Origin of the sequence: Prevotella veroralis, from assembly GCF_018127765.1 — a bacterium.
In the GTDB taxonomy this organism is placed as follows: Bacteria; Bacteroidota; Bacteroidia; order Bacteroidales; family Bacteroidaceae; genus Prevotella; species Prevotella veroralis.
Genome location: NZ_CP072330.1, coordinates 1,153,430 through 1,384,115, shown reverse-complemented (window position 1 = coordinate 1,384,115; position 230,686 = coordinate 1,153,430). Strand labels below are relative to the sequence as shown.

General features: G+C 41.2%; 177 protein-coding genes and 7 pseudogenes (1 of these 184 only partly in view). 88 read left to right on the top strand and 96 right to left on the bottom strand.

Going from position 1 to position 230,686, the window contains the following annotated elements; translation table 11 throughout:
- From J5A55_RS05780 to J5A55_RS05765, 4 genes are all read left to right on the top strand, one after another.
- Positions 1-352, top strand: the end of a protein-coding gene (locus J5A55_RS05780) for an aldo/keto reductase (protein WP_004384334.1). Its footprint begins 494 nt before the window's first position; the window shows 352 of its 846 coding nt (coding positions 495-846); the start codon falls outside the window, past its left edge; it ends in the stop codon at positions 350-352.
- 221 nt (positions 353-573) lie between these two features.
- Positions 574-1,557 carry a hypothetical protein gene (locus J5A55_RS05775; protein WP_039851539.1) on the top strand — a complete coding sequence of 328 codons (984 nt, stop codon included), beginning with the start codon at positions 574-576 and terminating at the stop codon, positions 1,555-1,557.
- Positions 1,558-1,797: 240 nt separating this feature from the next.
- Positions 1,798-2,385, top strand: coding sequence for an SMI1/KNR4 family protein (locus J5A55_RS05770; RefSeq protein ID WP_004384336.1), 588 nt, complete (start codon positions 1,798-1,800; stop codon positions 2,383-2,385).
- A gap of 206 nt (positions 2,386-2,591) precedes the next feature.
- Complete coding sequence (locus tag J5A55_RS05765; RefSeq protein ID WP_004384337.1) at positions 2,592-3,380, top strand: carboxymuconolactone decarboxylase family protein; 789 nt, start codon at positions 2,592-2,594, stop codon at positions 3,378-3,380.
- 210 nt (positions 3,381-3,590) lie between these two features.
- Here the strand turns inward: J5A55_RS05765 and J5A55_RS05760 are convergent, their stop codons facing one another.
- The 3 genes from J5A55_RS05760 to J5A55_RS05750 are packed head-to-tail and all read right to left on the bottom strand — an operon-like array spanning position 3,591 to position 6,581.
- On the bottom strand, positions 3,591-3,995 hold the full coding sequence (locus J5A55_RS05760; protein WP_004384338.1) for a hypothetical protein: 405 nt from the start codon (positions 3,993-3,995) through the stop codon (positions 3,591-3,593).
- Positions 3,992-5,299, bottom strand: coding sequence for a site-specific integrase (locus J5A55_RS05755; RefSeq protein WP_004384339.1), 1,308 nt, complete (start codon positions 5,297-5,299; stop codon positions 3,992-3,994). The genes J5A55_RS05760 and J5A55_RS05755 overlap by 4 nt, the downstream gene beginning before the upstream one ends.
- A 52-nt stretch (positions 5,300-5,351) precedes the next feature.
- Complete coding sequence (locus J5A55_RS05750; RefSeq protein ID WP_004384340.1) at positions 5,352-6,581, bottom strand: site-specific integrase; 1,230 nt, start codon at positions 6,579-6,581, stop codon at positions 5,352-5,354.
- Positions 6,582-7,252: 671 nt separating this feature from the next.
- Here J5A55_RS05750 and J5A55_RS05745 point away from each other — a divergent pair.
- The 3 genes from J5A55_RS05745 (at position 7,253) to J5A55_RS05735 (ending at position 10,736) form a co-directional block, all read left to right on the top strand.
- Positions 7,253-8,665 carry a P-loop NTPase fold protein gene (locus J5A55_RS05745; RefSeq protein WP_004384342.1) on the top strand — a complete coding sequence of 471 codons (1,413 nt, stop codon included), beginning with the start codon at positions 7,253-7,255 and terminating at the stop codon, positions 8,663-8,665.
- A gap of 188 nt (positions 8,666-8,853) precedes the next feature.
- Positions 8,854-9,807 (top strand): PDDEXK-like family protein, encoded by a 954-nt coding sequence (locus tag J5A55_RS05740; protein ID WP_234396094.1) that lies wholly within the window; start codon positions 8,854-8,856, stop codon positions 9,805-9,807.
- A gap of 191 nt (positions 9,808-9,998) precedes the next feature.
- Entirely contained in the window at positions 9,999-10,736 is a 738-nt protein-coding gene (locus tag J5A55_RS05735; RefSeq protein ID WP_004384346.1) for a hypothetical protein, read from the top strand.
- A 221-nt stretch (positions 10,737-10,957) separates the two neighbouring features.
- Here J5A55_RS05735 and J5A55_RS05730 read toward each other — a convergent pair whose 3' ends face one another.
- Positions 10,958-12,514 carry an IS1182 family transposase gene (locus J5A55_RS05730; RefSeq protein WP_211802923.1) on the bottom strand — a complete coding sequence of 519 codons (1,557 nt, stop codon included), beginning with the start codon at positions 12,512-12,514 and terminating at the stop codon, positions 10,958-10,960.
- Positions 12,515-13,093: 579 nt separating this feature from the next.
- On the opposite strand from J5A55_RS05730, the gene J5A55_RS05725 reads away from it, so the two are divergent.
- From J5A55_RS05725 to J5A55_RS05695, 7 genes are all read left to right on the top strand, one after another.
- Positions 13,094-13,339, top strand: a complete 246-nt coding sequence (locus J5A55_RS05725; protein ID WP_004384351.1) for a hypothetical protein — start codon at positions 13,094-13,096, stop codon at positions 13,337-13,339.
- 316 nt (positions 13,340-13,655) lie between these two features.
- Positions 13,656-14,630 carry a glycoside hydrolase family 130 protein gene (locus J5A55_RS05720; protein WP_004384352.1) on the top strand — a complete coding sequence of 325 codons (975 nt, stop codon included), beginning with the start codon at positions 13,656-13,658 and terminating at the stop codon, positions 14,628-14,630.
- Positions 14,631-14,781: 151 nt separating this feature from the next.
- Positions 14,782-17,040, top strand: a complete 2,259-nt coding sequence (locus J5A55_RS05715; RefSeq protein ID WP_039851563.1) for a GH92 family glycosyl hydrolase — start codon at positions 14,782-14,784, stop codon at positions 17,038-17,040.
- Between the two features lie 57 nt (positions 17,041-17,097).
- Positions 17,098-19,194 carry a glycoside hydrolase family 20 protein gene (locus tag J5A55_RS05710; protein WP_004384354.1) on the top strand — a complete coding sequence of 699 codons (2,097 nt, stop codon included), beginning with the start codon at positions 17,098-17,100 and terminating at the stop codon, positions 19,192-19,194.
- A 720-nt stretch (positions 19,195-19,914) separates the two neighbouring features.
- On the top strand, positions 19,915-22,065 hold the full coding sequence (locus J5A55_RS05705) for a GH92 family glycosyl hydrolase (RefSeq protein ID WP_004384356.1): 2,151 nt from the start codon (positions 19,915-19,917) through the stop codon (positions 22,063-22,065).
- 107 nt (positions 22,066-22,172) lie between these two features.
- A complete protein-coding gene (locus J5A55_RS05700) occupies positions 22,173-23,264 on the top strand; it encodes a phosphotransferase enzyme family protein (RefSeq protein WP_004384357.1) in 1,092 nt (363 codons plus the stop codon).
- Complete coding sequence (locus J5A55_RS05695; protein ID WP_004384358.1) at positions 23,261-23,914, top strand: carbohydrate-binding family 9-like protein; 654 nt, start codon at positions 23,261-23,263, stop codon at positions 23,912-23,914. The genes J5A55_RS05700 and J5A55_RS05695 overlap by 4 nt, the downstream gene beginning before the upstream one ends.
- Positions 23,915-24,013: 99 nt before the next feature.
- On the opposite strand, the gene J5A55_RS05690 is transcribed toward J5A55_RS05695, so the two are convergent.
- On the bottom strand, positions 24,014-24,679 hold the full coding sequence (locus J5A55_RS05690; RefSeq protein WP_004384359.1) for a DUF308 domain-containing protein: 666 nt from the start codon (positions 24,677-24,679) through the stop codon (positions 24,014-24,016).
- Positions 24,680-24,763: 84 nt separating this feature from the next.
- Between J5A55_RS05690 and J5A55_RS05685 the strand changes: the two genes are divergently transcribed.
- Positions 24,764-25,282: a histidine phosphatase family protein gene (locus J5A55_RS05685; protein WP_004384360.1), complete on the top strand. Its 519-nt coding sequence runs from the start codon at positions 24,764-24,766 to the stop codon at positions 25,280-25,282.
- A gap of 620 nt (positions 25,283-25,902) precedes the next feature.
- On the opposite strand, the gene J5A55_RS05680 is transcribed toward J5A55_RS05685, so the two are convergent.
- Positions 25,903-26,814 (bottom strand): hypothetical protein, encoded by a 912-nt coding sequence (locus J5A55_RS05680; protein ID WP_004384361.1) that lies wholly within the window; start codon positions 26,812-26,814, stop codon positions 25,903-25,905.
- 341 nt (positions 26,815-27,155) lie between these two features.
- On the opposite strand from J5A55_RS05680, the gene J5A55_RS05675 reads away from it, so the two are divergent.
- Together J5A55_RS05675 and J5A55_RS05670 are read left to right on the top strand one after the other, a co-directional pair.
- Positions 27,156-28,748 (top strand): capsule assembly Wzi family protein, encoded by a 1,593-nt coding sequence (locus J5A55_RS05675; RefSeq protein WP_004384363.1) that lies wholly within the window; start codon positions 27,156-27,158, stop codon positions 28,746-28,748.
- 37 nt (positions 28,749-28,785) lie between these two features.
- The gene (locus J5A55_RS05670) at positions 28,786-29,235 is read left to right on the top strand and encodes a lipocalin-like domain-containing protein (RefSeq protein WP_039851564.1); all 450 of its coding nucleotides are present in this window, start codon (positions 28,786-28,788) and stop codon (positions 29,233-29,235) included.
- A 3-nt stretch (positions 29,236-29,238) separates the two neighbouring features.
- Here the strand turns inward: J5A55_RS05670 and J5A55_RS05665 are convergent, their stop codons facing one another.
- Entirely contained in the window at positions 29,239-30,348 is a 1,110-nt protein-coding gene (locus tag J5A55_RS05665) for an MraY family glycosyltransferase (protein ID WP_004384365.1), read from the bottom strand.
- Positions 30,349-30,516: 168 nt separating this feature from the next.
- Here J5A55_RS05665 and J5A55_RS05660 point away from each other — a divergent pair, with 168 nt between their 5' ends.
- Genes J5A55_RS05660 through J5A55_RS05650 form a run of 3 tightly spaced genes read left to right on the top strand, consistent with a single transcriptional unit; the run spans position 30,517 to position 32,232 of the window.
- Positions 30,517-30,972 (top strand): DUF3990 domain-containing protein, encoded by a 456-nt coding sequence (locus J5A55_RS05660; protein ID WP_004384366.1) that lies wholly within the window; start codon positions 30,517-30,519, stop codon positions 30,970-30,972.
- Complete coding sequence (locus tag J5A55_RS05655) at positions 30,969-31,442, top strand: hypothetical protein (protein ID WP_004384367.1); 474 nt, start codon at positions 30,969-30,971, stop codon at positions 31,440-31,442. Before J5A55_RS05660 ends, J5A55_RS05655 begins: the two co-directional genes overlap by 4 nt.
- 31 nt (positions 31,443-31,473) lie before the next feature.
- Positions 31,474-32,232 carry a glycosyltransferase family 2 protein gene (locus tag J5A55_RS05650; protein ID WP_004384368.1) on the top strand — a complete coding sequence of 253 codons (759 nt, stop codon included), beginning with the start codon at positions 31,474-31,476 and terminating at the stop codon, positions 32,230-32,232.
- A 644-nt stretch (positions 32,233-32,876) separates the two neighbouring features.
- Here J5A55_RS05650 and J5A55_RS05645 read toward each other — a convergent pair.
- The 13 genes and pseudogenes from J5A55_RS05645 to J5A55_RS05585 form a co-directional block, all read right to left on the bottom strand.
- Positions 32,877-34,688, bottom strand: a complete 1,812-nt coding sequence (locus J5A55_RS05645) for an aminotransferase class I/II-fold pyridoxal phosphate-dependent enzyme (protein WP_004384370.1) — start codon at positions 34,686-34,688, stop codon at positions 32,877-32,879.
- A gap of 12 nt (positions 34,689-34,700) precedes the next feature.
- The gene (locus J5A55_RS05640) at positions 34,701-35,402 is read right to left on the bottom strand and encodes a LicD family protein (RefSeq protein ID WP_004384371.1); all 702 of its coding nucleotides are present in this window, start codon (positions 35,400-35,402) and stop codon (positions 34,701-34,703) included.
- 23 nt (positions 35,403-35,425) lie between these two features.
- Positions 35,426-36,352 (bottom strand): hypothetical protein, encoded by a 927-nt coding sequence (locus J5A55_RS05635; RefSeq protein ID WP_004384372.1) that lies wholly within the window; start codon positions 36,350-36,352, stop codon positions 35,426-35,428.
- Positions 36,353-36,371: 19 nt separating this feature from the next.
- Positions 36,372-37,517 carry a glycosyltransferase WbsX family protein gene (locus J5A55_RS05630; protein ID WP_004384373.1) on the bottom strand — a complete coding sequence of 382 codons (1,146 nt, stop codon included), beginning with the start codon at positions 37,515-37,517 and terminating at the stop codon, positions 36,372-36,374.
- 28 nt (positions 37,518-37,545) lie between these two features.
- On the bottom strand, positions 37,546-38,859 hold the full coding sequence (locus tag J5A55_RS05625) for an O-antigen polymerase (RefSeq protein ID WP_004384374.1): 1,314 nt from the start codon (positions 38,857-38,859) through the stop codon (positions 37,546-37,548).
- Positions 38,840-40,399, bottom strand: a complete 1,560-nt coding sequence (locus tag J5A55_RS05620; RefSeq protein ID WP_211802922.1) for a lipopolysaccharide biosynthesis protein — start codon at positions 40,397-40,399, stop codon at positions 38,840-38,842. The genes J5A55_RS05625 and J5A55_RS05620 overlap by 20 nt, the downstream gene beginning before the upstream one ends.
- 14 nt (positions 40,400-40,413) lie before the next feature.
- Positions 40,414-41,481: a Wzz/FepE/Etk N-terminal domain-containing protein gene (locus tag J5A55_RS05615; RefSeq protein ID WP_004384377.1), complete on the bottom strand. Its 1,068-nt coding sequence runs from the start codon at positions 41,479-41,481 to the stop codon at positions 40,414-40,416.
- 95 nt (positions 41,482-41,576) lie between these two features.
- Positions 41,577-41,813 (bottom strand): hypothetical protein, encoded by a 237-nt coding sequence (locus J5A55_RS05610; protein WP_004384378.1) that lies wholly within the window; start codon positions 41,811-41,813, stop codon positions 41,577-41,579.
- Positions 41,814-41,854: 41 nt separating this feature from the next.
- Positions 41,855-41,956: pseudogene (locus J5A55_RS05605) on the bottom strand (DUF3990 domain-containing protein); the annotation flags it as partial.
- Positions 41,953-42,165, bottom strand: coding sequence for a DUF3791 domain-containing protein (locus J5A55_RS05600; protein ID WP_004384380.1), 213 nt, complete (start codon positions 42,163-42,165; stop codon positions 41,953-41,955). The pseudogene J5A55_RS05605 and the gene J5A55_RS05600, both read right to left, overlap by 4 nt.
- Positions 42,166-42,219: 54 nt before the next feature.
- Positions 42,220-42,431 (bottom strand): annotated as a pseudogene (locus J5A55_RS05595) (AAA family ATPase); the annotation flags it as partial.
- An 18-nt stretch (positions 42,432-42,449) separates the two neighbouring features.
- Positions 42,450-45,071: an SLBB domain-containing protein gene (locus J5A55_RS05590; protein ID WP_039851540.1), complete on the bottom strand. Its 2,622-nt coding sequence runs from the start codon at positions 45,069-45,071 to the stop codon at positions 42,450-42,452.
- A gap of 9 nt (positions 45,072-45,080) precedes the next feature.
- Complete coding sequence (locus tag J5A55_RS05585) at positions 45,081-45,701, bottom strand: sugar transferase (protein ID WP_004384383.1); 621 nt, start codon at positions 45,699-45,701, stop codon at positions 45,081-45,083.
- A 170-nt stretch (positions 45,702-45,871) separates the two neighbouring features.
- On the opposite strand from J5A55_RS05585, the gene dinB reads away from it, so the two are divergent.
- The 4 genes from dinB (at position 45,872) to pyk (ending at position 50,020) form a co-directional block, all read left to right on the top strand.
- Positions 45,872-46,960 carry a DNA polymerase IV gene (gene dinB / locus J5A55_RS05580; protein WP_004384384.1) on the top strand — a complete coding sequence of 363 codons (1,089 nt, stop codon included), beginning with the start codon at positions 45,872-45,874 and terminating at the stop codon, positions 46,958-46,960.
- A 467-nt stretch (positions 46,961-47,427) separates the two neighbouring features.
- A complete protein-coding gene (locus tag J5A55_RS05575) occupies positions 47,428-48,165 on the top strand; it encodes an FmdB family zinc ribbon protein (protein WP_039851541.1) in 738 nt (245 codons plus the stop codon).
- Between the two features lie 26 nt (positions 48,166-48,191).
- Entirely contained in the window at positions 48,192-48,536 is a 345-nt protein-coding gene (locus tag J5A55_RS05570; protein ID WP_234396095.1) for a large-conductance mechanosensitive channel, read from the top strand.
- Between the two features lie 17 nt (positions 48,537-48,553).
- A complete protein-coding gene (gene pyk, locus J5A55_RS05565; protein ID WP_004384389.1) occupies positions 48,554-50,020 on the top strand; it encodes a pyruvate kinase in 1,467 nt (488 codons plus the stop codon).
- A 189-nt stretch (positions 50,021-50,209) separates the two neighbouring features.
- On the opposite strand, the gene J5A55_RS05560 is transcribed toward pyk, so the two are convergent.
- The 15 genes from J5A55_RS05560 to J5A55_RS05490 all read right to left on the bottom strand — a co-directional run bounded on the left by J5A55_RS05560 (position 50,210) and on the right by J5A55_RS05490 (position 66,837).
- A complete protein-coding gene (locus J5A55_RS05560) occupies positions 50,210-50,656 on the bottom strand; it encodes an RpiB/LacA/LacB family sugar-phosphate isomerase (RefSeq protein WP_004384390.1) in 447 nt (148 codons plus the stop codon).
- 56 nt (positions 50,657-50,712) lie between these two features.
- Positions 50,713-52,731, bottom strand: coding sequence for a transketolase family protein (locus tag J5A55_RS05555; protein WP_004384391.1), 2,019 nt, complete (start codon positions 52,729-52,731; stop codon positions 50,713-50,715).
- A gap of 145 nt (positions 52,732-52,876) precedes the next feature.
- Positions 52,877-53,554: an NUDIX hydrolase gene (locus J5A55_RS05550; RefSeq protein ID WP_004384392.1), complete on the bottom strand. Its 678-nt coding sequence runs from the start codon at positions 53,552-53,554 to the stop codon at positions 52,877-52,879.
- 149 nt (positions 53,555-53,703) lie between these two features.
- Positions 53,704-54,864: a galactokinase gene (gene galK / locus J5A55_RS05545; protein WP_004384393.1), complete on the bottom strand. Its 1,161-nt coding sequence runs from the start codon at positions 54,862-54,864 to the stop codon at positions 53,704-53,706.
- Between the two features lie 107 nt (positions 54,865-54,971).
- On the bottom strand, positions 54,972-56,255 hold the full coding sequence (locus J5A55_RS05540) for an MFS transporter (protein ID WP_004384394.1): 1,284 nt from the start codon (positions 56,253-56,255) through the stop codon (positions 54,972-54,974).
- A 41-nt stretch (positions 56,256-56,296) separates the two neighbouring features.
- On the bottom strand, positions 56,297-57,388 hold the full coding sequence (locus J5A55_RS05535; RefSeq protein ID WP_004384395.1) for an aldose epimerase family protein: 1,092 nt from the start codon (positions 57,386-57,388) through the stop codon (positions 56,297-56,299).
- 315 nt (positions 57,389-57,703) lie between these two features.
- Positions 57,704-58,189, bottom strand: coding sequence for an HU family DNA-binding protein (locus tag J5A55_RS05530; RefSeq protein ID WP_004384396.1), 486 nt, complete (start codon positions 58,187-58,189; stop codon positions 57,704-57,706).
- 342 nt (positions 58,190-58,531) lie between these two features.
- A complete protein-coding gene (locus J5A55_RS05525; protein WP_004384397.1) occupies positions 58,532-58,678 on the bottom strand; it encodes a hypothetical protein in 147 nt (48 codons plus the stop codon).
- A 232-nt stretch (positions 58,679-58,910) separates the two neighbouring features.
- Positions 58,911-60,677 (bottom strand): leucine-rich repeat domain-containing protein, encoded by a 1,767-nt coding sequence (locus tag J5A55_RS05520; protein WP_004384399.1) that lies wholly within the window; start codon positions 60,675-60,677, stop codon positions 58,911-58,913.
- Between the two features lie 7 nt (positions 60,678-60,684).
- Entirely contained in the window at positions 60,685-61,056 is a 372-nt protein-coding gene (locus J5A55_RS05515) for a hypothetical protein (RefSeq protein WP_004384400.1), read from the bottom strand.
- Positions 61,053-61,361, bottom strand: coding sequence for a hypothetical protein (locus J5A55_RS05510; protein WP_004384401.1), 309 nt, complete (start codon positions 61,359-61,361; stop codon positions 61,053-61,055). The genes J5A55_RS05515 and J5A55_RS05510 overlap by 4 nt, the downstream gene beginning before the upstream one ends.
- Before the next feature lie 609 nt (positions 61,362-61,970).
- The gene (locus J5A55_RS05505; protein ID WP_004384402.1) at positions 61,971-63,263 is read right to left on the bottom strand and encodes a bifunctional folylpolyglutamate synthase/dihydrofolate synthase; all 1,293 of its coding nucleotides are present in this window, start codon (positions 63,261-63,263) and stop codon (positions 61,971-61,973) included.
- Positions 63,264-63,402: 139 nt separating this feature from the next.
- The gene (gene dnaJ / locus J5A55_RS05500; RefSeq protein WP_004384403.1) at positions 63,403-64,566 is read right to left on the bottom strand and encodes a molecular chaperone DnaJ; all 1,164 of its coding nucleotides are present in this window, start codon (positions 64,564-64,566) and stop codon (positions 63,403-63,405) included.
- A 5-nt stretch (positions 64,567-64,571) separates the two neighbouring features.
- Positions 64,572-65,162 (bottom strand): nucleotide exchange factor GrpE, encoded by a 591-nt coding sequence (locus tag J5A55_RS05495; protein ID WP_004384404.1) that lies wholly within the window; start codon positions 65,160-65,162, stop codon positions 64,572-64,574.
- Positions 65,163-65,220: 58 nt separating this feature from the next.
- Positions 65,221-66,837 (bottom strand): ABC-F family ATP-binding cassette domain-containing protein, encoded by a 1,617-nt coding sequence (locus J5A55_RS05490; RefSeq protein ID WP_004384405.1) that lies wholly within the window; start codon positions 66,835-66,837, stop codon positions 65,221-65,223.
- Between the two features lie 209 nt (positions 66,838-67,046).
- Between J5A55_RS05490 and J5A55_RS05485 the strand changes: the two genes are divergently transcribed.
- The 4 genes from J5A55_RS05485 (at position 67,047) to J5A55_RS05470 (ending at position 71,640) form a co-directional block, all read left to right on the top strand.
- On the top strand, positions 67,047-67,937 hold the full coding sequence (locus J5A55_RS05485) for an RluA family pseudouridine synthase (protein ID WP_004384406.1): 891 nt from the start codon (positions 67,047-67,049) through the stop codon (positions 67,935-67,937).
- An 815-nt stretch (positions 67,938-68,752) separates the two neighbouring features.
- Positions 68,753-69,982, top strand: a complete 1,230-nt coding sequence (locus J5A55_RS05480) for a site-specific integrase (RefSeq protein WP_004384409.1) — start codon at positions 68,753-68,755, stop codon at positions 69,980-69,982.
- Positions 69,983-69,994: 12 nt separating this feature from the next.
- Positions 69,995-71,239 carry a site-specific integrase gene (locus J5A55_RS05475; RefSeq protein ID WP_004384410.1) on the top strand — a complete coding sequence of 415 codons (1,245 nt, stop codon included), beginning with the start codon at positions 69,995-69,997 and terminating at the stop codon, positions 71,237-71,239.
- Complete coding sequence (locus tag J5A55_RS05470) at positions 71,236-71,640, top strand: hypothetical protein (protein WP_004384411.1); 405 nt, start codon at positions 71,236-71,238, stop codon at positions 71,638-71,640. The genes J5A55_RS05475 and J5A55_RS05470 overlap by 4 nt, the downstream gene beginning before the upstream one ends.
- 220 nt (positions 71,641-71,860) lie before the next feature.
- Here the strand turns inward: J5A55_RS05470 and J5A55_RS05465 are convergent, their stop codons facing one another.
- The 3 genes from J5A55_RS05465 to J5A55_RS05455 are packed head-to-tail and all read right to left on the bottom strand — an operon-like array spanning position 71,861 to position 74,010.
- Positions 71,861-72,763: a radical SAM mobile pair protein B gene (locus J5A55_RS05465; protein ID WP_004384412.1), complete on the bottom strand. Its 903-nt coding sequence runs from the start codon at positions 72,761-72,763 to the stop codon at positions 71,861-71,863.
- Positions 72,764-72,780: 17 nt separating this feature from the next.
- Positions 72,781-73,545: an MBL fold metallo-hydrolase gene (locus tag J5A55_RS05460; RefSeq protein ID WP_004384415.1), complete on the bottom strand. Its 765-nt coding sequence runs from the start codon at positions 73,543-73,545 to the stop codon at positions 72,781-72,783.
- Positions 73,546-73,557: 12 nt separating this feature from the next.
- Positions 73,558-74,010, bottom strand: a complete 453-nt coding sequence (locus tag J5A55_RS05455) for a cupin domain-containing protein (RefSeq protein WP_004384417.1) — start codon at positions 74,008-74,010, stop codon at positions 73,558-73,560.
- Between the two features lie 318 nt (positions 74,011-74,328).
- Between J5A55_RS05455 and J5A55_RS05450 the strand changes: the two genes are divergently transcribed.
- The 10 genes from J5A55_RS05450 (at position 74,329) to J5A55_RS05405 (ending at position 84,665) form a co-directional block, all read left to right on the top strand.
- Positions 74,329-75,558, top strand: a complete 1,230-nt coding sequence (locus J5A55_RS05450) for a site-specific integrase (RefSeq protein WP_004384420.1) — start codon at positions 74,329-74,331, stop codon at positions 75,556-75,558.
- Between the two features lie 28 nt (positions 75,559-75,586).
- A complete protein-coding gene (locus J5A55_RS05445; RefSeq protein ID WP_004384421.1) occupies positions 75,587-76,882 on the top strand; it encodes a site-specific integrase in 1,296 nt (431 codons plus the stop codon).
- A complete protein-coding gene (locus J5A55_RS05440) occupies positions 76,879-77,295 on the top strand; it encodes a hypothetical protein (RefSeq protein WP_004384422.1) in 417 nt (138 codons plus the stop codon). Before J5A55_RS05445 ends, J5A55_RS05440 begins: the two co-directional genes overlap by 4 nt.
- Before the next feature lie 310 nt (positions 77,296-77,605).
- Positions 77,606-78,247 carry a DUF6088 family protein gene (locus J5A55_RS05435; protein WP_004348713.1) on the top strand — a complete coding sequence of 214 codons (642 nt, stop codon included), beginning with the start codon at positions 77,606-77,608 and terminating at the stop codon, positions 78,245-78,247.
- Positions 78,225-79,262, top strand: a complete 1,038-nt coding sequence (locus J5A55_RS05430; protein ID WP_004384423.1) for a nucleotidyl transferase AbiEii/AbiGii toxin family protein — start codon at positions 78,225-78,227, stop codon at positions 79,260-79,262. Before J5A55_RS05435 ends, J5A55_RS05430 begins: the two co-directional genes overlap by 23 nt.
- A gap of 234 nt (positions 79,263-79,496) precedes the next feature.
- Positions 79,497-81,209 (top strand): sigma-70 family RNA polymerase sigma factor, encoded by a 1,713-nt coding sequence (locus J5A55_RS05425; RefSeq protein ID WP_004384424.1) that lies wholly within the window; start codon positions 79,497-79,499, stop codon positions 81,207-81,209.
- Between the two features lie 179 nt (positions 81,210-81,388).
- The gene (locus tag J5A55_RS05420; protein WP_234396098.1) at positions 81,389-82,369 is read left to right on the top strand and encodes a radical SAM/SPASM domain-containing protein; all 981 of its coding nucleotides are present in this window, start codon (positions 81,389-81,391) and stop codon (positions 82,367-82,369) included.
- 5 nt (positions 82,370-82,374) lie between these two features.
- The gene (locus J5A55_RS05415) at positions 82,375-83,454 is read left to right on the top strand and encodes a Gfo/Idh/MocA family protein (RefSeq protein ID WP_039851548.1); all 1,080 of its coding nucleotides are present in this window, start codon (positions 82,375-82,377) and stop codon (positions 83,452-83,454) included.
- Positions 83,455-83,477: 23 nt separating this feature from the next.
- Positions 83,478-84,005 carry a hypothetical protein gene (locus J5A55_RS05410; RefSeq protein ID WP_004384427.1) on the top strand — a complete coding sequence of 176 codons (528 nt, stop codon included), beginning with the start codon at positions 83,478-83,480 and terminating at the stop codon, positions 84,003-84,005.
- A 129-nt stretch (positions 84,006-84,134) separates the two neighbouring features.
- Positions 84,135-84,665 (top strand): hypothetical protein, encoded by a 531-nt coding sequence (locus J5A55_RS05405; protein ID WP_004384428.1) that lies wholly within the window; start codon positions 84,135-84,137, stop codon positions 84,663-84,665.
- A 518-nt stretch (positions 84,666-85,183) separates the two neighbouring features.
- Here the strand turns inward: J5A55_RS05405 and J5A55_RS05400 are convergent.
- Together J5A55_RS05400 and J5A55_RS05395 are read right to left on the bottom strand one after the other, a co-directional pair.
- Positions 85,184-89,962, bottom strand: a complete 4,779-nt coding sequence (locus tag J5A55_RS05400; protein WP_234396099.1) for an NACHT domain-containing protein — start codon at positions 89,960-89,962, stop codon at positions 85,184-85,186.
- A gap of 88 nt (positions 89,963-90,050) precedes the next feature.
- A complete protein-coding gene (locus J5A55_RS05395; protein WP_004384430.1) occupies positions 90,051-91,016 on the bottom strand; it encodes a ComEC/Rec2 family competence protein in 966 nt (321 codons plus the stop codon).
- Positions 91,017-91,121: 105 nt separating this feature from the next.
- Here J5A55_RS05395 and J5A55_RS05390 point away from each other — a divergent pair.
- Positions 91,122-92,023: pseudogene (locus J5A55_RS05390) on the top strand (IS982 family transposase).
- Positions 92,024-92,097: 74 nt separating this feature from the next.
- Here J5A55_RS05390 and J5A55_RS05385 read toward each other — a convergent pair.
- The 3 genes from J5A55_RS05385 to J5A55_RS05375 all read right to left on the bottom strand — a co-directional run bounded on the left by J5A55_RS05385 (position 92,098) and on the right by J5A55_RS05375 (position 93,022).
- Positions 92,098-92,388 (bottom strand): helix-turn-helix domain-containing protein, encoded by a 291-nt coding sequence (locus J5A55_RS05385; RefSeq protein ID WP_004384432.1) that lies wholly within the window; start codon positions 92,386-92,388, stop codon positions 92,098-92,100.
- Positions 92,389-92,399: 11 nt separating this feature from the next.
- Positions 92,400-92,702 (bottom strand): helix-turn-helix domain-containing protein, encoded by a 303-nt coding sequence (locus tag J5A55_RS05380; protein WP_004384433.1) that lies wholly within the window; start codon positions 92,700-92,702, stop codon positions 92,400-92,402.
- A gap of 164 nt (positions 92,703-92,866) precedes the next feature.
- The gene (locus J5A55_RS05375) at positions 92,867-93,022 is read right to left on the bottom strand and encodes a hypothetical protein (protein WP_199879838.1); all 156 of its coding nucleotides are present in this window, start codon (positions 93,020-93,022) and stop codon (positions 92,867-92,869) included.
- A 193-nt stretch (positions 93,023-93,215) separates the two neighbouring features.
- Here J5A55_RS05375 and J5A55_RS05370 point away from each other — a divergent pair, with 193 nt between their 5' ends.
- The 6 genes from J5A55_RS05370 (at position 93,216) to J5A55_RS05345 (ending at position 99,755) form a co-directional block, all read left to right on the top strand.
- The gene (locus tag J5A55_RS05370) at positions 93,216-94,559 is read left to right on the top strand and encodes a virulence-associated E family protein (RefSeq protein WP_004384434.1); all 1,344 of its coding nucleotides are present in this window, start codon (positions 93,216-93,218) and stop codon (positions 94,557-94,559) included.
- A gap of 182 nt (positions 94,560-94,741) precedes the next feature.
- The gene (locus tag J5A55_RS05365; protein WP_004384435.1) at positions 94,742-95,722 is read left to right on the top strand and encodes a toprim domain-containing protein; all 981 of its coding nucleotides are present in this window, start codon (positions 94,742-94,744) and stop codon (positions 95,720-95,722) included.
- A gap of 2 nt (positions 95,723-95,724) precedes the next feature.
- Positions 95,725-96,159 (top strand): DUF3408 domain-containing protein, encoded by a 435-nt coding sequence (locus tag J5A55_RS05360; RefSeq protein WP_004384436.1) that lies wholly within the window; start codon positions 95,725-95,727, stop codon positions 96,157-96,159.
- Between the two features lie 359 nt (positions 96,160-96,518).
- Complete coding sequence (locus J5A55_RS05355) at positions 96,519-96,950, top strand: plasmid mobilization protein (protein ID WP_004384438.1); 432 nt, start codon at positions 96,519-96,521, stop codon at positions 96,948-96,950.
- Positions 96,934-98,016: a relaxase/mobilization nuclease domain-containing protein gene (locus J5A55_RS05350; RefSeq protein WP_004384439.1), complete on the top strand. Its 1,083-nt coding sequence runs from the start codon at positions 96,934-96,936 to the stop codon at positions 98,014-98,016. Before J5A55_RS05355 ends, J5A55_RS05350 begins: the two co-directional genes overlap by 17 nt.
- Positions 98,017-98,333: 317 nt before the next feature.
- Positions 98,334-99,755: an AAA family ATPase gene (locus J5A55_RS05345; protein WP_004384440.1), complete on the top strand. Its 1,422-nt coding sequence runs from the start codon at positions 98,334-98,336 to the stop codon at positions 99,753-99,755.
- Between the two features lie 547 nt (positions 99,756-100,302).
- On the opposite strand, the gene J5A55_RS05340 is transcribed toward J5A55_RS05345, so the two are convergent.
- The 5 genes from J5A55_RS05340 to J5A55_RS05320 form a co-directional block, all read right to left on the bottom strand.
- Positions 100,303-103,362 (bottom strand): glycoside hydrolase family 2 TIM barrel-domain containing protein, encoded by a 3,060-nt coding sequence (locus J5A55_RS05340; RefSeq protein WP_004384442.1) that lies wholly within the window; start codon positions 103,360-103,362, stop codon positions 100,303-100,305.
- Positions 103,363-103,404: 42 nt separating this feature from the next.
- Positions 103,405-104,784: a sialidase family protein gene (locus J5A55_RS05335; protein WP_039851550.1), complete on the bottom strand. Its 1,380-nt coding sequence runs from the start codon at positions 104,782-104,784 to the stop codon at positions 103,405-103,407.
- Between the two features lie 182 nt (positions 104,785-104,966).
- Positions 104,967-106,955, bottom strand: a complete 1,989-nt coding sequence (locus tag J5A55_RS05330; protein ID WP_004384444.1) for a glucosamine-6-phosphate deaminase — start codon at positions 106,953-106,955, stop codon at positions 104,967-104,969.
- The gene (gene nagB / locus J5A55_RS05325; RefSeq protein WP_004384445.1) at positions 106,955-107,743 is read right to left on the bottom strand and encodes a glucosamine-6-phosphate deaminase; all 789 of its coding nucleotides are present in this window, start codon (positions 107,741-107,743) and stop codon (positions 106,955-106,957) included. The genes J5A55_RS05330 and nagB overlap by 1 nt, the downstream gene beginning before the upstream one ends.
- Positions 107,744-107,798: 55 nt before the next feature.
- Positions 107,799-109,118, bottom strand: coding sequence for an MFS transporter (locus tag J5A55_RS05320; RefSeq protein WP_004384446.1), 1,320 nt, complete (start codon positions 109,116-109,118; stop codon positions 107,799-107,801).
- Between the two features lie 249 nt (positions 109,119-109,367).
- On the opposite strand from J5A55_RS05320, the gene J5A55_RS05315 reads away from it, so the two are divergent.
- Positions 109,368-110,912, top strand: coding sequence for an alpha-L-fucosidase (locus J5A55_RS05315; RefSeq protein WP_039851552.1), 1,545 nt, complete (start codon positions 109,368-109,370; stop codon positions 110,910-110,912).
- A gap of 621 nt (positions 110,913-111,533) precedes the next feature.
- On the opposite strand, the gene J5A55_RS05310 is transcribed toward J5A55_RS05315, so the two are convergent.
- From J5A55_RS05310 to J5A55_RS05230, 17 genes are all read right to left on the bottom strand, one after another.
- The gene (locus tag J5A55_RS05310; RefSeq protein ID WP_004384448.1) at positions 111,534-112,889 is read right to left on the bottom strand and encodes a discoidin domain-containing protein; all 1,356 of its coding nucleotides are present in this window, start codon (positions 112,887-112,889) and stop codon (positions 111,534-111,536) included.
- 23 nt (positions 112,890-112,912) lie between these two features.
- The gene (locus tag J5A55_RS05305) at positions 112,913-114,037 is read right to left on the bottom strand and encodes a DUF1735 and LamG domain-containing protein (RefSeq protein WP_211802921.1); all 1,125 of its coding nucleotides are present in this window, start codon (positions 114,035-114,037) and stop codon (positions 112,913-112,915) included.
- A gap of 20 nt (positions 114,038-114,057) precedes the next feature.
- Complete coding sequence (locus J5A55_RS05300) at positions 114,058-115,161, bottom strand: glycoside hydrolase family 18 (protein ID WP_004384452.1); 1,104 nt, start codon at positions 115,159-115,161, stop codon at positions 114,058-114,060.
- A gap of 20 nt (positions 115,162-115,181) precedes the next feature.
- Entirely contained in the window at positions 115,182-116,777 is a 1,596-nt protein-coding gene (locus J5A55_RS05295) for a RagB/SusD family nutrient uptake outer membrane protein (protein ID WP_004384453.1), read from the bottom strand.
- A gap of 12 nt (positions 116,778-116,789) precedes the next feature.
- Positions 116,790-119,924 (bottom strand): SusC/RagA family TonB-linked outer membrane protein, encoded by a 3,135-nt coding sequence (locus tag J5A55_RS05290; RefSeq protein ID WP_039851553.1) that lies wholly within the window; start codon positions 119,922-119,924, stop codon positions 116,790-116,792.
- Between the two features lie 511 nt (positions 119,925-120,435).
- Positions 120,436-120,900: an HU family DNA-binding protein gene (locus J5A55_RS05285; protein WP_211802920.1), complete on the bottom strand. Its 465-nt coding sequence runs from the start codon at positions 120,898-120,900 to the stop codon at positions 120,436-120,438.
- A 269-nt stretch (positions 120,901-121,169) separates the two neighbouring features.
- Positions 121,170-122,945 carry a hypothetical protein gene (locus J5A55_RS05280; RefSeq protein ID WP_211802919.1) on the bottom strand — a complete coding sequence of 592 codons (1,776 nt, stop codon included), beginning with the start codon at positions 122,943-122,945 and terminating at the stop codon, positions 121,170-121,172.
- Between the two features lie 45 nt (positions 122,946-122,990).
- Entirely contained in the window at positions 122,991-123,167 is a 177-nt protein-coding gene (locus J5A55_RS05275; RefSeq protein WP_004384459.1) for a hypothetical protein, read from the bottom strand.
- 634 nt (positions 123,168-123,801) lie between these two features.
- Positions 123,802-125,448 (bottom strand): fumarate hydratase, encoded by a 1,647-nt coding sequence (locus J5A55_RS05270; RefSeq protein WP_004384462.1) that lies wholly within the window; start codon positions 125,446-125,448, stop codon positions 123,802-123,804.
- Between the two features lie 109 nt (positions 125,449-125,557).
- Positions 125,558-128,488: a M16 family metallopeptidase gene (locus J5A55_RS05265; RefSeq protein WP_004384463.1), complete on the bottom strand. Its 2,931-nt coding sequence runs from the start codon at positions 128,486-128,488 to the stop codon at positions 125,558-125,560.
- 37 nt (positions 128,489-128,525) lie between these two features.
- Positions 128,526-130,379, bottom strand: a complete 1,854-nt coding sequence (locus tag J5A55_RS05260; protein ID WP_004384464.1) for a DUF4954 family protein — start codon at positions 130,377-130,379, stop codon at positions 128,526-128,528.
- Positions 130,380-130,454: 75 nt separating this feature from the next.
- Positions 130,455-131,705, bottom strand: a complete 1,251-nt coding sequence (hflX, locus tag J5A55_RS05255) for a GTPase HflX (RefSeq protein WP_004384465.1) — start codon at positions 131,703-131,705, stop codon at positions 130,455-130,457.
- A gap of 597 nt (positions 131,706-132,302) precedes the next feature.
- Positions 132,303-133,232 (bottom strand): DNA/RNA non-specific endonuclease, encoded by a 930-nt coding sequence (locus tag J5A55_RS05250; protein WP_004384467.1) that lies wholly within the window; start codon positions 133,230-133,232, stop codon positions 132,303-132,305.
- A gap of 129 nt (positions 133,233-133,361) precedes the next feature.
- Positions 133,362-133,613, bottom strand: a complete 252-nt coding sequence (locus J5A55_RS05245) for a type B 50S ribosomal protein L31 (RefSeq protein WP_004384468.1) — start codon at positions 133,611-133,613, stop codon at positions 133,362-133,364.
- Positions 133,614-133,743: 130 nt separating this feature from the next.
- Positions 133,744-134,712 carry a choice-of-anchor J domain-containing protein gene (locus J5A55_RS05240; protein WP_004384469.1) on the bottom strand — a complete coding sequence of 323 codons (969 nt, stop codon included), beginning with the start codon at positions 134,710-134,712 and terminating at the stop codon, positions 133,744-133,746.
- Positions 134,713-134,736: 24 nt separating this feature from the next.
- Positions 134,737-135,975, bottom strand: coding sequence for a DUF5689 domain-containing protein (locus J5A55_RS05235; RefSeq protein WP_004384470.1), 1,239 nt, complete (start codon positions 135,973-135,975; stop codon positions 134,737-134,739).
- 21 nt (positions 135,976-135,996) lie between these two features.
- Positions 135,997-138,576: a TonB-dependent receptor gene (locus tag J5A55_RS05230; protein ID WP_004384471.1), complete on the bottom strand. Its 2,580-nt coding sequence runs from the start codon at positions 138,574-138,576 to the stop codon at positions 135,997-135,999.
- Between the two features lie 210 nt (positions 138,577-138,786).
- On the opposite strand from J5A55_RS05230, the gene J5A55_RS05225 reads away from it, so the two are divergent.
- The 3 genes from J5A55_RS05225 (at position 138,787) to udk (ending at position 141,158) form a co-directional block, all read left to right on the top strand.
- Complete coding sequence (locus J5A55_RS05225; RefSeq protein WP_039851554.1) at positions 138,787-139,830, top strand: endonuclease/exonuclease/phosphatase family protein; 1,044 nt, start codon at positions 138,787-138,789, stop codon at positions 139,828-139,830.
- A 76-nt stretch (positions 139,831-139,906) separates the two neighbouring features.
- Positions 139,907-140,494: a uracil-DNA glycosylase family protein gene (locus J5A55_RS05220; RefSeq protein WP_004384473.1), complete on the top strand. Its 588-nt coding sequence runs from the start codon at positions 139,907-139,909 to the stop codon at positions 140,492-140,494.
- A 37-nt stretch (positions 140,495-140,531) separates the two neighbouring features.
- Positions 140,532-141,158: a uridine kinase gene (udk, locus tag J5A55_RS05215; RefSeq protein ID WP_039851573.1), complete on the top strand. Its 627-nt coding sequence runs from the start codon at positions 140,532-140,534 to the stop codon at positions 141,156-141,158.
- A gap of 686 nt (positions 141,159-141,844) precedes the next feature.
- On the opposite strand, the gene J5A55_RS05210 is transcribed toward udk, so the two are convergent.
- From J5A55_RS05210 to J5A55_RS05185, 6 genes are all read right to left on the bottom strand, one after another.
- Entirely contained in the window at positions 141,845-142,312 is a 468-nt protein-coding gene (locus tag J5A55_RS05210; RefSeq protein WP_004384476.1) for a nucleoside deaminase, read from the bottom strand.
- A gap of 23 nt (positions 142,313-142,335) precedes the next feature.
- Positions 142,336-142,971 (bottom strand): HD domain-containing protein, encoded by a 636-nt coding sequence (locus J5A55_RS05205; RefSeq protein ID WP_004384477.1) that lies wholly within the window; start codon positions 142,969-142,971, stop codon positions 142,336-142,338.
- 75 nt (positions 142,972-143,046) lie between these two features.
- Positions 143,047-143,988, bottom strand: a complete 942-nt coding sequence (gene menA / locus J5A55_RS05200; RefSeq protein ID WP_004384478.1) for a 1,4-dihydroxy-2-naphthoate octaprenyltransferase — start codon at positions 143,986-143,988, stop codon at positions 143,047-143,049.
- A 36-nt stretch (positions 143,989-144,024) separates the two neighbouring features.
- The gene (locus J5A55_RS05195) at positions 144,025-146,421 is read right to left on the bottom strand and encodes a putative porin (protein WP_004384479.1); all 2,397 of its coding nucleotides are present in this window, start codon (positions 146,419-146,421) and stop codon (positions 144,025-144,027) included.
- Positions 146,421-146,651, bottom strand: a complete 231-nt coding sequence (locus J5A55_RS05190) for a hypothetical protein (RefSeq protein ID WP_004384480.1) — start codon at positions 146,649-146,651, stop codon at positions 146,421-146,423. Before J5A55_RS05190 ends, J5A55_RS05195 begins: the two co-directional genes overlap by 1 nt.
- A gap of 56 nt (positions 146,652-146,707) precedes the next feature.
- Positions 146,708-147,631 carry a DUF4468 domain-containing protein gene (locus J5A55_RS05185; protein ID WP_004384481.1) on the bottom strand — a complete coding sequence of 308 codons (924 nt, stop codon included), beginning with the start codon at positions 147,629-147,631 and terminating at the stop codon, positions 146,708-146,710.
- 614 nt (positions 147,632-148,245) lie between these two features.
- Between J5A55_RS05185 and J5A55_RS05180 the strand changes: the two genes are divergently transcribed.
- The 14 genes and pseudogenes from J5A55_RS05180 (at position 148,246) to J5A55_RS05115 (ending at position 172,950) form a co-directional block, all read left to right on the top strand.
- On the top strand, positions 148,246-148,452 hold the full coding sequence (locus tag J5A55_RS05180; RefSeq protein WP_039851575.1) for a hypothetical protein: 207 nt from the start codon (positions 148,246-148,248) through the stop codon (positions 148,450-148,452).
- Positions 148,453-148,485: 33 nt separating this feature from the next.
- Positions 148,486-149,385, top strand: a pseudogene (locus J5A55_RS05175) (hypothetical protein); the annotation flags it as partial.
- Positions 149,386-149,668: 283 nt separating this feature from the next.
- Positions 149,669-150,391 carry an outer membrane beta-barrel protein gene (locus J5A55_RS05170; protein WP_082239084.1) on the top strand — a complete coding sequence of 241 codons (723 nt, stop codon included), beginning with the start codon at positions 149,669-149,671 and terminating at the stop codon, positions 150,389-150,391.
- 17 nt (positions 150,392-150,408) lie between these two features.
- Positions 150,409-151,611: a porin family protein gene (locus J5A55_RS05165; protein WP_004381950.1), complete on the top strand. Its 1,203-nt coding sequence runs from the start codon at positions 150,409-150,411 to the stop codon at positions 151,609-151,611.
- A gap of 35 nt (positions 151,612-151,646) precedes the next feature.
- Positions 151,647-153,206, top strand: a complete 1,560-nt coding sequence (locus tag J5A55_RS05160; RefSeq protein WP_004381949.1) for a T9SS type A sorting domain-containing protein — start codon at positions 151,647-151,649, stop codon at positions 153,204-153,206.
- Positions 153,207-153,292: 86 nt separating this feature from the next.
- The gene (locus J5A55_RS05155; RefSeq protein ID WP_249118597.1) at positions 153,293-162,547 is read left to right on the top strand and encodes a Tle-like phospholipase domain-containing protein; all 9,255 of its coding nucleotides are present in this window, start codon (positions 153,293-153,295) and stop codon (positions 162,545-162,547) included.
- Between the two features lie 10 nt (positions 162,548-162,557).
- On the top strand, positions 162,558-163,115 hold the full coding sequence (locus J5A55_RS05150; RefSeq protein WP_249118596.1) for a hypothetical protein: 558 nt from the start codon (positions 162,558-162,560) through the stop codon (positions 163,113-163,115).
- 490 nt (positions 163,116-163,605) lie between these two features.
- Positions 163,606-166,455, top strand: coding sequence for an RHS repeat-associated core domain-containing protein (locus tag J5A55_RS05145; protein ID WP_155813814.1), 2,850 nt, complete (start codon positions 163,606-163,608; stop codon positions 166,453-166,455).
- A complete protein-coding gene (locus J5A55_RS05140; protein WP_155813809.1) occupies positions 166,452-167,015 on the top strand; it encodes a hypothetical protein in 564 nt (187 codons plus the stop codon). The genes J5A55_RS05145 and J5A55_RS05140 overlap by 4 nt, the downstream gene beginning before the upstream one ends.
- A gap of 164 nt (positions 167,016-167,179) precedes the next feature.
- A complete protein-coding gene (locus J5A55_RS05135; RefSeq protein ID WP_004384657.1) occupies positions 167,180-168,691 on the top strand; it encodes an RHS repeat-associated core domain-containing protein in 1,512 nt (503 codons plus the stop codon).
- Complete coding sequence (locus J5A55_RS05130; protein WP_004384658.1) at positions 168,688-168,993, top strand: hypothetical protein; 306 nt, start codon at positions 168,688-168,690, stop codon at positions 168,991-168,993. Before J5A55_RS05135 ends, J5A55_RS05130 begins: the two co-directional genes overlap by 4 nt.
- A gap of 88 nt (positions 168,994-169,081) precedes the next feature.
- The gene (locus J5A55_RS05125) at positions 169,082-171,859 is read left to right on the top strand and encodes an RHS repeat-associated core domain-containing protein (protein WP_004384659.1); all 2,778 of its coding nucleotides are present in this window, start codon (positions 169,082-169,084) and stop codon (positions 171,857-171,859) included.
- Positions 171,859-172,284 (top strand): hypothetical protein, encoded by a 426-nt coding sequence (locus J5A55_RS05120; protein ID WP_004384660.1) that lies wholly within the window; start codon positions 171,859-171,861, stop codon positions 172,282-172,284. The genes J5A55_RS05125 and J5A55_RS05120 overlap by 1 nt, the downstream gene beginning before the upstream one ends.
- 243 nt (positions 172,285-172,527) lie before the next feature.
- Positions 172,528-172,950: a hypothetical protein gene (locus J5A55_RS05115; RefSeq protein WP_155813811.1), complete on the top strand. Its 423-nt coding sequence runs from the start codon at positions 172,528-172,530 to the stop codon at positions 172,948-172,950.
- 63 nt (positions 172,951-173,013) lie between these two features.
- Here the strand turns inward: J5A55_RS05115 and J5A55_RS05110 are convergent, their stop codons facing one another.
- Complete coding sequence (locus J5A55_RS05110; RefSeq protein ID WP_155813812.1) at positions 173,014-173,226, bottom strand: hypothetical protein; 213 nt, start codon at positions 173,224-173,226, stop codon at positions 173,014-173,016.
- Positions 173,227-174,307: 1,081 nt separating this feature from the next.
- Here J5A55_RS05110 and J5A55_RS05105 point away from each other — a divergent pair.
- From J5A55_RS05105 to J5A55_RS05050, 12 genes and pseudogenes are all read left to right on the top strand, one after another.
- A complete protein-coding gene (locus tag J5A55_RS05105; RefSeq protein WP_249118604.1) occupies positions 174,308-177,565 on the top strand; it encodes an RHS repeat-associated core domain-containing protein in 3,258 nt (1,085 codons plus the stop codon).
- Complete coding sequence (locus J5A55_RS05100) at positions 177,552-178,037, top strand: hypothetical protein (RefSeq protein WP_234396044.1); 486 nt, start codon at positions 177,552-177,554, stop codon at positions 178,035-178,037. Before J5A55_RS05105 ends, J5A55_RS05100 begins: the two co-directional genes overlap by 14 nt.
- 14 nt (positions 178,038-178,051) lie before the next feature.
- Positions 178,052-178,609, top strand: a complete 558-nt coding sequence (locus J5A55_RS05095) for a hypothetical protein (protein WP_155813759.1) — start codon at positions 178,052-178,054, stop codon at positions 178,607-178,609.
- A gap of 258 nt (positions 178,610-178,867) precedes the next feature.
- Positions 178,868-179,332: pseudogene (locus tag J5A55_RS05090) on the top strand (RHS repeat domain-containing protein); the annotation flags it as partial.
- Between the two features lie 124 nt (positions 179,333-179,456).
- Entirely contained in the window at positions 179,457-179,960 is a 504-nt protein-coding gene (locus J5A55_RS05085; RefSeq protein ID WP_004381935.1) for a hypothetical protein, read from the top strand.
- Positions 179,920-180,513 (top strand): hypothetical protein, encoded by a 594-nt coding sequence (locus tag J5A55_RS05080; RefSeq protein WP_039850869.1) that lies wholly within the window; start codon positions 179,920-179,922, stop codon positions 180,511-180,513. The genes J5A55_RS05085 and J5A55_RS05080 overlap by 41 nt, the downstream gene beginning before the upstream one ends.
- Before the next feature lie 202 nt (positions 180,514-180,715).
- Positions 180,716-181,174, top strand: coding sequence for a hypothetical protein (locus J5A55_RS05075; protein ID WP_004381932.1), 459 nt, complete (start codon positions 180,716-180,718; stop codon positions 181,172-181,174).
- Positions 181,171-181,587 carry a hypothetical protein gene (locus tag J5A55_RS05070; protein WP_004381931.1) on the top strand — a complete coding sequence of 139 codons (417 nt, stop codon included), beginning with the start codon at positions 181,171-181,173 and terminating at the stop codon, positions 181,585-181,587. Before J5A55_RS05075 ends, J5A55_RS05070 begins: the two co-directional genes overlap by 4 nt.
- A gap of 242 nt (positions 181,588-181,829) precedes the next feature.
- Positions 181,830-183,707, top strand: a complete 1,878-nt coding sequence (locus tag J5A55_RS12315) for an RHS repeat domain-containing protein (RefSeq protein ID WP_234396062.1) — start codon at positions 181,830-181,832, stop codon at positions 183,705-183,707.
- 532 nt (positions 183,708-184,239) lie between these two features.
- Positions 184,240-186,270 (top strand): RHS repeat domain-containing protein, encoded by a 2,031-nt coding sequence (locus J5A55_RS12310; protein WP_004381928.1) that lies wholly within the window; start codon positions 184,240-184,242, stop codon positions 186,268-186,270.
- Positions 186,251-186,670 (top strand): hypothetical protein, encoded by a 420-nt coding sequence (locus J5A55_RS05055; RefSeq protein ID WP_004381927.1) that lies wholly within the window; start codon positions 186,251-186,253, stop codon positions 186,668-186,670. The genes J5A55_RS12310 and J5A55_RS05055 overlap by 20 nt, the downstream gene beginning before the upstream one ends.
- A 304-nt stretch (positions 186,671-186,974) precedes the next feature.
- Positions 186,975-187,988 (top strand): annotated as a pseudogene (locus tag J5A55_RS05050) (sugar-binding protein); the annotation flags it as partial.
- A 56-nt stretch (positions 187,989-188,044) separates the two neighbouring features.
- Here J5A55_RS05050 and J5A55_RS05045 read toward each other — a convergent pair.
- From J5A55_RS05045 to J5A55_RS05030, 4 genes are all read right to left on the bottom strand, one after another.
- Positions 188,045-188,461 (bottom strand): plasmid mobilization protein, encoded by a 417-nt coding sequence (locus tag J5A55_RS05045; protein WP_004381925.1) that lies wholly within the window; start codon positions 188,459-188,461, stop codon positions 188,045-188,047.
- A 192-nt stretch (positions 188,462-188,653) separates the two neighbouring features.
- Positions 188,654-189,160 carry a DUF3408 domain-containing protein gene (locus J5A55_RS05040; protein ID WP_004381924.1) on the bottom strand — a complete coding sequence of 169 codons (507 nt, stop codon included), beginning with the start codon at positions 189,158-189,160 and terminating at the stop codon, positions 188,654-188,656.
- Positions 189,157-189,462: a helix-turn-helix domain-containing protein gene (locus tag J5A55_RS05035; RefSeq protein WP_004381923.1), complete on the bottom strand. Its 306-nt coding sequence runs from the start codon at positions 189,460-189,462 to the stop codon at positions 189,157-189,159. Before J5A55_RS05035 ends, J5A55_RS05040 begins: the two co-directional genes overlap by 4 nt.
- Positions 189,463-189,465: 3 nt before the next feature.
- Positions 189,466-189,735: a helix-turn-helix domain-containing protein gene (locus J5A55_RS05030; protein ID WP_004384013.1), complete on the bottom strand. Its 270-nt coding sequence runs from the start codon at positions 189,733-189,735 to the stop codon at positions 189,466-189,468.
- Positions 189,736-190,249: 514 nt separating this feature from the next.
- Between J5A55_RS05030 and J5A55_RS05025 the strand changes: the two genes are divergently transcribed.
- Positions 190,250-190,543, top strand: a complete 294-nt coding sequence (locus J5A55_RS05025) for a hypothetical protein (protein WP_211802916.1) — start codon at positions 190,250-190,252, stop codon at positions 190,541-190,543.
- 34 nt (positions 190,544-190,577) lie between these two features.
- Here J5A55_RS05025 and J5A55_RS05020 read toward each other — a convergent pair whose 3' ends face one another.
- The 3 genes from J5A55_RS05020 to J5A55_RS05010 form a co-directional block, all read right to left on the bottom strand.
- Positions 190,578-191,063, bottom strand: a complete 486-nt coding sequence (locus J5A55_RS05020) for a DUF1896 domain-containing protein (protein ID WP_004381919.1) — start codon at positions 191,061-191,063, stop codon at positions 190,578-190,580.
- A 61-nt stretch (positions 191,064-191,124) separates the two neighbouring features.
- Positions 191,125-192,384, bottom strand: a complete 1,260-nt coding sequence (locus J5A55_RS05015) for a site-specific integrase (protein WP_211802915.1) — start codon at positions 192,382-192,384, stop codon at positions 191,125-191,127.
- Between the two features lie 4 nt (positions 192,385-192,388).
- Positions 192,389-193,609 (bottom strand): site-specific integrase, encoded by a 1,221-nt coding sequence (locus J5A55_RS05010; RefSeq protein ID WP_004384050.1) that lies wholly within the window; start codon positions 193,607-193,609, stop codon positions 192,389-192,391.
- A gap of 323 nt (positions 193,610-193,932) precedes the next feature.
- Between J5A55_RS05010 and J5A55_RS05005 the strand changes: the two genes are divergently transcribed.
- On the top strand, positions 193,933-194,598 hold the full coding sequence (locus J5A55_RS05005) for a hypothetical protein (RefSeq protein ID WP_004383437.1): 666 nt from the start codon (positions 193,933-193,935) through the stop codon (positions 194,596-194,598).
- A gap of 260 nt (positions 194,599-194,858) precedes the next feature.
- Positions 194,859-195,312: pseudogene (locus J5A55_RS05000) on the top strand (HU family DNA-binding protein).
- A gap of 635 nt (positions 195,313-195,947) precedes the next feature.
- Here J5A55_RS05000 and uvrB read toward each other — a convergent pair.
- The gene (uvrB, locus tag J5A55_RS04995) at positions 195,948-197,990 is read right to left on the bottom strand and encodes an excinuclease ABC subunit UvrB (RefSeq protein WP_004383434.1); all 2,043 of its coding nucleotides are present in this window, start codon (positions 197,988-197,990) and stop codon (positions 195,948-195,950) included.
- A 150-nt stretch (positions 197,991-198,140) separates the two neighbouring features.
- Between uvrB and J5A55_RS04990 the strand changes: the two genes are divergently transcribed.
- From J5A55_RS04990 to J5A55_RS04975, 4 genes are all read left to right on the top strand, one after another.
- Entirely contained in the window at positions 198,141-198,965 is an 825-nt protein-coding gene (locus J5A55_RS04990) for an outer membrane protein assembly factor BamD (RefSeq protein WP_004383433.1), read from the top strand.
- Between the two features lie 30 nt (positions 198,966-198,995).
- On the top strand, positions 198,996-199,337 hold the full coding sequence (locus tag J5A55_RS04985) for a DNA-directed RNA polymerase subunit omega (RefSeq protein WP_004383432.1): 342 nt from the start codon (positions 198,996-198,998) through the stop codon (positions 199,335-199,337).
- A gap of 2 nt (positions 199,338-199,339) precedes the next feature.
- A complete protein-coding gene (locus J5A55_RS04980) occupies positions 199,340-199,792 on the top strand; it encodes a DUF4293 domain-containing protein (protein WP_004383431.1) in 453 nt (150 codons plus the stop codon).
- A gap of 243 nt (positions 199,793-200,035) precedes the next feature.
- On the top strand, positions 200,036-200,494 hold the full coding sequence (locus J5A55_RS04975) for a GNAT family N-acetyltransferase (protein ID WP_039851352.1): 459 nt from the start codon (positions 200,036-200,038) through the stop codon (positions 200,492-200,494).
- 81 nt (positions 200,495-200,575) lie between these two features.
- Here the strand turns inward: J5A55_RS04975 and J5A55_RS12550 are convergent, their stop codons facing one another.
- From J5A55_RS12550 to J5A55_RS04950, 5 genes are all read right to left on the bottom strand, one after another.
- Complete coding sequence (locus tag J5A55_RS12550) at positions 200,576-200,974, bottom strand: restriction endonuclease (RefSeq protein WP_394357751.1); 399 nt, start codon at positions 200,972-200,974, stop codon at positions 200,576-200,578.
- A gap of 24 nt (positions 200,975-200,998) precedes the next feature.
- Entirely contained in the window at positions 200,999-202,537 is a 1,539-nt protein-coding gene (locus J5A55_RS04965; protein ID WP_004383428.1) for an agmatine deiminase family protein, read from the bottom strand.
- Between the two features lie 52 nt (positions 202,538-202,589).
- Entirely contained in the window at positions 202,590-203,753 is a 1,164-nt protein-coding gene (locus tag J5A55_RS04960) for an IS4 family transposase (RefSeq protein ID WP_004383427.1), read from the bottom strand.
- Between the two features lie 981 nt (positions 203,754-204,734).
- On the bottom strand, positions 204,735-208,310 hold the full coding sequence (gene nifJ, locus J5A55_RS04955; RefSeq protein WP_004383425.1) for a pyruvate:ferredoxin (flavodoxin) oxidoreductase: 3,576 nt from the start codon (positions 208,308-208,310) through the stop codon (positions 204,735-204,737).
- Positions 208,311-208,359: 49 nt separating this feature from the next.
- Positions 208,360-209,544 carry an ATP-binding protein gene (locus tag J5A55_RS04950; RefSeq protein ID WP_039851351.1) on the bottom strand — a complete coding sequence of 395 codons (1,185 nt, stop codon included), beginning with the start codon at positions 209,542-209,544 and terminating at the stop codon, positions 208,360-208,362.
- A 156-nt stretch (positions 209,545-209,700) separates the two neighbouring features.
- Between J5A55_RS04950 and J5A55_RS04945 the strand changes: the two genes are divergently transcribed.
- Positions 209,701-210,777 (top strand): ATP-grasp domain-containing protein, encoded by a 1,077-nt coding sequence (locus J5A55_RS04945; RefSeq protein ID WP_004383423.1) that lies wholly within the window; start codon positions 209,701-209,703, stop codon positions 210,775-210,777.
- Positions 210,778-210,792: 15 nt separating this feature from the next.
- Here J5A55_RS04945 and J5A55_RS04940 read toward each other — a convergent pair whose 3' ends face one another.
- Positions 210,793-210,963, bottom strand: coding sequence for a hypothetical protein (locus tag J5A55_RS04940; RefSeq protein WP_155813789.1), 171 nt, complete (start codon positions 210,961-210,963; stop codon positions 210,793-210,795).
- 120 nt (positions 210,964-211,083) lie between these two features.
- Positions 211,084-212,220 carry a porin gene (locus tag J5A55_RS04935; protein ID WP_004383422.1) on the bottom strand — a complete coding sequence of 379 codons (1,137 nt, stop codon included), beginning with the start codon at positions 212,218-212,220 and terminating at the stop codon, positions 211,084-211,086.
- Between the two features lie 390 nt (positions 212,221-212,610).
- Here J5A55_RS04935 and J5A55_RS12465 point away from each other — a divergent pair, with 390 nt between their 5' ends.
- Entirely contained in the window at positions 212,611-212,745 is a 135-nt protein-coding gene (locus J5A55_RS12465; RefSeq protein ID WP_262502362.1) for a hypothetical protein, read from the top strand.
- 191 nt (positions 212,746-212,936) lie between these two features.
- Here J5A55_RS12465 and J5A55_RS04930 read toward each other — a convergent pair whose 3' ends face one another.
- Together J5A55_RS04930 and rlmD are read right to left on the bottom strand one after the other, a co-directional pair.
- Positions 212,937-213,443, bottom strand: a complete 507-nt coding sequence (locus J5A55_RS04930; protein WP_004383417.1) for a hypothetical protein — start codon at positions 213,441-213,443, stop codon at positions 212,937-212,939.
- A gap of 168 nt (positions 213,444-213,611) precedes the next feature.
- Positions 213,612-215,036 (bottom strand): 23S rRNA (uracil(1939)-C(5))-methyltransferase RlmD, encoded by a 1,425-nt coding sequence (gene rlmD / locus J5A55_RS04925; RefSeq protein ID WP_004383416.1) that lies wholly within the window; start codon positions 215,034-215,036, stop codon positions 213,612-213,614.
- Between the two features lie 207 nt (positions 215,037-215,243).
- On the opposite strand from rlmD, the gene ppdK reads away from it, so the two are divergent.
- The 4 genes from ppdK (at position 215,244) to J5A55_RS04905 (ending at position 221,355) form a co-directional block, all read left to right on the top strand.
- Positions 215,244-217,967 carry a pyruvate, phosphate dikinase gene (ppdK, locus tag J5A55_RS04920; protein WP_004383414.1) on the top strand — a complete coding sequence of 908 codons (2,724 nt, stop codon included), beginning with the start codon at positions 215,244-215,246 and terminating at the stop codon, positions 217,965-217,967.
- Positions 217,968-218,537: 570 nt separating this feature from the next.
- Positions 218,538-218,732: a hypothetical protein gene (locus J5A55_RS04915; protein WP_004383413.1), complete on the top strand. Its 195-nt coding sequence runs from the start codon at positions 218,538-218,540 to the stop codon at positions 218,730-218,732.
- A 44-nt stretch (positions 218,733-218,776) separates the two neighbouring features.
- Positions 218,777-220,486 (top strand): hypothetical protein, encoded by a 1,710-nt coding sequence (locus tag J5A55_RS04910; RefSeq protein ID WP_004383412.1) that lies wholly within the window; start codon positions 218,777-218,779, stop codon positions 220,484-220,486.
- 428 nt (positions 220,487-220,914) lie between these two features.
- Positions 220,915-221,355: an HU family DNA-binding protein gene (locus tag J5A55_RS04905; RefSeq protein ID WP_004383410.1), complete on the top strand. Its 441-nt coding sequence runs from the start codon at positions 220,915-220,917 to the stop codon at positions 221,353-221,355.
- A 232-nt stretch (positions 221,356-221,587) separates the two neighbouring features.
- On the opposite strand, the gene clpB is transcribed toward J5A55_RS04905, so the two are convergent.
- The 7 genes from clpB to J5A55_RS04870 all read right to left on the bottom strand — a co-directional run bounded on the left by clpB (position 221,588) and on the right by J5A55_RS04870 (position 230,430).
- Positions 221,588-224,176, bottom strand: a complete 2,589-nt coding sequence (gene clpB / locus J5A55_RS04900) for an ATP-dependent chaperone ClpB (protein WP_004383409.1) — start codon at positions 224,174-224,176, stop codon at positions 221,588-221,590.
- A 262-nt stretch (positions 224,177-224,438) separates the two neighbouring features.
- A complete protein-coding gene (locus J5A55_RS04895) occupies positions 224,439-224,903 on the bottom strand; it encodes a DUF5675 family protein (protein WP_004383408.1) in 465 nt (154 codons plus the stop codon).
- A gap of 60 nt (positions 224,904-224,963) precedes the next feature.
- Positions 224,964-227,321 carry a DUF3987 domain-containing protein gene (locus tag J5A55_RS04890; RefSeq protein WP_004383407.1) on the bottom strand — a complete coding sequence of 786 codons (2,358 nt, stop codon included), beginning with the start codon at positions 227,319-227,321 and terminating at the stop codon, positions 224,964-224,966.
- A 219-nt stretch (positions 227,322-227,540) separates the two neighbouring features.
- On the bottom strand, positions 227,541-227,942 hold the full coding sequence (locus J5A55_RS04885) for a hypothetical protein (RefSeq protein ID WP_039851348.1): 402 nt from the start codon (positions 227,940-227,942) through the stop codon (positions 227,541-227,543).
- Positions 227,943-228,061: 119 nt separating this feature from the next.
- A complete protein-coding gene (locus J5A55_RS04880) occupies positions 228,062-228,319 on the bottom strand; it encodes a DUF3127 domain-containing protein (protein ID WP_249118595.1) in 258 nt (85 codons plus the stop codon).
- A 185-nt stretch (positions 228,320-228,504) separates the two neighbouring features.
- Positions 228,505-229,023 carry a hypothetical protein gene (locus tag J5A55_RS04875; protein ID WP_004383404.1) on the bottom strand — a complete coding sequence of 173 codons (519 nt, stop codon included), beginning with the start codon at positions 229,021-229,023 and terminating at the stop codon, positions 228,505-228,507.
- Between the two features lie 3 nt (positions 229,024-229,026).
- The gene (locus J5A55_RS04870; protein ID WP_155813788.1) at positions 229,027-230,430 is read right to left on the bottom strand and encodes a coiled-coil domain-containing protein; all 1,404 of its coding nucleotides are present in this window, start codon (positions 230,428-230,430) and stop codon (positions 229,027-229,029) included.
- Positions 230,431-230,686: the final 256 nt, after the last annotated feature.

The window sequence follows — 230,686 nt, the reverse complement described above, 5'->3', positions numbered from 1 at the left end:
AATCAGGAGTAAGGAGTACATGGATGAGTTCGGCACGCATACAATGTCGTGGGGACCGCTTGCCGAAGGTCGCAACGGACTCTTCGTGAATCCTGTGTTAAAGGAAATCGGCAAGGTGCATGGCAAGAGCGTGGCACAGGTTGCCCTCCGCTACCTCACCCAACGCGATGTCATCATCATTCCGAAGTCCGTCCACCGCAACCGTATGGAAGAGAACTTCAACATCTACGATTTCGAGCTTACACCCGACGAAATGGAGCGTATCAAATCCCTTGACCTCGCCAAAAGCGCGTTTTTCGACCATAACGATCCGGAGACCATGAAGATGTTTATGGGATGGAGAGCACTCTGATGTGATTTTGTCATGTCAGATTTTTGCTTACTTGTTATGTTTGCAGCACCAAGATAGGTGAAATTTCTGACATATCCAAGTGTTTTGAGAACTTTGTTTCTCAGGTACTTGGAGTTCTCACAAGAATTTATGCTGCGGAATTAAGGTATACAAGAAAAAGAGAGGAAAACTAAGAGGATCTCTGGGCATAATAATCATATTCATATTGCAACTCAAAAGCGATGAAAAAATATAGGGCATGTTTTTTAAGCATAATTATATTGTATTGCTATATAGGATTACCTATTTATTCACAGAATAAGGATACTTTGTGCATTCACGGAGATTTTGTTTGTACAATAGGTAAATATTTGGTTTATTGTCAAAATAGCTATGATACGGAAGCGATTGAAAGGAAACTGCAAAGACTGGATATAAGGAATTACCGCAGCCACAGTTATTGTATCGATTCAACCATGACCTCGAATTGCTTAAAGATCTCGGACTCTGCACTGATATATGCAAAAGGTAGGAATATTATACTTTGGCATGTTCCTCAAAATGCAAAATATATTTATTGGCATTCAAAGCAGAATTTACCCATTGTGAACTTAGCTCAAAGTCGGAATAGGGATTATTTAATGGTGAGTCGAATAGATTACGAAGCAGAAGAGATGCTATTAACAATTATGGGAAAGAAAATGAATATTCTTTTTGAAAAGAAAATTAAGCTAAATGGTATGGAGATAGAGGGGGCGATTCCTATATCGTATGCCATTGAATCTTGTTTCGTTATTCTTGTCCAGGACAAATTATATCTCATCGACTGTGAAAGATTAAAGATTAACTTAATCACGAATCATTGTGATGTTTTTACCACCAGTACTAACTCAATTATCTATTACAAATTTATTTCAGATGATAAAACTAGAGGATATGAGTTGATACCATCCCGAAACGAAACACAAGAAATAGACAGGAGTATTGAACAATCCTTATATGATTGTCCTCTGACTTGGTTGTTTACTTCAAGAGTTAACGACGAAAATATTCCCATATATTACGTATGCGGAAAAGCGTATCGATTAGAAAAACATAATTGGCAAGAAATTCCTAAAATAATTATCTATCAAGATAAAGCAATTAGTATTACCGTCCCAATTATTAATGGTACTTTTCAATATAACTGGTTCAGTTTTTCTTTTCTTAATGATAGTGATTGGTAATGCTCCAGATTGGGAGTTGTGAAAATAGGATCTTGATTATCAGGACTATCTGATAAGTTAAAAATGCGAAGGCAGGAATTAGCGCTTTGCCTTCGCATTATTTTCGCAATTATAGCATAAGCAAATGAAGCAACAAGATAGTTTTGGAACTTTATGCTCTAAATCAACTATTGTCAAATTCTTCATTTTTAATGATGAGCCTTTACCATAAATAGTATAGCGTATATAGAAAAATAGAATATGAATAAAACATATAGGGATTTAATTTATAGATTTCAGAACCAGGGTATTGAAGAATCCCAATCCACCGGTGCAATCCTTATAGGAAAAGCGCCCCATATAGCCCCCGAGGCTTGGCTAAACACCCTGTATCCTCCGCTAAGTAAGAACGATGTCCAAGCATTGGAGAAAGAATTGGGCATGGAAATTCCCATCGATTATAAAAAATTCTTGTTAGATGTAAGCAATGGGTTAGACATATTGGTTGGAACCTTTTGTTTAGACGGGTTAAGAAGAAACTATAAAAGAAGCACTGATGAAAGCCGCCAACCGTTTTCGATTATTACGGCAAACATTCGGGAAAGACCTCGAAATGCCGCAGACTACCATTTCTTTATAGGCGGTTATGACTGGGACGGTTCTTATCTTTATATAGATAAAAGAACAAGCACCGTGCACTATTGTGATAGAGACGATGCAACCTCCCTATTCCAATGGGAAACGTTCGAACAAATGCTTATATCAGAGTTAAAGAGGATATACTCACTGTTTGATGAGAGGGGAAGAAAAATAGATGAAGACCTTTATACCACTCCAATTAAAAGGTAATATAAAGCCTCGTGATATTAGTCATATAAGGGTATCAGTGAACACCCATATAAGGGTATTGACGAACACTCTTATAAGGGTATTAACAACGGGTATACAATAAATCCGAATCGGAAACGTTATTAGAGTATATAACACCTTAATTCCGCAGCATTTTTTCTCACAAGAATTTATGCTGCGGAATTAAGGGAATAATTTGGGCTCTCATGGCAACTGCTGTGATGGGCATTCAAGCACAAAAGAATATGGAAAGGAAAGAAATCAAACAGACTGCAGGACGTACCGCCCTCGGAGAGTTCGCACCGGAATTTGCTCATCTCAACGATGACATTCTTTTCGGTGAAGTATGGAACCGTCAGGAAGAGATGAGCCTGCATGACCGCTCGCTTACCACAATTCTCTCACTCGTGGCGCAAGGCATCACCGACTCATCACTCAAATATCACCTGAATACGGCCAAAGCCAATGGCGTGACCCGACAGGAATTTTCGGAGATGATTACTCACGCCGCTTTCTATGTAGGCTGGCCTAAGGCATGGGCGGTGTTCAACATGGCCAAGGAGGTGTGGACTTCAGACATACAGACCAAAGAAGAATTTCAGGCAAGCACACCATATCCCATTGGCGAGCCTAACACGGGCTATGCTAAATACTTCATAGGGCTGAGTTATCTCGCTCCGATGGAAGCTGACAAGGGGGGCGTGGTAAATGTAACGTTTGAACCCCGTTGCCGCAACAACTGGCACATTCATCACAAAGCCGTTCAGGTGCTCATCTGCGTTGCCGGCCGTGGCTGGTACCAAGAGTGGGGCAAGACACCTATAGAGCTTTGCCCCGGTGTTGTCATTGCCATCCCTGCCGAAGTCAAGCACTGGCACGGAGCCGCCAGAGATAGTTGGATGCAGCACCTGTCATACAATACTCACGTTGAGGATGGCTCATCGAACGAATGGCTGGAGCCTGTGTCTGATGACATCTACGACAAATTCAAATAAGGCATTGCTTTCCCTATAGAAAGTTCATTGCGTGAGTTATTAGCCTACAATCATGCATTTTGAACTGACTAATGTAGAATGTAGTCAGAAAGTAGTAATCTCTATCAACTAACTCTGACTACATCCTAATCCTTTTTCTTTCACCGCTTTACCCCTTGTTGTAGTAATGTAGTAGGATAATATCGGTGAAAGAAAAAGGATAGAGATAATTTAATGGTGTGTATCTCCAAAAAGGAATATCGGTGTTATGGAGGTTTTCGGTTGCTGTACCTTATGGCAGACGTACCTTCTGAACAAGTGAGCTTCCATGCTATCCAATAGGAAAGATAGGGCAATAATTGTTGAGAGCGGATAAAGTGGCGCATAACCTGTCAATTCATTATCTCTGACCATTGCCTTCTCACCTGCACACATTTCATCAGGGTGTAGGTTGGAAGATTTCTGTATCACTTGTAGCTTGCCGTTGATTTTCTTCCACGTTACGTCGAAGAACATCGCCAGCTCTCCCTCTGTCATGGCAATTTCTCCGCCTCCCTTGCGGATTACCTGCATATTGCCGCTCCAATCAAGGCGACTACGCTCCATGTCAGTCTTTGGTCTGTTTGTTGTATTCATGCCGTTTCCTCCTTCTTATATGCTAATATGTTCAAGGATTCATTTCCCACCAGCTCTTTGTTTTTCTTTTCCTTTGAGAAAAGTTTGGCGATGAGCCTGTCCATGTCTTCCGAAATCTTGCAGTCCGTCACCTGTGCATAAATCTGCGTGCTTGATATGGAAGCATGCCCCATCATCTTGGCTATGCTTTCGATGGGTATTCCTGCACTAAGGCTCATCGTGCCGAAGGTGTGTCGTGCCATGTGGAAGGAAAGCCTTTGGCTGATACCGCAAGCCTTGCCCACAATGTACAATTTGCTATTCATCACGCTACGGCTGCTATCAGGATGAAAGACAAAGCCGTCGCCTTTTTCTTTCATCGTCTGCTCGTCCTGTCCTGTTGTTAAGTCGTTGTGATTTGCTTTCCTGCAATGGCTGATGATAGTTTCCGCTATTGGGTGCAGCGGTACGACAAACTCCACCTTGGTCTTCTGTCGCTCCTTGCGGATATATTTCTGTCCGTCCGCTGCGGTTTGGATATGCTTGTATTGCAGGGTTTCCATATCCGCAATAGCCAGTCCCGTGAAACAGGAGAAAATGAACATCAGCCTTGCCTGTTCCGCCTCGCTGTCATTCATCCTCATAGTCATGAGCCTTGCCACGTCGTATTTTTGTAAGTATCGTATATTCTTATCCTCTTTCTCATACTTGGCATTCTCAAAGGGATTACAGCGTATGATGTTCTGACTGACCGCACGGTACATCAGCCGACTCAGCCAGCAGAGATAGTTGTTGATGGTCGTTCCTTTCAGTCCACGCTTTTTGAGGTAGAAACGGTATTCCTCAAACAAGTCCTTCGTGATTGCCCCAATAAGGATGTCCTGCACTCCTTTGTCTTTGACAAACTCATGGAGATTTCTGTCTGCATGAGATAGGTTCAGGTACGTTCCCTCTGTCCTTAACTTGCCTACGCTCTCCCTGACCATTTGCAGTTCCGCCCTGCTCATGGCAAGGAGGGTTGTCGGATGGGTGGCTATGCCCTGTAAATAGTTCTTGATGAGTTCCACGCTTACCACTCCGTCCCTTACGAGAATATCCCGATAGGTCTTTTCCACAAGTTCCCTGAACTCATGGAGCCTTTGGCTGGTCTTCCTGTCGGTTGTCAAGCCCTGCTTAGAGTTCCACTCGGAGGGATTGCATTCCTCGCCTGTGGTAATGGCGGTACTCTTTCCGTCTATGGTGATACGGCAGAGGATGACTGTCCGCCCGTCTGCCTTTGTCTTCTGTCTGTTGATATAGAACAGTATCTTGAATGTACTTCTCATTGTCTTGATGTTTTGAAAGAAAGGATAATAAATAAAATAATTGTGATAAGGATTAGATAGCCAGCTGCATGTCTTCGGTGAAAGAAAGGAAACGTTCAAATTCCTCAAAGAGTTTCTGGGGTGTTACCTTTGCGTAGCGTTCCGTCATGCTTATGTTGGAATGTCCCAGCATCTTGCTCACCGTCTCTATGGGTACTCCCTGTTCAAGCGTGATGAGCGTGGCAAAGGTGTGTCTTGCGGTATGCGTGGTAAAGGGAAAGGATATGCCTGCACGCAGCCTGAGGGCTTTCAGGCAACTCTGATAGTTCTTGTACTTGATGAAGGGAAGCAGCGTTTCCCTTTCATCGCTGTGAAACCTTTCTATCAGCCGTATGGCTTCGGGCAGTAGCTTGACGCGACAGAGAACTCCTGTCTTCTGACGGTTGAACTTCAGCCAGAGGCTGCCCTCGTCATCACGGACAAGATGGGACTTGCTCAGTTCCATCAGGTCGCAATAGGCTGCACCGACATAACAGGCAAAAAGGAAAATGTCCCTTGCCGTTTCCATTTCCTCCTCCAAGTCCTCGAAGCGGAGGACCTTCAACTTGTCCAATGCTTCCCTGTCAAGAGCCTTTGGCAGTTTGTTGTCTCCCTTTGATATTTTCGCCTTGTCAAAAAGGAGCGTGTCTGCCAACCCCTCACGGTATGCCAGCCTGCATACCATTTTCAAGAAGGTGGCGGCATTATAGAACGTACTTTCCTGAAACCCACAAGTACCCATAAAGTATTGTTGGAAGTCGTAGATAAATTGTTCGGTAAGCTGTGAGAAAGCTAAATCAGCAACCTTATACTTCCTTTGTATAAAGTTCTGCAAATGGGTACGAGTGGAATAGTAGCCAAATATACTTCCCTCCTTGATGTCAATGCCGATATGGTTTTCTTTCTCTTTGATGAGCCTATCCATTCTTTCAATAAGCATACATTTAGATTGAACGCTTCCTTGAAATTCCTCTTTTATATCAGTTGCATCAAATGGGCAACCTTTGGATAGCAGAGACTGATAGGCTGTTTGGACGGATAGCAGCAGACTTTCCAATCTGGCATTCACTTCCACTGCCTCACGGCTCTTTCCGTCCATTCTACTTTCACGGGGATTCCACAAATCAGGGTTACAGGATAGTTTGCAGCTGAACTGCGCAATACTCCTTCCAAGCGTGATACGTCCCATGATGGGAGCCTTACCCGACTTGTCCATACTGCTCTTTTTGAGGTAGAGCAACACCTTCATCTTTACTGTTTTCATACGCTTTAATTTTTATGGGCAAAGTTACCCGAATTAAAGCGTTCTTCACTTATGCAGAAAACTGCCGACCAAAGCAACAAACACACGAACCAAATAATTTCAGTTACCTATATCTGCATTTAGTTACCTACTTCAAATCTTGGTAATGATTTAGTAACTGAACTTCTGCTTAAATCCGCACTTTCCTGCCTTTTACGAACAAAGCAGTTTTATGTAAATCATTTCATTTCCTACTCATTATCAGTTAGTTTGCACAAACTTCTATTTTTCTTCATTTTCATTGATTAGTTGCAAGCCAAAAGATGCCCTTTAAGCCCCTTACTAACGCCCTTTTGGAGTCCAATTAAGCACCTTTTCTGTGTCGTCTTTGTAACTAACTGATTCCCTGTTTGTTGCAAGCTTGCTTTTTATTCGTGTTTTTCGCCTTTGTTTTAAGTGCTTTTCTTGAATTTATGTAAAGACTTTTCAATCCGGTTTTAGTAGAGAGAATGTGGGATTGAAAAGAGAGTAGACTGATGTAAGAATGGGATATAGAAAGTAATGTGTACTTCCTCTCGCTGGAAAAAAAAGTGTATTCTTTTGGGTATTTATTATAATTTTTGTAACTTTGTTCAGTATAATTTAAACTTAAATCATTTCTAAACATTATTAATCTATAAAAACAAAGATCTATGAAAATAACATTAGATAAAATTGATATCTCTGGTAATTTAAATAATTTTGCTCAGTACCTTGAAAAGACGGATAGAATTATTTTGTCTGCTAAGTTTGGCGATGGAAAAACCTATTTGCTGAATGAGTTGCGAAAGGATGAAGCAATGCAAGATAAATATGAGTTCTTTACTATTTATCCAGTAAACTATTCTGTTGCAAAGAACGAGGATGTTTTTGAATATATTAAAAGAGATATTATTGTACAATTGCATAAAAAAAAGTTGTTTGAGAATATTGATTTAAATACTTTATTTGGTTCTGTATTTACCCTTGATGACTTGACATCTGTTGTGCCTTTCTTGCTTTCTTTGGTACCGCTGGGAGAGTTGTGCAATGAAGGCTATAGTAAGTTCCTTGAGATAAAGAAAAAATATGATGAGAAGAAGCACATTGTAGATAAGTATTTATCGCAGTTTGCCAATACAGCTGGCTGTATTCATGAAGAAGATGGATATACAAAACTGATAAAAAAGGCTATTAAATGGATTAGTCAAGACCATTCCTTAAATGGGAAAGTGAAGAAAGCAAAGAAGCCAGTATTGATAATAGAAGACTTAGATCGTTTAGACCCCAAGCACCTTTTTAGAATTCTTAATGTTGTAAGTGCGCACATAGACGATAGCAAGCAACCTGATATTGTCGGTAATAAATTTGGGTTTAATAACATTGTCTTGGTAATGGACTATGATGTGACTAAGCATATATTTCATCATTTCTATGGCGCGCAAGCTTGTTATGAAGGTTATATGAGTAAATTCTTGTCTCGTGAGCCATTCAGATATAGTATAAAATATATTATGATTCGAGCTTTTGAGGCACAGTTAGGAGAAAAACTTGGTATTCATGAATTACTGCCACATCTTCAACATTTTAGGGAAAAACTTGCTGGGAGTTCATTGCGTGATTTATATAAACTCACACAAATTGATACTGATAGCTATTTTAAAGTCCCTGAGTACTGTTATAGTGGGAGGAGTATGCCAACATCTTTACCTTTATTTCATCTGATTATTTATATGATGGAAAGTGGTATGCCTGTTGAAAAGATAGAGGAGGATTTGCGATCACTCAACAACATTATATTCCAGATTTCTAATGGTTATTCAATTCAATATGAGATAATAAAACTTTTATACCCAGTCTATATTACGAACTCCCCTAATATAGAATATATAAAAGCTTATAATGCTACATATAATTTCTGGTTAGAGAGAACGGAAAATTGTTGTAAGGTTGTTGTAGAGAATGTAGTCGGATATAATGGTGATGCTATTTTATCTATTAGGCAAGAGGATATAGGAGAAACAATTATACCATTTCTAAAATATCTTTCTATTTCTGCGAACTTATCAGCCTTGCGATTAGATTAGGCTGATGTTCTTAGACCTAAGTAGTGTTTTTGCATATATTATTTTTATCTTTGCGCTGTTGAATATTTCAAATGAGAATAGTTTGTTACAAACCATAATGATAGGTGGGGCATTTAACAGATATGGGTACGGAGGAGGAAGAGTTGAATAAGATGATGGAGGGAAAATCTAACTAAAATATGTTTATTATGAGTAATAGTATCAAAGAGCTACTGTCTAAATTGTCAGACATGCATAATGCAGAGCAAGATAGACTTCAAAAAGAAGAAAAAGAAGGAGAAAACTTTAATGTGTTTTCGGCATTGAATATATGCTCTGACGAAATGCGCTTGCATTCACGTTTGCTTGCAACATTATTCAATCCCAAAGCAAGCCATGGCTTGGGAAATGAATTCCTTAGGCAATTTCTTGTTACAGCTATAAAGGTAGATGATAATTATATTACACACTGTAATGAGAGTATTGCCGAACGATATGTAGGTGAAGTAACAGAAACTACTGGAGGTCGCATAGATATTATTCTTGAAGATGGTAAGCATGGCATTATCATAGAAAATAAAATCTACGCATGTGACCAACCTAATCAATTACTTCGATACCATAACTATGGAGTGAAACAGTTTAGAGAAAATAATTTCAAATTAGTTTATCTTACTTTATATGGTAGTGAACCGTCTTCAGATTCATTGGGAGGGGGACATTTTGAATTTATCAAACTTTCCTATGCACAGGATATATTAGGAATGTTAGATAGGTTAATGACTACTTATCCACAAAAGCCTATTCACCGCACCATTAAAGACTATATCACAATTATTAAACAACTTACTTATCAAGATATGGATACAGAATATCAAAAAAGTATTATTGAAGAAGCCATTAAGTCTGACAATATTGATGTTACTTCCGAATTGCTACTGTTACAGGAACAAATTGGAGATAAATTAAGAAGAGACTATATAATTAAGCCCCTAAAAGACCTTGGATTTAACGAATGTCAAGATAACAATGGAGCTTTATGGAAAAGTTTGAATAGCAAAAAAATCATTTTATTGTTATTAAAACAGACAAAGCCTATTGGAAAGAAGTGTGGATTGCGGTTGCTTCGGAGGACAAGACTATTCCGCTGCAACCTAAATTAGATTGCTTTACAGATGAACCTACCTCAGAATACCCTTACGGTTGGAGTTGGATTTCTGATAACGCAGCTAATAACTGGCATAATCCTGCTCAATATCTAGCAATTGGAAAAGAAGAAGTGTTAAAGTGGATAAAGAATAAGATTAGAGAAATAGAAGATTGTTTCAAAGATTAAGATTTAGAAAAGAAATAAATGGAAGAATTGAATCAACTTCTGGATTTTGGGGAATCATATCCACAATTTGTTGCTTATCATTGTTTTGGTGATAAAGCTACAGAGTTTTTGAGCAGTCTACAGCAGCCTTATAAGGATATAGTTACTTATAATATAGATGACTTACGCCCTTTAGAATGCCTTGCTGTTTTTGTCTTTACTGACAATGCAGAAGTATATATGTCTGAAATAGACGCCTTTATTAAACAGTATAATAGTTTAGTTGGTAGTATTTTTGTTTTAGACCTACACCCTACTTCGCAGTATAAAGTTTTCAAGGACAGGTGGAAATTCTACAATATTTTTACCTCACACTATTATACTTTGCAAGATAATATTTTTCACTTTTTGATGTTTTTCCATAATTTCATGGAAACGAAAGGAATCATAAGTATGGACTTTAATGATTTTAGGACGTGTGCTCGTTTGGCAACTTATATTACTTCTGGAACAGCTCCGTCGTTAGATCAGGCTATTTACCCAATATCCCCCATATCACATAGTGATAATATTAGAACTATAATGCTTGGGTTAGAATTGCAAAGCTTAGAAGAAAATATGCTAAGGGAGGATATGAAGGTGTTGGCTTCTTTCTTTGAACAACTTCCAGAGAATGTAGAAGTCAAATGGCAAATTACTCCTAAATGTGGTCAGCATCATACAGAGTATATTGTAGGTTTTGATGAGGACCCTATGCGGGATAATGGTAATTCATAGTTCTCTGATATGAAAATCCTTCAATTCTCTGATATACAGAGGGTGTGTCAAAATGGACACATCCTCTTTTCTACTCCTCTTTACTTCATCTACCGCATAATTCGTTATTTACTGCAGCTATGCCGCTAATTTCATATAAAATGATTTGTTGGGCTTCCAATAGCTTATATAAACTTCTATAGAGCATCTGAAGGTGACTAAAAGTACCTCCATAATAGCTTTTAGCTCCTTGAGATTATTTTTTTGCACATTTTTCCTATGTTAAAGGCAATAGCAAAGAAGGCAAAGTCCATATTGACCTTGTCTTTTCCCAAATGCCTAAATCTCTTGTAGACTTTATTATATTTTGTTTGTCCAAAAACAGCTTCAGGTTCTATGCACCTTCGTCCTCGATGCTTGATGCCTTCTTCCGAGGTCAGTAGTTCCCGTGCCTTTTGTTTATAGTGCTGTAGTTGATGGTTTACTTCTATAATTCTGTTCCCTCTTGCCTTAAAACATGAGCCTCTCAACGGACAACCATCACAGCGTTCTGCCTGATAACGTACACTGTAAGTAACGAATCCATTAGAGGTTAGGGAACGCTTCATGCCTATACGCTTCATATGCTGTCCCATAGGGCAGACGTAGAAATCCTGTTCCTTATTATAATAAAGGCTTGCAGGACAGAATGGGTTAGGTGTATAGCGTGGATGCTGCTCTTTATGGAAGTAGTTATACTTCACATAGGCTTCCATATTATGTACGTCCATGAACAGATAGTTCTCCTCGGAGCCATACCCTGAATCGGCTACGACTGTCTTGGCATAACGATGGTAACGTGAGTTGAAGGACTCCAAGAAAGAAGGAAGTGCGAGCGTGTCTGTACGGTTAGCATAGAGTGCAAAGTTGGTGATAAACTGGTTCTCAGTTGCTATCTGCAGATTATATCCAGGCTTAGTCTGTCCGTTCTGCATAGCATCCTCCTTCATGTGCATAAACGTGGCATCAGGGTCGGTCTTGCTGTAGGAGTTTCTCTCTCCCATAATCTCAAGGTGTTGGTCATACTCCTGGAGTTTATTACGTTTCTTCTCAAGCTCTTTAAGCTGTTTTTTCTTGGTTCTAACAGCCTGCTTCTCTTCTTTTGTCTTAGGCTCAGGGGCTGATTCCAAAGACTTGTTCAATTCCTCGGATATCTCATCGAGCAGAGCTGCAGTAAACTCGACACCTTCTGTTTTAGCAGCATTGTCCTGCGCTATGACATCATCAATCTGGAGCAAGAGTGTGCGTATTTGTTCCTGCAACTTGGCGCGGTTCTTTTCCACGGTTCTCTTCCAAACGAAGGTATACTTGTTGGCTTTCGATTCTATTTTTGTGCCGTCAATATATTCAACGTCAAGACTTATCAAACCTTTGGCTGCAAGTACTAATACCACTTGTGTGAAGATATTGTTGATTTCCTTTTTCACACGATTACGAAAACGATTGATGGTAATAAAATCAGGCTGCTCATATCCTGCCAGATAGATGAAATGAATGTCACGCTTGAGAAGCGACTCTATACGACGGCAGGAATAGATATTATTCATATAGGCGTAAAGAATCACCTTGAGCATCATTTGTGGATGATAAGGCTTGCGACCACTGGGCTTATAAAGCTTGTAGACATTATCCAATATAAGATTATCCACCAAGGCGTCTAAAAGACGAACAGGGTTATCTTCTGCGATATCCTTATCGATTCTTTGAGGAAAAAGAATCATTTTCTTGTGTATGTAAGAACGAAAGTGTACCTTTGTCATAATGAGATTTTTTGTATGCCTAAAGGTACAAAAACTTTAGGAAATAGCAAAGCCCTGGCTTGAGAAAGTCGGGGCTTTGTACATAAAAAAGAGTGTGTGGCTATTTTGACACACCCTCTCGGATATGCCTGCAGCCGATGCTATTGTCCATTGCGGTGACTTTATCGATATGGCTATGGAAGAGAAAGTGCTCGACTTTTTGAGTTGGTCTATCTCTTTGCCTTATCCGCACAATAAAACTCAGTACAGATTATATTTAGAGAGAAATATCCGTCCCCTTAAACTTGTCAAAGGCGGAATATGATTCTAATAATAAATTTCCTGTCACTTCTGTTACTCTGGATAAAGATGTAATAGATTAGTTTACAGGTGTTTCTGCCTAAATGTTAAAATGACAGCAAACTGAAATAAAAGTATTGTTGGTTTTTGGTTCGTTATTCTCTTATCTTGTAAGCGTAATAGTGTAATGCTCCTTCCGCCTATCAGTTGTAATAAGAATGTGAAAACCAAGATGTAGATTTGGAGTTGTCATAGGAAAACGTTTTTTTTTGCAGAAAAATATAAACAGGAGGTATAATTATGGCAGGCACAATGACAAACATCGAGAACAATACGATACGCATGTATTGGAACGCATTGCGTTCGATGAGTAAGAGTATTCGGTTGGGCTTAGCTGTGAAACTTACTAACTCTGTACTCGAGGAAGAACGCAAAGAAATGTCCGACGAAGCCTATACAGAAGAAATGCTTAATAAGTTTTTGGGGAAGTGGGAAGGAAACGAAACTGCTGAAGAACTGATGGGTATCATCAAGCGGAGCTCCTAAAGTCAACAGAGAATGTAAAACACTTTGCACGTATAGAATGATTAGAAATGCAGAATAGGGTTAGAGTTTAATCGGTCATTAGACTAAAATATGCGTAGGCTCTAATGAGCGATTTGGGCAAACGGTAATTACGACTATTATTTTCTTAGTAAGTTTGTTTGATTAAATAATATATTCTTAACGCTACTTGTTAAGAAGTGTTTTTCCTATTTAATGAATGATAAAAACTTAGCTTTTGTTGAAGTAAAAAGCTAACTTTGCTTGTACTTATAATGTATAGACATTTATAAAAACTAAAAACATAAAACTATTTATAATGAAAAGTATTAAGGATATATTACCTTGGGAGGAGCGTCCTGTTGGATGCAAGGATGTGATGTGGCGTTATTCAAAGAATCCAATCATTGACCGCTATCATATTCCAATATCAAACAGTATCTTCAATAGTGCTGTCGTACCATTTGAGGATGGCTTCGCTGGAGTGTTCCGTTGCGATAACAAGGCGGTGCAGATGAACATCTTCGCTGGCTTCAGTAAGGATGGTATCAACTGGGAAATCAATCACGAGCCTATTACGTTTGAGGCTGGTAACACGGAGATGATAGACTCGGAATATAAGTACGATCCGCGTGTTACATGGATTGAGGATCGTTACTGGATTACTTGGTGTAACGGTTATCATGGACCAACGATCGGAATTGCTTACACCTTCGACTTTAAGAAGTTCTATCAGTGTGAGAATGCTTTCTTGCCATTCAATCGTAATGGCGTACTCTTCCCAGAGAAGATTAACGGGAAGTATGCGATGTTGAGCCGTCCAAGCGATAATGGTCATACTCCTTTCGGGGATATCTATATCAGCTTCAGCCCTGACATGAAGTATTGGGGCGAACATCGTTGCGTGATGAAGGTTACTCCTTTCCCAGAGAGTGCATGGCAGTGTACGAAGATTGGTGCTGGTTCTGTTCCTTTCTTGACCGATGAGGGCTGGCTTTTGTTCTATCACGGCGTAATCAACACTTGTAATGGTTTCCGCTATTCAATGGGTGCAGCTATCCTTGATAAGGATAATCCAGAGAAGGTGCTCTATCGCACTCGTCCTTACCTATTGGCTCCAGCAGCTACGTATGAGTTACAAGGCGACGTGCCAAATGTAGTATTCCCATGTGCTGCTTTGCAGGATGGCGAGCGTGTCGCTGTATATTATGGTGCAGCTGATACCGTCGTTGGTATGGCGTTCGGCTATATCAAAGAGATTGTTGAATTTACAAAGAACAATAGCATCTTATAAGTATCAACCTACTTGTAAGACAGAGCTACGCACATCTTCGGTGTATTATCATATAATGTCAGAGATGTGCGTAGTCATTTTCATATAGGCTCGCCATAGTCCTTTTCATTCATGTGCCATGGCAGCAATAACTATTAACTGCATGTTTTTTATGAGACCTAAACTCCTATTGGGAATCCTTATTTCCTTATCTTTTCTATCCTTGAGAGCGGCAGATAAGACAGGCGAGGAACCCGTTGATCTTGTTAATCCTTTTATTGGAACATCCAACTTCGGAACAACCAACCCCGGTGCTGTGTGCCCGAATGGTTTGATGTCAGTCGTTCCCTTCAATGTGATGGGTTCCGACTTGAATAAGTATGATAAGGATGCAAGATGGTGGTCAACACCTTATGAATATCATAATGTCTATTTCACAGGCTTCTCTCATGTGAACCTTAGTGGCGTAGGTTGCCCAGAAGTGGGCTCGTTGTTGCTTATGCCAACGACGGGGAAGTTAGATGTAGACTATAAGAACTATGGTAGCACTTACGATAAGGAAGTAGCCCATCCTGGTTATTACTCGAACCATCTTACCAAATACGACATCAAGACCGAAGTAACCGCAACACCGCGCACCTCAATAGCTCGCTTTACGTTCCCCAAAGGCGAGAGCCACGTTTTGTTGAACTTAGGCGAAGGGCTCACGAATGAGACAGGAGCCATGGTGCGGAAGGTAAGCGATACCGAGTTTGAGGGCATGAAGTTACAAGGAACCTTCTGTTATAACCCACAGGCAGTGTTCCCAATCTACTTCGTTATGCGCATAAGCAAAAAGCCTTTAGAGTCGGGTTATTGGAAGAAACAACGTGCTATGACAGGCGTTGAGGCGGAATGGGATGCAGACAATGGCAAGTATAAGCTCTATAAGAAGTATCAGAAAGAGTTATCGGGCGATGATATAGGAGTATGGATGAACTTCGATACGGAAGCCAACGAGCAAGTAGAAGTACAGATGGGCGTGTCATTTGTCAGTATTGCAAATGCACGAGAGAATCTCAATGCCGAACAGCATGGAAAGAACTTTGACGACATCTACAATGTCGCTCGCAAGCAGTGGAATGATGACCTTTCTCGTATCCTCGTTGAAGGAGGCACGAAGACGGAACGCACCATCTTCTATACCGCCTTGTACCATACCCTCATCCATCCTAACATCCTACAAGACGTCAATGGGCAATATCCAGCAATGGAGAGCAACGATATTCGCACCATAAAAGAGGGCAACCGCTATACCGTCTTCTCACTTTGGGACACTTACCGCAACGTGCATCAGTTGCTTACGTTGGTTTACCCAGAACGTCAGCATGATATGATTCGTACAATGATTGATATGTATGACGAACATGGATGGATGCCGAAGTGGGAACTCTTTGGTCGCGAGACTTATACCATGGAAGGCGACCCAGCGATTCCCGTCATCACCGATTCGTGGCTCAAGGGCTTGCGTGGTTACGACATCAATAAGGCATACGAGGCTTTCCGTAAGTCTGCGCTAACGAAAGGCAGTGATAATCCGTTGCGCCCAGATAATGATGAGTACATGCAGAAAGGCTATGTTGCCCTGCACGAACAATATGATAATTCGGTCTCTCACGCACTGGAATATTACATTGCAGATAATGCGCTTTCACGTTTAGCAGCTGCCTTAGGCAAGAAAGCTGACGCCAAACTCTTCTATGATCGCTCGTTAGGTTATCGCCATTATTACAGCAAGGAGTATGGCGTATTCCGCCCCATCATGCCCGATGGTAGCTTCTATAAGCCCTTTGACCCTAAGCAGGGCGAGAACTTCGAGCCGTCACCTGGCTTCCACGAGGGCAACTCTTGGAACTATTCGTTCTATGTGCCACATGATGTGAAAGGCTTAGCAAAGCTGATGGGAGGTCAGAAGTCATTCGTCGATAAGTTACAGAGCGTCTTTGATAAGGGATATTACGACCCTGCCAATGAACCCGATATTGCTTATCCTTACCTCTTCTCATATTTCAAGGGTGACGAATGGCGTACACAGGTACAGACACGCAGACTCTTGAAGGAATATTTCAAGAATGCGCCAGAAGGCATTCCTGGTAATGACGATACGGGAACCATGTCAGCTTGGGCAGTCTTCAATATGATAGGATTCTATCCAGATTGCCCTGGTGAACCCTATTACACCCTCACATCCCCCGTCTTTGATAAGGTAACCATCCGTCTGGATAAGGTGCAGTGGGGTAGGGACAAGCTCGTCATTGAGGCAGTGCGCCCTAATCCCGATGACGTTATCATCAGTAAGATGGAATTAGGTGGTAAGCCGTGGAACCAATATCGCATTAGTAATGAAGAGCTCTTGAAGGGCGGAGTATTAAAGTTTTATTTAAAGAAATAAGGTGGGTCATTCGAGGCTAATTCCTATCGTATATCCCACCACAACGATACTATATTCATGATTAAAAAAGTATTTATAGGCGCAGCATTCTTGCTGTTATCAGCGTCAATCACACAACCTGTCAGTGCGCAGAGCATTATCCCTCAACCCGAGAGTATCACTCGTCAGCAAGGCACTTTCACATTGGCTAAGGGGCTACAAGGCGTGACCAATCTTAAAGGAGAGGACTTCAAGATATTGAATCAGTACACCTCAGATGTAATGAATATCCCGTTCTCATCCGTAAAGAACCCTGCTGCTGATGTACCTTTGTGCCTCATCTGTACTGGTACGGAACAGGAGGCGGCGATGGCGGCAGATAGCGTAAGCCTACAAGGGTATGAGTTAAATGTTACCCCAACAGCAGTGACCATACAGGCGAGAACTCCTATGGGACTTTTCTATGGTTTGCAAACACTGCGACAGCTGGAGAAGGACCGCCAGATTCCTTGTGTAAAGATAACAGATACACCCCGTTTCGCTTATCGTGGTCTGATGATAGACTGCTCAAGACACTTCTGGTGGAGTGATGAAATCAAGAAGCAACTGGACGCTATGGCGTACTTCAAGCTCGACAGATTCCACTGGCACCTCACTGACGGCGGCGGATGGCGCATGGAAGTGAAGCAATATCCACGCTTAACAGAGGAGACTGCCTATAGAACAGAATCTGACTGGACGAAGTGGTGGAACGGGAAGAACCGCCATTATACGCCTGATCCTAGCCGCCTTGTATGTTGGAAGGGAATGAATATACATGGTGGCTATTACACGCAGGACGACATTAAAGAGATTGTCGATTATGCCGCTGCACGCCATATCACCATCATACCAGAGATTGAAATGCCTGGGCATAGTGATGAGGTTGTCTATGCTTACCCTGAGTTGTCATGTACGGGTAAGCCCTATACTCAATCAGATTTATGCGTAGGGAAAGAACAGACATATACCTTCATGGAGAATGTATTGAAAGAGGTAATGCAACTCTTCCCTTCAAAGTACATTCACATAGGAGGCGATGAGGCTGAACGTCGCACATGGAAGACCTGTCCCGATTGTCAGCGGGTGATGAAGGACTATCATCTAAAGGACGTAGCCGAGTTACAGAGTCATTTCACTCACCGCATAGAACGCTTCCTTAACGATAATGGCAGAAAGCTCCTCGGATGGGATGAAATCATGGAAGGCACCTTAGCCCCCAATGCCGCTGTCATGTCATGGCGTGGCACTGAAGCAGGATTGACTGCCGCTAAGAGTGGACATCACGTAGTCATGGCACCGCAAGAGTTCTGCTATTTGAATATGTATCAGGACGACCCAATGACGGAACCAAAGGCGCAAGGAGGATATACGAGATTGGAGAAGACTTACAACTATGACCCTATCCCAGCGGCTTATAAGGGTACGTCTTTGGAGAAATATATCGATGGTGTACAGGGTTGTGTATGGACGGAATTCATAGAGAAACCTGACCATTTAGAGTATATGATATACCCCCGATTGCTTGCATTAGCCGAGACGGGATGGACGAAGCAGCGTACAGGCTATGCCGACTTCCGTCAACGAGTAATTACGGCAACTGATGCGCTCAAACGTGCTGGCTATAATGCTTTCGACATTCGAAAAGAGAAAGGCGCACGCCCTGAAAGCCGTTCCATCGTGCAGCATGAAGGTTTGGGTAAACCCGTAACCTATCTCGGTCGATACGCTGAGAAATATCGTGCAGAAGGCGATAGTACGCTGACCAATGGATTGTGTGGCGACTGGGGCTACCTTGAGGGAAGATGGCAGGGCTTCATAGATAGCACAGGCGTTGACGTGATTGTTGACATGGGGAAGGTAACTGATATCAAGGATGTGGAAGCCAACTTCATGCACCAGCTGGAGGCTGTCATCTATGTTCCTAACACCATAACCCTACTTGTTTCAAAGGATGGAAAGAATTTTACCACAATAGATAAGACGCTCCCTGGTATCAAGACAAACAGCGACTACCTTGTTTATCCCTATCGCTGGAAGGGTTCGGTACAGGCGCGTTATGTGCGTTTGAAAGCCACCTCGCGTGAAAAGGACGCATGGCTGTTCACGGATGAAATCATCATTAATAGGAAGTAAAGGTAGTATTTCATACTATTAAATCGACGATCCTATCTAAAGGAAATGAGGGCTTGGCATGAAGAGTGCCAAGCCTTCATGCGTTATAAGCCTTTCGCAATCGCATGATATGCAAACTTGACACATACGTGTTACTGCAGTATCATCCTAATGATATTCCAGTATCATCCTAATGATACTCCAGTATCACCCTGATGATATTCCAGTATCATCCTGATGATACTCCAGTATCACCCTGATGATATTCCAGTATCACCCTGATGATACTCCAGTATCACCCTGATGATATTCCAGTATCACCCTGATGATACTCCAGTATCACCCTGATGATACTCAATGATACTATAGGAGTCGGCGGAGCTATATCCCCTCTATGGCATCTCCTTTTCGTATCGTTTGCTCTCCCATTTTTATACTATGCAATGACATTTGTTATTGAAATGTTTTGATATGTCATTAATAGTTGCTAAATTTGTCTCATCAATATAACTTAAAACAGTGGTACTAGCCAGCCTAATTAGTCCAACGGGATTATAACTTAAACTTTATCAGTAAGTTAGTGAGCAGAAATATTACCTCTCTTTTATTCGTAAAGGATATTCCGTTATGGCTCTCTCTATGTACCCGTTCAGTAAGTGAATATTCTTTTCAATCATAGACAGTAGAACTCCCAATGCGGAGTAGAGTCATTCTGTCATCATAAACAGTATTTATAACTTTATGAAGAAAATCTTTTTGACTGCTGCTGTAGCACTGGCAACGATCTTCTCTGTTAGTGCGCAAGACTACACGCAGTATGTGAATCCTTTCATTGGTACAGGTGGTCATGGTCATGTCTTCCTGGGTGCTAATGTTCCATTTGGTAACATTCAAGCAGGTCCAACGCAAAAGAAACAAGGTTGGGATTGGTGTTCAGGCTATCATTATAGCGATTCTACGGTGATTGGCTTCGGTCAGATGCACCTTAGTGGTACGGGTATTGGCGACTTGGGTGATGTCTCTCTATTACCTATGACCAACCCTTCACAGCGTGAAGTGAAGTTCTCGCATAAAGCAGAGTATGTCCGCCCTGGTTATTATTCGGTGATGTTAGCTTCAGGAATTAGGGTAGAGTTGACCGCAACCCAACGTGTAGCCTTTCATCGTTACTCATTCCCCGCAGATGCTACGAAAGGTTATATAGCCTTGAATCTTGCACAAGGGATTGGATGGGATAAGATGACTTCTTGCAAGTTCAAACAGGAGTCAGATAAGACCATTACAGGATTCCGAATGTCTGAGGGATGGGCTAAAGACCAGCGAGTTTACTTCATTGCGGAGTTTTCTGAGCCTGTTAAACTTGAAGAGAATGAGTGTGATACCATAGGAATATTCTCTGTTGTCTCAACCAATCAGCCGCTTTTAGTGAAGGTGGGTATATCTGCTGTTAGCGTAGAGAATGCTCGAAAGAATCTGCAACAGGAGCTTCCTGGTTGGAACTTTGCAAGTGTTGTGGCTAAAGCGAATGCCGATTGGAATCGTGAGCTAAGTAAGATTGCAATTAAGACACAGGACGAGCGTGCGAAACGTATATTCTATACGGCACTTTATCATACGATGATAGCCCCTTCAGTGTTTAGTGATGTGAATGGAGAGTATCGTGGGGCAGATGGTAAGACGCATAAGGGTGATTTTACTGATTACACCACCTTCTCTTTGTGGGACACTTATCGTGCAGCCTTCCCCTTGATGACGCTTATTCAACCAGAGATGCAACGTGATCTTGCGGAGACAATGCTACATATTTTCAAGCAGCAAGGTAAACTCCCTGTTTGGCACTTGATGGGTAATGAAACAGACTGTATGGTGGGTAATCCTGGTGTTCCTGTACTTGTTGACATTGCTCTGAAGGGATTTAATGTGAATAAGAAGGCTGTCTTCGAAGCGGTTAAAGCCTCTGCAATGAGAGATGAACGAGGTATGGGACTATTGAAGAAGTACGGCTATATTCCTTGTGATCTCGACCCAGAGAAGGAGACGGTTGCTAAGGGATTAGAGTATGCGCTCGCTGATGCTTGTATAGCCAAACTTGCCAAGCAGTTGGGTAAGACAGAGGATTACAAGTACTTCTACAAGCGTAGCCAGTCCTATCGTGACTTCTATTTCGATAAGCAAACAAAGTTCATGAGAGGCGTTACTTCCGACCATAAGTTCCGTGAGCCATTCGATCCATTCAGCACTGTTCATCGTCAGGATGACTATACTGAGGGTAATGCTTGGCAGTATGTTTGGTTAGTTCCACATGATGTTCACGGGCTAGTAGCTGCCTTTGGTGGTGAGAAACCATTCGCCTCAAAGCTCGATTCCCTGTTCATTGTCAATGGTGATATGGGTGCTGATGCCTCACCAGACATTACTGGTTTAATTGGTCAATATGCGCATGGTAACGAGCCAAGTCACCACATTCTCTATATGTATAACTATGTTGGGCAACCTTGGAAAGGGGCTGACAAGATACGTTATGTATTATCTAACTTGTATCATGATGACTTTGATGGTTTGAGTGGAAATGAGGATGTTGGTCAGATGTCAGCATGGTATATCCTGTCTTCGGTAGGCTTCTATCAGGTTGATCCAGCTGGTGGTCGTTATGTCTTTGGATCGCCACTCTTCGATGAAGTAACATTGAATGTTGGTAATGGAAAGACCTTCCGCGTAGTTGCGCATAACAATAGTTCCGAGAATAAGTATATACAAAGTGCGAAGTTGAATGGCAAGCCTTATACTCGTTCTTACATTGATTTCAAGGATATAGTACGTGGGGGAACACTCGAATTTGTTATGGGGAATAAGCCTTCACAATTCGGTGTTAAGCCATCAGATCGCCCTTAGGCAATGATCAAACTATAGTAAAATAACCTATCCGATACGCATGACTCTATGTCATTGAAAGCCTTTGGCGAGTCATGGGTATCGACCTTTAATTACTTAATCAAGCTATGACTGATTTTAATAACGTGGTTTCTCAGTTCCGTATAAACGGCATTGTAGAAAGTGTAAGCCCTATTGGTAACGGGCTAATCAATGAGACGCTGCGAGTGTCAACAATAGGGAAAGATACTCCTGATTATATACTGCAACGCATTAATGATGCCGTCTTTACCGATGTAGAACTCCTACAACACAACATTGAACTTGTTACTTCTCATATTCGCCAGAAGCTGATTCAACAGGGAGAACAGGATGTTGATCGCAAGTGCTTACAGTTTATTAAGACCACAGAAGGGCGCACTTATTATCAAGATGTCTATGGTCGTTACTGGCGAATGAGCGTTTTTATCCCTGATTCTGTTACTAAGGAAGAGGTGAATCAAGATAGTGCTTATTGTTGTGGAGAAACCTTTGGCAATTTTGAGAAGATGTTAGTTGACTTGAAAGAACCGCTTGGTGAGACTATACCAGACTTCCATAACATGGAGTTGCGCATACGTCAGTTGCAGGAAGCAGTTAGTGCTGATGTCAAAGGAAGAGTGTCCAGTGTGCAGGATATCATCGATGAATTGTATCGTAATGCGGATGAGATGTGCCTTGCCGAACGCCTTTATCGTAAGGGAGTATTGCCTAAGCGCACTTGTCACTGCGATACAAAGGTTAATAACATGCTCTTTGATACATCTGGAAAGGTGCTTTGCGTGATAGATCTGGACACTGTTATGCCTAGCTTTATATTCTCTGATTATGGTGACTTCTTGCGTACTGGAGCTAATCATGTTGCTGAAGACAGTGACAATTATCAAGCAGTTGGACTCAAGGAAGACATTTTTAAATCCTTCACAGAGGGGTATCTTAGTAGTGCGGGGAGCTTTTTAACGGAAGTTGAAACCAGTCATTTACCTTATGCTGTAGCCCTCTTCCCCTTTATGCAGTGCGTTCGTTTCCTTGCCGACTACCTTAATGGGGATGTTTACTTTAAGACTAAGTATGCTGAACACAACCTTGTTCGCTCACGCAACCAGCTCTTGCTTTATCGTGATGTGCGTCGGCATGACCAGATGATGGCTGACTTTGTTCAGAAAACATTAAGACAATGAAACAATTAGAAGTACGAAGAATAGACGATCAGCAGGTTAATGCTGCTGATATCCCAGCTCTTTTTAGAGTTAAAAAGGTTACTTATCAGAAAATAGATACGGTTGATTGGGCTGCTGATTACCCTTATTGCCCACAAGTAGAGTTTGCTATTGCACATAAGGGGGATGCTATCTTGCTCCATTATCGTGTGGAGGAAGATTGTGTGAGAGCCGTCTCTGGAACTGACTTAGGTCCTGTTTGGGAAGACTCCTGCTGTGAGTTCTTTGTCAGTCCAGATGTAGAAGGAGGTTATTATAACCTTGAAACCAATTGTATAGGAACTGTTTTGCTTTGCAATGGACAAGGTCGTGAGAACCGAACAAAGGCTTCATCTGATGTTTTGAGGGCTATTGAGCGTTGGTCATCACTGGGTCGTGAACCTTTTGAAATGAAAGAGAACAAGCAGAAATGGGAACTTGCTTTGGTTGTCCCAGTATCTTCTTTCTTCCGTCATAACCTAAAGAACCTCTCCGGGAAGACAATGCGTGCCAATTTCTACAAGTGCGGTGATAAGACAACAAAGCCTCATTTCCTATCGTGGAATCCGATAGACTTGCCAGCACCCGACTTCCATCGACCTGACTTCTTTGGTGAGATTAGATTTTTATAGAGTGTTCTTCACTTGAGTATCAGTGCTCATAATCACTGATAAAAGTTAATAATCAGTAAGCAGCTAACCTGTGTTTTCGGGTTAGCTGCTGTTTGTTTGTTATGTTGTAGGCTTCTCTTCTTCTATGATTTCAGCATCTTCAATATCCTCGTTAGCGAGTTTGAAGCCTTCAACAATCTTACTTTCTTCTGCTTTCTCAAATGCTTTTCGAATATAATAATTACGTATAGAGAAGAGCAATTCGATAACTCCATAACACATGAAAGCCCATCCTATCACTTTTAATGGTAGTGCCGCTGCCTCTATTGGTTTGTGTATTGAGAAGATTGCAACAATCAAGATGAGGGCAGGGAGCAGCCAGAGATAGACAGGGACATGCGCATACTGCTTTGAACGGGCAAGTATTATGAACAAGTTAATAGCACCGAGAATGAGCAAAGCAGCAAGGATATAGACCATACCAATAACGAAGGTGTCAGGCATAAAAGCCAAGATGATACCCAAGACAACGCTTCCAACACCTGCAAGAGGGAATGAAGGCGACTTCAAAGCATCTGTTTCCTCCTTCTCTGCTTTTGCTTTCTTTTTCTCAATACGTTCCTTCTCTACATAGTAGATAATGCATGAGACGGCTCCCGAAAGGAAGAAGAGTAGACCAATAGTGATGGTTAACCACGTCATTGCTCCTTGATTGTATTTCACCAAAAGGAAGCCTGTCACTGCCATAAGGATTGCTCTTATAGCTGATATTTGTAGTACTTTCATGGCTACAAAAATACAAAATAATCTCTATTTCAAGGCTTTACTCGTAAACTATTTGTTACTTTTGCACGAAAAAGAAGTAAATAGATGACATTGTTATACTTAGTTCGGCATGGTGAAACAATCGATAACGTGCATCGTATCATGCAAGGACAAACGCAAGGGAAATTGAATGATAACGGTGTAAAACAGGCTGAAGAAGTGGCAGAGAAACTCAAGGCTGAACCAATAAATGCTTTCATTGCAAGTGATTTAAGGCGCAGTATTCATACTTGTGAGATTATTGCTGCACCGCATCATCAGCCTGTTCGCATTACACCCCTGTTGCGTGAGCGTGATTGGGGAGCCTTTACTGGCAAGTACATTCCCGACTTATCCAATCTGAAGAATCCTGCTTTATGGCCAAAGGATATTGAGAGTATTGATGCAATAAAGGGTAGGGCAGCAGAGTTTATAGCGTGGTTACGCACAGAATATCCTAATCAGAAGGTACTTGCCGTTGGGCATGGTATCATCAATAAGGCTATCCAAAGTGTCTATTATGATAAGCCGATGAATGAGATTTTACCGATGAGCAATGCTGAAATTCGTATGCTTGAACTATAGACATAATGCTAAGTCGAGCCACATGAAGCCTCTCTTTCTCCTGTTACAAGGCTCTTTCTTTAATGCTGTTAGACCTTAGTTAAAAGGCTGTGAACCGTCTTTTATTCTTGAGAAAAGCCTTCCAGACAGGAAATAATAGTTTATTTTTATCTGACGGTTATATTATATAATCCATAAAAATAGACTATTTTTATACCCATGAGTACGTTTTCTCCTGTATAGATAAGTGTCGCAAGTCAATTTGATAAGCATGTTTAATGTCATAGAAGTAGGTTAGTAGCAGATGAATTGATGGTTAAGAGCAGGAGGAAGGAATATAATTAAAGAGGAGCGTCACATCCCGTGAGGCTCCTCTTTCCTTCATTTAAATAACTCTCTGATTGTTACATCTCTATTAATCCTTAGTGTTCTCTTCTCTTTCTTGCGAGAACCTCTTTCACAAACTTATACCTTTTAAGATGAACTAATTACTCTCTAACGTTTAGTGTTTAGTATTTAAACCTTCTTGAGAACTGTTCGTTGGTAGTTCTCTTGCTATGTGTTGTAACTCTCTAAAGTAAGTTTTTTAGTGGCCGCTTTAGTCATTGTCTTGTATTTATAACTCTCTTTTGTTACCTTATCTATCTGTGTCCTCCGAAGACAGAACCGCTGTTTGAGGTACTTCCACCCGTTGAACGGCTTCCTCCGAAAGATGAGCCATTTCCGAAACTGCCTCGCGGTGTACTGAATGAAGGGCTTGGATTGCTAAAAGATGGACTCGGGGTATCGAAAGAACGAGTTGGTTCATTACCCCGAGTAGCGTTTCCGAAGCTACGATTAGCACCAAATCCACTATTGTTGTTAGGGCGTGTTACGGTTGTACGAGTCGAACTCTCACGTGGCTCATAAGTGCGAGTCATACCCTGCGGACCATCGAATGTGCTGCGTTGTTGGTTCCCGAAGCTGCGTGGACGACCGTTTTGTGGGAAGCTATTGTCGTATGAGCTGTAACCGTTGTAACCCCTATCATAGTAGCCACGGTTGAAGCTGTCACGCATACCATAGTAGTTACTATTGTTCCTTCCATAGAAGAGGTCTCTGCCATAATACCAACTTCTATCACCATTCATGCGCCAGCTGTGAGCACCACGATAGGCTGAATAGAAGTTAGGACGACCGAAGTAATAGTAATCGCGATGTGGATATCTTGCGTAAACACTGAAGTGCCAGTAGCCTGCATCCCATCTTAATGGACGATAGAAGTAGTTTGCTTCCATGTAAGCTCTGTATTGCCAGTCACAGAGGATATAGTTGAAGTCCATATTACGATGTGCCCAGTTAGCTCCGTAAAGATCAACCATTGAGTTAACACTCATCAGATAATCGAGATTAATCTCGTATGCTGCTTCGTATTGTTCTTCGGTCAAATTCAGTTCATAAGCCATCTTGTCTGTTAGAAAGAGGGCTTGTATGCGAGCTTGCTCGTAACTCATAGCATTTGCAGAAGCACTGAGAACGAGTGTCGCAATGAGTGTTAATATAAGCTTCTTCATACTTTCTTTGGTCTTTGTTGATGATTATTAGGGATGTTTGGAAGCGTTTAGAACTCCTATCCCTGTCCTCGTGATGCAAAGGAACGAATAATATTCAGCATACTAAAAGGATTTCCCCTATACTGAGGGGGATTTTCCCTAAAGGTGTATTGAGTGTTGGTAAGGATTGATGTACCCCTTATATAATAAGGTGTAAGGCTTTGGCAGTTGGTAAGTCATTTGTTTGTTAGTTCTCTTTTTTTTATTAACTTTGCATGAGATAATGCGTGTGTAGATGGCAGAAGTGCTGTTTCTCTTCTCTTTGCACAGCCTATGTCTATTTTGATAATCAGCTTTTTTATATGAAAAAACTACTTTTATCCTTGGTTGTCTTTCTATTGGCAAGTGCATTGAAAGCGCAGTCTTGGGAGGTAAACAATAGAGATACTGCTCGTGTGCAGTTGCTTAAAGGATTAGAATATAAGGTGGAATTACAAGGGAGCTTATCGAAAGGGAAGACTCCATTGTGGCTGAATGCCAATAAGTACGGGCTAAGTTCTTTGGAAGCAACAAATGGTTATGTGCGAGGAGCAGTGGAACGTCCTTTGAGCGTGGATGCTGGTAATAAGTTTGGTATTGGCTATGGTGTAGATGTCGTCGCACCCGTTAATTACACCAGTAAGGCGGTCATTCAGCAAGCCTATATAGAAGGTCGTTGGTGGCATGGAACGCTAACTATTGGTGCAAAAGAACAACCGATGGAGCTGAAGAATGCCGATTTTAGTACTGGATCACAGACCTTGGGCATCAATGCTCGACCTGTTCCTCAAGTGCGATTAGCACTCGGTGACTATTGGACATTGCCTTTCGCTAATGGTTGGTTGCACCTGAAAGGACATATAGCATACGGTAGGATGACCGATCAGAATTGGCAACATGACTTCACACACATGCAGTCGAAGTATTCTGATAAGGTGCTTTATCATTCTAAAGCAGGCTACTTAAAGATAGGAAATGAGGAAGTTTTCTGTCCGTGGTCATTAGAGATGGGGTTAGAGATGGTGTCCCTTTTTGGTGGTACATCCTATCTTCCTGATGGGCATGGTAACCTTGTTCCATCTAAAGGAGGAACTGGGGTGCGTGATTTCTGGAATGCTTTTCTACCTGGGGGAGCCGATAATGGAGAGACAACTTACCAAAACGTGGAGGGCGATCAGCTGGGTAGTTGGGTGATGCGATTGAATTATGAGGGTGATTGGAGTCGTTTCTCCTTCTATGCGGATAAGTTCTTTGAAGATCATTCGTCCATGTTCCAGCTTGATTATGATGGTTATGGCGAGGGGACGGAATGGCAAGAAAAGAAGAAACAACGCTATTTGTTGTATGATTTTAAGGACTGGATGTTAGGCTTTGAATATGAGTATAAGCCTGACAACTGGCTGAATAACGTTGTTGTTGAATACCTTTATAGTAAGTATCAGAGTGGTCCTATCTATCACGACCACACTATCACGGTGCCTGATCATATAGGAGGAAGGGACAACTTCTATAATCACTATATCTTCCCGGGCTATCAACATTGGGGGCAGGGAATGGGTAATCCGCTCTATCGATCGCCTATTTATAATGAAGATGGTACTATATTCTTCAAGGACAACCGCTTTGTAGCATTCCACTTAGGCTTGGGTGGTCATCCTTCTGATTGTTTAAAGTGGCGTTTCCTCGCAACTTGGCAAGAGGGATTGGGCACTTATGAGAAGCCTTATACGCATAAGAAGCATAATGTGAGTTTGTTAGGTGAGGCTGTATATAGGCTCCGTAGTGATATAAAATCTAAGTGGTTGCAGGGTACGGAAGTAAAGTTGGGTATTGGAGCCGACTTCGGTGGTATTCTTGAAGGACCTAATTATGGCTTACAGTTAACGCTCTGTAAGCGTGGATTGTTCGGTAAGTAAAATCGTAATGGTTGAATATAATAATGTAGAAAAAGATATGTTTAAATCAAAGATATTAGTATTTTTATTGCCAATATTGGCTTGCCTCTTCACTTCATGTAGCTTGGAAACAGATAACGATGCAGGAGATTTAGAGGGAATGTGGCATCTGGTTAAGATAGAAGAACTTGCGACAAGTACAAACACAGATGTGAGTAATAAACTAATCTTTTGGTCGTTTCAGGCGAAACTACTGCAATTAGAAGATAAGACAGGTGCGCACAGCAGTTATCTCTATCGTTTTAATATTAACAACAATCAGTTGGCTCTGTCCTCACCTTACCTCTTTGATCGTGAAAATGGCGATCATCCGCTTACAACCTATGATACTTCTTTAGCTTTATATGGCATTAAAACGATGACACCAACACTACAGATTGAAAGCAAGAAGAAAGGTAAGTTGATATTAAGTGATGGGAGTGTAAAGCTCTATTTCGATAAGTTTTAAGTCTTATTCAGCTTGGAAAGGAGACAAACCATTGCGTCTTATTCTAATATCCAATATGTAATTGAATGCGATATAACCGATGATGTCTATCGTAATAATCCATGTTACAAGGAGATGATTGAATAGTAATGTGTTGATAAGGATGAATGTCATTGCAAGCAAGAGGATGCTGATTAACGTTTGACGCTGCGTCAGTCCGGCACGCATGAGTTTATGGTGTATATGGTTCTTATCGGGTCGGAAGAGTGGTTCGCGGTGTATTAATCGTACGATAATAACCCTAAAAACATCAAAGACAGGTACGAGTAGCAAGGTTACTGACAAGAGAATAGAGTCCTTCTGATAAGGCATAACATGTGGATTATACATACAGAATTTAACCATCAAAACGCCGAGTATATATCCAAGTGTTAGACTACCAGAATCGCCCATGAATATCTTTTGCCCGTCTTCTGCACTACCGAAAAGGTTGTGATAAAGGAACGGAACAAGTACACCCATCAGTCCCGCAATCAAGATACAATAGATTCCAATACGCTCACGGAGGAAGAGAAAGAAGAGCCCACAAAGTGCAATAAGAACCAAACTAGCTGATAGTCCGTCAATACCATCTATAAGGTTTATGGCGTTCATAACGAATACGAGGATGCCAACTGTCAGTAACATGCCAACTACCATAGGCAGTTCTTCAATGTTCAAGAAGCCGTAGAGGTTATTAATATAGAGGTAAGAGATGGGCAATAGACTGGCAGCAATCACCTGCATAAGTAGTTTCATCCTTGCACGAATACCAAAGATATCATCGATAAGCCCCGTTAGATAAATAATAGTAATCCCAACGCCAAAGAAAATACTCCATGGGCTTACAGCAATCTTAGTACCTTTATTCGTATAAGTCCACACGAGTAACGCAACAATCGATGCGATTAACATACTCGGCAAGAATGATACTCCGCCTAAGCGAGGGATTGCATTCTTATGTACCTTACGTGCATTAGGTGTATCGTATAGCTTCTTCTTTCTGCAAAATGACAATATTTGTGGGATCATGATGAACCCACATATAGCACTCATGGTAAAGGCAAACAAACTTATCAGGATGTATATAAACATATAATTTAATGATTTCTCTCTTTATAACTCTTGTTTTGTAATAATATTGTATTTGTTGGTAAAGAAAGCATAAAATACTCATTAGAGTTTCTTTTGTTATATTTTAGTCGTTTAGATAGGCTTCTATATCATTTTCTTTTCGTACTTTTGTTGACAAAGGACTTTATTATGATTGAGATTTATCATGGCAGTAATGTAAGGGTTGAGAATCCTCGTATACAAGTAAGTGGTTATAGTAAAGATTTTGGTTATGGATTCTATTGTACTGTACTACCAAAACAAGCACAGAGATGGGCGTTGACGAAGCACCCAAAGCATATTGTGTCTGTGTATGAATATATTGGAGGCGAAGGATTAAAAGTGAAGTCTTTTTCTGAAATGACAGATGAGTGGCTTGACTTTGTTGTTAATTGTCGACGCGGAGTAGAGCATCATTATGATATCGTGGAGGGACCTATGGCAGACGATCAAATATGGGATTATGTAGAAGATTTAGCGAACGATCGCATCTCTCGTGAGGCTTTTTGGGCGTTGGTAAAGTTTAGATACCCCACGCATCAGATTGTCTTCTGTACAGATAAAGCATTGGAGAAGGTGAAATTTAAGAGTTCTTATAGCTTATGAGAAACATTTTCTTTAAAGAAGAATTTATTACGGAGAATGATTTATACTTTGTTTGTTCGATGGTAGAGCGAGTCGCACGCACCATTAGACAGCCCAATAAGTATGTTGTCAATCGGCTGGGATATCAGGCTTTGTCAGAAAAGCTTTCTCTTGCAAACGTCCTTCATTCAGAGAATCCTTTAGCCGTTGTGGACGATTGGATTGATACTTATCACCTTCAAGAAGGCGATTTTGATGTGACGAACGTTGATCCATATTATTGTGAGACCATCCCCACGGAATTACAAATGGGGAAAGTGTATATGCGTCTTATTCTAATGACAATGGATAGTACGGAAGATTATGCTCAAGCTATTCTACGCGTATATAACAATCCAATCTGTAAGATAATTGACAATTATAATAGTAGTGCTTATTACGAGCCGTCACCTTTTATAGCTCGTAGCTATTTTGTTGGCAGCTTTAATTAAACGGATTTAATTTAGTCTAATATCCTTTCGTATGAAAGTATCTATTATCACAGCAACTTTTAATAGTGAAAAAACATTGCAAGATACCTTAGATTCTGTCTTGCGACAGGATTATTGCGATATTGAACACATTATAGTAGATGGTGAATCTACGGACTCAACGGTAGATCTGATTCGTGCATACGCCTCTAAAACAACTTCTCATTCCGTGAAATGGGTATCTGAGAAAGACCGTGGTATATATGATGCAATGAACAAAGGAATAGCAATGGCGACGGGAGACGTTGTTGGAATCCTTAATTCGGATGATTATTTTACATCAAACGATATAGTCTCTAAGTTGGCAAAACCATTCGAAGATGATACCTTAGAGGCTGTGTATGGCGACATACACTTCATTCATGACGGCGAACCAGATAAGATTACGCGCTATTACTCATCTAAAATCTTCTCCCCTTTTTGGGTTCGTTTCGGCTTTATGCCAGCCCATCCCTCATTGTATGTACGCCGAGAAGTCTATCAAAAGATAGGTTCTTACAAGCTCGATTATAAGATTGGTGCCGACTTTGAGATGGTTGTTCGCATGTTTTGTGTCCATAAGATAAAGTCGAAATATCTTAATCTTGACTTTGTTACGATGCGTAATGGCGGAGCGAGCACGAATGGTATTCGTAGCCACCGATTACTTTTACAGGAAGATACTCGTGCTTGCCGAGAGAACGGAATATATAGTAATCAGTTCTTAATCTCGCTCAAGTATCTCTACAAACTCTTCGAGTTTCGGTTCTGATTTTTAGATGGATATTTTGTCTTTTTAGATAAGTTCTTGTGAAATTTGGGATCGTTCAGAAAATATTGTACATTTGCTGTGATATATACATAGGAAATGGCAACTGCTAACAGAATCAATCTGTCTCCGGATCGTTATGATTGGGCTATTCAACGTGCGGGTCTTACAGTAAATGGCTATATGGATAGCCATCCCAGAGTTGCTTTGGCATGCTGGGTGGCACGAAAGCACTTACGATTAAGCAGTTTGAGGACTTTGCTAAAAGCGTACACATCCCATTCGACTTCCTTTTTCTGGATAGTGTTCCTGTAGATAGAATCCCTTTCCCTGTGTTCCAGGGAGAAGCCAGACAGTCCCAGATAAGTGTTCTTAGTGTGCAGAGCGCATCTTGAGTGGAGTTGACAGGGAAAGGACGAAGATGAAGTCCACCTCCATCTATACATTTTTCTGTATGCGTGATTAATTCACTTCAGTTTTCAAAGTTGCTGTCACTCCTGTCACATAAATATACTTTGTAAACTTCTTATAATAAGGATATTATGTGAAATGTTAAAAGTGATAGCAACTTGAATCCTCTCTGATAAAGGTTTTTTATGAGAAAACCTTAGTATATTATTTTGTAGGTCGAATTTATAACAGAATGCCTAAATACTTTTGAGTGCGGCAACTAACCTGTCATTATCCTCTTTAGTTCGGATGGCAATGCGTATATAGTTCTTCCCTTTTAAGCCATCTTTGTTGTCACAGTCTTTAATGAGAATATTATACTCATTAAGTAGTTTTTGGGTTAGCTGCTTTGATGTGAACCGACTTGTAATTTCAGTTAAGAAATAATTGGCCTGTGATGGAATAACATGTATGAAAGGTATCTGATCCAATAATCTTTTAAAACGTCGACGCTCTATGATGAACTTCTCACAAGCATGTTGGTAATCTTTGGTATATTTACCAAAGATTTGCATGTAAAATTCTGCAAAAGAATTAATATTCCATATTGCCACATCTTTTTTGACAGCATCTATTAGGTCGGAATCTGAAGAGGCCATGATTCCAAGACGTAGTCCAGGTACGCCATAACTCTTTGAAATGCTCTTTATGACTATAAGGTTAGGGTTAGATTTTAATATATCATCATGGCAAAGGCTGTTATGAGAATAAGCATCAGTAAAATCTACGAAAGATTCATCTATTATAATCCGTATGCCTTTTTCTTTTCCCCATTGAATAAGATTGATTATATCGCTGATTGGTATAAAGTTGCCAGAAGGATTATCTGGGTTGATTATAAGCAGACTGCTTATTTCCTTATGGGCAAAGAAAGCCATCAAGTCATTTATATTGTATGACATGTCCATGTTCTGAGGAAGATATGCAATTATATCATCTTTATTTTTTCTATTAGGGTATTCCATGAAAGTCGGGTAGACAACTCCAATTTTCCCATTTATCATCCCCATCAAACTTTTGATTAATTCTGCTGCACCATTTCCTACAACTATATAACTCTGACGAATTCCCAAATATTTACCTGCCAACAGAGAGTTAACATACATTCCTGATGGATACTCTGTCAGTAGAGTGTCAAAATTGGCACGTAACTCATCCTTCATTCGTTGTGGAGGGAAGAAAGGATTAACTAAATAGCAGAAATCTAATAATTTAGGGAATCTCCAATAACCTCCGTAACGCATCTCATATCGGGATAGGCTTTTTTCTTTTGGGGCAAAGATTGTTTCTGCAATATCAAGATCCTGTATGTCATCAATTTCATACCACTTTCTGTCTCCGATTGGTAATGCCTTGAAGTCTGAACCGTCAAGGAAAGTGATGATACGTAGTACTTGTTCATAGTATTCGTTGTTTCCTATAGCTTCGCAGTAGGCTTTGAGGAAAGGAAGAAACCTATGTTTGGAAAAATCTTTGCTGAACTTATAAATGTTTACAGTTTTGTAATACTGGTCTGCCTCCTTGTAGTTGAAGGCTTTTTTCGGAATAAAGTTTATAATATTGTTTTCGTCATCTATGCGGACGACAGTTCCATCCATCCAAGATTCCCATTTTGCGACAAGGGCAAGATTAGGGAAAGGATTATCTATGATCATTTGCAATAAACTTTCCTCGTAGATGAGGTCTGATTCCAATAGAATCGTATCATCTTCAGATATTCTGTCTTGAGTAAGTGCAAGAGAATAAATATTGTTCGTCTTTTCGTAGACTGGATTGTCGATGAATTCTATTTTTAATTTGTCATTATAGCGCTGTCCTATGTGGGCAATAAGATTCTGCCCTTGGTAGCCGACTACAATGATAACACGTTTAATCTCCAGATGGGAGAGCATTGTTAAAGTTCTGTCAATCAGTTTGACACCATTGACGGACAGCATACATTTCGTATTGTCCTTTGTGTATTCTCCAAGTCGCCTACCCATTCCAGCAGCTAATATGATTGCTTGCATATTTCAATATGATTATTTGTTTAGTATAGTGTATGCTTTTTGTTTAAAGAAATTTATTCTTTTTCTACTTTTAATGTCTTGAATGAATTCTGTCATCGTATGTGGCAGTAATGCCTTGATATATTGTATAAGAAAGGCTTTTGTTCTGTCTGTCTTGCTCATTTTAAAATTAAACATGGGGATAGGGGTGCGCCAATCCTTTCCATAAAGGAAGTTTAACAAAGCCTCACTTTCTTTCGGTACAGTATAAGATTCTCCTTGGAATTCTATTTGAGTCGTATTGTTTATATATTTTACTTCGCAAAGTTCACATATACAAGTAGTTAATCTTCTGTCTTTTGCATAGGGCGTAAAAAAATAGATATCAATATATTCTCCTTTACGCATTATTGACATAAATCCTCTTCTCTCAAAACGCACGACTTCAAAACCATTTTCTCTCAATATGAAAAGTATGTCTTTAAAACGTTCTAAGTCTGTAATTGGAAGTACGATATCAATATCTTCATCATGAGAAATAAAATCATGTTCTCTCACTGCTCCTAAGAGTGTACCAAAGAAAAGAATAAATTCTAAGTTGTGTGTATTGCATATGTTTTTTAACAAAGAAAGATTTTCTTTCGCCCTTTCTTTGTTAATAGGCTTTATGCCTGGATAGATGGGCACAAAGCGATAAGAGTAATTACCTTTTGATGTTGGAATATTTAATTTCATATTTAGTTTCTGTTATAAGTATTTTATCCTCTGATCCATTTCTTTAGTATTGTTTTTAGACTGAATGGAATGAGTTGTAGTATAGTGTTCCTAAACGTATTGTTGCTCTTGTAAAAGCCTTGTTCAAAGTCTTCGTAAGGTACAACATATTTAGGGTGTTGTAGGGGAAATTCTAATTGTCCTTCGGCTTTGGATTGTAGCTGTTTTGCTCCCGTGGTAGTATGTGTAGCATCTTTACCGAATCCAATGTTGCTTATGAGACCTATGCGTGGATAGATACTTAATTGATTATAAGCCGATAAAGTAAAGAACCATTGCCAGTCCCAGGCACTGACATAATTATTCTCAATTGCCTTTATGCGGTATCGCCAATAGTTTCTGTCTTTACCATTGTAGCCATTATTATTTATGATAGATTCATAATATGGAGTGTTTTTCCAATCCATATTTAAATCCATATTTTTCCAGACACGCCTCCATGTTGCCCATCCCCATGTTGCTTTATACCTGCTAAAGCCATAAGAATCCGGGATATTAACTCCAGAAATATAATTGGGAGCTCCTATCATGCCTATCCGTTCGTCATTTCTATATTTATTTAGCAGTTCCTCTGCAAATGGGAAAAATGAAGATTGTAAAACACAATCATCTTCTATAATAATTCCTTCTTCTTCATTTTCAAAAAACCAATTTATAGCAGTGTAAACTCCTTTACCGCAACCTAAATTCTCTTTTTGGAATAATCTTCTAACATTACATTCCCAATCTATTTGTTGGAGGATAGAATCTTGAGTTGCTTTCACTAATTCGGCTTCTCCTTTAACATTTTCACGTGCGCCATCACAAGCAATGTATAGCTTGCTTGGCTTTACTTGTTTAATACGCTCAAAACTTTGTAATGCAATGTCTTTGCGTCGAAATATTATAAATAGAATAGGAATATTATACATGTGTTGTTTCTATTATTGATTAAAATACAGATGTCTTGATTGCTTCGAGGAACTTGTGACCATATTTTAGATCAGGCTCCACATAATTACCTTCTCCCCATTCGTTCCATGAACGGAGAAATAGTATCTTATGTTCATTTGGTTTGTCATTTATTACTTCTAATGCCTCTTCTATATGCTTCTTAAAGTTTTCAGGGGTTGAATTGATGTAGATTCCTTCATGCTTTCCTGCTCTCGGAGTTCTGTCCCATTGTGGCATAATAGTGGGGTATACGTTATCCCATCTGTCTTCGGGAGAGAAGAAATGTTTTGTTACTTTTGCATAATCATACTTAAGTGGGGGAAACCAAGATATATTTTTTTGTAAAAGGAATCGTACTATTCGTCTAATTTTACCTAAGGCAAGCATCTCACCTCGTGATTTCCCAAAAGAATTTAATCCATCAAAACCTAATGAAAGCATTTCTTTATACACTTCGGCACTGCTATTGGTATTTGGCAGAACCCTTTTTATACTTCCATCTGCAAGCCTTTTCATTGTTGAGGTGTTGTTGCATATAGCTATAAAATGAATTCCTTTTAACCCATTTTCCTTTGCTAAGTTTCTCCACACTTCAATAAAGTTTCTTATATCTTTAAATGAATAAGGGTCGAATATTGCGAATAAAGGTTTTCCATCAACTGTGATGTATCGATGGTCTTTAAAAGCAGGCAATACAGTGTAGAAGTGTTGTCTATAATCTTCTTCACCTGGATATAGTTGTTTTGCTATCATTGCAGGTTTACCATTATTTTTCCATGTCTTTGTCGTCCAGTCATGGTTTGCCCATGCTAAGCAGAAAGGAAAGTCTGGTTTGCCAGAGTTTAAAACTTCCTGGAAAGGTCGCTCCAATAGTCTCTTGTTATTTCCAAACCAGTAATGCCAATAGCAAAATCCCTCTATCCCAGCTTCTTTTGCCATTCGTGCCTGCTGTTCTCTTACTTCAGAGAGGCGCAAATCGTAAAATCCCAAATCAGCAGGTATTCTTGGTTGGTAATGACCCTTGAACTGAGGTTTAGCACTTGCGACATTCGTCCATTCAGTAAAACCCTTCCCCCATGCCTTATCATTTTCAGGAATAGGATGGAATTGTGGTAAATAATATGCTATAACTCTTGCTTTCATTGTAAGCTGTTGTTGAATTATTCTTATCTTATTTTTGTGTGATAATCTCTATCCTGTTAGGAAACTTTCCTTCTAGCTGTTTATGATACCATAAGTATGTATATAACAGTATGTAGTTAATGATTCTGAGATTTCCTCCAATGTCTGAGTAGGAAAAAAGGTACATTCCACCTTGTAAATTAATACATAAAACAAAATAGAGTAGAAGAAGCTGGTGGAGCTTGATAGTATTTTTATGCGTCCTTGTAAGACTGATAATGAGAAAATTAAATACTAAAAAAATTACCACTGCCGATATAGGACCATAGTCTATGGTGAAGTCTCCTACAAATGTTGTAAAAAAGTAATCATCAATATTCAGATTGTGATACTTTTCTCTTCGTTCAGCAAAGTTTTTAGGTGTTTTGGAATCTATTACTCTTTTAATCAGGTTGGCTGTACGGTCACCGTTTCGTGTACCATCAGCATTTAATCCATAATTATTAAAGTAGAGGCTGCCTTGTCCAACGTACCAATTAATAAATCCTCCGATGGTCCCAGTCTGTCCACTGTCTTCTCCGAATCGGCTTACTGTAATAGCGGTAAAAGGTATGGCAATAAGTACAGCTGTGACTATTCCGATAAAATGGAACCACTTTTTTATCTTAGGTTGGAGATATTGTTTGAAAAGCATATATCCTCCAATCATTGTAAATATAGCTAGTGCCACCCCAGACCGTTGTCCCTGAATAATGGCCACAACAAAATTCGATAAAATTCCTATTGTCAAGCAAAGAATAAGAAATTTGTTCTTTTTTTCTAAAGTGAGGTAGTAGAAGAAAATGAAAACGGAAATATCTGTTAGGGAGTTGAATATTATTGCTGGTAAATTCCGTATAGAATTGCCTGAACTCTCAACTCCTTCTATTTTTTCCATATATGCATCTTTTCCAGCAGCCGGGTCTGATATGATGTCTACCATGTTTGAACTGTCTTTCATAATTTCAGGTAGCATGAGAATTGCAGAGAGCAGTACTATAATACTAATGACCCCTAAGATACGTGTGTTTTCTGGCTGTATATTGGGAGTATGTTTATGATGGAAGATGATTAGTGGTGTCAATGCAATTATCATCATTACGTACAAGTAGATATAGGGAAAAACTTCAAGTTGATTATATGCTATGGAGAATAGAGGATCATTTAAAGATAAAATGGAAAAAATAGCATAGATAATGTAAGCAATGATTACAGCACTGCCTCCATCCCATACATTTCTTATATGTTGATAGCATATAAGTGTAATAATCCATATGGAAAGAAACCCTATGGCGAGTATATTATTAATTAGCACTTCTGACATATCTGGAATTTCTTTTGTTGATTAGTTGTAATAGTATAGATTTCTCTTTGTTCTTTAATCCCCATAGGTAGGATAACCCAAGTACAGCACTAGGTAATAAGAAGAAAATTAGAATGAAATGCAATATACCATCCGTTGTGTTTTGAATAATTAAGGCGAGACTTACACCTAATGCCGTGATGGCGATAGCAGGAAGCAAAAAACTAACGAAGTACTGTTTATAACTAAATAAAATAAATGCTCGCTTAAGGCATAAGAGTCTGACAATATGGGCTGTAATACAGATATTAATCATTACAAAAAAAACGATGTAAGAAGGGAATCCTGACTTGAATAAGATCCATGTGATGGGTATAGTTAGTAGCGTGATGCTTTCAACAGCTACATGATATTCCTTTATTCTACCAGTTGCCTCAACAATGGTGGTAATAGGATTGTTAAGAGCTAATAGGAATGTGAAAACAATCATAAGTTGCGCAAAATAAATTGTTTCTTCATCTGCTCTTCCCAACCATACGTATAATATCGTTCTCATTTCTACAATGATCGGCAGGCCAATGCTGCAGAGTATATAATAGGTAATTTTATTACTGAAATTGAAAAGTTTTGTCATATATAAGAAATCCTCTTGTGCATATGCTTTCATCATAGCTGGGCGGAAAGATAGAACCATGCTGTTGCTTAGGGCATTAAAGGCATTGCTTATTTGCATCGCAATTGCAAATGCCATGTTAGAGATAGGACCAAAGAAGAGGTTTATAAGAATTGTGTTTCCTTGGTTCATTCCCATATTGGCTAATGAGCCAAACATAGTCCATCCTGAAAACTGAAGGAGATGCTGGTAAAGAATTTTATCTTTTGTCTTCGTATAATGACACTCTTCGTATTTCCCTCCTTTCCATATATAGAGAAGTGAAACAATACCTGATTCTACAAGCAGGCCAATACTGTAAAATACAAGATGGTCAATAGATATTTTTGTTATAATAACAGCCAGTGCTAAACGCAATAAGCTGTCAACCGTCGATATGATAGCGTACACCCCCATATCCTCATGAGAAAAGATAATGGCTGTGAAAGGTATCTGTAATAAAGAAAAGAAAAAAACGAAGATGGAACATTGATATAAGCTAATGGCGGTAGTCATCCTCTCTGCAGGTATGGTCATCTGTGTGCTGACAAACCAAAGTCCAACGGTTTCAAACAGAATGATTATTGTTATGCTTAGGATAATTATTATATTCAAACTGGCAGAGAAAATAGTCTTTAATCGTTCTTCGTCTTCTTGTCCTAATGCAATAGAAAAGAAACGCTGAATGGATAAAGCAAGGACGGCACTGATGAAGCTGGCGGAAGTAACAACGCCTGCAACAGCGTTGAATATTCCATAGTCGATGACTCCTAACCCTTTTAGAACAAATCTAACGGTATACAGATTTATGATGGTAAGTAACAGCATACGTAGAAACATAAGGGTAGTATTTTTGGCTATCCTTTTATTTCTTTTTTCATTGTTACTTTTCCTATCAATAATGGCCATAGATTGTCAGAGGTTTATTGTTTCCTGTTCTGTGTATGTGTAATGGAACGGAGCACATAAATTGTTGTCAAAATGAAGGAGAACAAGACTGTACCCAGTAAGAATAACATTCTTTTAGGACCTGTTGGCTTTATAGGGACGGCCGCCCCTTTAATCTGAGTAAATACGGGTGTACGTTCACGTAGCTTTGCAAGGGATAGTTGTAATTGACCTTTCAGCTGACTGTAATTGTTATACCTCAGCTGCATTTCATTTTCCATGTCTTCACCTTTCGACTGGACACTAGGTAAAGAAACATCTGTATTAGAGTCGGAGAACTCGCCGTATTTCAGTCTTTGATGCTCATAGGACGACTTTGCCTCATCCGTCAACTTTTTGTAATACTCAACGTCGCGCCGTGCCTTATCAGTACGGTATTTGGTAATAAAATCTTTCAATAGTTCTCTCGTTGAATCAGCAATTGTCTTTGCAATAAGAGGATCCTGATCTTCCGTATTGATAGTTATGGCACCAGTCTTCTTGTCAACCTTGATGGCGATCTGTTTCCTTATACTTTCGATGATGCTATTGTCCAGTTTCGTCAAATGGTAGGCGTTGAAAGGAGTTCCCACTTCATATTTCCCCTCTTCAGGTTTTTTACTTGATATTTTCGTAAGCAGGTCATTTGCCAGTTTGTTCCACCATGGCACCTTTGTTGCCGTGCGTTTATAGTCATAATAAGTTCCCTTAAAAGTACTGTCACCGGTCTGCACGTGTATGGGAAGCAGCATGGATATAAATCCATTGTCATCTATAAGATCTGGATAAAGCATAGGGGTGATAGCATCTGAGGATTCCAGCGTGGACATATCTATGCCGAATGTAGAGGCAAGCGATCCTAATGTTCCTCCACCTGGAGTCTTGCTGTCCACCTCAGGGGCAATTTCCGTGCTTGAGGAATATGTCCTTGGTAAGCTGAAAATATATAGGCTGGCAAATAAAATAGTAAAGGATAAAACGGTGAGATACACCATTTTCTTCTTCCATATTGCATGGAAGACAGCGGTGTAGTCTATACCTTTATATTCATCTTGATTGTCCATAGAATGTTTCTGTTTAAAAAATATCTTTCTATTTATTGGCTTGAGATTTTTTATTTAATTCTTTTCATTCTGTAGCAAATTATTCACTTTTTATTTTATAGCCCGATAGCATCTAACTCTTTCAACTCTTCTTTCAAATAGGGATAAATATATTCAGGACTTTGAAGGAATAATCCTGTTCTTACATTTAGGGGACTCTGGTAAGTTTTTGAATTATAGACATGGTCGAATGCTGCTGTCAAAGGCATCTGACATTTCTTCTGTAGCATGGAGACGAGTTCCTCCACACCGCTATTGATAATGAAGTCAAGTTGTCTTTTGGTTATTTTCATGTTCTTTAATGTGTAGCGATTGCTTCTCCTGTTAAGAAACTTATGTCTGTCAAATAAAATTCTTGTCCAAAGTCCTTGTTGGGCCTGCAAACAGATAGATTAATATCTGTAAAGTCAATATTTGTCCCATGATAGAGTTTCATTCGAAAGTACCTCCGTTTTTTTTGCAGATACTTATGAGGTCATTGATGGCATCGTTTAGAGAAAGTTGATGTTCGGCCTCATAGTATCTGTTCAGGAAATCAATTCCTTTGTATTCTTTTAGATAATTGAATGCAATGTGCGGTTCCATACCGAACTTCTTCCCAAATTCGGTAATGCACATATTGATATATCTAATTTTATTCATCATTTTTTCCTCTTCTATTGTATTGTGGCGTAAGAATTGTCAATGATCCTTCACAGTATCTGTATACAGTCCTCTGAACAGATCTTTGCGTCCCGAGTAGTAGGCTTCGAGGGTAGAGATAAGAGGTTCTTGCCGAACCTACGAGGACGATCGAGAAAGTAATACTTTCCTTTGCAGGTTAGCCAGTATATCTCCCGTGTCTTGTTAACATAGATACATCTATCCTGTCGTATTCTTTCAAACGACCGTATTCCTATCGGGTATTTCATTTCCTATTCCTTTCTTCACTATTTCAAGAGGTTGGCAATTGTGGCGATGACGGCAGCAATGCTGGCCGCACTGGATCCGACACTGAGTGTCTCGGCAAGGCTCATCCTGCTCTGTATCTTCGTAGGGACGATGATTTCGCAGCCGGGGCGTACCTTGGCGTTGTGTCCGATTTTGGCAAGCATCCCGTTCATGTAGAGGATATAAGTGTTGCTTTTCTTTGCATCACTGGCAAAGCCACCTGCTTGATCAATATAATATGCGACACTCTTACCTTCAACATAACCGACAGAGTTTGGATACATAACTGCACCATTGATCTTAACAGTACCATTGTATTGGGGAACAATAAGTCTGTCACCTTCTCTTAGCACAATGTCTGCATCACTACCTGGGTGTGCAATAGCTTTATCGAGTTCTATTCCGACAGGATACGTGTCAGGTACTTGGAATTTAACCTCAACTTGCTTGGTATTTTCTTGCGCCGCTTTCAACACGGAAGCATCCTTTGTTCTTATAGCTAATTGCATCATGTTTTTACTTTGTTGATCCATTTGAGTCTTATAAGCAGCCTCCATTCTGCTTCGTTCGCTAGGTGTCGGACGTCGTTCTAGACGTGCCCCCTTGATATATGCAAGGTCTGTTCCACCACCAGCAGCTTTAAAGACATCACTTAAACGCATCTTACGTGAGGTGAGGGTGTACTTTCCTGCAAAGATAACTTCTCCTTCAACAGAAACATTCTGTTGTGTTGTGGTTCCTGGACTCTTACGAACATAGACCTCGTCGAAAGGCTCTAATACGAATCCTGGAGCACCATCTATAACAAAACCATCACGGAGAGCAAAGGAATAAGTGCGTGCAATAATAGAATCTGGTGCAAGTGCTTGTGGATTATTAATGCGTCGCGATACATCTACCCTTACTGTTGAGGCTGTTTGTTTCAGTCCTCCAGCTTGCAAGATAAAGTCTTCTAACGATTCATTATCAGCGTATGTATATACGCCAGGATAGAGTACTTCACCATGAATAGTAATTGTACGCTGCTCTTGTGCTTCTGTTTTTGTAGGGATGAAGAGCACATCCTCATTTTGAAGAGGAATGTCGGCAACACGTCCAGTAAGGATTCCATCAATATCAACTGATATTACCTCTAAGGTGCGATCTGCTTTCTTCCTGTGTAATACGGCATGAGGAGTGAAAGCAACTTCGGTTAGTCCATCAGCAGCTTCAACCAGTTCTCGAATACTATTGATACGTCCTCCCACTTCATACATGCCTGGACGGAACACTGCTCCCTTTATCTCAACCATATTCTCATAACGAGGTATAACCGAATCAACGCTGACAGAGTCTTCATCAGCCACTCGGAAACTACGCATGTCAAACTCGTTAACGTTAAAGATAGAATATTGCCGACCTGTTTTACGGCGTACTCTAACCGAACGAGTATAAGCATCGCCAGCGAAACCACCAGCATAACTAATCAAAGTTCCGAGACTCTCGCCACGTTTCATTTCATAGAACATTGGACGTTTCACCTTTCCACTAACCTGAGCAAGCATTTCGTAAGGACCAACAACTATCACATCGTTATCAGCTAAACGTACATTTCCACTTAAATGACCACGACGCAAGAAGTCATAAACATCCACAGTACTGATGAGTGTCCCATTTCGATATACCTTAATATTACGTAATGTACCGAGGTCACCAATACCACCAGCCATATACAAAGCGTTGAATACGGTGGCAAAGGCAGAGAGTGTATAAGTTCCAGGGGTCTTTACTTCACCAACAACGTTTACCATTATGGTATGTGTCTGACCGACAGAGAGACGGATACTAGAACTACTATATCTCTTCCCGAGTTTCTGCTTAATACGATTATTAGCCTGTGCAACAGTCAGTCCGCTTACTTGAATAGGACCAAAACCGTCTAACGTGATGATACCATCAGGTGCTACTGTTGTTTGATACGACTTCTGAGAGGCTCCATAAACATCAATGAATATAGCATCGCCAGGTCCAATTCGATAGTTACGAGGTAATGCCATGTTCATATTCGGTTCGAATGATAGACTCTTATTATTAAAGATATCGCGCCCCCAAACCTTCTTTCGGTTACGACTTAATTGCTTCAGAAGGTTCTCATACATTATTGCTGTGTCTTGAGGCATCCAATCATTCATCTCCGATTGCATCTTCAGATAGTCGCCATCATTCTCATCATACGTATGTTGCCACGTCTGATTGTTTGATATTCGACCATCAGAGTACCGGTTCATGTTTTGCTCGTTATCATTATAATCTTCGAGTGTGTTTTCTGCAATCTGACGTTTGTTCTGCCCCGGACGCTTCTGTCCGTTATTACTACGACTACGATCGCCAGTATTGCTTTCTGGCGCAGCTCCGAAAGCAGCATTGCCCTTTTGCATCTTTTCGTATGTAGCTCTCACACGTCTAATCTGTGATATATCAACACCGCTCTGCATCAGTTTGGTTACAATCTGTGCCTGTGATGTTCCACGCTTATGCTCCTTTTGAACAAACTCCAGAACCTGTGTGTCCGTCATAGACGACTGCGCAAAGCCGCTTAGCGAGCATATTGAGAGTAATACGAATAGAATATATTTCTTCATTTTCTTTTGTTAGAATTTCTTGCCAGTGATAATATTAAGAATCGTTTTAATAACAATGATAAAGTCTAACCACAATGACCGATGTTCCAAATAATGGATATCCATTTCCATACGTCGCAGCATTTTCTCCATTGTGTCAGTATATCCATTATAAAGTGTAGCCTCTGATGTCAATCCCGGTTTCATCTGATAAATCAGGTTATAGCGATCTGTATGTTCTTGTATCTTATTGATGAAGAACTGACGTTCCGGTCTCGGACCAACGAAAGACATGTCTCCACGAAGAACATTCCATAGCTGTGGCAACTCATCCAAGTGATGATTTCGGAGGAACAACTCTAGTCGTGTAGAATTTGCACTATCACTGTTTGCGATAAGTTGAGGTCCTTCTTCTTCCACAACACTACTCATTGTGCGGAACTTATAGATAATGAAAGGTTGCCCTTTGTATCCTATTCTGACTTGTCGAAAGAATACCGAACCATTGTTTTGATATGTTAGTAAGAGAATAACAACAATGAATAATGGAGAACAAATTATGAAACCAATGAGCGATGATATAATATCAAATGCTCGTTTGAGGCTGCGTTGTAGCTTCCCCATGGCATCAATATTAGTTGATATGTCCATTTCGTCTCGTGTTAGGCTCGTTTGTATAGTATAACTCAACTTTGGTTTATTTATTATAGTGTTGTCTTTGTTATTTCGTTGCAAAGGTAGCTTTTTTTATTTATTTATAGGTTAGAAATGTGCATCTTTCTACACTTAGCAGTATCTTTGCGCATGAATCAGGGGTAATAATGCGTAAAATTATTCATATAGACATGGATGCTTTCTTTGCTTCAGTTGAACAAAGAGACAATCCCGAATTGCGTGGCAAGCCCATAGCTGTTGGTTATGATGGACCACGTGGAGTAGTCTCTACAGCTAGTTATGAGGCTCGTCCCTACGGCGTTCATTCGGCTATGTCCATCGCACAAGCTAAGCGTCGCTGTCCTGATTTAATCATTGTCCCATGTCATTTTGAAAGATATAAGGAGGTTTCGGGGCAAATCCATGAAGTCTTCCATGAATACACCGATCTCGTAGAACCCATCTCTTTGGATGAAGCCTTTCTTGACGTGACGGAGAATAAGAAAGGAATAGCACTCGCTGTAGACATTGCAAAAGATATAAAGCAGAAAATATTTGAACGTACTTCATTAACGGCTTCTGCTGGAGTTAGCTATAACAAGTTATTGGCAAAGATAGCTTCTGACATACGCAAGCCCAATGGTATCTATATTGTTCATCCCGAACGAGCAATGAACTTTATTGCTCGTCTCCCTATCGAGAAGTTGTGGGGTATAGGTCCGAAAACAGCTATTAAGATGCACGAAATGGGAGTCTTTACGGGCGAACAATTACGTAAAATCTCTTATAATCATCTTGTTCAGGTCTTTGGAAAGATGGGGAAAGTTTATTACGATTTCTCTCGTGGAATCGACGAACGCCCTGTAGTCATTAGCCGGGAACGTAAATCGGTCGGTTGCGAACGCACATTTCTAGAGGACTTACATGTTAAATCGAAAATTGTCATCGAACTTTACCATATTACACTAGAACTAGTTGAACGATTGAGCAGGAGTAAGTTTGAGGGTCGAACGCTCACTTTGAAATTAAAATGGGATGCAACGACTCAGATAACACGTAGCTTAACACAAGAGAAAATATTACGAACAAAAGAAGATATACTCCCACTTGCAAAACAATTACTCAGAGAAACGGAATATGAAACTCGCCCCATTCGTTTAATGGGTCTATCTGTTTCTTTCCCAACGAATGATGAAATTGTTGAGGAGAAGCTCCCAATGTGGGTAGAAGGTTTCTTACCTTTTGAAGTGCCTTAAGTATTTATACCTAATATGATTCCACCTATTACAATTTAAATTAACCCTGTTCGCACTCTTTGTCTAATAGGTTCCCGCATTCTTTATCACCCGTTCCCCATTCCTTTCTCACGCTTCTTGCGTCTTTCTCATCCGTACCTTTTACTTGTCTCATCGTGATGAAACTAGTGTCTCATCACAATGAAACCAGTGTCTCATCACGATGAAACTTGTGTCTCATCACGATGAAACTAACTTTATGTGCGTGTGTAAATGATGCGCAACACGTTAGAAAGAAATGGAGAGCAGGTGATAAATAATGTTGGAACAGGTGGAAAACGATTCGCAAACAGGTGAGAAAACTGGGCAAACCTGTTAAGTTAATCGGATATAATCTTCGTTTATCTCCCATATCTGTTGGCTATATTATTGGTTAAAACATTTCCAAGTACGGAATAAAATATTTAATTTTGCAGAAAAATGAGTTGATGCAGTATCAAGTAACTTGTAATAAGTGCCATCGTCCATTCACTATTAACAGTGAAGGAAGTGATAGAATACATTGTACTTGTCCTTATTGTGGGCAGTCGTTACTTGTTAATTTGCCCACTGTTGCTCAACCCGTTACCCCCTCTGTACAGCCAACTATCTATGATGTGCAAAAGAACGAAGGTGCTAGTGCCTCAACGAAGATACTATTGAGCATTCTCATTGTTCTACTTCTTGGTGGTTTGTCCGTATTTGTTTTTATTCAATGGCAACAACATCAAGAGAGTGAAAGAGAGCTTTTAGCAGCACAACGTAAAGCTCATGCAGACTCTGTTTTGCAAGTTCGCGCTAAACTGCAGATGCAGGAAGCAGCAGCACAGCGCAAGACGGATGAACAAAAGTCGGTGTGCCGCTTTTTAGATTCATTCTATCGGAAGGCGGTCTTTACATCAGGTGATCCAAGCTATTATGTACGTTACCTAACCCCATATTGTCGGCAAATGATATTCGGCGTAGATCCTTTTGGCGAGGATGAAGATGTCTGGAATGAATGGTGGGCAGCTTTTGGGGATCCTAGTAGTGGGGACGACTTTGATGAGATGAGGCGCAATTTACAGGTTACGCCATTGGGTGATAATTGGTATAAAGTACGCCTATCAGAACATGGTGTAACGGTATTCAGGAAGATAAAAGTTAAAGTATCAGATGGACATGTACTTATTGATGACATCAGATAAAACGAAAGAAAGGAGGTTCTCAAAGAATGCAGTTTCAGATTGTTTGTAAGCATTGTCATCGTTCTTTTGTGATAACATCGGAGGGAGGAAAGACTTTGCGATGTAATTGTCCTTATTGCGGTGAAAGCATGGTGGTTGCTACTCCAAGCGAAGAGCAGTCTTCGCAAAATATATCCAGAGAACAAGTTTTAGACAAGCAGGCACCTATTACTATGGGTAATGGCTATAACAAGGCAACTACTCAAACGAAACACGGCAAGTTTATAAGTGGAGTGGGGAAGATGACAATCATCGTGTTTACGATTGTGTTTGTTGGTATTCTTGCCTTATCTTCACTCTTATATATTATATTTTCTGCGATGTCGAATTAAATAATAATACTCAAGTTATGAAACAAACAAAGATAGTATGTTCAATTAGCGACCGACGTTGTGATGTCGATTTCCTTAGGAAGCTTTTCTTTGCGGGTATGAATGTTGTACGTATGAATACGGCTCATGCCACTCCTGATGGTATTCGTGAGATCATCCGCAATACGCGTGCTGTGTCTCCACACCTTGCTCTCCTGATAGATACAAAAGGTCCGGAAGTAAGAACAACGGGCACAGATAATCCTATTCATTATAAGGCGGGGGATATGGTAAAGATCTTTGGTCGCCCAGATATTGATACAACAAAAGATATTATAAACGTATCTTATCCAGACTTTACTCGCGATGTAAAGGTGGGCGATCATGTGCTTTTTGACGATGGAGCATTGGATATGTTGATTGTTGAGAGTGCTGGTCCAATGTTAGTTGCACAAGTTCAGAATGAAGGTGATTTAGGATCACATAAGAGTGTAAATGTACCTGGAGAGCATATCGAACTACCAGCTTTGACAGAGAAAGATAAGCGTAATATCCTGTTAGCAATAGATGAAGATATCGACTTTATTGCACATTCTTTTGTGCGCTCTGCAGCTGATGTATTGGAGGTTCAAAAGATACTTGATGAGCATAACTCGGATATTAAAATCATCTCGAAGATAGAGAATCAAGAGGGCGTTGATAATATTGATGAAATCATTGATGCCTCTTATGGTATTATGATTGCGCGTGGTGACTTGGGGATTGAGGTGCCTATTGAGTTGATTCCAGGCATTCAGCGTAGTATCATCAACAAGTGTATCTTGAAGAAGAAGCCAGTGATAGTGGCAACTCAGATGCTTCACACCATGATTAATAACCCTCGTCCTACTCGTGCCGAGGTAACAGATATTGCGAATGCAATCTATAGTCACACAGATGCTTTGATGTTGAGTGGTGAGACTGCAAGCGGTAAATATCCTGTTGAGGCGGTACAGACAATGGCGCGTATAGCAGAGGCTGCGGAGGTTGACGCACACAAGCGTGGGCATATCAACGTACCGATGACAAACCTTAATGACCAGCGTGAGTTCTTGTCAAGAAGTGCTATTGAGGCAACAGAACAGTTGGGCGTGAAAGGTATTGTAACCGATAGTGAGACGGGCTTAACAGCTCGTAATCTTGCAGCTTTCCGTGGTCCTAACCCAGTATTGGCTATTTGTTATAAGGAGAAGGTACAGCGTTGGTTGAACCTTAGCTATGGTGTTATTGCCATCTACCAACAGCAACACAAGTCTAGCCAAGAGATGTTTACAGCTGCTTTGAGAATGTTACGTCAAAAGGGTTACATCGATTTGGAAGATAATATTGCTTATCTTTCAGGCTCTTTCGGAGGCAGCGGAACAACCTTCTTAGAGATTAATAAGGTGGGAGAAGTGTTCAACCGCAGTTATCGTTTCCACTTACCTGAAGAAGAAACACTCCCTGTTGAAAAAGACGAGAAGTAATTATTTGATATATGGAAAAGGTGTTCAAAGTTGTTTTGAACACCTTTTTATAGCCTATTATATCTTTTCTTTTTAAAAAGACTAGTATCTCTTTCTTTAATTTGCTACTAGTCGACCTTAACACGAAGGCTTATTACTATTATAATTATATATTCCTCTTGAAATTTTAAAGATATGTTTCTGTTCTTTTTAACCTTCTTGAACAGGAATCTTCTTCACACGGCGTTCATGTCTACCGCCTTCAAAGCTAGCCTTGAAGAACTCATCAAGGATCTTCTCTGCCGTCTTGTTATCAATGAAACGACCAGGGAGAACAATCGCATTTGCGTCGTTGTGTTGGCGGGTCAATTCTGCCACATCTTTATTCCAAACTAGACCTGCACGTACACCTTGATGCTTGTTTAGCGTCATTGCCATGCCTTCACCACTACCGCAGATGGCAATGCCGGGATAGACCTCACCACTCTCTATCGCTTCTGCTAATGGATGAGCATAGTCTGGATAATCACAGCTTAAATCGCTATTACAACCAAAGTCCTTATATGCATACTTGTGTTGTTCCAGATACTGGATAACAAATTGCTTCAATGGAAAACCTGCGTGATCGCAAGCTACTCCTACTGTCTTTATTTCCATAAGCTGTTTAGGTTTTGCGAACCAGCCTGTCTTGGGGACAGGTGGTTCAAGTTAAACTATTGTGCTAGATATTCTTTGACTTGTTTGTATAGATTCTCTGGTGTGAAACCGAGTTTCTCATCAAGTACTTTATAGGGTGCTGAGAATCCAAAGCTATTGAGTCCGAAGACCTTACCATTCGTTCCAACGAGTCCTTCAAGGGTGACAGGTAAACCTGCTGTGAGACCGAATATCTTTGCATTCTTTGGTAAAATTTCTTCTTGATACTCTTTGCTTTGACGGCGGAAAAGCCCTTCTGAAGGAGCACTAACTACACGGACTTTTATGCCATCTTTGCGTAGTAATTCTGCTCCATCAACACAGGTAGATACTTCCGAACCACTTGCTGCGAGGATAACATCGTAGTCTTCGTCCGATCCTTTGACTATGTATGCACCCTTACGAGTTCCCTCATAATTAGTTCCTTCTGGTAAACTCTTCACGTTCTGACGTGAGAAGATAAGTGCTGTTGGGGTATCCATATTCTCCATTGCCATCTGCCAACAAACGGTTGCTGCATTGCTATCTGCTGGACGAAGTACGCGTACAGAGTCTTGACCAGCATGGTTTTGTAGCTTTTCCATTAATCTGATCTGTGCCTCCTGCTCTACTGGCTCATGCGTAGGGCCATCTTCACCAACGCGGAAAGCATCGTGACTCCATACGAATTTTACAGGTACTTGCATGAGTGCTGCCATACGAATGGCAGGCTTCATGTAGTCTGAGAATACAAAGAATGTACCCATTGCAGTGATAACACCACCATGTAGCATCATACCGATACACATACATGCCATTGCCAACTCACTGACACCAGCTTGGAAGAACGCACCACTGAAATCGCCACGAGTAAATGAATGTGTCTTTTTGAGGAAACCATCGGTCTTATCAGAATTACTGAGGTCGGCTGATGATACAATCATATTAGGTACTTGTTCTGCAAGTACACCGAGACAAGCTGCTGAACCATTACGTGTTGGAATATCACGTTTTTGAACTAAACCACTCCAATCTATTTTAGGAGCCTTACCTGAGAACCACTGTTGCATCTGCTCTGCCTTTGATGGATTCTGCTTCTTCCACGCATCCTCTGTAGCATGTCGCTCAGCAACAATCTGTCTTAGTTCAGCATTGCGATCATCGTATAGCTTCTGTACTTCTGGGAATATCTTGAATGGATCATTGAGGTCTCCACCAAGGTTCTTTATCGTGTTAGTATAAGCCTCGCCACCGAGTGGGGCACCATGAGTCTTTATGTTATGCTCGTAGCTACTGCCGTCAGCTTGCAAAGCACCTTTGCCCATTACAGTTTTACCAATAATGAGGGTAGAGCGTTGCTCTTCCTTATTTGCGGCATTAAGAGCCGCACGGATAGCATCAGGATCATTACCATCAATTTTTAAGACGTTCCATCCCCATGCCTGATACTTCATAGCTGTATCTTCACACATAACTGCTCCGCACTCAGTTGAAAGCTGGATGTCATTAGCGTCATAAAACATGATGAGGTTATTAAGACCTAGGTTTCCTGCCAATCTTCCGACTTCACTACTGATACCTTCTTGTACTCCGCCATCAGAGATGTAAGCATATATTTTGTGTTGCATCATAGTGTGACCAAGTCGAGCCTCAAGGAACTTCTCTGCTATAGCAGCACCTGCAGCATAGGCATGTCCTTGTCCTAATGGTCCAGAAGAGTTCTCTATGCCATGTGCTAAGTCACGCTCAGGGTGTCCTGGGGTAATTGACCCCCATTGACGGAATTGTTTGATGTCATCGATTGTGAACTTTCTTTGAAGTGTTAGTGCTGCATAGAGCATAGGAGACATGTGACCAGGATCGAGGTAAAAGCGATCGCGTCCAGTCCATTCTGGCTGATCTGGGTCATAAACGAGAAACTCGGAGAAAAGAACGTTGATAAAGTCGGCACCGCCCATAGCACCTCCTGGATGCCCAGACTTGGCTTTCTCTACCATTGACACTGCTAGAATTCTAATGTTGTCCGCTGCGCGGTTCATCAGTTCCTTGTCATTCATATAGATTGGATTTAAATTTGATAATGCAAATATAAAGATAAATGTGGAGACCTCAAAATATTAAACTTACATTTTTATAAAAATGTTTTCAGATGCAGTCAAAGGTCTTTTATAATTTTAAAAGGCCTTTGGCTGCATCACAATCTTATAACTTATAGACAGAACAATCCTTATATGCTTGCTTGTTAAAGCGGTACAAGATAGCTCCTCTTTTACTTGTAACCTTGTCAATAAGGTTTGTCTGTTCTATAAAGTCAACTTGTTTAATACGTTTCCGAAAGTTTCGTTTATCAATCTCTGCCCCTAAAATGGCTTCATGGACATTCTGTAATTGCGTCAAGGTAAATAATTTTGGCAATAGAGAAAAGCTGATAGGAGTATTATTGAGGAGCTTCCGTAACTGTTCCAAAGCTAGTTGCACCATCTTTTGGTGATCGCCATATAGATCTTCTAGATGGTCTAATTCAAGCCATTGCAGGTCATTTTCCTCCATGGCTTGATGGTCATAATCTGGTGCATTGATTAATGCACAATAAGCGATGGAGATAACTCGATCACCCGGATCGCGGTCTATTTCACCAAAAGCACCTACTTGTCTCATGTAGGGATTCTTAATACCTGTGCATTGAAATAATACACGATTAGCAGCTTCTTTCAAACTCTCGTCTTCTCTTACAAAGCCTCCATACAGAGATAATCTGCCACTTTCTGGTTCCACTTTGCGCTTACCGACAAGTAGTCTCAGCTTCTTGTTCTCAAATCCCAGGACGATACAATCCACCGAGACTAATAGTTTTGGTTCTCCTTGGTAATATTCGTTCATGTTGTAGACATTTATAATAGAGATGTAAAATTACTATTTTTTATTATTATAATCACGTTTTTATCCGTTTATTTTGACTTCCGCAAAGTAAAAAGCCATAAGTCTTTATGAGCTTATGGCTTATACTTTTTCAATTATAACTATCGGATTTAACAAACCTTATGAGAGCCTTCACTGATGATTACAGGATAGATCTCTGGTTTGTGTCCATATTTAGCATTGAACTTCTCGGTTACATTCTCGATGAATGTCTCGTACAAGTCGTCTTTTACGAGGTTAATAGTACAACCACCGAAACCGCCTCCCATAATACGAGAACCAGTAACACCATTCTCTTTAGCAACATCATTGAGATAATCAAGTTCCTCACAGCTAACCTCATACTCCTTGCTTAGACCATAGTGCGTCTCGTACATCTTCTGTCCAACTGTCTCATAGTCACCAGCAACAAGAGCATCGCAAACAGCAAGTACACGATCTTTCTCGCCCAGTACGAAATGTGCACGCTGATAATCCTCAGCACTAACTTCTGCTTTTACAGCCTCTAGTTCTTCCCAATTAGCATCTCGCAATGTTTCGAACTTCTTATCAGGGAAGTGCTTACCAAGTGCTGCAACAACATTCTCACAACTCTTACGACGGTCGTTGTAAGGACTTCCTGCCAACTCATGTTTAACCTTTGAGTTTACGAGAACCAACTTGTAACCTTTTGGATCAAATGGGAAGTACTCAAATTCACTACTCCTACAATCAAGGCGCATGAGCTTTCCTTCTTTACCAAAGACGCTTGCAAATTGATCCATAATACCACAATTAACACCGATGTATTTATGTTCTGTAGCCTGACCTGCCAATGCAATATCCCATTTAGAAACCTTGTTGTCAGCAAATAAATCATTCAAGGCACAGCCAAAGCAACTTTCCATAGCAGCAGAAGAACTCATACCAGCACCGAGAGGAACGTCACCAGCAAAGGCAATATTAAATCCTTTTACATCAACACCAAGTGCTTTAAACTCCTGAACCATACCATAGATGAATCGTGCCCATGTAGCGCGTGGACCTTCTGGATCGTCTACCTTAAATTCAACTCGGTCTTTCAAGTCGATAGAGTAACACATTACTGTATCTGTTCCGTTAGGTCTTACTTCTGCCATGATACCCTTATCTACGGCACCAGGGAATACGAAACCTCCATTATAATCTGTATGTTCACCAATGAGATTAATACGTCCTGGTGAGAAATAAATGTTACCAGTCTTGCCGTCAAAATGTTTAATGAAACGGCTTCTTACAAATTCTATGTCCATGTTAGTTAGTATATTTTAAAATGATTGTTAGGGTTTTTATCTTACATTTATGTTCTAATAGCAGACAATTCAAAAGGAATTATCTGCTATTAAAAAGAGCTTTCTTGTCATGCTTTCTTTGCTGGGCGTGAGCCAATCAAAGCGAAGAAGAGGATATAAGCTAACATTGCAACGATTAGCCAATAGCTCTGAATATCACCAATCTTAGTTGCCATGAGGTTCTGAATTAATGGCATAACACCACCACCGACAACCATGGTCATGAATAAACCTGATGCTGTTGCAGTGTATTTTCCAAGTCCCTCTGTTGCGAGGTTGAATATTACACCCCACATTACGGATGTACAAATACCACATAAGATGATGAACAATACCTTTGTAGGAACTTCTGCATGTATCAATGTACTCTCGGCAAGGTTAGGTACTGTAAGGTTCATCTTGCTAGCTTCTGGTGTGAAGATTGCAATTAAAAGGAGGGCAATTGCCACTACTGATGTTACTGTTAACTGTGTGCGAGAAGAAACTTTACCGCTGATGAAAGCACTTACAAAGCGACCAACAAGCATCAATAACCAGTAGATACCAGCGATTAGTCCGGCAATAGCAGCACTACCGAGTACACCGCCTTCAGATACAGGCTCACTCAGATAGAATAAGAGTTGTCCAGGGATACCCACCTCTACACCAACATAGAAGAAGATGGCAATGATACCTAAAACAAGCTGGCGATATGCTAAAGCACCTTTGACTCCACCGATGACATCCGACTTCTCTGTTTCAGGTTCAGTCAGTTGGGTGAACCAAACGATAACAAACGAAGCTGCAAAGATAACCAATGCAATGAGTAGCAATGGTGTTACAGCTTTCAAAGAAGTGTCTTTTGTGATCTCACCAATCATTGAACCAGCAAGCATAGGGGTTAATGTTGCTGCGAGAGAGTTCAATGATCCACCAGTCTGAATGAGCTGGTTACCACGATTGCCACCGCCTCCGAGCAGGTTAAGCATTGGATTGACAACAGTATTAAGAATACATACACAGAATCCGCAAATGAATGCTCCAAGTAGGTAAACAACGTATGTGCTGATGGCATCACCATCCATTGTGCTTGAAACGTATTGCACCCCAATACCTACAAAGCCCAATGCTAAGGCAACAAGAGCAGTCTTCTTGTATCCGTATTTAGTAATCATCATACCAGCAGGGATGCCCATGAATAGGTATGCAGCAAAGTTCATCATGTTGCCCATCATACCTGCCCAATCATAGTGTTGTTTCCAGATTGTGCCAAAAGGTGCCGCCATGTTGGTGACGAAAGAGATCATTGCGAACAGGAACATCATAGTGATGATTGCCACTAGAGTTCCTTTCTTCTTTGTTTGATTTTCCATTGTGTCTAGTTTATTTTTTTGTTTATTAATTCATAAGACGGTTATTCCTCCACTCCAAACTTATAGATTGTCTTCTGTGTGTAATCCTTACATGGCTCTAAGATAACCGATGGGAAGTAAGGATGGTTAGGGCTATCTGGGAAGTGTTGAGCCTCGAAACAGATAGCACTACGGCGTGGGAAGGTTGCTCCATGTTGTCCTTTGTATCCATCAGCCCAGTTATCTGTGTACACCTGAACGCCTGGTTCTGTTGTATAAACCTCCATCGTCCTACCGCTATGAGGCTCTTTGATTCGTGCAGCAAACGATAGTTCTCCTTCTTCCCTCTTGTTCAGAACGAAGCAATGATCATAACCTGCTCCATTCTTAATTTGTTCGTTATCAGCATCAATATCTTGTCCAACGGGTTTCATCTGACGGAAGTCAAAAGGCGTATCTGCCACCTTTCTTATCTCACCTGTTGGTATAGAAGTCTCGTCAATAGGCAAGTAGAAATCAGCATTAATCTGACATTCTAAGTCATTGATAGTGGGTGTTGGGTTAGCAATGCCAGCCAGAGAGAAGAATCCATGACTGGTAAGGTTAATGATAGTCTTCTTATTCGACTTAGCGAGGTATTTGATAACTAGCTCGTTATCATCCGTAAATGAATAGGCAACCCACACTTCGACCTCTCCCGTGTAACCCTCTTCTCCATAAGAGGATGTATATTTCAATACGACAGCGTGTTCGTTTACCTGTGTTGCATCCCACACCTTTGCATTGAATCCCTGTTTGCCTCCATGCAGCGAGTTAGGACCATTGTTAATGGCAAGTTTATATTCCTTGCCATTGAGTTGGAATCTTCCTTTTGCAATGCGATTGCCATATCGTCCAATAAGAGTTGATAGGTAAGGTTCGGGAGAATTGATAACGTCTTGAATGTTATCATGCCCTTGAATGACATTGGATAGGTTTCCATTCCTGTCGGGAACCATTATTGCGACAATAGCACCACCATAGTTTGTGATTGCTACTTCGTTTCCTTTTGCATTCTTAAGGATATAGAGGTCTGTTTTCTTTCCATCAATAGTGGTCTGGAAGTCCTCTTTTTTCAGTCCACACACATATTGTGTCTCTGCGGTATTTACCATGACGTTTGTTTTTAGTTACTAATTCAATGAGTTGCAAAGTAAATAAAAATAAACGAAAGTCACAAACTTAACCTAAAGAAAAGACAATTACGATTGTGTTAAAAACAATTAATCACGATGCGTTTTAACTGATCTATGTATTACTATTCTTGCTTAATTCGCATAGCAGTAGTGTGTTTTCCTTTTAATAAATGATAATTTTTTCTAGTCAAAAGGACAATTAGGATTTATGAAACAGATAAATGGGATGAAACAAAGGAATGAGGGTGAAGAAAAATGCAAATACATTTTGCCTCACCCTCTAATCGAACTTTCCTATTCTACTACCGGTCCAGAGTGATCTTTACTCCCCTCTCCCTCGGGAGAGGGGTCGGGGGTGAGGCTTTCTTTCTCTTTTCCTTTCCACTCTTCCCATTCAATATCCACATCTGACAAGCCACGCGTGGAAACGCGACCCTTACCAGCACCGCGATAACGGGTTTCAGGAATAAAGCGGACACGCACACCACGAATCAGGGTTGCGTTTACGTCTTCTGGTTTGTCTACGCCGTTTTTACTTGTTACTGCTGTAAAATAGAACGAGCCCACGCCATCAAGCTTTACCGAGCGACCTTGCGACATATAATCACCCATCACACCGCCTAGGGCTGTCAACACAGTGCGCACATCGGCTGGGCTAACTGTCGACTCGGCAGCAATACGTTTTGCGACCTGCTCGGTTGAAACTGGACTCATCACTAGAACGGACTTTGCATACCATTTACCGTTCACATTCATTTTGACTTTCTTATAAAATCCCATTGATAAAAGATTGTTAATCTTTGGAGCGTAATTGTTAACATCGACGAAATGTACTTTCGTGGGGCACGGAAGTACAATCCGTGCCCCACGGGTCCGACACCCGTGCCCTATAAGTCCTACTTCCGTAGCCGTCTCTTTTACGACTACTTTGGCATGAACTTTGCTAAGTTCTGCCTCTAATTTCGCTCCTCAGCATATTAATAATTAATGGGAATAGCAATCATTCCTACCATCTTTTTTTTGATGTGTTAATTCCTATCACATCAAGTGTTTATGCTTAGCACGAGTGGTGCCGATGGTAAATACCAATGGTGTTTTAGGCTTGGGGGTTGTCAAAGGGTTTCATAATGCTCTTTTCACAGCTGCTCCACGCTTACGTATATCTACAAACTCTTTTTGGGCTTGCTCCTCAAATTCTTGTTTCCGCTCAATGTCTCGCTTGAAACCAGCGATAAGTTCTTCTCTTGTTTTTTCTTTGGATTTAATCATATATTACTCTCCTTTTCGTTTTGCAAATATAACTCTTTGCATTGATATTTGTTAGAAAGTAAATGAAAAAGCAGCAAATGATTGCTCACTTGCTGCTCTATAGTAATAAGGTTTTCTATATAAGCCATCGAAGTTTTCCTTGTAAGTTTCTGTTCTTACTCTTATTTCTTTGTCAGACGAACATACAACAAGTAAAAATATATAGTGTGGCTTAGGAAAACCAATGTGTCTTTTATCTAATGATTATCTTTTTACCATTGACAATATAAACACCCTTAGGCAAAGCATTAATTTCGTCAGTGCTTGCTTTACTTAGCCGTTTTGTTCCATCTATTGTATAGACATCGGCAAGTCCTGCTTTATTATAAACAATGTTTGTAATGCCAGTAGTACTACCCTCTATTAAGGAAAAATCTTTCCATTGGTCTGCTTGTTTATATGCGTCAAGACTATTCTTAGGAACAATAAGTTTACATTTAGATTTATTAATGTCGGTAAGAACACCTGATTCACAGGTTGGAGGTACGACTGCCTCAGTCGAAATCTGTGTAACGCTGGTACAGTAGTTAAATGCATCTTCTCCTATAGCCTTAACACTATTTCCGAGATATACCTTTTGCAGGTTGGTGCATCCGCTAAAAGCATTATTACCAATATTCTTAGTTGGATTTATGTCAACAGATGTAAGATTGGTGCAATCGCTAAAAGTCCAATTGCCAATATCATTAGTTTTTTTTATGTCTACAGATGTAAGGTTGCTGCATCTGCTAAAAGCATCGTCGCCAATATCGTTAACCTTCGTAATGTCCACAGTTGAAAGATTGACACAGCCACTAAAAGCTTTATAACCAATACTCCCGTCTATATCAATGTACGCTTTTTTTATCTTTGTACAATTGTAAGCTGTACAAGGATTAATTTCTCTGACTGTCATGTCAACACCCTTATAGTTGACCTTTTTATTAATTTTGACTTCGTAAGGTTCTCCTGTGTAAGCGCAATCTATAGCGTCACAAGTGCGCTCTGATGGAGATACGGGAACATATTTGATACCGTTCACCTCAAAGATGGAACTTAAATAAGGATATACCCTTTTATTATCTAAGTTCGTATATAAATCATTAGCAACATAATGAATGCCACCTATCACGTTGCGATATCCAGCAGGAGGAGTGTTAGTTAGCCATATGACTTTGGTGTTATTTTTATTATAGAAGGCATTGTCGCCAATTTTTGTAACACTATTGCCAATGGTTATAGAAGTTAAAGAACTACAATCTCTGAAAGCAGAGTTTTCAATTGTCGTAACACTATTGGGAATGGTTACAGAAGTTAGAGAACTGCAACCTTCGAAAGCTAACCCTCCAATTGTCGTAACACTATTGCCAATGGTTACAGAATTTAGAGAACGGCAATTATAGAAAACAGAGTTTTCAATTGTCGTAACACTATTGCCAATGGTTACAGAAGTTAGATGACTGCAACCTCTGAAAGCAAGGTAGCCAATTTTCGTAACACTATTGGGAATGGTTACATAAGTTAGAGAGCTACAACCTTCGAAAGCTAACTCTCCAATTGTCGCAACACTATTGCCAATGGTTACAGAATTTAAAGAAATACAACCTCTGAAAGCATATGCACCAATTGTCGTAACACTATTGGGAATGGTTACATAAGTTAGAGAGCTACAACCATCGAAAGCATACTCTCCAATTGTCGTAACACTATTGCGAATGGTTACAGAAATTAGAGAACGACGGTCTTTGAAAGCATATTTTCCAATTGTCGTAACGCCATCACCTATTATAATTCTTTCAATATTAGAATATCCCCATGGCGCGGTATTTGAAAAATCATACATTTCCCCTTTTCCTGAAATGGTCAATACTCCATCATCAGTGAGATGCCATTTTAGATTAGGTCCACAAGTACCAGACTTCTCTGCATTAGCTGATAAGCCCATGAGTAGGGCTATTAGTAAGATGTAAATTTGTTTCATGTTTGATTTATTTTATTTTTATAGGGTAATTTGGAGGCATAAGGCTGCCGTCGACTTCAGAAATATCTTCGACATTACATCTGACAAATACTATATAAAGATTATCAGCTTCAGCATTGCCTCCTCCACCATTGTTTATGTTAACAAGTTTCGATTTGAGACGAGATGTCCGAAAGTAAGAAATCAATGCTGTCTCAGTATAATTTATTATGTCCGAAGCTCCTGTAGCGATTACGCTGAAATTAGTGTAACCATTATTTATGTGTTCACATTCTCGATCATTTACATCATCGGTTTTACCTATATAAAAGTTCTTGATTGTGTCATCAGCACAAACTCTCTCTATGTCTTTGATGATGGATTTAATTTGTTCTTTCATTTTACTAAAGATATTGAGTTTATTTCTACAACAGGTTCTCCTGTTTTGCTTGTAGTTATCTTAGCTGCACCTTTGATTGACCTAATATTAAATAGTATGTCATTATTCCCAATTTCTGACTTAATTTCTGCTGTACCTTGAAAGGTGTAAACCTTTGGTCCTATGAATTCCTCTTGGATTGTTTGTGCATGCGGAGTTACGATACAATAATCTTTGTCATAGGTTGTAATGTGATAGTTTCGCAGTGCATGAGTAATTGCAGTCTCAACATCTTTCTTAGTCATTGATAATTTAGGGATACTCATAAACAACTTTTTTACTGCTCACTGTTTCCCAGAAGCAAGCGGTTAATACTTGGGTAAATGGAAAAGCGTGGGAACTATTGAATGTTGTCTTATCTGAGGTTCTGCAATACCCACTACCAAACAACAAACAATAGCCCACGCATAGAGGTATATTATTCCCTTTGGTAAGGTACAATAATCCCAAGCGTGAGCGTACTGCCTATTGTCTTTGGTAGTTGAAATTTTGCAGATTTCAGATAAAAGACAATATATCAAACGCTCTTTTCAAAACTTGAACTCTTTATAATACACATCTGCGCATAGATGCATTTGAAGTTCGATTACAAAGATAAATAAAAATTATTATTAAATGTTTCTTTTCTGCTAAAAAATAAGTAATAATGTGTTTTTTCTACCTTAAACCCAAATCGGTCATTAACCACAATATGTACATTATTACTATGGTATGGTATTGCCTGCGTGATTAAACAACTTTGCTGTCACTCCTGTCACTTCTTATATGCTTGTAATATATTGAGTATAAGCATATAAAGAGAAGTGTTAAAAGTGACAGGAAACAAAAATTAAACTTTATGTAGTGATATGGGATTAATGGAGAAGGGACTTTTGCTACTTCTTTTGTAGGCTTGTCAGTAAGTCAGCAACCACGTAGCTGGAGCCACCAACGAAGATGAAGTCGGATTGGGCGGCATCATGAAGGGCGGCTTGGTAGGCTTCAAGGACGGTTGGGAAGATGTTTCCGTGCAGGTCGTAGTCGTCGGCTGTTGCGGCAACCTTCTCTGCAGGGAAAGCACGATGCGTACTCGGTTGTGTCCAATAGTAAATGGCGTCATCGGGAAGCATAGACATGACAGCATGTAGGTCTTTGTCATCCACCATACCAAAGACAATGCGCTTCTGCGCACATTGTTGGCGTTTGATTTGTTGGGAGAGATAGGTCCATCCACCAATGTTGTGTCCTGTGTCGCAAATGACCAGTGGATTAGCCTGTAGTTTCTGCCATCTACCCATTAAGCCCGTCAGTTCGCAAACATTGGCAAAGCCTTTGGCGATACTTTCTGCATTCTTAATGACACCTTTATTATATAGTTGCATGACCGCAGTGAGTACTGTGTTGGCGTTTTTCTCTTGGTAGCTACCACCTAATTCGCCCACAATATTGCCGAAGAAACGAGTCTGATAAGCGATGCCACCATCAGGGTTGGGATGAGAAGAAAGCACTGCTGGGATATCTTCAGCAAAGACAATGAGCGCATCCTCTTTCTGTGCTTTTGCCTTAAAAACAATCTGTGTTTCAGGGACAGACTCACCAATAACGACAGGTACACGATGTTTGATAATACCAGCCTTCTCTGCTGCGATAGCTCCGAGCGTATTACCGAGGAACTGGGTGTGATCGAGTGATATATTGGTGATAATCGATAAGATAGGAGTGATAATGTTTGTGCAATCGAGCCTACCACCTAAGCCCACTTCAATGATAGCAATATCAACCTTCTGCTCAGCAAAGTGCTTGAAAGCTAAGGCTGTTGTAAGTTCAAAGAAAGAAGGGTGCAGTGGCTCAAAGAAGTCGCGTTCCTGTTCAACAAAGTCGATAACCTCCTGTTCTGAAATCATTTCTCCATTGACTCTGATACGTTCGCGGAAGTCAACGAGGTGAGGACTGGTATAGAGTCCGACTTTATATCCTTCAGCTTGAAGGATAGCAGTCAATGTGTGGGAGCATGAGCCTTTACCATTCGTTCCTGCGATGTGAATGGTGAGAAAGTGGGTGTGCGGATGACCAAAGTGCTCGTCTAGAGTGCGTGTCGTTTCTAATCCCTCTTTGTATGCGGAAGCACCAATATGCTCAAAAACAGGGGTGCTATTGAATAGATATTCTACTGTTTCTTGGTAAGTCATGCAGTGTGTTATGTTTGTAATCTTGGGCGTTTGACAATGGATATAATAACATTTAGTCCCATTAGCCGTTACAGTCTAATGGGACTAAAACCATTCATCTTACAATCAGCTAGTCGACTTGTAGAATGAATCTAAGGCATTAATTAAACAGTTTCTTGAAGTTTTCAAAGATAGAACGCTTCGTATTCTTATCACCACGGAAGTTCTCGCTGTCACGCAATTCCTCGATGGCTTTCTTCTCAGACTTCGTTAGCTCCTTTGGAACATAGATACTGATATGTACGACAAGATCGCCAATTCCAGTGCCATAACCCTGTACGGCAGGTAGTCCCTTGCTCCTTAGTCGGAGTGTCTTACCCGGTTGTGTGCCTGGTTCAATCTTAATCTTTACGTTGCTTCCATCAATAGTTGGAATCTCAACTTGCCCTCCGAGTACAGCTGTTGGGAAGTCGAGTAGGAGGTTATAGATAACATTTTGTCCATCACGAACGAATGTTTCATTAGGTTCCTCTTCGATATACACTTGTATATTACCAGTCACTCCGTTGTGCTTTCCAGCATTTCCTTTGCCAGGAACGTTGACCACCATACCTTCAGCAACACCTGCGGGGATATTGATTTCGACAACTTCTTCACCTTTGACGACACCTTCACCTTGACAATGAGTACACTTGTTCTTGATGATCGTACCCTCTCCACCACATACATGACAGGCGGTTTGGGTCTGAATCATACCAAACATACTTTGTTGAGTACGTATTTCTACACCAGAACCGTGACAGTTTGGACAAGTCTCAGTGCCACTTCCACCTTCTGCACCTGTACCATGACAATGCTCACAGGTGACGTCTTTGCGCACTTTAAACTTCTTGGTAACACCTGTAGCGACCTCTTGTAAGGATAAGCGAACCTTCAGTCGGAGGTCAGAACCACGATATTTAGGTGCCTGTTGACCACCGCCACCAAATCCGCCAAAGCCTCCGCCGTGACCACCGAATACATCTCCAAACATGGAGAAGATATCATCCATAGAGAATCCACCCGCTCCACCGAATGGGCTGCCACCGCCAAATCCACCGCCTGGAGCGTCAAATCCGAATTGATCATACTGCTGGCGTTTCTGTGGATCATGCAATACATCGTATGCTTCCGCAGCCTCTTTGAACTTGGCTTCCGCCTCGGCATCACCTGGATTGCGGTCTGGGTGATACTTAATAGCTAGTTTCCTGTAAGCCTTCTTAATCTCATCTACTGAAGCACTCCTGCTTACTTCGAGTACTTCATAGTAATCTCTTTTAGCCATCTTGTTTATTGTCCTACTGCTACCTTAGCGTGTCGGATAACCTTATCATTCAATGTATATCCTGTTTGAACGCAGTCTATTACCTTTCCTTTCATGGCATCTCCCATACCAGGAACCATGGCAATAGCTTCGTGGTAATCAACATCAAAGTCCGTATCGTTCGTTTCAATCTTCTTTACTCCCAGTGTCTCCAGTGTCTTGAGGAACTTTTTGAAGATGAGTTCAAAGCCCTCTTTGATAGCTACTGGGTCTTCTGTCTTGTCAGAAAGAGCACGTTCAAAGTCGTCTAAAATAGGTAGGATAGAAGAGATTGTCTTCTCACTTCCATTTAAGATTAGCTCAGACTTCTCTTTTAAGGTACGCTTCTTATAGTTGTCAAACTCGGCTACTAAACGGATATACTTGTCCTTCCATGCTTCAGCCTCACTCTGTGCAGCGGCTATAGGATCAGTCTTTTCTTCTGAAGAAGATTCCTCTGAAGAATCCTTTTCATTGTTATCTTCAGTTTGTGTATTCTCTTCGTTCATAGTAGACTCATCATAGTTCTTTTCCAACTCTTCGCCTTCTATGTTTATTTTCTTTTCTTTCTTGCTCATATTAAAGTACTATTAATCGTGGTAGACACCTACAAATTGTATGCCATGTTGGATGTCTTTAGTACATACCAGCCCTCTGTTCCTTGATTTGTTCATCATGGATATAGTCGTCGTAAGTGGTTAACTTATCGATAGTACCACTTGGTGTCAACTCGATGATACGATCAGCAACAGTGTTGATGAACTCGTGGTCATGTGAACTAAACAGGATATTACCCTTGAAACTAACCAAGTTATTGTTGAATGCTTGGATACTTTCGAGGTCAAGGTGGTTCGTTGGAGTATCAAGGATGAGGCAGTTTGCATTCTGTAATTGCATACGGGCAATCATACAACGCATCTTTTCTCCACCCGAGAGGACGTTTACCTTCTTCTCAACCTCTTCTTGTTTGAACAGCATTCTACCTAAGAATCCCTTCATAGCGACTTCATTACCTGGGCCGTACTGAGATAGCCAGTCGACCAGATTTAGGTCACAATTGAAGAACTCTGTATTGTCTAGTGGGAGGTAAGCTGTTGTAATAGTAACACCCCAGTTGTACGTTCCTTCGTCTGCTTTTCGATTACCATTAATAATCTCAAAGAGGGCTGTCATTGCTTTTGGATTGCGTGACAAGAATACGACCTTTTGCCCCTTTTCTATGTTGAAGTTTACGTGATCGAACAATACAGTGCCATCAGGATCAACTGCTTTAAGGTCTTGTACCTCTAGAATCTGGTTACCCGGTTCACGTTCCATACTGAATATAATGCCTGGATACTTACGACTTGAAGGGCGGATCTCTTCAACGTTTAGACGTTCCAACATCTTCTTTCGAGATGTAGTTTGCTTACTCTTTGCAACGTTAGCAGAGAACCGGCGGATGAATTCCTCAAGTTGTTTCTTCTTCTCTTCAGCCTTCATTTTCTGGTTTTGAGCTTGTCTCAATGCAAGTTGTGAGCTCTCATACCAGAACGAATAGTTACCAGCAAAGACTGTAACTTTGCCGAAGTCGATATCAATCGTTTGTGTACTAACAGTGTCCAAGAAGTGACGGTCGTGTGAAACAACTAACACTGTCTGATGCTCGTCAATCTCACTTAGATAGTCCTCAAGCCATTCCACGGTATCAAGGTCAAGGTCATTAGTAGGCTCATCAAGTAGTAAGTTCTCTGGCTTACCAAACAATGCTTTCGCCAACATAACGCGCACCTTCTCTGTATTTGATAGCTCCGACATCTGCTTCTCATGTAGCTCCTCTTTAATACCGAGGTTCTGAAGAAGTTGTGCAGCATTGCTTTCTGCCTCCCAGCCATTCATCTCTGCGAACTTTAACTCTAGGTCGGCAGCGCGGTTACCATCCTCTTCGGTCATCTCTGGTTTGGCATATAGAGCCTCACGCTCCTTCATATTCTGCCAAAGGCTATCGTGTCCCATGAGGACAGTATCCATCACTTTGTACTCGTCATATTTAAAGTGATCCTGCTCCAATACCGACAATCTCTCGCCTGGACCAAGCTCAATAGTTCCCTTGTTAGGCTCTAAATCGCCTGATATCGCACGAAGTAATGTTGACTTACCTGCGCCATTAGCACCGATAACTCCATATATATTACCTGGTGTAAACTTTAGATTAACGTCTTTGTAGAGAACTCTCTTGCCGAATTGGATAGCAAGGTTTGAAAGTGTAATCATCTTTTTCTAATACCTTGATTATATAATAATTTGGCTGCAAAGGTACTACTTTTATTCCATTTCCCCAAATCTCTTGCTTTCTTCTAAGGTGTTGGAAGAAGCATTGGGAATATGGTATAAGACCAGATATAACGGTATCTCGCATGGAAGCTAATTTCTTCTACTGATTTAATAGATGTATCACTTATTCTTCGTACATTTGCACCCTGATGATAAGAAAGAACCCATATACACAAGAGAAGTATAAGCATTATAAGGTAAGAGATAATGCTCCATTGCTGGAATGGCTGTTAGCTAACCTCAGCGAGAGTAAGAGTAAGGTGAAAGCAACGTTGCAGAACCGAGGTATAAAGGTTAACAGCAAGTGCGTAACGCAGTTTGATTATCCGTTAAGAGCTGGCGACAAGGTTTCGGTAAGTAAGAGTAAGAAGAATGATCTGTTCCGTAGTCGTTATGTGAAGATAGTCTATGAGGATCGCTTCTTAGTTGTGATAGAGAAGAACATAGGTATCCTCTCAATGGCTGCTGGTCACTCTGCTCTAAATGTGAAAGCCGTGTTGGACGATTATTTCCACAAGTCTCGACAGAAGTGCACAGCACATGTTGTGCATCGTTTAGATCGTGACACTTCGGGCTTAATGATATATGCTAAGGATATGCAGACCGAACAGCTCTTGGAGAGAGATTGGCATAATATAGTCTATGACCGCCGCTATGTGGCTGTTGTCAGTGGTGAGATGGAGAACGATGAAGGGACGATTGCCAACTGGCTGAAGGATAATAAGGCTTATGTCACTTATAGTTCTCCAGTGGATAATGGCGGAAAGTATGCTGTTACTCACTTTCATGTGTTAGATAGAACAGTGCGTCATAGTCTTGTTGAATATCGTTTAGAAACAGGAAGGAAGAACCAGATACGTGTGCATTCAGCCGATATGGGGCATCCTGTCTGCGGTGACGTCAAGTATGGCAATGGTGATGATCCTTTGCACCGACTATGTTTGCATGCTTATGTTCTTTGTTTCTACCATCCTGTTACACATCAGCGCATGGAGTTTGAGACGCCTATCCCGATGAATTTCAGACATTTGTTTAAGTAGAAACTACGATCTTTTAGAATGGAACACTTCGAACAGTTCTTAGGTTTGTTATTGGCTTTAGTCATTGGTGTAATATTGATTAAGAAGATAACAAGTTGTCTTTTCCGATTAACTATAACCCTTGTTTTATTGGGGATTATAGTCTGGTTCCTGTTGAATTACACGAGTGTCTTTCATTGAGTCTATCTATTAAGGATTTACAAATATAAAGCTTTCTGTATAGCAACAGAGGCTTTCTTCTATTTAAGAAGGGCGTTTCCTCACATCAAGGAAACGCCCTTCTCGCATCAAAGATATGCCTTTCTCAAATGGAGAAGTGTTTCTCCTCCTCTGCTAATAGCTTTATTGCTGTTATTCAATAGTTCGTATTCTAATTGCTCTCCAATAGGTGTCTCTTCCATTAGAAAGGTTAAGTACGATCGTTGAAAGCCCTTTCCTACAATTTTATACACGCTTGTATAATTAGTTATACACGTGTGTATAATCAGTTATACACGTATGTATAATTAGTTATACACGTTTGTAACTAATCAATGAAGATGAAGAAATGTCGAGGTTGATGTAAACTAACTGATAATGAGAGGGGAACGAAATGATTTGCATAATACTGCTCTGTTTGTAAAGGGCAGGAATATGCAGATTTAGGCAGAAGTTCAGTTACCAAAGCGTTACCCGATTATGACTTAGGTAACAATGAAGAAGATACGGGTAACTGAATTATTTTCGCTCGTGTGGCTGTTGCTTCGGTCGGCAGTATTCTGCATAAGTGAGGAACGCTTTAATTCGGGTAACTTTGCCCACAAATATTAAAGCGTATGAAAACAGAGAAAATGAAGGTGTTGCTCTACCTTAAAAAGATCGGTCTGGACAAGTCGGGGAGAGCTCCGATTATGGGGCGTATTACCATTGAGCGTTCCATTGCTCAGTTTAGTTGTAAACTCTCCTGCAATCCTGACTTATGGAATTCACGTGAGAGCAGGATGGACGGCAAGAGCCGTGAAGCGGTGGAAATTAACGGCAAGTTGGAGAACCTGTTGCTTTCCATTCAATCTGCCTATCAGTCGTTGATTGCCAAAGGCCAGCCATTTGACGCAACCGATGTAAAGGAACTGTTTCAAGGCAGCGTGCAGGCTCGCTGTATGCTCATCGAGAGATTGGATATGCTCATCAAGGAGAAAGAAAGCCATATCGGTATAGACATCAAGAGGAACTCTATGTCCGCCTATCATTCCACTCGGAAACGATTACAGGAGTTCATTCAGAAGAAATACCATGTTTCGGATTTGGCATTCTCACAGCTTACAGAAAGCTTTATCTATGAATTGCAGACGTTCTGTCTCGGTGAACTCGGTCATCAGCAAAGCACATTTTTCAGAGTTGCAGCAGATTTGAAGACCGTCTGTAGGCTGGCTTATCGTGAGGGACTGGCTGATACGCTTCTGTTTGATAAAGTACATATAGAACGAGGAGACAAGAAAGCACCTAAAGCTCTTGACAAAGAAGCATTGGACAAGTTGAAGGCACTCCGCTTTGATGAATTGGAAGAGGAAATGGAAACTGCTCGTGATGTGTTTCTCTTCGCTTGCTATACCGGTGCAGCCTATTGCGATTTGATGGAACTAAGCAAGAAGCACCTTGTCCGTGATGATGCAGGCAGTTTGTGGTTGAAGTTCAGCAGACAAAAGACAGGCGTACTTTGTCGTATCAAGTTGTTGCCGGAAGCTGTTCGGTTAATTGAGAAAATGCACAGCGATGAAAGGGAAACACTGCTCCCCCATATCAAATATCCCACTTATCAGTCCTGTCTTAAAGCCTTGCGATTACGGGCAGGTATTTCTTTCCCCTTTACTTCGCATACTGCAAGGCATACCTTTGCCACGCTTATCACCTTGGAGCAGGGCGTTCCTATTGAAACGGTGAGCAAGATGCTCGGACATACGAACGTAAGTATGACCGAACGTTATGCGAAGGTTACACCGCAGAAACTCTTTGAGGAGTTTAACCGTTTCCTTTCTTTCACTGAAGATTTGCGTTTAACCATTTAACCAAGATTTTTTATGAGAAGTACATTTAAGATACTGTTCTATATCAACAGACAGAAAATAAAGGCAGACGGCAAGACCGCCATTCTCTGCCGTATCACCATAGACGGAAAGAGCACTGCTATCACCACAGGCGAGCAGTGCAAGTCCTCCGAGTGGAGCAGCAAACAAGGACTGACAACCGACAAGAAGACCAATCAAAGAATCGGCGAGTTTAAGGAACTTGTAGAAAAGACCTATCAGGATATTCTGATAAAGGACGGAGTGGTAAGTGTGGAAGTGCTCAAGAACCGTTTGCAGGGAGTAGCCGCTACGCCGACAACACTTCTTGCCATGAGCAAAGCCGAACTGCAATCCGTTAAAGAGTGCGTGGGCAAATCGAGAGCTGAGGGAACCTATCAGAATCTTCTCTATTCAGATAAGTTACTTACGGAGTTTGTAAAGGATAAGGGAATGACGGATATAGTCATAGCCACTATACAGGAAGACTTGTTTGAAGAATACCGTTTCTATCTGAAAAAACGAGGCTTGGCAACAGCAACCATGAATCGCTATCTTTGTTGGCTGAGTAGGCTGATGTATCGTGCGGTCAGTCAAAGGCTCATCCGTTGCAATCCTTTTGAGAATGCCAAGTATGAGAAAACGGAACAGAAGATACGCTTTTTGCAAAAGAGCGATGTTGGCAAACTCATGGCATTGAGAGTAATTGATAAGGAGGCAGAACAAGCAAGACGGATGTTTGTCTTTGCCTGTTTTACAGGTTTGGCTATTGCCGATATGGAACATTTGCAATACCGTCATATCCAAATGTCAGCAGACGGACAGAAATATATTAGAAAGGGACGGCAGAAAACAAAGATGGAGTTTATTGTGCCCCTGCACCCCATAGCGGAAGCCATCATCAATCAATGCAAGAAAGAACGACCAAGCATGAAAGAAATGCAGACGGTGAAAGAAAAAGGTGACGACTTTATCTTTCACTGTGCTTGTAGCCGTAGCGTGATGAGCAAGAACCTGAGCATCGTGGGTAAGGCTTGCGGTATCAGAGAGCGGTTGTCCTACCACATGGCAAGGCACACGTTCGGCACGCTGAGTTTAAGTGCAGGAATACCCATAGAGAGTATTGCCAAGATGATGGGGCACGCCTCTATATCCAGTACTCAAATCTACGCACAGGTGACAGATAATAAGATTTCTGAGGACATGGACAGGTTGATAAGGAAACATCAGACAAAAGAAACGAAGGAGGAAACCGTATGAATGTCAATCACCATCAAATAAAAAGAGATCGCAGTTATTTCGAGTGGGGCGATAATATGCAAATCACTCGCAAAGGCAAAGGCGAAATAGCAATGACAGAGAGTGAACTGGTGGATTTCTTTAGTGTAACATGGAGGAAGCTCAATTATCGTCTGCAACTTCTACTAAAAGTCTCTCCCCTGCAACCCGACGAAAGGGATACAGGGGAGCAGGAAGTATTCGTGAACGGACGGCTGGGAGGTTATGCCTTGCTTTATCCGCTTACTATCATCATCGCTTTGTCTTATCAATTGGACAGCATGGAAGCCCATTTGTTCAGAAAACACCTCTGTCGAGAGCTACAACGCCCTTTACCTGTAGTGGAGCAGATATACCTACACTGCAGTGACAGTATCAATTGATATACTTTTCTCTTTCACCGATATTATCCTACTACATTACTACAAGAAGGGATAATACAGTGAAAGAGAAAGGGTTGGTATTGTAGTCAGAAAGTAGGAATAGGTTATTACTACCGTCTAACTACACACAACTATGTTTTTGAGGCCTTCAAGTATACTGAAAGCCTTATAAGTAGTTATTCTCCAAGTAGTCTATCAACAGTAGAGATACGCATCTGTTTTATTGCATAACATTCCTTTTACCCGTATTTCCTGACCCTCTGATTTCTTCGTGATAAAGATAATTCACTATCGAGGGATGTCCTTTGGGACTTCGTTCGTAAGGCAATTCATTATCCACATACTTACATTGAGCCTCCTGCGCCATTTTCGCAGCCTCTTGCTCCAATTGCTTCCAATATGTTCGGTCTTTATGCAAATAGATTTCTTCATAAAGTGGGAACAAATGGGGATAGTATGATTTGATATAACCCATAATGTTGGCCTTAAAACCACCCCGCAGATTGAGGTTCTCAAGCCAAAAGAGGTCGCAAATATCTTTCACTTCATGAAAAATAGCTTTGAAATTGGTGATGCCAGGGAAGATGGGCGACACAAAACAAATGGTTCGGATGCCCGCCTCGTAGACCTTTCGCATGGCTGCGATGCGCCGCTCTATGCTCACGGCCTTGTCCATGTCGGCACGAAATGTCTCATCAAGCGTGTTGACTGACCACGATACGGTGACTTTCTTCATTTGCCGGAGCAGGTCAAGGTCGCGCAACACGAGGTCGCTCTTTGTACAAATGAGTATTTCTGCATCGCTGTCTTTGAGCTCTTCAAGCAGTTTACGTGTCCTGCGGAACGTTGCTTCTTCGGGATTATACCCATCGGTCACTGATCCAATAACCACGCGTTGTCCGGCATATTTCTTCGGATTCTTGATTGCAGGCCAATGCTTCACGTCTAAGAAAGTGCCCCATTCTTCTTTATGTCCTGTGAAGCGCTTCATGAATGAGGCGTAACAATACTTGCAAGCATGGGTGCACCCCACGTATGGATTCACCGAATAGCCACCAACAGGGAGGTTGGACTTGGTCATGATGCCACGCACCTCTTTCGTTCCAATGAGTGTTTTTGCCATATATCTTCCTTTATTCTTTATAAATCCTCTACCGTTTCACCGTCTTCAGGAATAAAGACGCGGTCTAAAATTCCTGCCACTTCCGCACGCTTTCTCACCATTTCACGCGTCACGCTATTATGGTTCACGCCTTCAAGATGCGTCACAAATAACTTTGCATCAGGTGCAGCTGCAGCAACTTTTACCACATCTTCATCGTTCATAATAACGCGTCCACCCAAGCGAAAGCCATTGCCACCTGCATTAAGGGTGATAACCTCGGGGCGAAAACGCTTCAAATTGCGCTTCACACCAGCATACCAGATGGTATCTCCGGCATGATAGAGCGTCTTTTCTTGTGGATGAGTGAATACATAACCCGCTGTATGTCCGGCAGGATACTTCATGATGAAATTACCATGCTGGCTTTCGGCCTTTTGTATGCTCACTTCCCCAATCCTTGTATTGTCGCCGACAACTTCCACATGATTAAATCCATGCGACATTACCACCTGCCGATTGTTTTCGTCTTGCACAAAAAATCGCATATCTTTAGGCATCATTTCATAGGCCGCCTCATCGATATGGTCATCGTGTAGATGGGTAAGCAACACCGCATCTACACCTTTTAGCATCTCTTCTACAGGAAAAGGTAGTTCATGAAGTGGGTTGCGCAGGTGTTGATTTCTACTAAAGGGGAAAGGAGGCATGCAGCCTTTCTTTCCCAACATGGGGTCGATCAGAATTTTCTTTCCCCCATATTCAACGATTATCGTTGCGTTTCTTACTTGTTGGATATTCATTGTTTATTAAAATTAAAGTTTAACATTGGCTTCCAGCATAATACCATCCTTCAGAGGTTCATCATCATCAGAGAACGAATTTGCCTTATATTGTACGCAAAGCACGAGCATTTCGCTGCTGCCTGTGTTCTTGAAAGCACGTTTGCCATTGGGCGCAATTCTCACGATGCTTCCTTCTGAAACGGGAAATCGTTTGCCGTCTACATCGAAAATGCCTTCACCTTTAAGAATGAAATAAAGCTCTTCGTGGGTTTTATGGGTATGGCGTGTGCCATAATCCTGCCCAGCTGCAAGACTTTGGAAAGACAATTCTGCGCCTGTTGCTTGTAGTGCATGTCCGGCAAACATCTTTCCCGGGATAGAGAAATTGCCCATAGCCAACTCATATTCCTTAATTTCATTCAACTTACCTACGTTCACCGTGGTGAAGTTCTCACCTTTTTCTACAATTTTAATTTCTTTCATAATGCTATTTGTTTTGATTACGAGTGCAATTAATCAACGAAAATGAAGAAATATCGAAGTTGGTGTAAACTGACTGATAATGAGCAGGAAACGGAATAATTTGCATAGAACTTCCCTTTTCAAAAAGGGCAGGTATATGCAGATTTAGGCAGAAGTTCAGTTACCAGAGCGTTACCCGAATTTGCCATAGGTAACGATGGAGCAATGTTCGGTAACTGAATTATTTTCACTCGTGTGGCTGTTGCTGCGATCGGCAGTTTTCTGCATAAGTGAGGAACGCTTTGAAATTGGTAATTTTGCTACAAAACATCAAAGCGTATGAAAACAAAAAAAATGAAGGTGTTGCTCTACCTCAAAAAGAGCGGTCTGGACAAGTCGGGTAAAGCACCGATTATGGGACGGATAACCATTGGGCGTTCCATCGCACAGTTCAGTTGCAAGCTCTCCTGTAATCCTGACTTGTGGAATCCTCGTGAGAGCAGAATGGACGGAAAAAGTCGTGAGGCGGTGAAAGTGAATGGCAGGTTGGAGAACTTGCTGCTATCCATTCAGTCAGCTTATCAATCTTTGCTTACAAGAGGTTGCTCATTTGACGCAACCGACGTGAAGGAACTGTTTCAAGGCAGTGTGCAGACACGGTGCATGCTCATCGAAAGGCTTGATATGCTCATAAAAGAGAAAGAAAGTCATATCGGTGTAGACATCAGAAAAGAGTCAATGGCAAGCTATCACTCCACGAAAATCCACTTGCAGGAGTTCATCCAAAAGAAGTATAAGGTTTCTGACTTAGCCTTCTCACAACTGACAGAGAACTTCATCCATGAGTTTCAGCAGTACTTCTTGGGAGAGTGTGGATTTCAGGAAAGCTCATTCTACAATGTCGCCACCCATTTGAAAACAGTTTGCAGGCTGGCTTACCGTGAGGGGTTGGCAGACATCCTGCTTTTCGACAAAGTCAAAATCAGCAAGGGTAACAAGAAACTCCCCAAAGCACTTGACAGAGGGGCATTTGAGAAGTTAAAGACTCTCCACTTTGAGGACTTGGAGGAAGAAATGGAAACGGCAAGGGATATTTTTCTCTTTGCCTGTTATACGGGTGCTGCATATTGTGATTTGATGGAACTGGACAAGTCCCATCTTGTGCGTGACGACGAGGGTAGCCTTTGGCTGAAGTTCAACCGCCACAAGACAGGTGTGCCTTGCCGTGTCAAACTGCTGCCCGAAGCCATACGGCTGATGGAGAAGCTCCACAGCGATGAAAGGGAAACATTGCTCCCTTTCATGGGATATGCCACTTACCAATCTTATTTGAAAGCCCTGCGGCTTCGTGCTGGCATCTCGTTTCCTTTTACCACACATACGGCAAGGCACACCTTTGCCACGCTCATCACGCTTGAACAGGGTGTACCCATTGAGACCGTGAGTAAGATGCTGGGGCATTCCAACGTGAGCATGACCGAGCGTTATGCAAAGGTTACACCCCAAAAACTCTTTGAGGAATTTAATTGTTTCCTTTCTTTCACGGAGGATATGCAGATGAGTATTTAGCAATAGATATATTAAAACTAAAATCATTATGAGAAGTACATTCAAGATACTGTTCTATATCAACAGACAGAAAACTAAGGCAGACGGCAATACCGCCATTCTCTGCCGTATCACCATCGACGGAAAGAATGCAGCCATTACCACAGGAGAAGAGTGTAAAGTCTCCGAGTGGAACACCAAGCAGGGGTTGACAACCAACAAGAAAACAAACCAAAGAATCAATGAGTTCAGGGATTTGGTGGAAAAGACCTATCGGAACATTCTTGTAAAGGATGGAGTAGTAAGTGTGGAACTTGTAAAGAACCGCTTACAGGGTATTGCCACCAATCCGACCACGCTCCTTGCCATGAGCAGGGCGGAACTGCAAGCAGTCAAGGAAAGTGTTGGCAGATCAAGGGCAGAGGGAACTTACCTGAACCTGTTCTATTCTGACAGAAATCTCCGTGAATTTGTAGAAAACAAAGGAGTGCAGGATATATCCATCGGAACAATTACAGAGGACTTGTTCGAGGAATACCGCTTCTTTCTCAAAAAACGTGGGCTGAAAGCATCCACCGTCAACAGCAACCTCTGCTGGCTGAGCCGACTGATGTTCCGTGCGGTCAGCAAGAGAATTATCCGCTGCAATCCGTTTGAGAATGCCAAGTATGACAAGGAGGAAAAGAAGATACGTTTTCTGCAAAAGAGCGATGTAATGAAACTTATGGCAATGAAGATGAACGAAAGAGAAGCGGAGCTGGCAAGACTGATGTTTGTCTTTTCCTGCTTCACAGGCTTGGCTATCTCAGATATGGAGAATTTGGAATACAAGCATATTCAAACGGCAGCGGACGGACAGATGTATATAAGAAAGGAACGTCAGAAAACCAAGGTTGAGTTCATCGTGCCGTTACATCCCATAGCTGAAGCCATCATCAACCATTGCAGGAGTGAGAAGAGGAGAAGCGAGGAACAGCAGACTGTGAAAGAAAAAGACGACAACCTTGTCTTTCACCGTGATTGCAGCCGCAGTGTCATGGATGCCAAACTGAGTATTGTGGGAAAGGCTTGCGGTATCTGCCAAAGACTTTCTTTCCATATGGCAAGACATACATTCGGCACAATGAGCCTAAGCGCAGGTATTCCTATTGAGAGCATAGCCAAGATGATGGGACACGCCTCCATATCAAGCACTCAAGTTTATGCGCAGGTGACGGACAAAAAGATATCAAAGGATATGGACAGGCTCATTGCCAAGCAATCGGCAAAAGAAAAGGAAACTTCGGAGAGAGAGGCTTGTGAATCTTCGGATATTGTAACCTGTAAAATGGAAGAAACGGCATGAAGACAAACAACAATCCAAAAATAAGAACAAACACTTCCAATCAGCGTAGTTATTTTGATTGGGGCAGCAAAATGCAGGTCATTCGCAAAGGAAACGGAGAGATAGCCATGACAGATAGTGAACTTGTGAGTTTTTTGGGGGTAACATGGAGGAAACTCAACCATAGGCTTCAGACAATTATGAAATCTTCCAACCTGCATCCCGAAGAAAGAGTTGCTGACGAGGAAGAAGTCGTTATCAATGGACCGCTCAAAGGCTATGCACCGCTCTATCCACTTTCTATCATCATCGCTCTGTCCTTTCTGTTAGACAACACGGAAGCGCATTTGTTCAGAAAGTACATCTGTCAGAAGCTGCAGAAACCAGCATCCATAATAACACCGATATTCCTGATAGGCAACATGGATAACTGATGGTAATACGCTTTTTTCTTTCACTGATTATATCTTACTACATAACTACAATAGGGTATAATACGGTGAAAGAAAAAATCTTGTAGCGTAGTTAGTAAGAGAAGCATCCAGTTACTACTTAAAAACTACATACTACTTCTATTGGTAATCTTCCAGTAAGAACACACACTGCTTGCCATTATATTCGTATCACTTGCAAAATGATATTCTGAAATGGAATGGAAATGATCAACCCAAATAAAAATAACTTCAAAGAATTTGGGTGTTTGGAAAATACTCGGTATTTTTGCAAAAATAACCGACTTAATATATGTTAATAAACAAAGAAGAAAAGAAGGTTGTTGATATTCTTAGGAACTGTATTGAAAAAGCAAACACCGGTACTCTGTTTTTTAATAATAGTTTCCCAGAATACGACGACGAGTATGTTGGCAAAATTTTGTCAGATTTTGTCCGGCAGGGATTGTTATTAAGGCTATCTCGTGGTATATACCTAAAAACAAAGGAAACCAAATTCGGTGTTGTTTATCCAACTACCGAGGATATTGCTCGTGCTATTGCAGAAAGAGATAATGCAGAGATTCTCCCTACTGGTAGCACCGCGCTGAATATGCTCGGATTGTCCGAACAAGTTACCATGACCCCTGTTTTTCTCACCAGTGGGTCTGCAAGAAAAATCAAGTGTGGCAATAAAACCATCACGTTCAAAAGAGGAGTGCCCAAGAATTTCGCATTGAAGGGAAAGGTCACACGTCTGTTAGTACAAGCCATGAAAGCTATCGGTGAACGAAACTATAATGGCGAGTGGGAAAGTGCAATCAATGTGATATTGAGTAAATATCCAGAGGACGATACCATGTCGGAAGACTTAAAAGTCATGCCTGCATGGATAAGAAGAAAAATAATAAACATCCTAAACAATAAGAATCATGAGCAGTTGGCAGAATCATAGCATTGATGAGAGGATCTCAATGATACAATCAGTCGCACAAGATCATAATATCGAAGATAATGCGATAGAGAAGGATTGGTGGGTGACAGTAGTCCTCAAAGCCCTGTTTAACACATCTTGTGGGAAATGGCTTCTTTTCAAGGGTGGAACTTCTTTGAGTAAAGGATGGAATCTTATTAACCGTTTCAGTGAAGATATCGACATCTCCATTGACAGAATTTTTTTTGAAAAAATCCTTAACCTGCCATTTGCCAAGTGTGAGAACAACAACCAGGTAAAGAAGTTAAGAAAAGCGTCGCGAGATTATATTCATGGGACACTTTCAGCAGAACTGGATGTGGAACTTCAGAAAATGGGAATTGAAGGATATACTGTAAAGAATGAAACGATAGCGGGGGAACCTCCCAAGCCTATAGATCATGACAGTGACCCAACGGTAATATTCGTCAATTATGAAAGTATTTTCCCGTCCAGCATGAGACTTATTGATGCGAGGATTAAAATAGAAATCAGTTGTCTATCTATGTCTGAGCCTAATGAGAAATGCGACATTCACTCTCTTGTCTTCGATAAGTTCCCTGAGGAGGATGATGAAATGACAGCATCTATCAAGACTGTAACGCCATCAAGAACATTTTTGGAGAAGGCACTGCTTCTTAGTGAGGAGCTTCAAAAGGAAGAACCAAGAACATTGCGTATGTCCCGGCATCTTTATGATTTAGATAGATTGATGGACACGGAGTTTGGCCAGAAGTCACTGAACGATGGCAACCTTTATAAGGCTATCGTAGAACATCGTCGTCGTTTCTATCATTTGGGATATGTGGACTATGACAAAGATTATCCGACAAGTATTGATTTTATCCCCCGAAATGAGGTTCTGAAAGCCTATCGTCTGGACTATGAGACAAATATGGTAGATGGATATATATATGGCGAAGCTAAGCCCTTTAAGGAATTGATGAAAAGAATGGAGAAATTACTTCATGACTTCAGACAAATTATAATTCCTTAGATGTGCCATTGACCATCGTTTGTTACAGGTATCAAAAATACGCAATCCAATGTTTCCTTTATGACGGGAGGTGAACTTTGCAATAGTGCTCTTGTTGTTGATTATTCGCCCTTAAAAATAGGCCACTAGTCATAAATTTGAGCCTTTTTTCAAGTTTTTCAAAAAAAAGTTTCAAAATTCGTGCAGTCTTTTAGTCACAATCTGCTCCTTTTAATAAAAAGGAAAAGTATATCTATGAAAGTAGATGTTGATATAGACGCATGTAAACAGGGAGAACGGGAAGCTCTCGGAAATTTATACAAGGCATATTCCGACAGATTATTGCGGATATGCCAGCATTATGTGACAGACGAAAGCACGGCAGAAGATATTTTGCATGATGCGTTCATCATCATCTTCACCTCCATCAAATCGCTGAAAGACAACTCAAAATTGGAGGGATGGATGATCACCATTGTAAGGAACCTTTCTCTAAGGTACCTGCAAAGCACAGAGAAGGATGACATTCCTCTGTCTAGTCTGGGCATAGAATTTTTGAGCGAAGAAGACGAGGAAGAAAAGAATATAGAACTTGAACTATTGCTGTCGGCAATAGAGTCGTTACCGGAGGGGAACAGGGAGATATTCAAACTCTCGGTTCTGGATGGTCTTTCCCATAAGGAAATTGGAGAACTGCTTGGTATCAATCCTCACAGTTCATCTTCTCAGTTGGTTCGAGCAAAGAAAATGTTGCGGACCATACTGATGAACTATTGGATGCTCTTCTTGCTTCCAATTCTGATACCTGTCTATATCTATTTCGTAACGAAGGACAAAACTGTTGGAACTTCTGAACACAAGCAAACAGCAGTAACCACTCATAAGGAGCTGCCAGGACCGGTTCTAAAAGAATCTGCCTCTCAAAAGATAGTGCAACCAAGATATTCCATCCCATCAAGTATAAGTACCAGTAATAATGATGAACGTGCCTTGGCAGAAATGGCTACCTCTACTGAAAAGATTTCTTCACGGATGATAACAGATAGTGTAGAATCCGAGCAGCAGACTGTAGTTTTCCATGTGGATTCTATACAGAAACAATTGGTTATAAAGGGTATCAGCACCAAAGACTCCGTGCTTCGCATTCCACAAATTACCGAAGAAAAAATGATGGCATTGAATGAAAGTATGTCGCCTAGTGTCAGCAATAAGAAGAAATACCCATGGACATTTAACTTCGGCTATTCATCTAATGCCGGAGCAAATGGAGCCATGTCCAATTTGAACTACCTATCAGTAGTAGATTACGCTAATGGTGGGGCTGCGGCCAAATTATATACATGGGATGATTATGTAAATTATTTAGTTCGGAACAATGCACTGATGGATTCCGTCGAGAGGGCAAAAATGTCATGGATAGCACTGAATAATGCAACAGAGGGCAACGCTTCCTTAGGTGAGAAGGCGCATCACTACCGCCCTCAGACCTTTAGTTTGTCGCTCAACAAGCAACTAAGTTCCCATTGGACTTTTGGAACAGGATTGACTTACACAAGAATAAAGTCTGATTTTGAGAGTGAGTTTCATGGTGCGACCTTGTTGAAGACCCAGAAGATTGATTATGTGGGCATACCATTGCGATTGACCTATCGTATATGGAGCAAGGGACGATTCAATGCTTATACGACCGGTGGAGTGACATTCGAGATGCCAGTTCACAGTTCACTTGATAAGAAGTATATCATAACGTCTGACTCGTCCTACACGTTAAAGGGTGACATCAAGCCACGTTATCAATGGTCTGTGAACTTAGGTATCGGTGTTCAGTATAGGCTATTCAAGCCTTTCAGTCTGTATTTAGAACCTAACATGTTCTATTACTTCTGGAATGGCAGTGGCCTTGAAACCTACCGCACAGAGCATCCGTTCATCATAACAGTACCATTTGGATTGCGGCTTACTTGGTAAATGAAATAAATAGAAAAAAAAGTCATAAATATTGTGCAGTCTTTTCGTGGTTTTCTGCTCTTAACAATAAAAGACAAAACTCAAAAGAAAGAATGTACAGTATTTATGACTACATCCACAACGGAATAGTATTTGCCAACAATGTAATACGCAGACGGCATAAGGAACTTACTTCCTTGATGATATATTCCACTACCAACTGCCAGTCACGTTGCAAGCACTGTTCCATTTGGAAGAAACCTACGGAAAATTTAAGATTATACGACATCATCAAGATAATGAACAGCAAATGTATAACGAAACGCACGACGGTCGGCTTGGAGGGAGGTGAGTTTATCCTTCATCCCGAAGCAGACAAGATATTGGGATGGTTTGATACTAACCACCCAAACTATACATTGCTGTCCAACTGCCTTGCAGCAGACAAGGTAATTTCTTCCGTAAAGAATCATTATCCCAAACATCTATACATATCACTTGATGGCAATAGAGAAACCTATCGCTATATGCGTGGGAGAGATGGATATGACAAAGTGATTAAGGTTATAGAGACATGTAAAGACATCGTGCCTATCTCCCTAATGTTCTGTCTTTCTCCATGGAACTCGTTTGAGGATATGGGGCATGTCATAGATTGTGCCAAACAATATAACATTGATGTACGTATTGGCATTTACAGCACAATGTCATTCTTCGACACAACCAAAGATTTAATGGAATCCAATGATGCTGATTTCATCAGCCAGATACCCTCTTCCATACATCAAACATATGAGAACTTTGACTTTGTAGCTTTGTATGACGAGTGGAAGAATAATAGACTGAGACTGCGGTGTCATAGTATTTTCAGTGAATTGGTCATCCATTCTAATGGGGATGTTCCCTTGTGCCAGAATTTAGATGTAACCTTGGGTAATATTCATAAGAATACGCTTGATGAGATATTCAACTCAAAGGAGAGCTGCGAAGTCCAGTGTCAATACTCTAAAGCGTGTAATCAATGCTGGATTAACTATCATCGTAAATATGATATTATCCTGTTGAGAAATTTAGAAAGAATAATCCCCAAACGGCTGATAGAGTTGTTTTATGGGAAGTATCAATGGACCAGCAATAGGCAAACCACCTATAAGAAACATTTCAAGCAAATAAAAGCATAGCTAAAATGGGATATTTAGATAACATCATAGACAGATATAGGCGCATACGCAGCATGAGAGAACTGCAATATACCTACACACAGCAGTATGCTCTTGTGGGGTTTGGCAATCATTGTGCAAACAACCTGCTGCCCGTTATACAGTATCTTCAGCTGCCACTGAAATATATCTGCTGTACCTCTGAAAAGAAAGCTGAACTGATTTCTCAAAAGTACAAGGGGATCAAAGGAACAACTTCTTTACAAGATATCCTGCTTGATGATACAATCTCAGGAGTCTTCGTGGCAGCTAATCCACATTCTCATTTTCATATTGCAACTGAAGTTATAAAAGCAGGTAAATCCTTGTTCATAGAGAAGCCACCCTGTAAGGATGAAAGGGAACTAATGTTTTTGACTGATACTATCAAACTATATGGCTCACAGCATATCGTTGTCGGACTGCAAAGACGTTTTGCCCCTGCTACTCAAATTCTGAAAAAGCGATTGAAAGATGATGGCAAACGGCATTACCATTATCGCTATCTGACAGGATTATACCCTGAAGGAGATACTTTGCTTGACCTGTTCATCCATCCTCTTGACTATGTAATATTCCTTTTTGGAGAGGCAAAGATAAAGAGTTTGGATATCATTCGCAGTAGAGATGGTGCCCAGACCTTATTCCTTATATTAGAACACCAAGATATAGTAGGAATGTTGGAACTATCAACAGATTACTCTTGGCAGGATGCACAGGAACAATTAAGTATTAGTACGGACAAAGGACAATATGTATTGGACAGAATGGAAAGACTCGATTTTTCCCCAAGACACTCTGCTATATGGGGAATCCCTTTGGAAAAGGTCTTCCAAAATAATGCAACCGTTGTCAGCCTATACGGAAGGAATGGTTTTGTACCAACGGTTGAGAATAACCAAATTGTGTCACAAGGGTTCTTCTCGGAGATTCAAGCGTTTGCCGATATGGTTGAAAACAGATGCGAGGATAATCATGCCTTTTGCTTGGAAAGTGTTAAGCATGTTTATTCCTTAATGGCAGAAATAAAGAAGTATATGAATATAATTGACGACCACATATTATAATAACTAATTAAATCCAACAAATTATGAAAAGGTACTTTTGTGTATTACAGGCGTTCATCTTCTCGTTGCTGTTTATTGGTTGCAGCAATGAAGATGAGTCTGCTTCAACTCCCACAGTGCAAGCATCGAAAACGGAATTGTTTGCTATAGGGACAGCCCGAATGACAAGAGCCGCTTCAAGCCCCTATCTCTTTACACTTGACAACATTAAGTCTTTCAACGCGCAGACCCGTGAGATTATTTTTCAAGATTTTGAGCCGACAAGTCTGCTCTTTCCCATTTATCGTAACATAGAAATACATTCGTATGGTAAGGTTCTACTCCATATCTCAACGTTTGTGTCATCTTTCAATAGTCAAATCTTCACAGACTTATCATTAGTTTCAGAATCTGGCAAGTTTTATCTGAGTAACTGTTACCCACGCAATATTGAGGACAATAGTCAATATGTTAAAGAGAACAAGGCCATTCAAAAAGCAAAAGAAAAAAGAGCGGCAGAATGGGGAGAGTTTCTCTCAATACTCAAAAAACACGGGAAGTTGATTGAATAGTAAACACTATCCATAAAATGTATGTCTTTATTGCGGATTTCGGCAATAACAGAAATACGTAATAATATAAGCAAGAAATAACTTGTAATTACGTTTATATAAATATCAACATATAAAATCCTTGTAATTATGAAAAAAGTATTTTACAGCCTAATCCTTTTCTGTGGATTATCTGCATGTTCCTCAGAGAAGGTAGCTCTTGAGCCATTAAGAATTTATGATGTTGCAAATTCTAATTGTAAGTTAAGCATCTTTCCGACAGATACACGTCCTGATTTCTATTTGGAGAATGATGCAGTACCAGCAACTTTAAGCATAGAGCTGGGTAAGGATGGCATAGCCCAATGTGTGCTGGAAGATGTGAAAGCCAACTGTGCTGTAAGAAATATCTATGTGAACATCGTTAATCAAGATGATCAGATTACCCTTTTTGTGTATCATAATGTCCTTGATGCACTTGCCGATTGCATTTGCAAATACGATGTTAGTTTTAAGATGAGTAAATTGTCGGCTGGTAATTATAAACTTAAAGTTTACTTTGCCAGACCGAATATGAAATATGAAGAGTCTGATATAGCATTCAATGGGCTGCTCAATCTAACTCTGAATAAAAAGGAAAGAGTAGTGCTTAAGTCTGAATTGAGTTTACCAGAGATTTGAAAAACTGATTGAATAGTAAACGACAAAGACATAACATTTTAGGCGTAATGGACATTTGGTAGGCCGAAAAAACTCCAGATGTCCTTTATTTATTACCTTTGTTGCATTTGAGAACCTATGAATACATTTGCCTTTTTTCATTGTTTTAGCCATGCTCTAAAGGAGGCTTATATGACATTTGCTATTCGCCAGAAATCCTTTGCAACTGCTTCCACTATTTACAGATAAAGATCCTATGTACTTATTTCGCTCATTATAAATTTATACTTGTATTTTTTGAGTATCAGGGATATCAATAAAATTCACCAGCTGTTACTAGTAGACTAGGATATTGTCATTATGACTTTAAGCATTTGGCATATTGCAAACTACGTATGAACTTAATAATCTAGCTGATAGACTGATTTAAAGATCCTATAGTATAAGAGATTGCAAGTAATGTATCAAGTGTCATAGTACCTTCTTATCCCTAACTTGCGTAATAATGGCATATATTAGATCAGAATCTAAAGTCGTTGTTATTGCACAATCACCATCAATTGCCTATCCCTATTCAATACAATATCATGACCATATTCATTAAGATACTCATGCTGTTGCTCTCTCCATTCTCTCAATTCCGAACTTTTCACCCCAACAGACGAAAGTAATGAATAGATGGCCACCCTAATTCTTGAGTCCTCGGTATGCATAAGTTCTTCATAAAGCACATCTGCTGTTGCTTTATCACGTTTCAATCTCAATGTCAAAGGAGTGATAATCATTCGATAAACAAATGTATCTTGAAGCTCAGTTAAGTAGTATTTTAAATTTTCAAAAACCTTGTTTTTATCTATCATTGAGAATATAAAGTTGTAAGAAGCATAATCATTGCTCAAATCATATTTGTTCTCCTTATATTCGTCAAATATATCTTTTAGCTTCTCCACGTTGGTGTTGAGTGAACAGTTGAGCGATACACGGTTAAAAGAATTATTACGCCATTTCCATTCATCCAACTTCAATAGATTCTTAATATCTTCATCTTTATCAAATTCTACGGCAATGATTTGAGCCACAGTTGCAGACATTTCATTATTTGTATTATCAATATGGCTTATTACTAATTCTTTCAATAACGATTTTTGTCTCCCAACTTTTTTTAAGAACAACAGAATATTTGCATCATCTATTTTTACTTTATTCTCTATAAGATATTTTACAATGATGTTTGCTGCCTTCGAGGTAGGATTAATATATTTCGAGAAGAAAACAATATACGAATAAATACCCTTATCATCTCTGACAATCTTCTTCAGATTGGCCATATCATTTGCAAGCAAATAATCTGCTTCATCTGCAATGGTCTTCTCCACATATGGACTATCATTGTAAAAGGCATGAAACTGAGCAAACTCGTATTCTTTACCCCCTGTTCGTAAATCAATCTGCACATATTCATCAAGTTTATGGTACATCAGGTAAATACAGAATCGCATTTTGTAAGTATATTCTGTCGTGACCTGTGACGTGATGAACACCTTTTCTGCAATCTTAAACACATCAGCGTCTCTTCCTTTTCTTTTCAAGTGTTCTACTAAGCACAAAACTGTATCACATAGGACATATGCATTACCCTCCTGTTGGAATAAGTGTAATATTTCTTCTATGCGCTCGTCCATACTCGACAAGTTAGAAATTTTGTGTATCATCATCAGCCTCAAACGTGTATCCATGTGATACCACTTTTTAAGCATTCTGGAGGCCAACTCAGAACCATGATATTTTGCTATAATCTGCCCAGCAAATCTATAGTCGTCAGAATAATAATTCTGAAGGTACTCTCTGACATCCTTACGCTCTGAATAGTTCTGTATAATGGCTTCCAGTATGCCCCATTTTGAGCCGAGAATATGATCACTCATAGAGATTTCTCCATTGAGTATCCGGGGTATGTATCTTTCTGCAAATTTCTCCTTATAATGTCCTATATACACAGACACTGCACGGTCTTTCATTATACCCTTATTTACATCATTGATACATTTATCTAGATACGCCATAATCCGTTCGTCATTGCCTTGGTATATTTCATAAGCATATCCTGCTATCCACGAAGATTGGTCTAACGGCATCTCATCCAGACATTGCTGCAGTATTTTTATAACATCAGCATCTTGTCCCCAGTTTTTGATGAGAGGATGGACAACAATATGCTGATAACTTTTCATATCCTCTAATGCTTCAAGAAGTTTAGTCTTGATTCGAGAATCGTTAACAATGGTATTTACAATGAGAGACTCAATACCCCATTTAAAATGCTTTTTGTCCCTATTGACAGCCCATTCGGTTATCACTTGAAGCAAATTTGGAGATAGTTCTTGTCTTTGAATAATTTTCCAAAATTCATAGCTATTTCCAAAATTAAAAGAATATTCCTTATTAAGTTCTTCCTTAATGGCCTTGATAACATTTGGATGATTTATCCAACATGTCAGCAGGTAATTCCATGCTATACCCTTGTTAATATTACCTCGTCCTTCGTAGAGTGCACTAACTGACTTTAGAGCCTTTTGCATGACTGCATCGTCTTGTGGAAAATATTGCTGCAATAATCGGTTAGCTTCCTCTTGAATTGAAAATGGTAGTTCTGTAACCAATTCAAGGATTTCATCAGATGAAACGGGCCCACCTGTAAATAAAGCAAACTCAATTTGATAAAAGTGAGTAAAGATGTCACACGCCACTACTTTTCGTACTAGCTCGTTTTCCTTATCTATATCTATCCCGTCTACAATAACACTTCTGATGAAGAAGGCTACCACTTCTGGCAATGTTGATGGTATTATATATGAATTAACCATCTCCAGCAACTTTTCGTCGCCAGCGATATGACCTCTAATTACCTTAGATGCGAGTATTTTGTTGTTCACATCACCATTTATAACAGTCAAAACAATAAACTGGCGATCCTCTTCTGTCAAATCAGCCACTTGTGCCAACCCCGATAGCCTGATGTCATGATATACGGAAGTTGAAGGAATATATCTGGATATAAAGTCTTCAATGCGATCTTGTAATGAGGTATTATACAAACCATCAAGCAGAATTTCCAGTAAATCATGTTTGATGTCATAATCAGATTCCCACTCAATCCTTTGTATGTATTCTTCTATTTCTTTTAGTAAGAAATGTTTGGGTGCCTTCGTAGATCTTACCAAAACCTCTAATTTCAATTTATATAAATAATAATCCCTATAATCGTTTGCCTTTATAGGTTTTAAGATATTGTACAAACCTACAAAAGCTGATGCTGGCATCATTTCGAAAAGGAAGAGAACAACCTGGTGTAGCCTGGCATCCGAAACTTTATCTCGGAAAAAAGCTTTAGCCCTCTCTATATCTACCGAAAGGTATTTAGCAGCCATAAATTCCTGTAGTTGCCTATTGATGAAGGAAATGCGAGAACCTATCCTTTCCTCTATAACACCAAGTTGATGTGTATTATGCCTGAATAAATCATCAACAATATGCGCATTAATCAGTTCTTGCCCTGATGTCTGACTATTCAGGTATTGGTTAAGCAGTATTTCTGCCTGAGTCTTATCCATGCTGCCATCATTGTAATAGTCAAACATTTCTTTTGAGAGGATTCCAAGCATCATTTTGTTGCTTGTGTAGTCAAATGCCCCAGAATAGTCGTAAGCCTGATACTTGCGTGAAAGTTGATGCTTGACAAACAATTGTTCCATTATACAATTCATGGCCGCAATATTGTTGTGAGGAAGTTCGTTACCCTGTAGATATTGCCCAATAAGGATGGTCAGTAGCATGGGGTTCTCTTTCATGCGATCAATATCTTGTAATGACCTCAACTTAGCAGATAGGAACTCTACTGTCCTCTTTATTTCACGAATCACTCCATTATAATGATTTACGCATTTCTTCACAAGTTCATCCTGCTGTAGCGCAGACAATGGTGCGATTGTATATGTGTCGCTTGTACTGAAAGGGGAATTGATATTCGCAATGCCATATTCCCTGCTTGAAAAAATGGCGAGTAAATTATCAGCCTCTGTCTCTGCCTTTACTTTTCGGATAATTCTGTCTGCTTGTAGGGGGGCCTCACCCCATTCATCTATTCCATCAGCTATTAGCAGTATCTTCTGCTGCTCAAATGCATATTCTAGATAATAGCTGTTTTTCTCCCATAACTTGTTTTCTTGAAGCCAATCTCGAACAATACTCTTTATATCACTATCGCAATTCCTTGCCATATATGAAAATGGCATCCATACAGGCAAGTAGCCGTCATAGGCATTCATTTTTCCTTTTAGCAGTTGCAAGGTAAGATACTTTAGCAAAGAAGATTTGCCCGAGCCAGGGCCTCCTACAATGAGTAATATATTACTGCTGGGATTTAATATAGTTGATGCAGGAATTCTAATTTCCCTATTGCTTGTTTTATTCAGCTGGTTATAAAACTCTTTCAGATATTGCTCACTATATTCCTGGATCTCACTACTTTTTATATAGAGATTTGTAGGATCAACCTCAATAGGTTTCTCCTCTGTTTTCCCTTGGTCATCAGAATACAAGTTTTGTACTTCATCAATAAAATCAGGCATTATAAATCTTGCCTCAAGAGGGAACCGCGTATTATTATGGTTAACCAGTATTGAATCATTGACATCACGGAATACACTGTCGTAAACAACACTCATTGCTTGTTTACACTGTGTTATATTAATAAAATTAAGCGATTTCCATTTTCGTACAATTAACTGTGATTTAATCTTTTCCTCTAATTCCTGTGTAATCTTTACATTGTGAAACTCACCATTCGTCACAGCATATTTCCATAACATACCATACATTAATGGTTGGTTCTGAGCAAAAACGCCACCACCTGACATTCCATGCAGACTGTCCATATTATCTACATGCGAAGTGATATTAACCAGATTTACTTTGCTATCTACACACATACAATCCAGTCTGGTAATTATGTCTTGCGCCTCGCCTGAAACCCCATAGAGTTGCATGGATTTTTCTTCAATGAGGTCATCTGCCAAGAAGAAAGGAGTAAAATGCTTTTCGCTCTTATCAATCCTAATGATAAGAAAATCTTCACCAATAGGAAGTAAAGAATTCGCGATATTGCCTTTTGTAATGGTCTTATAGGTTACAAAATGACCATCCTCAAACACATCTATTTCGATGGTTTCTATTTTATCAAGAACAGCATTTAACGCCTTTTTCCGATCATATTTAAGAATATGCTGAGCCGTAAAGACATAATCGTACCCTTCAGCCACATCCAAAGGGTAGAGGACTCCACTTCCTCGAAACTGGAGCCCCCTACTCTTGATGTCCGCCTTTATCTTAACACAATTACTGCGTATGTCAAAAAACGAATTCATTACAAACGTTGAGATTAATATTATTTTCCATCAACTCATCTGCTGTTATTCCAAGTACATCAAGAGAATCTTGATAGTTAAAGTAGACGTTGATTGCCTTATCTGCACATTTTCTGTAGCGAAGAAGCTTGGCAATGGTCTCTTTGTTTGGGAAACGATATTTCTTATTCTTCTTAGTTGAAATAATGAAGTCTGAACATGTAACCGCGTCAAGGATGTTTTTAGTGACGTTTCGTGTACTTCCATGATGGGGAAGTTTCATAAAATCCAGTTTAAGAGGTGTACCATTGGTGTTATTATAATACAGAAGCGCATCATATAGCTCCTTGGGGGTACTATCAGCAGGTAGCAACAACTTCTTGCCTTCACATTCAACTAGAATTATAATTGACTGGCTATTGGGACCTCCTTCATCCATATCGTCATCATCAACATTATCTATCAAGGTCCTTAAATTTACATGCCAATCTTCTGGATAAACTCCAAGTTCATCAGGATTGTTTGGCTTATATTCATCAGCCACATCATGATCAGGTGCCAGTACACGCAGTTTCATATCCCCAACCTCTATCGTAGAGTCAAGCAATTCGGAAATGTTGTTATTCCAGCACACACCATCTATTCCAAGAAGAAGTGATGCCAACTCATTTCCTTCGGCAACAGAGTATTCATCTGTCTCTTCTTTCTTGGGGAAGTTAAACCAAACCTGTTTCAGCCTATGTGACTCCCCATTTTCTTTCATATGTTTAACCAATGCTATGATGCCAGCTATGTGGTCAGAGTCGATATGAGTCACCACAAGCAGGTCAATAATCTCATCTAGTGGTATTTTGTCATATCTAGTCCTAATGGCTATTGTAGATTTCCCACCATCAATCACAACATTTTTCTTATTGTGACTAATCCAAATACTATCACCTGTTCCCGCTTGTAGTATCTCTATGCGCATCTTTTATGTTAACGTGAGTTCAACTATTATAGGTCTTTATAAAGTTGGTAACTAGCAAAAATTATTGTAACTCTGAAATACAAAGAATTACAAGCAAAAATCACTTTGATTACTGAAGACAAAGTTACGGAAATATTCTGTATTGGCAGATGATTCTGCAAGTTTTTTAATACAATGATGGCGAAATATATGCTAAAATCGGCCAATAAGAAACAATACCATGTAATTCTACGATGTCTAAGGCAGAAGTCATGCTGATTATGATAATCTTTCACGACTCAGGCTATCGTTGCCAAAAGTATTTCTATCTTGAAAAGGTTCGCAAAGCACCTACGCCATCTGGTTCCAGATGTTGTCTCGTATAGTCGCTTTTTCGGACTGGAAAAGGAGGTTGCCGTCCCTTTAGCCTTGTTATCAAGAAGATACTTTTGGGAAAATGCACAAGTATAAGTTTGTTAACAGTACATCACTTCGCATTTGTAGAAACCAAAGAATATACATTCATAAAATTTTCAGAGGTGTTGTTAAAAGAGGAAAATACTCCATGGGCTGTTTCTATGGATTCAAGCTGCATTTGATCTGCAATGAGAGAGGAGAAGTTCTAAATTTCATGATTACTCGCAGTGACGCCGAAGACTGTAGACATTTGAAATACAAGTCTTTGTGAAATTCATTTATGGCAAGTTAGTAGGTGATATGGGATATGCCAACAGGAACCTTTTCCAAAGGCTTTTCGTTGATGGCATACTGCTTATTCTCAAGTTGAAAAGCAACATGAGAGGAACACTGATGAGCATCTCTGACAAACAGCTGCTCAGAAAGAGGGCTATCATTGAGTCTTTGAATGATAAACTGAAGAATATCGCATAGGTAGAACACCCTATTCATCAGCCATTCAATAGTTTTTTGTCAATTTATTGGGAGCTATTGCTGCCTATAGTCTATTTCCAAAGAAGCCGTGTATTAATGTACAAAGGACTTTAGATACACAGTTTACTTTATTCTAAATTCTTCGAATTCACGTTATTTATACAAGCCATCTAATAAGTCTCATATGAACTTGTTAGATGGCTCTTAATTTTTAATAGCTATAATTATTCTCTACCAACCTTTCCAAGTCCGATTCCTTATAAAGTATCTTCCCCGCGAACTGTGTGTAGGGAATAATCTTCCTGTCCCGATAGTCCTGCAAAGTACGAGGGCTGATATACAGCCGCTCGCATACTTCCTTGCTCGTCAGGAAATGCTCACCTCCAAACAGCGGTTTGTGTGTCTGTGCCACTTCCTTTATCCGTCTGTTCACTCCTTCAAATGCGGACAGCACCACCTGCATATCGTCAGCCTCCATATTCAAGTCTCTTACCTGTTCCATAATCTTCCTATTTATTTGTTGATATTAGTTTTATCCGTTTTTGATTTCTCTGTTTTGGTTTGGAGCAATTGCTCCACATCCTCACGCTTGTAATAGCACTTATGTCCTACTTGGGCAAAGGGCAACACACCTGTATCCCGATAATGCTGCAAGGTTCGCTTACTGATGTTGAGCAACTTGCACACATCACCGTTGTGCAGCCAATCGGTGTGCTTGCTCTGTTCCCCAAATGCCTTGTGGCAGGTCTCGGCAAGACTGAGTATCTCGTTCCTCAGCTTTCCCCAATTAGAGTCCGTAATGATAAAATATCCCATAGTTTTATTGTTATTTTGTTTGTAATTCTGTCTTATTGGTATTGACAACACCTTTGTCTGTTCTGCGTTTCATCACACGTTTATGCCTGCAAAAGTATGATGAGTTTATCACACTTCAAAGCAGTAGGGAGCAGTAGGGAAACATCGGGAAGTTGAAGGAAAAGCTAACGCATTTTATCGGCAGTCGTTTGCGCATTCTTTCCCTGTTTTCTTCTTTCACCGTCCGTTTGGCGCAAAGATAGGGCGGTGCATGTCCAATTCAATCGGCGTTTGTTCAACTGGCAGCTTATGGCACTTTCGATATGGACAAACGCTACCATATTTCCGTACTGATTCTATCGTTTGCAATATCAGTGCAGAATACTGCAAACATGCGCAAGTGGTACACTTCTATCTCTGTCTTTCCTTGCTATTTTATACCCAGTTTTGACTTAATTCGTGTTTAAATCAGTCATTTCTTTTCCTGTCTCCATAAAAATCTGTGCGAACTTCATTGCCAATGAACGCAACATTATGCAAGCACTCCCTGAATGCTTGGAACTTACTCATTCTCTTGATAACTTCGTTCTTGGAAACAAACCCCAGCATATAATGAAAACAAGCGCAGATAAAGGCAAATTGGAGGGTGGGTACAGCACACTCAGACCGAGAAAGGCTTCCTCCAAGAACTCAGAGATAGAAGCCTATCTCTCCTCTTATTATGAGTTCAGATACAACACGGTATTGGGACGAACCGAATACCGCAGAATGAATAGCAGCGATTTCACAAAGGTGGGTCGCTATGAAATCAACACGCTCCGCAGAGAGATAGACAACGACATCGGGATAATAACCTCGTCGGATAATCTATACTCTATCATCGAGAGCAGTTTTTCTCCACGTGTCAATCCCATACAGGAGTATTTCAAGGGATTGCCATTGGTGGATGTAAGCAGCAGTTCTCCCTTTTCACTGAAAGCCATTCCCGACTTGGCAAGTTGCGTGGTCGTGCGCAACTCTGACAAATGGCTGCCGTACCTCACCAAGTGGCTCGTGGCAGTGGTTGCCAACGCAATGGACGACCGTGAGTGCCGTAACCACACCTGCCTTGTGCTGACGGGCGAGCAGGGAAAGTTCAAAACTACATTCTTGGATTTGCTCTGCCCACCTGCATTGTATGGCTATAGCTACACAGGCAAGATATATCCGCAGGAGAAGGACACGCTCACCTATATAGGGCAAAACCTCATCGTAAACATTGACGACCAGCTCAAAGCCCTCAGCAAACGGGATGAGAACGAACTGAAGAACCTCATTACCTGCCCGATGGTCAAATACCGTATGCCCTACGACAAGTATGTAGAGGAGCATCCCCACTTGGCAAGCTTCGTGGCATCGGTGAACGGCAATGACTTTCTTACAGACCCTACGGGAAGCAGACGGTTCCTACCCTTTGAAGTGCTTTCCATAGATATTGAGAGAGCAAAAGCTATCTCGGTGGACAATGTTTATGCGGAAGCCAAAGCCCTGTTAAAGTCAGGCTTCCGCTATTGGTTTGATGATGATGAGATAGCCGAGCTATATAGGGAGAGTGAAGACTTTCAAGTACAGACTGCAGAGATGGAGCTTTTGTTGCGTTGTTTTGAAAAGCCAACGGAGGATGAAAGTTATTCGTTAATGACCACTACGGAGATACTCACTTATTTGGGTATTTATACTCACCAACCACTTGTTGCCAAGCGTATGGGTGAAGCCTTGAAGAAAGGAGGATACATAAAGGTGAGCAAACGAAGAAACGGTAGTAGCCCCATCTATGTCTACAAGATTAGGAAAATCTTGCCATGCCCGCTCCTTCAAACTTGTAGTAGCCAAATGTAGTAGAATGTGTAGTATTGCCTTATACTACAAAGTAATACTGATTATCAATTACTTATCACAAAATAGTATGTAGTAAGAAGAAAGATGAAAAAGTTTGGAGGGGGAAAACTTTGGAAAAGGTAAAACCCCAAAAACAGACAAACATAAATAATTATCATTCAACCCATTAATGTATCAAAACAATGAAAGAAGAAGATTTATCACGTATCAAGCGATACTCCATCGTGGAGTATCTTGAAAGGAAAGGCGTCAAGCCTGTACGTAGGACTGCTGCCTATGCCCTGTATTGTTCACCGCTCAGGGAGGAAACGCAGCCGAGTTTTAAGGTGGACACAGAGAAGAACCTTTGGATAGATTATGGCGAAGGTAGGGGTGGAAGTATCATCGACCTCTGTATGCGTATGGAGGGCTGCACGCTATCTGAAGCCATCCGCCGTTTGGGACAGAACGCTTCCCTTGATGCAGCGTACGGTCTTTCAAAAGAGAAGTCAGACATCGATACCAGTCCAGTCACGCCATGGCAGCCAAGTGGGGCAAGGAAACTGATAGAGGTATCAGACACCTTGCCTTCTCACTTAGAGGCCTATCTTGCCGATAAGCGCTGCATCGACCTTAACAGGGCAAGACCTTTTCTCAAATGTGTCTGCTATGAGGTAAGGGGCAGATGCTATCAGGCTATCGGCTTCGCTAATCAATCGGGAGGTTATGAGCTTCGGGACGACAATGTGTTCAAGGGAACGATTGCCCCGAAGGACATTACTCCGATATTCACGGATAGAGCGGAGCCAGTATGTATCTTTGAAGGCTTCATGGACTTTCTCTCCTTCCTTTCAATGAAAGAAGAGATTACCAACCGCTGCCTTGTGATGAACTCCGTGAGCAACGTGGCAAGGACTATCCGCTATTTGAATGACCGACACCTGCCCCATATCCGTACCTTCCTTGACAATGATGAAGCAGGACGGAGGGCTGTTCAAGATTTCATAAAGGCAGGCTTCCATGTTGAGGACATGAACATACATTACCAAGACTTCAAGGATCTCAACGAATATCATGTCAGCCGTGTCCGTGAGCAGCGGAAACGGAAAGCGCAGGAACAGACACACATATCAATTACAGGACAAAACAAGAAATCAAAACAAGTCAAACTTGAAATGAAATAGAAATGGAAAAGGAAACTATGATGAGCGACAAAGACCTTTCATGGTTCTTGGGTGTGGAAGATGAAACAGAGAACGAATCTACTTCACAAGAAGCGACTGCGGCTCCTGAAAGAGAAAGACCAACAAACAAGCAGGACACAGAGAATACCATGCACTCCGAGCCTGCACGGAATACTGAGAGTGCAACTATTCAAAGACGTATCAGTGCCAAGATGAGAATGAAAACACTTGAAGCCTACAAGCAAGCCTATCTTGTGCCGACCAAGTTAAACGACCGTAAGGCGGTCTATCTGAGCAGGGAGACACAGGAACGTGCCGACTTCATTGTGCGTAGGTTAGGCGACAGGGGTAGCAACCTTTCAAGCTTTGTGGAGAACATCGTTCGTCAGCATCTGGAGGAATATGGTGAAGACATAGAGAAATGGAGAAGACTGTAAGCCGTAAGAAAAGGTAGACGGTTTTCTGGAAAAAGGTCTACCTTTTCGAGCAAATAGGTCTACCTTTTTTGCTAAAAGGGTCTACCTTTTTTTCTTCGGCTTAGTTCTCTGTGAGAATACCACGAATGCAGTTAGTCATAGAATGCACGGCATTCGTTTTTAGACTATAAAACGTTTTAAGCATAAATGGTTTGTTCGATAGCATTGCAAGACGTCAGTTTGTACCCACAAACTGCTCTTGCTCCCCTTGTCAGACTGTCGGGGAGTTTAGACCGTAATCACTCCGTTCTCATCGGTCAGTATTCAAGAATTAAGAGACAATGAATCATCTATAATGATTAACTTTCAAAGAAACTTATATGAACAGATATAATAAAAAGATTGCCAAATGGCAGCAACAGAATAAGGAAGAGCAGAAGATGAACAAGACAGAGTTCATCAAGGTAAGATGCACCTTAGAAGAAAAGCAGCGTATTAAGTCAAAGGCAGAAAGTGCGGGACGTAAGTTTTCCGATTACTGCCGTGAGATACTCCTAAATGGAGAGGTGGCAGCCGTTCCTAAGATGACAGAAAATGAGAGGGAAGCCATTTGTATACTTCAGCATACAGGACGGTTCTATGGGCAGGTTTCCAATCTCATCAAGGTCAAAGACGAGGATTGGCTACATATCACAAAGAACCTTTCCCTATGTGCCAAAGAGGCATTTAAGCGGTTTTACGACCCCCATTTTCGTGTGAACGATGAGATATATAAGGTCTTAAATATGAGAAGAAATGATAGGAAAGTGTAAGGCAATAGCGCACGGCAGCACGGCTTTAGACTATATTTTCAGAGAGGGCAAACTCGGTAGTCGGCTTGCCTTCCATAATCTTTGCAGCAGGGAGCCAAAGACTATCTACGAAGAAATGAAGATGGTCAGCGATTACAACACACGGTGCAGGAATAAGTTCCTCCGCATTGAAATCGGTATAGCACCACAGGACGAGAAAAGGCTGCCTGTATCCGAGCTTATGGGAATAGCCCATCTGTTTGCCAAGCGAATGGGACTTGACAACCACCAATGGGTGGCGGTAACGCACAAGGATACCGACAATATGCACATTCATATCATTGCCAACCGTATCAGTCTTTACGGAGAGGTCTATGACACTACTTTTGTGAGCAACAAGGCAGCAAAAGTGGCGGAGGAAATAAGCAGAGAGAAAGGCTTGACCATCGCAAAAGAGGTCAAGGCAGACAAAAAATACCAAAAGGAAAAATCTAATCCAACGAGAGAGCAAACAAAGAAAGAGGTGCAACAAATCTGTTATGCCCTGCTTGACAAGTACAAAGGAACAGGCGTCACGGGGCATTCCATGTTCCTTTATGAATTGAACAAAAACGGCATTACCATAGAGCGTATGAAGAACAAGCAGGGCAACGTATATGGCCTGAAGTTCTCATACGCAGGGCAATCCTTCAAGGCTTCCGAAATCGGCAGGGAGTTCGGCTACCATTCCTTGCAGAAAAACTTTGAAACAACCAATAAAGCCGAAACAAAGGAGACAATAATAAAAGCTCACACAATAGCAGACAAGACTACAAAGAATAAAGTTCAATCAGACACAGGCTATCAACTTGTTCCTCCCAGTCGTTCATACATACCGCCTACAAAAGCAAACGAAAATTTATCTATTGCACAAGCCGTAGGAAATGTAGCAAGCACCGCCTTGAATGCAGCCGAAGAAATGATTTCGGGGGCAGGTGGACTTATTAATCCACAGACACACGGTGATAATTATGCTGAGACTATATGGCAGCACAGGCTCAGAAACCAAGCCAAGAAAAAGAAGAAAAGAGGGAGAGGAATAAATTAATGTTTAAATTTTCAGAGATAGACACAAATAAAAGTTGTTTTTCTAACGAGATACAATAAAATTATGTAATTTTGTATCTCATATGCAATGCTTAACACTAAGAAAATATATAAATAGCTTGGGCAAGACCTTTGAAACAGATAGTTTATGCACAGCTTTAATAGTATCCAACTTCAATTTCTATACACAGTCAAGGTGTAGAAATGCTAATATATCCCAATTGATTTTGCAAAAATATCATTTTATAAAATCTTTTTTTTAATAATTACTAAATTGTAATCTATAATTATTGCTTATTTTCAATTCTACGATATTACATGGATTTATCTTTATTTACAGGTGGTGCTATTTTGGGTGCCGTAATAGGATTTTGGAATCAAATAAAGTCTTTTTTATGGTCAATAGTCTCAATATTAATACAAAAAGCAGATATAACTACTGAAGAGGCTCATAATACAATTATTGCATATCTCTATAAGGAGTACAAGCATGTATCAATATACGACCAGGTATTCGGAGCACAAAATGAATCTTACAGGACAGGAAAATACGGTTTGGTTGCGTATGAGCAACTTGGCAAAAAAAGTATGATATTTTTTGATAGGAGTAAGAAATGTTTTATAAATTTCCCATTTGTGTTCTCCATCAAACAAGAGAACCCTAAAGGTAACGGTACAGAATACCCTGAAGTTGATACCAATAAGGTGTTTTCTTCTTTACTGTTTATCAGGGGTACTATTAATATCGACCAAATAATTAAAGAGGCAACAAAAGTACGAAACAACCTTGCTTGGAATATAGAAGATAAAGAAGGAAAAACTGACCGGTTTGAAATTTTTTATCTTCCAGATAAAGAAACTGATAATCAAAAATATTTTCAGAAGCAGAAAGATGGCCTAGTGTGGTACAAACAGAATCAATACCGGTTAATAGGGACGGAGAAGGACGAGTTGGGGAGAAAGAAAACTACCCAAGGTTCTGCAATTTCCAATCTTTATTTCCCTGACGATATCAAAAAATTAATTCGTTCGATAGAGTTATGGGTTAAGAGTGAGCAATGGTATAAAGAAAAAAATATTCCTTGGAAAAGGGGATGGTTATTGTATGGTCCTCCTGGTACAGGAAAGACTGCACTTGTAAGAGCTTTTGCTGAAGACCTTGACCTTCCTATTTATGTTTTTTCACTTGCTCAAATGAGTAATGGGACTCTTATGGATTGTTGGAAAAATCTACAACTAAATATACCATGTATTGCGTTAATAGAAGATATTGATAATATATTTGATGGTAGAAAGAATATCTGTCAAAAAGTGCCTTTCTATACTAACACATCAACTGGGGGAAATGAAGATAATGATACATCTCAGACTAAGGTGATGCAACCGTTAACATTTGATTGTTTCATTAATTGTCTTGATGGTGTTGATAAATCTATTGGCGTATTTACAATAATAACAACTAATAATATCCACAAAGTAGACGAGGCTATAGGCAAACCAAATGACAATGGTGAGTATGTTTCTTCTCGCCCAGGTCGAATTGATAAGGTGATAAAACTTTCTTACATGAGTAAAGATAATAGAAGAGAAATGGCAAAAAAGATATTATCCGAATACTTGGAAAAAATGAGTGATGTTGAGCAACATATAGATTCGATAGAGAAGGAAACTCCTGCACAATTTCAAGAGTATTGTGCTCAAATCGCTCTTGAGGAGTATTGGAGAAGGGAGGGAAATTAGAAGAAACTCAAGTGACAGAATTTAAACCTATAGGAACATATTAAAGTGCAACTACTGGAATATTTCATCAAAAACGCTTTGTTATTCAAAGCAAATGATTATCTTTGCAGACAGAATAACAAGCGTTCTTTGTTAATGCAGAAACTTGCGACTAAAAGCAATTCGCTCGTTTCCAAATCGTTACCAGTATAGTCTACACAATAAGATAACTTCTTTATTTTCAATTAGATACATTCCAAGAACTATCTTCGTTTGTATAATTTGTTCTACACGTCTGTAGAATTTGATACATCTTATAGGCAAGCAGTCATCATGGTATTACTCGTTCGATTGAATACTAACTTAAGAAGGGTTGCGAGGGACTATTGTCAGCCGATTCTTATATACCTTAATAATCTATCTAGGCATATTCTCTCCTTTTAAAAGAAGGCTTAGTAAAGTCGTTCGTAAGGAATGTTAGGGGACAGAAAAACCCTATTCTTTTCCCCCGAATGATGGTAAGAGGAAAGGAATAGGGCGATTGTTTATGTTGTTCTAATCGCTTACACTATTTGGCGAAAGGATAGAGAACGAAGCTGAAGGTTGTTCGCTTAACTGGAACACGATATTGCTCGGCAACACCAGGACCACAGGTTGCAGTACCAACACCGCTTTGCAGTGCATCTAAGTGTACTGTTACCTTTCCATCGCGATAGAGTTGGTTGATGTGAGTAGCACGATCGACAACACTATCAGAGAATGGTATTACAGAGAACTGGAAGGGTTGCTGCGCTGCAACCATCAGTTGGTTCTTTGTGTCAGAGAACTTCACCCATCGCACATCAGTGCGGTTGCCCGTTGCTTGTGGTTTCACATAATAATGGAACATAGCCTCTGCAGTGGTGTTGTAATGCCCAATCAATCCTGCTTGCTTGCGGTCGTTGTAAGTCTCAACATCACCACGACCAACGTATTCAACCTTTCCAAAGTCGTCATTCATTCGGAAGGTAAGTCCAATGCGAGCAAGCGATTTGATGATTGAGGTGTCTGGGTTGAAGGTCACTGATACTGCTAACGCACCATCCTTTTGTGGTTGATAAGTGAAGAGAGCTGTTCCAATGACGTTACCCTTCTTACCGATAATTTCGGTCTCTGCGCTCGTTACGTCTTTTTTATGCGTAATCTTCGTTACCTTCTGCGTGATAGAATCAAGTCCAGCCTCACGCCAGCGTCTAAGTCCGAATTGGTCACGTCCATCGTTATCGGTTGCTGGACGATAAAGATTAAGGCTGAGTGGGGTAGCAAGATATTCCTTGTTGCCATTCTTCAAAGAGGTTAACTCTCCTGTTTTCTCATCCACCTTATAACTTGTGCGTTGCTTCTCACGTGGGAGGAAAGTGGTGCAGTTCGCTGCTTGTTTCAGTGTGAACTGATCGTAAGCAACTACATCATTCTTGGTGATAACCAATCCGTCATTGACAGGTTGCCATGCGAGATCAAGGAAGGCTTCGGTAGTTGCCTTCAAGTTAGCAGTAGGGAAGGTGATTGTTGTTGTTTCATGAGGAGCGCAATCCACGTTCTTTGTTCCCTTAGAGAGCACCTTTCCGTTCTCATCAACAATCTGCCAGTTAAGCTGGTAAGCATTGAGATTGGTGAAATCAAACCAGTTCTTTACCTTAATCGTTATTTCTTTATCGTTTGATACGAGCTCTGATTTAATGTTCTGGTAAATCTTCTTCACCTCTGCAAGATGTGGGTGAGGTGTGCGATCGGCAGCTATCAAACCATTCGTACAGAAGTTTCCGAAGCTAGGAACATCCTTTGGTCCATAATCACCACCATAGCTCCAATACCAGTTACCGTTCTTATCTATTTCACGGAACGACTGATCCACCCAGTCCCAGATGTTTCCACCTTGCAAGATAGGTTCTTTCTCAATCAAGTCCCAGTAGTCCTTCATGCCACCACAACTATTACCCATAGCGTGAAGATACTCGCACATGATGTAAGGGCGAGTGGTGTCAGTGCGTTTAGCGTATTCCCTCATGTGATCGAGTGAACGATACATAGGGCAATAGATGTCCGTGTTGAAGTTCTCTTCCGCACGCTCGTATTGTATCAAGCGAGTCTTATCAGCATTCTTAAGCCAGCGATATGTGTGCTCGAAGTTAGTGCCATTACCAGCCTCATTACCTAATGACCAGATGATGATACTTGGGTGGTTTTTAGAGCGTTCATACATACGGCGAGTTCTATCCATGTGTGCTTTGAGCCATGTACTATCCTTTGCTAATGACTCTTTACCATATCCCATACCATGTGACTCGATGTTTGCTTCATCGATAACGTACAATCCGTATTTGTCACAAAGCTGATACCAATAAGGGTCGTTGACGTAATGAGAGCAACGGGTAAAGTTGATGTTGTTCTGTTTCATCATACGAATATCCTGCTCCATAAGCTCTTTGCTGACGGTACGACCACGCTCGGAATGTTCGTGACGATTGACTCCCTTGACAAGAATAGGCGTGCCGTTGATACAGAGTTGTTTGTTCTTTATCTCGATAGTTCTAAATCCTATCTTGCTACCAGTTTGCTCTGTAACATTACCATCTTTATCCTTTAAGGTGATAAGTAACGTGTAGAGATTAGGGTGCTCAGCACTCCATGCAGCTACATTCTGTACATTCTTTGTGGTGAAGTTAACGATAGCATCGGCATCTTTCGGGTTTACAGTCTTATCTTCGGAGAGCACTTTGTTGCCTTTGTCGTCCGTTAAGGTGTAATTGACAGAAGCAGCTCCTGTACCTTTAATATTGGTAGTTAGACTGAAAGAACCATTGTAGCTACCATCCGTCTGTTTGTCAACAGAAGCAGTTGTGTTATAGTCTGCAATGTATTGCATAGGTGTGGAGTAGAGATAAACATCCTGTTCAATACCGCTGATACGCCAATAGTCCTGGCATTCGAGGTAAGAACCAGAGCTCCAACGATAAACTTCCATCGCAATTACATTGTCACCCTTGTCATTAAGATACTTGGTTATATCCCATTCAGAAGGCATCTTCGCACCCATGTTGTAACCAACATATTGCCCATTGATCCATAAGTAGAAGAATGATTTAACACCTTCGCAGCATAGAACGACACGGCGTCCCTTCCATGCAGCAGGTATAGTGAATGTACGACGATAGTCGCCTACTTCATTCTCGGCAGATGGTACATGAGGTGGGTTCTTCTTAAAGTGGAAGAGCTTATCATCAAACTCGTATGTCTCATTGACGTATATAGGTAAGCCGTAACCTTGGCGTTCCCAGTTGCCTGGGACATTGATGTCATTCCATCCCTGTACGGCAAAATCAGGTTGATAAAAGTTCTTTGGACGTAGCTCGGGATTTCTATTCCAATGGAACTTCCACTTTCCGTTGAGCGACATATAGTAGGTGGAATGTTCGTAACCACCAGGTTGCTGCAATGCTGCAACAGATGAGTAAGGTATCACATAAGCATGTGGTTCTAACTTGTTCAGTCCTGTGCTGTATTGACTCTGCCACTCAGGAGTGGTAGTCTGAGCCAATGAGGATAGAGGAAGTAATATGCCACAAAGAATGCTGAATATTTTTCTCATGTCAATATCTTGATAATAAATTGATAGTATAAAAGTCTGTTCTTATTTCTTTCTTATATTGCTTTTGTTTCTTGGTTGAGTCTTTCCTTTCCTTGCAAGAGCTACATCTTTGAGGAATTGCGTGCGGTCAACATGTGGAAGAATCGTGTATTCTCCGTTTGTGATATCATTCAATGAGAGACTAACAAACTCTATGTCATAGCCATCATTTTGCCCACGAACTTCGTAAAGGAAGCCTATGCGATGGTTAGACATATTAACCATTGTGGAGTAACAAGAAGACTCGTCAGTTACACGTAGTCCTTTCTTCCAATTCTTTCCAAGTGCCGCTGCTGTTGAGTAATCGGCATAACGGGCTATTTCCTTATAATAGAAACCAACGCTATCACGCTTTGCGCTGAGAGGAACAGATTGTAGGGCGACGAAGAGTTGTTTGCCATCAATATTCCTCTTAGCTGGTACGATGAGGATACCACCATTACATGCATTTACTTCCTTAGCGGTCATGTTCTCAGGCATTACTTCTTTGCCCCATGACCCAGTAGCCTCTTTTGCATTGGTATATGTGAACACATTGAATCGTCTTCCACCATATACATTCCTGCAACTAAGTAATACACTACCATCTGGTAACTCCTCTATCTTTGATTCATCTTGTGCTATTGAAGGAGCGACAGAAGGGTTACCAAGAGTATGCCAAGTATATCCGAAGTCATCTGAATAGATAACAAATGTACCGCAGATATCCACACCTTTTTGTCTGATTGGATGTGCTATATAAAGGCGGTAGAACTTAGCTTTACGTATATAGCGGCTTTGCATGATCTTACCTGATGTAAGGAATATACCGTCAGGTTTGCCTCCGTTGGGTAGTTTCCCATCATAAAGACCATGTATCATCTCGGTTAGTTCAATACCATTGTCCCATGTCTTACCACCATCCTTACTATGGAAGAATACAGCATGTTGTGGATTCTGTCGGGTTGCTGTCTGGTATCCTGACTTTCCCGCAACGCAATGTAGGAGGACATTGTCAGATGTTCTATCTGCTACAATACTTGGGTCTCCGAAAGCAGCACGTACAGGGTTAGTTGCATGTTCATTACCACGTGCAACACAAACAGAATCTGACCAAGTTCGACCAAAGTCTTGGCTTGTCTTCATAACAACGTTAATCTGCCATAAACCATTGCGATTGTTCCATCCTATATCACTGTGGTTTAAGCGATAGTCGCATACTGCGAGCAATGTTCCTTTGCGTGTTTCTGTAATTGCAGGGATGCGGTAAGGGACGGTGCTATGTGTTCCGTCAAAGACAATGGTTCTAAATTCACCATCATCTTTAGGTGTTTGGATAGTCTTTGCATACCCTGTCAAACATGACAAAGAGAGAATAAGTGAAAAGATAATATGCTTTCTCATTTTTGTTAAATGGGGAAGTTTTTGATTGTTTTGTTTAGTAATAATCACTGTTCTAATCGATGAGAACATGATTATATTGGGGTTTGTATAAACTGTACCTACCCTTGAAAGGTAGGTACAGGGTTATTTCTTTCAAAGGTTGTAATCTAAAGATACTCTTTCTATTACAGCCCCTTTAGATACTAGAACTTGTATTCAACGAATGCTTCCATTGCCTCATAACAAGCTAAACCGAGGTCATCGTATAGTTTAGCTGTTCCGCGATTGCGGTCTTCCGAACGCTGCCAGAAGAGTCGCTCATCGTTTCCGAGGAATGGAGCACTTTCCATCTGACTCTGGTGTTTGAGGATAGAGTTGCGCTTAGCACGTAGCTCTTCAGGACTGATAGGAACACACATTTCTATGTTCTCAATTTCCCATTCTGCCCATGCTCCACGATACATCCATACGCGACAATCCTTTAGCCACTCTGCTTTAGCTTCTTTCTCAAGGTCTAAAGCAGCAAGTACTGCATCGGTGCACTTACGGTGTGTACCATGAGGATCAGCCAAGTCACCAGCAACATAAATCTGATGTGGTTTCACCTTAGTGATGAGGTCTCTAACAATATTTACATCAGCCTCGCTCATTGGGAGCTTTTCGATCTTACCAGACTCATAGAAAGGAAGATCCAAGAAGTGTACGTGGTCGAGTGGAATCTGATTGAATGTACAAGCGGTGCGAGCCTCTCCACGACGGATAAGTCCCTTGATAGTGCGTACATCTTGTGTGTCGATATCACCTTCTTTCTTGCCTTTTAAGAAGTTCTTAATCTCTTTGTATTTAGACTTGATGACCTCATCTTGCTCGTTGCCAAATATCTGGTTGAAGCCATTGATGAAGTGCATGAAGCGTACAACTTCCTCATCTCCAACGGCAATGTTGCCTGATGTCTCATAAGCCACATGTACATCATGACCTTGTTGTACTAAGCGACGGAGAGTTCCTCCCATTGAGATAACATCATCATCAGGGTGTGGAGAGAATACAATTACTCTCTTCGGGAATGGTTTAGCACGCTCGGGACGATAGGTGTCGTCGGCATCAGGCTTACCACCTGGCCATCCTGTGATAGTATGTTGGAGGTCATTAAAGATCTTTATATTAGCATTGTAAGCTGAACCATAGAGTGCTAATAACTCACTAAGACCATTCTCGTTGTAGTCTTTATTCGTCAGCTTGAGGATTGGTTTACCTGTGATCTGACACAACCACACCAATGCTGAGCGTACCAGCTTATCGGTCCATTTGCATGAAGCAACAAGCCAAGGATGCTGGATGCGAGTAAGTTTTGCTGCAGCAGAGAGGTCGATTACTACATGAGCATCATTATGTGTTTGTAAGTAGGATGCAGGTACTGTCTCACTAATCTTACCCTCAACAGTCTTCTTGATGATATCTGCCTTCTCTTCGCCCCATGCTGTTAAGAAAATCTTGCGAGCGGCAAGGATGGTGCTAATACCCATAGTGATAGAGCATGGAGGAACGGTCTCTTGTGAGCCGAAACTCATCTTCATCTCCTCGCGTGCAGTCTCATCAATGAGGATAAGGCGTGATGCAGAGGTGAGACTAGAACCTGGTTCGTTGGTTGCAATATTACCCATACGACCAATACCCAATAGGATAACATCAAGTCCACCAAGCTCTTTTATACACTGTTCATAGGCACGGCAATGTTCTTGTACCTTGTCTTGAGCAATCGTTCCATCCAATGTATAGATGTTCTTCTCTTCGATATCTATATGATTAAGGAAGCGCTGCTTCAATTGGTTGATACTACGATTTACATTCTCAGCATTCAGTGGGAAGTACTCGTAAGCATTAAACATAACAACGTTCTTGAAGCTCAATTTGCCAGCTTTATGACGCTTGATAAGTTCTTCAAATATTGGTGTGAGAGATGAGCCGGAACCGATACCCATGATAAATAGTCGACCTTCCTGCTCCCTCTTCTTAATATCAATCTCAAGTTGATTCGCTATGTCAGCGGCACCCTCTTCGATGGTTGGGAAGATATCAGTAGGCACCTTTTCAAAGCGTGTAATCTCTGATCTCTCGATAGCAGATGATGGGTGATAAAACTCCTTAGAAACTTGGTTGAGTACGATTTGCGAACTTAGATTTAGTTTCATTATAGGTTCTCCTTTTCTATATCTTTAAAGTATTTATATGTTTCAACAGTCAACTTGTCGGTTGCAGACTCATCACAAACAATTGTTCCATGTTCGTGCATTTGAAGGGCACTGATTGTCCATTTCTGGGTAATGCCACCCTCAACAGCAGCGTGAAGAGCCTCTGCTTTGTTATGACCATTTACAAGGATAAGGACTTCCTTAGCATCCATCACCGTACCAACACCTACTGTTAAAGCATGTGCAGGAACCTTCTCTGGATCATTATCGAAGAATCGAGAGTTTGCTATACGAGTGTCAGATGTCAATGTCTTGATGCGTGTACGTGAGCGAAGGGATGAACCTGGCTCGTTGAAGGCAATGTGTCCGTCAGGACCAATACCACCTAAGAAGAGATCAATACCGCCTGCTTCACGAATCATGTCCTCATAGTGCTGACATTCAGCTTGTAGATCCTCTGCATTACCATTAAGTATATGGATGTTCTCTTTGGGGCAATCAATGTGATTGAAGAGATGCTCTGCCATAAATGAGTGATAGCTCTGTGGATGACTTTCTGGTAGTCCTACATACTCATCCATATTGAATGTAACTACATTCTTAAAGCTCACTCTACCTTCCTTGTAAGCCTTAACTAGCTCTGCATACATACCCTCTGGTGACGAACCTGTAGGCAAACCGAGAACAAAAGGTTTTGTTTGATTCTTCGCAGCATTGATACGTTCGATAACATAATTAGCTGCCCATTTAGATAACTGATTGTAATCGGGTTCTATGATTAATCTCATAAGTTTTGATTTTAATTATATTGTTTGAATGTTATACTTGTTATTTAAGTGCTTATTAAGCCTTTTCTTTCTTAGTTTTGTCTGGGTAAGTGAATGGTACGAACCATGTAATTAGTAATGCTGGGATGGTACATACCAATACAAAGATGAAGAACAAACGATAGCCGAGGAGGTCACTAAAGAAACCACTTAGCATGCCCGGCAACATTACTCCGAGGTTCATAATACCACTGGCAAAGGCATAGTGTGCCATTTGATGTTTACCTGGAGCAACCTGTTGCATCATAAATAGTGACAGACCCACAAAGCCGAAGCCATACCCGAAGTACTCCATTACGATACCGCCACCAATCCATACCAAACTTTCTGGTTGATAAATGGCCAAGAGCGTGTAAGCTACAAAGGGGATGTTAAATACTAACGCAAGTGAAAATAAGCTCTTCTGCAATCCTCTATGAGCAATATAATAACCTGCAAGGATAGATCCGATGACGAAAGCTGCAGCTCCGAACGTGCCATAGCAAAGTCCAATCTCTTGCTCGGTAAGTCCTAATCCTTGTTCAGCACGGGGTGCTTTAAGGAAGAGAGGGACAATCTTCATCACGAAACCTTCCGCAAATCGATACAGAATGATGAAGAAGATATAGTATAGAATATGTGGCTTTTTGAAGAAATCAATAAATACTTTGAGTAATTCATTTAATGAATCACTAAGTGATTGAGGTGTTTCTTGTGCTTCTTTCTTTGGATTAGGAAGGATGAAATAATGGTAGATACCAATAGCAACCATTATGATTGCAATAATGAGCATGATGATTGTCCATGCCTTGGTAACGCCGAAGATGTTAATAAACGTACCTGCAAGATATACCAATCCGCCAGTTGCTGCAATCTTTGCAATGTTATAGAATGCACCTTGCCAGCCTATCCAACGGGCTTGTTCCTCATTAGAAAGTACTGACATATAGGTTCCGTCAGCTGCAATATCATGTGTTGCACCACTCATCGCAATTACTGCTAGTATGGCGATGGTGATTGCGAAGAACGAAGGAAGGTGTAGTGCAAAAGCTACTAAAGCGAACAACAATCCTGTAAGAATTTGTGTGAGAACAACAAAGAACTTCTTTGTCTTGTATATTTCAAGGAATGGACTCCATAACGGTTTGAATGTCCACGGAAGCATGATGAGCGATGTCCAAAAGGTAATTTGAGCATCAGAAACTCCCATACCTTTATACATTAACGTGCAAACCATGTTGAGAACGACGAATGGCATACCCATTGCGAAGTAAAGTGTTGGTACCCACGTTGCTGGACTATGCTGCTTGTTTTGGCTTTCGTTTACCGTCACTCGGTTCTTAGTTTTTAGATTCATTTGTTTATTGGGTTGTCTTGTAAAGCGGATTCAAAGTTACGAATTTACTTATACTTATCGAAACATTTAACTATAATTTACCAATTAAAAGTGTTATTTCTGGGCTATTTGTCGTTTACTGTCGTTTGTTCTGCTTTTAGGAGTCTTTATATCCTTTTTGTGATAGCAGAGTTTGATTATCTAAAGAGAAAGTCGTACTTTTGCGGAGAAGTAATATATAAATTAATTTACAATCAATTACCTATTCGTATGCAGAATAAAGCCTACTCGCAAATTCTGAAGGCTACGATAGCAAGTTCTTGCTTGCTTTGTATGCCTGCCTTGCTCCCTGTAGCGCATGCTCAGGAGCATAATTTTGTTGTTATCAATCCATCTGATTCGCCCGCAGACATTATTAAGAAAGCTGCAAATGTTGTTCCTTCTGCTCGTCAGTTCAACTGGCAACGACAGGAGTTGACAGCTTTCTTGCACTATGGTGTGAATACTTATACAGGCAGGGAGTGGGGTGATGGAACGGAGTCCCCAGCGATCTTCAATCCAACTAACCTTGATGCTGACCAATGGATACGTGAGTTGAAGGAGGCGGGATTCAAGTGTGCCATCCTTACATGTAAGCATCATGATGGTTTCTGTTTATGGCCTTCAGCTTATACTGACCATAGTGTGAAGCAATCGCCATGGAAGAACGGAATGGGCGATGTAGTTCGTGAGGTTAGTGATGCCTGTCATAAGTATGGTATGTCATTTGGAGTTTACCTCTCACCATGGGATCGTAACTCTAAGCTCTATGGTACAGAGGAATATAACGATTACTTTGTTAAGCAACTGACAGAGTTACTCACGCAATATGGAAAGGTTAGTGAAGTATGGTTTGATGGTGCATGCGGTGAAGGACCTAACGGTAAGAAGCAGCACTATGACTTTGTGCGTTGGTATGAGGTCATTCGCAAATTACAACCCGATGCTGTGATAGCAGTTATGGGACCAGACGTTCGATGGGTTGGAACTGAGACTGGTAAAGGTCGTGAAATGGAGTGGAGCGTTGTTCCCAAGGACAATCTCAACCAGGATGCCATAGCTAAGAACTCTCAACAGGAAATGCTGACTCAGCCTGTTGGCGACATGCGTGGAGAGGATTTGGGAAGTCGGAAAGTAATTGAGAAAGCAAAGTCTCTCGTATGGTATCCAGCAGAGATTGACGTTTCCATACGCCCAGGTTGGTTCTATCATAAGGATCAGGACAATAAGGTAAAGACGCCCAAAGAGTTGATGAATATCTACTTCTCATCAGTTGGAATGAATGGAGTTTTACTCTTGAATCTTCCTCCGAATAAGGAAGGACTGCTTGCGGAGGCAGATGTGAAGAGCCTTCGTGGTTTCCGTCAGTTATATGATACTACCTTTAAGCATAACCTTTTAGCGAATGCGAAAGTTACTTGTCAGTTGCGAGAGGGTAAAGGTCAGAATTTGATAGATGATAATTACGATACATCCGTCCGTCCGAATATGAAAAAGGGCACGGCTGTTTTCCTGTTTAAACTCAAGCAACCAGCGACATTCAATGTGCTTTCTGTGCAAGAAGACATCCGAAAAGGACAGCGAGTAGAGCAGTTTTCATTGGAGGTAAAAGATGCTAAAGGACAATGGAAGAAGGTGACGGAGGGTACTACGATAGGGCATAAGCGCCTGTTGAAATTCGTTCCTCAAACAGCGAAAGAAGTACGTTTGGTTATTCATCAAGTACGTGACATTCCATCCATTAGTGAGGTTGGTCTCTATCGTTTGGTAGAGTAGGAGAGCGGCAGACAGCGTCTGTCTCAAATATAGCAAACGCCCTTCTTGATGCGAGATAACGCTTATCTCAATTCAAGAAGGGCGTTACTTTGTTTGTAGGAGAACCTATCCTCCATCTGATTCGTTTGATGTCTTCTCCTTGTTGTATCATGCTGATGATACTCCAGTATCACCCTAATGATATTCCAGTATCACCTTGATGATATTCCAGTATCACCCTGATGATACTCCAGTATCACCCTAATGATATTCCAGTATCACCCTGATGATATTCCAGTATCACCCTGATGATATTCCAGTATCACCCTGATGATATTCCAGTATCACCCTAATGATACTCCAGTATCACTCTGATGATATTCCAGTATCACCCTGATGATACTCCAGTATCACCCTAATGATACTCCAGTATCACCCTGATGATACTTCTGTATCACCTATGTGTAACAAGTAATAGCACATACGTGTAACGGTGGTAACACATATCTGCTGTCTATAGATGACACAAAAAGAGGCTGTACCTCATCTCATTATCCACCTATTGTAGTGGCAAGAGAAGCGATACAGCCTCTTATTTTTGCTTGTTGTAAACACCACGAGGATGTTTACTTATTATCGGTATTACTTAAAGATTTCGATCTCTGACAATGAACCAAAAGCCTCTGGTGTGTGGTACTCAATCTTTATGTAGCGCACATTTGTAGCTTTCGTAGCAACGATGTCATTCCAAGTTGTTTGGTTCATAGTAATCTTGTCAGACATGAGTTGCCAGTTAGAACCATCGGTACTACCATAAACCTTTACGTAGTCTGGATAGTAAGCATAATCACTATTGATATATATTCCTAAGCTCATTCCCTTCACGCTCGTTGTGTGCTTCAAATCGATAGTAATGTCTGTTGTACCTTGTGGAAGATAAGTGAACTGCTCCGTATCTTCATCAGACAAATCTTCTATTGAACCATAAGAGAATGGATTAGAAGTAGTGATGGTGTAATCTGAACTAGAGATTTTACTACCTGATGGAGCAGAAGATGATGCCTCGAAGTGGATATCAGCAACATTAATAGGAATGAGCACCTCTCCGCCTTGGATGTAATGCTTGTTGCCAGCCTTGTCATAATATACTGCACGCATTGGAAGAATGTATAAGCCCTCTGCTGTGAACTTCTCTGGATGTTGCAATGTTACGGTAGTTTGCACTCCTGATAAGTTCTTTGCATTTACCTGTGAAGCGACAGAGATACCTTCAGGAGCAAGCTTCGTATTACCCTCACTCTTGAAGAGAGAGTTGTCACGCTCTAATCCCACCTTGCAGTCTTCAGTAATCTGCTTGGTTGTAGCAAAGCGAATATTCAACGTTGTGCCACTTGTATATGTCGTAGAAGAAGCACCAATCTTTGCTATTCCACCTTCACCAACAAGTTTAGCAGTCCATACATCCTTAGGTTGAATAACGATGTAAGCATAGTCCTGCTTGGTTGTTGATGGATTCTTCAAGTCAGCACTTGAAGGCGTAATACGTACTGGTACGACTGTTGGTTTGGTTATCTTCTGGAGGTTATTTACAGTGACGGATATGTTTACTTGAGTTGTGCCAGCTGCAAAGTCAAATACTCCGTTGTTAGGAAGAGATATCTGGTCAGCAGTAGCGACTTGATAATCTTTGTAAGTAGTAGCTAACAATGGAGCGTCAGCTGCTAATGCCACCTGAACCTTAGTAGCGTTAGTAAGATTACGACTGATGTTTGCAGTGAAGTTAAATGTGTGACTATTCTCACCCAATGGAATGTCTCCAACAAAGTCGTTGGTATATTCCTGAACATTAGTTGGGAAGTAAACCAAGTTGTTTCGTGGGTCAGAGCCATGGAAATAACCTGGGATGTCGTACTCGCCATCATAGTTGTAATCGTGGCTACAACCCGTAAAGGTTGTAGCTGCGAGTGCAACTGCTATAATATATATGTTCTTTTTCATATTGCTTAGTTACTTATTGAATGTTATTCTGGGAACTTCTCATTCGACCATGTAAGAAGGCTTTGGTTATATTCTGTAGCATCGTTTGAGCCAGCAGCATAAACCTTGATCGTATTCTGCTTCTTTGATACATCCTTAATACCAGTCTTCTTGTCTAATGGAGCATAGAAGAGTAAGTCTGGATTGTCAGGTGTTTCAATGTACAAGTTATCAGCTACTTGGAATGCTGTGAGTGCCTTGTTATAGAGACGAATCTCACGAACATAGCCCTCGAATGCGCCCCAACTCATGTTCAACTTAGTGAAAGTTTCAACCTTTGGTACGTCGAACTCGTTATCAAGTACGCCATTGATGTAGCATCTTACATGCTGGTTCTTGTAAACCCAAGCAATGTAATACCACTTACCTGGCTGTAGCTTTGTCTTAGCAAATGCCTTAGGGTCGTCAGTCTCACCTACCTTCATCTGCAAGGCACCATCAGCAGTGACACGAGAATAGAAGTCTGGAGAGAGGACAGCTTGATTGTCTTTATTGCGATCAAGCTTGATAGCATAAGACATTGTCCACTCCTGTAAGCCGGTGTAAGGTGTTGGGAAGATGGTCTTCAAGTAGAAGTCTTTCTGACGTAGAGCGGTTGTGTAAAGTACGCGGTCGATAGCGAAGATCTTTACTGAGCTTGAACCGAGGAGCTTTGCGCCATCAGCTGAAGCGATCTTCACAGGTATAGCATACTTTGTTGAAGCGTCTAAATCAGTACCAAGTGGCTTAACGTTTACATCGATTGTACCATTAGAGATGTTTGCCTTATCAATGGTGAGATTCTCTGTTGATAGGCTGTAATACTTTGCAGGCAATAGCTTATAGTGTGTGCCATTTGCCTCATTGTACTTAGTCAGTGCTTCTTCATCAATGGCAAACTTTAGATTAGCATTGGATGATAGTCTATTTGCTGCACGAGCTGTAAAGCTAGCCTTGCCACCAGTAGCGTCTACTGTTAGCTTAGAGATCGGCGCAACATCTGCACCATCTATATATATTGCGTTGGGTAACTTGTCTTCATTGCCCACCTCATCATAGTCTACATTTGCACATGACCATGTGAGACATGCTATAGAAGCGATACCTAAGAATTGAAATATATGTTTCATCTTGTCTATTTATGTTTTAGTTATTTTACAGCAGGGTTCATGATCTGGATGCCTTGACGTAGGTATTTGTAAGAAGGATTAGCTGCATAATCTTTCTCCATGTGGTAACTACCGATACCGCCCTTGCGTCCCTTTAGTGGTTGCCATTGAGCCATACCAAGATAAGATGTGACTGTCTTTCCATCACGAGTCGTGAAGTTTACACCACCCTTAGCAGAGTATGCCTCGAAGTTCTCTGTTACGATGAGCTTGCGAGCTACCTCTTCGGCTGATTGCTTTGACGCAAATTTATTAGCAACCTGCTGGAAGCGTGTGTCAAGATCAGTGTAAGAATAGCAGTTGTAAGCCTGAAGGATGTAGTAGTTGAAGTAGAGAGCCATATCTGCAGAGAACCAGTAAGGCTCACCGTCTACGACTAACAGCTTCTTTCTTCCTTCTTCTGTCTCTGCCTTTGGACCGATGCGCTTGCCCATAGTGCGGATGAAGAGGTTCATACGATCACCTTGCCACATCTCTTTATTGGTGTGGAATGGCTGTGGGATATAAGGCTCTGCATCGAGATCGAAACCATCGAGGTTGTACTTATAGATAGTGTCACAGATCGCATTAGCATACTTTACAATAGCAGCATTGATCTTATCCTCATCACCATCTACCCACCCCCAGTAGTTGTGGTTGTATTGTTCCCAAGTCTCACCTTTATCCTTTGATGCTTTAGGCTGTGCAGGGGTTACACCTTTACCAATGTCGAAAAGAAGAGCACATGCCAATGCACGAATACCTTTCTCTTCTTGAGCACGCTTCAAGTCAGCCTGTTGTGCCTTTGTTAGATTAGAGAAACCATCCCAAAGAGAAACGAAGTCTGTACTATCAGGGAGATTATAAAGGCAGCGTGAAGCTGGATTCTCACCTGTCCAGCCACCAAACCACCCGAAGGTGACTTGGTGATCAGTTTGTTTGTACGCACGGAGGTTGGCAAGATAGGCTTCATGTGCTTTTGCCTGTGCAGCATCAGCATCAGCTAAGAGTCCGTCGATATTCTTTGTTGCAGGCTCTGTCCAATCGCTGCAACTAACAGTAGCGAAGAGCAATGCTAAGAGACCGAAAATATAATATTTCTTCATTTGAATAATCTTTATAAGGGTTATTTAATCTTCTTATCCCACCATACACGTGTTGCACCATTGTCTGGTCCATTCAATAATAATACAGCTTTCTGAATGTTTACAAGGTTCTTGGTGTATTCATCATTTGAGTATGGAATACGTGTAGGACGGAGGTCGCCATCAACATCACAATCTGTTGCATTGAGAACAGAAGGGAATATACGAGGATATCCTGTGCGGCGGAACTCTGACCAAGCCTCCTGTCCATCAGGATAGATAGCAAGGTACTTCTGTGTGATGATACGCTCTAAGTTCTTTTCAAAGGTATCGCTGCTTTGCCATTTGATAGTGATCGTAGAGGCTGCAGTTGCATTATATTCAGAGTGTTGTGCATCAATAAAGTTAGCTGGTTTAGCGGTACTATTTGCTGCATACGCTGTTGCCTGCGCAGAACTTAAACCATTCTCTTCAAATGAAGTAGCAATACCCTTGTCGTAGTATGACTGCGCTGAGCCACCACCCATGTTCCAGCCGCGAAGTGCACCTTCAGCACGTAGGAAGTAAACCTCAGAAGCCTTCATGATGTAAATAGGTGTTGCATCTTGTACATTGAGAGAAGATGACTTTGTCTTATCCAAGTAGTCTGTTGTGTTTGGAATACTTGAACGAACGCCATAGTACCCCTCGATGCCATTGTTCTTTGACTTTACGAAGTAAGAAGCAATACGTGGATCGTCATAACCCTTGAGGTATGATTCTATCTCTGCACCCATACGAACGTCATTGTAGCTACCATTGATAATTACTAATGGATTTCGTAGAGAAACACCTGCACCCTTAGATAGCTGTGCAGCGTCTTTAGCAGACTCAATTACACCATAAGGATTATTGATTGCTTTCTCTGCATATTGCTGTGCAAGCGTTGGATTAGCGTAAACAATGCGCATAGCCAAGCGAAGCATTAAGGAGTTAGCAAACTTACACCACTTAGTGTAACTACCCTCGTAAATGATATCATACTTAGGGAATACATCATGTCCACCATTGCTAAGAGCCTGAACAGCGTCGTCCAAATCTTTTAGCATAGCCTTATAAACATCTTCTTGTGAGTCGTATTCAGCTGTTGTAGCACCAGCAATACCAGCCTTGGTATAAGGAATTGGACCAAAGGTATCTGCAGCTTTGTGGACGGCTGCGACCTTGATAATCTGTGCTATTGCTAATCCTTCTGGGTCATTAGCAGTGCGCTTCTTAACATCTAGGAAGTTACGGAAGGCATTACCAGCCATTACATTATAGGTATACTGACTCCATGGCTTCAGAGCATAACTAGGGAAACCACGTCCAACCCACTTATTTTGAGCTGGTGCCATATAGCCAATCCAGCATGCACCTGCTAGTGTGTAAGGAATCTGATAATCGTTAACATAACCTGTACCAGAAGATCCTACAGGGAAGATACTCTCTTCGAAAGAAGTAACAAAACCACCGACATTGAGGTTATCTTGCTCTAATTGTTCTTCTGTAGGCTGACGATGGTCACGGTTTATATCCTCAAAGTCAGCTTGACAAGATGCTAATAGTGATGCGGCAAGAGCCGAAACACATATAATAGAATTAATATTTCTTTTCATAAGAAGTTTATTTTAGAAGTTAAGTTTCAAGCTAAATCCAATGTTTCTTAGGCTAGGAGCACTGAAATAGTCACTACCTTGACCATAGGTACCAGTAGAAGCAGCAACCTCTGGGTCGAATGGAGCCTTGTTGTAAATCATCCATAAGTTATTAGCGATGAGTCCAACAGTAACGCCAGGCCAGCCTTGTCCTAATAGAGTCTTAGGCAATGTGTAGCTTAGACTTATGTTCTGTAGACGAACGTTAGTTGCACTATAGTAGTAGTAACCCATCAACTGCTGGTTAGCAACGACTTCGTAGTATTTCTGTGGGTCAACTCTCTGTCCACCTGCAACCTCTACGTAGCCACGATCACGTGCATCTGCTGTTGCCTTAGATACACCGAATTGATCAAGAACAGCCTGTGTTGCAGAAGTTACGATACCACCAACACGTGCATTGATTAGGAATGAAAGGTTAAGACCTTTCCATGAGATATTGTTTCTCCAACCCAAAGTAAAGTCTGGGTTAGTGTTTCCAATTTTTAGACGTTGACCGTTTGGTAAGTCCATAGAAGACAGACTACCATCTGCACCAACAGCAATCTTACCTGATGCATCACGTTTCAACACCTTTGTGATATATACATCACCCATGCTGTCACCCTCGCGGATGAAGCCACCACCAGCAGATGTCTCTGTGAAGTTGATTACCTGATTGTCAATACCTGTGTGATAATCACGAACCAACTTCTTTACCTTATTGACGTTGCGGCTATATACAAGACGTGACTCAAAGTCTACAGCACCAACATGGTCGTTATATGCTAAAGACATTTCTACACCAGTGTTGGCAATGTCACCAGCCTGAATATACAAACCAGAATAAGGAGATGTGGCAGAGAGCTCTGCTAAGAAAGTCTGGTTGTAGGTGTTAGAGTGATACCAAGTAAGGTCGAGGTTCAATTTGTTGTTGAACATGCGTAGGTCTAAACCTAACTCGTATGATCTTGTCCTTTCAGCCTTGAAGTCATAGAAAGGCATGATGGTACGAGTAGAAGGAATACCATTTACGATAGGGTAGGTTACTGTACCACGGGTAACACCACGGTAACGATCAGGGATTGGAGAACCAACTTCTGTATACGAACCTCTCACCTTCATGAATGAAATGAACTCTGGAAGTTTAGCCATCTTAGTTACAATGGCTGATAAACCTACAGAAGGATAGAAGAAAGAAGGTTCCTTTGCATTTACCAAGAGTGAACTCCAGTCGTTACGCCCTGTCATTGAGAGGAACAACATATCTTTCCAAGAGAGTTCAGCACTAGCAAAGATAGCCGTATTGCGCTTACGGAACTCGGAGTCATTAGGTATCGCGTTTACTGGATCAAGTGCTGCAGAAGAGAACAAGTTAGGAACCTTGAGGATAGGACCACCAAAACCAACGCCACTTGAGCGATAGTCTTCGAGGCTGGCACCAAGGTTAGCTGTTAAGCGATAATCAGTACCGAAACTCTTATCAAGGTTGAACATCATATCCAAGTATGTCTGCTGATCAATGCTCTGAGAGTGGTTGTAGATACCATTACCGTATGTACCTGCATACAAGATGCCCTGACCACTTGCGTGGAAACGACTCTCTGATTCTGTGTTTGTGTTATCAACACGTACACGACCAGTAACATTTAACCAAGGAAGAATGTCATACTTCAAGCTACTCATGAACATGTAACGCTTACGCTCTGTAGGAGTCATCATGTCGTTAACAATAAAGTAAGGGTTCTGCAGCTGCATGCCCTGGTCACCGTATGGCCAATACTGTGTAGCAAACTTGCGTGAAGCGTCGTAACGCTTGTACAACTGTACTGCTGACCAATCCTCTCCACGTGGGAAAAGGTAAACGGCTGTCAATGGGTTGTAGTACTCACCAGGACGATACATATTCTGTGTGTTCTGGATGATATAACTAGCACTCACGTCAAGATGTAACTTGTCATTGAGGAAGTCGCTTGTGTTACGAGCTGTAAAGTTGTAACGATTGTATTTGTTGTTAGGTAATATACCCGTTGCATTGGTTGTTGCAACAGAGATATATGTCTTATTTGTCTTTGTACCTGTTGTCAATGTTACAGAGTTGATGTAACTATGACCAGTGTTAAAGAAGTTCTTAGGATTGTAAGAAGACGGTGTTGTTAAACGATCACCCCAGCTCTCAAAAGAACCAGCTTTGTTGCCATAAGTGTTTTGGAACTCTGGCATAACAAAAGGATTAGAGAACTCCATACTACTTGAAACAGCTACCCTTACCTTTCCTTCTGTACCACGTTTCGTATTAATCATGATAACACCGTTAGCGGCAGCTGAACCATAGAGGGCAGCAGAAGATGGACCTGTAAGAACGTTGATGCTCTCAATATCGTCTGGGTTAATATCTGCAATACCTTCACCACTAGGTTGGCTTGAGTAACGACCACCGCCAACATCACCACCACTCTTGTTGAGCATTGGCACACCATCGATTACATAAAGGACGTTGTTACCACCGGTGATAGATTTTGTACCGCGCATGACAACACGGGTAGCACCGCCAACACCTGACGTTGATGCATTGATGTTCACACCGGCAACAGCACCATTCAGACTGTTTACAAAGTTTACATTCTTAACAGCACTAAGTTGTTCGCCACCAATCTTCTGTACGTTATAACTCAAAGCCTTCTCAGAGCGTTTGATACCTAAGGCGGTTACAACAACTTCGTCTATCTTGTGGGCTTCGTCTTTCAGGGTAATCTTTAGGTCAGAAGAACCTGTTACTTGAACTTCTTGCGTAAGCATTCCGACGTAACTGATGATAAGCGTTGAACCCTTAGGGACGTTTAACTCAAATTTACCGTCAAGGTCAGTTGCTGTACCACTTTGAGAGTTCTTTACTCTTACCGTTGCACCAATAATTGGCTCACCGGCGTTGTCAACGACAGTACCGTTAACTTTTACATCACCATTCGATTGTTGTGTTCCTAAGATACCTGTGCCTATTGCCTTGGTAATTGCTGTAACCATGTTTTTGCCGAGATTGTCAGATGAACTGACATGACCACTGGCAAACGCGTTAAGACAGCAGCAAGATAGGAAAACACTTACTGGTAGAATCTTTCCTTTTCTCATTGATTATAGTTGAGTTTGTTAATAAATTATCTGACTTAGGTGTCCTTGGGGTGTTGTATTTAGGACTTGGTTATCTAACACAAGGTCGTTATTTTTTTACCTTTAGGTTTTGCAGATGCAAATATAATGTATCCTGTTGTAATATTGTGTAGCTCACACATATCTTTTAACAAATATAAACACTATATGAACGAAATAGCCATATTATGCTTCCTTTTAGGTATAAAATGGTCTAATTCAGCAAAGTTATGATCGAAGAACAGCCTGATGGCAGCCGCCTCTTGAGGTAGAACCCCACCCAACCTCCCCCAAGGGGAGGAGAGCCTTACGGAAATTAGTTAGAATAGGTGTTTCTCAATCTCCACAAAGTAGGGACAGACGCCCTCGTCTGTCCGAAACATCCTAATCATTGGGAGCGGATAGACGAGGGCGTCTGTCCCGACTTTGTGGTATTATATCCTAACTAGCTTCCATTAGGCACTCTCCCCCTTTCGGGGGAGTTGGAGGGGGCTTACCCTACCTGCGGTCCTGGGTTCTCTTCACTCCCCTCGCCTTTTGGAGAGGGGTTGGGGGTGAGGCTTTTCTTTCTCGCAGGGTTATCCACCTCCACCTGAATATCCTTCAACGCCTTGCGAACAGGCTCCTTCCATGCCACCACAATATGCGGCTTCTTCAACGACTCGGCACAAACATCCTTCTCATTAGTTTCCATCTTCGAGTTAATAACCGTGCGGAACGAAAAGATGTCGCCAAGATCGAGCGAGCCACCCAATGAAACCACCTCACGGGTGATATTCTTCAACGTGATAAGCACATTACGCACATCGCCTTCACTCAACGAAGTCTCACGAACTATGCGCTCAACCAGCCATGCAGCGGAAAACTTACTCGGTGCCTTTGGCACTGCGCTATACGCTTTCTGTCCTTTACGAGGACCAACTCGGAGAACACTCTCCTTTACTAAAAAAAAAATCATAGTTTAAAGTTTTTAGGTTTTTAAATATGGGGCGCAACGCATTCATTACGCCCCGTTAATTAACACGATATTGTCTTTTCTTTTTCGCCTTACGGCTAATTCCTTAAATCCTTTATAATCAAAGACTTTTATCTTATAGTTACCGTCCCGTCATACTTTAACTTAAAGTACCGAAGGACTTTAACTTAAACTCCTCGAGGACTTTAACTTAAAACTGTCGAGGACTTTAACTTAAAGTACAAAAGGACTTCAACTTAAACATTCTAATTCTAAGGATAATAAGAAATAAACGGTCTAATTTTAGCCGTTTCAGTCTTAGACTTTAAGCCTAAGTGGAGCTTACCATCGTTAGAGATGGTAATTGTTGGCATCTTATATTCCGTTCCATCTTTACATTCATTATTTATCCAATATGTACCAGATGGGGGCGTACCACCTTCACTTATAAACGCATTATTGAAACGTGTCATATCCGTCATTGCTGGAAAATCTATAGAAGAAGGAGTGAAACCTGTTGCTGCAGCATTAGAAGGAATTAAAAAATTAAATAGACCGCCACGAGAAAGGTATGATTTATAAGTCTTTCCATCTTCCAACATTCTCCCTAAGTCTGTCCCTAGACAGAGGATGTCTGTCATTGGGGGAACTCTCCAGATGTGTGCTGGAATTGGAGAAGCAGGAGTATAGTCCTCTGCTGCCTGAATAGTGGCGTTATGAGGAACAACCCCATCACCAATAAAAAAACCATCAAAAAGCTCTGAATAATTGGTAGCAGCGCGGAGAGAAGGACGACTGGGATCTACTGCTTCCGAAGTAGTAGTAGCATTGCTCCATTGGAATTGATCGTTACCTCCTTCATTCACATCATGCAATGCAACAGCAATACGACGTCCTAAATCCAAAACTACGGCAACTGGTGTCTTAGTCGGATTCTTGTCTCGTGGACCTACTTTTCCGTCACTGTATAGATATTCATTGGTAAGATAGAGACGTATTGCAACAATGTATCGTTTGTTCGCTTCCACCAGCGTATGCTCTGGTACAGTGATAGACTTTCCTACCAGACTGATGCCACCGGCTTCACCATCAGTAAAGGTTAATTTAAACTTTGAGCAGTCGGTTTTAGGGAGAAAATAACCATTAAGAGCACGACTACCAGAAGTTACTAATGTCGTACCAGGTGTATTGTATGCCGCAGGTAGTCCTACTTCAAGTTTCCCTGTCTTAGATATCTGACTCTTTGCTGGATAGTTGGAAGTATTCGTAGCAAAATCGTAGACCATTGTTTCGGGTATAGCATTCGCAGAGGTTTCTAATTTGTACTTATAAACTTCTAATGGATTGTCCCAATCTATATCACGCACAGATATGCCTTCCTCGTTAACATACTGGGTATTTGAGAACTTCCCAGTAAAAGCACAATTCATAAAATTTATCGTTATCAGTACATTAGCCCCAGCATGCTTCATCGTAAAAGTTACCAACTGTTTAGGCTTTTGGTTGATGACAACTCCGCGCTGTATCGTGAAGCGAGCGGTAGCTGCATCAGAGCGATTGACAGTAAGCTGCGTACCATTGGCTGTTACTCCGTCATTAAAGCAAACGAAATCGTAAGTACCGTGAGGAAGGTTAATTTCATTAGGATAGCCTCCATCTGGGGTAAAGGTAGAACCACTGAATGTACCTTTTAACTCGCCTTTCTTTACGCCACCTTGAAAGGCTTGAATTGTATAATGCGTTGGTGTAGCGATCGCACGTGTCTTAGGAGTTTCGGCTCTGTGTGTGGTGTCGGGAACAAGGCTTACCTCTGCCATCAACCCGTTACCAAGATTTTGTACTTCTGGTTTTATCTCCTCTGCTGCAGCACGCGACTTTGGAGTATCGTCTGCTGATTCATAATCTTTTTCAACGATAGAGAATGAGACGTTGCCTGTACCTCCCTCTTGTGGATTTACATTGACAATGTCTTCGTTACTGCATCCTGTCAGTGTCATACCCGCAAGGGCGAGCAACAGGAATGCCGTATTAATTCTTTTGATTTTCATTGTTGTCGTTTTAATTGTTTCTTTTGATTTCTTTACTTCTGTGGCTTAGAGGTTGAGTACTCCACCGTCTACTGTTCCTCCATCTTCCCAATCCTCTTCTGTAGTCTGTGGTGCATTGGGAGCGACTGCGGAAATAGATGTACAGATGAAGTTTTCTATCTCCAACTCGTAGACGGCACACTCGGGTCGTTCGTAATCTTTCTTTTCTTTCTTTTTGCTCATTGCTTTTATTGATTAAAAAATAGTTATTATTAATGATTCTCACTTGCTTTACTTCATGTCACAGAGTTCAAGAGGGAGACGAAAGCATAAGAAGAGTTGTTAAAACAATGAATTATCTCCTCCTCTTGATGCTCTGTGGCACTACGTAAGTTTGATTTTATACGTGAATTAAATTCTATATTTTGCGTTTTAGCGGTCTTCAAAAAGGGCATAAAAAAGCGAACAAAGGAAACTCTTGAAAGTCCTTTGTTTACAGGGGTTACGGCACGCTTCGCGCGCGCGTATGCGAGAAGAAAAAATGTGTTATTGTACGCTAGGTGCGCATATAGTGTGTGTTAGCAAATTATTTGGATTGACCAAGGATAAAGTGCAAAAAGATGCAAAGAACTTGATAATTCTTTGCAGTACTTCGTTCACTTGATATGTCATTGCTAATTGTTTCACGGCGGCAAAGGTAAGAAGAATAAATTGAATGGGCAAGGAAAAAGAAAGAAAAAAAGCCTCAACACTCGCCCCAACCAGCCTCACCCCCGCCCCCTCTCCGAATGGAGAGGGGAGTAGAAAGTACTGTTTGCTGGGGATTTGGCACGGTAATTATGTAATAAAGAGTTTTAGTTTTATGTACTCTTATTCTTTATTTATTGCAACTGCAACCAGTCCATGGCTTTAATTCCTTAAAGAAATCATGCCCCTTATCGTCAACAAGGATGAAAGCAGGGAAGTCTTCAACTGTAATCTTCCAGATAGCTTCCATACCAAGTTCAGGATATTCTACGCATTCAATGCTCTTAATGCTACTTTGTGAAAGGACTGCAGCTACACCACCAATCGTACCGAGATAAAATCCGCCATGCTTCTTACATGCATCAGTAACAACTTGCGTACGATTACCTTTCGCCAACATAACGAGTGAGCCACCATGACTCTGGAACTCATCTACGTATGGATCCATTCGGTTAGCTGTTGTTGGTCCCATTGAACCACAAGGATAACCTGCAGGTGTCTTAGCAGGACCAGCATAGAAGATTGGGTGATCCTTGAAGTACTGAGGTAAGTCTTCACCTGCATCCAAACGAGCCTTTAACTTAGCATGTGCTATGTCGCGTGCTACGATGATAGTTCCCTTTAGATTGACACGTGTAGATACAGGGTACTTTGTTAATTCCGCACGTACAGCATCGATACCCTTATCAAGATCAATCTCAATGCCCTTTGCGCCCTCTCCTGGCTTGCGGTACTCCTCTGGTATTAACTCACTTGGATTTGTATCCATCTTCTCTAACCAGATACCATCTTTGTTAATCTTAGCCTTGATGTTTCGGTCAGCAGAACAGCTTACGCCCATACCTATAGGGCAACTTGCACCATGGCGTGGCAAGCGGATGACACGGATATCATGTGCTAGGTACTTACCACCGAACTGCGCACCAAGTCCGATCTTGTGTGCCTCGTCTAGGAGTTTAGCTTCTAGGTCGATGTCACGGAAAGCACGACCTGTCTCATCACCTGTAGTTGGTAGATTATCATAGTACTTAATACTACCGAGTTTAACTGTCAATAGATTCTTCTCAGCAGATGTACCACCAATAACAAAGCAGATGTGGTAAGGAGGACAAGCAGCTGTACCTAGGCTCTTCATCTTCTCTACGAGGAATGGAATCAGCGTTCCCTCGTTTTGGATGGTAGCCTTTGTCATTGGGTAGAAGTAGGTCTTATTAGCAGAACCACCACCTTTGGCAACCATTACGAATCGATATTCTGCACCTTCAACAGCCTCGATATCAATTTGTGCAGGGAGGTTGCACTTTGTGTTTACTTCATCATACATGTTAAGAGGAGCGTTCTGTGAGTAACGAAGGTTCTCCTCGGTGAAAGTATTGAATACACCACGTGAGAGCGCTTCCTCATCCTCGAAACCAGTCCAAACTTGCTGTCCCTTCTCACCATGAATGATAGCCGTACCCGTATCCTGACAGAAAGGTAATACTCCCTTAACTGCCGTCTCTGCATTGCGGAGGAATTGGAGAGCAACATACTTATCGTTCTCTGAAGCCTCTGGATCAGTTAGAATCTTCGCAACTTGCTCATTGTGTGCACGACGGAGCGTAAACTCACAATCGTGGAAAGCTTCTTGTGCTAGGAGCGTCAACGCTTCTTTACTTACTTTAAGGATCTCTTTACCTTCAAACTCACCTACACTAATTCCCTCTTTAGAGATCAGTCTGTACTCGGTGTCATCCTTGCCCAATTGAAACATTGGTGCATATTTGAATTCAGCCATAATGTTTTGTTTTCCCGCTGTGCCTTTGTTGTATAAGGCACAGCGGCGTTTTCTATTTGTTTGTTATTATGTTTTTGTATGTTTCTTGTTTATTCGCTTTTACCTTGTTCTAATATCCGAAGATTTCTTCTGTAGTAACCTTCTTGATAGGTGCAATCTTCTCAAGCCCCTTCATATCAAGCTCTTTCTCATCACCAAGAATGATGTACTTAAACGGCTTATTAGCTACATACTTCTTCTCAAAGTCGATTACATCTTTCAGTTGTAGTGCTGGAAGAGCTTTGTAAATAACTTCGCCTAATGAGGTATCAAGTCCTAATCGTTGTGCTGCAAGGTAAGAAGTGAGGATAGAGTACTTTGTGGTACGTGCAGACGCCAAGCTCTTCATCAAACTTTGTTTTGCTAGATCAAAACCTGCTTGACGCACAGGCATATCATCAAGGAGCTTGTTAAACTCGTGTACACAATCCATCATCTTATCGTTCTGTGTAATAATATAGGTGTAGAAACTCTCCTTATCACCTAAACGATAAGGTGTATCATATTGTGCATAGGCAGAGTAAGCAAGTCCACGTGCTTCGCGTAACTCTTGGAAGACGATAGCATTCATGCTACCACCGAAGTATTCATTGAATAGAGCAATGATTGGGGCACGTTCAGGTGTCCAATCTTGATTCTCGTTATGAAGCTGTACCATATAGATATTCTTTGCCTCATAAGGAGCAATAATCACCTCATTCTTTGGTGTTGTCTGCTCTACGTAACGTTTAGCAGCAGGAACTTCTGCAAACTTCTTAGGTGATTGAATGGTTTTACTAACAAGTTCATCAATAGCCTTTAGACTTGATGGTCCATAATAGAGAACTGTCTGCTTATAGTTCTTCAACCCTTTCAACATATTTAGTAGTTCTTGTGGATTCATTGCTCTAAGAGCTTGTTCACTAAGAATATTACGGGTTGGGTTGTATTCTCCATACGTTGCATAGTTTCTCAGAGCAGCAAAGTTCTGTTGCTGATTAGCTTTATTATCACTGCGTGATTTCAAAACCTGTTCAACATAGAGGTTATAAGCCCGCTTATCCACCTTTGCATTATTAAGTAAATCATTTAATAAGGCAAGAGCTTGTGGCATATTTGAGTTCAGACCATTGAGTGTGATATATGTACGATCATTCCTTTCAGAGATTCTATAGTCGCATGCTAACTTATAGAACTGTTGTTTAATCTGTTCGTTTGTGAGCTTATTAGTTCCAAGATACTCAAGATATTCAGCTGCATAAGCGAGCTTTGGATCGTGTTCGTCACCGAAAGGAAGAACAAAGCACAGCGTGAAGAGATCGTTAGATGTGTCCTGCTTATAAAGGATAGGCAAGCCCTTCTTTGTTGTCGCCTTTGTCAGGTCACGCTTATAATCAACGAACTGAGGTTGAATAGGAGTTGCCTTTGTATTTACAATCTCCTCCAAGAACGCACTATGTTTATCGTTGTTCGTAGGGATAGGAGTGATGGCTGGCTTTTCCACCTTCTTAATAGTAGTGTCATTGCCTTGCTCTTTGTAAACACAGGCGAAGTTATTACCAAAGAAGTGGTTAGCGAACCTAACGATGTCAGTCTTTGTTAGTTTAGATATACGACTAATCTTTTCTACTTCCTGTTTCCAGTTCTTATGATTGATGAATGCATCAACAAATTGCTTTGCTCGGAACTGATTGTTATCGAGCTGTGTGTAATAATGTCTTTTATAGTTGTTGATGATAGAAGGAAGTAAATCGTCAGAGAATTGTCCTTTCTTTAACTTCTCAATCTCATCTAATGCCAAACTACGAACTTCTGGTAATGTTTGTCCTTTCTTAGATTGACCATGGAGATAGAATACAGAGTAATCGTTCATATCAGCAACGCCAGCACCGACTTCTTGTACCTTCATCTTTTGATTGAGGTCTAAGTCGAATAAACCTGCTTTGCCATTCGATAGTAACTCTCCAATTACTTCTAGGGTATCAATCTGTTGAGAGTTACTAGCGTCAGCACGCCAACCCATGAAGAACATAGGAGCTTCTTTACCTATAACAATTGTGTCGATAGGCGCTGTGATTGTAGGTTGAGCAGCATATTGTGGTACATCTATATGTGCACTTGGCTTCCAATTACCGAAATACTTATCAATAGTTGCCACAGTCTCGTCTGGATTCAAGTCGCCAGATAAACAGATAGCAATATTGTTAGGAACATAATACTTGTGGAAGTAATTCTTAATATTGACAATTGAAGGGTTCTTTAAGTGCTCTCCAAGTCCAATCGTTGTTTGTGTTCCATAAGGATGTGTAGGGAACAACTTTGCAAACAAAGCTGCATACATCTTGCGCCAGTCACTTGCCAGTCCGATGTTATACTCCTCGTACACAGCTTCAAGCTCTGTGTGGAAACCACGGATTACCATGTTTTGGAATCTGTCACCTTCTATCTTTGCCCATGTGTCAATCTCATTTGAAGGGATATTCTCAACATAACAAGTGACATCATTCGATGTGTAGGCATTTGTCCCAGAACTTCCAATAGCAGTCATCATCTTATCGTACTCGTTAGGAATATTATAACGAGCAGCTAGTTGAGAGATGGAATCAATCTGATGATACCACTTCTTGCGTGCTACTGGGTCAGTGATGTGACGATATTGTTCGAATCGTGCTTCAATAGAATCTAGATAAGGACGTTCTGCTTCGGCATTAGATGTGCCGAAGTGGGTAGTACCTTTGAACATAAGGTGCTCTAAGTAGTGAGCCAAACCAGTTGTCTCCTTTGGGTCATTACGTGACCCTGTTCGAACGGCAATGTAAGTTTGCACACGAGGTTTCTCCTTGTTTACTGATAAGTAAATCTTCAGTCCGTTTTTCAGCGTATAGATACGCGTTTGCATGGGGTCATTTGGCACACTCTCGTAGTTGTAACGTTGTGCATGTCCCACAAGGGTTGTTAGTAGAAGCATTGCTCCCACACAAATCCCCTTCATGTAGATTTGATTAAGGAAATACTTTCTCATACAATAATAGTTTAGTTGTTGAATATAAGGTTGGTTATCAATTCTCAAAGTCTATCTCATGATCAAGGCTATTGACGAAAGACTCAAATACTTCTGGCTCCACATCGCCCATATCAAACTCCTTTTGAGCATCTTTCCTAATTTCGGCAATCCATGCACGACGTGCTTCCACGTAATCTTTCTTGATACGTTCATCGTCTTCTGCAGTAATCTCCTTGATTCCATAATATTCAAGAATCATGCGATAAGTCCATGCCCATTGATATACTCGATAGTTCTCGTTGATTTCCATAAAGCGTTCAATAACATCTTGTATGGTTTCAAGCGTACCATCCTTAATATCACTGATGAGGCGCATTTCTTCTGATTCTGGAAGTAATAAGCCTGATAAGTCGTTCCATTTGCCTGTACCGACTTCGGTCTCTGGTTTACCAAAGAAGCCCCACTTATGTGCACGCTTGAGCACTGCACCCATGTAGATGCGCAAGGCTATATCGTAGTATTTGATACCCTTACGCAGGCTGGAAGCATTGATGGTGTATTCGTGATAGTTGTATGCTGATACGTTATCACCACTCGCTTGACGCAGACTTTCCAATATCTTCTTTCCTCTTAATATCTCACCAACAGAGAAAGGTGACAGCCAATCGAAGTTGACAATACTCTTCTGTGACTGTTGCGGACGCATATCACGTTTAGGCCACTTGCGTATGTCACGATAAAGTCCTACTGTTGTTATGTTACGACCAGGCACAAGGAACATCTTGTCGGCCTCTGCAATAAGATAAGAGAAGGGAAGAGCTGTTGTGTTAGGGTGGTGCATTAATTTACCAAAGCATACAGAGAATGTTCCTATCGTAGCTGGCATTAACAGGTAGCTACCACTGGCATTCTTCGTACCACGTTCCAATATTCCCCAGTGCATTGGTCCCATCTTATACGCATGGTTAGAGAAGTTGGTTCCTGAACCTGCATTATAGAAGGAGAACATACCACCGATGAGTAGTGAGCTCTTGTGATGCGATGCGCAGAAAGGTCCGCAGAAGGCAGCACAAGCCTCGCCGTTTGCCATGAATGAATTAGCAAAGAATACACTTTGTGAGGCAGTGAAACCATTAGTTATCTGGCATGCCTCTCCAACAAAACAATCTTGCATCTTTACGCTATTCACAATACTAGATCCATCTGATATAATCGAGTTCTCACAGATGACACCAGTACCAATGAATACACTAGCATTCTCTGAACTAAGTATTGTGCAATCACTCAATCGGCTAGCACCTGATATCTCGCAATCATCTTGGATAACCGTGTTTGTTATCTCACGTGTATTGATGATCTTCACGTTATTACCGATGGTACCGCGGTCAGGGTTGGTGCGTGCTATCTCTTCAGAGACAAGCCTACGTATTGCATTCTTGAGGTCTTTATCATTGAAGTGCTTAACCATGAATGCAGCAAACTGGCTGTTTAAGTCATGGAATAGGATAACGTTTCCATCGCCTACCTCATTGAGCACAGCAATTAGATTGCCTTCTCCGTAGGTTGCTCCCTCTGTTGTCTCCATAACAGAGACATTTGAGATAATGCAGTCGTCACCAATGGTGTAATTATTGATATAGTTCCCTATCTTTTCTATTAAACAGTTATCACCTACTGTGACATTGCGTAAGGTGGCATCGTTAATACCCGAGTGCTTAACGAAATCCTTCGCTATTTCTATATCCTTCTGGCATTTTCCTAATCGGATATCACCATAAAACATCACACGATGGAAGAACTTTGCTTGAAAGTCTTCCTCTGCAACCTTCACATGAGTCCAATCCTCAGCCCAGCAGCTATTCTTCTCTAGAAGGTCTATCTCTTCAGGTGTTAGGGAACGATATTGCATATTCTTTTGTTTTATTTGTTGTTGTTAGCCTTATTAGCCCAATTAGTCTTATTAGCCCAATTAGCCCAATAATATTTATTCCTCTTCGATGTTATAAAGGAAGTCATTGTAGGGATACTTCTGCACATGCAGCTCACGTACTTTCTTATAAAGCACTTCCTTGAACTCATCAATGTTCTCCTTCTTCTTTGCAGAGATGAATAAACACTGATCATGCTCCTTAGCCATCCATGTCTTCTTAAGCTCATCTAAGGTAATGTTCTCCTTAGTTGCAGGTGTGAGATCGTCCTCTTCCTTTTCTATCCAATGGTAGTTATCGATCTTGTTGAAGATGATCATAGATGGTTTGTCAGCGCAACCTAATTCGCTAAGCGTTTGGTTTACAACCTGTATCTGCTCTTCGAAATCAGGGTGAGAAATATCCACAACATGTAAAAGTAAGTCGGCCTCTCTCACCTCATCAAGCGTTGATTTGAAGGAGTCGACCAAGTCTGTGGGGAGTTTGCGTATGAACCCTACGGTATCAGCAAGCAGGAAGGGAAGATTCTCTACAACTACTTTACGCACGGTTGTGTCTAAGGTTGCAAAGAGCTTATTCTCAGCAAACACCTCACTCTTGGCGAGCAGATTCATAGTGGTTGACTTGCCCACATTCGTATAACCGACTAGTGCTACACGAATCAGACGCCCACGGTTCTTACGTTGGGTTGTTTTCTGTTTATCTATTTCGGCTAATCGCTGCTTTAAGAGAGACATTCGCTGGAGGATGATACGGCGGTCCATCTCCAACTGAGTCTCACCAGGACCACGCAAACCTACTGAACCCTTTCCACCGCCAGAACCAGAGCCGCCACCCTGACGCTCCAAGTGTGTCCATAGGCGTTGTAGGCGTGGTAACATATAACGATATTGTGCCAATTCTACCTGTGTCTTCGCATTGGCTGTTTGCGCACGCATAGCGAAGATATCGAGAATGAGAGAGGTGCGGTCTAGTATCTTTACGCCGAGTTCCTGCTCGATATTGCGCATCTGCTTGGCTGATAGCTCATCGTCAAAGATAACCATACCAATAGGCTCATCGTCGTCCTCTTTCTGCTTGATATATTCTTTGATTTCTTCGAGCTTACCCTTACCAACGTAGGTAACAGCACTCGGACCATTCACTCTCTGTGTGAATCGTTTAACGGTAACAGCACCTGCGGTATCAGCAAGGAACTCTAGTTCGTCAAGATACTCCTTTGTCTTGGCTTCGTCTTGCTCCTTTGTGATGAGACCCACTAATATAGCAGTCTCTGTTTTTACTTCAGATATGATAAATTCTTTCATTCAGTATTCTTCTCTTATAATATTGGTAGTGTGCGTAATAGCATAGCTTTGGCTAGCTTTCTCTTACACCTCCTGCTACATGGCAAAGGTACTTATAAATTCTGAAAAATACTAATCATAGCCTCCGTTTTTATGTCCTTTAAGAATCAAGATAATAATGTTTCTGATCTTAAGGGATATTGCTTCGTAAAAACATCATACTGTCTCCGCATCATTTATACCTAACATAATTACATCTTGAACCCTGTTTGCGCTTTTTGTCTAATAGGTTTCCGCATTCTTTCTCCCTTGTCTCCCATTCCTTTCCCATGCGTCTTGCATCTTTTTTATGCACATCTTTTATTAGTTTCATCGTGATGAAACCAGTGTCTCATCATGATGAAACGAGTGTCTCTTCACGATGAAATTTGTGTCTCACCATGATGAAACTAACTTTATCTGCGTGTATAAATGATGCGTAACACGTCAGAAAAAGATGGGAAGCGGGTGATAAATAATGCTGGAACAGGTGGTAAACGATTCGCAAACGGGTGAGAACGTTTGGGTAGACCTGTTATTAAACAGTCTGTAAAGTCCGTTCTTTTGAGTAGGAAGTACCTATCGTATGTTCCAGAGGTCTATGATTTTCTCTTTTGACACGCTTTCTACCTTTTGCTCAATGTCGTCTGGTAGATTGCAGAAGAAGTCTATACCAGTGAGTTGCTCAAGCTCATTGATATTGACAACATAGGGTTTAAGCGACCTGTCAGAATTAATTTTGTGCTCAAACCAGAAGCCGATAGCCTTGTACTCCCACTTATCTTGTCCGTACACCTTATACTTCATCAGGGCAGCTGAGAAGAAGTATTTAGGGACGATGAAGTTACTTCTAATCGTCATGAATTGTCCTGCCTTATCAATCGTACCACCACGACAGATGAAGAGTGTATCTTTTGAGATTTTGGCAGCAGTGATATATGTTCTCATCTTGCTTTCCATCGTCTCCCAAACGCCAGCATTGAAGCCATGAACTTGAGGTTGCATGTTGCTAAGATAGAATGTCTGGTCGTTCGAATCCCTTGAGTATCTCCTATCTTCCGAGGGGCATAGATGTCCATGATCGTAGCCTGAACCGCGGTAAGGATCGTAAGTAAAGAAAGCATTAGCAGGGAAAAGTGGGTCAAAGGGATACTGATTCGGATCGGTGTATGGCTTCCTTGGTACGTTTTTCTCAACGTTTCTCGCATAAATCTCATAGCAGGTCCATCTGTTCGACTTCTTTACAATGTCCCATTCCACGCTATAGTTTATCTCCCCTGTGTTAAGTTTATGTGTGAGAATAGTGCTGCTTCCGCCCTTTAGCCTTGGAAATTCAAGGCGATGTGTTGCTGGTCGAACATCCTTTAAGTTTGAGTTTGCGTTATTAACGACAGCTTTTGCTTTGCCAGTACCATTGGAGTTGCTATCGTCCTTGCTGCATGAAGAGAAAGTAGATAGAGCCAGCAATGAGAGAAAGAATGTACTTGTGCTTAATAATATCCTGTTCATTATCTTGTGTTAGGAGGGTAAAATAAGTTAGAAAAGATGATTGTTTCAAATGCAAAAGTGCGAGCAAACGTATATGCAACTACGTTTGTTCGCACTTTATATGTCTTTAAATCGAAAGATATTTATCGATTACTTCTTCAACTTACCGTAACGGCTCATGAAGCGGTCTACACGACCTGCTGTATCAACAAGTTTGCTCTTACCTGTATAGAATGGGTGAGAGGTACTTGAAATTTCGACTTTTACCACTGGGTAAGTTTCGCCTTCAAACTCTACTGTATCTGTAGTCTTGCATGTAGATCTTGAAAGGAACATATCGCCGTTGGACATATCTTTGAATACGACGGGGCGATAGTTTTCTGGATGAATACCTTGTTTCATTTTGTTATTATCTAATTGTTAATAATGTGTCTTGTCTTTGTCTTCCTCCTAAATAAGCTGGGAGTCAATACTCAACAGGGTGCAAAATTACGAATAATTCTGCACCCTGCCAAATATTTCATATTGTTTTTTACTTTACCTCTACGTCCTTGATCTCCCATGAACCAGCCTTTATTGCTGTGCTGGTGTAGAGAAATCCGATGTAAACAGTTGATTGACCAGTATAGGCTGTGAGATCACATGTAGCATCGATAAACTTCCAGTCAGCTCCTGTTGGATAAGCTGAAACGGCTACATCATGCCATGTTGTACCATCAGTAGAGACTTGTACCTTGAACTCATTGGCTGCGTTGGCAAAGAAACGAGCTGCATGCTTGAATGAAAGTGTAGCGGTCGTCTTACCTGCAAGACTGAATTTAGGAGAAACGAGACGGCTTTGAGCAGCGTAGTTGTGTGAACTCTTAAATGCAGAAGCTTTCATGTATTTGTTTGTAGCGTCGTGCTGCCAAACGAAGGTGAGGTCTGAAGGCAGGTTGATGTTATTGATTGTGAAATTGTCTTCACCTGTTGCAAATTTTGCAGTAAGGACTGCTGTTGATGGTTGTGGAGTAGTAGAACTACCGATGGTGATAATCTTACTACCCTTTTCCATCTCCATAACTTTTTGTCCTTGTTTATTGGTGTATTCTTTGAGATTACCCTTAACAACTACAGTCTGACCAACTTGTAAGTCTGTCTTAGCTGCGAAGTCTGCACCATTTACACCTTTACCAGAGAAAATCTGAAGCGTCTTGTCTGTACCATTATCAGAGATATAATAAGTAAGGCTCTTATGGTTCTGATCATAGTAAGTTATGGCAGAGATGATACCCTTTACGTATGCCTCACCATTGGAGGTTTGTCCTGCCTGTATCTTCTGCACGGCTTCAGCAACCGTCCAAGCGGTAGCCTCTGTGTTGAGGTCGGTCTTTGGTTGTGGGGTAGGTGTAACATTATCATTATCGAACGTCATGTTATATGGCGAAGGTACATCCTCGCAACTGGTGAAAACTGTGGCAGAGATAGCTAATGCCATCATTGAATAAATAATCTTTTTCATCTTGTGTATTGTTACTTTTGCTTGTTAATTAATTGAGATAATCTTGCTACGCTGGTCAACCTCAGGTGTACCATTATAGTCTTTCAACTTACCGAGGATAACAACAGTCTTACCAACAGTAAGCTGTGAGGCTGTTGCTGTGGTGAACTTAGCACCATTCAACCAATAGCCACGGAATACCATGAGGTGATTGCTGGTTGTGCCGTCATTTGATATGTAATATTCAGCATTACCATAAGTGCCTGTATCAACACTGTTGACTAAAGATATCTTACCTTTTATATAGTACTCTGTTGCATCGGCATGACCAGAAGCAATGTAAGCTAAGGCACGGGTTACATCAATAGGATTAGCAAGAGTGCCATCACCAGTACCTGGAAGCCCTGCAAATGGATCAACTCTTTCTGCTGGTTTAATATCATCCAAAGAGCGAATGATGATTTCCCACTGGTTGTTGAAACGCTTGATGATACCTGTGATATCCACCTTACCTGTTGGAACTTTAGCATTTGCAAAGTCGGCAAAATTACTGTTATATACAATTACCTTTTTCCCATCCTGCTCATTCAATGTCCAGCTTACGCTACCTGCGCCACCATTAGCATCAGCGAAGGTGTCTTTTACCTTTGCGTTGTTGCTACTCTTGAAACTAACGTTACGGATTACACCGAGCTTACCTCCGTCTGTATCAAGGTTCCATGTTGTAGGTGTTGAACCTGTTGCAAAGAGGGTAGGCTCAACTTTATGTCCTGTTGAAAGAATCTTGTAGTGTTGATCCCAAGCGGCACGACTAATTCGTCCAATGACATCTGCACCTGTTGCATTCTTCGATGGTACACCGATTTGAGCCTGTTTACCATAGTTACCGACATAAAGATCCTTCAAGCTAACCAACACTTCTGTACCAACAGGTAGTGATCCATAGAGTCCACCCTGCGCTACACCAACAATGATAGCACCTGTTGCATCTTGCAAGGCTAGTTCTTGATAGATATTGCCTTGTACATCAGAGCTAGTAACAATCGCCTTAATCTTTACATCATTATCAACTTTTGCAAAGCTGCGACCATCACGATAGTCGGTAGCAATGTAAGTTGCAAAGTTATTCTTCAGCTGTGCAATAGTAATGACATTCGTCTCTGTCAGTTCGTTATTACCATAAGGAGCTGGTGCATTCTCGTCTGGGTCAGTATAACCATCGTTCATGCAAGATGCGAAGAGAGCGCATACAGCTGCCATTATTAAATACTTAAATCTTACCATAATCGTTTCTGTCCTTTAGTTTTAGAATTTATATGCGACGTTCAACATGCCATTGATACCATTTACATAGTATTTCTTTGGGTTGCGATAGAAGTCGTAAGCACGTGTTGTTGCAGCACCAGTTGCTCTATTAATAGTATAGTTACTGCGGCTCTGCTCATAGCCACCACTAACAATCTTCTGATTGTTGAGGAGGTTCGTAATCATCAAGTTGATAGACAAACTTCCATGTGGCAAATAGAGACTCTTTCCAATGGAAGCATCCAACATGAATCCCCCTTTGCCTTCACTTTGTGCGTATGGAGTATAGTTTCCGTCGGCATCCATACCACCGAGTGTGGTACCCATTGTGCGGAGAGTGTTACCATAACGCAAACTTGGAGCGTATGAGAGATAGATGCGATCGTAGTAGTTGCCACTCAAGTCGATGAACCAACCTGCCTTGTGGAAGCTGAGGATACCACTATATACACTCAGAGGAGTGCTTGCTTCGTGCATACCCTTGTTGTAAACAACATCCTTATTATATGTACTCTTTGTAGAGTTCATGTAAATAGCATCAGCATTATTGATGTTTTTAGCTTCACTCCATGTTCCAAGTGCCTTAAAGTTTAAGAAGCTATTAATCTTAAAGTCGAGTCCTAACTCAACACCATAATAATTCTTCTTTATGTTAGTCATGCTAACATAAGTAAATGAGTTAGCATCATCGAAGTAGAAGTTCTGCCATTCAGTTACGTGTGTCATGTGGTTGTAATAACCGCTAAGGTTAGCATGTAACCAACTGCCAGAGTACTGATAACTCAATTCGCTTGAGAAGATTCGCTCGTTACGAAGGTTGAGGATAAAGTCGTTGTTCATCTCTGGAGAGGCAAAAGCATTGCTTGCACTAGGTGCGCGGTGTTCGTAACCTAAGCCTAAAGAAAGCGCATTACCACCGCCGAGCGTAAGAGTACCACTTGTCTTCAAACCTCCATAAACGAAGTCTGCATGCTTGCTCTTACCGTATGAGTTATCTGCAAACATACCATTGCGCATGTGACCATTACGATACATGTTATCATAGCCTAATCTACCAGCTACCATGTAATTCAACTTCCCAATGGTTTCGTTGTAACTAGCCCATAGTTGACCACGACGTACGTTGATGTTATAGTCATAACCGAACTTATCACCTTCATAAACAAGATTTCCCAAGCCTTTTGTACCCATTGTGTTGAGGTCATATTGTATGCGCGAATCATTAGCAGCGTATGTTCCAATAGCGTAAGTATTTACGTTATGGAAGCTCTTAGCACCTAATAAATCTTCCATTGTCTGATAATGACGCGCGAAGTTCTGACCAAGTGCGAAGCCAACATTAAGAACCTTATTCTTACCAATATGGTTGGTAAGAGTTGAAGAGAGTGTTGTTGTTAGGTTGTCAATGTGCTTTGCTTGTAGATAATAGAGCGCATCTTGTCCATTAGCAGCGGCTTGCCTATTAGCATAGTAAAGGCGATCCCATTGAATCTGGCGATTCTCCTTGTTGCCCCACCATGCAACAGCTGTCTTCCAATCAGCGTATGCCTGTGATGTACGATAGCGTACATCGCTCTCATTCCATACGTCAAAGTAACTACTTGGAAGGTTCTTCCAATAATCTGGCTGTGGGTTATCACTATTGTTGTAATTCAACTTTGTACTCTTATACATTGAGTACTTAGCGAAGAGACTCGTTGTGAGTTTCATCTTCTTATTGATATCCCAATCCCAAGTAAGGATTGCAGAAGGTGCGAAATCGTTTACAACACGGCTGTTACGCTTGCGCCCTTCTTGATAACCCCAATAAGGATTATACTGATAATCATTAGCAAGCCAATATGCCTCATCAGTACTTGCGCCTTGAGAAGCACGCTCGGTTGGATTACCCCATGTAGATAATGCCAATGAATGACCATTGTTCCATTTCTTCTGAACACCGAAGAAATAAGATAATGAATTATAGAATGTGCCTTCAACATAACCACGATTTGCCCAACGATAAGCAACACTTGCTGCGATAGCCCATCCTTTAGCATTGAATCCGGAAGCATAGTTGTACATACCACGGAGGGTGTAATTGCGGTTAGCACCAGAAAGAGTGATACGATGACCAGCAGCCATAGAACCTGCACGGAAGTCATAATTGTTGCTTCCTGCTAATCCTGTCATTGAGAAATTATTATTCTCAAAAGGTAGAGCGAAGTCAACGTTGCGTGTTTGTTGGTTGATACCGCCAACCATAGAATAGCGGAACTGCCCACTTTCCATGTCATTCATCGGTGCTCCATTGATGTAGATGTCGTTGTACTTCTGGTTCAATGCACGATAACGAAAGCGCATTGGAGAGTAAAGAAAGCCTACTTGAGAAGCATAAACATTACTATTTGAGTTAAGAATCGTGACATTGTCGTTCATGTCATTGTCTTCACCAAGTTGTGCTTCGGTGAATGTGAACGCTGATTCATCCATAGCGTTGGCTGTTTGTTCCTGTTGGTTCGTTTCCGTTTTAGTGTTTTGTGCCACCATAATAGAAGAACTACAAAGGGCTAAAACAGCTAGTGTCAGCTTTTTCTGCATAGTTGATTACATTAATATATGTTATACTTTGAGTGCAAAGTAACGAAATAAATTTTAAAAAGAAAAGGTTTTTTGATTGATTTTTCGGCAATTATGCCTAAATGTCGGATTATTTAGCGACATTTGCAAAAGTAAATACTCCATCATCCATTAGTTGGTTCATAGATGGAATTATGCACTACTGATAATAAACAACAACATTTAATGAGAATGAGAAAGTTACTATTCGCTCTTATTTGTACCCTTTTGGTTGGTACATCAGCTTCTGCTCAGAAGAAGTTTTCTGTTTATGCCGTTGGCTTTTATAATCAAGAGAATCTGTTTGATTGCACCCATGATGAGGGAAAGAACGATTATGATTTCACACCGAATGGTAGTTATCATTGGAATGAGATGAAATATAGCCATAAGTTGCATAACATGTCAACAGTATTGGCAGAGATGGGAACGGATGTTCTACCGAATGTTGGCTGTGCGGTGATTGGTTTAGCCGAGGTTGAGAATAATCATGTCATGCGTGATCTAGTAGCCCAGCCAGCTTTGGCTGCTCGTGGTTATAAGTTTGTGCATATAGAAGGTCCTGATCATCGTGGCATTGATTGCGCTTTGATCTACAACCCTAATCTTTTTACTATTCGCAATACAAAGTTAGTTCCATACGTTTATGATCTTCCGCAGGACAGTACACGTGCAACCCGTGGATTCCTTACTGTTAGTGGAACCTTAGCTGGTGAACATTTGACGGTTGTCGTTTGTCACCTTCCTAGTCGTAGAGCTAGTTCTTATTATCGAGAGTTAGGTGCGAAACAGGTAAAAGCGTTGAAAGATTCATTACTTCTTAATGATCCACAGGTAAAAGTATTAGTAATGGGTGATATGAATGATGATCCAACGAATGAGAGTATCCATGAGTGTCTATCTGCGAAAGCTGAAATTAATGAGGTAGGTGCTGATGATATGTATAATCCATGGTACAATCTCTTAGTAAAGGAGGGAACAGGAACCTTGCAATATCAAGGTAAATGGAATCTCTTTGATCAGATTATTATGACGCCTAATCTATTAAATAAGGATGGTAAAAAGGATTTCTCTCAGTTGAAGTTCTGGAAGAATCAGATCTTCCGTCGGGATTATCTCTTCCAGGAAACGGGTAAATATAAAGGAAATACAAAGCGTACTACGGCTGGTGGTGTTTGGTTGGATGGTTATTCTGATCACTTGCCAGTAGTAACTTATTTTGTTAAGCAGCAGTAGTTGTAGAGGGTTATTAGGCTAATTAGGCTAATAGGGCTAATAAGGCTAATTAGTCTAATTTGATAATAATAAGACAATGGAAATAGAAACTCATCCTTTTGAGCCATGGTTACCGAGTAATGCGAAGTTATTATTGTTAGGAACTTTCCCACCAGCCCCAAAGCGGTGGTGTATGGAATGGTATTATCCTAATTACACAAATGATATGTGGCGCATATTTGGTTATATATTCTTTGGTGATAAGCAGTATTTTGTAGATGAGGAAAACAAAACTTATAAGTTAGAACTACTGAAAGCCTTCCTGAAAGAGAAAGGAATTGCGATCTTCGATACTGCATTACGCATCCGAAGAACAACTGGAACTGCGGCTGATAAGGATTTGGAGATCGTAGAGCCAGCCGACCTTGATGGTATGCTTCGTGTTTTACCAGAGTGTAAAGCTGTATTGGCAGCGGGACAATTAGCTACAAAGGTATTTACAGATCATTATCAAATAGATGCTCGTAAGATGAAGATGGGCGACTATAAGGAGTTTTCATTCGAAGGGCGAACCCTCAAACTCTATCGCGAACCCAGTAGTAGTCGCGCCTATCCGATGAAAGTCGAGAAGAAATCTGAATATTATGTACAGATGTTGAAGGACATAGGATTATTCAATGAATGATAGTCCGATAATAAAAAAGGAAATAAAATCAAATAAGATGAAAGATAAGATTACAATCATTGGCATTGCTGGCGGTACAGGTTCTGGAAAAACCACCGTAGTGAAGAAAATTGTTGAGAGTCTTCCTCCTCATTACGTGGCAGTTGTTCCATTGGATTCCTATTATAATGACACGACGGGACTTACCGATGAGGAGCGAAAAGCTATCAATTTTGACCATCCTGATGCCTTCGATTGGAAGTTACTGATAAAGCAAGTGAACGATTTGCGTGAAGGAAAAGCGGTCGAACAACCCACTTATAGCTACATTCTCAGCAATCGTTTGCCCGAAACTATCCACGTAGAGCCCAAACCAGTCATTATTGTTGAGGGAATTATGGCATTGAGCAATAAGCGATTGAGGGATATGATGGACCTAAAGATATTTGTAGATTGTGATTCTGATGAGCGTCTTATCCGTAATATTCAGCGTGATACAATTGATCGTGGGCGTACTGTTTCCATGGTTGTTGAGCGTTATTTGGAGGTTTTGAAGCCTATGCACGAGCAATTTATTGAGCCAACAAAGCGTTACGCTAATCTGATTATTCCGCAAGGTGGTGAGAATGTGAAGGGAATCAACATCCTTTGCAGGTATATTGAAGGGTTGATGCCAAAGAAATAAATTGATAAAGATGTGCTTCGGAAGGCACATCTTTTTATTTTTGTAGCCTTATCAGATGAATTAAAGAGGTGTAGAGAGTTTTATTTGTGCGGACAGACAAGGGCGTCTGTCCCTACATTAAGGGAGATTGTTAGCTTCTTTAATTTGTAATAGAATATTGCTAATTCCGAGCTTGTAATTGCATTATTTTCGACGAGTATAAGAGTTGTACTCAAATACGCGAATTATGAGAGCTTTTTCGTAAGTTTATGTAAGGCGTTGAGAATCAGTATTTTATAGAAATCAATCCTACTATTTACTCATAAGTATTATACTTTTTTAGCAAAATGTACCTACATTTTCATAAAAACGGAGGTACATTTCACTAAAAACGGAGGTACATTTCACTAAAAACGGAGGTACATTTCACTAAAAACGGAGGTACATTTCACTAAAAACAGAGGTACGTTTCACCAAAAACGGAGGTACGTTTCACCAAAAACGGAGGTACGTTTTACCAAAAACGTATATACGTTTCTATTTTAAGGGATATTTCTTCGATTTAAAACGCTAGATTGAAAATTTCGTTTGTAAAGTATATTCTAATAATAAGGAGGTTATGAACAGTCTGTCATAACCTCCTTTTCCTCTTTTCTGGCTATTTCTTTTTGAAGAAACAGACCTATCGGAATCTTAGAAACAAGATTTTAATATTCAATTTTATCTGTCTTTTTATTCCAAATTCGGAATGCCTCGAGCCCTTCCTCACGCATCAAAATCTCTGAAGGCTTCTTGCGATATTGTGGTTTTACTTCTATCTCTTGATAGATAAAATCGTCATCAAAACCTATATCGGCAGCATCTTTTCGGTCATTTGCATAGTAGATCTTATCCAAATGTGCCCAATAAATTGCGCCGAGGCACATAGGACATGGCTCGCAGGAGGTGTAAATCTCGCACCCTGTGAGGTCGAAAGTGCCCAATTTCTCGCATGCTTTTCGGATAGCTGTTACTTCAGCATGTGCCGTTGGATCGTTATAAATCGTGACACCGTTGCTTCCTTCTGCAATAATCTCACCTTTACGTGCGATGATAGCACCGAAGGGACCACCGCCATTGCGCACACTTTCGATGGAAAGCTCTATAGCCTTCCGCATTAATTCTTCTTTCGTCATTGTTTGATTTAGCTTATTGTTATTTAATCTTTTGCTAATATTCGTGGATAAAGTCGATTGAAAACATCGCGTAACATGGTTTCGTTTTCAATCGTCTTACGTATTATTTCGAGGTTTTTCGCATTCGGTGAAACTGGAATCCATAGTTTGAGATAGCCCGTCCGACTATACTTTTCCTTCATGTGATTGCGGAATCGTTCCCACATTTGTTCCTCATTCTTCTCAGGATAATTCTCAATTCCGTAGAGAATGGCACGTGAGAATACGATTTCTGGCTCAAGATCGCGGTCGGCTTCAGCCACAATTTTCCCGTAAATGCTCCTTGGCGTGCGTGAACAACTGGCACGATGATCCTCAACAGCCTCCTTCATTATCTTTAATTGCTCGGGTGAAAACCACTTTTTGAGCCTTCCATCTGCCATAAGAATCTTGCCGCTTGTGATGTGATGGATAGCCCGAGGTCCCTCCATTCCTAGGTCGTGATAGGCAGCAATGACATACACCATGTTGACATCGGCGCCTGTTGCGGTGGCTAATGCTAATGAGTTTTTGATAACTCGCTGCACATGTCCGAGTCCATGACTCCTTCCAAACGCATTATAACGGGGTAGAATCTGCTGTTCGATAAATGTCATTATTTCGAGATTGGGCTGTTGCATGGGAATTGTTTGTATTTAAAATATGAAGAAATGGGGTGAGATTGAGGGAGAACGGCTAATGGGGCTGATGCAATATTATGAAATAAGCACCACGATTGTGGTTAGTATTCCATAGATTAGGATATTCCGAGCCGTGAGAGCCAGCACCTTATTTAGTTCCCGCCCTTGCTTGATTTGCACCATATACCGCTGTGTTTTGGTATGCAAGAAGATATAAGGAATATAGATAATCAGTGGGATTACGTAGGCTTTCCACCCATTGTTATCGGGGCTGATGCGTCCTTGTATGGTGAAAATGATAGCGAGTAAACCTAAAAAGTTATAGAGTTTTTCTGCTTTCTTTGCTCCGATTCTCACAATTAGAGTCATCTTTCCGCTCTTCTTGTCGTTGTCTCTATCCCGATAGTTATTGACGATTAGGAGCGTATCAATAACCAATCCGCAAGCAATGCTTGTCATAATTACCTCAGGATAAACGCCTTGTAACGTGGAAGGAAGGATAACGTAAGTGGTAAAGGTGACTGGAATGATACCGAAAAATACCAACACAAGTACATCACCCAAGCCTAAATAGGAAAAAAAGGTGGTGTATAAGAAGGCGAAAAGTACGCAGGCTGCACCAACAAGTACCATTTGCCATCCGCCATAAAATACGAGAGGAAGCCCAACGAGACTAGCGAGCAGAGAGGTAACGACCAATCCTTTGTGCATAGCTGACAGTGTGATCCATCCTTCCGTACAGGCACGTTTAGGACCAAGACGCGTCTCTTTGTCGTCACTTCCCTTTACGCAATCGAAATAATCATTGATAAAATTAGAGTCAATCTGCATTAAAAAGGCAAAAAGGAAACAGAGTAGGGCGGGGAGGAAACGGAAGTTTTCAGCTCCACCAATCTTCCAAGCCCATGCTGTTCCTATCATTACAGGGACAATAGCACCCGTCAATGTCTTTGGACGAGCTGCAAGAATCCATGCAGATAGACTATTAGTTTTTATATTGTCACGTTCTGAAATCATTTATTATAATGATGGTAAAGTCCCGATGAGGCTTGTTTAGTTAAAGAAGTTCCAACTAATACCGAATTTTAGAATACGTGGATTCAATGGATAATGCGGTGTGAAAAGATAATTTCCACCACTTCCCTCATTGAGATGCGTGAACATTATGTAGAAACGTGTGTGTTGTAATTGGAAGTTAGCATAAGCATCTAAGAGTGGATAATTACCAATCTTAGTCTTACTTGCAGCCGTTTCCTGTATTCCGAATGTGCCCATTCCCGGGATATATTCTGGAGCATAATAACTTGTGAAGTAGCGCATATCAACACCCAAGTCACATTTTAGCACATGTGCAATCTTGAATCGGATGAACAGATTACTATAAGCATTGAAAGTAGGTACTGGTAAAATGTCTTCCTTACTTGACTTTTGCAATGTCAGTACATTCTGCCAGTTGAGTATGCCTAGTTGAAAGTCCTGTTGCAGTTGTAAGGTAAGCAAACTAATAGGACTACTTGCTTGTCTAACATTCACATTGTTGTGTTGTACGAGATAGTTGTCACCACTTCTTACACGATCATTCTGAAGTCCGAAGTAGGTGTAGTTTTTTAAAACATCATAGCCAACACGTACCTTTGTGCGTGTCCGTTGTAGTGACAATTCGCCTAATATGCGTGAATGAATCTGTTGATCAAGGTTGTTATTCCACCAATAATGCTTGCCATAGAACTGCTCCATATAGAAAGAAGGAGCCGAACGATGCAAGAAGGCCGTAGCCGCTAATTGTATCGTATCGCCGAATAAGGGGAATCCAACGTCTGCGTGACCGTCAAGATGGAACTGTCCGGCACGAGTTCCTACCAGCCATGCCTCCGCACTGATGTCGTAATGGAGTGTCTTTCCTTGCGCCTTGAGGAGTTGCCCTCCTACAGAAATGTCATGTTGATTCCATTTCTGTGAACCATTGATGAAAGCCGTGGCAGGAGGAGTAGCTGCTGTAATTGCAGGTAATTCATAATGTCTTAACTCATAAGATACAAAAGCTTTCAATCCTGCCTTTGCCCATTTATTGAATCCTTCGAGCAATGCTACCGCAAATGTATTCTTAAAGGACCAATGCTTTGTTCGGTCGTAAATAGAATCATTTGCAGTTGTTCCATAGCTAAAGTAATTCTGTGCATAGTAATCTGTTGGGGTATCGTAAGCCTGATAGATGCGTCGATAATTATCGAATCTAGCTGTATGAATAAAACTCGTCACTGGGACATATTCTTCCTTCATCCATTGAGAAATAGAGTCTTTTGCTGCCTTATCAGCCTTATTCAATCTTGCCATCTGGGCGGAATCTTCTAGGTTTACCACCTCACGATTTCCCATTTTAAGACTATCAGCTTTATGATTAACCTGCGCAACATCACCCGCAATGACGGCATTATCAGGGCGTCCAGAGGAACGATGTTCCTTGTCGTATGCTTCCTCATCAAAGGTATCACCATTTGCTTTTGCTATTCGGCGCGCCTTTTCCTTCGCTTTTGCCTCTGCTTGAGCTTGTTGTGATTTGAGGGCAAACTTCTTTGCCTTAATCTCTTCCTCGGTCATTGGTATCTTGCGGAAGAATCCCAGACTATAGCGATGGTTGAAGAAGATATGTTGGTTATCATTTCTATTCCAGTTTTGTTTTAAGACTGTAGGAATTTCATCCTCATTGTATGAATCATTGAAAGACTCTGGGTGAGTGATATAGGCATCATTTGTGATACCACCATTCTCTGTTACCTTTTGATGATTGAGAGAAAGGAGTAGATGAGCTTGATAACGTTCGCCTAAATAGCTTCCCCACATCGAATAATTGAAGTGGGACGTACTTTGATTGCTATAATATCCACGACCATAGAGGTAATCAAACTTGAATCCGAAACCCCATTCTTTGCCAGCATTAACAGCAAAGAGTGCCTTAAAACGATCTTCTCCGTTGGTCCTATTACCAGCGGTATTATAGGAAAGAATAGTAATCGGGGAGAGGGTAGAGGTAAATTGAAAGTCCCCTGGTTGCACGATGAACATATCATACGGATCTACAAAGAAGAATTCCGAAGGTAGTTTTCTATCAATAAAGATTCTGTTCTGCCGTGGAGAACCGAGGTTCCCTAGTGTATTGTATTCGCCTCGAAGTCCTGTACTTAGTCCTCTGTTCATGAACATATAAGATAAGGTATCAGGGATAGCAGGTTTGCGATCACCGAAACGTTCATCTATTGTCCATACCTTCATGCCACGTGGAATCTCCTTATGCTGACTTTGGATAGAATCGGAACGACCCAAATTGCGGTCTTTTCGGTATCCATCTGCAGCAAATGTGCCATCATCTATGGGGCGGTAGTCATTGTTCTGTGCCATTGCAACGATTGTTGAAGCAATGGAAAGAACAATCAATAATATGTATCTTCTCATTAACGGATAAAACGAAGTATGCATTCGATAATCTTAAAGACCATCGCAGCAAGGATAATGATAATACCTGTTGTGGTTGATTCGCTTAAGAAGTAAACTGCTACACCCACGATTGCACCAAGCATAAAGATAATGTTTAGTTTCTGGCGAATCGGTAAGAAGCGGTCTTTGGGTTCTTGCCTGTGTAAGCGATGGTCGGGTCTTCGTGCTGTACTATTTTGTATTTCCATTTGTTGGTTATTTGCTTGTTATTAATTAAAAGAGGAATAGCCGTGCTGTTCTCCTTTTATTGTAGGGCTTCACGGAATCCTTGGAAAATACTATCTTTACGGTCGATAGTAGCTTTGCGGAACTTACCAGATACAGGAAGGAGACGCGTCTGTTTCTTATTCATTGAATAGTGGTCAGTAATCCACTTCTCCGCTGTATAATTGGTTACATTTCCCTGAACATCATAACTATATGTGATTCTACTCATACTTAATGTAGCCAATCCATCCTTACATGTTGCTTGTAGCACATAGTTACATTGTGTATAGTCGAGGGATAGAAATGTAGAAGAAAAAATGAGCTTCTCTCGTATTGTTGCGATGATACTGTGCTCATTCTTATTCACCAATGCTACCTTACTACCTTCTAATTGGTTGCTTCCTTCTGTGAGTTTGGTTAGGTAAGCGTATGCCTTATCATATAATTCAGTTGCTGTCGCACCAGGAACATTAACATCTTCTGTCCATATAACTTGTCCATTTACTTCAGGTACAATGCCTGGTTGAAGATAAATATCATTTGTGTTCTTACTGTCTACAACTTTATTATTTGCCTTTACTGCTGCTTTATCAGGAGTAGTAGGTACAACCCAAGCATTAGAATTACCCTCTTTCTTTGGTGTGGAATCAGTGGTTGTGCCTTCTTTCTTATTACTATCCTTATTCGCTTCTTCCCTTATCTTCGCAGCCTCTCGTGCTACTCGTTCGGTTTCTGCTTTTGTCTCAGCAATCTTTCGTTGTATAGCTTCAGCGTCTTTTTTAGCCTTCTCTGCTGCTTCAGACTTTGCTTTAGCCGCATTTTGTTTCGCCTTTTCTAAAGCTGCTTTCGCTTCTTCTAATTGGCGTTGTGCCTGTTCCAATTGCTGCTCTGGCGTAAGAGTTGTTTGTGCCATAGCCATCAAAGGAAGGCACATGAATAAGAATATTAGAGTCTTCTTCATATTTCTAAACTTTATCAAGTGTCAAAATGATAAGCAAAGATAAGGAATTATACTTATATAAGGGATGTTTATAAATACTTTTAACGTTTTCTTTCCTCATGCTATAATCGTTCTTTCATATAAGTTCCCTATGCTGCAATTACGTTTCCTATATAATATAAGGCGTAATTCCCTTCCATCCTCCCCAGCAAACAGTACTTTCTACTCCCCTCTCCATTCGGAGAGGGGTTGGGGGTGAGGCTGGTTGGGTCGAGTGTTGAGGCTTCTTTTTTCTTAATTTATTTGGTTAGTTAATTTATTCTTCTTACCTTTGCCGCCGTGAAACAATTAGCAATGACATGTCAAGTGAACGAAGTACTGCAAAGAATTATCGAATTCTTTGCATCTTTTTGCACTTTATCTTTGGTCAATCCAAATAATTTGCTAACACACACATTCGCACCTAGCGTCTACTAACACATTTTTTCTTCTCGCATACGCGCGCGAAGCGTGCCGTAACCCCTGTAAACAAAGGACTTCCAAGTGTTTCCTTTGTTCGCTTTTTTATGCCCTTTTTTGAACTCGATTTAGAGCAAAATAAGAACGAAATAACAACTATTTTAATCAATGAAGTAATGAGAAAAAAGCAAGTAAAGAAGAGTTATTCTGCACCAGCGTGCATGATAATTCAAGTCAACGAAGCCACTTATTTGATGGATACGTCTTTCCCCAGTCAGCACAGAAAGGCAAACCATGCTACTGGTCCAGCTGCTGCCAAATCTGCAGGTTTATGGAATGATGAAGACTTAGAAGATGAAAGCACATCTTCATGGGAAGATTAACAGAGAGTTATTAACAAAGAGAACAAAGAAAAGATGAAGAAAACAATGAAACAACATTCATTCGCATCACAACTAAAGTCCTTGGCACTCGTATTCGGCATAGCCTTGACTTTTGCATCCTGCGCTAACGAGGATGTAGCACAGAACCCAACCAACCCAAATGAGGATAACGACAAGAACCTAACCACTTTCGTGGCAGGTGACGAGGCAAAGACTCGCACATCACTGGATTACAACAGTAGCGACTTCTTTTGGGAGAAAGACGACTATATCTACGTAAAGGATGACGACGGTGTGTTGCAGAAGAGTAGTAATGCGCCAACAAGTAAGGTTACTTCCTTCCGTTATAGAGTTCCTGGTAAGTTTGGTGCAAGTGCAAGCTATAAGGTTTATTACTTGGGTAAGAACAGTAACGGTAGCCAAGTAACCATTTCTGCTAACCAAACGCAGACAGCCCCAGACAACACCGAGCATTTCGGCACTGCAGGCGACTACGGTACTGCTACGGCAACAGGAGCAGTAGGCGGTAGCATCTTTAGCTTTCAGTTAGAGCATCAGCCAGCTTACCTTGTCTTCCAGCCTTATACAAGTAATACAATTCTGCAAAACTGTTATTTAACTAAGGTGGAGGTAACCTCTGATAACGATATAACCGAAACATATAGCATCAATACAACTACAGGTGCTTTGGACGCTTCAGCAGGTACAGGCAGCAAACAAATCGTCTTGACCACAAGCGGCAGTCGTACTAATCCTAACGGCTTCCCACTAAGCAACAGTTCAGCCAGCGTAAGTACTAACGGCGCTTATATGGTAATTAAGCCTGGAACTCATATCTTAAAAGTACGTTACTGGGTAAAAGACGTAGCAACGAACGTAGAGGGTACTATCACGAAGACGCTTCCTGCCACAGCTTATGCTTCCAAAAGATTCAAGATATTTGTATCTTTCAGATAATCAATAGAATAAGAAAGTATAAAGGATAAATGGGTTACGACTTGGAAACGAGCGAGTTTCTTTTCCATTCTTTATTCTGCATTACTTCAAAGAACACTTAATCCCATTGCAAAGTTAAGATAAAAACTGAATATTACAATATCCTCGGTATTATTTTACCACAGGAAGTGTTAAATCTGTGCATTTTCGGATTTGTTTTCTTTCTTTTTTTGTATTTTTGCCCCATCTTAACAATATATAACCACAGTGTATGAGTATGATGAAGACAGTCTTGAAAGCAGCAATATTTTCAGTATTATTCCTTTCTGGGGGAAACTTGTCAGCGCAGGTTTCACCTATCCGGTTAGGTGTCCGTTTAGGTTGTGGCATGTCTGTCACTACTGGTCTGGATAAGATTCTTGTTCCAGAAGACTATTATTCCAATTACAGTTTCAAAGACAAGTGGCAGTTTACTCCAACAGTTGGTGTATTTGCTCAGTATCATGTTGATGGTTCCATCATAGGTGTTGAAGGTGGATTTAGCTATTGGCAGAAGGCATCACAGCTTGTCTATAATGATAATAAGGAGTTAAACTATAAGGTAACACCTCGTTATAATTACATTGGTGTATCTGCTCTGTTGAAGATTTATCCTTGGCGCAAAGGCTTCAATATCTCTATTGGTGGACGTGCGGGAGCTAATCTTAATGGTAAGGACATATCTTACGAGAGTAATCAAGAAGAAAGTAAGTTTGCAAACTATCATTTTGCCACTGTCGCTGAGACGGAACGTCTGATGAAAGAGAAGCTGACAGGACAGCCAGACATTGCTGTTGGAGGTGGCTTCGGATATGAAATAGACCATCATTGGGCTGTGGACCTACGTTATTTTTATGGTTTAAACTCTACTATCAAGACAGAGCATAATGACTATAACTGGGCAGAACACTCAACCCATGGACAGAACATAGAGCTTAGTATCAGCTATCTTTTTAAACTTTAACCCTTATGAGTTTATCTATGAAGGACAAGAGCAACAGAAAAAAACGTTATATTCTGGCAGGAATCTTTCTTGGCATAGCTGCTCTTTTGGGTATAGAACGCTGTGTTAATGACGAGCCAGAGGCTGAGCAGCGTATAGAACAAAAGAAAGCAGACAAGGCACCATCACAATCTACTACACCGCATGTCTCTTCTTCTTTAGACAAGACAAAAGTGCAGAAGGATTCGGGACGTTCAGATTGTGTATATAATAAGCTGGGGAATGTGTCCCGAAACGTTACAAGTATCAATACAAGGAGAATTAAAAAATCAAGCATGACAAGGAAAACCGCTAATGGCAAACATTTTTCGTCAGAGCAGCCAATCCTTTCTCCATCATTATCAACTGACGTTTCATCTTTAAACGATAAAACAGCCAGTATAAAACACGAGACGAAAGAACCAGACAATGAACCTACTAATCAGAAAACAGGTGAACATGTTCTTGACAACTCTATGAATAACCAGCCCACCATAGTAGAGGAAATTCCGAAAGATACACCATCTTTGATAACTTATTCTTTTCCTCACCATCATCTTTTTCGGATAGGACTCAGAGCAGGAGTAGGTTGTTCTAGCATTACAGGATTAAGCAGTATTATTGAGAACTATGATATACGTCCTACTTTCACTATGAGTGAACGTGGTGGCATCAGTCCTCGTATTGGTGTCTTTGGAACATGGCAATATCGCAGGTTAGGTGCTGAGCTTGGCATTGATTACACCCGTATTCTCAGCAAGCTGACGGAGCGCAAGATACCGGATAAAGTAACCGAGGCTACACGATTTCATTATAATTTCATTACTCCACAAATCTTGCTTCGTTTCTATGCTTTCCCAAAGTTCTATATGGGGGCCGGCATCAGTGCCGCCATTCCGTTCGGCAGCCGTAACATCGACTTCACCAATGACCACATTGGAGAGGTGTACCGGCAGCAGGCTGAACGTACGCAGGACCACCTGAGGGAATCCGTCAAGGCACGGGTGGCGTTCGTTCCTGCCATAAAGATCGGCTATGTTGATGCAAAGAACGGTCTGGAGGCAGGACTGGAATACGGTTTCGGATTCAATGACATGCTCCGCACCTGCGCCAATGACTACGGGTATCAGGAACGTACGAACAATCTGCAGACCGTCAGCCTTACCATCGGGTACAGTCTTCCTCTCGGAAAAGCCAAATAAACAGCATCCTGCAATCCTATTAAAACAGTCTCTGTATGAAACATAAATACCTCACAGCAGTTTCCTTCTTTATATCCGCTCTTTCTGCCACAGCCCAGACTCCTGGTGGTGTAGATAAGCCAATGGTCTGGTCACACGATTCTGTCTCCGTCCGTGTCTCTGCTGGTGCTGGACTTACCTATATAGGCGTAAGTAAGGTATATGGCGAGAAGGAACAGGCCATCTGGAGTCTCGGCAGCGGAAAAGCTATTACTCGTATGCAGACAACTGAGCGTGCTGCAAACCTTGGCAATGGTACTTTCATGAATTATGCCAAGGACTCGCTGCCTGAAATGCGACTTTACAGCTATACTACTTCTTCCAATATGGGTAATGGTCAGACTTTGCATATCGGCCGGAATGGGAACGCTAAGTTGCCTGTAAAGAACCTTGATGGTAGAACTGTTGAGTATACCGTCTTCGATCGTCGCCTTTCTGATACTGAACGGTGCCGTGTGGAAAGCTATCTTGCATTGAAATATGACGTTAGCCTTCGCAGCAGTTACCTTAATTCAAGAAGTGAGGTTATTTGGAATGGTTATACCAACAAAGCCTATAGTCACCGTATAGCTGGCCTTATCTCAGACAAGGCTTCTGCCTTACATAAGACAAGAGCCAAGAGCTGTGAGGAAGACGGTTTTCTTACAATCAGTATGAGCAAGCCTCTTGAAGATGGTGAGAGTCTTCTTTGGGGTGACAACAATGGTAAACTTTCTTTCCATCAGAGTAAGGCTTACGGCAAGTGGCTCGGTAGAAGATGGATGGATACAGCAACACGGATTGACAAGCCTAATGTTGATGTTGTAGCTGATGGTAAGCAACTACGCCAGATACAGCCTCTTGCAGAAGGTGAGAGCTACTATCTTGCCGTTGATCCTACAGGAACGGGTGACTTTCCTGTCAAAACTCTGAGCTATCATAAGGCAAACATGACAGTTGGTGACAGTATTGTCTTTAAGAATATACCGTTAGGTAAACGTGATGTCTTCACGCTACGAGCTGCCAAAGATATGTTTACAACGATAGAAGTAGTGCAGCCAAAGGAGAAGAGCGGCAGCACAGGAACACTTTCTGTTAGAGTAACAGGCGGTATTGCCCCTTACAAGATGACTCTACAGAGAGAACACATGTCTGTTTTCAATCGTACTACAAGCGACAGCATACAGTCTGCTGATGGACTCATAGAAGGAAAATACCTTCTTACGACGACAGACCATGTGGGTAACAAGGCTGAGAATGAGTTTCAGATTTCGAAGACAGGTATCACAGAGATTCCTTCCATGAACCCTTCTGACGGAAACAGTGACTTCTTTGCAAATGTAAGTGTAAGTCCTAATCCAACAGTGAATGGATATGTCAGTGTGCAGGTGGAACTGAGCGAAGTAGCTCCATTGGATATGGCACTCTATACGACGGGTGGAGCTCTTGTCAGTCGTCAGACCAATATGCCTGATATATATTTCTCTACCAAAGTCTATCTTCCACAGACAGGTGTCTACTTATTGACACTGCAAAGTGGTAGCAAAGAAAAGACATTTAAACTGGTGAGGAAGTAAATCTCATTTTTATCTTTTATAAAATTTTCCAACGCAAGTATATATATATTGAGGACCTTTAGGTCTGAAACAAAATAGCAAGAATAATGAAGTATTCTACACATTCACTCCTCCTTCCGTTCCTGTTGCTTTCAGGAATCATACTAAACTCCTGTAATGGTGGGAGTAGTCGTTCTGCTAAAGAAACAGTAATCAGTGATTCTACATGTACTGGTACAGTCTCTTCTGTCCAAAAAGATAGCATTTTCCGAAAGGCTACTTCCTTACGAAAACAAGTCAAGGACAGTGTACAGAACTCACCTGTGAAGAGATTCTCCAAAGAAATCGCAAGAAATCAAAAGTTGAATCGTGTAGATACTCACAAGCCGAACAAGAAACCTGCAAGACTTTTTGCAGACTTAGGCAAACATACCGTCAGCAAGTTCTTTGCTAACTCCGACAGCGATACGCTCAATGTTGGACGAGCCCAGCTTGCCGTACCACGTGAGGCTATGGCAAAGGGTAAAGTTCTTAGTATTACACCACTTAGAAAAGGTGAATTACCAACCTTGCCTACTGGTATGGTAAACGTTACAGGTGGCTGTGATACATTGATGGCAAGAACAGATACGGTGTCAGGTTATCGCTTCTTACCTCATGGCAATCATTTCGTCCATCATCTGGCAAGTATCGCAGTACCTTACGACAGCACGTTGATACCGAAAGGCTATACTGTAGATGATATTCACACCTATTATTATGATGAACTGCACCAACGCTGGACAATGCTCCAGTCAAAAGGTATTGATACTAAACGTGAGGTGGCAATGGCAGAGACATCACACTTTACGGATGTCATCAACGGTATCATCAAGGTTCCAGAGAGTCCCGAAACACAGAATTATGTCCCTACAGGTATCAGTGAACTGAAGGCTGCTGACCCAGCTGCGGGTATTCAGCAGATCGAAGCCCCATCAGCTAATCAGAATGGTACGGCGTCACTGTCCTATCCTTTCGAAGTTCCTGCAGGGCGTAATGATATTGGTGTAAGTGCCGGCTTACAGTACAGCAGTGAGGGCGGTAGTAGCTTTGTAGGCTATGGATGGAGTCTTCCTGTACAGAGCATTGACATAGAGACCCGATGGGGTGTACCACGTTTTGATGATAAGTCAGAGACTGAGAGCTATCTTCTCATGGGACAGCAGCTCAGTGACCGACTCTATCGTAGGACTGATTCTTTGTCACGTCAGACTGACAAGCAGTTCTATCCAATGACTGAAGGTGGTTTCAGTAGGATTATCCGAAAGGGTAACAGCCCGAAGAACTATTACTGGGAAGTGACTGGCAAGGATGGTACAGTCTACAGTTATGGTGGTCATGGTGGTCATGTCAGTGATGCTACTTCTCTTACAGATACCAATGGTAACCGTGTCAAATGGGCACTTGATCGTGTTACCGATGTCCACGGAAACTTTGCCGCATTCCATTACATGAAGTCTGGCAATAACCTTTATCCTGAACGTTATACATGGACAGGATTCGGGGAGACGGAAGGACTGTATAGCATTGAATTCAATATTGACTCTATAGCCACAGACCGAAAAGATGTGACGAGTAGCGGAAGACTTGGCATTATGCAAAAGGACAAAGGGCTACTCCGTAAGGTCACGGTGAAGAATAATGGTCAGCAGCTCCGCAGCTATACCTTAAACTATGAAGAAGGACCGTTTGGTAAAATGCTGCTAAAGAGCATTAATCAGAATGACAGCAGGGATGGTAAGGTTGCTACACAATCCTTTGACTATTACAATGACCTCAAAAATGGTCTTTTTTCTTCTAAGGCAGAACTGTGGAAGGCTCAATCTGACGACTATGAGTCATTCCTCAGCCATTCGGTTCATGGGTGTGACGACTATCTTAGTCTCCTTGGTGGTGGAGCTTCGAAAAGCCGTACTACGGGAAGGGGAACAATGATAGGTGTAGGTTTCACTGGTGGAACAGTAAACGTCGGTCCATCTTTCTCTACTAGCAAAAGTTCAAATACAGGTAAAGTTGCTTTTGTAGATATTGATGGTGATGGACTACCTGATAAGCTTTTCAAACGAGGTAACAAACTTTTCTATCGTAAAAACATGAGTGCAGATGGAAAGGATTTACTCTTTGGTAAAGCGTTACTGATACCAGGAGTAAACTCTTTCTCTGAAGGTAATAGCATCAGTCGTTCTCTTAATGCAGATGCTGCTGTTGAAGTTGGTATTACAAATAAACTTGGTGCTTCTGTTGGAATTTCCTATACCCATTCAAAGGATCAGGACAAGACAACTACCTATCTTTATGATTTCAACAGTGATGGACTTACAGATATAGCCGTCAATGGTCAGGTATATTTCAATCATATTGTAGACGGGAAACCTGTATTTAGTCCAGCAAGTAGTGTAACTGCCAATCCTATTATTGGTGAGGGGGCTCCTATTGATAAACATTTTATTCCAGACTATAAGGTTATTCGTGACTCCTTGGAAAAGGAATATCCCCTGAATGATGCCGTCCGTATGTGGTGCGCACCTTTTGCTGGCAGGGTCAACATACAAAGTACTATAAAGAAGCTTAGCAATCAAGGTGATGGCATCATCTACAGCATTCAACATGAGAGTGATGGCTTCATGGTCCGCGACTCTTTATTACAAGCTGGTAGCAAAACCAACAATCTTAATTGTGATGTAAACGTAGGAGACAGAATTTTCTTCCGTCTTCAGTCTCGATATGATGGTGAGGACGACAGGGTTCTTTGGAATCCTATAATTACTTATACCTCTTTGCCTGTCGGCAAGGATAGGTATCTGTCGGAAGACTTAAAAACATATAATAGTAAGGCTGATTATATAGAGGGTGAAAACAATGTAGTTATCTTTAATCGTACTGGCAAGGTAACGCTCCATGCTCCTTATATGAAAGGAAAGACTTCTGATGATGTTACACTTATCGTCACACGATTGGATCATCATGGTGAAACGATTGTAAAACGACTTAAACTTCCTGCTGACAGTATCGTCAATGACTCCTATGACTATACCGGTAACATAGATGAGAAAGATTCTGTTTCATTCTTCTTCGAAATCAAGACCACTTCTCCCCTCGATTGGACTAAGGTACAATGGGCAGGTAACTATTTCTATGAGACGGACCAAGACAGTGTACGTTTTGTGGCATCTCGTAGGATGTTCAACAAGCCTGTCAGCATCGCAGAGCGTAAAGACCTAAAACAGGATGTAACGGTACGGAGTAGAAAGTATAGACCAACGCTTTCTATTGTTCCTATGCTCTCTGTCGTACGCAAGGACAATAGAAATGATATAGATACAGCTACTGTCTATCTGACCTTACACGATAAGGATGGAACTCCTGTGTTGCATCATACCTGTAGGTTGAACGCATCCAATACGCTCAAGCCAGATACCATCACTATTACAGATACCACACTGATCAAACGATTGAGTTTAGGCAAGATAACGGCAACCTTTGCCATAGAGAATGAATTGGCAAGTGTGAGACAGGCTAAAGTAAACTTCCTTCGAGACAGTCTCTCTTATCAGAGTGCAACATCAATGGTAGTAACAGGTGAACAACGTGTACTTGTTGATACATTAGAGGCTTGTGTGTTCTCTGGGTATAACTCTATTGATTATGGGAGGCTCTACCGAGGATGGGGACAATTTGCTTATAACGGCAATAAAGCTTATGCCTCCCAGCCAATAGAAGTATCAGCACTGACCATTGACAGGGACAAATATAAGAATATAGCTGAGCATTATAAATCCACACACGATGGCAATCAACTTGCAAAGAGTCTTACTCCTGTCAATGAGCAGCGTTTCTTTGTGATGGGCTATGACACTAACAAGAGGATGTATGTTGGCGGCTCTGAACATGTCTTTATCTCTTTAGATACAATCTGTAGTTCTCGTATCGGCGAGGATGCTATTATAATAGACAGTGTGCATTATGCTAAAAATGCGGGTGAATTGTCTGCACCTGTACTTATGAGTGAGTCAAAGAGTAATGGCTATGGTGTAAGCGGTGGAATCTCCTATGCAGGACTCAGTGGCAGCAAGAGTACACAAACTTCTTATAGCAAGGTGTCTCTAATGGATATCAATGGTAATGGCTATCCTGATTGGTTAGAAGAGGTAGATGGCAATATTGTTACTCAATACACAAAAGCAACGGGTACACTTGGGGAAGATCGCATGAAACTAAATGTCACGCACCCAAAATTTAAAGCAAGTTCCTCTACTATTGGTGCAGATGCAAGTCTATCAAAACAGGCTTCGTCAAAGAGTGCTTTAGCTATCAGTATCAACCCTAAACCACAAGACGATGAAACTCCAGGCGGTAGTGATACACATAATTCATCCAATGGTAATGCTATCTCCAGTGTGTCTGTGAGCGCTAGCGGAAACTTTACATCAGGAACGTCTCATACAGAGAGTGATTGGATAGATCTCAATGGTGACGGACTACCTGATATGCTCTTGGGCGACAAGGTGAAGTTTGGTCTTGGATATAACTTTACAAATGAAGAGAGTAGTGGGGTAACGTCGTTGGAGTCTTCTGAAAATAGCACATGGGGTGCAGGACTTGGTACATCCATTGGGGTACTTGGTAATGCTGATATTTCTTTCGGTGTCAATGGAACGAAGACAACAACAAAGTACAATGTGTCTTTTATAGATGTTAATGGCGACGGTTTACCTGATATGGTAACTCGTAATGCTGACAAGTTCACCATAATGTTGAATACGGGATCTGGATTTATTCCTTATTCCGAAGAGCAACAAGGTCGTTTCAATGAGTCATTGGCAACGTCTGTTTCTCAATATGGTAATTTTGCTGTTTCCATTCCAATACACATTCTGTTTTTAAAACTGAGATTTACAGCTAAGGCTACTAAATCTTGGTCAAGTGGTGTTAGTTTCACAAGTGCAGCCTTGAGAGATATTGATGGTGACGGTCGTCCTGACCTTATCGTTTCTGACGGGGCAAAGCAGCTTATCGTCTACCGTAACCTTACGGGCAGAACGAACATGCTACGCTCTGTGACACTTCCTTTCGGCGGACATATCCATATCAGCTATGAGCAGACAACTCCAAGCTACGACCTGCCGGGACGTCGCTGGGTGATGTCATCTGTTGAGACGACGGGTGGATACAAGGAGAACGGAGCAATACGAAGCAGGAATACCTTCGAATATAGTGGTGGCTATCGTGACCGTCGTGAACGTGACTTCTATGGTTTCAAGCAGGTACGTACCAATCAGATAGACACCGAGAACGGTGACAGACTCTATCGTTACTCCGTCCAGACCTATGGTAAGAACAGGGATTACTATACGCATGGGCTTGTTACGAGTGAGTATCTCTATACCGCTGATGGAAAGAAGCTGCAGGGATCTCTATATGACTACGACCTGAAGACACTTGCCGTTGGTCATAACACGGCTGACGCTGTTGTCTTCCCTGCCCTAAAGACACTCGTTCAGAGTAACTTTGATGTAAATAGTGGGGATAGCCTGGCGATTGCGGTCAATAATACTTACGATGACTATGGTAACCTACAGGGATATAAGGAGACGACAACAGCCTATAGCTTAGAGGCAAACATTAACTATCATAAGATTGCCGATAAGTATATTGTCAGTGTTCCGAGCCATATCACTGTCAGCAGTGGCGGTAAGACTTACCGTGAACGCTCAACGAAAGTGGACGGCAACGGTGAGATAACGGAGATCATGCTCCATAACGGTGACAAGCCATCAGTCTATAACATGACTTACGATGGTTATGGTAACATCACACGGATGACGAAGCCGGAGAACTATAACCATCAGCGTATGTTCTATGCTTATACGTATGACGACCGCTATCATAGTCTTGTGACAAGTGTCAAGGATGCATACGGCTATAGCTCCAGCACGGCTTATGATGGTCTTTGGAATGCTCCGTCTGTAACGACCGACCTCAATGGGCAGAAGATGGAATACACCTACGATGCCTTAGGACGTCAGCAGACGATTCGTGCTCCGTATGAGATAGAAAGTGGTCAGCCGTTTACTATCCGTTTTGAGTACTTCCCTGCAGAGCGTAAGGCACATACTATCCATTATTCTAAGGACGGAAACATTGACACCTATACCTTCGCCGACTCGCTGATGCGTGCCGTTCAGACGAAGCAGACGGGTGTGGTGTGGTCTGGTGGTAGTAATCAGAAAGTCTCTATCGTCAGTGGAAGGGCTGTCATCGATGCCTTCGGACGTAACATTACAGCTTATTACCCAATGACGGAGAGTTATGGTAACATTGGAACTTACAACCACGCTACGGGTGATCTGCAGGCAAAGACGGAGTATGATACGCACGACCGTACCACGAGTGTGACGCTTGCTGACGGTAGTGTGACACGTACGGCTTATACTATCAGTAGCCATGACGGAGAACCTATGCTCCAGACAACGATCACGGATGCACTGGGACGACATGCGGAGAGCTATACCGATGCCAAGGGACGCAACCGGGAGACGGTGCAGCATGCCCGTGGTGAGGATATCACGGTGAAGTACAGCTATGACCCTGTCGGACAGGTGATGACGGTTCAGCATCCTAACGGCAAGGAGACGAAGTATGCCTATGACTTGCTTGGTCGGAAACTGATGGTGAATCATCCTGATGCAGGTGAGACGGATATGACCTATGATGCGGCGGGTAACCTCCTGACGAAGCTCACGGCAGAGCTTAGGAAGTCGATATCTGATAAGGGTTATATCTCTTACACCTACGACTTCGAACGGCTGCATGAGGTGCTTTATCCTGAAAATCTCTTCAACCGTGTCACCTATACCTATGGTAAGGCTGGCGATAAGTACAACCGTGCCGGTCGTCTTGCCCTTGTAGAGGATGCTTCGGGTGGTGAAGCGTATTACTACGGCAGACAGGGTGAGGTGACGAAAACCGTCCGTACGGTCATGGCGAGCGTGGCGGATATCAGGACTTATGTCTATGGTGCTACGTATGACAGCTGGAACCGGGTGCAGACGATGACTTATCCTGACGGTGAGGTGGTGACTTATCACTACAATGCTGCAGGACAGGTGGAGAGTCTTACGAGCAATAAACAGGGACGTCAGAGCGTTATTGTTGACAGGATAGGTTACGACAAGGAGGGTCATACGGTCTATACGAAGCTCGGTAATGGCACGGAGACTACCTATACCTACGACAGGCAGCGTGAACGTCTGCAGGTGATGAACCTTACAGCGGACGGTCAGACTGTGATGGAGAACAGGTATCGTTATGATGCAGTGGATAATATCCTCGGTATCACGAATGCTGCCAACCCAACGTCGCTGACAAAACTCAACAGGGCGAAGCTGGGAGGAAAGAGTATGCATACGTATGAGTATGATGAGCTGAACCGCCTTATTCATGCCAGCGGTAAGGCTAAGCGTGCATCGTATGATATGGTGATGTCGTTCGGTCGGATGAGTGAACCGCTGACGAAGATTCAGAAAGTGGACTCAACGACAACTGCTAAGTCTTATGACTTCGCTTATAAGTATGAGGACAGTAACCATCCGACGGCTCCAACGCAGATTGGGCACGATCATTACACCTACGATGCCAACGGTAATCCAACGCTGGTAACGAATGACTCAACGAACACTACCCGTGAGATGTATTGGGATGAGGATAATCGGTTGATGGTTCTCTCTGACAACGGTAAGACAAGCCGTTACACTTACAACGCTGCCGGTGAACGCATCATGAAGAGTTATGGTACGATGGAGGGTGTGTATATCAATGGTGCACCGCAGGGTATTACCTTCCACGAGACGGACAACTTCACACTTTATCCTGCAAGTATTCTCTCTGTCAACAAGAACAGATTCACGAAGCATTACTTCATTGGTGACAAACGAGTTGCTTCAAGGATAGGAACGGGACAGTTTAACAACGTTTACGGACGCAACGGCTCATACGTCACCGCTGGTCAGCAGGACTATGCTGAGCGTATGAATCAGATCCAGACACAGAAGGAAGCGTATTATAAGAAGGTGGGTGTAGCACCTGGTGTACCGACAGAGAAGGGTGCGTACGGTGATCCGGAGAATACGCACATCGGCTACAACTCCATTATCAGGGAGCTGGGCAACCATGATGTCCCACAAGGCTGGGTGCAGACCCCGAAGCCCAACACCACACCGAATACCAACCCCGGTTCACCCGTAAGCTGGAATGACCCGAGCAACCCTGATGACCCGCAGGCTGGTTATGGTTATATTCCAAACGACACCACAAAAGAGGAGACCTTCTTCTATCACAGTGACCACTTAGGCAGCACGTCTTACATCACAGATGACAAAGCCAATATCACACAATATGATGCTTACCTACCATACGGTGAACTGTTAGTTGACGAGCATAGTAGCAGTGAAGACCTACCGTATAAGTTCAACGGCAAACAGTTCGATGACGAAACTGGCTTGTACTATTACGGTGCAAGGTACATGAATCCTGTGGCAAGCATTTGGTATGGTGTGGATCCGTTGGCTGAGAAATTTCCTTTAATATTTGGATATTCCTATTGTGGAGGTAGATCTATAGTATTACGTGACAAAGATGGTAGACGCCCAACTGGGCACGAGGCAGCTTTAATGGCAAGGGCAGTTTATAAGGATGGAAATGATAAAAAAGATTTAAAGGAATTGGAGAAGGCTGGTTGGTTTATATCGAATATAAAGACTTCTATTCGCTCTCGAATGAACTATACTAAATTTGGTGAAAATGGTTTACAATCGACTATTTTTGAACGTAAAAATATTAAAACCGGAAGTACAGAATATGCCTATGTGTTTGCTGGCACAAACTCTATAGAAGATCTCATAGAAGATTTTTCACAAGTAGCTTTAGGGGCTCCACAATACAATATGGCTATAGACAATGCTAGAAAGTTATCAAAAGAATTGAAAAAATCTACGCTCACATTTGTAGGACATTCTTTAGGGGGAGGTTTAGCAGCAGCTGCAAGTATGGCAACGGGTAGAGCTGCTATAACTTTCAATCGTGCATCTGTAAGCGAACGAACAAAATCAATAAATAAGCTAGGTACAATACAAAATGTAACTGACTATCAAATAATTGGGAAAAAGGCTCTGTGGGGATTAATACGTATAGGTGGAGATCCTGTAAGTAATTTACAAAATAATCTTGGAATAGGTGCAAATGGTAGAAGAATCCTTATAGAATCGAATGACTATTTATTGCACCATTCTATAGACAACTTTGTCCACCTCAAACTTCCAAATTAAATAAGCTTATATGAAAATTAATAGGTATATATCACTAATGGCACTATGCTTAGTTTCTTGTGGTCTTCCATATTGTAAAAAGACACATCTTTCTGAAGAAGAGATGGAATGGATTAATATCTATGGTAAAAAAGAAGATATACTATTTTCAGATGGTTTGTCTATAGACACCTTTGCTTTTATAAAAAAAAATATTTTTAATAAGGTGCACATTCCAATTACAGACTTGAAATCTTGTAACTGGATAGAAGGACAACATGAATATATAGCTAATGCATCTATAGATTTCAAAATTAAACATAATACTCAATGGTGGCAAGGTGTCTTCATAATAAGTAAAAATATGGATTCTACCTTTGTTTCTGAAATTTCTTTTGGTGGCTTATATTCTGATGAAGTAGCTTTGGATAAGACTGACACTAGCATTTCCTTTAAAAATGGGGTTAATTCGGAAGAGGGGAGCTATCAACCGTTATTAGGTATAGAGGAAATAATATGGGATAAAGAAAAAGGAATCATTTGCTACAAATTAAAAGATGGAAGAGTCTTCCATAAACTAGAAGATTGAGACCACCGACCTTAACGGACAGAAGATGGAATACACCTACGATGCCTTAGGACGTCAGCAGACTATCCGTGCTCCGTATGAGATAGAGAGCGGTCAGCCGTTTACTATCCGCTTTGAATACTTCCCTGCAGAGCGTAAGGCACATACCATCCATTATTCTAAGGAAGGCAACATTGATACCTATACCTTTGCCGACTCGCTGATGCGTGCTGTCCAGACGAAGCAGACGGGTGTGGTGTGGTCTGGTGGAAGCAATCAAAAGGTCTCTATTGTCAGCGGAAGGGCTGTCATCGATGCCTTCGGACGTAACATTACAACTTATTACCCAATGACGGAGAGCTATGGTAACATCGGAACTTACAACCACGCTACGGGTGATCTGCAGGCAAAGACGGAGTATGATACACACGACCGTACCACGAGTGTTACGCTTGCTGATGGTAGTGTGACACGTACGGCTTACTCTATTGGCAGTCATGACGGTGAACCGATGCTTCAGACAACGGTCACGGATGCACTAGGACGACATGCGGAGAGCTATACTGATGCCAAGGGACGCAACCGTGAGACGGTGCAGCATGCCCGTGGTGAGGATATCACGGTGAAGTACAGCTATGACCCTGTCGGTCAGGTGATGACAGTTCAGCATCCTAACGGCAAGGAGACGAAATATGCCTACGACTTGCTTGGTCGGAAACTGAAGGTGAATCATCCTGATGCAGGTGAGACGGACATGACTTATGATGCGGCAGGCAACCTCCTGACGAAGCTCACGGCAGAGCTTAGGAAGTCGATATCTGACAAGGGTTACATCTCTTACACCTACGACTTCGAGCGACTGCATGAGGTGCTTTATCCTGAAAATCTCTTCAATCGTGTTACTTATACCTATGGTAAGGCTGGCGATAAGTATAACCGTGCCGGTCGTCTTGCCCTCGTTGAGGATGCTTCGGGTGGCGAAGCGTATTACTACGGTAGACAGGGTGAGGTGACAAAGACCGTCCGTACAGTCATGGCGAGCGTGGCGGATATCAGGACTTATGTCTACGGTGCTACCTATGACAGTTGGAACCGTGTGCAGACGATGACTTATCCTGACGGTGAAGTGGTGACTTATCACTACAATGCTGCAGGACAGGTGGAGAGTATGACGAGCAATAAACAGGGACGTCAGAGCGTTATTGTTGACAGGATAGGTTACGATAAGGAGGGTCATACGGTCTATACGAAGCTCGGTAATGGCACGGAGACTACCTATACCTACGACAGGCAGCGTGAACGTCTGCAGGTGATGAACCTTACAGCGGACGGTCAGACTGTGATGGAGAACAGGTATCGTTATGATGCAGTGGATAATATCCTCGGTATCACGAATGCTGCCAACCCAACGTCGCTGACAAAACTCAACAGGGCGAAGCTGGGAGGAAAGAGTATGCATACGTATGAGTATGATGAGCTGAACCGCCTTATTCATGCCAGCGGTAAGGCTAAGCGTGCATCGTATGATATGGTGATGTCGTTCGGTCGGATGAGTGAACCGCTGACGAAGATTCAGAAAGTGGACTCAACGACAACTGCTAAGTCTTATGACTTCGCTTATAAGTATGAGGACAGTAAGCACCCGACGGCTCCAACACAGATTGGTCACGATCATTACACGTATGATGCCAACGGTAATCCAACGCTGGTAACGAACGACTCAACGAATACTACCCGCGAGATGTATTGGGACGAGGATAACCGACTCATGGTACTCTCTGACAACGGCAAGACAAGCCGTTACACTTACAATGCTGCCGGTGAACGTATCATGAAGAGTTACGGAACAATGGAGGGCGTATATATCAATGGTGCACCACAAGGAATAACCTTCCACGAGACAGATAACTTCACGTTTTACCCTGCTTCAATAATCAGCATCAACAAGAATCGCTTTACAAAGCATTACTTCATTGGTGACAAACGAGTTGCTTCAAGGATAGGAACGGGTATGTTTAACAACGTTTACGGAAGAAATGGAAGCTACGTCACCGCCGGTCAGCAGGACTATGCTGAACGCATGAATCAGATACAGAAGCAGAAAGAGGCATACTATAAGCAGCAGGGCATTGCCCCTGGTGTACCTACAATGAAGGGCGCGTATGGTGACCCAGAGAATACAAAACGAGGATATAACTCTATCATTGACACACTCGGTAACCACGATGTGCCACAGGGTTGGGTTCAGACTCCACACCCCAACACCACACCGAATACCAACCCCGGTCCACCTATAAGCTGGAATGACCCGAGCAATCCTGATGACCCGCAGCCAGGTTACGGCTACATCCCTAACGATACCACGAAAGAAGAAACTTTCTTCTATCATAGTGACCACCTTGGCTCTACGTCTTACATTACGGACGATAAAGCCAATATCACTCAGTATGATGCATATCTTCCATACGGCGAACTCCTCGTTGATGAGCATAGCAGCAGTGAAGACCTGCCGTATAAGTTCAATGGCAAACAGTTCGATGAGGAGACTGGCTTGTACTATTATGGTGCAAGGTATATGAATCCTGTAACAAGTCTTTGGTATGGGGTGGATCCGTTGGCAGAGAAGTATCTTATGACAGGAGCCTATGTCTATTGTGGTGATAATCCAATTGTTTTAAAAGATCCTGACGGGAGAGGATGGATACAAACAAAAAAGGGGATCTATTATAACCCTAAAATTCATTCGCAGAGGGATATAAGTGTACGTGATACTCGGAGAGGCTTCAAATATCTGGGAGAGACTTACCACAATGCCAAACAAGGGATATCATATAGAAGTGATGGCAGTATTTTATTCCGCCATGAGTCGGATGCTTATAAGCATATGTGGAATCATGCTAATAACTTATATAAAGCTCCACGTAATCCACAAGGAAAAGAGGTTGGAGGTTTTTTATTATCTAACGGAAATGTGCTTGTGTTACCTGATTACAATAATGATAGTAGAACGACGAAAATTTCAGGATACGGATACAAAATAGGACATCACTCTGTCAGTAAAGGGAATGTTGTATACTCCGTTGTTGCACAAATTCATACGCATCAAGATACATCTGGCGACCCGACTCCATCATATTACTCCCCGAATGGTTCATATGATGGAAAGCTTGCAGAAAATATGAGAATTCCCGTTTTTGTACTTGGTCACGATAATAATGTTACTGGTATTATTCAGAATAAAAAACATCAAGCTTTTATAGAAGATTTACCTAAACCTTTTAATAAAGTTTCGACATTTCTGAAGGCTAATACAAGTTTCTTTTCTTATGTTGCAAAAAATACATGGTCATTAAAAGAATGAATATGAGACTATTTCTATACGTATTGGCATCGTTTTTTGTCATAAATTTAACGGCATGCAGACCAGAACAAAATGTACAAGGTAATATGAACAATCAAGTCAGTAGTCAAGTAAAATCTGTAGTTGATGAATACGCAAAGCGCCATCCTAAATATAAATCTTTGATTTTTATTACAGACTTTGAATACAATTGGAGAAATGGATATAAACGTAATAATGTAATCTTACTTGGTCCATCTTTGTATTGTTTACCTTCAAAATATAGATTATATCCTTCCCAATTGCAGTATTATAAGGATAAGCTAATATTTATCCAGTCATCTTCTGGCTTTCTTTATGAACAATCGAATATTCTAAAGACTTATAATAAAAACAAAACGAATATTGATAAATGTAACGATAACATTGCATTTTTCCTGAAGGAAGCTTCTGCATACCGGATTAAGGATAATGGAACTATAACAAAAATATCAGAAAGACCTGATACTATCCTATTGAAAAGGAGAGTTGAGTTTCATGCTCCACCAATAAGAAACCGTAATATCAAAAGTAACCAATGAGATACATGGTAGGCTATGCGGAGAATTGTCTACTCTTTTACAGTGATTACATTATAAAATGACGTAATAGTTTTTATAAAGAGGTTTTTGAAGAAGATTACCCGCATGATGCCAACGGTAATCCAACGCTGGTAACGAACGACTCAACCAACACGACCCGTGAGATGTACTGGGACGAGGACAACCGCCTGATGGTCTTAAGCGATAATGGCAAAACCTCACGCTATACTTATAACGCTGCCGGTGAACGTATCATGAAGAGTTACGGTACGATGGAGGGTGTGTATATCAATGGTGCACTGCAGGGAATAACCTTTCACGAGACGGATAACTTCACGCTCTACCCTGCTTCGATAATCAGCATCAACAAGAATCGCTTTACAAAGCATTACTTCATTGGTGACAAACGAGTTGCTTCAAGGATAGGAACAGGCTTGTTCAATAACGTTTACGGACGCAACGGTTCATACGTAACGGCTGGTCAGCAGGACTATGCAGAACGTATGAATCAGATTCAGACACAGAAGGAGGCGTACTATAAGAAGGTGGGTGTAGCACCAGGTGTACCGACAGAGAAGGGTGCGTATGGTGATCCAGCGAACACGGGCGTTGGTTATAATGCTGTCCTCACAGAACTCGGCAACCATGATGTGCCACAGGGTTGGATTCAGACTCCACATCCAAACACAACACCAGGCACTAACCCCGGTCCACCTGTAAGCTGGAACGACCTAAGCAATCCTGATGACCCACAGGCTGGTTATGGTTACATTCCCAATGACACTACAAAGGAGGAAACCTTCTTCTATCACAGTGATCATTTAGGTAGTACGTCTTACATCACGGACGACCACGCCAACATCACACAATATGATGCATATCTTCCATACGGTGAACTCCTTGTAGACGAACACTCATCGAGTGAAGACTTACCGTACAAGTTCAATGGCAAGCAGTTTGATGAGGAAACAGGCTTGTACTATTACGGTGCAAGGTACATGAATCCTGTAACAAGTCTGTGGTATGGGGTAGATCCTTTGGTAAGGGAAGATCCTGAAAATTCTTCTTATATTGTCTGTGGTAATAATACATTAAAATATATTGACCTTGATGGAAGAATTTTTGGGATAGACAATATTATCGGTGGTGTTGTTGGAGGTGTAGTAGAGATAGGAACTCAAATGGTTGCTAATGCTGTAACAGGACAAAAAGTTACAAATATAAGTTGGAGTAAAGTAGCAGTTTCTGCTGGTGAAGGATTTATTACCAGTGGAGCTAGTACAGTTGTGAAAATTACAGCTAAGATTGGTGCTGCTGTAATACAAAGTGCTTTAGACGGAAACAAAGGTGTAAAAAATATTATGATTGGTGCAGCTGTGAATTTAAGTGCGGGAGCAGTTGGTAGTGTAGCTGGTAGATTAGTTAAAGGAGTAGGAAGCAAAGGGCTACAGAAAGCCTCGAACCGAATTATTAGTAGTAAGAGTTCTTTATCTAACGTTGTTCGTCAGAGATTTCATATATCAACTAAAAGAGCACAAACGATAGCAAAACATATACAGAAAGTTCAAAAGAGTGTCGCTGGGCATGTAAGAAAGACTGTGTCGAACACTGTAGGTACAATATCTTCTGGAGTTTCTAGTGGCGTTTATGATAGATATAAACAACGTTCAAAATGAAAATAAAGAATATTTTAACTGTCTTTATAATCGTAGGAGGTATATCTTATGCTCTTTACTGTTCATTAATTACAGATTTTTTATTAAAGTATGGTGAAACAATACATACAAAAGCAGTTGTTGAAGAGAGATTAACAGGTAAGAGTTCATATCCAGTTCTTCGTTATAGATTTTTTTATCAGGGTCAAGCCTATATAGGTTTTGTATCAGAAACTTCATGTTTACGAGTGTTTGATACTATTAATGTTGTATTTTTAGAAACCAACCCTTCTATAAATAGACCGTTAAATGAGATAAAATAAGAGGACCTTATAATGTTGTCACATCACGGATGCACTGGGACGACATGCGGAGAGCTATACGGATGCCAAGGGACGCAACTGGGAGACGGTGCAGCATGCCCGTGGTGAGGATATCACGGTGAAGTACAGCTATGACCCTGTCGGACAGGTGATGACGGTTCAGCATCCTAACGGCAAGGAGACGAAGTATGCCTACGACTTGCTTGGTCGGAAACTGATGGTGAATCATCCTGATGCAGGTGAGACGGATATGACCTACGATGCGGCGGGTAACCTCCTGACGAAGCTCACGGCAGAGCTTAGGAAGTCGATATCTGACAAGGGTTATATCTCTTACACCTACGACTTCGAGCGACTCCATGAGGTGCTTTACCCTGAAAACCTCTTCAATCGTGTCACCTATACCTATGGTAAGGCTGGCGATAAGTACAACCGTGCTGGTCGTCTTGCCCTCGTAGAGGATGCTTCGGGTGGTGAAGCCTATTACTATGGCAGACAGGGTGAGGTGACGAAGACCGTTCGTACGGTCATGGCGAGTGTGGCGGATATCAGGACTTATGTCTATGGTGCTACGTATGACAGCTGGAACCGTGTGCAGACGATGACTTATCCTGACGGTGAGGTGGTGACTTATCACTACAATGCTGCAGGACAGGTGGAGCGTCTTACGAGCAATAAACAGGGACGTCAGAGCGTTATTGTTGACAGGATAGGTTACGACAAGGAGGGTCATACGGTCTATACGAAGCTTGGTAATGGCACGGAGACTACCTATACCTATGACAAGCAGCGTGAACGTCTGCAGGTGATGAACCTTACAGCGGATGGTCAGACTGTGATGGAGAACAGGTATCGTTATGATGCTGTGGATAATATCCTCGGTATTACGAATGCTGCCAACCCGACATCGCTTACAAAACTCAACAGGGCGAAGCTGGGAGGAAGGAGTTCGCATACGTATGAATATGATGAGCTGAACCGCCTTATTCATGCAAACGGTAAGGCAAAGCGTGCATCGTATGATATGGTGATGTCGTTCGGACGGATGAGTGAACCGCTGACGAAGGTACAGAAGGTGGACTCAACGACAACTGCCAAGTCTTATAACTTTGCTTATAAGTATGAGGACAGTAACCATCCGACGGCTCCGACGCAGATTGGTCATGACCATTACACCTACGATGCTAACGGTAATCCAACGCTGGTAACGAACGATTCGGCGAATACTACCCGTGAGATGTACTGGGATGAGGACAACCGCTTGATGGTACTCTCTGATAATGGCAAGACAAGTCGTTACACTTACAACGCTGCCGGCGAACGTATTATGAAGAGTTACGGTACGATGGAGGGAGTGTATATCAACGGTGCACCACAGGGTATTACCTTCCATGAAACAGACAACTTCACGCTTTATCCAGCAAGTATCCTCTCTGTCAACAAGAATCGCTTTACGAAGCATTACTTCATTGGTGACAAACGAGTTGCTTCAAGGATAGGAACGGGACTGTTTAACAACGTTTACGGAAGAAACGGTTCATACGTCACCGCTGGTCAGCAGGATTATGCTGAACGTATGAATCAGATTCAGACACAGAAGGAAGCGTATTATAAGAAGGTGGGTGTAGCTCCTGGCGTACCGACAGAGAAGGGTGCATATGGTGATCCGGAGAACACGGGTGTTGGTTATAATGCTGTCCTCACAGAACTCGGCAACCATGATGTGCCACAGGGTTGGATTCAGACACCACGTCCTAACATGACACCAGGCACCAACCCTGGTGCTCCTGTCTCATGGAACGCCCCGAGCAACCCTGATGACCCACAGGCTGGTTATGGCTATATTCCAAACGATACAACGAAAGAAGAAACCTTCTTCTATCACAGTGACCACCTCGGCAGTACGTCTTACATTACAGATGATAAAGCCAACATCACGCAGTATGATGCTTACTTGCCATACGGTGAGTTGTTAGTTGACGAGCATTCTTCATCCGAAGACCTACCGTATAAGTTCAACGGCAAGCAGTTCGATGAAGAGACTGGCTTGTACTATTATGGTGCAAGGTACATGAATCCTATGGCAAGTATTTGGTATGGGGTGGATCCGTTAGCAGAGAAGTTTCTAAGTGTTAGTGTATATTGTTATACAATGTGTAATCCTATAAACCTGATAGATGAAGATGGTCTTTTCCCCAAACAACTTATCAAATTACATAAAACTTTTTTTTGGCAAAAGGATTATTATACTTTTACTCAGCCTATGGCGCATGTTCTTTCTCTTGTCTCTAGTGTTAACGAACAGGACATTAAAAACACAAGGATATATGTGAGAGGTGTATCTAATCCTTATCCTTGGTATTTTGGAAAAGACAGGTATGGGGGTATTACTTTGCCAGAAAGAAACCATGCTGCAATAACATATACAAATAGTCTATTTGATGATTCTGAATTTGGGCAGAATTATTATGTATGGCTTGATATCTCTAGTCATGAAGTTGGTCATATTAATCACATAAAAGCTAGTAATAAAATTGCCGATAAGCAATATGAGCTTCTTCTAAAAACATCTATGTCTGCAAAGGACATGTATGTACCTTCATTAGAGACTCATCGGACTAATTCATATCTCAGTAAATTTATTGCCTCTTATTTAAAGTATGGAGGACATGATAAATCTCCGTTAGAGAAGCAAGCTGGCAAAGGATCTGATTCATTCAACAGATTCAATAAATTTGTTAATGAGAAATATGGGAATAACTCTTTGATCAACTTACTTAAATCCGATATATCAGATACAAAGAAAATACAACAGATTGATAAGTATTGGAACGAATATGTTAAATCTAAAGAAACAACCAAATAATGAAAAAAATATTATCTGTATTTTTGTTTTTATTATGCTTATTGTCCCTGCCATTTCTTATTTTTCTCTTATTTAACTCGCAAGGGAATGGAATTGAGTTTGATATATCTTCATCTACCATAATAAGTAAAAATGGGAAATTATTTAATGTTTACATTTATAGTGATAATGATAGTATAGAAGATATCCAATTTATACAATTAAAAGAAGGTCATGAAGCGAAACGAAAGATTTCATTAACCTCTGTAGATTCCAATTACGTAATTACAGACTGGCGTGACCACCAAGTAACAAAAATTTTCTTATATCCCAATAGAAAGTATAGAATCGAAAATCATTCTAACGGTGATACCTCCCCGAGTATTATTATGTTCATGACAGATTCGTTAGGGAAACCAGCTTATCAAATGACTGATAGATATTAAGTAGGAAGTGTAAAGAATAAATACAGAATGATCGGAATGACCCGAGCAACCCTGGCGACCAACTTCAATAAAGGAAAAAAAAGAAACAAAATGAAAAATTTTATTGCTGTATTCGTCTTAATTCTAATTTTCTTTAGTTGTACTAAAAGGTGTAGAGTTGAATCGAAATATAAAGATTCGATAGTAGTCTTCTTTAGACCTATTTTCAGCTCCAAAACTGTCAAGGCGCATGAATTGATAAATATGTCAAATTGTGTACCCGTAAATGATACTATCAAAATTAGCCATAGAGATTATTGTAAAATCAGCAATTTTATCCAAAATAAAAGATATGTAAAGTCTAAAGTAAAAGGAGTTCCTGAAATTTATTTTAAAAATGATGGAAAGGAAATATTCTTGACCTTGTTTGATACTTTAGCTACAGATATAAAGGGGGAGAATCTTGAGTCCAATATAAATATAATATACTTAATTAATAAGTATTGTAAATTCTATAACTATTATACCAAAGAAGAAGTTATGTGGGGTAGTCTTTATAGAAAATATCCTTTTCCCAAAGATTATCATTATTATTATGGATATTTTACTAAGAGGAAACAATCCGATGCATTAGTAGCAATAAAAAAGAAAGGAATAAAACTATGGCTCGTTGAAAAAGAAAGGTAATATATTGACCATGCTATTTCTATTTCGTGCGGCTTCAAGAGGCATTTTATCCAGAGAATATTTTCAACTATGCTGCGTATATCTCCGATGCAACGGTAATCCTACACTGGTAACGAATGACTCAACGAATACCACTTGTAGGATGTACTGGGATGAGAACAACCACTTGATGGCTTTAAGTGATAATGCAAGTTGAATCTTTACTTTTACAATGTTGTTGGTGTTCACTAATGGAGACGTTATCGCTTGTACCAAAGAATAAACTAGGTGTTCCATTGTTACTCTAAAACCCTAACATAGTTTTTGTTTTTAGTTGCTGTCACTTTTAACATTTCGTATAAGCGACTTGTTATCAATGTGTTGTGATATGGGGAAGAGTGACAGGAGTGACAGGAAAATTAAAAGGTGGTTGTTTTTATGGTGTTGTTATAATAATGCAAGGAGAGAGATATTTGTTTATTATGAAAAGAAAAAGGGCATAAGAAGGGTTGTAATAAAGATTCATAAATTGGAGATAACAGGTGGACTTTTACATGGTAAAAGATGCCCTTTTGCAAGCCAAAAGATGCTCTTTTGAGGTGTGAAAGACGCCCTTTTGCACGGTAAAAGGGCACCTTTTAGAAAGGTATTTGTAAGTCTTTGATAGAGAATGGTATACAAGTCTGAAAGCTTTGCATAACTCCTGATTTTGTGAACACGTAGCTTGATTTTCCTGTAAACATATTTCTGATTAGATCGTAATGGTTCAGTGATATACTTCGGTACGGATAAGTTTACACGATCCTGCGCTGGATAGTTTTACCATGAACAGGCGTATCTCATAACTACCAGTTCCCCTTTTCCACCCAAGGACAAAAGCCTACCGTATACCATTCCTGATTTTGCTGTCATTTCTGTCACTCTTCTTTTGCTTTTAACCATCTGTATATAAGCCCATTACACGAAGTGTTAAAAGTGACGGCAACTAAAAATTAAACTTAATTAGGGGTTTTGATGCTTTTCTTCTAGTTACATTTACACGCACAACGCCCTTCATCTTTCTCCTGTTTTCCCATACTCTAAAGACCCATTTACAAAATAAAGTTGTATATTTGCAGTTGTACACTTCCGTTTGACAACGTATAACGGTGACAAGCCATCAGTCTATAACATGACTTACGATGGCTATGGTAACATCACACGGATGACAAAGCCGGAGAACTATAACCATCAGCGTATGTTCTATGCTTATACGTATGACGACCGCTATCATAGTCTTGTGACAAGTGTCAAGGATGCATATGGCTATAGCTCCAGCACGGCTTATGATGGTCTTTGGAATGCTCCGTCTGTAACGACCGACCTTAACGGACAGAAGATGGAATACACCTACGATGCACAGGGCAGACAGATGACTATCCGTGCTCCGTATGAGATAGAGAGCGGTCAGCCGTTTACTATCCGCTTTGAGTACTTCCCTGCAGAGCGTAAGGCACATACCATCCATTATTCTAAGGACGGAAACATTGATACCTATACCTTTGCCGACTCACTGATGCGTGCCGTCCAGACGAAGCAGACGGGTGTGGTGTGGTCTGGTGGAAGCAATCAAAAGGTCTCTATTGTCAGTGGAAGGGCTGTCATCGATGCCTTCGGACGTAACATTGCAGCTTATTACCCAATGACGGAGAGCTATGGTAACATCGGAACTTACAACCACGCTACGGGTGATCTGCAGGCAAAGACGGAGTATGATACACACGACCGTACCACGAGTGTTACGCTTGCTGACGGTAGTGTGACACGTACGGCTTACTCTATCGGCAGCCATGACGGTGAACCAATGCTCCAGACAACGGTCACGGATGCACTGGGACGACATGCGGAGAGCTATACCGATGCCAAGGGACGCAACCGTGAGACGGTGCAGCATGCCCGTGGTGAGGATATCACGGTGAAGTACAGCTATGACCCTGTTGGACAGGTGATGACGGTTCAGCATCCTAACGGTAAGGAGACGAAGTATGCCTACGACTTGCTTGGTCGGAAGCTGATGGTGAATCATCCTGATGCAGGTGAGACGGATATGACCTATGATGCAGCGGGTAACCTCCTGACGAAGCTCACGGCAGAGCTTAGGAAGTCGATATCTGACAAGGGTTATATCTCTTACACTTACGACTTCGAACGGCTCCATGAGGTGCTTTATCCTGAAAATCTCTTCAATCGTGTTACCTACACCTATGGTAAGGCTGGCGATAAGTATAACCGTGCCGGTCGTCTTGCCCTCGTAGAGGATGCGAGTGGCGGTGAAGCCTATTACTATGGCAAGCAGGGTGAGGTGACGAAGACCGTCCGTACGGTCATGGCGAGCGTGGCGGATATCAGGACTTATGTCTATGGTGCTACGTATGACAGCTGGAACCGGGTGCAGACGATGACTTATCCTGACGGTGAAGTGGTTACTTATCACTACAATGCTGCAGGACAGGTGGAGAGTCTTACGAGCAATAAACAGGGACGTCAGAGCGTTATTGTTGACAGGATAGGTTACGACAAGGAGGGTCATACGGTCTATACGAAACTCGGTAATGGCACGGAGACTACCTATACCTACGACAAGCAGCGTGAACGTCTGCAGGTGATGAACCTTACAGCGGACGGTCAGACTGTCATGGAGAACAGGTATCGTTATGATGCCGTGGACAATATCCTCGGTATTACGAATGCCGCCAACCCAACGTCGCTGACAAAACTCAATAGGGCGAAGCTGGGAGGAAGGAGTTCGCATACGTATGAATATGATGAGCTGAACCGCCTTATTCATGCAAGCGGCAAGGCTAAGCGTGCATCGTATGATATGGTGATGTCGTTCGGACGGATGAGTGAACCGCTGACGAAGGTGCAGAAGGTGGACTCAACGACAACAGCTAAGTCTTATAACTTTGCTTATAAGTATGAGGACAGTAACCATCCGACGGCTCCGACGCAGATTGGTCATGACCATTACACCTACGATGCCAACGGTAATCCAACACTGGTAACGAACGACTCTACGAATACTACTCGTGAGATGTATTGGGATGAAGATAACCGCCTGATGGTACTCTCTGACAACGGCAAGACAAGTCGTTACACTTACAACGCTGCCAGCGAACGCATCATGAAGAGTTATGGCACAATGGAGGGTGTGTATATCAATGGTGCACCGCAAGGTATTACCTTCCATGAGACGGATAACTTCACGCTTTATCCTGCCTCAATAATCAGCATTAACAAGAATCGCTTTACAAAGCATTACTTCATCGGGGACAAACGAATCGCCAGCCGTATCGGTACAGGTCTGTTCAACAACGTTTACGGGCGCAACGGCTCATACGTAACCGCTGGTCAGCAGGACTATGCTGAACGTATGAATCAGATTCAGAAACAGAAAGAAGCGTACTATAAACAGCAAGGTGTTGCGCCTGGTGTTCCTACAATGAAGGGTGCGTATGGTGATCCGGAGAATACAAAGCGAGGATATAACTCCATCATTGACACACTCGGCAACCACGATGTGCCACAAGGTTGGATTCAGACTCCGCATCCTAACACGACCCCAGGCACCAACCCTGGTCCACCTGTCTCATGGAACGACCCGAGCAACCCTGATGACCCACAGGCTGGTTATGGTTATATTCCAAATGACCCTACGAAGGAAGAAACCTTCTTCTATCACAGTGACCACCTTGGCTCAACGTCTTACATTACAGATGACAAAGCTAACATCACCCAGTATGATGCATATCTTCCATACGGTGAACTGTTAGTTGACGAGCATTCATCATCCGAGGACTTACCCTATAAGTTCAATGGTAAAGAACTCGATCAAGAGACAGGACTGTACTATTACGGGGCAAGGTATATGAATCCAATCACGAGTTTGTGGTATGGGGTAGATAGATTTAAAGAAAAATATCCCCACCTTTCTGGTTTTAATGCTTGTGCTTCTAATCCTTTATTATCTAGGGACTTAAATGGAGATAGTCTATGGATCGTTAATAAGCAAACTAATATTCTATACGAAGATCATAAACTTTACAATAAAGATGGTTCTCTTTATTCAGGTAAGGTAGAAGGTTCTGTGAAAGAAGCTAAGGAGGCGATAGACATAATATCAGGCACTGATAGTGGTTCTAATGTTTTAGAAGAATTCCAGAAGAGTAAAAAGAATATATACATTCATAAATTTTATAAGGAAAATCATTTTACCCCTTTGGGAACACGTGCTTCACTATTGATGGTTCCTTCTAATTCAAAGTATTCTAGTATAGCAGGGTCTGGTGGAAACATTTATTGGGATCCATATAATACAGAGGGCGGTCCAGATGAATTTCGCAATACAGAAAGACCAGCCTTTATCGGTTTGGCACATGAAATGGGGCATGCATATGCTGCACTAAAAGGAAAAGCAGATTATAACTATTTTTCTCCAAAAGCAATGCCGCCATTAAATATAATCCATAGAGATGATTATAACGCTATGCACTTTGAAAATATGATAAGGTATGAACTGGGGTATCCTTTGCGTATTGCATACACATATGATGAAAAAGGTGACTTATTTTTTAATTATAACTATGAAAATAGATAGCTTATGCTCTGTTTTAAAACTATTAATTCTCGGAGTAATATTAAATTACATATCGGGATGTACAAATCTCTTGGATACACCCTCGCCAAGTTATATAAAAGCTTATACACATACAGAAGATTTGTATATCAGAAAAGATGATTTTTTGAAAATTGCTAAAAGTAAGAAAGTAGAATCATATCAAGATATATGCTCGCTTTTGGATTCTAATAGATATAATTTTAGTTACCTGTATATCCCTCCAAGGATTCCAATATCCATACCAGCTGGATTAAAAGAAAAGGAGGTTTTGTTTTATGTAACATTGGTAGATTGTCTTCCAGACTTATTAATAAAACATAAAGTACTGATCTATAATAGTAAGTCAAATAAGAAAGTAAGATATTATTATAAGGTAAATCATGGAGAAATATATTTTTATCTGAATGATGGAACTCTCTTTTATAGTAGTGTGCAAAGTATAATCGAATGAAAAAGAGATACGTAATGAGCATATTATGTGTAATATTATGTGTAATATTATGTTCTTGTAGTGCTAAGGGGCATCTTGGATCTTCTTTTATAGAACATTTTAAGTCCCTATCAGAGTTTCCTTGTGGCAAAAACTTGAAGCACATGCCTCTGCCTACAAAAGATACTATCAGTTATAACATTTTAGCAGAAAAATTCCTGCTCCCTATTAATTCATTAGAATTTGCAGCGAACTATACCCCCTCTACGTATTGTTATTTAGGGAAATATGAAATAGACAAAGGCTACTATATCTTAGCTTGTAAGGTTTTTTATAATTTTCATGATTCTAGAATTATTTTATATACATATAATGCAAATCAGGATATAGTTACTTCCTCTTTGTTAGTTGGATGTCATGATAATTCATTAACAATAGAGAGTGAATATAAAAATGGTATAATAGATATAGAGACTACTTACAAAAAAGTTCCGAATGGATTGGATCCACCTGAAGGTAGGGAATATATTCAAAAGAAATATAAAAAGCAATACCACATAAATAAGAATTTTTGCTTTGCTGAATATAAATAAGTACTATCTCAACTATGCCTACCTTCGGGTCAGATGGCTATCGAAAAATTGAACTCCAATAGCTACACCAACCGTTATGCGTATGAATAGAACAGCGTCAAATAAATTTCTTTCGTTGGTATATCGCACCTCATTCCAAGGGTGTTTAACACTGTTGACTAAAGGTGTTTAACACTGTTGATCAAGGGTGTTTAACATCCTTGATTCTCATTGCATAACTGGACTATACCAATCATCATTACATACTTGTTGGTGATGAATGACCCGAGTAACCCTGATGATCCGCAGGCTGGTTATGGCTACATTGCCAATGACACAACGAAAGAAGAGATCTTCTTCTATCACAGTGACCACCTCGGCTCAACGTCTTACATCACGGATGATAAAGCCAACATCACACAGTATGATGCCTACTTGCCGTATGGTGAACTCCTCGTTGATGAACACAGCAGCAGTGAAGACCTACCGTACAAGTTTAACGGCAAGCAGTTTGATGAGGAAACTGGCTTGTACTATTATGGTGCAAGGTACATGAATCCTATTACAAGTCTTTGGTATGGGGTGGATCCATTGGCGGAGAAGTATGTATCAACAGGGTGTTATGTATATTGTATAGATCACCCTATAAGACTAATAGACCCAGACGGGACTCATTGGGTTGAAGATAACAAAAAAGGATTGTCTGGAGAGAAAGTATTAAAAATAAGCAACAAGCCGCTGTAGCAGGACTAATTTATAGAGGGAAATCGTATCAAAGATTCTTTGTAAATAATCAAACATATGCAGTAACACGAGAACAATATACTCCTGATCGTCGCCTCATTATTCAAAAGCTCCAAAATATAGAATGGATTTTTCAGGAAAGGTTGTAACAGCCAAACAATTAACAGGTAAAAACTTGAATACTTCACGTAATGCACCATATGGAATCCAAGGGAAGGCCTATTTGAATGCTGTCTTTTCTGATGGAACAATACATACTGCAGCTACTTTCGAGTTTAATAGTGGTTTATACGGTAATGGACCTACACCTAACAACTCCTATGAAGCGCTTGGTGCTGTGCCAACAAATGAGTCTGGAATGTTAAACAACGGACGTACAGGATGGAAAGTTCTCTTACCGAATTATAATGGAAGATCGGGGCTTAGAGTGCATCCGGATACTAAGTCACCTGGAACAAAGGGCTGCATTGGTATAGTCGGTTGTTACGAAGAATTAAAAAATCTTGGTAATTTCTTTAATAATTATATTGGTCCTAGTGGAAGACATAGGATGATTTTTAATTTTAACATAAAAGGTAACCCAAATTATGGCAATGAAGGTAGATCTAATTCTCGTCTTGCTCAATAGCTTATTTAACATACAAGCTTGTACTGGACAAGGAAGAATAGAAAGGGGAAAAATAGATGTTGCAGAACATATAAAGAAGGAAGCTTCTGTACCGTTAGACACATCCATTAATGGCATAATACTAGATGATACCGTTTCTCTAAATAATATTTTAGGGAAAAGACTTCCCGTCATAGATTTTAGTAATTATGGAGAATGCACTGTGTGCAGTAATATTGATGGAACAGAAATTCTAATTCTTTGCGTGAACTATGGAGGATATATAAACCAGTATGATAAATTCGTTGTCGTTCCTTCTCATTCTATAATTCAACCTAAAAGAATACGACAAACTTTATTAAAAAAATTCTGTTCAGGGCTAGGTGCATATATTGGCTGTGATATAAAAGAAATAGAAAAACAAATGATGATGATGAATAAGGTTCAATATAAAACAGCTGAAGGTGTAGAGATTGTTTACAGCCAGTCTCTTCCCGATTGGCCATATCATTGTGAATACCATTTTATGAATAATCGTCTTATTCGATATGAATTTGATTATCGTGATCCATAAGATGTCCTCTGATGCCCCAATCTCTTGGAATGATCCGAGCAACGCGGACAACCCTCAGGCTGATTATGGTTATATTCCTAATGACACTACAAAAGAAGACACCTCCTTCTATCACACGCGCCTTATTCCAAGGGTGTTTAACACTGTTGCCCAAGGGTGTTTAATACTGTTGCCTAAAGGTGTTTAACACTGTTGATCAAGGGTGTTAAACACCCTTGATTCTTATAGTATTTCATTTGGGAAGTTTACAGAAACAGATCCTGTTACTGGTGATATAACATTAACAGAGGGCGGTAATAAGAAATTTCAAGTTATTAAATTAACACATGAACTATCGAATAGAATCAATAGAGGTGTACTCCGGAGTTATGGAAAGAAGGTTGAACAATCCAAAATTTCGCTACAGAAATATGCTCATTTATCTGCTCAGACAGAAGTAGATGGTGAAATTAATCAAATAAAAGTTGTTGCTGACATTGGATTCCGTTACTTTGGGAAAAATTCAAAAGCTATCAATTCTGTAATTGATAACTACTCGAAAAATAAAAGCTTTAATCTTAGAAAGATTGTGGCACCATCTACAGAGCATATTTTAACGTACATAAATCAAGGCAAAAGATTACAACAGGCATATCAAAATAGGAGGAGAAGAAGAAAATGAAATGGGTTATATTAATAGTGCAAATAATGTTTATTTTATCATGCAGTGCTCAAAAGACATCAAATGAGAGAGAGAGGGACTTATATATAAATGAGTTATCCTTTATAAATAATAGGAATCTGAACTTTTCTATTAAAAGAGTTGCCAGTGATTCATGTTTTCCAATTATTGATATAGGTTATCGCATAAGAGTAAAACTTACTCCAAAACAAGACAGTTTAATAAGAAAACTAAAGAAAAGACAATGGATAAATATGCTTAATAATAACACAACCGATTATGCTGCAAATATTCTACTATACTATATTCACAATCGTGATGCGACTGTGCTTTTATATAATAGGAGTCTTAAAGACTGGCGAGATGGTATGAAAAATGAGGATATCTTGTATTGGGATGAGACTCTTAAGTGATATTTAGACAGTCTGTAAGTAGCGTGAACTATCTTACAGCGGACGGTCAGACTGTCATGGAGAACAGGTATCGTTATGATGCCGTGGACAATATCCTCGGTATTACGAATGCCGCCAACCCAACGTCGCTGACAAAACTCAATAGGGCGAAGCTGGGAGGAAGGAGTTCGCATACGTATGAGTATGATGAGCTGAACCGCCTTGTCCATGCAAACGGCAAGGCTAAGCGTGCATCGTATGATATGGTGATGTCGTTCGGACGGATGAGTGAACCGCTGACCAAGGTTCAGAAGGTGGACTCAACGACAACTGCCAAGTCTTATAACTTTGCTTATAAGTATGAGGACAGCAACCACCCCACTGCTCCAACACAGATTGGTCATGAGCATTACACGTATGATGCTAACGGTAATCCTACGTTGGTAACAAATGACAGTACGAATATCACGAGGGAAATGTATTGGGATGAGGACAACCGTCTCATGGTCTTAAGCGACAACGGCAAGACAAGCCGTTACACCTACAACGCAGCCGGCGAGCGCATCATGAAGAGTTACGGTACGATGGAGGGTGTGTATATCAATGGTGCACCACAGGGTATCACCTTCCACGAGACGGACAACTTCACACTTTATCCTGCTTCAATAATCAGCATCAACAAGAATCGCTTTACGAAGCATTACTTCCTTGGTGACAAACGAATCGCTTCAAGGATAGGAACGGGTCTGTTTAACAACGTCTATGGACGCAATGGTTCATACGTAACGGCTGGTCAGCAGGACTATGCTGAGCGTATGAATCAGATTCAGACACAGAAGGAAACGTACTATAAGAAGGTGGGTGTAGCTCCTGGAGTACCGACAGAGAAGGGTGCATATGGTGATCCAGAGAACACGCACATCGGCTACAACTTCATCATCAGGGAGCTGGGTAACCACGATGTACCACAGGGTTGGATTCAGACTCCACATCCGAACACCACACCAGGTACCAACCCCGGTGCTCCTGTCTCATGGAATGACCCAACCAACCCCGATGACCCACAGGCTGGTTATGGTTACATCACTAATGACACTACAAAAGAGGAAACGTTCTTCTATCACAGTGATCACCTTGGCTCAACGTCTTACATCACAGATGATAAAGCCAATATCACTCAATATGATGCATATCTTCCATACGGCGAACTGTTAGTTGATGAGCACAGTAGCAGTGAGGACCTACCGTATAAGTTCAATGGCAAGCAGTTTGATGAGGAAACTGGTCTGTACTATTATGGTGCAAGATACTTGAACCCAGTCACGAGTCTGTGGTATGGGATGGATCCGTTGGCGGAGAAGTATCCGACAGTAGGAGGGTTTGTATTTTGCATTAGTAACCCTGTACGCTTAGTTGATCCTGATGGTAAGAAAATATGGATAGGAAATGGTAGTAATTCATCTACTACACTTGATCTTATACGAGGTACATTGCCAGAAAAGGAACGTTCTTTTGTTCAGTTAGATGTCAATGGATATATCGATCAAAAAATTCTACTATCAGGACTCAATAAAAATTCTAGTAATAATCTAAAAGATTTAATAACTGTTGTGCAAGATCGTAGAGTTATTAAATATTTTGGATTAGCTACAAGTGTTAATATGTTATATGACGAAAATGATAATGGCAATTTCAAAGTGCAGAATATTGCATTCAATCCTCCAACACACGGAAGTGAAATAGGCTCAAATATAAAGAATGCATTAGCAAATGACAAAACCTTAAATGTTAAAGAATTACGAGATGTCTATAAACGTCAAGGTTTAGACGAGTCTTATAGTGTTACTGGAAATTTAGGATTTACCTTGAGACCTAATAATGAGCAGGGTAATTATCCAAATAATTCTGAACGAGCATTGTCTTCATTTATTGAGGTTTATACGAGTGCTGTTGGTACAACTAAGTTGGATCAATACACTAATGCAGGCCATGAACTATATAATCATATTTTATTTTATTTAATGGGACGTGATCCGACGCATAATAATAAAGATCTTAACAGGCATGAAGAAAGGACTTTAAATGATATTTATAAATATAACCCAATTCTATTGAGAAATGATAAGAATAAATTTGAATAAAGTAATGAGGTGCTTAAGTCATATATTGCTAATATGGATAATTCTTTTTTTGTTTAGTTGTAGGACGACTCAACTACCAAAAGAAAATTCTTATACCATTTCTCCTAAAGACATCCACTACAACTATATCACTGGGGTATACTCGCCGACTTTATCCTTCAGAAAACAAATAGAAAAATACATATATCGGAATTTTTCATGGGATAGAGCTGGTTATGTATATAAGAATAGTATACAAGGGCGGAGTATTATTCAGGTTGATTATGATTTATTGAACAGTAATATAAAAGGTATACGGATTCTAATGTCAACAAATATAGCATCTGTAGATGAAGAGCTAATTTATTGTGTTAGGAAACTTCACTTTGTTAATGTAATGAAAGGAAATCAAAATATGGTACTTAGATTTTTATTAAGAGTAAGGTATAATAAAATTAGAAAGTAAACCTATATCGGCTCTGTCGATCTAGTTCATAAGGATTGATTTTTAGATACAATATGTGAACTCGGGTTAAGAATGTTCTTATAAAAGTTGCTAATCTCGTTAGTTATTAACAAAATTTTTGCAGGACTTGCCAATAATATCCTCGGTATTACGAATGCCGCCAACCCAACGTCGCTGACGAAAATCAACAAGGCGAAGCTGGGAGGAAGGAGTTCGCATACGTATGAGTATGATGAGCTGAACCGCCTTATTCATGCCAGCGGTAAGGCTAAGCATGCATCGTATGATATGGTGATGTCGTTCGGACGGATGAGTGAACCGCTGACTAAGGTTCAGAAAGTGGACTCAACGACAACTGCTAAGTCTTATAACTTCGCTTATAAGTATGAGGACAGTAACCATCCGACGGCTCCAACGCAGATTGGTCATGACCATTACACGTATGATGCTAACGGTAATCCAACATTAGTAACGAACGATTCGGCGAACACTACCCGTGAGATGTACAGGAATGAGGACAACCGCCTGATGGTCTTAAGCGATAACGGCAAGACAAGCCGTTACACTTACAACGCTGCCGGTGAACGTATCATGAAGAGTTATGGTACGATGGAGGGTGTGTATATCAATGGTGCGCCGCAGGGTATCACCTTCCATGAAACAGATAACTTCACACTTTATCCTGCAAGTATCCTCTCTGTTAACAAGAATCGCTTTACGAAGCATTACTTCATTGGTGACAAACGAGTTGCTTCAAGAATAGGAACAGGTCTGTTTAACAACGTCTACGGACGCAACGGCTCATACGTAACGGCTGGTCAGCAGGACTATGCAGAGCGTATGAATCAGATTCAGACACAGAAGGAGGCATACTATAAGAAGGTGGGTGTAGCTCCTGGTGTACCGACAGAGAAGGGTGCGTATGGTGATCCAGAGAATACACACATCGGCTACAACTCCATCATCAGGGAACTCGGTAACCACGATGTGTCACAGGGTTGGATTCAGACACCACGCCCCAACACCACACCGAATACTAACCCCGGTCCACCTGTAAGCTGGAATGACCCGAGCAACCCTGATGACCCACAGGCTGGTTATGGATATATTCCAAATGACACAACACGTGAGGAAACCTTCTTCTATTACAGTGATCATTTAGGCAGCACGTCTTACATCACAGATGACAAAGCCAACATCACCCAGTATGATGCTTACCTGCCATATGGTGAACTGTTAGTTGACGAGCATTCATCATCCGAGGACTTACCCTATAAGTTCAATGGTAAAGAACTCGATCAAGAGACAGGACTGTACTATTACGGGGCAAGGTATATGAACCCAGTAATATCACTATGGTATGGAGTAGATCCAATGCAGGAAAAATCCTCTTTTATTTCAACTTATGCATATACTTTTAATAATCCTGTTCATTTTATTGATCCAAATGGTAAATGGGGAGAAGATGCTAATAGAAATCTGATAGCGGAAAAGGGAGATAATGCATGGACATTAGCTAAGTATCTTAATACCTCTGCCGAGATCTCAACTAAAATGTTGAATGAGCAGGGATATTCTATAAATGAGAACGGCATTTTGAATTTAAAAGTTGGTGATATTTTCAAAGTCGAACGGGAAAGTCATAAACCCGAAGAAAGAATTGATTTAGGGTTTGTAGGAAATACTATAAGAAAAGAAGCTGGTTCCGAGTTTAGTAAAAACTTATTTGAAAATTATTGGAAAGGAAATGGAGATGTTGAATTATCAGGGGAAAGATTTGCTGGTATTTTACTTTATGTAAAAGAGAATGCTCCAAAGTCTTCCAATCAGACACCTGTCACTCTTATAGGTGCCCCTAGTGGAAATGTTGTAGGTCATGGTAGTAAAAGAGCTGTTAACTTTTATTCAAGTTCTGAATACGATAAAGCTTTCGGAACTGCAACCTTATATTATAATTCGAAAGGTAATATAATAGGCTTCTTTGATCATTATGATTTTGACCCGAAACCTTGGGGTGAACGAAGTTATAAAAATGAACTTATAACAAGAGCAGTAGAAACAGCCTCCCCATCAGAAGCCAAGGATTTTAAAATTAGATATGGATATTCAAAAAGATAGATTTATGAGAAATCTTACCTTATTAATTTTATGTTTAATTTTCATTGCCTGTGAGAGAGCATCTCTAAAAAGAGCAGAGAATCTTCTTAATTTTTCTCTCAATAATAGTGTGTCCTTTCTACAAAAACATGAATATTGGAATGACTTTAATGGTAATGGCTTCAGGATAGAGGTTTATAATATTTTAGATATGAACTATATAAGGAATATGTCAGAGAAATCGTATCTTAAATCTTTTAATTGCAATAAAAAGTACGACGTAATTAGAAATAGTGAATGTGGTAAATTTATTAATAACGGTGCAGGTTTCTATAAGACAATATGGAAAGGTGACAATATAGAAACGGTTGTTATAGATACTCTTAATAAAAAGTTTTTATTCTGTTATCGCTTTATATAGGCAAAATCAAATAAGTTTATTAATGTCATCTATAATTGGAGAAAGGAGCGACCCACTCTCACACCTGATTAGCATGTGGTATTGTAAACATCTTCCGCTCATATGCCTATACAGAAGAATTGGATTCCGATAACTATATCGAATGTTACATGTATAGATTAAAGTCTCTGAAAAATTCCAAGTACCGGAACGCACCGTTTCATCCGGTGAAACGCACGATTCCATCCGATGAAACCCACAGTTTCAAGCATTGAAACTCTATTGGAGTTCCTATTCGAAGAATCATGTATACGCCCACGAAGCCCCTAACCGTCTAATAAAGACCAACGGTAAGGCTAAGCTTGCATCGTATGATATGGTGATGTCGTTCGGACGGATGAGTGAACCGCTGACGAAGGTGCAGAAGGTGGATTCAACGACAACTGCCAAGTCTTATAACTTTGCTTATAAGTATGAGGACAGTAAGCACCCGACGGCTCCAACGCAGATTGGTCACGACCATTACACGTATGATGCCAATGGTAATCCTACGCTGGTAACGAATGACAGTACCAACACCACGAGGGAGATGTACTGGGACGAGGACAACCGCCTGATAGTCTTAAGCGATAATGGCAAAACCTCACGTTACACTTACAACGCTGCCGGTGAACGCATCATGAAGAGTTACGGGACGATGGAGGGTGTGTATATCAATGGTGCACCGCAAGGAATTATGTTCCACGAGACGGACAACTTCACGCTTTATCCTGCTTCGATAATCAGCATTAACAAGAATCGCTTTACGAAGCATTACTTCATTGGTGACAAACGAGTTGCTTCAAGGATAGGAACGGGTCTGTTCAACAACGTCTATGGACGCAATGGCTCATACGTAACCGCTGGTCAGCAGGATTATGCTGAGCGTATGAATCAGATTCAGAAGCAGAAAGAGGCATACTATAAGAAGGTGGGTGTAGCTCCTGGTGTACCGACAGAGAAGGGTGCGTATGGTGATCCGGAGAACACTGGTGTTGGTTATAATGCCGTCCTTACAGAACTCGGCAACCATGATGTGCCACAGGGTTGGATTCAGACTCCACATCCTAACACGACACCAGGTACCAACCCCGGTGCCCCAGTCTCATGGAACGACCCAAGCAACCCTGATGATCCACAGGCTGGTTACGGCTATATCCCAAACGATACTACGAAAGAAGAAACCTTCTTCTATCACAGTGACCACTTAGGTTCAACGTCTTACATCACAGACGATAGAGGTAACATCACACAATATGATGCTTACCTGCCGTATGGCGAACTATTAGTTGAAGAACACATTACCACTCTAATAGTATTATCAGAAGTGGTAAAAGTAGTACAAGATAAACAATGCTATCGATGTAAGTCAAGGGATTTTGTCAGTTGTACTGCTTGTTGTTGCAGTCTAATAAGAAGTTGGGAATAAGTTTCAAGTTTACTGAGCAATCGTTGAGCAGTGGCAACAGAATGATAAGTATTGAGGGCTTTCACGGCTTCGTTGTATAGCACGCCTATCTTATGAGTCATGGCAACGATTTCGGAGAGTTTCTCCAAGTAAGGCTCTTTTGCAGGGTCTTGGGTGATGACCTTAAAGGCTTCACCTAAAAGCCTTGCTCGGACAAAATCACTTTTCGTTTTTGCTCCCGACTTGCGGTAGAGTCTGATAAGCTTCTGCTGGTCTTCGGAATTAGGTATCCTGATGTGCCATCTGTCCCATCTTGGGCAGGTGGCACATCTGCCGTCTGGCTTCTTTTGTTTCTGCTTTTTCATTGCTTTCTAATCACGACTTTGGAGTGATTTAATCCCCTTTCGGGGCAAGGGTCTTTGTGGTACAAACGGCAGTTTGTGGTACAAAGACACACCTTGCTAATGTAGAAAATGGGATTATAAGCCCATGCCGTGTTACTGCATTCACTGAATACAGTAACTCAGCGTAGGCTTGCATTCGAGGAATGCAGTACTTCAGAGTTTCCGCCATCTTTCCACATCATCTTTGTATTGGTCGAGATGTTCTCGAAGCACCTGCTCCACATATCCCGAAATACTTGCTCCCTGCTCGCCAATCTTCCGCACCACATAGTCAAGTCTCCTTTGAGTTTCCTCTGATACATACACGGCTTTGCGGTGACTGTTGCGAAAGGGCTGAAGATATTTCCCCTGAAACTCGGATAATTGCTTCCTGTCCCTTGTTTTTCCCATTCGTTGATGATTCTCTTCGGTAGAAGTAGCCCTTTCCGTTGGTGACAACTCTGTTTCTTGATAGGACGGTTGAGAATAGTCCTTGTGACTCTCCTTGTCATTTTGTTCCTCAACTTTAACAGGCTCAAATCTTTTCTTTTCCTCTTCATAATCTACGGGCTGGTCAAAATCGGGCAACTCTTCGGGCTTGCGGAGCTTAACGCCATAATTGCCCATATCTCGAAGGGCTTGTTCCAAACGCTGCCTTCTCTTTTCTTCTATGGTTGTCATGGCTTCTTGGATTTTGGGTAATAATGTCTTTCGAGCATAGCTTGTATGTCGCTTTGCCTGTAGAGTATCTTGCCGCCGATTTTACAGTAGGCTATCGTTCCGCTGTCCCGATAGTCTTGAAGTGTGCGGGTACTCAGACGTAACAGGCTGCAAACTTCCTCGCCCGTGAGGTAAACCTCTCCGCCTAACATCGGACGGGCTGTAGAACAATAACGCTCCAGTTTCTTCAAAGTACCCTCCATCAACTGTGCAAACATCTGCATCTGAGAGTCTTTCTGTGTAACGATTTCGTTCTCTGTCATAGTTCATTCAGTTTTTGCGTTCAGTAAATCTGTGATGTCACTCTCCTTGTAATAACACTTGTGTCCAATCATTGAATAAGAAATTTTACCCGTATCTCTGTATGATTGCAGGGTACGCTTGCTGATGCCGAGTCTGCGACATACGGCTTCGTTGTCGAGCCATTCGTCCTTTTCGGGCGGATTGCCGATGAGTTGTTCGATACGATGGATAAAGTCTGCAAAGTCGGAGCAGTGCTGCTCCCATGCCTTGCGGTCGATAATAATGAGTTTCATTTCCTTGATTTTGTTTTGATTACTTTATTGTTACTCGGCAAACGAACTAATATGCAGTCCATTGCCGTACTTATTGAGTGCAAAAGTAAACCCTCGGAAGCACCGCTGCAAGAAATGAGGAAAAGCAGGGAAATAGAAGGAAGAGAAAAGAAGTTAGTCTGTCAATTTGAAAAGCTCTTAAGCTTTCACCCAAAAGCTCCTAAGCTTTCATTAAAAAGCTCTTAAGCTTTTGTCAGATTACTTATAAGCTTTTTGTAGAAAGCTCATAAACTTTAAGCGCAAAGGCTGGTAGCTTTCCCTATCAGATTTGGAGCTGTCGCTGAAAAGCTCTTATGTTCTGTATAAGAATGGTATGATTGCGGTAATGAGAAGAGGTGCCGGCTCTTTCCTTTTATCACATAGCAATTATTCTCTCGACAGTTCGATAGTTCGACAAATCGATATGTAGAACTATCGATAGATAGTTTTATCGATAGATTATTTTGACGATATATAGTTTTGACAACAGATAGTCATGACAACAAATTGTACAAACAACAGATTGTCCGTATTATCGTCAGTCCTATCTGTTGTTGGTTGTTACGCCTTGCGTCCAAAGAGCCTGAGTATGCCGTATTCTTGTCGTGCCTATACTCTCTTACGGCAGTCCAGCTCTGCAAGGTTGGGAGAGATGAATACAACCGCATGGCTATTGAAAATTGCAATACCACCTTGGAAAAGAAAAATCCTGCGGTGGAGATTCTTCTCTCCATCCGCAGGACTCGACCTTTCAGGGCAGATTGGCTGCCGTTGTACCTTTGCACGATAAGAAACGGCATCAGGGGCTTTGCGTGCGCCTTTGCTTACAACGCCTTCGGGCTTGCTTCCTCCGTCAGTCTGACCGTTGGCAGCTTATTGCTCTCAATGAGCAGCACTATCGTGCCTGTGAGTTCGGTGTAAAGACGGCCGTATTGCTCGTCAGAAGCCAATATGTCCGTCAAACCGAACTTGTCGAATGTGGCTTGAACAGCCTTGTTCGACAACAGTATAGGTACGAGTTTCTCTGGGAGCGGAGCAGGCAGTTCCCTCTCAAACTCGTTCTCTAAGACAGAAACAAGCGTGTCGTACTTGGAAAAGTGCAAACCTTGATACAATACCTCACTTGCTATGCTCTCTGCTTCGAGGTGCGAAAAACCTTGTGCCACTGCATCGCAGTAAGCTGTTAGAGCCATGTCTGCTCGTGTGGTGATAAACTCCGTGTCGTACAATCTTTCGGGGTGATGCTCACTCATATAACTTCTTAATTTCAACCGAAAATAGGAAAGTTCCTGTTTAGTATTCTGTTTCATAATCGTTTGTTTCTCAATCGTGAATAATATATGTTTTATAATTACTTCTTTCTTATGCTTGTTACAGTGGCATATTCTGCCGTGCAATCGACTTGCAATAGCCATCAAAGGCAGAATGCTCTCTATGAGTGAGTGCAGTCATATCCTCTTGTATCTTATGGTCAGTTATCTTTCCGTAAATTTGTGTCGTACCGATATTACTGTGTCCGAGCATCTTACTGAGCGTTTCCATCGAAATACCATTGGAAAGACATATTGTGGTCGAGAATGTGTGGCGAGCCATGTGAAAGGTCAAGCCTTTCTCTATCCGGCATATCTGCCCGATGTTCACACACGCAAAGGATGCCTTCCTTATTGTAAGATTGGGGAATATCAAGTCGTCCGCTTTCTTGCCCTTGATATAGAGCGAAAGGATTTGCTTGGCAATGGGCAGAAGTGGAATGATGGCTTCCACATTCGTTTTCTGCCTTTTGATGCGGATTTCCTCTGTACCATCTGCATTACGGATGATATGCTTCGGTTTGAGCCGTTGCATATCCACACGAGCCAGCCCCGTGAAGGCGCAGAAAAGGAACAGTTGCCTTGCACGCTCAAACTGCTTGTCAATAATGGGCGTTTGTAGTACTCGTTGCAGTTCCTCGGTTGTGAGATACCTGCGTGTTCGATGTGGTAGTTCCGCCTTGTAGTCCACAAAGGGGTCGATGTGAATGTATTTCTTCTGCTGCCCGATGCCGATGAGTTTCCGTAGGAAAATGACAACAATCTGAATGGTGGCAAGGGAGAGATTGCGCTCTGATTTAAGGTAGAAGTCCAGCTCCTCGATAAAGCCATAGTCCAACTGTGCGTATCGAATATCTTCCTGACCTAAGCGTTCACGCAGATAGGACTTAATGAGTTGTGCTGCATAGATGTAATTAGCAAAAGTCGGCTTGGCAATCGTCAGTCCTACGCATGGACGCTTTTCTTCAATAAATAGTCGTGTATCCTCCAAAAGAAAACCTTTAGGCTTGTCTTCTTCCATAAGTTCACGTTTGAGGAGCTCGGCGGTGATATAGCCACGTTGCCATATCAATTCCTGATACTTTGCTTTGGCTTGTTCCTCTTTGCTTTGTAAATAGCGGTTGATTTCCTTTGTCTCTTCGCCTGTTCCCTTGCATCGTCCCTTATGGCTGTCCCAAAGTTCAGGAGCAATTTCCTTGCCCGTGCTGTATTGTACCTGTTCTCTGTCTATGGTGATGCGCCCCATAATCGGGCATTTGCCGTTCTTCTTCTCTTTGGAACGGTTGATATAAAAGAGTGTCTTGAATGTGCTTCGTGCCATAATGTCAAAGTTTTAAGGTGAATGTATCTTGTATGCGTTGTTGTACTTTCTGCATATCTCGATGGATTCTCTCGGAGGAAACCGCCGCATAGATTTGTGTTGTTCTCAAATTTGTGTGTCCGAGCATACGGCTCACCGTTTCGATAGGTACACCCGCCGAGAGTGTGATGAGCGATGCAAAGGTGTGGCGAGCCATGTGAAAGGTCAGCGGAGTTTTCATCCCGATGTTTCTCTGTATGTAGTGCATGCCATTGAGGATAATGTCGGTAGTCGGCACGTCAAAAACAAAACCTGCCCTTATGCCTCTATAGCGATTCATAATTTCCAGAGCAGGAGGAAGTACCTGTACACGATACGGAGTCTTTGTCTTCATGCGTCTGCCCTTGATGCAGAGTTCACCCTCTTCAAAGACGATGTTTTCCTCTCTGAGATTGCGCACGTCAGAGATAGCCAGTCCTGTGAAGCAGGAGAAGACGAACAAATCACGGACAATGCGGTAGTTTTCCCACTCAATCTCCAAGTCAATTATCTTTTGTAGTTCGTCTTGCGTGATGCTTCTCGGCTCGCCTTTTGGTCGCTCGTAACTGTAGCCCAAGAACGGATAGAAGTCCAGCACGCCTTTCTTCACCGCCATGCGGACGATGGTCTGCAAAGTAGACAAGGTACTCGATATGCTACTGCGTTTCAGCTTTCGGTCAATGGTGAGATAATACTCGAAGCCCTCGATAAAGGCTTTGTCCAGCTGTGAGAGTGGAATATCGCTTACTTTGTGCTTCTTCTGCACATACTCACGGAGCAGGGAGAGTTGGTAGGTACGGAGTTTGAACGTCTTTAAGGCTCGATCAATGCCGATACGTTCCTTTGTCTGTGTAAGATACTCCCCAAAACTCTCCAAGAGCAAGGCTTGGCGGTGGATTTGCCCCTGATAGGCATCCCTCACGTCTGTGGCGGTAAAGGCTTCTTCTCTTTCACTGAATTCGTGAAAGCGTGCGTGAATGAGTGCGGTGCATTCACCGAGTTTCTGATTGACAGACACCGCCATTGCACTCTTGCCGACGAGCCGTTGCTTACGACTGTCCCAAAGAGTGAGCGGAGTCTTGCACTTGGTAGAAAAGCCAGAATGGGTTCTGCCTACTGAGAGGCGCCCGATAACAGGCACAAGTCCTTTCTTGTCGGTTCGTTTCGCCTGAACGAAGAACGATACTTTCAGTTTGTTTTCCTTCATTTTTCTGTCGTTTTTTCTAAATTTCCTTTGTTTGCAAAGGTACAGATGAGCAAGTATTCCTGAGCGATGCAGAAAAATGAAAGATGAGGAATAAAAACCTATGAAACAGTTGTTTAGCTTCAATTCGTTACCCCTTTTTGCTTTTCCCTTGATGGGTTACGATTTGGTAACGGAACTCATGCCGTTTGATGCTCGTTTTCGCTTACCCTCAAAATAGCAGGAAAAAGCTAAATAACACTATTTCAAATAGTTACATTCCTTGCGCTTCCCTTTATTTCCCTTAATTCTTAACTACTGATTATGCCCGCAACACGTACTACGATATGACTGCTAACCTTAATGTACGCAATTACGACGGCGATAAATATTACATGTGGGATGCCCAGCAGAATTATTGGTCAGGTCACGAATGGAATAGTGCCAGTCCATGGCAGCCAGTGTTGAACGGTCAGAGTAATAGCAACTACGCCCAAAGCAACGCTGACCCTCGTTACTACAACGAAGCATTTACTTACGGCGCAGATAATAAGGCAACTCACAGCTCATGTAAAGACCTTCCTAATGTTAACGAGATGACATGGTACGCTGCAAAGGGAGATCCTCGTTGGGACGCAGACGAACTTTGGACAACAATGGGTCACTTATATAAAGGTGGTATGTGGTTTAAGAAGAAGGCGAATATAAGCGGATTTGACGCTAACAAAGCTGTAGACGGAAGCGATTGGCGAACAAATGGCAACGAAAACAGCTGGTCTGTATCTCAGACTCTCCCCGATGCGGCTGACGCAGGTAATTATTTCTACCTGCCCGCCTTGGGTTTCTACGGCTCTGGTCAGCTGTTCAACGTTGGCTACGTAGGCCACTATTGGTCGTCTAGTGCTTACCCATGGGGCCGTTACGTCGCTTACAACCTGTACTTCTACAGTGGTAGCGTCGGCGTGCGCAACTACGGCCGCGGCTACGGGTTCAGGGCGGAGGCGCTTCAGTAGTTCTCGCGATTGCTCCTTTACAGGTGTCGCCCTCAAAAAGTCGACACCTAAAGAACCGCCGTAAGGTGATTGAAATAGGATATAGAATAATGAGTCTCAAAGGTGTTAAACACTCTTGGCTGTAGGTGTTTAACACCTTTGATCAACAGTGTTAAACACCCTTGATGAAGAGTCTTAAACACCCTTGAAACGAAGTGTTGAATACCAATAGAAAAAGAGTTTTAATAACATAATTATCAACCATTTAAAAGTATAATGCTATGGTAGAATTCGAAGTAAAATCAAAGAAGCAAACAATCGGGAAGAAGAAGGGGCAGACGGTGTACTATGCTGTGCCCAAGAGTAACCAACACATGACGCTTGATGCACTTTGCGACATGATTATGGACGAGACCTCGCTCTCGCGCGGTGACGTGATGAACACGCTTATCACGTTGGGTAAGATGGCGTGCCGCTCGTTGAAGATGGGTGCAAGTATTGACCTTGGTGACCTCGGTTCGCTTCGTGTTTACTTCCCTCCAAAGATGATGGACGACATGAAGGACGTGACAGCTGCCACACTCAAAACTCCTAAAATTATCTTCACCCCCTAAAGCTAAAATGCGTGAGGCTGCCCATGCTGCGGAGGTGTCGGTAGATAATCCTGCTAGGAAGAAAAGCCCCACCCCCGCCCCCGAACTGAAAGGAGAGGAGAATGGACCACAGGCAGGCTAAAGCCCCACCCCGCCTCCCCGAAAGGGGAGGAGTGCCTAACGGAAGCTAGTTGGGATATGTGCCACAAACGATGCCTCCCCAAGCCCCTCCAAAGGAGGGGATGTCCCTAAGTCCGCTCATATATATATGGTTATTTCAAACTGTATGCAATAAGGACATCCCCTCCTTTGGAGGGGCTTGGGGAGGCTTTCTTTAGTGTCGGCTTCTATACCACGGGAGCATTTTTAGATTGATTCAGGGTATCAATCGTTCTGTAATAAGACAATCGATTATATTAATTGTGAAATTAATGTCTTTCAAAACTAGTGTATTAATTTGGTTCTCTCGCTTCCGTGGTACGGTCTCACCCCAATCTAACGGGGTGGGGCTTTTGTGTGAGACAGAAGAACATGGGAGTTAGAGACATAATGCCATAAAGACATATTTTTTCAATGACATAAGTTTTGGAGACATGGTAACATTCGAACATAGAGGGATGGTAACATAGGGTTTAGACGGAAGAACATATTATTTAATGACATAAGTTTTGGAGACAGAGTAACAAATTAACATAGGGTCATGGTAACATATTAAGGCAATATGTTCGTGTGTTACTCTGTCTTTAAAGTATGATATTCTGTCTAAGGACATTGTGTTTATTTTGTTTCGAGCTGCTTTTGTAGTCGGATAATCTCATCACGATATTGTGCTGCCTGTAAGAAGTCGAGGTCTTTCGCTGCTTGTTTCATAAGGGCTGTTGTGTTGGCAATACTCTTCTCTAATTGCTCTTTCGTCATCCGCATAACGATAGGGTCGGCTGCAAATGCCATTGATTGTGTAGGCTCGGTATATATGCCTTTCGCTCCTTTAGCAAATGGAAATGCTTGTGCCGTTGTAGAGCGTCCAGTTTTTGGCAAAGTATCCTTAATCGCCTTGACAATTTGCTTTGGTGTGATGTGATGTTCCTCGTTGTATTTGAGCTGCTTCACACGTCTCCGCATTGTCTCATCAATGGTTCGCTGCATACTTTCGGTTATGTTATCCGCATACATGATCACCTTTCCGTTTACGTTACGGGCAGCACGTCCGACTGTCTGCGTTAGACTTCTATGACTACGGAGGAATCCTTCTTTGTCCGCATCAAGTATGGCGACAAGCGATACTTCCGGGAGATCAAGTCCTTCACGCAATAGGTTCACACCAACAAGGACGTCATACAGTCCTGCTCGCAAATCATTGATGATTTTGACGCGATCAAGACTGGCAACGTCACTATGGATATAGGCTGTTCGGATGTCATGATTGAGTAAGTATTCCGTCAACTCCTCCGCCATTCGCTTTGTTAAGGTTGTTACCAACACTCGCTCCTCCTTTTCTGCACGGATAACAATCTCGTTCATTAAATCATCAATCTGATTCTCTGAAGGACGAACCTCAATCTCTGGATCAAGTAATCCTGTCGGTCGAATTAATTGCTCAACAACAACACCTTCTGATTCTTTCAACTCATAGTCTGCAGGTGTTGCAGACACATAGATGATTTGATGAATCAGGTTATGGAACTCTTCAAACTTTAATGGTCGGTTGTCAAAAGCCGCAGGTAAACGGAATCCATACTCTACAAGGTTTGTCTTACGTGCTCGGTCACCACCATACATTGCTGAAATCTGAGGTACACTTACATGGCTTTCATCAATGACCATCAGGTAATCTTTAGGGAAGAAATCAAGTAGACAATAAGGTCGCTGTCCAGCCTTTCTACCATCGAAGTAACGCGAATAGTTCTCAATACCAGAACAATGACCAAGTTCCTTAATCATTTCAATGTCATATTCAACCCGCTCCTTTATGCGTTGTGCCTTGATATTGTCCCCCAGTTGAGTAAAGAAGTCAACTTGCTTTACCATATCATCCTGTATCTGTCGGATGGCACCTTCTGTCTGTTCTTTTGATGTAACAAAGAGATTTGCCGGATATAGCTCATAATCATCAAAAGTGGCAATTCTATGGAATGCTATTGGGTCGACTTCTTCGATAGTATCAATCTCATCGTCCCACCAAGTAATGCGCAAGATATTGTCATTATAAGCCATTGCTATATCGACAGTGTCTCCTTTTACTCGGAAGTTTCCACGTTGTAAATCAATATCATTTCGCGTGTATAAGGAATCAACAAGGCGTCGTAAAAACTCATTTCGATCGATGATTTGCCCTTTCTTGATCTGGATGACATTCTCCTTCATTGCGACTGGAGCACCCATACCATATATACATGAAACAGATGAGACCACAATTACATCTTTGCGACCTGATAATAGAGAAGAAACTGCAGAAAGTCTTAGCTTGTCTATTTCATCATTTATAGCAAGATCTTTCTCAATGTAAACATCGGTTGTTGGTAAGTAAGCTTCAGGCTGATAATAGTCATAATATGAGACATAATATTCCACAGCATTCTCTGGGAAAAACGCTTTCATTTCCTCGTAAAGTTGGGCTGCTAGAGTCTTGTTATGTGATAAGATAAGCGTTGGCTTATTCACGTTTGCAATCACATTAGCTACTGTAAACGTCTTACCTGATCCCGTTACTCCTAATAAAACTTGGCTTTTATCTCCACGCTCTAATCCCTCGGTCAATTCCTTAATGGCCTCAGGCTGATCACCCGTAGGCTTATATTTTGATGTTAATTTGAAGTTCATTATATCTGTAAAAAGGAGAACAATCTTTGGATGGCAAAGGTACGAAAATCAAGTGATAGTATCTCATTAATAGTGATTTTTTGCTAAAAAAGCAAAGTGCCTTTGTGTATTTATAGAATAATGTGTAACTTTGCATTTCAAAATTAATATATGAAGAAGAGTTTTTTAATAGGCATTTGTGTTGCTTTGCTCTTAACAAGTTGTGCTCATGAATATAATCAGGTCTACAAGACAACTGATAACAATTATAAGTATGAGTTCGCTAAAGAGTGTTTCGCAAAGGGAAAATACGGCTTTGCGGTACCCTTGTTACAGGATCTTGTAACAATAGAAAAGGGTACTGATAATGCAGAGGAATGCCTTTATATGTTAGCAATGGGTGAATATGGATTGAAGGACTATGAAGCAGCTTCAGAAACTTTCAAGAAGTATTACCAAACTTACCCACGTGGAAGGTATGCCGAAATGGCATCCTTTTATATTGGTCAGAGTCTTTTTGAGGGAACGCCAGAAGCACGTCTTGATCAGACTCCCACAATTGCTGCAATTGCTGCTTTCCAAGATTACTTAGATATTTTCCCAGAAGGGAAGATGAAGAGTACAGCTCAACAACGCCTCTTCGATTTGCAGGATAAACTTATTCGTAAGGAGTATTTGAATGCAAAGCTTTATTATAATCTCGGTTCATATTTTGGTAATTGTACCAGTGGTGGCAATAATTATGAGGCATGTATCATTACAGCTCAAAACGCTTTGAATGATTATCCTTATAGTAATCTTCGTGAAGATTTTTCTATCCTAATCATGAAGAGTAAATATGAGTTGGCACAGATGAGTGTTGAGTCAAAGAAGTTACAGCGTTACCAAGATGCGGAAGATGAATGTTATGGTTTCATCAATGAATACCCTAATTCGAAAGAGCGCAAAACTGCTGAGGATTTCATAAAGAAATGTAAGGAGATAACAAAAGATTAGAATTAAAGACTTAAAAATATAATAATTAGAATGGATTACAAGAAGTCAAAAGCACCGTCAAATACGGTAACCCGTGATGTTCAAGAACTTTGGAAGGGTACAGGTAATATTTATGAGAGTGTTGCAATTATTTCTAAAAGAGCGAACCAGATTTCTGTTGAGATAAAGCAAGACTTGAGTAAGAAACTTGCAGAGTTTGCTTCTTATAACGACTCTCTCGAAGAGGTTTTTGAGAATCGTGAGCAGATAGAAATTAGCCGCTATTATGAGAAGTTGCCTAAACCAACATTGTTGGCTACGCAAGAGTTCTTAGATGGTGATGTTTATTGGCGTGATCCTTCTAAGGAGGCACAAGAAGAGGAAGAATTGTAATCATGATACAAAGGAAACAAACAATCTTCTTGTTTCTGGCATTGATAGTAACGCTTGCCTGTCTTTGCCTACCGATTGGTAGTTTTGAGCCACAAGGGATGGGTGCTGATAATCAGTTGATGAATCTTTGGCTTACTGATGCAAACGGAGGAAGGAACTTTAACGTTTGGGCATTGTTTGTTATACTTTTAGTTACTTGTCCAATAGATTTGTTTGCAATTTTCGACTATCACAATCGTAAGCGTCAAGCTCGTTTCTGCTTGTTTTCTATGTTGATGATTATTGGGTGGTATGTTGTATATGGCGTATTCAGTCAGGTGTTAATGACAGGTTTTACTTTCCATATAGAATTTGCAGCATGTCTGCCACTAGTTGCATTTATACTTTTATGGTTGGCTCGTCATGCGATTCTTGCCGATGAGGCTTTGGTAAGAGCAGCTGATAGAATAAGATAATAGCATTTTATTATAACATAATATGGTATCAAAGGCGTACTTTAAGTAGCTTTTGATACCATATTTTTTTATTTGATTCTTTGCAAGCAAGTCTAAGAAGCTAATAACTCTGTCAGGGATACAACGCCTATACCTATGTGGAACAGATATACCTACATTGCAGTGACAGTATTGAAAGCAAAGCGATACTTGTGTTTCAAGCAATTTGTATATCTTTGCAATGTAACTGAAACTTTTAACGAGATGGAGAATATTAGCATTGAAAAGGGAATAAGTAAAGACAATGCCTTGCTTTTATGTGAATGGTCCAATAAACAAGGAAAAGAGTTCCAGGAGCAATGGATGGGTCCCAAAACCTCTTACCCGTTGAACTGTGGTAAGATACAGGAGTTGGAGAATGTATTTTCGATATTCAACAAAGGGGAATTTATCGGAATGATACAAGAAGTACGAATTGATAAGGAGAACATACACATAGGTAGATTTATAATCGCCCCCTGGAAAACAGGATTGGGTTTGGGCACAGCGGCACTAAAAAGATTTATAGATTTCCTTTTTGAGGATGATAATATTAAAAGTATTTCCCTTACAGTCTTTGATTTCAACCAAACAGCAAAGAGGGTTTATGAGAAACTCGGGTTTGAAATCAATGAAGTAATTGAGACTCCAAGGCTGAAATACATTATGAAGAAATACAGGTAATATTTGATTTTCAGCTGTAAAGATACAAGAATACAACGAGGTTACCAACTTTTTACAAACTTCTCTTATCCCGAGTTCGAGTTAATATGCTTTGACGAAAGTATATATTGTGAGGCACAATAGTACATTTCGTGGGGCACGAAAGTATATATTGTCAGGGACGCACAATGTGTATTTAATTGAAGAATGAAGGCTCGAAAGATTATTGAAAACGGCATCATCAAGGAGTTCTCCATCTGTAGCAAGAGCGGCTTTAGTACGATCTTGATATGTCATTGCACTATAAAATTCCATAATATTACTTCGATTAACTTTTCTAGAAGTATGACCATACATCCTGGCTTGAATCGCTATTTCCTCGAAACCTTTGGTCGCAATAATGTCAATGCCCCAGTCGCCTGCAAGTGGGGTTACTATGGTTTTATACTCTCCTGCTTGATACAAGGATGCTACATACTTTTCATATTCTTCAGGTGTTATATTTTTAATTGTTATTGTGGTGTCTTACTTGTTCTGGAATATATTCCAACTTATACAATGAAGTACTCCTCCTTCTTTTGCAATCTCTGCCATTTCTATCTGATGGATTGTGCAATCTGGGAACGCTTCAGCTATATAATTATAAGCAATTAAATCTTCTTCTATATTGAATACAGGCATAACAATATGCCTTCTTACTTGAAGAAAATTGATATAAGCCCAATTTAGTTCTGAACAAGGAGAATTAACTTTATCATTAAACCTCATCTCCATTACTTCAAACCCATACTTCTCAAGTTCATTTCTTATAGCAATAGCCTCTTCTGGATATTCATCACCATGATTACCCATCAGTATTCGATTATCGCCACACCATTTTATAAAACCATCAGAGTGTCCATACTTGTCTGTATCTTCTGTATCAAAATCACCATGCATAGTCCAAGGTATAATGATAACAGGATGTCCGAGTTCTGTTTCAAGTTTCAATTTAAATTTAGCATCATCTTTCTGACAATGGTTTTCTTTAAAAACCTTATCAGTCATAACAATGTACGGACCACAAGAAACCATATTTCCACCATCTATAATGAGAGTAGTGGAATTGCAACTAATACCCATGCCACGTAATACTTTTGAGCAGTCTGTGATATATTCCCTATCTTTCTCGTTTTTACTATTAACAAGGTAATCGGGATAATAACGATATTTTAAGAAATCATTTTTATGTAATTGGAAAGGCATATAGTCACGTACCCAATAATCTCTGGTGCTTTTCAATTCCTTAAACTCAATTCCAATATCTTGTAGTAGTTTTTTAAGCCGTTGATAGAAATCTGTATGACAATTATTGAGCAATGGTGAAAAGTAAACTATATTAGTTTCTTCATCATGCATTAACTTTTCACATCGAACATATCTGTATGCTCTATTTTTAAATGAAGTAAAGTCATTATATAATTCTTCAGTTTCTGGATGTGCTACGTATTCACTTAGAATATTATTAACTTTCTTTTCTACCGTCTGACCATTCGTAAGGAGATTTATTCGTGGCTTACGAATATAACTTACCATTCCACTGTTATGCTCAACAAGTAATGGTAGTTCAACGTCAGAACTTGTAGCATCGTAACATCTGAATAAATCAGCACAAGCCCAAGGACCAGCCAGAACATTACCATTTTCTTTGTTTATCAACTTACGTATCAATATTCCACCAAAGCAAGCTTCATTATTTAAGATGTGCTTTTGAGAAATCTTTCCTTTATTGTCTGTATTGGGTATGGTATTGATGGTGCTACCAAAATTCAAATCTATTCCACCAAAATCATTCACATACCAGCATAAAGGTCTAGAATTTCGTGGATGAGTGATAATATCACGATGATTCTTATTGTAGAAGTAAAACTCGATCTCTTTAAATAAATAAAGTGTAATTCCTTTCCTAATTGCTAAATTACTAAATAGGAGTTTTGCAATCTGATTAAAGTATTCCTCAATTTCAGCTGTTTCAATGTAGGAATAAAGAGACATCATGTCTTTTAGTTGTTCGATACTTCCCATAACAATTATATATTATCATTAGTGTCCCGTTAAAATCGGGACAAGTTAAATATTAATCAAATAACCCCAGAAAGAGGGGACAATCGAGTTCTTTGACATTATTGAAATCAGTCCTTTCGAAGAGTTCAACGAGTGGTGTCTTATCCATAAGAGAAATGCTTAGAATCTGAAGAACCTCATAAGTCGATCGCTTAAGTTGCAAATCATGTTGTACGATAGCAACAAGGCAATAGGCTATAATTGCCGATGAGATTTGGATTCTCACAGCATTCTCTGTAGTACCCCAAACCTTCTTGATTTTGAGGTGCTGCTTTAGCCATTTGAAGAACAGTTCTATCTGCCATCTATTCTTGTAAAGGTTGGCTATTTCAGGAGCTGTTAGATGAAAAGCATTTGTTAGGAAGGAAAACTCCCTACCTTGTTCTTCATCATAGAATTTGACGAGTCTGAGTTTCTCCGGATACTTCCGGTATGAATTGTATTCTGTGAATTCAATCTCAGCATTTGTCAATATATTCTTTGGCAACCTGCGCCTCCATTTACAGCATTTGTATTGCAGATTCTTCTTGGCTCGTACAACAAAGAACGATTCTTGCTGATGTATTTTGAAAAGTTCCTTGAATGCATTGTATCCACGATTAAACACATAGTAAGAACCTGATTCATAAGGAATTTCTTTCATTGCCCTTGAGTCGTAAACGGATGCTGTAGAGATGTGGAAGAAAGCTGGAACCTGAGATTCGAGGTCATATAGCACATGTGTTTTTACTCCTCCCTTCTTCTTACGGAACTTTGCCCACCAAAAGACCGACAAACACAAAGGAATGGTCGTTGAGTCGAAAGCATACACATTGCCTTGCAACTTGAAGATATCAGTCACACGTTTCTTTCTGGCTTGTTCCATCATATAGAAAGCAAAGTCTTCAAAGATGCGGTTGTCACGATTCTGATTGGCAGAAGCAAATGTCGTTTTCGTAATAGGCTTACGCCCTAATCCAAGATGGTATTGCTTTGCTCTATGTGCTTCAAAAGCAACAATCAGATCTCTTAAACTCTCTCGATTACTCAATTGACCAAACATCATAGCAAGCAACTGATTCCAACAAGTGAAATGCTTCACATAGCGGTTTCCATCATACTTGTCAACCAAATGGCGAAACTTGTTATTGTCGAGAAATTCTATCAATTGGGCGAAAACGTATTTGTCTTTGTTCATCGTGCAGCATTATAGATAACTGCAAAAGTACAAATTCAAATCGTCGCACCCTTGAAATCTCTTGCAAAAGACAGTATTTCAATTAATTCAAAGAGCTATTAGTCTTCTTTAACGGGACAGTAGTGATATATTATACTAAACCCATATACAACGATATCCAAATATTGATTCAATTTAATCAAGTAGAACTTAAAAGATATTCAACAATTCAATTTATTAACATTGTTAGAATAAAGTTCAAGGCTACAAATGTAGTTGTTTTATCTAACATTCCGTAGCTTTATTTTAACGAATTCTATTTCTTTTTAATTTTAGCTTTGTTAGGTGCTGTGCAATAATAGATTTATGAGAAAAAAGGAGATGTTAAATAATGAAAGAGCATATTTTAGAACCATCTCCTAAGAAACTTTTGCGATTAAGAATTATAAGTGTCACACACGAATTCTATTTTATAATACCACCTAGCTGCAGAGAATAGTGTAATAATAGCATCTTTGTATAAGCGATGGGAGAACTTTTCTTTTAAATTTCCTTTTGTAATTGTAAATATGACATTGTCTTTTGTTATAGTTCCTGTATTAGATTTCTTATCTTCACCAGTAAAAGTTACAGTCTTGTAAGAGAATGGTAGAGAACTAATTACTGCGAATACTATGATAAAAAAGTATATATTGTCAGGGACACGCAATGCGTATTTAGTTGAAGAATGAAGGCTCGAAAGATTATTGAAAACGAATAGTAAGAAAGGTGCAATAAGAAACGCAAAAAAGAGTTCGCGAACAAAATTAAAATTGTTCGCGAACTCTTTTTTGTTTGTTCGCGAACTTTTTATAAAGTCCTTTATAAATCATTTGAAAGGCCGTGATAAGTAACAAGTTATGTTGAATGAAAAAGAGGAGTTTTCTCTATCATAGAGAAACTCCTCTTTTAAAGTGTTATATAGTGTAATTAACTCTATATCTTCATTTTTCAAAGAAGGTTTTATGCCTCCTCACTCCAGTCTTCCTTGGTCTTGCGAACATAGCTCTTGTAACGGAGCTTAGCCATATCCTCACAAGCCTTGAAGAGCTCTTGCCCCTCGTTTGGATAGGCTTTGAGGACAGAGAGGAAGCGAACCTCACTGTGAAGGAACTCTTGGAATTTGTCCCAATCTGGAGCCTTAGAGTCGAGAGAGAATGGGTTCTTGCCTTCTTCTGCTAACTGTGGGTTATAACGCCAGAGGTGCCAGTAACCACAAGCAACAGCGTTAGCCTCTTGAGCTTGGCTGCGACCCATACCGCCCTTAATCTTCAAACCATGGTTGATACATGGAGAGTAAGCAATAATGAGTGATGGACCTGGATAAGCCTCAGCCTCACGAATAGCCTTTAAGGTCTGTGCGTTGTCAGCACCCATAGCTACCTGAGCTACGTAAACATAACCGTATGTAGTTGCCATCAGACCGAGATCCTTCTTGCGGACACGCTTACCCTTAGCTGCGAACTGAGCGATAGCACCGAGTGGAGTAGACTTAGAACTCTGACCACCAGTGTTTGAGTAAACCTCAGTATCGAGTACTAAGATATTAACGTCTTCACCAGAAGCGATAACATGGTCGAGACCACCGTAACCGATATCGTATGAAGCACCATCACCACCGATGATCCACTGGCTACGCTTAACGAGATAGTGGTCAAGAGTCTTCAACTCTGCACATACAGGGCATCCCTTTGCTGCACCAGCCTCGATTAATGGCTTTAACTTAGCTGCTGCAACCTTAGAAGCATCAGCATCGTTCATATTGTTAAGCCATTCTTGAGCTGCTTCCTTGAACTCTGCAGGTACATGCTCGTCATCCATAGCACCGTTAAGGAGCACTACGATGCGCTCACGCATCTTCTTGTTACCCATTGCCATACCCATACCGAATTCGCAGAAATCCTCGAACAATGAGTTGTTGAATGCAGGACCATGACCTTCCTCATTAGTTGTGTATGGAGTAGAAGGTACTGAAGCTGAGTAGATAGAAGAACAACCAGTAGCGTTAGCAATCATCTCACGGTCACCGAAGAGCTGTGAAACGAGCTTAACGTATGGTGTCTCACCACAACCAGCACATGCACCAGAGAACTCGAACAAAGGCTGAGCAAACTGAGAGTTCTTTGCATTTGACTTGATATCTACCAAGTTCTGCTTGCTCTTAACGTTCTTAACAAGGTAGTTCCAGTCGGCTGCACGACGTGTAGCTTCCTCTTCACCTGCAACAAACTGTGTCATTGACAATGCCTTGTTACCCTTCTTACCTGGGCAAACATCAGCACAGTTGCCACAACCTGTACAGTCGAGAACTGATACCTCAATGCGGAATTGCATACCCTTGAGCTGCTTTGGAGCAAGGATGTCAAGTGTTGGCTCATTGAAGCCAGCCTTCTCTGCCTCATCCAAAACGAATGGACGGATACAAGCATGAGGACAAACGAATGCACACTTGTTACACTGAATACAATTCTCAGCATCCCATGCAGGCACGAAAGCAGCTACACCGCGCTTGTCGTAAGCAGCAGTACCAACTGACCATGTACCGTCAATGGTGCCATGATTAACGAAGTCAGAAACCTTCAAGAGGTCACCTGCCTGTGCGTTCATAGGACGAACGAGTTCCTTAACGAATGCTGGAGCATCGTCAACCTTAGCTTCATCGTCTGGAAGGTTAGCCCATGCTGGGTCAACAGTCAGTTGTTTGTACTCGTTACCACGATCAACAGCAGCGAAGTTCTTGTCTACAACATCCTGACCCTTCTTGCTATAACTCTTAACGATGAACTTCTTCATCTGGTCTACGGCAAGGTCGAGAGGGATAACCTCTGTGATGCGGAAGAAAGCAGACTGTAGGATGGTGTTAGTACGATTACCAAGTCCAATCTCTTGAGCAATCTTTGTTGCGTTGATATAGTAAACGGTGATATTGTTCTTAGCGAAGTAACGCTTTACCTTATTAGGTATAAAGTTTACGAGCTCATCACCCTCAAAGATTGTGTTCAACAAGAATGTACCGTTCTTACGCAATCCACGTGTTACGTCATACATGTTCAAGTAAGCCTGAACGTGGCAAGCAACGAAGTTAGGCGTATTTACCTGATAAGTAGAACGGATTGGGCTATCACCGAAACGGAGGTGAGAACAGGTGAAACCACCTGACTTCTTAGAGTCGTAAGAGAAATAAGCCTGGCAGTGCTTATCAGTGTTATCACCGATAATCTTTACTGAGTTCTTGTTAGCACCAACTGTACCATCAGCACCCAAACCATAGAACTTAGCCTCGAACATGCCTTCACCACCTAATGGAATCTCTTCTACCTCTGGAAGAGAAGTGAAGGTTACGTCATCAACGATACCTACTGTGAAATGATCCTTTGGCTCTGGTAACTCTAAGTTATTGTAAACAGCGATAATCTTAGCTGGTGTTGTATCAGCAGAACCAAGACCATAACGACCACCAACAATCAGTGGCTTGTTCTCAACATCATAGAAGGCACTCTTTACATCGAGGTACAATGGCTCACCCTCTGCACCTGGTTCCTTTGTACGGTCAAGTACTGCAATACGCTTAACAGACTTAGGAACTGCGGCGAGCAAGTGCTTAACAGAGAATGGACGATAGAGGTGTACAGCAATCATACCAACCTTCTTACCCTGAGACATCAAGTAGTCGATAGCCTCACGAGCTGCCTCAGTAGCTGAACCCATCAAGATGATGATGTTCTCTGCATCCTTAGCACCATAGTAATCAAAGAGGTGGTGCTCACGACCAGTAATCTTTGAGATTTCGCCGAGATAGTGCTCAACAACCTCTGCTACATTCTCGTAAGCACTATTAGATGCCTCACGATGTGTGAAGAATGTCTCAGGGTTCTCAGCTGTACCACGAACTACTGGACGCTCTGGAGTCATTGCACGATCGCGGAAACGCTTAACATCTTCCTCGTCAACCAATGGACGGATATCTTCCTGATCAAGGCACTCAATCTTATGATACTCGTGTGATGTACGGAAACCGTCGAAGAAATTGATGAAAGGAACTGATGTCTTCAATGAAGCAAGGTGAGGAACAGCAGAGAGATCCATAACCTCCTGTACAGAACCTGAACAGAACATAGCGAAACCTGTCTGACGGCAAGCCATTACGTCCTGGTGGTCACCGAAGATACAAAGAGCGTGACTTGCGAGTGTACGTGCTGAAACATTGAATACACATGGCAAAAGTTCACCAGCAATCTTGTACATGTTAGGAATCATCAAGAGAAGACCCTGTGATGCGGTGAAGGTTGTCGTGAGAGCACCAGACTGCAGCGAACCGTGTACGGCACCTGCTGCGCCACCCTCTGACTGCATCTCCTGAACGCTTACTGTCTGACCCCAAAGGTTCTTACGACCACGTGCTGACCACTCATCAACGTGTTCAGCCATAGGAGATGATGGAGTGATAGGATAGATAGCAGCTACCTCTGAGAACATGTAGCTCACGTGAGCAGCGGCCTCGTTACCATCACAAGTGATAAACTTCTTTTCTTTAGCCATTTTGAAATTTATTAAATGAAAATTGTTTTATAATGTTTTTGGTCTTTTTCTAATAAAGAAATCCCATTAACCAAAGTGGTACTTGGTTACCTTTCCCAACTTCAGTATTATATTTTGCGTAGATGGTGTCATTGCTGAATCGAATTTTATTATTCTCAGCATCACACACTTTAAATTTATGCTTTTGATTGACAATGTAAGTTCCTTGCTTGCCTCCTTCATTGATAACACAAGTTTCTTGCATGGTATTAACAAAGAAAGTCTCCATAAGTTGTTGCTGTTCCACCTGGATAGGATAGATTGCATACATTAGATTTGGATTCTGTAGCATCACCTTTGATGGTTTCTTGGGGAACTCTTGCCCAACAGGATAAACCAAATTAATAAGTCTAGCATCAGTAAGATTTTTGATGTAATTCATCACTGTTGCACGACTTGTGTTTATTTCTTTTGCAAGGTTACTGATGTTGGGAGCTTTTGTTCCTTCAAGTGCCAAGAGGTAAAAGAGCTTCTTTATCTTAGTCAGATACTTTAACTCTATTTGCTTGATGAGTAAGATATCAACCTCAGTCATCATATTCATCGTCTTCAGAAGATTCTCTGAAAAGTTACGATGTTCTAAAAAGAAAGGATAAAAACCATGATGAAGATAGTCAAGGAAATACTTTGTCGGACTAACTTTAGATAAAATTTGATTGGTAATCTCCTCGTGATTATTTAGAATCTCTTCTAATGAGTAAGGCTCAAGTTGTAATCCTGTTTGTAAATTTAAAAACTCTCGAAAGGAGAAGCCACGTAGATTATAGCTTTTAACGATACTATTTAGTTCTGGATTCTCTTCTTTTAGTCTCATTACGCTTGACCCTGTAAAGACAATCTGTAAATTGGGGTAATTATCATAACACCGCCGTAGTTCACGACTCCAATCGGGCTGCTTAAATACTTGATCAATCAACAGAACCTTTCCTCCATTACGATAAAACTCTCCAGCGAAGTCCGCAATTCCTCTACTTTGAAAATAGAAGTTATTCATATTAACATAGAGACATTGCTTGTCAGTAGAACTATAACGCTCCTTTGCATATTGTAGCAAGAATGTTGTCTTTCCCACGCCTCTTGTCCCTTTGATACCTATTAGTTTGTCGTTCCAATCTATTTCATCCATGAGGCAACGACGAACAGGGGCATTTGTATGCTCCACTAGGTATGAGTGAGTACGAAAGAATGCGTCCATCTTGTTCCTGTTGTGTATCTATTATAATGTACATGCAAAGTTACAATTATTTCTTTGATTTGCAAACTCTATATAGCAAAAAATGTTATTTAAAGACATTTATTTTGTATTGCATTTGGTTTAATGTAACTTTGCATGACGTAAAAATAAAGTACGATGACACTACATATATTCAATCCGGAACATGATATTGCATTAGCTTATGATAATAAGTACTTTACAGCCCCCCATGCAGGTAGGCAAATGAGGCATGATTTGGATTATTTGCCAGTTCTATGGGCTAAAGATGGAGATTATATTTTAGTAGAGAATGTCAACTCTGCCCGAATCCACGCTCGACGTTTTATGAATTATGGTCAGCAAGTTCATTTTATTGATAGTGATAATATAGAGCAGCTTATTGATGAAGTTACAGAGGTAATGCCATGGGGTTGGGATTCTGCAATTAAGTTCCAGTTGGAGCAATTAGGGATTAAAGCTAACGTATTACCCACGGATGAGAGACTATCAGCAATTAGAGAACTTAGTAATCGGGAGTATGCCTCACAAGTTTTGCGTGAATTGCGAGAGCTGTTAGATGAGGATATATTAATAGGTGAATCGTTTTGTGCAAGGAATGTAGCAGAACTTACTTCTCTTTTAGAGAAAATTGATAAGGCTGTAATAAAAGCTCCATGGAGTAGTAGTGGGAGGGGTGTTCGTTATATTGATACAATGATCGAACCTGCAATACTTAATTGGGCAAACAACATTATCAAGCAGCAAGGGAGTATTATGGTTGAGCCTTATTATAACAAGGTGAAAGACTTTGGGATGGAGTTTATTGCGGATAAAGATGGTGTTCATTATGTAGGCTTATCAGTGTTCCATACAATGAATGGGGCATATATAGGCAATAGTCTTGAGAAAGAAGAAGTTAAGCAAGAACTCCTCTCTGCCTATATTCCAATACCAGTGCTAAATAATATAGCACAGACGTTAGAAACTTTACTGTCGAAACAGCTAACAGGCATTTATTATGGAGCATTAGGTGTCGATATGATGATTGTAGCTAATGGGAGTAGGGAAGACGTTGGTTTTAAGTTGCATCCTCTCGTTGAGATAAATTTGCGTCGCACAATGGGGCATGTAGCCTTATCTCTTTCGAATAAAAAGAGCTTCCAACATAAGATGATGCGCATTGATAATGACGGCTCGCACTATCATCTTCATATCGTACATAAAGAAAGGTAATGTGCCCTAAGGTTTCTAATTGTTGTATATCCACCACACAAGGTATAATATCCCAATAGCGGCGATTGTTCCTACGAACTTCATTATCTGGTTGAACTTGTGTCTACGGCGTGCAGCTTTCGAAGATCCATTATTGTGAAAGCCTGCTCTATGATTAGAATGTTGGTGATGGTGTTCAGTTGTCATCTTTTTTGGTTCTCTCTTTAATGTGTATTCCTTATAGTATCCACTTTAGTCATTATGGATAGATTGCAAAGGTATGATAAAATACGGACATGTACGAACATATCCGTATTTTATTGTCTATCAGAAGCGGAAACTTAATTCCACATCAAACATGGAATAATTAGGATTAGCCTGTAGTGCGTGTTGTGATCTATCATGTACATAAGAATAGATGCCACTCAAAGCTAAGTTCTTTGTAAACTCATAATCAAGACCAATATCATATTGAGTACGCTGCTTTTGTGCGCCATCTGAAGGCTGATACATATCATATCTTGCCTTTGCATGCAACTTGTTAGGGATGATAGGAGCGATAACCAGTGCATATACACCTTGTGCCTTATTACCATCAGCACTGAGGTTACAATCCTTTGCAGCTGCATCATCCGTGTTACTCAAAGGCTTAGCAAAGGCATAACCCGTAGAATGGATATACTCAGAACGCAATGTCCAATCATTCGCTTTATATTCAGCCGAGAAAGCATAACGACGTTGCTGCAATTTACGTACACCGCTTCGTACGATACCCGCATTATCAGTCCATGTGCCTTTTCTTGCGTATGAGCCCGTCCAACCGAACCATCCTAAGCGTAAACCATTAACGGGTATAACCCATACACCACCGATGATATTCTTCTGTTGGTCAACATCCTTAGTATTAATACCTTGACCATTGAATACTCCTACCTGATAGTGAACAAGGTTGCGCCCCGCATTATTCTTTAGGAAATCACCTTGCACTTGAATACCAATATCACGCCCATTTGAAGGGTGCGCACCTGTTCTGTCAGAGAAACTGGCTAACTTCAATACACTTTGTGCAACACTCATGAAGCCCTGATCGATAGGGTGAATAGGGTTATCGAATGTAAATGGATTCTTGAACTGTCCCAACTTTACACGGAAATAATCGTACTTCTGCCACTCGGCAAAGAGATCAACTACACGAGGCGAAGCACCCAAGGTAGAAGTATTGCCGTTTACTTGTAATTGTGCTTTCCAATACCAATCATCTAATATGCGACCATCTAAAGACACACGGCCTAATCGAAGATTAAAGCTGTTCGACTTGCTCGTCTTACTGTTGTGCATACCATTGTATTGATATTGAACGATACCGAAGCCAGATAACTTTACATTGTTTATCCACTTCTGTCCTTGCGCATAACTTATGATGCTACTAAACATCAATGCTGCTAAGATAATTGTTTTTCTCATAAATTGTATATTTTAGGTGAGATACAAACTGCTGTAATGATACTTAGAGTATTAATGCTGCAAAGATAGTGCTTTATCGGATAAGTGCAAAATAATATCCTGCTTTTCTCTCTATGTCATCGTCTAATCATTCCCTACCTTATTCTATATATTGTAAAGCTGATAAACTTTGTACAACAAGGTTGGTATAATCTGATGTTATATTATCTATCAGACCCCATCATAAGTATATATCCTATCAATGATAACTAATCAATAGTCTTTTATACAAGCGTGTATAATCAATTATACAGGCGTGTATAACTAATTATACAAACGTGTATAATCAATTATACAAACGTGTATAACTCGTTATACAAACGTGTATAATATTGTACTCTAACTTAGAGTATGACAGGATATATACTATCTATGCGACAGGACTTGTATTATCAGTTGATGATGCTTCTTAGTTTGATGGGATTCCTCCTTATTATATTAGCAGAATCCATAGACACTCTTTGTGTAAGTCTACTGGATAATTAGAAGCAAATGGATAATCCGTGCTGGAAAGATATATACCGAATCTTTATTGGATATGCCGAGCTTGTGACAATGTGATAAGCTCATTAATCACGACGTTAGATTAGGCAAAGAGAGTGTATCGCACCGGTTAAGTCCTGCGATACACTCTCTTATGTTGATAAATTAATTCGTAGTTGTTGTTGGTATGCTATTTACTTTAAATTAATAACGGATGATAATGCTGTGGAATATTTAAAGTAGAAGTCTTTGTAGACGGTGGCATCCGATAGGGGATTACCATTGCGATTGATTTCCTGCTTCTTTAAGATAACGTGATACTTATTGGGTACTAAGTTGGAGATAGTGTATTGTATGTCGTATTTGCAAGTACAATTTGTATCCTCTGTCGATTGTTCTACCAATATTATGGTATTACTTCCATCAGTATTCATTTGGGTTTTGATTAGGGCATCGCATGCCAGTGTTGCATTATGGTGTTCGAGAGTCATCTTTCCTTCACCTAATGCTTTTAAAGCAAGATACTCTTTCCCTTCTCCACCTGATAGATTGTTTGCTCTAGCTAAAGTGGGGCTTGTTTTACATCCTGTATTCGTAGAGTTGGTTAAAGTAGGAATAGGACTTTGAATCTCTGAATGATTGCTACACGCTAGCATTGTTGCTAAGGAAAGTGTTGCCATCAGATAGTTAATGATTTTCATAATGAATAACAGCTTAGTTAATAATAATAGTTTATGTGGTTTGCAAATATAGTTTTTTTATTTAAACTAATTGATGTTTTGTTTTTATTTAACAAGATAAGATACCTCTTACATACGAGAAGAGCCTCCATTCGGAAAGAAAGGAGGCTCTTCTATATTCGAGTATAATTATCGCTTTTCTAATAGCACAACATTCTCAACGTGTGGGGTGTGGGGGAACATATCAACGGGTTGAACGGCGGCTACCTTATAATCTGCATCAAGCAAAGCTAAATCTCGTGCTTGTGTTGCTGGATTACAACTAACGTAAACAATGCGTTTAGGACTTGCTCCGAGGATGACGTTAACAACGTCAGGGTGCATACCAGCACGTGGTGGGTCAGTGATGATAACATCAGGGCGACCATGCTTCTGGATGAACTCTTCTGTGAGAATATCTTTCATATCGCCAGCATAGAAGAGCGTATTATCAATGTTATTGACGTTGGAATTGACTTTTGCATCTTCAATCGCTTCGGGTACATACTCGATACCAATCACCTTACGAGCTTTCTTAGCAATGAAGTTGGCTATTGTTCCCGTCCCTGTGTAGAGATCGTAAACAAGCTCATCTCCCGTAAGATTGGCAAATTCTCTAGCAACAGAATAGAGATGATAAGCCTGTTCGGTGTTCGTTTGATAGAAACTCTTTGGACTCACCTTGAACTTCAGGTCTTCCATCGTTTCAAAGATATGGTCATTACCTTTATAAAGCGTTAGTTCTAGGTCGTTGAACGTATCGTTCCCCTTTTGATTATCGACATAGAAAAGAGAGGTTATTTGTGGGAATTTCTCAGCAATATGCTGCATGAGAGCTTTTGCTCGCTCGTCATCTCCCTCTTCATCGTAATGGAATTGTACGAGCAACATCCACTCACCCGTATTAGAGTTACGAAGCATGAGGTCACGTAATAAACCATGTTGGGCGCGAATGTCATAGAATGTCATCCCCGTTTCTAAAGCATAGTCGCGAATATCATTGCGTATCTCGTTACAAAGATTATCCATGAGCCAGCACTTCTCAATAGGGTAAATCTTATCGAAGCTGCCCGTTATATGGAATCCAATGGCACCACCTGAAAGCCCGACACCTTCAGGTAATGCAGCTAATTCTTCGGCGGTGTACCAACGTTTATTAGCACAACCAAACTCTAGTTTATTGCGATATTCCTTTGTGTGGACAGAACCCATGATAGGTCGGAACTCAGGAAGCTCAACCTTTCCAATGCGGCTCAGTTGATCATAAACCTGCTGCTGCTTTGCCTTTAATTGTTCGCTGTAAGGTAAGTTCTGCCATTTACATCCGCCACAGATACCAAAGTGTTCGCACATAGGTTCTTCACGCACATTGCTCTTGCTGATAAATCGAATGACGGTAGCCTCACAATAACTACGTTTCTTCTTCCGAACTTGCAAGTCGACGATGTCACCAGGAACAACAAATGGAACAAAGACAACCTTGTCTTCAACGTGTGCAACACACTTTCCTTCGGCAGCAACTGCCTCTATTGTGACATTCTCAAATATAGGAAATGGCTTTCTCTTTCTACTCATAAATTGTTTTGTATTTGGCTGCAAAGTTACTAAAAAAATCTAGTATGCGTCGTTGTGCCTATCTTTATTGTGGTATGTGTGTCCGCTAACAAGATGAAAATGTAAGGTAGAGATTACATTATTCATTGAAAAGTTTGTCACTTTACCTAATTATTGGTATATTTGCACGTAGAGATAAATAACTAAAATACATTATCAATTATAATTATGAGCGAAAAAAGAGTTTATACCTTCGGTAATGGTAAGGCAGAAGGTAAGGCTGACATGAGAAATCTCCTCGGTGGTAAAGGAGCTAATCTTGCAGAAATGAATCTTATCGGTGTTCCTGTTCCTCCAGGTTTCACCATTACTACCGATGTATGTAACGAGTATTTTGAGAAGGGTAAAGAGACTGTAGTAGGCTTATTGAAAGCAGAAGTTGAGAGTAGCGTTAAGCATATCGAAGCTCTTATGAACTCTAAGTTCGGCGATCCCTCTAATCCTCTTTTAGTCAGTGTTCGTTCTGGTGCACGTGCATCAATGCCTGGTATGATGGATACGATCCTTAATCTTGGTCTGAACGATGTTGTTGTAGAGGGATTGGCAAAGAAGACGGGCAATGAGCGTTTCGCTTACGATAGCTATCGCCGCTTCGTACAGATGTATGGTGATGTCGTATTAGGCATGAAACCAGTAAATAAGGAAGACATTGACCCATTTGAGGCTATTATTCAGCAAGTAAAGGCACAGCGTGGTATCAAACTCGATAACGAAATGACAGTTGATGAGTTGAAGCAACTGGTGACTTTATTTAAGAATGCTATTAAAGAACAGACAGGGCAGAACTTCCCTGACGATCCAATGGAGCAGCTTTGGGGTGCAGTATGTGCCGTGTTTGATTCTTGGATGAATGAGCGGGCTATTCTTTATCGTAAGATGGAGGGCATTCCACAAGAATGGGGTACAGCCGTTACGGTTATGGCAATGGTCTTTGGAAACATGGGTGAAACATCAGCTACAGGTGTTTGTTTCTCTCGTGATGCTGCTACTGGCGAGAATTGTTTCAATGGTGAGTATCTTATCAATGCACAGGGCGAAGATGTTGTAGCTGGTATCCGTACACCACAACAGATTACAAAGGAAGGTTCATTGCGTTGGGCAAAGCAACAGAATGTTGATGAAGAAACTCGTCGTAAGAAGTTCCCTTCAATGGAAGAAGCTATGCCAGAGTTATATGCTCAGTTGTATGCTCTTCAAGATAAGTTGGAGAAGCATTACCACGATATGCAGGATATGGAGTTTACCGTACAAGAAGGTAAGCTCTGGTTCCTACAGACTCGTAATGGTAAGCGCACAGGTACAGCAATGGTGAAGATAGCCATGGACTTGCTTCACGAAGGTGAGATTGATGAAAAGACAGCTCTTTTGCGTTGTGAACCAAATAAACTTGATGAACTTCTCCACCCAGTATTCGATAAGGAAGCACGCGCTCAAGCACATGTGTTGACACGTGGCTTACCAGCTTCACCAGGTGCTGCTTGCGGTCAGGTAGTATTCTTTGCTGATGATGCAACAAAGTGGCATGAGGATGGTCACCAGGTAATTATGGTGCGTATTGAGACATCTCCAGAGGATCTCGCAGGTATGTCAGCTGCTGAAGGAATCTTAACAGCTCGTGGCGGTATGACTTCACACGCAGCAGTTGTTGCCCGTGGTATGGGTAAGTGCTGTGTCAGTGGTGCAGGTGCAATTATGGTTGATTACAAGGCTCGTACTGTTGAGATTGATGGAACAATCATTCGTGAAGGTGATTACATCTCATTAAATGGTTCTACTGGTGAGGTTTATGCAGGTGAAGTGAAGACACGCCCAGCAGAGGTAACTGGCGACTTTGCCGAGTTAATGGATCTCTGTAAGAAGTATAGCAAATTGGTTGTACGCACCAATGCTGATACTCCACACGATGCAGAGGTTGCAAGCAACTTTGGTGCTGTTGGTATCGGTCTTTGTCGTACAGAGCACATGTTCTTCGAAAATGAGAAGATAAAGGCTATGCGTGAGATGATTCTCGCAGATAGCACAGAGGATCGTGAGAAGGCTCTCGATAAACTATTGCCTTATCAGAAACAAGACTTCTATGGTATCTTGAAGTGTATGGATGGTATGCCAGTGAACATTCGTTTGCTTGATCCACCATTGCACGAGTTCGTTCCTCATGATCTAAAGGGTCAAGAGATTATGGCTCAAGAGATGGGTGTAAGCGTTCAGTTCATCCAGAGCCGTGTAAGTTCTCTGTCAGAACATAATCCAATGTTAGGACTTCGTGGTTGTCGTTTGGGCAATACATTCCCAGAGATTACAGCCATGCAGACAAAGGCTATCCTCGGTGCTGCTATCCAGTTGAAGAAGGAAGGCTTTAACCCAATGCCAGAGATTATGGTTCCATTGGTTGGTATCGTAAATGAGCTTGATATACAGGAGCACATCATTCGTAAGACAGCTGATAAGCTCTTCAAGAAAGAAGGCGTAGAGGTTCCATTCAAGGTGGGTACGATGATTGAGATTCCTCGTGCTGCTCTAACTGCCGACCTCATCGCACAGAAAGCAGAATACTTTAGCTTTGGAACAAACGACTTGACACAGATGACCTTCGGTTATAGCCGCGACGACATTGCTAGCTTCTTGCCAAGCTACTTGGAAAAGAAGATTCTTGATGTTGACCCATTCCAGGTTCTCGATCAGAAGGGTGTTGGTCAACTTATCCAGATGGCTGTTGAGAAAGGACGTAAGACGCGCAAGAACCTCAAGTGTGGTATCTGCGGTGAGCATGGTGGTGAGCCAAGTTCTGTCAAGTTCTGCCATCATGTAGGACTCAATTACGTTAGTTGTTCTCCATTCCGTGTGCCAATCGCAAGACTCGCAGCGGCACAAGCAGCGGTGGAAGAAAAGTAGATACTTTCTTAGTTTTGGTATTTAGGCTGTGAATCCTTGGTAAAACAAGGTTCATAGCCTAATTTCTTTATATAATATAAGGTGAAATATGCATTCTCTCAATCTTCATCCCATGATTTTCTCATTAAATCCATATTTCTTTCTTTAATTCTTTCGTTATTCCAATATTTCTTTTTACCTTTGCGCCCGTTGAGTGAGAATTAACCAATTTAAGAATGATGTTACAAATAACGAAATTCAATCAAGCTAACGTTTGCGCCTTATATAATAAAGGTGTAAGCCGTGTTGTTGCGTTGGATTCTTTAACATCTAAATTCGAGAAAAAGGTTGCAAATTATTTGGTAGTTCCAAATAATTGTATACTCTCTCTCTCTCTCTCTCTCTCTCTCTAGTAGAGCAGGCGTAAATTACACATTTTTTTCTTCTCGCATACGCGCGCGCGAAGCGTGCCGTAACCCCTGTAAACAAAGGACTTCTAAGAGTTTCCTTTGTTCTTTTTTTGTGTCCGTACCTAAGCCGATATAAAGAGAAAATATAAACGAAATAACTACTATTTAATTAATTAAAGTAATGAGAAAAAAGAAACAGAAAAGAGACTATGAATGTCCCGAGTGCAACGTGCATGAACTTCAATTCGAAAAATTTATTTGTGCTTCCGTAACGCTAGATCCACAAGGTTCAAGCGAAGAGAATTGGAACAATGATAAGGAGATAAATGCCGATCACGAAGAATGGGTAGGGTCGTCTACTGAAGTTGCTCCATAGAAGATCGATATTTGGCGTATAAAATTTATAAGAATAATTAATTCATGACAGAAATGAAAAACTTTTTTTCTATTATATGTATGTTAGCTGCTATGCTAACAATATCTTGTAGTAATGATGATGTAGTTAATAATACTGCAAACAAGGTAAATGCTGCAAAAGATATTAAATTTGAAATTTCATTCAGTGACTATAACACAGATGATACCATTAGTCATGGTACGCGTGCGACTATTGATCCACAAGTACAGAAAACTCAAATTGTTCCTATGGGTGAAATGATGTATGCCGAAGTTAGTTTACAGCGTGATACTACTAAAACAATTGACAAAGTAGGGAAAGCAAAGACACGTGCTTTAACCGATGGTACTTATACTATTTATGCTTATCAGGGAACAAGTCTTAAAGGTACTTTAAAAGGAACTGTTACAAGTAATGTGTTTACCCCTACAAGTAGCAATGAAGAGATTGGTCTTGAATCAGGTACATATACCTTTGTTTGCTGCAATGAAAAAGTACAGGTTAATGGAGAAACTTGGAGTATTAATCGTAGTGATGTCGAGAATGCACGTATAGGTATAGCCAAGAACATTGTAATTACCCCAACACCAAGGAAACAAAAAGTTGCTTTCCAGATGAAGCATGTTGGAAGCCGAGTTAAAGTTGTTATGCAAACAGATGGTTTTCCTCCACGTGATTTGACAGGTAATTTCTCCTCTACACTTAATATACCTTCAAAAATCAACTTTAAGACATCCACTCAAACTTATGCTGTAGCAGGAACCGTTCCATTTACAGACAATATTACTTTTGCTTATACAACAGGTGCTGCTTGGACTAATGCCCCAACAGCTCCAGAAGGCTGGAATGATTATTATTATTTCCTTCCAAAAACAAATGGAGCTAATCTGAAATTTACAATAACTGGTGGAACAGCCTATCGGTTACCAATTACAGGTCGTTCTGTTACATTCCCTGAGCTAGCCTCAATGTCCTCGAATGATTCATATCGCTTAGTGATGAAAGTTCACTATAATTACATATACCTTTTCAGTGATGGAACTACCGGACAGAAGACTGATGCAAACTTCAGGTCTAAAACTCCTATAGCAGTGGTGGTGAGCCGCTCTAAACGTATTGCAGCAGCAATAAAAGATATTGACCCTAGTGCGATAAGTAATTTTAAATGGGGAAAAGATAATGTAGTTACAACAAATACTGCAAGTGCGACTCTAAGTGACCACCTTTCTGATTTAAAAGGTTATGATTATACTTATTCAACAACCTATAGTACTGATGGTATTATAAAGGGAAATGATGCAATAAACTATCCAGCCTTTTATGCTGCAGCCCATTATGACGCTGGTGTCCCAATTACAGGAGCTAACATTGGGAAATGGTATTTACCATCTATTGGAGAATGGAACCTTTATTTCAAAAACCTTGTATATCTTATTAATGAAGATGTTGATTATGTAGAAAAGCCAGTACCTGGTAGTCCAAATGAAATGTTTTATCCTGACACCTATGCTCTAAAATTTACTAGTCAACGCTCCAAAGGTACAGGGAAAAGCCTTTATGCCTCATCTTCAGAGCTTTCTGCATCACAATATTATGCTTATTGTTATGAAAGTTTTGTATCTAGTTCTATGGGGGGATGGACAATGATAAATAATTCTGGTAGAAATATGGTGGTTCAAGGGAATAAGAGTAATGACAGTCGTATGTTTGTCCGTCCTTTTGTTCATTACTAAATGTATAGTGCCCCAAAAGTATATGGTCTCGGATAAGCATGAATTTGCATGCTGTCGGAAGAAAAATTATATACGCTTCCCCGTAAATTTATATACGGTTAGAAATTTACGGGGAAGCGGTTAGAAATAAATTTTTATTTGATAAAAATTTTCGGCTAACCGTATATAATTTGGACTTTGAACTTTGAATATTGATTTTCGAACATTGAACGATGACCTTTCTCTTGAAAGTTGTGCTTTCGATGAGCGAAAACGATACAAGGGAACGAAGCCAGAGATGCTTTTTATAACTTTACTGGAGGTGGCGTCAAACCTCTATCCTTAAATGCGATTTAGGAGCATTGACGCTACCTCTATATATTTGAAAAACAGAGAAGTGCTGCAAAATGCAGTACGGTAATAATTAATAATTTAAATCTTATAATCAAATGAAAATCAAAATGGTTCAGCGGAAGAATCCGCAAAAGAAATCGGAAGTAAAGTATTATGCTAGTCCTGTCAACGCTGGTAAAAAGACTTTGCGCGACATTGCTAAGGACATTGCCGGTCGTTCCTCATTGACACGTGGTGACATCGAGAATGTGCTTACAAACTTTATGGAGTGTCTGCCCAGTTATTTGCGTGATGGCTTTAGCGTGCAGTTGGGCGAGTTCGGTACAATGCGTTTAACCTTATCAAGTGAAGGTGCAGCGAACGAAAAATCCTTTAAAACCGAAACCATCAAGCCTCGAGTAACGTTTACGCCCAGTGTAGAACTGAAAGCAGGATTGCGTGACAACTCTTACGAGACGGTGAAGAAGGAAAGTCTCACCCCTGCCCCTGGCTCTTCTCCAAAGGAAGGGGGGAGTGAAGGACCAGTGGCAGGATAGAAAGCCTCCCCAAGCCCCTCTTAGGAGGGATGTGCCTAACGGGGGCTAGTTAGGATAAGCGCCTGTCCCTACTGTTAGTATGTTGAAAATAATTTGTTTGATGTCTGCCATTAGACACTCCTTATTAAGTTGGATTGCATCTGAGGAATCGTTTATAACCAAGCAAATTACATGTAAATTAAAAAAGGATGTGCCTGAACACATCCTTTTTTCGGTTTTAATACAGTCCTTTCTAGTTTCTAAATACTAAGCCCTCGCCAAAGCAATCGATGATGACTGGCTTGTCACGATTGACAGTACCTGCAAGCAATGACTTACTGAGGTCGTTCAATACGTAACGTTGGATTGCACGCTTAACAGGTCGTGCGCCAAACTCTGGATTGTAGCCAACATCTGAAAGATAGTTGATGGCTGGGTCGGTCCATTCGAGATTGATACCTTGTGGTTCCAACATCTCCTTAACTCTTTCGAGTTGCAAACGAACAACACCACCAATCTGCTCCTTTGTCAATGGTAAGAACATAATTGTCTCGTCAATACGGTTGAGGAACTCAGGGCGAATTGTCTTCTTCAACATATCCATCACCGCAACTTTTGCCTTGTCGATTACTTCCTCACGATTCGTATCGTTAAGATGCTCAAACTGCTGTTGGATGTATTGCGAACCAAGGTTAGACGTCATGATGATAATCGTATTCTTGAAGTTCACCGTGCGACCCTTATTATCTGTCAATCGACCATCGTCCAATACCTGTAAAAGAATATTGAATACGTCTGGATGTGCCTTCTCAATCTCGTCAAAGAGTACGACAGAGTAAGGCTTACGGCGTACAGCCTCAGTCAACTGACCACCCTCGTCATAACCAACGTACCCCGGAGGCGCACCGATGAGGCGTGTTACACTGAACTTCTCTTGATACTCACTCATATCAATTCGCGTCATCATTGACTCGTCATTGAAGAGATAATCAGCCAATGCCTTTGCCAACTCCGTCTTACCTGTACCCGTTGTACCTAAGAAGATGAAGGAAGCAATAGGTTTCTTTGGGTCTTGCAAACCTGCACGTGAACGACGAACAGCGTCTGCAACAGCGGTAATTGCCTCGTCTTGACCAATGACACGCTTGTGCAACTCATCCTCTAAGTGGAGCAACTTATCCTTCTCACTTTGTAACATTCGGGTGACAGGAATGCCCGTCCAGCGACTTACCACCTCAGCTATATCATCCGCTGTAACTTCCTCACGCACCATCGCCTCACCGCCTTGCGTTGTTTGCAACTGCTGTTGAATATTCTTGATATCATCCTCCAGTTGTTTCAAACGAGAGTAACGAATCTCTGCAACACGCTCGTAATTGCCCTCACGCTCGGCACGGTCAGCCTCATACTTGAGCTGCTCAATCTCTTGCTTGTCTTGTTGAATCTTATTCACCAATCCACGCTCGCCTTCCCACTTAGCACGGAAACTATGTTCCTGCTCTTTGAGTTCGGCAATCTCCTTGTCGAGTTGTGCAATCTTTTCCTTATCGTCTTCCCGTTTAATCGCCTCACGCTCAATCTCAAGTTGTTTCAAACGACGAGTAATCTCATCCAACTCCTCTGGAACTGAATCACGCTCCATGCGTAGTTTTGCGGCTGCCTCATCCATCAAGTCGATAGCCTTATCAGGTAAGAAACGATCTGATATATAACGCTCAGAAAGTTTTACAGCTGCTATACAAGCATCGTCTTGAATACGAACCTTGTGATGGTTCTCATAACGCTCCTTCAATCCACGAAGGATAGAGATGGCGTCCAATTCGTCTGGCTCATCCACCATAACTGTTTGGAAACGACGCTCAAGTGCCTTATCTTTCTCAAAATATTTCTGATATTCATTCAACGTTGTTGCACCGATAGCTCTCAACTCGCCACGTGCCAAAGCTGGCTTCAAAATGTTAGCTGCATCCATAGCACCTTCGCCACCACCGGCACCAACAAGTGTGTGAATCTCATCAATGAAGAGAATGATATTACCATCAGCCTGCATCACTTCCTTAACAACACTCTTCAATCGCTCCTCGAACTCACCTTTATACTTAGCACCAGCCAACATCGCACCCATATCCAATGAGTAGAGTTGTTTATCTTTCAAATTTTCTGGCACATCACCACGAACGATTCGCTCTGCCAAACCCTCAACAATAGCCGTCTTACCAGTACCTGGCTCACCAATGAGAATAGGGTTATTTTTTGTACGACGAGACAGAATCTGCAATACTCTTCGAATCTCCTCATCACGACCAATCACTGGGTCGAGCTTGCCTGCACGGGCATCCTCGATAAGGTTGCGGGCATATTTCTGTAATGACTGATAATTCTCATCACCACTTTGCGACTGCACCTTCTGACCTTGTCTAAGATCATTAATTGCAGCTGTCATTTCTTTCTCTGTGCAACCTGCATCTTTCAATATCCGACTTGCTGTGGAATTTACAGCCAACAGAGCGAGCAACATCGGTTCAATGCTTACAAACTCATCGCCCATCTTCTGCGAAATATCCATCGTGCGTTGCATTACCTGATTGGCTTCAGAAGAGAGATAAGGTTCACCACCAGATACTTTCGGTAAGTGGCTCATCTCATTCTGAATGGCACTCTCCACAGCTTGTGCGTTCACACCTAATTTCTGGAAGACGTAATTAATCACGTCTTTTCCCTTTTCCATCACACCAGCCAAAATATGCACTGGCTCAATGGTTTGCTGCCCATTTCTCTGTGCAATATTTATCGCACTCTGAACAGCCTCTTGCGCTTTAATTGTAAATTTATCAAATGTCATTCTTCAAATTTCCTTTCTTATTTTCTTATCATTCCTCTAATCATTTCTAATCAGACGTTTTTCAATCACCTAATTATTCATCATCAGCCTCCCGATTATTCTTACTTTTTTTTGCTAATTCTGTAACCCATTATCTCAAATGATATGCCTATGAAAACAAAATGACAGAATGACGGAAATAAACGACAGAATGACAGTGTCGTTGGTGGGGGTATCTCACTAATCACTCCCCTCTTCACTCGGAGAGGGGTTGGAGGTGAGGCTACTTCACCGTCACAAACACTTTTTCTCCTTTCTCCATAGCCTCCGTCATCATCTTAACGAGTGTCAGCACACAGCGGGTAGAGTCCAGCACATAGCCTTTGCGGCGGTTGAAACCGAGGAGGATGCAGCCTTTCGTATCTTCTGGCTTATTCCCTGCATGAATCCTTATCCCTTCAAATCCCTTCACATTCAGCAGCAGCGGCAGCCATCGTCCGAACCGTCGGCTACGAGTGATGAGAATGCGATAACGCCCCGTGGGGATAGCCGTCTTCCCGATTATCTTATGCCTACGGATGACTGTTAGCGGCATTCGAGAAGTCAGCTTTCTCGCTGTCGGTTCCATCGTGTTGCAGAACCATTCGGGCACGGCTTTTTCTTCATTATTAGCCTGTTCGGGTAGAATATAGAGGTTTCCTATTGTGTAGCCTTTTTTTAAGGCGATGCGTCTGATGATTATTTCCATTGCAGTAGTGATTATGTGGTTAGACCTTAATGTAATTTGTAATAATGTAATTTCTTCGGGTTATACGGTAGCTATCTTCTTCCATTTACCTTCCTTCACCTTTTCTATCCATCCGTCCGTCTTCCATCGATGAATCATAACGCGCAGCGTTCCTATGTTCGTATTCTCAGGTTTCAGTCGGTTAAGGTCGTCAAGTGTGAATATCTGTGGCAATTCTTCAAGGATATTCTTGTTTCTGCTTCTTCTCTCGTTTCCCTCCATTGTCTTACCCATCTGTGTAAGCAGCGGCTTTCCGAAGATTTGCATTTGTGCTTGCAAGACATATTCAGCCATAGCCACCGCAAAGTCAAGGCAGGCTTTCGACTCTTTCCCTACGATCAGCCTATAGATAACACCACAGCGAAAGCCTATGACGGCAGCACGTTTGCGATAGGTGTCTTTGACGATGTCCCAGGTGCGTGATGCCTCAAGACGTTTCTCTTCCACCCAATTAGCAATTCGTTTGCGCAATCGGGGTGTGTCAAGGAATCCGTTGGCAGCACACAGCTTTTCTACGGCTTCACGAATGGCGGCAGAATCCCTGTCAATCATTCCTCGGAAGCGGGGCATAGGAGCAAAAGCGTTGTCGGGCATTTCGGAGAAGATGATGCGTGAGGAAAGTCCATTCTCTACATTGTCGCCTTGGAAGCATTTTGCCAGCGCACCGTATGTGCCGAGGATGGTCCAATTATAGGCAACGTCAACGACTCCACTCTCTGCCTGATCAGAGTTATAATCTTGTCCCCACCGTCCATTATCGAAGGCGAGGCGATAGATGTCATACTTCTGTGACCACGAGCCTGCACCATTTGTTTTGCGTAGTGTGTCGAGTTCCTCACCAAAAGAGAATAGCGTGTGTCCCTGTGCATATTTCATACGTTTCAGAAGGGTTGAACACGAGATGGTAACAGGCACATTGCGAATCATCACTCTTGGGTCTTCGGGAGCTTTCTCGTTAGCCTTTCGATTGCGGCGTTTCTCCTTCCATTCGTCTTCCTGTTTTCGTGCCTTTGCGTCGTCCTCGTTCATCCTTTCGAGCCATGTGTCGAGGGCTTCCTTACACGCACTTTTTCCCGATGCTTGCGGACCGACGATTACCGACATAAGTCCCAGCTGCATTCGCTTTCCGTCGCAGTATTCCACCGTTACGCTGTCGGCGTATGCGGCTGCCAGAGGCATGACAGCACAGAGGACGGGTATCTTCATCCCTTCTGGAACGCCTGCCAAGGTTGCTTTTAGTGCAGGCAAACGTAAGATGGCGTTCTCGATGTCTGCAACATATTGGGGCTTTGCCTTCGGTGTGGGTATGGAGAAAGGCTGGTCGCCCATAAAACCACTCGTCACGGCTGTTTCAAGATTGGAGACACCTTCACCTGCCTCCTGTTCGGCAAGGGCATTGATACGCTGAACGGTTGCGTTGAAAATCTTTGAGTCGTCGTGATATTTCGCATAGAAATCATGGATAAGCTGACGGCAATCCTGCTCCTGAGCATATTCAGGCATCCGCTGCTGCACCACTGCCAAGAGTTCTTCCTCGCTCATCAGTCGACTGGCTGCAACGGAGAGGATAGCCTGCAGGGAGGTGTGGCGTGAGCCTATACGATTGATGTCTACATCCTTTAAGCCTGCAGCTTCACGACTGAGGTCGAAGATGCGCAACTGCTTTTCTGTGCAGGTCGTAGGCTGCGTGTGCGTGGTTTCCTCTTTCGGTGTGTGTGTAGCTTCTGCCGTTGGCACTTGATAGGCAAGCATGCGCCCATCGTCCGTAAGTCCACGTCCTCGGAAAGCAGCTACATACATCTCACGATCGTCATCATTGAGGGGTTGATACCATTCTTTCGAGCGATAGATTTCGTCGTCAATGGATGTGACATAAATAAAGCGTTCGGGAGTGATGCAGGATTTGTCATACGGCACACCGATAGCCTCGCCATAAGCCTGCTGCGCCTCCTCTACGGTCATACCGAGTGGAAGACGGAAGTCAATATGCAGTTTCTTGCGGGCTGAATATTCCATATGCAATAACTTACTGCGCCAACGTCCAGGCTTCGTGTCAAGTTCGCGTGCCGCAGTGATAGCTTCTTCTACGACCGATGCGTCGTCTACATCGAAAGTTGTCTGAAAGGTGAACGCTTCAGGCAGTAGGTTTGCTTGCCTACGGTGATTATCCCCGAAGGCGGTATAATGCGGGCATCGCCACGGCAGTTGTGCCTTCAGTGCGTCAGCCCGTTTGTCGCCAGCTGGTAGTGTACGAATTTCGCTTATCAGTTCCTTCAGCCACGGCTCTCTAATGAGTCTATCGTAGTCTTCGATAGTCATCGTTCTGACTACTCCCTTATTGCCGTTGCGTGAAGTGTTGAGTGCAATGTTTTGTGTCATAGTTTATTGTGAAAAAAGTGTAATTAAAAACAGCCTCACCCCCAACCAGCCTCACCCCCAACCCCTCTCCGAATGGAGAGGGGAGTAAAAACCGAGATACCCCGATATATTAGATAAGTAATGAGAAAAGATATGGTGAAAAGATATCCTAAGTGTAGGGAAATCTCGCTAATTACTCCCCTCTCCATTCGGAGAGGGGGCGGGGGTGAGGCTCTTTTTTTACATCCCCCCTACAAATGCTGTCACGGCTACAAATATCTCGCTCATCATCGTGACGATGCGGCGGATGCCGAGTTTTCGGGGCAATCGGATATTGACGATAAGATCGTGAGAAGTCTGTTTGACACAGGCGTAAGGAATCTCAAAGAGTTTCTCATAGCGGCTACCCGTACCCTTGCGGTAAGGACGGATAAACGTCTCGCCATCTTTGCGCACACAGACCGATGCCTGGAATCTCTTCTCACTGCCTGCCACGACTGCAGAGTCTTCCCAAGGACAGGGCTTGGACTTGATACGCCCATCTGTATAAAAGAGAGTCTGTGTGTCTATACAGATATTGTCATAAAATACTTCATTAATGTTCTTAATAGAAGCAGTCTCGTTGTTAATCTTTTTCTCCATTTTTTTCTTCGTTAAGTGAGGAAGAAGCGTCTGAAAAACGTGGCCACGTTACTCTCCGGAGACTTTTCTTCAGCTCACTTCACTCAGATGAATAGTTCTTTTCTTATTCCTCCCGATGGCTATACCCTCTCAAACTTGATGATACGGATGTCGTTGAACCAGCGGTCTTGCCACTGACGGACGCCATAATGCAGGCTCACCTTCAGGCGGTCGCCCTCTTGAAGGGTAAACTTCTCAATCATACTGCCGTGCAGCGTGGCTACTAATGCGTCAGGGTAGACAACATTCTCTTCTGCCTCCAGCACCACGTCACGACGTTGCCAAGCTTGTCCATCACGTTGGCTGATTCCTTTTACTACTGGCTGTAAAGCTTTCACCTTGAAAACTACATTTTCTAAATCTTCCATAAATTCTTTGCTTACCGAGGATAGTGCGCAGCGACATTGCTACGGGGCTTCCTTTCGTTAGCTGATGCAAAGATAGGGCATAAAAAAGCCCCTTGCACGAAAAAACGTACAAGGGGAATAGTATTGGGGAAAAGGGAATTAAAAGGGGAATAAACCTATTGCAGATTTAGCCTTTTCAGTAGGAATTCGGCAACCATACACTGCTGTGCGTAGGCGGGAGTCTTACTCTTATAAGTCTCCCATTTGCTCACCTTAGCACGCAAGTCGGTCAAATCGTTAGGTACTTTCTTGATAGAGTCGTAACTGCAGGCAGGTTCTGCTCCCTTGAAGCCCATTTTGTTGTTGATATCCTTTGCAAAGTCGGTCATTTTGCAGGGATAGTTGCAGTATTCGCTCAGTACTCTGAAGACGGCATACCACTGTCTTTGTGTCTTCATCAGCTTCTCCCCCTCGGCAGTCTTAGCTTCGAGAAGTTCCGTCAGTGCCTGCTTTATCTCCTCATCGTCAGGAGCAAGGCGTGGCTCATCGTGGCTGTTGCCGTAGTAGTTCTGCGTGCAATCACCCATGATAAGGTTTTCAATCGTCTGTGTGCTGTCGCCAACGACCAGTTGGTGAATATTCACGTTAGCCCCCTGCAGCAGCTGCTGTAAAGCTTCTTTATGCTCGTTGTTCATATATTATTCCGCTCTTGTTGCCATATTGGCGTTAGTAATATTCTGTGTTCCGTTGCCCATTACAAGCTGGGTGGCTGATATATTGGTTTGTCCTTGGATAATCTGTTTGTTCTGTATTTCTTGCTGTGTTTTATGCATCTTTTGTATAAGTTCCCTAATCTGTGTGCTAAAGGGCGTATTGCCAAAGACATAAAAGCCTAACTTCTCCATAACAATCAATTTTTCGGGAGAGTTAGGAATATTCTCCAATCCCTCCATAATATCCTCAATTTTGATGGTTGTGTTTCCCTTTTCCTCCAGAAGTTCTTTCATCTTTTGTACCAACTTTTGGTTCTTGCTTTCCAAAGCTTCTATGGTTATAATGTCTTCTTCACGGCGGATGGATGCAAGGAGTTCTTTGCTCGTACCCTTGAAGCCTAAAGCCCTCATTCTTGCGACTGTGTTAGCTTCTTCTGCAGATAAGAAAAGATCTGTCGATTCTGCTTCTTCAAGTTGCTGCCGCAGTTGCGTTATCGTCTCCTCTTGTGTGCTGTTGATTTTCTTTAGGTTTGTAACCTCTTTTTTGAGTTCTTTGTTCTCCTCCAGCATTTGAGAGTTTCTCTCTCTTAGTTTCTTTATCTCGCTGTTCAGTATGGTGATATTGAGTCCGTTCTGCTTTGCGTCTTGCCGTAAATTTATATTTTTTACCTCAAGTTCTGATACATGCTCTCTCAATGTGCTGAGAGTTTGCTGATCTCGCATACTCTGTCTTTCCGCTCTCCTTACCTGCTGATTTACTATGGTGAGCTGTTTGTCTTGCTTGTATAGTTTATCATGCAAGAGCATAATAGTATTTGATCTTCCGCTTACGGCTTTTTCATGCTCTGCTAACGCTTTCTCTAAATCTTCTATCTTTTTTCTTTGCTGAGCAATGATTGCGCTATTCTCGTCGAGCATTTCCTTTAAGAGAGTATTTTTTGTTGGTTGGGGCAGTCCTATTTCTGCAGGCTCCCAAAAATTCTCTTCCCGTCGGGCGTTCTGTAATATACGACGTTGCTGCAGATAGTCTTCGAGAATCTCTTCGAAAGGTATCAGTTCAAGTTTTGTATCAGAATTTTTCAGGTATTCTTTCATGAATTTCATACCTATTTTTCTGGCGTTTACGAGAGTTTTATATTCTTTTATTATTTGTTTTACGATAAGATTTACTTTACCATCTCTCTCCACCCCGAGGATTATCCGTTTGATTTTGTCAAGGTCGAAATCACCAGTCACCTCTCTCCACTCCCTGTATACAGAGTCTTTTCCACTGTTGATGCGGCTAATAAGAATGTCCACGTCGTCCTTCTGAATACCATTGCTACCCAGTTCGTCCATGTCTAAGGAGAAAGCACTCATGATAAGCAAGCTCCCCCTTGAGTTCATCATTTCTTTGAGGTTTAATTCTCTCATTAAAATAATATTATTTAAATGTTAATGAAGACTATCCTTTGCTCCGTGTCCTTCTTTTTGATAGAAACGACAGCCCCTTATGAGCTCCTGCCTCTCTATATGCTCCCATGCGGTTAACAAAGTTGCTTAGAGGTAGTGATTAAAGTTTCGTCTTCTATTTATGTCTCGTTTTTATGATAAGACCTTACAAAGGTATAAAATTTTTTGCGTATTTCCAAGAGTTTTGCTTGTC

Excerpts from the sequence above, each read along its gene's own strand:
- J5A55_RS05775 (WP_039851539.1), top strand. The coding sequence starts at position 574 with ATGAAAAAATATAGGGCATGTTTTTTAAGCATAATTATATTGTATTGC.
- J5A55_RS05770 (WP_004384336.1), top strand. The coding sequence starts at position 1,798 with ATGAATAAAACATATAGGGATTTAATTTATAGATTTCAGAACCAGGGT.
- J5A55_RS05765 (WP_004384337.1), top strand. The coding sequence starts at position 2,592 with ATGGCAACTGCTGTGATGGGCATTCAAGCACAAAAGAATATGGAAAGG.
- J5A55_RS05760 (WP_004384338.1), bottom strand. The coding sequence starts at position 3,995 with ATGAATACAACAAACAGACCAAAGACTGACATGGAGCGTAGTCGCCTT.
- J5A55_RS05755 (WP_004384339.1), bottom strand. The coding sequence starts at position 5,299 with ATGAGAAGTACATTCAAGATACTGTTCTATATCAACAGACAGAAGACA.
- J5A55_RS05750 (WP_004384340.1), bottom strand. The coding sequence starts at position 6,581 with ATGAAAACAGTAAAGATGAAGGTGTTGCTCTACCTCAAAAAGAGCAGT.
- J5A55_RS05745 (WP_004384342.1), top strand. The coding sequence starts at position 7,253 with ATGAAAATAACATTAGATAAAATTGATATCTCTGGTAATTTAAATAAT.
- J5A55_RS05740 (WP_234396094.1), top strand. The coding sequence starts at position 8,854 with ATGAGTAATAGTATCAAAGAGCTACTGTCTAAATTGTCAGACATGCAT.
- J5A55_RS05735 (WP_004384346.1), top strand. The coding sequence starts at position 9,999 with ATGGAAGAATTGAATCAACTTCTGGATTTTGGGGAATCATATCCACAA.
- J5A55_RS05730 (WP_211802923.1), bottom strand. The coding sequence starts at position 12,514 with ATGACAAAGGTACACTTTCGTTCTTACATACACAAGAAAATGATTCTT.
- J5A55_RS05725 (WP_004384351.1), top strand. The coding sequence starts at position 13,094 with ATGGCAGGCACAATGACAAACATCGAGAACAATACGATACGCATGTAT.
- J5A55_RS05720 (WP_004384352.1), top strand. The coding sequence starts at position 13,656 with ATGAAAAGTATTAAGGATATATTACCTTGGGAGGAGCGTCCTGTTGGA.
- J5A55_RS05715 (WP_039851563.1), top strand. The coding sequence starts at position 14,782 with ATGAGACCTAAACTCCTATTGGGAATCCTTATTTCCTTATCTTTTCTA.
- J5A55_RS05710 (WP_004384354.1), top strand. The coding sequence starts at position 17,098 with ATGATTAAAAAAGTATTTATAGGCGCAGCATTCTTGCTGTTATCAGCG.
- J5A55_RS05705 (WP_004384356.1), top strand. The coding sequence starts at position 19,915 with ATGAAGAAAATCTTTTTGACTGCTGCTGTAGCACTGGCAACGATCTTC.
- J5A55_RS05700 (WP_004384357.1), top strand. The coding sequence starts at position 22,173 with ATGACTGATTTTAATAACGTGGTTTCTCAGTTCCGTATAAACGGCATT.
- J5A55_RS05695 (WP_004384358.1), top strand. The coding sequence starts at position 23,261 with ATGAAACAATTAGAAGTACGAAGAATAGACGATCAGCAGGTTAATGCT.
- J5A55_RS05690 (WP_004384359.1), bottom strand. The coding sequence starts at position 24,679 with ATGAAAGTACTACAAATATCAGCTATAAGAGCAATCCTTATGGCAGTG.
- J5A55_RS05685 (WP_004384360.1), top strand. The coding sequence starts at position 24,764 with ATGACATTGTTATACTTAGTTCGGCATGGTGAAACAATCGATAACGTG.
- J5A55_RS05680 (WP_004384361.1), bottom strand. The coding sequence starts at position 26,814 with ATGAAGAAGCTTATATTAACACTCATTGCGACACTCGTTCTCAGTGCT.
- J5A55_RS05675 (WP_004384363.1), top strand. The coding sequence starts at position 27,156 with ATGAAAAAACTACTTTTATCCTTGGTTGTCTTTCTATTGGCAAGTGCA.
- J5A55_RS05670 (WP_039851564.1), top strand. The coding sequence starts at position 28,786 with ATGTTTAAATCAAAGATATTAGTATTTTTATTGCCAATATTGGCTTGC.
- J5A55_RS05665 (WP_004384365.1), bottom strand. The coding sequence starts at position 30,348 with ATGTTTATATACATCCTGATAAGTTTGTTTGCCTTTACCATGAGTGCT.
- J5A55_RS05660 (WP_004384366.1), top strand. The coding sequence starts at position 30,517 with ATGATTGAGATTTATCATGGCAGTAATGTAAGGGTTGAGAATCCTCGT.
- J5A55_RS05655 (WP_004384367.1), top strand. The coding sequence starts at position 30,969 with ATGAGAAACATTTTCTTTAAAGAAGAATTTATTACGGAGAATGATTTA.
- J5A55_RS05650 (WP_004384368.1), top strand. The coding sequence starts at position 31,474 with ATGAAAGTATCTATTATCACAGCAACTTTTAATAGTGAAAAAACATTG.
- J5A55_RS05645 (WP_004384370.1), bottom strand. The coding sequence starts at position 34,688 with ATGCAAGCAATCATATTAGCTGCTGGAATGGGTAGGCGACTTGGAGAA.
- J5A55_RS05640 (WP_004384371.1), bottom strand. The coding sequence starts at position 35,402 with ATGAAATTAAATATTCCAACATCAAAAGGTAATTACTCTTATCGCTTT.
- J5A55_RS05635 (WP_004384372.1), bottom strand. The coding sequence starts at position 36,352 with ATGTATAATATTCCTATTCTATTTATAATATTTCGACGCAAAGACATT.
- J5A55_RS05630 (WP_004384373.1), bottom strand. The coding sequence starts at position 37,517 with ATGAAAGCAAGAGTTATAGCATATTATTTACCACAATTCCATCCTATT.
- J5A55_RS05625 (WP_004384374.1), bottom strand. The coding sequence starts at position 38,859 with ATGTCAGAAGTGCTAATTAATAATATACTCGCCATAGGGTTTCTTTCC.
- J5A55_RS05620 (WP_211802922.1), bottom strand. The coding sequence starts at position 40,399 with ATGGCCATTATTGATAGGAAAAGTAACAATGAAAAAAGAAATAAAAGG.
- J5A55_RS05615 (WP_004384377.1), bottom strand. The coding sequence starts at position 41,481 with ATGGACAATCAAGATGAATATAAAGGTATAGACTACACCGCTGTCTTC.
- J5A55_RS05610 (WP_004384378.1), bottom strand. The coding sequence starts at position 41,813 with ATGAAAATAACCAAAAGACAACTTGACTTCATTATCAATAGCGGTGTG.
- J5A55_RS05600 (WP_004384380.1), bottom strand. The coding sequence starts at position 42,165 with ATGATGAATAAAATTAGATATATCAATATGTGCATTACCGAATTTGGG.
- J5A55_RS05590 (WP_039851540.1), bottom strand. The coding sequence starts at position 45,071 with ATGAAGAAATATATTCTATTCGTATTACTCTCAATATGCTCGCTAAGC.
- J5A55_RS05585 (WP_004384383.1), bottom strand. The coding sequence starts at position 45,701 with ATGGACATATCAACTAATATTGATGCCATGGGGAAGCTACAACGCAGC.
- dinB (WP_004384384.1), top strand. The coding sequence starts at position 45,872 with ATGCGTAAAATTATTCATATAGACATGGATGCTTTCTTTGCTTCAGTT.
- J5A55_RS05575 (WP_039851541.1), top strand. The coding sequence starts at position 47,428 with ATGCAGTATCAAGTAACTTGTAATAAGTGCCATCGTCCATTCACTATT.
- J5A55_RS05570 (WP_234396095.1), top strand. The coding sequence starts at position 48,192 with ATGCAGTTTCAGATTGTTTGTAAGCATTGTCATCGTTCTTTTGTGATA.
- pyk (WP_004384389.1), top strand. The coding sequence starts at position 48,554 with ATGAAACAAACAAAGATAGTATGTTCAATTAGCGACCGACGTTGTGAT.
- J5A55_RS05560 (WP_004384390.1), bottom strand. The coding sequence starts at position 50,656 with ATGGAAATAAAGACAGTAGGAGTAGCTTGCGATCACGCAGGTTTTCCA.
- J5A55_RS05555 (WP_004384391.1), bottom strand. The coding sequence starts at position 52,731 with ATGAATGACAAGGAACTGATGAACCGCGCAGCGGACAACATTAGAATT.
- J5A55_RS05550 (WP_004384392.1), bottom strand. The coding sequence starts at position 53,554 with ATGAACGAATATTACCAAGGAGAACCAAAACTATTAGTCTCGGTGGAT.
- galK (WP_004384393.1), bottom strand. The coding sequence starts at position 54,864 with ATGGACATAGAATTTGTAAGAAGCCGTTTCATTAAACATTTTGACGGC.
- J5A55_RS05540 (WP_004384394.1), bottom strand. The coding sequence starts at position 56,255 with ATGGAAAATCAAACAAAGAAGAAAGGAACTCTAGTGGCAATCATCACT.
- J5A55_RS05535 (WP_004384395.1), bottom strand. The coding sequence starts at position 57,388 with ATGGTAAATACCGCAGAGACACAATATGTGTGTGGACTGAAAAAAGAG.
- J5A55_RS05530 (WP_004384396.1), bottom strand. The coding sequence starts at position 58,189 with ATGGGATTTTATAAGAAAGTCAAAATGAATGTGAACGGTAAATGGTAT.
- J5A55_RS05525 (WP_004384397.1), bottom strand. The coding sequence starts at position 58,678 with ATGATTAAATCCAAAGAAAAAACAAGAGAAGAACTTATCGCTGGTTTC.
- J5A55_RS05520 (WP_004384399.1), bottom strand. The coding sequence starts at position 60,677 with ATGAAACAAATTTACATCTTACTAATAGCCCTACTCATGGGCTTATCA.
- J5A55_RS05515 (WP_004384400.1), bottom strand. The coding sequence starts at position 61,056 with ATGAAAGAACAAATTAAATCCATCATCAAAGACATAGAGAGAGTTTGT.
- J5A55_RS05510 (WP_004384401.1), bottom strand. The coding sequence starts at position 61,361 with ATGAGTATCCCTAAATTATCAATGACTAAGAAAGATGTTGAGACTGCA.
- J5A55_RS05505 (WP_004384402.1), bottom strand. The coding sequence starts at position 63,263 with ATGACTTACCAAGAAACAGTAGAATATCTATTCAATAGCACCCCTGTT.
- dnaJ (WP_004384403.1), bottom strand. The coding sequence starts at position 64,566 with ATGGCTAAAAGAGATTACTATGAAGTACTCGAAGTAAGCAGGAGTGCT.
- J5A55_RS05495 (WP_004384404.1), bottom strand. The coding sequence starts at position 65,162 with ATGAGCAAGAAAGAAAAGAAAATAAACATAGAAGGCGAAGAGTTGGAA.
- J5A55_RS05490 (WP_004384405.1), bottom strand. The coding sequence starts at position 66,837 with ATGATTACACTTTCAAACCTTGCTATCCAATTCGGCAAGAGAGTTCTC.
- J5A55_RS05485 (WP_004384406.1), top strand. The coding sequence starts at position 67,047 with ATGATAAGAAAGAACCCATATACACAAGAGAAGTATAAGCATTATAAG.
- J5A55_RS05480 (WP_004384409.1), top strand. The coding sequence starts at position 68,753 with ATGAAAACAGAGAAAATGAAGGTGTTGCTCTACCTTAAAAAGATCGGT.
- J5A55_RS05475 (WP_004384410.1), top strand. The coding sequence starts at position 69,995 with ATGAGAAGTACATTTAAGATACTGTTCTATATCAACAGACAGAAAATA.
- J5A55_RS05470 (WP_004384411.1), top strand. The coding sequence starts at position 71,236 with ATGAATGTCAATCACCATCAAATAAAAAGAGATCGCAGTTATTTCGAG.
- J5A55_RS05465 (WP_004384412.1), bottom strand. The coding sequence starts at position 72,763 with ATGGCAAAAACACTCATTGGAACGAAAGAGGTGCGTGGCATCATGACC.
- J5A55_RS05460 (WP_004384415.1), bottom strand. The coding sequence starts at position 73,545 with ATGAATATCCAACAAGTAAGAAACGCAACGATAATCGTTGAATATGGG.
- J5A55_RS05455 (WP_004384417.1), bottom strand. The coding sequence starts at position 74,010 with ATGAAAGAAATTAAAATTGTAGAAAAAGGTGAGAACTTCACCACGGTG.
- J5A55_RS05450 (WP_004384420.1), top strand. The coding sequence starts at position 74,329 with ATGAAAACAAAAAAAATGAAGGTGTTGCTCTACCTCAAAAAGAGCGGT.
- J5A55_RS05445 (WP_004384421.1), top strand. The coding sequence starts at position 75,587 with ATGAGAAGTACATTCAAGATACTGTTCTATATCAACAGACAGAAAACT.
- J5A55_RS05440 (WP_004384422.1), top strand. The coding sequence starts at position 76,879 with ATGAAGACAAACAACAATCCAAAAATAAGAACAAACACTTCCAATCAG.
- J5A55_RS05435 (WP_004348713.1), top strand. The coding sequence starts at position 77,606 with ATGTTAATAAACAAAGAAGAAAAGAAGGTTGTTGATATTCTTAGGAAC.
- J5A55_RS05430 (WP_004384423.1), top strand. The coding sequence starts at position 78,225 with ATGAGCAGTTGGCAGAATCATAGCATTGATGAGAGGATCTCAATGATA.
- J5A55_RS05425 (WP_004384424.1), top strand. The coding sequence starts at position 79,497 with ATGAAAGTAGATGTTGATATAGACGCATGTAAACAGGGAGAACGGGAA.
- J5A55_RS05420 (WP_234396098.1), top strand. The coding sequence starts at position 81,389 with ATGATATATTCCACTACCAACTGCCAGTCACGTTGCAAGCACTGTTCC.
- J5A55_RS05415 (WP_039851548.1), top strand. The coding sequence starts at position 82,375 with ATGGGATATTTAGATAACATCATAGACAGATATAGGCGCATACGCAGC.
- J5A55_RS05410 (WP_004384427.1), top strand. The coding sequence starts at position 83,478 with ATGAAAAGGTACTTTTGTGTATTACAGGCGTTCATCTTCTCGTTGCTG.
- J5A55_RS05405 (WP_004384428.1), top strand. The coding sequence starts at position 84,135 with ATGAAAAAAGTATTTTACAGCCTAATCCTTTTCTGTGGATTATCTGCA.
- J5A55_RS05395 (WP_004384430.1), bottom strand. The coding sequence starts at position 91,016 with ATGCGCATAGAGATACTACAAGCGGGAACAGGTGATAGTATTTGGATT.
- J5A55_RS05385 (WP_004384432.1), bottom strand. The coding sequence starts at position 92,388 with ATGGAACAGGTAAGAGACTTGAATATGGAGGCTGACGATATGCAGGTG.
- J5A55_RS05380 (WP_004384433.1), bottom strand. The coding sequence starts at position 92,702 with ATGGGATATTTTATCATTACGGACTCTAATTGGGGAAAGCTGAGGAAC.
- J5A55_RS05375 (WP_199879838.1), bottom strand. The coding sequence starts at position 93,022 with ATGGTAGCGTTTGTCCATATCGAAAGTGCCATAAGCTGCCAGTTGAAC.
- J5A55_RS05370 (WP_004384434.1), top strand. The coding sequence starts at position 93,216 with ATGCAAGCACTCCCTGAATGCTTGGAACTTACTCATTCTCTTGATAAC.
- J5A55_RS05365 (WP_004384435.1), top strand. The coding sequence starts at position 94,742 with ATGAAAGAAGAAGATTTATCACGTATCAAGCGATACTCCATCGTGGAG.
- J5A55_RS05360 (WP_004384436.1), top strand. The coding sequence starts at position 95,725 with ATGGAAAAGGAAACTATGATGAGCGACAAAGACCTTTCATGGTTCTTG.
- J5A55_RS05355 (WP_004384438.1), top strand. The coding sequence starts at position 96,519 with ATGAACAGATATAATAAAAAGATTGCCAAATGGCAGCAACAGAATAAG.
- J5A55_RS05350 (WP_004384439.1), top strand. The coding sequence starts at position 96,934 with ATGATAGGAAAGTGTAAGGCAATAGCGCACGGCAGCACGGCTTTAGAC.
- J5A55_RS05345 (WP_004384440.1), top strand. The coding sequence starts at position 98,334 with ATGGATTTATCTTTATTTACAGGTGGTGCTATTTTGGGTGCCGTAATA.
- J5A55_RS05340 (WP_004384442.1), bottom strand. The coding sequence starts at position 103,362 with ATGAGAAAAATATTCAGCATTCTTTGTGGCATATTACTTCCTCTATCC.
- J5A55_RS05335 (WP_039851550.1), bottom strand. The coding sequence starts at position 104,784 with ATGAGAAAGCATATTATCTTTTCACTTATTCTCTCTTTGTCATGTTTG.
- J5A55_RS05330 (WP_004384444.1), bottom strand. The coding sequence starts at position 106,955 with ATGAAACTAAATCTAAGTTCGCAAATCGTACTCAACCAAGTTTCTAAG.
- nagB (WP_004384445.1), bottom strand. The coding sequence starts at position 107,743 with ATGAGATTAATCATAGAACCCGATTACAATCAGTTATCTAAATGGGCA.
- J5A55_RS05320 (WP_004384446.1), bottom strand. The coding sequence starts at position 109,118 with ATGAATCTAAAAACTAAGAACCGAGTGACGGTAAACGAAAGCCAAAAC.
- J5A55_RS05315 (WP_039851552.1), top strand. The coding sequence starts at position 109,368 with ATGCAGAATAAAGCCTACTCGCAAATTCTGAAGGCTACGATAGCAAGT.
- J5A55_RS05310 (WP_004384448.1), bottom strand. The coding sequence starts at position 112,889 with ATGAAAAAGAACATATATATTATAGCAGTTGCACTCGCAGCTACAACC.
- J5A55_RS05305 (WP_211802921.1), bottom strand. The coding sequence starts at position 114,037 with ATGAAACATATATTTCAATTCTTAGGTATCGCTTCTATAGCATGTCTC.
- J5A55_RS05300 (WP_004384452.1), bottom strand. The coding sequence starts at position 115,161 with ATGAAGAAATATTATATTTTCGGTCTCTTAGCATTGCTCTTCGCTACT.
- J5A55_RS05295 (WP_004384453.1), bottom strand. The coding sequence starts at position 116,777 with ATGAAAAGAAATATTAATTCTATTATATGTGTTTCGGCTCTTGCCGCA.
- J5A55_RS05290 (WP_039851553.1), bottom strand. The coding sequence starts at position 119,924 with ATGAGAAAAGGAAAGATTCTACCAGTAAGTGTTTTCCTATCTTGCTGC.
- J5A55_RS05285 (WP_211802920.1), bottom strand. The coding sequence starts at position 120,900 with ATGATTTTTTTTTTAGTAAAGGAGAGTGTTCTCCGAGTTGGTCCTCGT.
- J5A55_RS05280 (WP_211802919.1), bottom strand. The coding sequence starts at position 122,945 with ATGAAAATCAAAAGAATTAATACGGCATTCCTGTTGCTCGCCCTTGCG.
- J5A55_RS05275 (WP_004384459.1), bottom strand. The coding sequence starts at position 123,167 with ATGAGCAAAAAGAAAGAAAAGAAAGATTACGAACGACCCGAGTGTGCC.
- J5A55_RS05270 (WP_004384462.1), bottom strand. The coding sequence starts at position 125,448 with ATGGCTGAATTCAAATATGCACCAATGTTTCAATTGGGCAAGGATGAC.
- J5A55_RS05265 (WP_004384463.1), bottom strand. The coding sequence starts at position 128,488 with ATGAGAAAGTATTTCCTTAATCAAATCTACATGAAGGGGATTTGTGTG.
- J5A55_RS05260 (WP_004384464.1), bottom strand. The coding sequence starts at position 130,379 with ATGCAATATCGTTCCCTAACACCTGAAGAGATAGACCTTCTAGAGAAG.
- hflX (WP_004384465.1), bottom strand. The coding sequence starts at position 131,705 with ATGAAAGAATTTATCATATCTGAAGTAAAAACAGAGACTGCTATATTA.
- J5A55_RS05250 (WP_004384467.1), bottom strand. The coding sequence starts at position 133,232 with ATGAACAGGATATTATTAAGCACAAGTACATTCTTTCTCTCATTGCTG.
- J5A55_RS05245 (WP_004384468.1), bottom strand. The coding sequence starts at position 133,613 with ATGAAACAAGGTATTCATCCAGAAAACTATCGCCCCGTCGTATTCAAA.
- J5A55_RS05240 (WP_004384469.1), bottom strand. The coding sequence starts at position 134,712 with ATGAAAAAGATTATTTATTCAATGATGGCATTAGCTATCTCTGCCACA.
- J5A55_RS05235 (WP_004384470.1), bottom strand. The coding sequence starts at position 135,975 with ATGGTAAGATTTAAGTATTTAATAATGGCAGCTGTATGCGCTCTCTTC.
- J5A55_RS05230 (WP_004384471.1), bottom strand. The coding sequence starts at position 138,576 with ATGCAGAAAAAGCTGACACTAGCTGTTTTAGCCCTTTGTAGTTCTTCT.
- J5A55_RS05225 (WP_039851554.1), top strand. The coding sequence starts at position 138,787 with ATGAGAAAGTTACTATTCGCTCTTATTTGTACCCTTTTGGTTGGTACA.
- J5A55_RS05220 (WP_004384473.1), top strand. The coding sequence starts at position 139,907 with ATGGAAATAGAAACTCATCCTTTTGAGCCATGGTTACCGAGTAATGCG.
- udk (WP_039851573.1), top strand. The coding sequence starts at position 140,532 with ATGAAAGATAAGATTACAATCATTGGCATTGCTGGCGGTACAGGTTCT.
- J5A55_RS05210 (WP_004384476.1), bottom strand. The coding sequence starts at position 142,312 with ATGACGAAAGAAGAATTAATGCGGAAGGCTATAGAGCTTTCCATCGAA.
- J5A55_RS05205 (WP_004384477.1), bottom strand. The coding sequence starts at position 142,971 with ATGCAACAGCCCAATCTCGAAATAATGACATTTATCGAACAGCAGATT.
- menA (WP_004384478.1), bottom strand. The coding sequence starts at position 143,988 with ATGATTTCAGAACGTGACAATATAAAAACTAATAGTCTATCTGCATGG.
- J5A55_RS05195 (WP_004384479.1), bottom strand. The coding sequence starts at position 146,421 with ATGAGAAGATACATATTATTGATTGTTCTTTCCATTGCTTCAACAATC.
- J5A55_RS05190 (WP_004384480.1), bottom strand. The coding sequence starts at position 146,651 with ATGGAAATACAAAATAGTACAGCACGAAGACCCGACCATCGCTTACAC.
- J5A55_RS05185 (WP_004384481.1), bottom strand. The coding sequence starts at position 147,631 with ATGAAGAAGACTCTAATATTCTTATTCATGTGCCTTCCTTTGATGGCT.
- J5A55_RS05180 (WP_039851575.1), top strand. The coding sequence starts at position 148,246 with ATGAGAAAAAAGCAAGTAAAGAAGAGTTATTCTGCACCAGCGTGCATG.
- J5A55_RS05170 (WP_082239084.1), top strand. The coding sequence starts at position 149,669 with ATGAAGACAGTCTTGAAAGCAGCAATATTTTCAGTATTATTCCTTTCT.
- J5A55_RS05165 (WP_004381950.1), top strand. The coding sequence starts at position 150,409 with ATGAAGGACAAGAGCAACAGAAAAAAACGTTATATTCTGGCAGGAATC.
- J5A55_RS05160 (WP_004381949.1), top strand. The coding sequence starts at position 151,647 with ATGAAACATAAATACCTCACAGCAGTTTCCTTCTTTATATCCGCTCTT.
- J5A55_RS05155 (WP_249118597.1), top strand. The coding sequence starts at position 153,293 with ATGAAGTATTCTACACATTCACTCCTCCTTCCGTTCCTGTTGCTTTCA.
- J5A55_RS05150 (WP_249118596.1), top strand. The coding sequence starts at position 162,558 with ATGAAAATTAATAGGTATATATCACTAATGGCACTATGCTTAGTTTCT.
- J5A55_RS05145 (WP_155813814.1), top strand. The coding sequence starts at position 163,606 with ATGCTTCAGACAACGGTCACGGATGCACTAGGACGACATGCGGAGAGC.
- J5A55_RS05140 (WP_155813809.1), top strand. The coding sequence starts at position 166,452 with ATGAATATGAGACTATTTCTATACGTATTGGCATCGTTTTTTGTCATA.
- J5A55_RS05135 (WP_004384657.1), top strand. The coding sequence starts at position 167,180 with ATGTACTGGGACGAGGACAACCGCCTGATGGTCTTAAGCGATAATGGC.
- J5A55_RS05130 (WP_004384658.1), top strand. The coding sequence starts at position 168,688 with ATGAAAATAAAGAATATTTTAACTGTCTTTATAATCGTAGGAGGTATA.
- J5A55_RS05120 (WP_004384660.1), top strand. The coding sequence starts at position 171,859 with ATGAAAAAAATATTATCTGTATTTTTGTTTTTATTATGCTTATTGTCC.
- J5A55_RS05115 (WP_155813811.1), top strand. The coding sequence starts at position 172,528 with ATGTCAAATTGTGTACCCGTAAATGATACTATCAAAATTAGCCATAGA.
- J5A55_RS05110 (WP_155813812.1), bottom strand. The coding sequence starts at position 173,226 with ATGGAACACCTAGTTTATTCTTTGGTACAAGCGATAACGTCTCCATTA.
- J5A55_RS05105 (WP_249118604.1), top strand. The coding sequence starts at position 174,308 with ATGGAATACACCTACGATGCACAGGGCAGACAGATGACTATCCGTGCT.
- J5A55_RS05100 (WP_234396044.1), top strand. The coding sequence starts at position 177,552 with ATGAAAATAGATAGCTTATGCTCTGTTTTAAAACTATTAATTCTCGGA.
- J5A55_RS05095 (WP_155813759.1), top strand. The coding sequence starts at position 178,052 with ATGAGCATATTATGTGTAATATTATGTGTAATATTATGTTCTTGTAGT.
- J5A55_RS05085 (WP_004381935.1), top strand. The coding sequence starts at position 179,457 with ATGGATTTTTCAGGAAAGGTTGTAACAGCCAAACAATTAACAGGTAAA.
- J5A55_RS05080 (WP_039850869.1), top strand. The coding sequence starts at position 179,920 with ATGGCAATGAAGGTAGATCTAATTCTCGTCTTGCTCAATAGCTTATTT.
- J5A55_RS05070 (WP_004381931.1), top strand. The coding sequence starts at position 181,171 with ATGAAATGGGTTATATTAATAGTGCAAATAATGTTTATTTTATCATGC.
- J5A55_RS12315 (WP_234396062.1), top strand. The coding sequence starts at position 181,830 with ATGGTGATGTCGTTCGGACGGATGAGTGAACCGCTGACCAAGGTTCAG.
- J5A55_RS05055 (WP_004381927.1), top strand. The coding sequence starts at position 186,251 with ATGGATATTCAAAAAGATAGATTTATGAGAAATCTTACCTTATTAATT.
- J5A55_RS05045 (WP_004381925.1), bottom strand. The coding sequence starts at position 188,461 with ATGAAAAAGCAGAAACAAAAGAAGCCAGACGGCAGATGTGCCACCTGC.
- J5A55_RS05040 (WP_004381924.1), bottom strand. The coding sequence starts at position 189,160 with ATGACAACCATAGAAGAAAAGAGAAGGCAGCGTTTGGAACAAGCCCTT.
- J5A55_RS05035 (WP_004381923.1), bottom strand. The coding sequence starts at position 189,462 with ATGACAGAGAACGAAATCGTTACACAGAAAGACTCTCAGATGCAGATG.
- J5A55_RS05030 (WP_004384013.1), bottom strand. The coding sequence starts at position 189,735 with ATGAAACTCATTATTATCGACCGCAAGGCATGGGAGCAGCACTGCTCC.
- J5A55_RS05025 (WP_211802916.1), top strand. The coding sequence starts at position 190,250 with ATGACAACAAATTGTACAAACAACAGATTGTCCGTATTATCGTCAGTC.
- J5A55_RS05020 (WP_004381919.1), bottom strand. The coding sequence starts at position 191,063 with ATGAAACAGAATACTAAACAGGAACTTTCCTATTTTCGGTTGAAATTA.
- J5A55_RS05015 (WP_211802915.1), bottom strand. The coding sequence starts at position 192,384 with ATGGCACGAAGCACATTCAAGACACTCTTTTATATCAACCGTTCCAAA.
- J5A55_RS05010 (WP_004384050.1), bottom strand. The coding sequence starts at position 193,609 with ATGAAGGAAAACAAACTGAAAGTATCGTTCTTCGTTCAGGCGAAACGA.
- J5A55_RS05005 (WP_004383437.1), top strand. The coding sequence starts at position 193,933 with ATGACTGCTAACCTTAATGTACGCAATTACGACGGCGATAAATATTAC.
- uvrB (WP_004383434.1), bottom strand. The coding sequence starts at position 197,990 with ATGAACTTCAAATTAACATCAAAATATAAGCCTACGGGTGATCAGCCT.
- J5A55_RS04990 (WP_004383433.1), top strand. The coding sequence starts at position 198,141 with ATGAAGAAGAGTTTTTTAATAGGCATTTGTGTTGCTTTGCTCTTAACA.
- J5A55_RS04985 (WP_004383432.1), top strand. The coding sequence starts at position 198,996 with ATGGATTACAAGAAGTCAAAAGCACCGTCAAATACGGTAACCCGTGAT.
- J5A55_RS04980 (WP_004383431.1), top strand. The coding sequence starts at position 199,340 with ATGATACAAAGGAAACAAACAATCTTCTTGTTTCTGGCATTGATAGTA.
- J5A55_RS04975 (WP_039851352.1), top strand. The coding sequence starts at position 200,036 with ATGGAGAATATTAGCATTGAAAAGGGAATAAGTAAAGACAATGCCTTG.
- J5A55_RS04965 (WP_004383428.1), bottom strand. The coding sequence starts at position 202,537 with ATGGGAAGTATCGAACAACTAAAAGACATGATGTCTCTTTATTCCTAC.
- J5A55_RS04960 (WP_004383427.1), bottom strand. The coding sequence starts at position 203,753 with ATGAACAAAGACAAATACGTTTTCGCCCAATTGATAGAATTTCTCGAC.
- nifJ (WP_004383425.1), bottom strand. The coding sequence starts at position 208,310 with ATGGCTAAAGAAAAGAAGTTTATCACTTGTGATGGTAACGAGGCCGCT.
- J5A55_RS04950 (WP_039851351.1), bottom strand. The coding sequence starts at position 209,544 with ATGGACGCATTCTTTCGTACTCACTCATACCTAGTGGAGCATACAAAT.
- J5A55_RS04945 (WP_004383423.1), top strand. The coding sequence starts at position 209,701 with ATGACACTACATATATTCAATCCGGAACATGATATTGCATTAGCTTAT.
- J5A55_RS04940 (WP_155813789.1), bottom strand. The coding sequence starts at position 210,963 with ATGACAACTGAACACCATCACCAACATTCTAATCATAGAGCAGGCTTT.
- J5A55_RS04935 (WP_004383422.1), bottom strand. The coding sequence starts at position 212,220 with ATGAGAAAAACAATTATCTTAGCAGCATTGATGTTTAGTAGCATCATA.
- J5A55_RS12465 (WP_262502362.1), top strand. The coding sequence starts at position 212,611 with ATGACAGGATATATACTATCTATGCGACAGGACTTGTATTATCAGTTG.
- J5A55_RS04930 (WP_004383417.1), bottom strand. The coding sequence starts at position 213,443 with ATGAAAATCATTAACTATCTGATGGCAACACTTTCCTTAGCAACAATG.
- rlmD (WP_004383416.1), bottom strand. The coding sequence starts at position 215,036 with ATGAGTAGAAAGAGAAAGCCATTTCCTATATTTGAGAATGTCACAATA.
- ppdK (WP_004383414.1), top strand. The coding sequence starts at position 215,244 with ATGAGCGAAAAAAGAGTTTATACCTTCGGTAATGGTAAGGCAGAAGGT.
- J5A55_RS04915 (WP_004383413.1), top strand. The coding sequence starts at position 218,538 with ATGAGAAAAAAGAAACAGAAAAGAGACTATGAATGTCCCGAGTGCAAC.
- J5A55_RS04910 (WP_004383412.1), top strand. The coding sequence starts at position 218,777 with ATGACAGAAATGAAAAACTTTTTTTCTATTATATGTATGTTAGCTGCT.
- J5A55_RS04905 (WP_004383410.1), top strand. The coding sequence starts at position 220,915 with ATGAAAATCAAAATGGTTCAGCGGAAGAATCCGCAAAAGAAATCGGAA.
- clpB (WP_004383409.1), bottom strand. The coding sequence starts at position 224,176 with ATGACATTTGATAAATTTACAATTAAAGCGCAAGAGGCTGTTCAGAGT.
- J5A55_RS04895 (WP_004383408.1), bottom strand. The coding sequence starts at position 224,903 with ATGGAAATAATCATCAGACGCATCGCCTTAAAAAAAGGCTACACAATA.
- J5A55_RS04890 (WP_004383407.1), bottom strand. The coding sequence starts at position 227,321 with ATGACACAAAACATTGCACTCAACACTTCACGCAACGGCAATAAGGGA.
- J5A55_RS04885 (WP_039851348.1), bottom strand. The coding sequence starts at position 227,942 with ATGGAGAAAAAGATTAACAACGAGACTGCTTCTATTAAGAACATTAAT.
- J5A55_RS04875 (WP_004383404.1), bottom strand. The coding sequence starts at position 229,023 with ATGAACAACGAGCATAAAGAAGCTTTACAGCAGCTGCTGCAGGGGGCT.
- J5A55_RS04870 (WP_155813788.1), bottom strand. The coding sequence starts at position 230,430 with ATGATGAACTCAAGGGGGAGCTTGCTTATCATGAGTGCTTTCTCCTTA.